Genomic DNA, 225,848 nt, shown 5'->3' with positions numbered 1-225,848 from the left:
CAAACATCACCGGCTCAAACACCACAGCACTTGGACACCAGACCCAGCCACCACCAACGACCCACCCGGCTGGACCTCACCAACCGGCCGCCACTACAAACCCGAACACCCCGACACCGAACCAACCCACTGGCCGCATTGGCTCACGCCCAATGCAGGCCAGAGCCTCGATGCCAGATGTGTAGTCGCCAGATGTATAGACGCCGGCCCGGAAGACCTCCCACCATGGGAACCCGACGACGATACCCTCATCGACCCCGACGACCTCTCGCCGGACGATCCCCTCTGGGCCGAACTCCTCGCAACGCCATTCGCCCTACCTACGTGATGCCGCCCCGGGTAAGTAACGCTGCCCTGCCCAAGAGATGCTGCCCTGCGCAGATGACACTGTCCTGCCCTCCCTCCCTACTGCAGCCTTGGGCGCTCCGGCTTACGCAGCTTTGGGCGCTCCGCCGGTGCGGCGCCGAAGTGCCAGCCGTTGCGCCTGCTCCTTCGTGGCGACAGCGCGGAGGCGGGGAACGACCCCCATGGCCAGGGGCTGCCCGTGGCCGGGAGCCAGCACTCGGGGGCCCAGCTCAGCCAGTCGCGAAACGGTATCCATGGAGGTCTTCCAATTCCAGGTGGTGTACCAGGGCGGCCCGGACAGGTCCGGCAATCTCAGCAGGACTCCGCGCAGCGAGTTCAAGTTCACCGTCACCACCGCATCGCCAGTCATCAGGACGCCATCTTTGGAGCGCCAGTAGGCGACGTGTCCGGGTGTGTGGCCAGGGGCCGGAACGGAAACCCATTCCGGCAGACCGGGGACTTCACCGCTGCCCGGAAGGCCTTGCACAACGTCGGTGATGTCGTTCGCCGCTTCCATGCGCCGACGGGCACGACTGGGCAATGACCACAGGAACGGGGCAACCAGCCAGCGGTCCAGGGGCATCGAAAATTCGGGAATGTAGCGTCCGGCAGCCATGGGCAGCTCGGCCTGATGGACATACACCGGGATGCCCCAAGTGCGCGCCAGTACACCAGCGGCGCCTGAGTGGTCCGGATGGATATGAGTTAGGAGAATGGCAGCCGGCGCGTTCCCGGGCCCGAGCATCTTCTCCACGGCACTGAGAACCGGCCTCGCACTACCGGCCCAGCCGCAGTCAACCATCACCCACCCGGAACCCGAGCGGACAAGGTAGAGGTTTACTGCCATCGGCCCGCTACCGGCCGTCATGAGCACCACGCCGGAGGCAATCTCCCGCGGCTCCGAAACGCGCATCACCGTGGCATCACGCCGCTGGAACCAAGGGGACCTGCGGAGCACAGACGTGCAAAAGATCCGTGCGTACAGGATGTGCCGGTGTGCTGCAGCGGGGACCGCCTGGACGGTTGCACCACTGGACCTCGCATGCACCCAGTTTTCCGCCGCCCTATCTTGCCCAGTAGGGCCGAACGGCCTTTCTAACCGTCCGCCCCTGGCAGGCACACCTCCACAAGCTCCCCACTGACACGCGTCTCGAAAAGGGGCTGCCGGGAAGTTGCCGGCCCCGCCTTCACCTCTCCGGTGCGCAGCGAGAAAGTGCTCCGGTGCCACGGGCAGACGACGCACGGGTCCCCGCAGTCGTCTTTGATCTTGCCTTCGTGAAGCGGCCCGGAAAGGTGGCTGCAGACGTCAGACAGTACGTTAACGGTGTCGCCCTCGCGATGCACCAGCAGCGGAATACCGGCCACCTCGCGCTTGTGCAGGCCACCCTCGGGCAGTTCCGCCAACGGGGCCAGCGGATGCCAACCGGCCGGGAACCGGTGCGGGATTTCCTCGCTGTGGTTCACGCCTGCGGCCTGGCGATAGGACAGGTGGCCGCCAAGGAAACCGCCGGTGCCCACAGCGGCAAGTCCAAGATAGGCAAGGACCTTGCCGCTGCCGTGGCTGCCCCTGGCCCTTTGGACAAGCGATGCGATGTACAGGCTGGTTGCCGTTACATTGGCCGCCGCATGCACCAGTCCTACCCGCTGCTGCTGCGGGTGCAGCTGCGACCAGTCCGTGAAGCCGGCGAGCGCAGACGGAAGCACGCTGGCGGCACCTACTCCGATCAACAGTCTTGCTGCTTTTTCAGCGCCTGGAACAGCGTCGAGCACGCCGGCTGACACCCAGGCACCGATCGGGACCTGGACAGCAAGGGGGTGCACGGGGTGGCCGATGGGAACGCCGTGCATGATGTCGCGGGCCCACTGCGGTTTGATGACCTTCTTGACGACTTTCCTGACGCTCTTGGCCAGCGGGTCAAGCCATTCGGCGTCCTCGAGGCGGGTGACAAGCTCAAGTGCAGGCAACGGTTTCATGTGACGTCCCTTACCCCGATCAGCGCCGTCCACTCGTCACGGAACGCCCCGTTTTGTCCCAAGCGCACTTTTAGGTAATCCGGCATATTGGGCAGGCCGAAAGTCACCGCAGCGGCGACCCAAGGACTGTGAACCGATGGCCTCCCATCTCCCCGGACAGCAGCGGCATGGCCTCAGCGATCGCCGCGCGGGTGCTGTCGAGCTGCAGTGAGGCCTGGTGCGCCTCCGCCGACTCCCACAGCTCGGAAACGAACACTGTGTCCGGCACGTCATCGTTGATGCCCACTTCATAGAGCAAGCAACCGGCTTCCTTCATCCCCGGCTTGGGCCGAAGCAGGATGGCAACGAGGGCATCCCGCTGCCCCGGCTTGGTACCAAGGGTTCCCACATTCGCAAATGTCATGGGACCAGTGTGCGGCAAGGCCCCGACAAACGGAGGGCCACTCTCCCTGCCCACGGCAAAACCCCCGCGGTAGGGTAGTCGTTCCCCTAGTACGCCCCTAAGCGCAAGCGGAAAATTAAGGGACCGGATAACCGCATCAACGTCAGGCGGAAGAATCCGGAGCCGAAGCCGCCCGCTTTGGCGGGCGAGCTGTCTGAAATGGGACGGGCAGGCCCGCGGCCGCCACACTGGTTTTACAACATACTTATTATTCGCGACGGTTCTGAAGGCTGCCCGCAAAGGTAAAGAACACCCTTTGAGGAGCAACAAGAAATGTCTAACACTGCAACAAACCGACCAACCAAGGCACAGAGGGCCATGGTTCCGTTGGTTTCACTGGGCCTGCTCGGGGTTTCCCTGCCAATGGCCGCACCGGCCAGCGCGGAAACAAGCCGCAACGGCTGCACCGTCAACCCCCTGGATCCAAAGGATGTCCGCGGCAACGACGTCGATTTCAGGATCACCGTGGACTGCAACGGCCCAAAGACCGTCGAAATCCGCCAGCGGGCCTATGAAGACGAGCGCGGCCCTCGCCATAACGACGACCTGCTCGCCAAGCGGCTGGTCACGGAGGAGTTTGACCACCATGACGACGCCAGGACCCTCCACTTCTACGTCGACGTCCGCAACCACGACCGCAAGGGTGAAGAGGTCTACCAGCTCGTATCATTCCGGGTGCAGAACCACGGCGGACATTGGTCGGACTGGACCCCATGGGAGAAGAGCGTCGTAGTGGAAGTGGACGGCGGCAAATAGACCTGTCAGGTGCACAGTGGGGAAGCAGGGGTTAGGGCTCCTGGTTCCCCACTTTTTCGTCCCGTTTCAGTCCGCGGCACCCAGGTTTCCGGCATGGACGACGGCGCCACTCGCCGTCGTATCTTCCTTCAGCATCCAGCCCACCCGCTTCACCGTCCGCAACATCACTGCGCTCTCCACGATGTCGATGCCCGGCACCTTCTGCTGCAACGCCAGCTCAGCGGACATCACATCGGCCAGGGTCTGCAGCCACATGATGATCACAAAGTTGGTGGGCCCGGTGGTGGAGGCGCTCAACCGGACATTGCTGATGGTGCGGATCTGGGCCGCAGCGGCATCATGTTGGCCGGCCGGGACATTGACGAACCACTGGCAGGTCACCGGAAACGATGAGTAGGCCTGTGCGATCTCACAGCGGAAGGACAGGATGCCGCTGGCCAGCACCCGGTTCAACTGCCGCTGGACGGTGGCCGGATGGCGGCCCAGGGAGCGGGCGATGTCCGCTGCCGTCGCCCGGCCGTCCCGCGCCAGGAAGGGAAGCAGGTCAAGGTGGCTCTGCGGAAGCTGGGCCGCCTGCACGGACTCCGCAGCAGGCGGGGAAACAAGGGTCCGCAGGGTGGCAAGCTGGGCACGGCTCAGGACATTCAGCCGCCAATCGTCGCCACTGCTGTGCAGCCGGGTGCACAGCGCCACCTGGTACTTGGTCAGCCCCTCGACGGCCTTCAGGCGCGTGATGATCTTGGCACTGAATTCCTCCAGCGAGCGGGTGATAACGGTCAACATCAGATCGCGGTTGCTGGCTGCTTCCTCCACAGTGACGATCTCGGGGACAGCCGCCAGCTCCGCCGTGACGCTGTCCCGCAGGTTCATCTCGCAGTCCACCGCCACGTAGGCCAGGAGCATCTGCTTCGGGTCACCTGCCAGGTGCGCCGTCACCCAGGCTGCCCCGTTTGAGGTCAGGCGATCCCAGCGGGCGGCCAGCGTGGTGGCGTGCACGCCAAGGACCTTTGCGGCATCGGCCCAACCCAGCCTCGGGGAGGCCTGCAGGACCTGGATCAGGGCAAGATCATCCTCGCTGAGCTCCACTGAGTCCTCCTATTGGTTGCATGAATCCTGCCAGGAACAGCAGGCGAAAGGATAATTCCTGCGGTTTCCTCACATGTGAACTGCGCCACTTCACAATAGTCCCCAAGCCCTGATGCCGACTGCCAAGGAGTTACCCGTGCCCATGAGAGACGACGCCCAAGACCTGCAGGGAGACCTGATCCGCCTCCGTCATGACCTTCACCGCCAGCCGGAAATCGGGCTGCACCTCCCCCGTACCCAGGAGAAGGTCCTGGAGGCGCTGGATGGGTTGCCGTACGAGATCACGCTGGGCAAGGAGACGACGTCGGTCACGGCAGTGCTGCGCGGGGGAAACACGGGCGGGGGGAACCATACGGAAGAACCGGGGAGAGCACGGCGTCCTGCCGTCCTCCTCCGCGCGGACATGGACGGACTGCCCGTCCAGGAAAAGACCGGAGTGGACTTCACCTCCCAGGCTGACGGCGCCATGCACGCCTGCGGCCACGACCTGCACACCTCCATGCTCGCCGGAGCCGCCACCCTCCTGGCCGAAAAGCGGCACAAGCTCAACGGCGACGTCGTCCTCATGTTCCAGCCCGGCGAGGAGGGCTTCGACGGCGCCAGCTACATGCTCCGCGAAGGTGTCCTGGATGCCGCCGGCACCCGGGTCAGTGCGGCGTACGGCATGCACGTGTTCTCCTCGCTGGAGCCGCACGGCACGTTCTGCACCAAGCCCGGCGTCATGCTCAGCGCCTCCGACGGCCTGGAAGTCACGGTGCTGGGCGCCGGCGGCCACGGCTCCGCCCCGCATTCCGCAAAGGACCCTGTCACCGTTGCCGCGGAGATGGTGACGGCCCTGCAGGTGATGGTCACCCGGCAGTTCAACATGTTCGATCCGGTGGTCCTGTCCGTGGGCGTGCTGCACGCCGGCACCAAGCGCAACGTCATCCCGGAGACGGCCCGCATCGAGGCGACCATCCGCACGTTCTCCGAGGCCTCGCGCCTGAAGATGATGGACGCCGTGCCGCGCCTGCTCAAGGGGATCGCCGCCGCGCACGGAATGGAGGTCGCCGTCGACTACCTGCAGGAGTACCCCCTCACCATCACCAGCGAGGACGAAACCCACACCGCGGAGAAGGTGATCACCGAACTCTTCGGCGAGCGGCGCCTCGCCCGCTGGGCCACCCCACTGAGCGGTTCGGAGGACTTCTCCCGGGTGCTGGCCGAGGTGCCCGGCACCTTCATCGGGCTCAGCGCCGTCGCACCCGGTGGTGACCCCGACGCCTCGGCGTTCAACCACTCACCGTACGCAACGTTCGACGACGGCGTGCTGGCTGACGGGGCTGCACTCTATGCGGAACTCGCCATCTCACGGCTGGCCGCCCTCGCCAACGCCTCGTAAAGAACCCGGCGCCTCCTAAAGAGCACAGCGCCTCCCAAAAAACCGGCAGCAGCGCCGCTGCCCCTCCAGACCAAGCGACCAGGAAGAAGACCATGTCAGTTGCAGCAACCAAGCCCAGGACCGGCCGCATGTCCACCGCCAAGACTGTCGTCGGCACCGGCATCGGCAACGCCGTCGAGTGGTACGACTGGGCCATCTACGCCACCTTCACCCCGTTCATCGCCAGCCAGCTGTTCAGCAAGGAGGACCCTGCGTCGGCGGTGCTGTCCACCCTGGCGATCTTTGCCGTCGGCTTCGTGGCCCGGCCCTTTGGCGGTTTCCTGTTTGGCTGGATCGGCGACCGGATCGGCCGCAAGTCCTCCATGACCCTCGCCGTAGGCCTCGCCTCGCTGGGCAGCCTGATGATCGGCGTCGCGCCCACCTTCGCCAGCGTCGGCGCGTTCGCGTCCCTCATGCTGCTGGCGGCCCGGCTGGTACAGGGCCTGGCGCACGGCGGTGAGCTGCCGTCGTCGCAAACGTACCTGTCCGAGATGGCACCCAAGGAACACCGCGGCTTCTGGGCCACCCTGATTTACACGTCAGGCACGGTGGGCATCCTGTTCGGCACGCTGCTGGGCGCCGTGCTCAACATGGCGTTGAGCACCGAGGCGATGAACGCATGGGGCTGGCGCGTGCCGTTCCTGATCGGCGCCGCAATGGGCCTGTACGCCCTGATCATACGGTCCCGCCTGCACGAAACGGAGGCCTTCCAGGGCGAGGCCGCCACCGAGAAGCGCGCCCCGATCTGGCCGCAGATTGTCCGCTACCGCAAGCAGGCTCTGCAGGTGATCGGGCTGACGGTGGGCCTCACGGTGATCTACTACATCTGGGGCGTGGTGGCACCCAGCTACGCCACCACTGCCCTGAAGATCGACCGGGGCGAAGCACTGTGGGCCGGCGTTGTGGCCAACATCGTGTTCATCGCCGCCCTGCCGGTGTGGGGAAAGCTGTCCGACCGGATCGGCCGCAAGAAGGTCCTCTGGGCGGGCGCCATCGGCTCGGCAGTGCTGCACTTCCCCATGACCTGGCTGCTGAAGGACTCCGCCTGGCAGCTGGCCGTGAGCATGTCCGTGATGCTGGTGTTCATCGCCGCGAGCGCCGCCATCGTTCCCGCCGTGTACGCCGAACTGTTCCCGACGTCGATCCGCACCGTGGGCGTCGGCGTCCCCTACTCCATCTGCGTGGCAGTGTTCGGCGGCACCGCACCGTACCTGCAGCAGTGGCTGGGCTCCTCGCTGGGCGCGCCGCAGGTGTTCAACGTGTACGCGGTGCTGCTGCTGGTGATCAGCGCGGCGTTCGTGTTCACCATCCCTGAGACCAAGGGCAAGGACTTGACGCACTAAGTCTTTGCAGGAGGAGGTCCCCGGCGCATATAGCTGCGCCGGGGACCTTCCCGTTTCTCTCAGGCGTGCTGCTTCCGGTCAGTGCGCGCCGATCCGCCGTGCTTCACGGACCGCTGCTTCCGCACCCTCTTTCCACGGCATGCCATGGCCGGGCAACAGCGTTGTTGCTCCCGTCGCGGCAATGGCCTCCAGTGACTCCAGCGCCTGCCCTGTGTCCTTGGTGGCAGCGGACGCGACGATCTGCGGGCCGGCCTGGCCGGTGTAAGGATCGAGCGTCACCAGGGCGTCACCGGTGAGGAGGACGCCCCGGTCCGGCAGGTGCAGGATGCAGTGCCCGTCGGTGTGCCCGGGAGTATGGACGACGTCGGGACGCCCGGTGACGGCATCAGCCACCCCGGTGCCAAGGGGCTTGGTGTCGGAGATGCCTTTCACGGTCAGGGCTCCGGCTGCTGCCATCCGGCTGAGTGCCGGGAGGGACTTGGGGTGAGTGAAGGGGTAGAGGAAGCGGTTGCGCTGCGGCTTGTAGCGGTAGGGGTGCGCCGCCAGGCGGGCGTCCTCCGCGTGGACCAGGACCGGGACCCCCCATTGCCTGTGTGCCCGCAGCGCAAAGCCGACGTGGTCGAAGTGACCGTGGGTGAGGACCAGCGCCTTCACGTCCTGGGGGCGCCGGTTCCGTTCCTCCAGGAGCTGCGTGAGCATGGGCCACATGCTGGGCAGGCCCGCATCCACCAGAGTCACGCCGTGGTCATCCTCAATCACATAGCAGTTGACGTTGGCGTGGGTGATCAGGTGGACGCCGTCTGCGACGTTGGGGATAAGCATGCAGGGAAGGTACCCAGGAACTGGGCAACTAACGCTGCGGGGGCAATGGGAACCGATGGCGGGCGTAGCTGATGATGGAAAGGTCACCGGGAATGGCGAGTCCCATCTCGGCGGCCGCACGATGCGCGCCCATCGCCACCCGGCGTTGTAGCAGAACAATGCCGTTGGCATGTCGCGGCGGTCCTTGCGTGACAGGATGCGCAAGGCCGCCGCATAGCCGCCCTGCGCCTCCGGAACCCCTGACTCCGCAGGTGCCGCGCCGCCGTCGAGCCCTGCTTCATCAAGCGTGGCCCGATGCCGATAGTCCTGCTGCCCACCGGTCTCCCACCCACCTGTGGCCCTAGGCTATCGGCCCCGATGGGGTTCCCTGATGCCCGGCAAGGCGTGCACCCAGGTCACCCGGCCTGCGGCAGCACCAGCAGGTAGCCGGCAGGTAGGCTGCTGCTCCACCGTCGCGGCTCGCGGACCACGAACTGGGTAGCCAGCTGCTCCGGAGTCAGCAGCGCGTTTGGCGCGGGCGACGGCCCCCACTGCTGGCTCCCATAGGGATACAAGGGATCAAGGACATGGATGCCGGTCATCGAGAAGTCCGGGAACTGGCGGGGATCCCCCACCGACTCGAAGCCGCTCATCACCCAGGCATGGCGGCCGCTCCACATCACCAGGCCGACGGGACGCCCCGTTTCGGTGATGGCACGCGCCGCAGTCCGCAATGCTTCCTGATAATCGGGAACGCTTACGACGCCGTACGGCCCCATTCCAGACAAGGCCAGCACCTGCGCCCAGCCGAACGGGTTGGCGCCATTAAACGAATCGGACGAGCGGGCACGGGCCATCTCCCAAAGTTCGTTCTGCTGGCTCCGGTCAGCCCAGGTTCCGCCGCCGGTGTCGTCGATGAGATTGTGCGCCATCTGGATGCTGGCGGCCACGCACCAATCGAAGGTGTACTGCGGCACGAAGTCCCCCTCCCGGTACAGGTTGAGGGCGAAAGGCTGGGGCACCGGGGCCGGGGCGGGAGCCGCGGCCGGACCTGGCGCCGGCTCCGTGGGGACGGCGGGCGCCGGGACGGCCGATGGAGCCGCCGTCGGGATGGGAGCCGGCGGAGGTGCCAGGGCGGTGCCGGCCGCGCTGGGGCCGGCCGAAGAGTATGCAGAAGCGTCCGCGGAAGCAGCACCCGGCGAAGCGGGAGCAGTCGCCGCATCCTGAAGCTGCACGCCCGATGTGCATGCTGCAAGGAACCCGGCCAAAGCAACGAGCCAGGCCAGAAGACGGAGGCGGGCGCCGGTCATGATCGCTCCAATCCACTCCCGCAGCAGGGGGTTACCTCCTCCCAGTCTGGTGCCCGCGCCCGGTCTTGACTACCCCACCCCACCTTCCCTACACTTTTCATAAAGCAGAATCTAAATTCCACAAAGCGGAAACGGTGAAGAGGCCGTGAAGCGCGGGAAGATAGATCAAAGCCCCTCCCTCGGAAGGACCTACGATGACGTACACAGTGAACTGCTCCATCCTCCTCACGGAGCTGCCCTTGCTCGAGCGCCCCGCCGCCGCAAAGGCAGCAGGCTTCGACGCTGTTGAATTCTGGTGGCCCTTCGAGACGTCCGTCCCGGCGGACAGCGAGATCACCAAGTTCGAGAAAGCCATCAAGGACGCCGGCGTACAGCTCACAGGCCTGAACTTCAACGCCGGCAACATGCCCGGCGGCGACCGCGGCCTGGTCTCCTGGAAGGGACGCTGCTCGGAGTTCAAGGACAACATCGACGTCGTGGCCGGCATCGGCGAGCGCCTGGGCTGCAAGGCCTTCAACGCCCTCTACGGCAACCGGCAGGACGAATTCACTCCGGAAGAGCAGGATGAACTCGCCGTCAAGAACCTGGCGGCAGCAGCCGAAGGCATCGCCCGCATCGGCGGCACCGTCCTCCTCGAACCCGTCAGCGGCGCACCCAAGTACCCGCTCCTCACCGCCGACGACGCACTCAAGGTCATCGCCCGCGTCAAGGAAGAGGCCGGCATCGAGAACATCAAGCTCCTCGCCGACTTCTACCACCTGGCAGTCAACGGCGACGATGTCCAGGCCGTCATCGAGAACCACGCCAAGGACTTCGGCCACATCCAGATTGCGGACAACCCGGGCCGCGGCGCCCCCGGCACCGGAACCCTCCCGCTCGGCGAATGGATCGCCCGCAGCCGCGAACTCGGCTACGAAGGCTACATCGGCCTCGAATACAAGGAACCGCAGGAAACGGCCTTCAGCTGGGCCATCCGCGAACGCGTCGCACGCTGACCATCACCCCACACCGGCAAGACCATAAAGACTTCAGAAAGAGAACCATCATGAGCAACGTTGCAGTCATCGGACTCGGAATCATGGGCCTGCCCATGGCCATCAACCTGGTCAAGGCCGGCCACACCGTCACCGGCTTCAACCGCAGCCAGGACAAGATCGACAAGCTGGTCTCCGAAGGCGGCAAGGGCGCCGCGAGCATCGCTGACGCGGTCAAGGATGCCGACGTCGTCATCACCATGGTGCCGGACTCCCCCGACGTCGAGGGCGTAGTCAGCGGCAAGGACGGCGTCTTCGCCAACGCCAAGCAGGGCGCCCTGTGGATCGATGCTTCCAGCATCCGCCCCGACGTCGCGGTCCGCCTGGCAGCAGAAGCCCGCGAAGCCGGCCTCCGCCCCCTCGACGCCCCGGTTTCCGGCGGCGAACAGGGCGCCATCGACGCCGTTCTGTCCATCATGGTGGGCGGCGACAAGGCAGACTTCGACGACGCCCAGGACGTCCTGAACGCTGTCGGCAAGACCATCGTCCACGTTGGTCCCTCCGGCTCCGGCCAGACGGTCAAGGCTGCAAACCAGCTGATCGTCGCCGTCAACATCGAGGTCCTCGGCGAAGCCATCGCCTTCCTCGAGGCCTATGGCGTGGACACCGACGCCGCCCTCAAGGTCCTTGGCGGCGGCCTGGCCGGCTCCAAGGTCCTGGACCAGAAGGGCCAGAAGATGCTGGACCGCAACTTCGACCCCGGCTTCCGCCTGGCCCTGCACCACAAGGACCTTGGCATCGTCACCTCCGCCGCCCGAGAAGCCAACGTCGCCATCCCGCTCGGCGCCGTCGTCGCACAGCTCGTCGCCGCCACCGTCAACCAGGGCGACGGCGCACTGGACCACTCCGGACTCTTCAAGCAGGTCCTCCAGCTCTCCGGCAGGAAGTAGGAGCAGCCCCGCCAAAACGGGGCAATTCGACACGGACACACCGGCCGCCGTCGTCCATTACGACGGCGGCCACCCCCAAAGTGCCCCGCGACCGCCGGGCCTTCCTTCAGCACACCCAAAAACAGGTTTCGACAGGCTCAACCACCGGGCCAAACCACAAGCTTTCAAGGAGCACCCCATGAGCAAGATGCGTACCGTTGATGCAGCGGTGGCCATCCTGGAAAAGGAAGGCGCCATCGAGGCGTTCGGCCTGCCAGGCGCCGCCATCAACCCCTTCTACTCCGCCATGCGCGCCCACGGCGGCATCCGCCACACCCTGGCCCGCCACGTTGAAGGCGCCAGCCACATGGCCGACGGCTTCAGCCGCGCCAAGGACGGCAACATCGGCATCTGCATCGGCACCTCCGGCCCTGCCGGTACCGACATGATCACCGGCCTCTACGCCGCCTGGGCCGACTCCATCCCCATGCTCTGCATCACCGGCCAGGCCCCCGTGGCCAAGCTGCACAAGGAAGACTTCCAGGCAGTGGACATCGAATCCATCGCCAAGCCCGTCACCAAGATGGCCATGACCATCCTGGAGCCCGGCCAGGTGCCCGGCGCCTTCCAGAAGGCCTTCCAGCTGATGCGCTCCGGTCGTCCCGGACCCGTGCTGCTGGACCTGCCCATCGACGTGCAGATGGCCCAGATCGAATTCGACATCGACACCTACGAGCCCCTGCCCGTCGAGAAGCCCAAGGCCTCCCGGAAGCAGCTGGAAAAGGCCCTGGACATGCTCTTGGCCGCCAAGCACCCGCTGATCGTGGCCGGTGGCGGCATCATCAACGCCGGCGCCTCCGCGCAGCTGGTGGAACTGGCCGAGACCCTGAACGTTCCGGTCATCCCCACCCTGATGGGCTGGGGCACCATCCCGGACGACCACCAGCTGATGGCCGGCATGGTGGGCCTGCAGACCTCGCACCGCTACGGTAACGAGAACTACCTGCAGAGCGACTTCGTGATCGGCATCGGCAACCGCTGGGCCAACCGCCATACCGGCGGCCTGGAGACCTACACCGCCGGCCGCAAGTTCGTGCACATCGACATTGAGCCCACACAGATCGGCCGGGTGTTCTCGCCGGACCTGGGCATCGCGTCCGACGCCGGTGCGGCGCTGGCCGGGCTGGTTGAGCTCGCCAAGGAGCGCAAGGCGGCAGGGTCCCTGCCGGACTACAGCGCGTGGGTTGCCGAGTGTGCGGACCGCAAGGCCTCCCTGCACCGCAAGACGCACTTCGAGAACATCCCCATCAAGCCGCAGCGCGTGTACGAGGAAATGAACAAGTCCTTCGGCCGCGACACCATTTACGTGTCCACCATCGGCCTGTCGCAGATCGCCGGTGCGCAGATGCTGCACGTGTTCGGCCCGCGCAAGTGGATCAACGCCGGCCAGGCAGGCCCGCTGGGCTGGACCGCCCCGGCCGCCCTCGGCGTGGCCCGTTCCAACCCGGACCAGACCGTGGTGGCCCTCTCCGGCGACTACGACTTCCAGTTCATGATCGAGGAACTGGCCGTGGGCGCACAGTTCAACCTCCCGTACATCCACGTGGTGGTGAACAACTCCTATCTGGGCCTGATCCGCCAGTCCCAGCGCGGGTTCAACATGGAACAGAACGTGTCCCTGGCCTTCGAGAACATCAACAGCTCGCACCTGTCCGAGGACACCCGCGGCTACGGCGTGGACCACCTGAAGGTGGCCGAAGGCCTGGGCTGCAAGGCCGTCCGTGTGGAGGACCCCAACGACCTCGCTGCCGCGTTCGACAAGGCCAAGGCCCTGATGGGCGAGTTCCAGGTTCCCGTGGTGGTGGAAGTGATCCTGGAAAAGGTCACCAACATCTCCATGGGTGTGGAAATCAACGCCGTGAACGAGTTCGAGGAACTGGCCGAGACCGCCGCCGACGCCCCCACCGCCATCCTGGCCCTGCAGGCATAACCATGCGCGTGGTTATTGCCCCGGACAAGTTCAAGGGATCGCTGTCCGCCCCGGAGGTGTGCAGCCACCTGGAAAGGGGCCTGCAGCGCGGCGCCGGCGGAAACCTTGAGGTGGTCCGGATACCGGTGGCCGACGGCGGCGAGGGAACCCTCGATGCCGCCGTCGGCTCCGGTTTCACCCGCCGCACGGCAACCGTGAGCGGCCCCACCGGACAGCCGGTGGAGGCGGACTACGCGGTACGCGGGCACGAGGCAGTCATTGAAATGGCTGCTGCCTCAGGGCTTGCCCTGGTGCCAAGCGTCCAGAAGGGCGGACGGCCCACCCCTGCTGAGGCCACCACCGCCAGCAGCCTGGGAACCGGCCAGCTCATCCGCGCAGCGCTCGACGCCGGCTGCCGGAGGATCGTGCTCGGCGTGGGCGGCAGTGCCAGTACCGACGGCGGTGCCGGGCTCCTGCAGGGGCTCGGCGCCAGGTTCCTGGACAACAGGAACAACGAACTCCCACGGGGCGGGGCTGCGCTGGCGAACCTGCACAGCATCGACTTCACGGACTTCGAACCCCGCCTCGTGGACACACGATTTGTGCTGGCATCCGATGTGGACAACCCGCTGCTGGGCGCGCAAGGCGCCGCGGCGGTGTTCGGTCCGCAAAAGGGCGCCACACTCCAAGACGTCGGCATGCTCGACGCCGCCCTGGCCAGGTTTGTCGAAGTCCTGGCCAGGGAAATCGGATTCCGCGCCATCAAGGCCGCCGAGGCTCCCGGAGCTGGGGCGGCCGGCGGCGTAGGTTACGCCGCCATCGCCGCACTGGCCGCAACGCGGCGGCCGGGCATCGACGTCGTCCTGGAATTCACCGGTCTGGCTGAACGCCTTGGCGGCGCGGACCTGGTGATCACCGGAGAAGGCAGCCTGGACGAACAAAGCCTGCTGGGCAAAACACCCATGGGTGTTGCCCGGTCGGCGGCGGCGCAGGGTGTTCCGGTCATCGCCGTCTGCGGCCGGACCACCCTGGACCAGGGCCAGGCGGCGGCCGCCGGATTCGAGGACGTCTACGCTTTGACGGCGCTCGAAACCGATGTAAACAGGTGCATAGCAGAGGCTGGACCGCTGCTGGAGCAGCTGGGCACCCAAATCAGTGCGGGGCTGGCGGCCAACAGGCCCGCCGCCGCAAGTACCAAGGAGGACCTCCGTGTCTGAAGAACGTTTTGACCTCGTCATCCGGGGCCAGCGCATCCTGACCACCGCCGGCATCGCGCCGCGCGAGGTAGGTGTCCGCAACGGCAAGATCGTGGCTATCGAACCGCTGGGCAACGGCCTGGCCGGCGCCGAAGTCATCGAACTGGCCGATGATGAAACCCTGCTCCCCGGCCTGGTGGACACCCACGTCCATGTCAATGAGCCCGGCCGCACCGAGTGGGAGGGCTTCGCCTCCGCCACCCGCGCCGCGGCAGCCGGCGGCGTCACCACCATCATCGACATGCCACTGAACTCCGTCCCGCCCACCACCACGGTGGACAACCTCAAGCTCAAGCGCGAGGTGGCCGAGGACCAGGCGTTCATCGACGTCGGATTCTGGGGCGGGGCCATCCCCGGCAACAAGGCCGACCTGCGCCCCCTGCACGACGAGGGCGTCTTCGGCTTCAAGTGCTTCCTGCTCCACTCCGGTGTGGACGAGTTCCCGCACCTGGATGCGGACGAGATGGAAGAGGACATGGCCGAGCTGAAGACCTTCGACTCGCTCATGATCGTCCACGCCGAGGACTCCCACGCCATCGACCGCGCACCCCACCCGGGCGGGGACCACTACGAAACCTTCCTGGCCTCCCGCCCCCGCGGCGCCGAGAACAAGGCCATCGCCGAGGTCATCGAACGGGCACGCTGGACCGGTGCGCGTGCGCACATCCTGCACCTGTCGTCGTCGGACGCCCTGCCCATGATCGCCTCCGCCAAGCGCGACGGCGTGAAGCTCACCGTGGAAACCTGCCCGCACTACCTCACGCTGATGGCAGAGGAAATCCCTGACGGTGCCACCGCCTACAAGTGCTGCCCACCCATCCGCGAAGCGTCCAACCGCGAGCTGCTGTGGCAGGGCCTGCAGGACGGCACCATCGACTGCATCGTTTCGGACCATTCCCCCTCTACCCTGGACCTCAAGGACCTGGAAAACGGCGACTTCGCCGTGGCTTGGGGCGGCGTCTCGTCACTGCAGCTGGGCCTGTCCCTGATCTGGACCGAAGCCCGCCACCGTGGCATCCCGCTGGAACAGGTGGTGTCCTGGATGGCGGAGAAGCCCGCCAACCTGGCCCGGCTGACCAACAAGGGACAGCTGGCACTGGGCTACGACGCCGACTTCTCCATCTTCGCGCCGGACGAGGCCTTCGTGGTGGACGTCTCCAAGCTCAAGCACAAGAACCCCATCACCCCTTACGACGGCAAGGCGCTGTCCGGCGTGGTGCGCAAGACTTACCTCCGCGGCGCCGTAGTGGACGGCCAGACCCCTACGGGCAAGCTGATCCGCCGCGGCGGCGTATAAGGGCGCGCCATGGCAGTGGAAGCGCACTATCCGGGGGCGGGGGCCCGGCCAAAATTTGTTTCACGCAAGGCCGCCGCCCGTGGCCTCGCCGTATGGGTGGTTCCGGCTGAAGGAACCAGCCCGGAAATCCTGCGCCACGCCGCCCAAATGGTCCTTGCGAGGGCCCTCGAAACTGCTCCGGAGGCGGAAGTCCATTGGCCTGCCGCCGGAGCCCCCACGTCCGCCGCGGAGGAAGCAAAAGATGACTCCTCCCGCGCTTCCTCTGCGGCGGAGGCAACCAGCCCGGCACCTGCAAAGGACGACGGCGGTACCCGCCTGCCGCCGTCGGCCGGCCCCGTCAGCCGGGTCGCCGTGGACCTTGCCGCCGACACCGTCCTGCTGGACGGCCGTCCGGTGGCGCTGACCGGCGTCGAGTACAAGGTGCTCCGGTACCTGGTGACCCACCTGTCCCGCACTGTCGGCCGCGAGGAGCTGCAGGAGTTCCTGGAGTCGCTGGATTTCCCCGGCGCCACCGCCCGCTCCATCGACGTGTACGTGGGCAGGATCCGCAAGAAACTGGGCAACGCGCGCCATGCCGTGGCCACCGTGCGCGGCGGCGGATACCAGTTTATTCCCGGCCCGCACGCGGCGGTTCGGGGACCTGCGGAATACTGCATATGACGCGCTGGTTTGTATCAGTAAGCGGCAACCCGCTTCACTTGATGTTTGGCCATCACTGACCGAGTCTTACAAAGGAACGCCATGAGCCCCACCCTGACCACCAAGCTTCAGCCCGGCACCCCGGCTCCTGATTTCACCCTCCGGGACGCCCAGGGCCGGGAAACCTCCTTGGCCGATTACCGTGGCAAGAACGTCATTGTGTACTTCTACCCCAAGGCCGCAACCCCCGGTTGCACCACCGAGGCCTGCGACTTCCGCGACAGCCTTGCGTCCCTCCAGGGCAAGGGCTACGAAGTTGTCGGCATCTCCCCCGACGCCCAGGAAGCCCTGGCTGGCTTCAGCGGCGACTTCTCCCTGACCTTCCCGCTGCTCTCCGACCCCGACCACGCAGTCGCCCTGGCCTATGGCGCCTGGGGCGAAAAGCTGGTCAACGGCGAAATCCACGAAGGGATCGTCCGCTCCACGGTTGTGGTGGACCCCGAAGGAAACGTCACCCTGGCCCAGTACCAGGTCCAGGCCGACGGCCACGTCGCCCGCCTCAAGGAAGCCCTGGGAGTCTAACTTCCCGCACTTCTCCGCCAGGCGCCCCGGCACTTCCTGCCGGGGCGTCCGGCATTTAACCGGCGGTCTCTGCCGCGGTCTGCGCATACGATGCCGACACCCGGCGGTAGACCGGCGTGAGGAAGGCCAGCAAAGCAGCCGCGATCATGATGATGCCGGCCGCCAGGAACACCAGGGCGATACCGCGGGATCTTCCCTCGCCCAGCAGCGGGGCCAGGACGGCGGCGCCCTCAGCCGACCGCGCGTACGGGATGATCCAGAACTGGGCAATGGGGGCAATGACGAATGCTGTGACCGGTGCCGCGGCGGACTCGAACGCCATGGCGAAACCAAACACCCGGCCCTGGCGCTCCAGCGGTACAACGCGCTGGATGACGGTTTGCTCGGCTGCCTCCACGAAGGGGACCAGCACCAGGTACAGCCAGATTCCCACGATATAGAGCCACGCCCACTCCCGAAGTGTGAAGACCGCACCGAGCACACCCATGGCCGCCACTGCTATCAGCAGGGTGCGCAGGGGGTTCGCGCCCAGCCCGAACTTGCCGATCAGGGCACCGCCGACGAGAAACCCGGTGCACCCAAACGCAAAGACCGCGCCCCACATCTCCACGGAGAACATCTCCAGTCCGTAAGGGTCCATCAGCGCCATGTAGACGCCGCCGATGAAGTTGTTGAACGTTGAAAACACGATCAGTGCGAACAGTCCGGAGATCGCCAGCACCGCCGCCAAAGATCCCCGCAGGTCGAAGCCGCCATGGGCATCCGTTGCCGCTGCCCGCACCTCCTCGGGCATCCGCAGGGTCAATAGGTGCGCCGCGGCAAGCGCCGTGAGCACCAGGGCGACGGCGATGGTCCAGCCCATGCCCAGCAGTCCGACGGAGAGTCCGGACAGCAGGGAGGTGACGATGAACATCAGCCCCTGCACCATACCCACCAGGCCGTTGGCGTTGGCGCGGCGTTCCGGTTCGATGAGGATGGTGACGGTGGTGGACAGGGCAATGTTCCGCAGGTTTTCCACCACGGCGCCAATCAGGATGATCAGGGTGAATACCCAGAACCACGGCTGCCCCAGGTCCAGCAACGATGCCGCAGGCGTCAGCAGGAACATCACCCCTGACAACACGAACATCACCAGGGTGAATCCGGCGGCGAAGCGCATCACGGCCAGCTTGCGGTAACGGTCCACGAACGTGCCGAAGCTGATGCTGGACAGCGCAATCAACAGCATGTACGCGCCGCCCACCACGCCGGTGGCGATCACGTTGCGCGTCTCCAGGTAGAGCCAGAAAGTCAGGGCGAACCACAGGTAGCTCGTGGTGATGTTCGCCAGGGCGGTGTTGACCAGGATGCCGGCAAAGGTTCGGGAGCGCTCGGCCGGGGTACGCGGGAAAGTCCCGGCGGCAACGGGATCCGCAGCGGCCGTTCCCGGTTCCTGCTGGGTCATGCGTCCCAGTCTAGAGAAACACAACAACGGCCGACAGGGTGGAGACTGGGTTCATCAAACAAACAGCTCCACACCAGCGAGGAAAGGACGGGCATGGACACCGTGACGGATAAGGAAGCTCCGGAAGACGGTCCGGATCCCCGCCTCCTGCTGCTGTTGGACTCGGTTTTTGGGACAGGGCCCGATGCCACCATGGAACTCACCGTAGTGGTTGATGGTGCCGTCATTTCGGGGTCGGTGGTGTCGGAGCATGCGTGGACCCGGCGGCAGAATGACCAGGTACGGATCGGCAGCTGGGCTGTCGCCGGGGTCCTCGATTCGTGGGAACCCGGGGCGAATGCAGCCAATACGTCAGACCAGGTACGGTACATCCATTTCCTGGGCCCCGTCCTGCTCTCAGGAGGTGTCAGGGTGCCCCTGCAGGCAACCAGGGTTGATGTCCGCAAGGTCGCGGCCTGGAGTATCGGCAGGATGCCGGAAGACTAGGATGGCCGCATGGCCATTGAGGTGCGCCCGGCGACGAACTTCGAGGACGTAAAGGCACTGGTGGGGCCCAAGCGGCCTGACGCCACGGTCTGCTGGTGCCTGAGCTACCGGATCCCCTCCAAGGAGAACCTTGCCCTCCGGGGCGAAGAGCGCGGCGAACTCGTCAGGCAAATGGTTGCCCAGGATCCGCCACCTGGGGTCATAGCGTACGACGGCGGCGAACCAGTCGGGTGGGCAGCGGTGCACCCACGTGCGGACACCAGCTTCGCCCGCAACAGGAAGATCCCACACGTTGATGAGCGGGACGCATGGTCAATCTGGTGCCTCCGGGTGCGACCCGGCCACCGCGGGAAGGGAATCTCGCACCATCTGCTGGCCGGCGCCGTCGAGATGGCACGGTCCTACGGGGCGCCCGTAGTTGAGGGCTATCCGGTGGACAACGGCGGCAGCAAGGTGGACCTCACCATGGCTTATGTAGGAACCCGCAAACTCTTCGAGGACGCGGGCTTCACCAAGGCGGCGGACACGGCGTCGGTGCTGAACGGGTTCCCCCGGGTGCTGATGCGCTTGGAGCTGAGCTAAACCGGGCTTCAGCGACTCCGGTGGGAGCTACTTCCGGCGCCAGTACTTGCCCCAGTCGACTTCCATGGCCCACAACGCCAAAAGCATCGCGTCCATGGTCATCAGCCCCGCCATGAGGTACGACCAGCCAAGCAACAAGCTCACAGCAATCTCCTGACTATCCCCCAGCCAATCGATTGCTGCTAAGTGTGGCACCTAAAGTGCCGCTACGGAATGCCCTCCACCCGCAGTCTTAAAAAGGACTTCGAGCCGATGGTGCGCCTCGGTCTCCAGCTTCAGCCGGCGGGTCAGTCTCTCCACATGCCGGGACATCTCCTCCCCCACCGGGAGCCGGTCCCCCGGCCAGCTGGATACTTCCCGTGATTCGGCGAGCGCGTGCGCCAGTTCCTTAGCCGCCGCCCGTACCTTGCGTGAGTGGAAGTAGAGGCGAAGCAAGGCTTTGGCTTTGTCCGCTCCCTTCCTTTTCATTTGTTCCATTGGCTTCCCCGCCTTCCGCAGTCCGTACAGCCTCCGCGCGGTGTCGTCGTCGTACGCTGTTTCCTGGAAGCTGCTGCGTCCCTACGAGTGTGACCGCCGGACCTCAACGTCCCGGCAAGCAGATGCCAAGATTTCCGCAAGATCTGCTGAAAGGTAGGACGACGCACGGCCGAAAAGGGCAGGCGGCGGCCGTGTCAGGCAAGTCACCGGAAACTGTGAAGCCTAAGACATGCCCTGTGCGCCTTAATACGGTAGAAGTAGAGAATGGTCTCTCCCTCCGAAATCCGCCGTGCGGTGGTCATTGAAGATGACCCCGACATCCGCGGCCTGCTGGTCCGTGTCCTGGTCAAGCAGGGCTTCGAGGTCACCCAGGCGGGTGCCGGCCTGCCCGGTGTCGAGGAAGTCCGGCGGACCAAACCGGACCTGGTGACGCTGGACCTCAACCTTCCGGACCTTGACGGGCTGGAGGTGTGCAAGCTCCTGCGCGAATTCTCGGACGCGTTCATCGTGATGCTCACCGCCCGCGCGGATGAGCTGGACAAGCTCACCGGCCTGGACAACGGCGCCGATGAATATATCAGCAAGCCGTTCAGCCCCCGGGAACTCCAGTCGCGGATCAACGCCCTCTTCCGGCGCCGGCCCTCCCCGGCAGCGGCCTCCGCCGCCCGCAGCGAACTGGAGCGCGCCACGGAGGTGCAGCAAAGCCTGTTGCCCAAGGAGGACATCCGGGTGGAGGGCTATGACGTAGCGGGCCTCTTCCGCCCCTCCCGCAGCGTGGGCGGCGACTTTTACGACTGGTACCAGACGCCCGACGGGCTCCACCTGACCTTTGCCGATGCCATGGGCAAGGGCATGGGCGCGGCGCTGATCGCCGCAACGGTCCGTGCGGTGATGCGCTCCACCGGACTCCGGCAGGACCTGGATGCGGGGTTCGCCTCCGCCAGCAAAGCAATCGCCAGCGACCTTGACTCCTCCAACTCCTTCGTCACCCTGTTCCACGCGCGGCTGGACGCGGCGTCCGGCAAGGTCAGCTATGTCGACGCCGGACACGGACTTGCGCTGCACGTCCAGCCGGCAGGTCCTGCGGACCGGCTCCCCACGGGAGGACCTCCGGTAGGCGCATGGCCAGGGACGCAGTGGCCGCAGGCAGAGCTCGAGCTGGCGCCAGGCGATTCCCTGGTGGTGGTCAGCGACGGCGTGCTGGACGTGTTCGAGTCGGTGGAGGACTTCACGGACGCCGTGCAGCAGGCAACGCAGTCTGCTGGTTCGGCCAACGAGGCCAGCAACTCCATCATGGCGCTCGCCCCGGCAGAGACTGCCGAAGACGATGTCACGGTTGTCGTGGTCCGCCGGCTCCCCATGGAGGTGGCAGCATGACCCGTTTCTGGACCCGGGTGGTGGTGGTCCTCACCGTCCTGACCGGCCTGAACTACATCGCATGGCGCTGGGCCGCATCCCTCAACTGGGATGCCTGGTGGATAGCCCTCCCCCTGGTGGTGGCCGAAACCTACAGCCTGATCGACGTCATGCTCTTCGGCATGACGGTGTGGAAGCTCAAGATCCGCAAGGGTGCCCCGGAGCCGCCCTCCGACGCCACCGTGGATGTCTTCATCACCACCTACAACGAGGACCTGGACATGGTCCTCACCACGGCACTGGCGGCGCAGAAGATCCGGCACCCGCACAGCACCTGGATCCTGGACGACGGCGCCCGGCCCGAGCTCAAGGCCCTGGCCGAGCAGCACGGCCTGGGGTACGTGACCCGCAGCGAGGACTGGACCAAGGACCTCCCGCGGCACGCCAAGGCCGGCAACCTCAACAACGCCCTCATGGTCACGCACGGCGAGTTCCTGCTGATCCTGGACGCGGACCAGATCCCGGAGCCGGACATCCTGGAAAAGACCCTGGGCTACTTCAACAACCGCCGCGTGGCCCTGGTCCAGACACCGCAGTACTTCAGCAATGTCCCGGCCGACGATCCGCTCGGCAGCCAGGCCCCCCTGTTCTACGGCCCCATCCAGCAGGGCAAGGACGGCTGGAATGCAGCCTTCTTCTGCGGCTCCAACGCCATCCTGCGCCGCGAAGCACTGATGCAGCTGGGCCTGGTGGGCTACGTCAAGGAGACCGAGAAGAGCATCCGCCGCGCGCTGGCCGCCTCCCGGGCAGCGATCAAGCAGGCCCGGAAGTCGGCGGACATGGAGTCGCCCCTGGTGGCGGAGGTCCTGGACGAAGTGGAGGCAGCCACCCGCGAGGCCCAGGAGGAAGTGGACGCCGGCCGCCCCCTCAGCGAAGTGACCTACCGGGTCCGCCGCCGGGTGGACGCCGCCGTCCAGACCCTGGTCCAGGCCGACGTTGCAGCCCTGCAGGCTGACCTGGAGGAAATCGCCGCCATGGAGCTGGCCCACGTGGGCGAGTCTGGCGTTCCCGTTGTGGCGGACGACGCCGTCCAGCGGATGTCCGCCCGCGACTGGTCCCCGCTGGGCGCCCTGGAATCCGTCCAGGCGGTCCTGGATGCTTTGACAGTGGAGCGCAGCAACGAGGCCCAGCCGGTGATGCCGCTGGCCACCATCTCCGTCACCGAGGACATGGCCACCGCCATGCGCATGCACGCGATGGGCTGGGAGAGCGTGTACCACCACGAGATCCTGGCATACGGACTGGCGCCGGAGGACCTGAAGACAATGCTCACCCAGCGCCTCCGCTGGGCGCAGGGCACCATCCAGGTGCTGCTGCGCGAGAACCCGCTGGTGCAGACGGGCCTCAAGCTCGGCCAGCGCCTGATGTACTTCGCCACCATGTGGACGTACCTCAGCGGCTTCGCGGCGGTCATCTACTTCGCTGCCCCCATCATCTACCTGCTGCTGGGCATCCTGCCGGTCAGCAGCCTGAGCTGGGACTTCTTCATCCGGTTCATCCCGTTCATGGTGGTCAACCAGCTCCTGTTCGCCGTGGCCGGCCGCGGCATCCCCACGTGGCGCGGACAGCAGTACAGCCTGGCGCTGTTCCCCACCTGGATCAAGGCATGCACGACGGCGGCCCGCAACGTCTGGTTCGGCCGTCCCCTTGGCTTCGCCGTCACCCCCAAGGCGCGTCAAAGCGGCGGACCCAGCTGGAGCCTCATCCGGCCCCAGATCGTGGTATCCATCCTGCTGGCCGTCGCCGCCGTCGTCGGCATCATCCGCCTGGTAACCGGCCTGGCCGAGCCGCTGGGGACCCTGGTCAACGTTGTCTGGGTGGTCTTTGACCTGGTGGTCATGAGCATCCTGGTCCGCGCCGTGCTCTACAAGGGGTACGAACCGGCCGCAGAACCTGCAAACAGAGAGGAATCCTGATGGAGTTCAGTTACGAGGTCAAAGATTCGTACGCGGAGGTCAAGGCGGACGGGCGGCTCAACATGGTCTCCGCGCCCAAGCTGCGTGAGTTCGTCACGGACGTCATCGCCGGCGGATCCAACCGGATCGTGGTCAACCTGGAGCACACCGCGTTCATGGACTCCTCGGGCCTTGGCGCGCTGATCGGCTGCCTCAAGGCCGCCCGCCAGGCCGGCGGCGACCTCCGCATCGCCGCCGTGCAGCCGCAGGTGAACATGGTCCTGAAACTGACCAGCATGGACAAGGTCCTCACCGCCTACCCCACCGCGGAGGAGGCGTTCAGCAATGACTGAGGTACTGGCTTCACGCAGCTTCCGCGGACCTGCTGCGGAGGACGCCATCGAGGCGGTCCACAACGACCTCGACAGCCTCTGGCTGGACGTCCCGTTCGTCAACGACCTGGACCAAATGACGTTCACCACCGCCGTCATCGAGTCCGCGTCCAACATCGTCCAGCATGCGCAGCCGGCCGGGGACCGCGAGGTGGAGCTGGGCGTGGAGACCACGGTGCAGCCGGCGCTGCTGCAGGCCCGGGTCAGCGCCTATAACGCCAAGCCGCCGTTCGGCCCCATGGAGGCCTCCACTCCGGACGATGACGCGGAGTCCGGCCGGGGCCTTGCGCTGATCGAGGCACTGGTCACCACGGTGACGTTCGAACGCCAGGACGGGACCAACACGTGGGTGCTGTCCAGGACGTCCTCGCAGGACTAGGGATCTGGCGGACCGCTTGACAGTGTCCCGCGCCTGCTCTTGAATATTACGTATGCTGAAATAACAGTTCCATGATGCGGAAGCCTGCGCTTGTGCGCGGGTGCCGGGCACTCCGGCGTCCGCATAGCCGTCACCGTGGATGCCAGCATGACATCGAGGAATACGACCAGCATGAAGCTTGCCGAATTCAACAGCGCGGATCCCGCCGCGGCCCAGGCCACCCTCCGGCCATGCATTGACATCAGCCGCTGGGTTGAGGCTGTGGCCGGGGCACGCCCCTTCGCCGGCCGCGAAGAGCTCCTGGAGTTCGCCGCCCAGGCCGCCAACCCTTTCACTCCTGCCGAGGTTGAAGCAGCCATGGCCCACCACCCAAGGATCGGGGAACGCCCGACGGCGGCCAGCACCGAGGCGTCCATGTCCCGCTCCGAGCAGGCCGGGGTGGACCCGGCGGATGCTGAAGCCGCTGAGGCCCTGGCGCTGGGAAACCGTGAGTACGAGGAGAAGTTCGGGCGGGTCTTCCTGATCCGGGCCGCCGGACGCACCGCCCCGGAGATCCTGGCGGCCCTGAACCAGCGGCTCACCAACTCCGCCGAAGAAGAAGACATGATCGTTGCGCAGCAGCTGCGCGAAATCGCCGTACTGCGGCTCGAAGGACTGATCAGCGCATGAGCGTATCCCACGTCACCACCCACATCCTCGACACCGGCGCGGGGCGGCCGGCGGCGGGTGTCGCCGTCGTCCTTTCAAAAAATGACGCTGGCACCTGGCGCGAGCTGGCAGCGTCCAGCACCGACGCGGACGGCCGCGCGAAGGACCTGGGGCCGGAGCAGCTGGAGCCGGGGCACTACAAGCTGAACTTCGCCACGGGCAAGTACTACGCGGGCCTGCAGACGCAGACGTTCTTCCCGGAAGTGGACCTGGTCTTCGAAGTCACCGGCCCCGAGCACTACCACGTTCCCCTGCTCCTGAGCCCGTTCGCATACTCCACCTACCGCGGAAGCTAGCGTCAATTCGGGGCCCCTGGACCCCGCCCGGGTCACCCCAATGTCACGGCCGTCACAATTCCCGGCATAGGATCAGGAAGTATGGCTCCTAAAAATGAACCGGAATCAGATAGCGACGCCGAGGGCGGCCAGTCCGGCGGGGTGCAGTCCGTGGAGCGTGCGCTGACGGTCCTGGAGATCCTGGCCCGCGAGGGGCACGCCGGCGTGAGCGAGATCGCCGAGGAGATGGGGATCCACAAATCCACCGTCTCCCGGCTGATGGGGTCGCTGGTGACCAGGGAAATGGTCCACCAGAACAGCGAGCGCGGAAAGTACCAGCTCGGCTTCGGCATCCTGCGCCTGGCCAGCTCCATTCCCGGCCGGCTGAGCCTGGTGCACGAGGCACGGCCGGTGCTGGAAAGCCTCGCGGAAGAGTTCAAGGAAACCGTCAACCTCGCCGTGCTGCGTTCCAACTACGCAGTCAACGTGGACCAGGCCATGGGGCCTTCCACGCTGGCCACCTACGACTGGGTGGGAAGCCTGACGCCGCTGCACGCTACCTCCAGCGGCAAGGTCCTCCTGGCGGCACTGGAGGCAGACGAGCGGGACCGGATCCTCAAGGAGACGGGCCTGGCTGCCCGCACCGCCCGCACCATCACCTCCCGCAAGGAACTGGACGCGCAACTGCTTGAGGTGGCCGCCATGGGGTATGCGGTGGTCCGCGAAGAGTTCGAAATTGGCTTGAACGCCGTGGCCGTTCCCGTCTACAACCACCAGGGCGCCGTTATTGGAGCCCTCAGCATCTCGGGGCCGGCGTTCCGGTTCGACCCGGAAAAGATCCCGGGGCTGCTGGAGACACTCAAGGAAGCCGGACTCAAGGTAAGCGCCAACATGGGGTATACCCAGCGCTAAACCCAGATCTGGTAGCCGGATGACTTGTCGAAGATGCGGCGGGTGCTGATGCCCTCAGCGGCTATCCAGAGCACCGAGCCGTCCTCCGCGGCCTGGTCCACCACCCCGCTGGCCACGCGCTCCCCGTGCAGCCACACTTCGACGCTACGGCCGGGCAGGCGCGCCCAGTCGGCCCGGAGGCCGAGGGCCTTCGTCGATGTGCCGGCAGCTTGCTCAACTTGTTCGAGGCCAAGGTCCGTGGCGCCACGTGGGACTTCAAGGGTTGCCTGGAAATTCACTTGCCACTCCGTTCGCCCGCGCCGTCGCCGCTTCTGGGAAAGCGCTGATATTTGATTGATATATCAAACGAGAGTTTGAGTATGGCCCGGGTCACACTCCATGTCAACACTCGGGGCAGACGCCTCGGGGCGGGCTAGGCGTTGAAGAGAGCCTCTCGCACGGCATGCTCGAATTCACTCACGTGGGCCCTGGCCAGCTCCGCGGCCCGCTCCTCGTCCCCGTCGATGACAGCACGGAGCAGATCGAGGTGTTCACGAACATGGTGGGACAAGTCCGGCAGCCGGTCGATGACCATGCACCAGATGCGCGTTGCCAGGTTGTCGTAACGGATCAGGATGTCCTCCAGGTGCGGGTTGGCAGCAGCAGCGTAGATGCCCTGGTGCACCTGCGCGTCCAGCTGCAGCGTCTCCGTCACGGTTGCCGCGGCCACATCGAATGACTCCACCTTCTTGAGCGTGGCACGCAGCCCATCCCGAAACGCCGGTGAAGCCACGCGTGCGGCACGCGCCGCCGCGAGGGGCTCAAGCTGGGCCCGGATCTCCGAAATGAAGGAAAGATCGGTCACGTCCACCCGCGTGGCGAAGGTGCCGCGCCGGGGATAAGTCTTGACCAGCCGATCCAGCTCCAGACGCTTCAGGGCCTCGCGCACGGGAGTGCGCCCTACACCGAGATTCTTGGCCAGGAGCTCGTCATTCAGCAGCTCGCCCGGTTTGATTTCCAGGGTGAGCAACCAGTCGCGGATGCTCTCGTAGGCGACGTCCGCCAGCGACTTCCTGCCGGCGTCGTCCGCCACCGCCAAAGCTTCGAATGCCATGCTGAGCCCTTTCTTCCCAACCAGAAAAAACTATTGACCTCGCCTGTGGACCAGTATACGCTGGCAGCCAATCTAATATATCAGTCCGTTGCTTTGGAATATATCTAGAAGGAGGAGGGGCATGACCCTCATCGAAACAGCTTCAGCAACCGCCACCCTGCCAGCGCTCAAGGAAGAGCAGGCGCAGAAGTTCGTGCTGACCCTTTCCTGCCAGGAGCAGGCAGGGATCGTGCAGGCCGTGACCACGTTCCTCTTCGAGCGTGGCTTCAACATCGACGAACACCAGCAGTTCGACGACAGCCTCCGCGAGACACTCCACCTGCGCACCGCCTTCTCCGGCTCCCCCAACTACACGCCCGGCATGCTCGAAGAAGAGTTCGCGGCCATCGCCAGCCGGTTCGACATGAAGTTCAGCTTCCACGACCAAACCAAGCAGCGCGTCCTGGTCATGGTCTCCAAGTTCGGCCACTGCCTCAACGACCTCATCTTCCGCTGGCGGGGCGGCAGCCTTGGCGGCGAACTGGTGGCGGTCGTTTCCAACCACGAGACCCACCGCGCCATGGCCGAAGCCGCCGGGCTGCCCTTCATTTATGTCCCCGTCACCCCCGACACCAAGGCGGACGCTGAGCGCCGGCTCCTGGAGCTGGTGGATGAGTACGATGCCGACCTGGTGGTCCTGGCCCGCTACATGCAGGTGCTTTCGGACGACCTCTGCCGCGCACTGGAGGGCCGGGCCATTAACATCCACCATTCCTTCCTCCCCGGTTTCAAGGGCGCCCGCCCTTACCACCAGGCCTACGACCGCGGAGTCAAGCTGGTGGGCGCCACCGCCCACTACGTCACCGCCGACCTGGACGAGGGGCCGATCATCGAGCAGGAAGTCATCCGGGTGGACCACACCTATGGCCCGGCCCAGTTGTCCACCGTGGGCCAGGACGCAGAGGCACTCGCGTTGTCCCGCGCCGTCCGCTGGCACTGCCAGCACCGGGTACTGCTGGACCAGACCAGCACCGTGGTGTTCCGGTAACCGTCCGCCCGTCCGCAGACACAATATTTAGAGCAGCAGGAGAGACCTCTATGGAATCGTCGCCACGCATCGTCATCATCGGAGCCGGGATCGTCGGCACCAACCTGGCGGATGAACTCGTCACCCGGGGCTGGAACAACATCACGGTCCTGGACCAGGGCCCCCTCAACATGCCGGGCGGTTCCACGTCCCACGCCCCCGGCCTGGTCTTCCAGACCAACCCCTCCAAGTCCATGGCGCTGTTCGCCAAGTACACGGTGGAAAAGCTGTTGTCCCTCACCGAGGACGGCGTCAGCTGCTTCAACCAGGTGGGCGGGCTGGAAGTCGCCACCACCGAAACCCGGCTTGCGGACCTGAAGCGCAAGCTTGGCTACGCCTCGTCGTGGGGCATTGAGGGCTCCATCCTCTCCCCCTCCGAGTGCAAGGAGCTGTACCCCCTTATTAACGAAGAGGACATCCTCGGCGGCCTTCACGTTCCCAGCGACGGTCTGGCGCTGGCCGCCCGTGCGGTCCAACTGCTGATCAAGCGCACCGAGGCGGCCGGCGTAAAGTACATCGGCAACACCGAAGTGACCGGCATCGAGCAGTCCGGCCGGCGGGTCACCGGCGTCCAGACGCCCGACGGCGTGATCCCGGCAGACATCGTGGTCTCCTGCGCCGGCTTCTGGGGCGCAAAGGTCGGCGAGCTGATCGGCATGTCCGTACCCTTGCTGCCCCTTGCACACCAGTACGTCAAGACCACGCCGGTTCCGGCGCAGCAGGGCAAGAACGAGCTGCCCAACGGTGCGCGGCTGCCCATCCTCCGCCACCAGGACCAGGACCTCTACTATCGCGAACACGGCGACCGCTACGGCATCGGCTCCTACGCCCATAAGCCCATGCCTGTGGACCTGGACGAGCTGGGCAGCTTCAAGCCGAATGAGATCAGCGAACACAACATGCCCTCCCGCCTTGACTTCACCCTGGAGGATTTCCTCCCGGCCTGGGAAGCCACCAAGCAGATCCTGCCGGCCCTGCGCGAGAGCGAAATCGAGGACGGCTTCAACGGCATCTTCTCCTTCACGCCCGACGGCGGCTCGCTGGTGGGCGAGTCCAAGGAGCTGGACGGCTTCTTCGTGGCCGAGGCCGTGTGGGTCACCCACTCGGCAGGCATCGCGCGCGCCGTGGCCGAGCTCCTGGTGGACGGGAAGTCCTCCATCGACCTGGGCGACTGCGACATCCACCGCTTCGAGGAAGTGCAGCTGACCCCCGAGTACGTCAGTGAAACCTCGCAGCAGAACTTCGTGGAGATCTACGACGTCCTGCACCCGCTGCAGCCCAAGCTCTCCCCGCGCAACCTGCGCGTCAGCCCCTTCCACGCCCGGCACAAGCAGCTGGGCGGCTACTTCCTGGAAGGCGGTGGCTGGGAGCGGCCGTACTGGTTTGAGGCCAACGCCGAACTGCTCAAGGAGATGCCCGCAGACTGGCAGCCGCCGGCCCGCGATTCTTGGTCCGGCATGTTCAGCTCGCCCATTGCCGCGGCCGAGGCATGGAAGACGCGCACCGCCGTCGCCATGTACGACATGACCCCTCTTAAGAGGCTGGAAATCTCCGGACCCGGGGCACTGAAGCTGCTGCAGGAACTGACCACTGCGGAAATGAACAAGAAGCCGGGCGCTGTGACGTATACCCTCCTGCTGGACGACCAGGGTGGGGTCCGAAGCGACATCACCGTTGCACGCCTGAGCGAGGACACCTTCCAGCTCGGCGCCAACGGCAACATCGACACCGCCTACTTCGAGCGTGCCGCGCGGCACCAGACCGAAAGCGGCAGCGCCGGGGACTGGGTCCAGGTGCGCGACACCACCGGCGGCACCTGCTGCATCGGCCTCTGGGGCCCGCTGGCCCGTGAGGTGGTCGGCGCAGTCAGCAGCGATGACTTCTCCAACGACGGCCTTAAGTACTTCCGGTCCAAGAAGGTTGTCATCGGCGGCATCCCGGTCACGGCCATGCGCCTTTCCTACGTCGGTGAACTGGGCTGGGAGCTGTACACCAGCGCCGACAACGGCCAGCGCCTCTGGGATGCGCTGTGGAAGGCCGGCCAGCCCTTCGGCATCATCGCCGCAGGCCGCGCCGCCTTCAGCTCGCTCCGCCTGGAGAAGGGCTACCGTTCCTGGGGCTCCGATATGACCACCGAGCACGACCCCTTCGAGGCCGGCCTCGGCTTCGCGGTGAAGATGGCCAAGGACAACTTCGTGGGCAAGGCAGCCCTGGAGGGCCGCACGGAGGAGAACTCTGCGCGGCGCCTGCGCTGCCTCACGGTCGACGACGGCCGCAGCCTGGTCCTGGGCAAGGAACCGGTGTTCTACAAGGGCCAGGCGGTGGGTTACGTCACCAGCGCCGCCTACGGTTATTCCGTCCGCAAGCCCATTGCCTACTCCTACCTGCCCGCCGAGGTGTCGGTCGGCGATTCGGTGGAGATCGAGTACTTCGGCCGCCGCATCGTGGCCACCGTGACCCAGGATCCCCTGTACGACCCCACCATGTCCCGGCTGCGCGGCTGAGCATGACGGAACAGCAAGCGAACAGGGTGGCGCCGTCCGGCGCCGGGTCGATCGGCAGCGAGACCATCGGCAGCTACCTCGCACGGCTCGCCTCCCGGCAACCCACGCCGGGAGGCGGGGCGGCGGCCGCACTCCATGCCGCGCAAGGGGCGGCCCTGGTGGCCATGGTGGCCCGCTACACCACCGGCCCCAAGTACGGGGAGCATGCTCCACTGGTGGAGCGGACCACGAAGGTGGCCGATGAACTCGCGTCAGAGGCACTGCGCCTGGCCGACTCGGATGAACAGGTCTTCCAAGCCGTCATCGACGCCTATCGGCTGCCTGCTGACACCGAGGAGCTCAAGGCTGCCAGGACGTCTGCCATCCAGGCAGCGCTGGTGCAGGCGGCACAGACCCCGGCACAGCTAATCAAGCTGGCCGGTGCAGTGGTGGACCTCGCAACCGGGCTGGCCGACGTCGCCAACCCAAACGTCATCAGCGATGTGGCGGCAGCAGCAGATGCAGCCCGTGCCGCCGCCACCACGGCACGGGTCAACATCGATATCAACGTCGTGGCCATCAAGGACCAGTCGGCGCGGTCGCTGCTCAAGGAGCAGACGGACGGCATTGAGGAAAAGGTGGTGACGGCGGCCGACGCCCTCGTGGCGCGGGTACGGGAAAGGATCCTTCAATGAGCACCCAGTCGCTCTCCGGAAAGGAACTGGCCGGGGACATCCGGCGCCGTGCCCGGGAGCAGTCCCGGGACCTTGGGCAGGGCGGGGTCCACCCTGCCCTGGCCGTGGTCATCGCCACCGACGACGGTTCGACCCACTGGTACGTCCGTTCCATTGAGCGCGCCGCCGAGGCGGCCGGGATCGGTTGCCGGGTCATGGACTTAGGACATGATGCAACGGAGCAGGCTCTGGCCGGCGTCCTGCGCGGCCTGGCCGCCGAACCCTCGGTGCATGGCATCATCCTGCAGACACCGCTTCCGGCCGGCGTCCGCGCCGAGGCCCTGGTGGGCCTGATACCGCCTGAAAAGGACATCGACGGTGCGAACCCGCTGAGTCTTGGCCGCCTGGCCGTGGGGCAGCCGGCCTTCGCGCCTGCCACGGCCCGGTCCGTCGTCGAGATCCTTGGGCACTACCGCATCCCGGTGGCCGGCCGCCGCACTGTGGTTGTAGGCCGCTCGGCAGTGGTGGGTAAGCCGCTGGCCCTCCTGCTCCTGGAACGCGACGCTGCCGTCACGGTATGCCATTCACGCTCCGGGCCGCTGGAGCGCTACACGGCTGAAGCTGACATCGTGGTGGTCGCGGCGGGAAAGACCGGCCTTCTTAATGGGAGCCACGTCTCTGCCTCCTGCGTAGTCATCGATGTGGGCACCAATGTCCTGGCCGACGGCTCCCTTGTGGGGGACGTGGACGCGGACAGCGTCCGAGGGGTTGCGGCCGCGCTCAGTCCCGTTCCGGGCGGCGTCGGCTCCGTGACCACTGCACTGCTGCTACTCCACACCGTGGAGGCCGCACGCCGCCAATCGTCGTCCGAGCCACTGCCTGCCGGGGCCTTGCACGCCCAGGTCCTGGAAGCAGCCGGATAGAAGGGACAGCGTTCGCGGCGGGCGTCCCGTTTTCCGTGAAAGGTGCTTCGGTGGGCCTAAGACCTGGGGAGGTATTCCTCATCGAAGCACCGTTTTCGGAGAACGGGGCCCCGCGACGCGCGCGCCTTCGGCGTGCCCCGGAGCAGGCAACAAGGACACTTTCATACTCCGACTTTCACGGGTCACACTCTTGACTTTGAGTGTGACCTAGCGCACGATTTTGTTGCATAAAGCGAACGTTGTTGATCATCACGGAACGAATCGCCTGGATATGCTCCTCCCCCCCCCCCCCCCCCCCGACTCCACCCGTGATGGCCTGGGGAATCGACGAACGAATGCATGATGCCGATCCAAAGGGGAACCTTGGCTTGAGCATCGGCGGCACAACGTTGCCAGCATCCGCGCGGCAGCGCTAAACCACTAAAGGAAACTGTTTATGACTATCAAAGGTGGCAGCACCATCGATCAAAGCAGTGCGGAGCGCCGGAACTCAGGGACGAGCTCCACGTTCAAACGCCGCTTCATGGTGCGGCTTGTCGCAGTCTTCATTGGCGGGATGTTCCTCGACGGTTACATCCTCGGAATTATCGGCCCCGTCACCGGGCCCATGCGGTCAGAGCTCCAGCTCGACGCACTGTCCCTTGGCATGATCGCCGCAGGCCCGCTGGCTGGTATCTTCGTCGGCTCCCCGCTTGCCGGCTGGGCTACCGACAAGTTCGGACGCAAGCCCATGTTCCTCGTGGACATGGGCCTGTTCCTGGCAGCCTCAGCGGCCCAGTTCTTCGTGACCTCCGGGGATGGAGCCGTCATCCAGCTGGCCATCATCCGGTTCTGCATGGGGGTCGCGATCGGCGGCGAATACTCAATTGGCGGCCCCTTGCTGTCGGAGTTCTCCCCGCCAAAGCTCCGCGGGCGGCTGCTCGGACTGACGCTGATCGCCTGGTACGTCGGCTTCATGATGGCCTTCATCATCGGCACGCTCATGCACGACGTGGGCGTCCCATGGCGCATTGTCATTGGCACGAGCACGATCCTCGCATTCGTCCTGTTCCTCGCCCGCATCGGCCTCCCCGAATCGCCCAGCTGGCTCATTACAAAGGGGCGGCGTGAGGAAGCACTCGCGATCGCACACAGATACGTTGAATCGCCCCAGATGCACAACAGCATCACCGAAGAGATCGATCTGAGGGCGATCCAGGAGGCCCAGGCCGCGCAGGGCAGGACCAAAATCAAGAACGCCTCCGTTGGAATGCTGTTCTCAAGGCAGCAGTGGCGCACCACCCTCTTCACCTCAGGTTTTTGGTTTTGCGCCGTCACTCCGTACTTCGCGATCGCAACCTTCGCCGATGACGTGCTCAACCAGTTCGGTTTCGGCGGCGGCTGGGCCGGTGGAGTCGGGCTCTCCGCCCTTGCCACCGCGGGTGTTGTCACCACCGTGCTTCTGATTGACAAGCTCGGCCGCCGCATCCTCACCGTGCCCGGGCAGTGGCTCTGCGCAGGCATCCTGCTGGTGATCGGAGTCTGGGCGGACGCGCCGGCAATCTTCGTGCTCGCCCTGTTCCTCGCTTTCTCCTTCTTCAACGCCGGCTACACCACGTTGACCCAGGTCTATCCGGCCGAGCTGTTCCCCGGCCACCTGCGCGGCATCGGGATGGGCTTCGCCGCGGCCTTCAGCCGCATCGGAGCCGCGCTGGGCACCTTCGCCCTGCCGTGGGCGATCAGCAACATCGGCATGGGCCCCAGCATGGTCGTAGCCGCCGCCGTCGCATTACTCGGCGCAATCCTCTCGCAATGGCTCGCGCCTGAGACGAAGGGGCGCACCCTCGCCGACATTTCAGCAGACGTCGCCCACTGACGGGACTGCACAGTCACCACAAGAGGCCTTCGCCGCACCAGCGGCGGGGGCCTCTTTGCTGCCGTTCGACGCAGCGCTGTCGGTCCCCGCAACAAAGCGCGAAACCCTTGACATCCAATGTGAGCTGAGACACTCTGTTGCATATAGTGATGCACGTTGCTCATAGCGAAGCAAACTCATCACCCGGCCAGGCGGATTCCAGCACCACCCAGGAGAACCAGAAATCATGAGCGCATCACCCCGCGTCGTCATCATCGGAGCCGGCATCGTCGGCACCAACCTCGCCGACGAGCTGGTAAGCCGCGGCTGGAACCACATCACCGTCGTCGAGCAGGGCCCGCTGGAGCTGGCAGGCGGCTCCACGTCGCACGCCCCGGGCCTCGTATTCCAGAACAATCCGTCCAGGACCATGACGAAGTTCGCCACGTACACCGTGAACAAGCTCCTCGCCCTGAGCAAGGACGGCGAGTCCTGCTTCAACCAGGTGGGTGGCCTTGAGCTGGCCACCACTCCGGAGCGGCTGGCCGACCTCAAGCGAAAGATGGGAGTGATGACGTCCTGGGGTGTCGAAAGCCGGATCATCGACGCCGACGAATGCGAAAAGATCTACCCGCTTCTGAACACCGGCAAGCTATCCGGCGGCCGCGAGGTCCTGGGCGGCCTGCTCATCCCCACCGACGGGATCGCCCTGGCGGCCCGGGCCGTGCAGCTGCTGATCGAGCGCACGCGCGAACGCGGCGTCACCTACCGCGGCTCAACCACCGTGACCGGCATCGCCCGGGAGGGTGGCAAGGTCACCGGCGTCGAGACGTCCGACGGCGTGATCCCGGCTGACATTGTGGTGTCCTGCGCCGGCTTCTGGGGACGTGAGCTCGGCAAGATGGTGGGCCTGGAGGTGCCGCTGCTGCCGCTGGCCCACCAGTACGTGGTCAGCACGCCCCTGGCCGAACTTGAGGGCGTCAACGAGCTTCCGAAGGGTGCCAGCAAGCCCATCCTGCGCTACCAGGACAAGGACCTGTACTACCGCGAATGGGGCGACCGCATCGGCATCGGCAGCTACGCCCACCGCCCGATGCCCGTGGACATGTCCGCACTGCCAAAGGTCGCGGCCGAAGAGATGTCCGACCACCGCATGCCCTCCCGCCTGGACTTCACCCTTGAAGACTTTGTTCCCGCGTGGGAGGACAGCCAGGACCTCCTGCCGGCACTGCGCAGCACCGAAATCCAGGACGGATTCAACGGCATTTTCTCCTTCACCCCGGACGGCGGCCCGCTCATGGGCGAGGCACCGGAGCTCGAGGGCTTCTTCGTGGCCGAGGCCGTCTGGGTCACGCACTCGGCCGGCGTTGCCAAGGCCATGGCAGAGCTGATCATCGACGGCCAGCCGCAGACCGACCTGCACGGCTGCGAACTGAGCCGGTTCGAAAAAGTACAGACATCCGACGCCTACGTCAGCGAAACCTCGCAGCAGAATTTCGTGGAGATCTACGACGTCCTGCACCCGCTCCAGCCACGGGAGTCCCCGCGGGACCTGCGCGTCAGCCCGTTCAACGTCCGGCAGAAGGAGCTCGGCGCCTTCTTCCTGGAGTCCGCCGCCTGGGAACGCCCGCACTGGTTCGAAGCCAACCGGGGTCTCCTCGAGGAACTGCCCGCAGAATGGCAGGCCCCCCAGCGGGACGAGTGGTCCGCCATGTTCCACTCCCCCATCTCCGCTGCCGAAGCGTGGAAGACGCGTACCGCCGTCGGACTTTTCGACATGACGCCGCTGAAGCGGCTCGCCGTCACCGGGCCGGGCGCGCAGGCTCTCCTGCACCGGCTCAGCACGGGCAACATCGCCAAGAAGCCGGGTGCCGTGACGTACTGCCTGCTGCTGGAGCACGACGGCGGCATCCGCAGCGATGTGACCGTGGCCAGGCTCGCAGAGGAAGAGTTCCAGTTGGGCGTCAACAGCAACGTTGACTTCGACTACCTCCGGGTGGAGGCCCGCCGGCAATCGGCTGCCGATCCCGCACAGTGGGCCCATGTCACCGATATCACCGGCAGCACCTGCTGCATCGGCCTGTGGGGCCCGCTGGCCCGCGAGGTCATCGGCAAGGTCAGCACGGACGACCTGAGCAACGACGGCCTGAAGTACTTCCGCACGAAGCAGATTTCCGTTGGGGGCATCCCCGTGACGGCCATGCGGCTTTCCTACGTAGGCGAACTGGGCTGGGAGCTCTACACCACCGCCGAATACGGACTGAAGCTCTGGGACCTGCTGTTCGAGGCCGGCCAGGAGCACGGCATCATCGCTGCCGGCCGCGGTGCCTTCAACAGCATGCGCCTTGAAAAGGGCTACCGGCTCTGGGGCACGGACATGAACTCCGAGCACCACCCGTACCAGGCTGGCCTGGGCTTCTCCGTGGCCAAGGACAAAACCGGTTTCGTCGGCGCCGAGGCACTCGCCGGACTCAAGGAACAGCCGGCCGCCAAGACGCTGCGCTGCCTGACGGTCGACGACGGCACGTCAGTGGTGCTGGGCAAGGAACCGGTGTACGTGGCCGGCGAAGCCGTTGGGTACGTCACCAGCGCGGCTTACGGCTACACGGTCCGCAAGCCGATCGCCTACGCCTGGTTGCCCTCGTCCGTATCCGAAGGCGACGCCGTGGAGATCGAGTACTTCGGCCGGCGCGTAGCCGCCACCGTCAGCGCCGAGCCGCTCTTTGACCCGGGCATGGAACGCCTCCGCGGCTGATCTGCTCCACCCACACCAGTTGGTTGGGCCTGCTTGAGACCGGCAGGCCCAACCACCTTTTTGATGCCCGCGAACAGGGGGCACTGCGCAACGAAAAAGGAACCAGTCCCAAGGTTGATCCTTGGGACTGGTTCCCATGCCCTTCAGGAACCGGGCTCCGGATATCAGTTGTTGAGGTAACCGTTCGGGTCCAGGACGTACTTCGTTGCTGCTCCGGCGTCGAACTCCGCGTACCCGCGCGGGGCATCGTCGAGCGGGATGGCCTTTGCGTTGACCGCCTTGGCGATCTGGATCCGGTCATGCAGGATGGCCATCATCAGCTGCCGGTTGTACTTCATTACCGGGCACTGGCCGGTGGTGAAGGACAGGGACTTGGCCCAGCCGGTACCCAGGGACAGGGACAGGCTTCCCTTCCGGGCGGCCTCGTCCGCGGCTCCCGGATCGCCCGTGACGTAGAGGCCGGGAATGCCCACCGAGCCGCCGGCGGTGGTGAGGTCCATCAGCGAGTTAAGCACCGTGGCCGGTGCTTCCTGGGCTCCGTGGCCGTGCCCGCGGGCTTCGAAACCGACGGCGTCGATGCCGGAGTCGACTTCCCGGACGCCGAGGATCTGCTCGATCTGGTCGGCGGGGTCGCCGTTGGCCACGTTGACGGTTTCACAGCCAAAGGACCGGGCCCGGGCCAGGCGGTCCTCGTTCAGGTCGCCGACGATGACCACCGCGGCTCCCAGCAGCTGGGCGCTGGCGGCCGCGGCAAGGCCCACGGGACCGGCTCCGGCAACGTACACAGTGGACCCAACGCCCACACCTGCCGTGACGGCGCCATGGAAACCGGTGGGCAGGATGTCGGAGAGCATGGTCAAATCCATGATCTTCTCCAGGGCCTGGTCCCGGTCCGGGAACCGCAGCAGGTTCCAGTCGGCGTACGGAACCAGGACGTACTCCGCCTGTCCACCAACCCAACCGCCCATATCGACGTAGCCGTAGGCCGAGCCGGGACGGTCCGGGTTCACGTTCAGGCAGATCCCGGTCTTGCGCTCCTTGCAGTTCCGGCAGCGCCCGCAGGAGATATTGAAGGGGACCGAGACGATGTCGCCAACCTTGATGAACTCGACGTCGGGCCCGGTCTCGATGACTTCGCCGGTGATCTCGTGCCCCAGGACCAGGCCGGCGGGGGCGGTGGTGCGGCCGCGGACCATGTGCTGGTCGGACCCGCAGATGTTGGTGCTCACGGTGCGCAGGATGACGCCGTGCGGCACCTTCCGGCCGACATTGGCGGGATTGACGCCGGGGCCTGCTTTCAGTTCAAACGAGGGATATGGGGTGTCGATGACCTCGACGACTCCGGGCTCCTTGTACGCAACGGCTTTGTTACCTGACATGGGCATGGCTCCTATCGTTGGTGTTCGGTTGCCACGGAAGGCCTGACGCTGGATGCATCAGACCTTCCGTGTGGTGTTACTTTTCACTTGCGGTGAAACTTGGGGCTGCGCCGGGCGCCGGCCACTCCGGGGAACGGCTAGGCGTCGATCACCATGTCGGTGCGCGCGGTGGAACAGCAGGGCAGGAACTTGCCGGCATCAATTTCCCGTTTGCGGATTCCGCCCTGGTGGTTCATGTCGATCTCCCCTGAGAGCTTGACCACCTTGCAGGAGCCGCACATGCCTTCCTTGCAGTTGGCGCCGATCCGGACACCCGCACGCTGCGCCACCTCGAGGATGTGCTCCTCGGGGTCGATCCGCACGTTGATCCCGGTGCGCATGAAGGACAGGGTGAGGCTGCCCGTTCCCACGGTATCGAAGCTTGAGGCATCCGGGGTCTGCGCCTCCGGGGCCGCAGCCGGAGGGCCGCCGGGGACCGGGGCTTCCGGGTTGGCGGCTTCCAGGGCCAGTCCCGTGGCCTGGAGGGTTCCTTCGTCGTCGTAGCCGGGCTCGTAGATCTCGAACGCTGCCGGCTGGCTTTCGAAGTAGTCCTGGGCGGACTCCGCGATCTCCTCGGCTATCTCCTCGGCGATGTCCGCCGCCAGGGCGAGCTCCGCCTGATATTCGAGGAGGGTCTGCCGGTCGCCCGAGAAGAACTCCATGTAGATGGAGGTGTCGTCGACGCCCACCTTCTTGAGCAGCTCAGTGGCGGTGTTGAGGTACCCCTCGGGTCCGCAGGCGTACACCTGCCGGCCGTTGGCATCCGGTGCCACCTCATCGATCATGGCTGCCGTCAGCCGTCCAGTAAACCCTTCCCAGTCCTCGGGCCTGCCGCGGTCGCCCAGGGCGTAGAAGACCTTGACGCGGGAGTCCACGGAAGCGATGTAGGCCAGCTCCCGGTGGAAGGCAAAGCCGCCGGCTTCGGCACCGTGGTAGAGCACCACCACGTTGGCGGTTCCCGGCAGGGAGTGGATGGTCCGCACCATCGACATGATGGGGGTGATGCCGGCACCGGCCGCCAGGAACAAGTACCGGGCCCGCCGGTCGGCGTCAGGCAGGTGGAATGCCCCGACGGGTCCCAGCATGTCCAGGACGGTGCCGGGACGGACGTTCTGGTGCACCCAGGGGGAGACCAGCCCGCCGGGATCGCGCTTGACGGTGACGCTGAAGGTCCACGGTTCCGTGGGTGAACTGGACAGCGAGTAGCTGCGGTCCACCGGTTCCTGGTCCTCGCCGTTTACCGGAAAGGCGATGTTCACGTACTGGCCCGCGCGGAACGCCAGGGGCGCGCCGTCAGTGCGTCGGAACACGAAGGTCATCATGCCGCCCGCTTCGGGAATGGTCTCAACGCATTCGGCCATGAATTCCTGCGGATGCCACGGGCCCAGGGCCTTGGCTGCGCTGGCCGGTCCTTCGATGCTGCCCATCACCCGGTTCCACGGCATTTCGAGGCCGCGGATGCGCTGTGGTTCCTGGACCTGCGTCTCGGTGAGGACATCAATCATGCCAAGTGCTCCTGCACGCGCTGGACGTACCAGTTGATGAAGGCCTCCACCTGGTATTCGCTCTTCATGTACGGGCCGGGCTCGTAGGCGGGGCTGGCAGCGCCCTGCTGGCACAGTTCCACGAACGCCTTGTCCTGGATGTTGGTCTGCTTCCAGGTATAGGTGAGCTTGTCGAGGTCGTAGTCGACGCCTTCCTCGGCGTCGTCAGCCACCAGCCAGGTGGTGCGGACCAGGGACTGGTGCTCGTTGATGGGGAAGACACCGAACGTGATGACGTGGTCGCCCAGGAAGTGGAACCAGCTGTTGGGCTGCAGGTGCATCGAGCAGCGGCCCAGGCGGAAGTCCGGCAGATCGCCGAGCAGCTTCTTGGAGAGCCTGCGGCCATCGGCCGAGAACGATTCGCCTTCGCCGTCCAGGGATTCGCGGGAGATGCGGATACCGGCAATGCGGGTGTCTAGTTCCTCGACCACCTCGTAGGGCAGGCCGTAGCGGCGGCAGCGCTCCTCGAGGGAGGACTGGGCTTCTTTGTTGCGGTCCCACACTTCTTCAAGGTGGGCCGGGATCAGTCCCTCGGTGAGGCCCCACGTGGGGAAGAGCGAGCAGGCGAGTTCCGGGTGTCCGTCGCAGTGGTAGCACTCACGGTTGTTCTCCATGACGAGCTTCCAGTTGCCCTCTTCGATGATGTTCTGCTGGTAGGCAATCTTCGTCTTGGACAGATCGTGGGGTGCCAGGTAGGGCTCGAAGATCTTGGCGGTCTCGTCGAAGTCTGCGTGCGGAACGTCTGCGATGCAGACGAAGATGAGCCCGGCAACCTCGCGGCTGTGGGCACGCTTGAGGGCAAAGCAGTTCTTGTCGAACTTGGCTTCGCCGGGGGCGGAGGCGTGAATCAGGTTGCCCTCCGGGGAGTAAGTCCAGGAGTGGTAGCCGCAGACCAGGTTTCCGGTGGAACCGGCAGCTTCGGTCAGGACCCGTGCACCGCGGTGGCGGCAGACGTTGTGCAGGACGTTGACTTCGCCCTCGTCGGTGCGGAGCACGATCAGGGAGTAGGGGCCGTAGTCCACCGTGATGTAGTCGCCCGGCTCCGGCAGCTCGGCAACGCTGCCGGCAAAGATCCAGTGCTCGCCGAAGATGGCCTCCATGTCGAGCTTGAAGATGGTCGGATCGGTATAGAAGGGGGCATCGAGGGAGTAGCCGGTGCGCCGCAGGGCGAACAACTCCGTGATCTCAGCCAACTGCTCGGCAGGCAATGTTGACGCGAGCTTTCCGCGTGCGCTGAGGGGCGCGTTCACTGAGGTAGTCATGTGTTTCCTCCCGGTAGGGCTGGGTCTTGGGGTAGATGGGTGATCACGGAGCGGCTGGGGCAACAGGGATGTCTAAGACGTTCTGCTTACGAATGTGGGGAGGTTCATCAGCAACAGACGTGATGACTCCGAGAGGAAGACTTGAAGCACCCAACGCAACAGCGATCACCATATGCAACAGTGTGACTCCTGCCACGCCCACTGTCAATGAATTTCAGATATGACGAAAAAGCACCGAATGTGCTGTCCGACGAGTTGCACCCACAGGCCCTTTTCCGTCAGCTGAAGCCGCGAATTAGGCTGCCTTTCCCCCCGGGCCTGCATCTTGCAGCTAATGCCCACCGAGTGTTTGGCTGGTGGGATGGCTGATGATGAGGTATCCAAGAACATTCCGGAAGACGGGCATCTGCGGCAGGACGTAGCACCTGAATCTGGAGGAGAAGCCCCGGACCCGCAGAAGGACAAATTCACGCCGGGCCAGACCAATGCCGGGCAGCAGGTGTCCGGGGTGGCCTCCGCCAGCGGCTACGGCGAAGACCTGGATCCGGAGGCCGGGCCCGACGGCAACAACCCCGCCTAGGCCCCGGCTCCCCTAACTACCCAAGCAAGAACGACGGCGACATCCGGCACAATGCCGGATGTCGCCGTCGTCATTTCCTCCAGGCGGCTTTCCGCCTGCTACTCCGGAACCTTCGCCAGCGTTTCCTGCTCCGCCGCGATGGTGGTGTTGTCTCCGTGGCCGGTGCGGACCACGGTCTCGGCCGGCAGTGTCAGCAGCCGTTCGCGGATCGAGGTCAGGATGGTGGGGTAGTCGCTGTAGGACCGGCCGGTGGCACCGGGGCCGCCGTTGAACAGCGTGTCCCCGGTGAAGACCGTGCCTTCGCTTTCCAGGTAGAAGCAGGTGGATCCCGGCGAGTGGCCCGGGGTGTGGATCGCCCGCAGGGTTGCCTCGCCCACCTCGAAGACGTCGCCGTCGGCGTGGTACCGGTCCGGCTTGGCGTCCGGGTAGACCTGCTCCCACAGGACCAGGTCCTCAGAGTTCAGGAGGATCGGGGCGCCTAGGGCGTCGGCCACCTCGCGGGCGGCGCCGATGTGGTCGTTGTGCGCGTGGGTGAGCAGGATGGCCTTGACCTTGCGGCTGCGGACCTGGTTGATGATCGCGGCGGCGTCGTGCGGGGCATCGATGATGACACATTCTTCGTCGTTGCCCACGATCCAGACATTGTTGTCCACGTCCCAGGTTCCGCCGTCGAGCGAGAACGTGCCCGAGGTGACGAGGTTCTCGATGGTGACGGCCATCAGAGTTCCACAACCGAGCGCAGGACCTTGCCCTCGTGCATCTTGCCGAAGGCTTCCTCCACCTGGTCGATGGTGATGCGTTCGGAGACGAAGGCCTCCAGGTCCAGGTTGCCCTGCTTGTAGTGCGAGACGAGCATGGGGAAGTCACGGGACGGCAGGCAGTCGCCGTACCAGGAGGACTTCAGCGATCCGCCGCGGCCAAAGACGTCCAGCAGCGGCAGTTCCAGCTTCATCTCCGGCGTCGGCACGCCCACCAGGACCACACGGCCGGCGAGGTCGCGGGCATAGAAGGCCTGCTTATAGGTTTCAGGACGGCCGACGGCGTCAATCACTACGTCAGCGCCAAAGCCTCCGGTGAGGGCCCGGATGGCTTCCACTGCATCTTCCTGCTTGGAGTTGACGCCATGGGTGGCGCCGAGGGACTTGGCCATCCCGATCTTGTTGTCATCGATGTCAACGGCGATGATCGTCGTCGCCCCCGCGAGCTTGGCACCGGCGATCGCCGCGATGCCCACGCCGCCGCAGCCGATCACTGCCACGGACTCGCCGCGCTTGACCTCGCCGGTGTTGATCGCGGCGCCAATGCCGGCCATGATGCCGCACCCCAGCAGGCCGACGGCGGCAGCGTCCGCCTCGGGGTCCACCTTGGTGCACTGCCCGGCTGCCACCAGGGTCTTCTCGGCGAAGGCGCCGATGCCCAGGGCCGGGGACAGGATGATGCCGTCCTCGAGGGTCATCTTTTGCGTGGCATTGTGGGTGTTGAAGCAGTACTGCGGCTGGCCCTTGGCGCAGGCACGGCACTCACCACAGACGGCGCGCCAGTTCAGGATGACCCGGTCACCGGGGGCCACAGACGTGACGTCCGGGCCGACAGCACTGACCACACCGGTGGCCTCATGGCCCAGCAGGTACGGGAAGTCCTCCCCGATGCCGCCCTGCTTGTAGTGCAGGTCGGTGTGGCACACACCGCAGGTCAGGATGTCCACCAGGGCCTCGCCCGGGCCTGGATCCGGCACCAGGATGGTCTCCAGCGACACCGGGGCGTTCTTTTCCTTAACCACAACTGCTTGGACTTTGTGGACCATGGTCTTGTGTTCCTTTCCTGGATCCGGCCGGATCCGGTGAGTCGGCACCAAGTGCCAATCTAGCTGACATGCCATGCCCGGGAGCATTGCCGTGGCCACGCTGGTCACGAGAGATATTGCGTAATGCGCAACGTGTTGCACTAGACGCTTGCACCGAAATATGACAGCGGACACACCTGATGTCAATAGATATATCAGTTGACGGCCAGGGCTGGCTTCGTTAAACGGATCTTTTCCCCGGGAAATTACGCGCACGAATCGTCGCTTCCCGCGGCTCAACCTCCGTTATGTGCCCCAAAACTCCGGCAGTAGGCTGGATGTCATGGCTTTTGAAGAAACCCCTGCCGAGCGGCGCGAAGTAACCGTCCGCCGGGCACCCAAGTACGTTCCTTTCCTGATCCTGGGTGCCGTGGTGGGAATTGTCGCTGCCGCAGTGGTGGCTTATGCGGTTCCGGGCGATGCCTCGTTCGACCCCGCGTCCGTCTTCGGTTTCTTCCTGATCATGTTCGCTGCCATTGGCGCCATCCTCGGCGCAGGCCTGGCGCTGGTCCTCGACCGTCGGAGCGTGAAGCGGCAGCAGCGGGCTGTGGTGGAGGCTGTTCCGGATTCGGAGCCCGACACCGATCCCCAGGGCTAGCAGGTCACAAACCGGCGGCCGGAAAAGACATACCCCATATCGTGCGATAATCGATCAGTGGCACGCGGCGACGGAAAACTTTCCCATGATCTTCTCCCCGGCGAAAAAGGCCCCCAGGACGCTTGCGGCGTCTTCGGCGTCTGGGCACCGGGTGAGGAAGTAGCAAAACTTACCTATTACGGGCTGTATGCACTGCAGCACCGCGGTCAGGAGTCGGCTGGCATAGCGACCAGCGACGGCAACCGGATCAACGTCTACAAGGACATGGGCCTCGTCTCCCAGGTCTTCGACGAGACCACCCTCAACACCCTGACCGGGCACCTGGCCGTAGGCCACTGCCGGTACTCCACCACCGGCGCCAGCCACTGGGCCAACGCCCAGCCCACCTTGGGCGCCACCGCCACGGGCACGGTTGCCCTGGCGCACAACGGCAACCTGACCAACACGGTGGAACTCAACGCCATGATCACCGAGCGCCATGGTGGGCAGCTCACCGGCGAAATGAAGCAGGGCAACACGTCGGACACCGCGCTGGTTACCGCGCTCCTCGAAGGTGAGCCGGGCAAGACCCTCGAAGACACCGCCCTCGAACTCCTTCCCAAGATCAAGGGCGGCTTCTGCTTCGTCTTCATGGATGAAGGAACCCTCTACGCCGCCCGTGACACCTACGGCATCCGCCCGCTGGTCCTGGGCCGCCTGGAGCGCGGCTGGGTGGTCGCCTCCGAGCAGTCCGCCCTGGCCACCGTGGGCGCAAGCTTCATCCGCGAGATCGAGCCGGGCGAGTTCATCGCCATCGACGAGGAAGGCGTGCGTTCCCGGCGTTTCGCGGAGCCGACGCCGGCAGGCTGCGTTTTCGAATACGTCTACCTTGCGCGCCCGGACGCCGCCATCGCCGGCCGTTCCGTCTATGAGTCCCGCGTGGAGATGGGCCGCCAGCTGGCCCGGGAGAACACCCACGAGGCCGACATCGTCATCCCCGTTCCGGAGTCCGGTACCCCGGCAGCCGTTGGCTACGCCGAAGAATCCGGCATCCCCTTCGCCCACGGCTTCGTCAAGAACTCCTACGTTGGCCGAACCTTCATCCAGCCCTCGCAGACCCTGCGCCAGCTGGGCATCCGGCTCAAGCTCAACGCACTCGAATCCGTGATCCGCGGCAAGCGGGTTGTGGTGGTGGATGACTCGATCGTCCGCGGCAACACCCAGCGGGCCATCGTGCGGATGCTCCGGGAAGCCGGCGCCGCCGCGGTGCACGTGAAAATTTCGTCCCCGCCGGTGCAGTGGCCCTGCTTCTATGGCATCGACTTCGCCTCCCGCGCCGAGCTGATCGCCAACGGCGCCACCATCGAAGAGATTTCCCAGGCCATCGGAGCTGACTCCCTGGCCTACATCTCGGAAGACGGCATGATCGGCGCTACCCGGCAGCCGCGCGAACGTCTCTGCACCGCCTGCTTCACCGGCAAGTACCCCATCAAGCTTCCGGATGCGGACAAGCTGGGCAAGAACCTGCTGGAACGGACGGACCTGGGCGGCCTGAAGCCTTCCCCTTCCGCGCTTCCCGGTGAAACCGCAGCCCTTGCCGTGGACGCCACCGAGGATCCCGCGGAGAAGTCCGGCGCCACCGGCTGCGACCCGGGCCCGGACTCCGAATTCGAGAACCTGCTGACCGAAGCCGACCTCGTGCCCGACGTACACGCCGCCACCAGCGCCGACAAGAAGGATTCCGTATGACCTCCGCCAGCCCCGCCGCAGAAAACTCCGGCATCACCTACGCCTCCGCCGGCGTGGACGTTGAAGCCGGGGACCGCGCCGTCGAGCTCATGAAGGATGCCGTGAAGGCAACCCACAACTCCTCGGTGATCGGCGGGGTGGGCGGCTTCGCCGGCCTCTACGACGTCTCCAGGCTGCTGACCTACAAGAAGCCGCTGCTGGCAACCTCCACCGACGGCGTGGGCACCAAGGTGGCTATCGCGCAGGCGATGGACATCCACGACACCATCGGGTTCGACCTGGTGGGCATGGTGGTGGACGACATTGTTGTGGTGGGCGCTGAGCCGCTGTACATGACCGATTACATCGCGTGCGGCAAGGTTGTCCCGGAGCGCATCGCGGGCATCGTCCGCGGCATCGCCTCTGCCTGCTCCGTGGCCGGTACAGCGCTGGTGGGCGGCGAGACCGCTGAGCATCCCGGCCTGCTGGGCGAGCACGAATACGACGTTGCCGGGGCAGCCACCGGCGTGGTGGAAGCCGATGCGCTGCTGGGCCCGGACCGCGTCCGCGCGGGTGACGTGGTGATCGGCATGGCCTCGTCCGGCCTGCACTCCAACGGCTACTCCCTGGTCCGCCGCGTCATCAACCACGCCGGCTGGGCCTTGGACCGCCAGGTCTCCGAACTGGGCCGCACCCTGGGTGAGGAACTCCTGGAACCTACCCGCGTCTACGCAGCCGACTGCCTCGACCTGGCCCGCGCCTTCCCGGTGAAGTCCGGTGCAGCCGTTCACGGCTTCAGCCACGTTACCGGCGGCGGGCTTGCCGCCAACCTGGCCCGCGTCCTGCCGCAGGGCCTGGTGGCAACGGTTGACCGCGCCACATGGGAACTGCCGGCCATCTTCAAGCTGGTGTCCGAGCTGGGCAACGTCCCGCTGGCCGACCTGGAGCGCACGCTGAACCTCGGCGTGGGCATGGTGGCCATCGTCTCCCCCGAAGCAGCGGATGCCGCCGTCGCCCGCCTCAACGAGCGCGGGCTGCCGTCCTGGATCATGGGCACCGTCACAGCGGACTCCGACTCGATCGACAAGTCCGGCCCCGACTACGTCCAAGGTGCCAAGGGCGTGGACGGCGGCGCGGTCCGCCTGGTCAACGCCTACGCCTAAAGTTTGACGTACGGCGAGTCCCCGCCGACCGGTGGGGACTCGCCGTATTTAAGGGCCTGTGTTCAAGCGACCTGGATCAGGTTGAGCAGTCCACCCTGAGGGTCCCTGATGGTGGCCAGTGAGCCGTCGACAGGGTATTCGTCGGGCTCCACAACGATTTCCCCGCCTGCGTCTTGGGCGGCCGCTGCCGCCCCGGCAACATCCGCCACGCCAAAGTAGACCTGCCAGTCGGCCTGCTCACCTTCGTCGGCAGGAACGACGCCGGCCACCTCGCTGCCGCCGATGAGCAGCGTGCTGTAGCTGCCGCCGTCGTCCTGGGGGTATTCGGTGACCTCGTACCCGAACAGCTGCTGGAAGAAGCCGACGGCGGCAGGCGTCTCGGGCGTGAAAAGTTCCGCCCAGGCCAACGCACCGGGCTGGTTGAACAGATGGCTTCCATAGTGCGTTCCGGGCTGCCAGATGCCCGTGGTTCCGCCGCCGGGAGGGGCCAGGAAGCCAAGTACTCCTGTATCGCCGACGGTCTCCGGGCCGAACAGGGCAGTACCACCGGCGTGACGGGCTTCCTCCAACAGGTCCGCGGCGTCCAGGGCGGAGAAGTAGATGTTCCACTTGGCGGCAGTGCCGGCCTCCAGTTGCAGGGGGCTTTGCGGCGCGATCGTGGATACCAGCTCGCCGCCTACGAAGGCCTGTGCGTAACTGCGGCCGTCCGGAGTGGGAAAGTCCTGGTAGGTCCAGCCGAAGATCCGGCCGTAAAACTCCTTGGCGGCGGCAACATCGGGGGTCTGCAGATCCGCCCAGCAGGGCTCGCCGTGACGGTATCCCTCAACTTTAGGCATGGGACCAACGGTACACGGACCCCCTTGAGCCACAAGGTTGGGCGGGGGGAAAATAGCCCGGACAGATCCACTGGGTACGCCGCATGGCGGCACCTCAGCAGCGGTCAATCCGGAATGGGAGTGAACGAACATGGCCCGCTTGCTCGACATTGACGGGCATCCGACGTGGGTGGAAGACCGTGGTGGTGCAGGAACTCCACTGCTCCTGCTGCATGGTGGGCTCAGCAACAGTGACGCCCTTCTCACTACGCTCGGGACTGCGCTGGGGGACCACTACCGCGTTATCGCCTACGACCGCCGCGGACACGGTTATACGGCGGATACTGATGCAGACTTCCACTACGAGGATATGGCCAGGGAGACGATCAGCGTCCTCGAAACAGTCGTCGGTGGGCCCGCGCACTTGGTTGGCTGGAGCGACGGAGGTATTGTCGCCCTCCTGGTGGCTCTCGCGAGGCCAGACCTTGTGAACAGGATGGTTGTCATCAGCGCGAACTACGACGTGGACGGCGTTCAGCAAGTGGAAATGGACCCCGAAGCGCCGGTGTTCCAAGAGCTTGCCCGTGCCTATGCCGAGCGTTCTCCTGATGGACCAGGGCACTTTGGAGAAGTAGCCCGGAAAGCCATGCAGTTGATCAGCAGCGAGCCGTCACTTACGACATCCCAGATCTCGCGGATCCAGCAATCGGTGCTTGTAGCTCTCGGCGACGATGACATCGTTACCCTGCCCCACGCCGTTTCATTGTTTGAGGCGCTGCCCAACGGACAGTTGGCGGTGGTTCCAGGCACGTCACATGGCCTTCCGATGGAACGCCCCGCCACGCTCACCAGCCTTATCATTCCGTTCCTGGAAGAGGATGGGCCGCCCAAGACCCTGATGCCTGTGAGGCGGGCACGCGTCCCAGGCGGGAACGACAAAAGGACCCGCTAAGGCATGCCGGAAACAGGCATGCCCCAACGGGCCTCTTGAGCGAGGTCAGCACTTGGGGTGCTGCACAGAGAGCAGCTTGGCGAAGATTATTGCGACTGAGTGCCAGCTGCTGTATTGCAGCGACGGTCAGCGACAACTAGCCGATGCGACGGTGGTCTACCTCGTCGTCATCGTCATCCAAATCATCCGCGTACTTGTCCACATAAGCCGAATAATCCGGTTCGACCGGCTCATTCGAATATCGGCTCGTTGAACGACTGGCAGGGCCCGTCAGCTCACGCTGCAGTGCCGAGTAGTCAGTGTTCGGGGAGTAGTACTTGATGTCCCGAGCCTGCTTGGTAGCTTTTGCCTTTTGACGGCCGCGCCCCATGGCGTGACCCCCTTTTGTACTTGGACCGGAGGTGGTCACCTTGGCGATCGGTGAGGCCCCGGAATGTTTGGTCAATTTGTCGTACACCTAGATTACATGCTTTCGGCTGGCCCCGCTCGCCGCCTGGAGGCCCGGAGGGGTGCGTGGGGTACCATGACGCACTCCCACCCGCGGGATTCCGCCATTTTTCTTCGGTAGAGTCGCTTAAGAACTGCCGATTTTATCCGGCCGTCGGCGAGCCGCGGAACCAAAACAGGAGGATGCGCACCCGTGAACCAGCAGGACCTTCCGCCAAAACCCTCCTCGCCGCCTCGTACCGGAAACCTGCCGAAAATCCCCGGCGGGAACGGTACGTCGGCCCCCGCCCCGGAATCCGTCACCTGGTCCCAGCCGCGCCACGAGCCCGCCCCGGAGAGACACCCCAACAGGCGGCCCGCATTCTGGAAGGCGTTTTTCGTCGTCGTGATCCTGGCCGTTGCGGGCTCGCTGGTGTGGCTTGCCCTGTGGCTGAACTCCTCGCCAGGTACCCAGGCGCCAAAAGCTGCTGCACCGGGCGTGCTGCAGACCGCCGTCACTCCGCCCGCCAGTCCCCAGCCCCTCCCTCGGGAAGGGGTGGCGCCGGCAGCGTACGCCGTTGGTGATTGCTTCAAGGACTTCGACCCCCAGGCGCTGACGTCCACGGTGGTGCCCTGCGATACGCCCCACTCGGCGCAGTTGGTGGCCACCCTCCATTACCCGCAGGACGGCGACTACCCTGGCGCGGACACACTCAAGACCAAGGCGCTGGAGGTTTGCCAGGCAGCAAAGCTCAGCCCGGCGGCAAAGCAGTTCCCGCTCAACTACCAGCGCAGCTACCCCAGCACCACCAGCTGGGGATCAGGCGACCGACGGGTGGATTGCTACGTCGCGGCCGACGGCGGCAACGTAATTACCGCAAGTGTGCTGCCCTGACAGTCATCCTGACAGGGCAGCACACCTCCACCTCAGACTGCGGCTAGTCCTTCCGCCGCACCGACAGCCCTGAGCTCGGGGCCCCGGTCAGCGTGTCGACGCTGGACTCGGTGAGTTCACCGAAGTCGGGCGCGGTATCCACCAGGACGGTGTCGCCGTCGCTGATCTCACCGGCCAGGATGGCCTTGGCCAACCGGTCGCCAATCTCGCGCTGCACCAGGCGCCGCAGTGGCCGGGCGCCGTACGCGGGGTCGTAGCCGGACAGCGCCAGCCACGCCTTGGCGCCGTCGGTGACGTCGAGGGTAAGGCGCCGCTCGTGCAGCCGCCGCCCCAGTTCCGCCACGTGCAGCTCCACGATGTGCGCCAGTTCCTCCACCGTGAGGGCGTCGAACAGCACCACTTCGTCGAGCCGGTTCAGGAACTCCGGCTTGAAGGACGCATTCACGGTGGCCATGACCGCGTTGCGCTTGGCCTCGGCGTCCAGGCTTTGGTCCACCAGGAACTGGCTGCCCAGGTTGGAGGTCAGCACCAGGATCACGTTGCGGAAGTCCACGGTGCGGCCCTGTCCGTCGGTGAGGCGGCCGTCGTCGAGCACCTGCAGGAGGATGTCGAACACCTCGGGGTGTGCCTTCTCCACCTCATCCAGGAGCACCACGGAGTACGGGCGGCGGCGGACGGCCTCGGTGAGCTGGCCGCCTTCCTCGTAGCCCACGTAGCCCGGAGGCGCCCCGACCAGGCGGGCAACGCTGTGCTTCTCGCTGTACTCGGACATATCGATGCGCACCATGGCGCGCTCGTCGTCGAACAGGAAGTCAGCCAGGGCCTTGGCGAGCTCGGTCTTGCCCACGCCGGTGGGGCCCAGGAACAGGAACGAGCCGGTGGGGCGGTTGGGGTCGCTGATGCCGGCCCGCGCACGTCGGACGGCGTCGGACACTGCCTGCACGGCCTTGGTCTGGCCGATCAGGCGCTCGCCCAGCTCCTCCTCCATGTGCAGCAGTTTCTGGCTTTCGCCCTGCAGCATGCGGCCGGCCGGGATGCCCGTCCACGCCGAGATCACCTCGGCGATATCTTCCGCGGTCACTTCCTCTGCCACCATCTGTGCCGGCTTGTCCGTAACGGCAGCCTCGGCCTCGGCAGCGGCATTCAGCTCGCGCTCCAGCGCCGGGATCTCCCCATAGAGCACCCGCGATGCCGTTTCGAGGTCGCCTTCACGTTGGGCCTTGTCGGCGGCAGAGCGCAGCTCATCGAGCTTCGCCTTCAGGTCGCCCACCCGGTTGAGGCCGGCTTTCTCGGCTTCCCACCGGGCGTTCAGGGCGGATAGTTCCTCTTCCTTGTCCGCCTTGTCCGCGCGGAGGGCTGCCAGCCGTTCGATGGACGCCGGATCCGACTCCCCGCTCAACGCCAGTTCCTCCATGGTGAGGCGGTCCACCTGGCGGCGGAGCTGGTCGATCTCCTCCGGGGCGGAGTCGATCTCCATGCGGAGTCGCGAGGCCGCCTCATCCACCAGGTCGATGGCCTTATCCGGCAACTGGCGGCCGGAAATGTAGCGATTGGACAGCGTGGCTGCCGCCACCAGGGCGGAGTCGGCGATGGACACCTTGTGGTGCGCCTCGTAGCGTTCCTTCAGGCCACGGAGGATGCCGATGGTGTCCTCCACGCTGGGCTCGCCCACATACACCTGCTGGAAGCGGCGTTCCAGGGCGGCGTCCTTCTCGATGTTCTCGCGGTACTCGTCAAGGGTGGTGGCACCGATAAGCCGCAGCTCGCCGCGGGCCAGCATGGGCTTGAGCATGTTGCCGGCATCCATGGAGGAGTCGCCGGTGGCGCCTGCCCCCACCACGGTGTGGATCTCGTCAATGAAGGTGACGATCTGGCCATCGGAGCCCTTGATCTCCTCAAGGACGGCCTTCAGACGTTCTTCGAACTCGCCACGGTACTTGGCGCCGGCAACCATGGAACCCAGATCAAGGGAGATCAGGGTCTTGCCGCGCAGGCTTTCCGGGACGTCGCCGGCCACCATCCGCTGCGCCAGGCCTTCCACCACGGCAGTCTTGCCCACGCCGGGTTCACCGATGAGCACCGGGTTGTTCTTGGTGCGCCGGGACAGGACCTGGACCACGCGCCGGATCTCTGAGTCGCGGCCGATCACGGGGTCCAGCTTGCCCGCGCGTGCCATGGAAGTGAGGTCTGTGCCGTACTTCTCAAGCGCCTGGAAGGTGTTCTCCGGGTCCGGGCTGTCCACCTTGCGGTCGTTGCGGATACCGGGCAGCGCGGCGAGCAGGGCTTCGCGCGAAGCACCGGCGTCGCGCAGCAGGCGGGCAGCGGCATCATTGCCGGCGGACAGGCCCACCAGGAGCACTTCGGTGGACACAAAGCTGTCGCCCAGCCGGTCAGCTTCCTCCTTGGCCTGCTGGATGGCCTGCAGGGCGGGCCGGGACAGCTGCGCCTGCTGGCTGGAGCCTCCGGACGTGGCAGGCAGGGCCTTGATGGCGCTGCTGGCCTGGACGCTGACGGCGTCGGGGTCGGCTCCGGTGGCGCGGAGCAGTGCGACGGCCACACCCTCCCGCTGGTCCATCAGGGCCTTGAGGAGGTGGGCCGGTTCCACTTGGGGGTTGCCGGCCGTCGAGGCGTTCATCGCCGCGGCGGAAAGAGCCTCCTGGCTCTTGGTAGTGAATTTGACGTCCAAAGAGAGCTCCTTTCGGGGGCTTGTTGACTAAGTTGAGTCTACTACGCTCAACTTTGGACGGCGAGGTCCACTAGCCATGTTTGCCCAAGGCGAAACGGCTGTCCAGAGCCCCAGGTCCTTTCCCGCCGGACGGGGCGGCCCGGGAGGAGCAGGCTAAGTCCCGTAGACAGATACGGCGGCAGCCTTCACCACGAAGTGCACCGTCATGCCGGGAACCAGGGCCAGGTCCGCGGAGGCGGCCGGCGTGATGTCCGCAGCCAGGCTTCCGGCACGGACGCGGACCTGGTCGCCGTGCGGCTCAAGGTCCGTGATGGTGACGGCGAACGAATTCCGGGGACTTCCGTGGGCGTCCGTCAGGAACACGGATACGGCCGACGGCGGGAAAACGGCGACGCCGGAACCGCCCGGCGTCGCCAGGTGGCCGGGTTCGTCGTCGTGGCCGGCGATCCTGAGGCCGCCATCGGTCCGGACCCCGGTTCCGTCGAGGGTGCCGGGAACGAAGTTCAGCCCGGCAAGCCCGGCCGCGAAAGAGCTCCGGGGGCGCTCCAACACGGTCCGGGTTGGACCCTCCTCTGCGATCCTGCCGTCCTGCATGATCACCACGCGGTCCGCGAGCATCAGCGCATCCAGCACGTCGTGGGTGACGATGATGGCCTGCCGCCCGGCCAGGACGCGCTTGAACAGGCGGCGCAGCAGCGGCGCGGAGTGGATGTCCAGGGCGGCCAGCGGCTCGTCGAGCAGGAGGAGGGCGGGGTCGGCGGCGAGCGCCCGGGCCACGGCGACGCGCTGGGCCTGCCCGCCGGAGAGCTCGGCGGGACGACGCGCCGCAAGATGGTCCGCCTCAACGTCAGCGAGCAGGCGGAGGGCCTGCTCCTTGGCCCCCCGCCTGGATACACCGGCGCTGCGGGGACCAAAGGCGACGTTGTCCAGGACGCTCAGGTGGGGAAAGAGCAGGGGTTCCTGGGCGAGCAGGGCGGTGCCGCGGTTATGCGGCGGTGACCACGCGTGCTGGGCACCGTCGAGGTCGAAGAGGGTCCTGCCGTTAAGTTCGGCCCTGCCGCTGTCCGGCCTCAGCAAACCGGCGATGCTGGCCAGCAGCGTCGATTTACCGGCGCCGTTGGGCCCCATGACGGCCACGGTTTCGCCCGGCCGGACGGCCAGTGCCACGTCAAAACCCCGCCCGGCCACGGCGGCCTGGAAGGACAGCGTCACTGGGCGTTTCCTCCTGCCGGGGCTGCCGCCGTCGTCCGTTGTCCTGACCCGGCGCGGCCTGCCGCCGGGCGGCGGTAAGCGAGGGCAACCACCGCCACGGCCACTGCCACCAGCACCAGGGACAGGGCGACGGCGGCGTCCGGGTCCGTTTCGCGCTGCAGGTAGATCTCCAGCGGCAGGGTCCGGGTCACCCCCTGCAGGCTGCCGGCGAAGGTCAGCGTGGCACCGAATTCGCCCAGGCTCCGCGCGAAGGAGAGGACGGCGCCGGACGCCAGGCCGGGCAGGACGAGCGGCAGCGTAACGCGCCGGAAGACAGTGCCGGGGCGGGCCCCCAGGGTCGCGGCCACTGCCTCGTACCGGGAGCCGGAGGTCCGGAGCGCACCTTCGAGGCTCACCACCAGGAAGGGCAGTGCCACGAACGTCTGCGCCAGGACCACCGCCGTGGTGGAAAAGGCAATCTGCAGGCCGAGGACGTCCAGTGTCCGCCCCAGCAGCCCCTGCCGCCCGAACGTGTAGAGCAGGGCGATGCCGCCCACCACCGGGGGAAGCACCAGCGGCAGGAGCACCAGCGAGCGCAGCAGGCCCTGCAGCCGGAAGGTGTCCCGCGCAAGGACCAGGGCCAGCGGGACACCCAGCACAATGCACAGCGCGGTGCTGGCGGCAGAGGTCCGCAGGCTCAGCCCCAGCGCCGTCAGGGATGGTCCGGATGTCACCAGCGGAACGAAGTTGGCCCAGTCCACGCGCAGCACCATGGCCAGCAGCGGAAGCACGACGACGACGGCGGCCACGACTGCCAGCGCCCGCACCCAGGCGGGGATGCCCGAGTAGGCGGCGGCCTGGGCGCGTGGGCCCGCCGAACGCCTTCTTTGCTCCGGCATCACTTTCCCTCGCGGGCTCACTTGCTGCCCGACCCCTCGGCGGGTGGGCCGAACCCTGCGGCCGCCAGGACCTTTTGGCCCTCCGGACTTGTGACCAAATCCAGGAAGGCCCGGGTGGTGGCCTTGTTCCGGCCTGCGGCAACGCCTGCAATCGAGTAGGTGTTGACTGCACTTCCGGCTCCCGGGAAAGGGATGCCTTTCGCGCTGGATCCGGCGGCTTTGATGTCCGTGCCGTAGACCAGCCCGGCGTCGGCCTCCCCGGACGTGACCTTGCCCAGGACGTCCGTGACGGCGTTTTCCTCGCTGACCGGGTTCAGGGCAAGCCCAGCTGCCTGCGCCACCTTGGCCGTCGCGGCGCCGCAAGGGACCTGCCGGGCGCAGGTGACCAGTTTGATGCCCGGCCGGGCCAGGTCCTGCAGCGATGCGATTCCGGCCGGGTTCCCTGGCGGCACTGCGATGGCAAGGGTGTTGGTGGCGAAGTCTTTCGGCGTGCCGTCCGCGAGGCCTGCGTCCTGCACTTTCTTCATATTGGCCGTGTCCGCGGATGCGAAGACGTCCGCGGGCGCGCCCTGGCTGAGCTGGCTGGCGAGATCGGAGGAACCCGCGAAGCTCAGGGTCACCTTTGTTCCCGGGTGTTCCGCTTCGAAAGTGCGGGCCAGTTCGGTGAAGGTGGCTTTGAGGGAGGCGGCGGCGAAAACCGTGAGCGTGCCGCTTGGCGTGCCGCCGGCGCCGGAGTCGGGGGCATTGCCCTGCGCGGCACATCCGCTGAGTACGGCCGGCAGGAGGAGGCCCAGGGCAAGCAGCGCGGCGGAGAACCAGGACTTCGGGAAGGCGATTTTCTGCCGCCTCATGCTGTGGCCTTCCCTTTTGGGGATTCGATGATGACCGTGGTTGCCTTGACGACGGCGGTGGCCACGGAGCCCGGTTCGAGGCCCAGCTCGCGCACCGCCTCGCTGCTCATCAGCGACACCACCCGGAAGGGTCCGCACTGCAGTTCCACCTGCGCCATCACCTTGTCCGTTATCACGTCGGTCACCAGGCCCATGAAGCGGTTCCGCGCGGAGCTGCTGCCGCCCTTGGGGTCGTCCGGGAGCTGGGCCAGCTTCTGCGCGTGGGCCGCCAGTTCCAGCCCGTCGACCGCGAGCCGGCCCGAGCTGTCGCGGAGCGGGGTGAGGGTTCCGTTCTCGGTCCAGCGGCGTACGGTATCATCGCTCACGCCCAGGAAACGGGCGGCTTCGGAAACGCGGATAAGGGCCATTCGGCGATTCTAGTCCGCAAATGCGGTACGAGAAACAGCATAAAGGCGCAAAGGAGGAGCTGCACCTGTGCCACGCACCCCGGACTTCCGAAAGAACGGCAGCACTAGACTCGCTTCCATGGCCATCTACATTGACCCGCCGCTATGGCCTGCACACGGAACCCACTTCTCACACCTGGTCTCCGACTCGTCCCTGGACGAGCTGCATGCCTTCGCTGCGGCCGCCGGGATCCCGGAGCGGGCGTTCGACGGCGACCATTACGACGTGCCGGAGCGCCGCTTCGACGAGTTGGTGGCGGCCGGTGCGTTATCCGTGGAGGCGAGGGTGCTGGTCCGCAGGCTCATCGCCAGCGGACTGCGGATCCCGGCCCGCCGGCGGAACAAGGCGCTGAAGATCCCGCTGCTGAACCGGTGGGAGGCCATCATGCCAGGCCACGACGCGCTGTTCCTGGACCTGCTGGACCGGTGGAGCGAACCACACCGCCACTATCACGGCTGCACGCACCTGCTCTCCGTGCTGGAGGCGCTGGACCTGCTCACCGAACCGGACGAGGCACCGCGGACCGTGCTGCTGGCCGCTTGGTTCCACGACGCCGTTTACCGTGGCGCCGCAGGCAGGGATGAGGAGGAATCCGCGCGCCTCGCCGAGAAGCGCCTTACCGAGGCCGGCCTGCCGGAGGAAGAAGTGGCCGAGACCGCACGGCTGGTCCGGCTGACATCCGACCACCGGACGGAACCAGGCGACGACGACGGCGCCCTCCTCTGCGACGCCGACCTATCCATCCTGGGCGGGGAGCCGGAAGACTACGCCCGCTATGTTGCCGCCGTACGGAAGGACTATGCGCACATCGGCGACGCCGACTTTGCCGTCGGCCGGGCCGCCGTCGTGCGTCAACTGCTGGAACTGGACCCACTCTTCCACCACCAGCGCGCCCGGGACCTGTGGCTGGACGCCGCGCAGCGCAACCTGAAAGGCGAACTGGCGTGAACGCGCCCGGCTCCAGCCCGCGGCACACGTTCTCCGCCAATGCCGCGCACCGGCAGCTCCCGTTCGCGGTCCGGCTGGAGTGGGGATCGGCCGGAGCCCTGACGGTGGCGCCCGCCGCGGATATCGCCGTGGTGGTGGACGTGCTGTCCTTCAGCACGTGCGTCAGCGTGGCATTGGACCGGGGTGTGGAAGTCTTCCCCTACCGGTGGCGGGATACCGGCGCGGAGGACTTCGCTGCACACCACCAGGCGCAGCTGGCGGGGCCGCGCGACGGCGGCGGGCTGAGTCTGTCCCCGGCAAGCTTCAGAGCCGCGGAGGGACTGCGGAGAGTGGTGCTGCCGTCCCCCAACGGATCAGAGCTGTGCCAGTCGCTGGCCGGGGAGGTTCCATTGGTGGCCGCGGTGTGCCTGCGGAACGCGGCAGCCACGGCGGAGTGGGTGGCCGCCAACCTTCCGGACGACGCCGTGGTGGCGGTGGTTGCCGCCGGTGAGCGCTGGCCGGACGGCACCCTTCGCCCCGCCGTGGAGGACCAGATCGGAGCCGGCGCGTTCATTGCCGGGCTGGTGGCCGCCGGCAAAGGCGGGTATGAAGCCGGGGACGGCCGGCACGGCTACGCGCCGGAAGCGGTGGCGGCCATGGCTGTCTACGAGTCCGCCGAACCGCGCCTGCGGGAGATGCTGCAGCACTGCTCCAGCGGCCGGGAACTGTCCGGGGCCGGCTACGCCGGGGACGTGGACATCGCCGCGGAACTGGACCAGAGCGATTAGGTGGCCATCCTGCGGGACGGGGCATTCCGGCACCCTTGAGAATGGCCCGGCTTCCGGGATCTGCTTCGATTTAGCCGGGAGCTGTGCCACACTGCACGGATGAGCCTGCGCATCCAAGCCATCGCCGTTGATTCGACCGATCCCAGCATTCCCGCAGCGTTCTGGGAAAAGGCGCTTGGATGGCGCCGGACCCATGAAGAGGATGACGAGATCGTGCTGGAGCCGCCGGCGGGCAGCATGGAAGACGGCGTTGTGCCCGACCTGCTCTTCCTCAAGGTCCCGCAGCAAAAAGAACTCAAGAACCGGCTGCACCTGGACCTCCGCCCGGAGGACCAGGACGCCGAAGTGGCCAGGCTGGAGGCACTGGGTGCCCGGCAGGTGTCGGTGGGCCAGGGCGTGGCCGCCACGTGGGTGGTGATGGCCGACCCGGACGGCAACGAGTTCTGTGTCCTCCGCGCCCTGCGGCCTGGCGAAGCCGGTTAGCGGTACGTCCTGACCGGGTAGGTGCTCACAAAGGGCGTACTGGTGGGCACGATTTGCTTGCCGAGCGGCATCAGGGACACCGGGATGAGCTTCAGGTTGGCGATGGCCAGCGGAATGCCGACGATGGTGACGGCCATGGCGAACGCCGTGACCACGTGCCCGATGGCAATCCAGATGCCGGCCACCAGCAGCCAGATCACGTTGCCCAACAGCGAGAAGACACCGGTGCCGCCGGGCTTGTCCACCACCATCCGGCCAAAGGGCCACAGGGTGTAGGCGGCGATCCGGAACGAGGCAATGCCCCACGGGATGGTGACGACCAGCAGGCAGCAGACCACACCCGCCAGGAAATAGCCCAGGGCCAGCCACAGGCCGCCAAAAACCAGCCAGATGATGTTCAGAAGTGTCTTCATGCACCCATTGTGCCCCCGCTCCTCTGACAAAAGGGTGGGGGACTCCCCTGATCCTGCCCTGATAACCGCCCGCGGCGAAGCATGACAGCATCTAGACCGTGGCGGCGTCCTTGGCGGCGTGCACGAAGGCCCGGACCTTGGCCAGGTCCTTCACGCCCCGGGATGCTTCCACGCCGGAGGAAACATCCACGCCCCAGGCATGGGCGGCTGCCGATGCCTGGCCCACATTCCCGGGTTCAAGCCCACCGGCGAGCAGCCAGTTCCGCCCCTGCAGCACGGGCAGGGCTGCCACGGAGGCGTAGTCCCAGGACTCGCCGGACCCAGGCACGGCTGCATCAATCAGGAGCAGGTCCTCGCCCCAGTCTTCGAACTCATCCCGGGCGGCACCCATGGTGATGGCCCTGACCAGCTTCATGCCGGCGTCATGCACGGTTGTCACGTCCGCACGGGACCGGCTGCCATGCAGCTGGATCCATTCCAGGCCCGCGGCCCGGGCGATGGCAATGGCGTCGGCCACGGGTTCGTCGCGGAACACCCCGATCGGGGAGACAGTTTTGGGGACCCCTGCGAGCAGGGAAGCCGCCTGCGACGGCGAGACCACGCGGGGGCTGGCGGTGAGGACAAAGCCGACGGCGTCCGCGCCGGCGTCCACTGCTTCGCGCACCGATTCCGGCGTGCTGAGACCACACACTTTGACGAACATTCCCGGCTCCTTCAGGCTGTTTTCGTGTTGACCCCCGGGAGGAGATTAGCAGGGACGGGACGCAACTGCGATGCCGGCCACGGCGTGCAATTAGGCTGGGCTGATGCAGATCATCCGCTTCGCAGAACTCAAGGCCGAACCGTGGCGCAACGGCGGCGGGGTGACGAGGGAAATCGCGCGCCAGGGCTCCGAAAACGGCGGCTTTGACTGGTGGGTAAGCATCGCCGACGCGGCCAAGGCGGGGGACTTTTCCGCTTTCCCAGGGATGGAGCGCGTCCTGACGGTCATCGAGGGGGAACTGCTCCTGCTCTCCGTTGACGGCGCAGAGCAGCCCCTGGAGAAATACCGCCCGTACAGGTTCGACGGCGGCGCAGCCACGGCAGCCAAGCTGCCCACCGGGGACATCAGGGACCTGAACGTCATCACCCGCGCAGGGGCCTTCAAGGGCTTCACCTCCATTGTTGAGCTGTCCAGGAAGCGCGCCCACCCCGTGTTTGAGGGGCAGTTCGGTGTGCTGCTGCAGGGGCAGGCGAAGGTCAGCCAGGGCGGCGGCGAGCCGGTGGAACTGGGCCGTTATGACGCCGTGGCCGGCTCGGACGTCGACTCCCCCGAAATCCTTGGCCGCGGCTTCCTGGCCGTGGTGTCCATCGACCCGGTGGAGACCCCGGCGTAAGCAGCAGCGCCGCTGGTGAGGTTGGGCACCAACGGTGGCTCGCCGCCGTCGTGCGTTGCTACGCTGGAATCCAAGGCTCCGCACCCGAGCCTCCGGACGACGGTTCAGTACCCGGCACGCGACAAGACTGGCCAAAGGATCTGTCATGTCGTGGGTAATCCTCATTCTTTCCGGCGCGCTGGAGGCCGTCTGGGCCGCAGCGCTGCACATAGCCTCCCAGGTTTCCGGACGCCGCCGCCTCGCCCCTGCCGGCCTCTTCCTCGTGGCCGTTGCGGCCAGCACCGGCGGCCTTGCCGTCGCCATGCAGTCCATCCCCACCGGCACCGCCTACGCTGTGTGGGTGGGTGTGGGCGTCGTCCTCACCTCCGCCTACGCCATGGCCACCAGAGTGGAACGCCCGACGGCGGCGCGCCTGCTGCTGTTGTCCGGCATCGCCGCGTGCGTGGTTGGCCTGAAGGTGGTGGCGTGATGCTGCAGCGCACTCTTCCGTGGCTGGTGCTCCTGGCGTCCGCCGTCCTTGAGGCAGTCTGGGCCACCGCCCTTGGCCTGTCCGACGGCTTCAGCAATCCCCTGCCCACCGCCATCTTCGCCGTTACCGCAACCTTGAGCATGCTGGGCCTGGGCATGGCCATCCGGAGCATTCCGCTGGGCACCGCCTACGCCATCTGGGTGGGCATTGGCGCTGCGCTGACCGTCGGTTGGGCGATGGCCACCGGGGTGGAACCCTTCAGCGTGGTGAAACTGCTGTTCATCGCCGGCATCGTGGGCTGCGCCGCCGGCCTGAAGGCGCTTCCGGCCGGGAAAAACGCACCGGCTTCGCGCAGCAGTGACTAGGCTTTTGCCATGGACTCCCCCGAGATCGCCCACGCCGTCGACGCGCTGCGGCGCCGGATGGTGCCGGGCACGCGGACCATCCTGGGCATCGCCGGGGCACCGGGGTCCGGCAAGTCCACTTTCGCGGCCTGGCTCCAGGAGCAATTCGGCCCGGGAACTTCGGTGGTGGTGCCGATGGACGGCTTCCACCTGGGCAACGTCATCATCGAGGGCACGCCGTTGCGGGCGCGGAAGGGCGCCATCGACACGTTCGACGGCGGCGGGTACCTTTCGCTGCTGCGCCGCCTGGCTCGCCGGGACGAGGCAATGGTGTACGCGCCGGAGTTCCGCCGCGCCATTGATGAACCGGTGGCCGCGTCCATCGCCGTTCCGGCCGACGTTCCGCTGGTGATCACCGAGGGCAACTACCTGCTGGCGGACCAGGAGCCGTGGAAAGAGGTGCGGGCGCAGCTGGACGAGGTGTGGTTCCTCGAAACCCCGCACCAGCTCCGGCTGCAGCGGCTGGTGGACCGTCATGTCTCATTCGGGATGGAGCGGGAGGCGGCCCTTGCCTGGGCCACCGGACCGGACGAGGCCAATGCCCGCCTGATCCAGGCCACCCGTCCCGCCGCGGACCGCGTCATACCCTGGCTGTAACGTCATCTTCAGGAAACGAACAGGAGCACCCATGGCTAACGCCCACACCAATTCCAGCAATACTGTCCAGCTTGGCGATGGCCTGGCCGTCAGCCCCCTGGGCTTCGGCGGCATGGCCCTCACCCCCGTGTACGGCGAGGTGGACCCTGCCGAGGCACTGCAGACGCTGCACCACGCCGTCGATGCCGGTGTCAGCTTCATTGACACCGCGGACATCTACGGCGGCGGCAGCAACGAGGAATTGATTTCCCAACTGCTCAAGGACCGGCGGGACGAGGTCCAGCTCGCCACCAAGTTCGCGCTGGTGGGCACGCCGACCGACGGCTACACGGACATCCGCGGAGATGCTAAATACGTGCGCCAGGCCGTGGAGCGGAGCCTTCAGCGGCTGGGCACGGACGTGATCGACCTCTACTACATGCACCGCCGGGACGTGCGCGTGCCCATCGAGGAAACCGTGGGCGCCATGGCCGAGCTGGTGAAGCAGGGAAAGGTCAAGCACCTGGGCCTGTCCGAGGTGACGGCACAGGAACTGCAGGACGCCTCGGCGGTCCACCCGATCGCCGCGGTCCAAAGCGAATGGTCCATCTGGAGCCGGGACGTGGAACGCAATGTGGTTCCCGCTGCCGCCGGCCTCGGCGTGGGTTTCGTTCCCTATTCTCCGCTGGGCCGCGGCTTCCTCACCGGCACCGTCGACACCTCAAGCCTGGGCGACAAGGACTTCCGGCGGAACATCCCGCGCTTCGCCCCGGATGCCGCGAGCGCCAACCAGGCCGTGGTGGACGCTGTCCGGTCCGTGGCGGACCAGTTGCAGGCCACCCCCGCCCAGGTTGCCCTGGCGTGGCTGCTGGCGCAGGGCAAGCGGCTGGGCCTGCCGGTGGTCCCCATCCCGGGCACCCGGAAGGCTGCCCGCATCGACGAAAACCTCGGCGCACTGTCACTTGAGCTCACCCCGGCGAATTTGGAGGCCCTCGACGCGGCCTCGGACGCCGTCGTCGGTTCCCGTTCCGCGGACCCCAAGTGGGTGTCCGAGGGCCGGGAATAGCGCCCCTTGCACCACCAATCCTGACCCGACCCCAAGGAGCCCCCATGCCTGCCATCGTGCACTTCGAAGTCCAGATCGACCCCGCCCGCCGGGACGACGCCGCCGCATACCTGTCTGAAACCCTCGCCGCCACCCGTGCCTGGCCCGGTAACCAGGGCATCGAAGCGCTGGTGGACGACGCGGACCCGTGCCACATCCTGGTGGTGGAAACCTGGGCCACCGCGCAGGACCATGCCGACTACGCGGCATGGCGGAAGACGCCGCAGGGGAAGCACAGACTGGGTGAGGTCCTCGCCGGGACACCGTCAAAGCAGGTCTACTCCGAAACCATGCCGCTGGACCTGTAGCCCGTCCCTAGACTGAAGCCCATGGACTCACTTCTCTACGACCTGCCGGCCCTCACCATCCGCAGCATCTCCGTCAGCGGGATGGACAACAACGTGTACCTGCTGACGGCGAAGGAAAGCGGCGCACAGCTGCTGATCGACGCCGCCGACGATCTGCCAGCCATCCAGCAGTTACTGGCGGACGGGGCCGCGGACACGTCGGTGGCCCCGCGGCTTGCCCTGATTGCCACGACGCACCAGCACTGGGACCACGTGCGGGCACTCAAGGAACTTGTGGCGGCTACGGGGGCGCGGACAGCTGCCGGAGCGGACGACGCCGACGCGTTGCCAGTTCCCGTGGACGTCCGGCTCAGCCATGGCGACGTCGGCAAATTCGATGGTTTTGATGTGACCGCAGTCCACCTGCGGGGCCACACACCCGGTTCCATTGCCTTCGTGTACCAGGATCCGGACGGGCCGGCGCACATCTTTTCGGGGGACTCGCTGTTTCCGGGCGGCGTGGGCAACACGGACAAGGACTCTGAACGGTTCAACCAGCTTCTCTCCGACGTCACGGAGCGGCTGTTTGGCGCCTACCCGGACACCGCCGTCGTCCACCCCGGCCATGGCAAGCCAACCACCTTGGGTGCCGAACGCCCGCACCTGGAAGAGTGGCGCGCCAGGGGCTGGTAGTGATTAGCCAGCTGCCGCCAAGTCCCACGAAGAAAGGTTCCGCCGGACGCATGAAGGACATCGCGGTGGGTATCGACCCCCAGGACAACGGGCGGCTGGACCAGGAGCTGGCGCCGGATTCGGCCGTGCGAGCCCGGCGGGCAGTGCTCGTGGGAACGCTGGCCACGGCCGGGATAGCCATCGCGGTCCTCATCTGGGCCAAGTGGTACCCCTACGCCCTCAAGATCCCGGCGGTGGCGGGCAGCCACTCATTGGGCAACTCCATCCTGTCCGGAAAGGCAAGTGCGCCGCCTGCCCCCTCGTGGAATGCGGCCATCGAGTACAGCCTGGGTTACGTCGGGTCTATCTGGCAGGCGCTCGTGGCCGGGCTGCTCGTGGCTGCCGCGGTGGAGGCGTTTCTTCCGGCGCGCCGGTTGCTCGCGTTGTTCCAGGCCACGCGTGGCCCGGCGGCGAGCACGGTCTGCGGCGGACTCCTGTCAATGTCGTCCATGATGTGCACGTGCTGCGCAGCCCCCGTCGCGTTAAATGTTCGCCGCAGAGGGGTCCCGGTCAGCTCGGCGCTCGCTTACGGGCTGGGCAACCCTGTTCTCAATCCGGCAGCCCTGGCATTCATGGGCTTTGTGCTCCCCTGGCAGTTCGTCGCCGTCCGCGTGGGCACCGGCGTGATCCTTGTCTTTGGCGTCACGCTGCTCGTGAGCCGCCTGGCAAAAGGGACCAGCGTGGCCGAACCGATGGAGGGGCCGGCGGAAAATGTGACTGCCGCGGGCGCTGTCGGCAGGTTCACCAAGGCCCTGGCCCGGTTGTCGGTGCGCCTCCTGCCGGAATATGCCGTGGTGGTGATGCTCCTGGGCGCCTTCCGTGGCTGGCTGTTCCCGGAGGCCGGCACGCTCGCATCGTGGGGCGTGCTTGCAGCCGTCCTGCTCGCCGTCGTCGGCACCCTGTTCGTGATCCCGACGGCCGCGGAGATCCCCATCATCGGCGCGCTGATGGCCGCTGGAGTGGGAATGGTTCCCCTGGGGGCCCTGGTGCTGACCCTGCCCGCCCTAAGCCTGCCGTCGATGCTTATGGTCCGCGGGGCCTTCCCCGGCCGGGTGATCGCAGCCACGGCAGCTGCGGTGATGGGACTGGGCCTGGTGGGCGCGGTCGCCATGGCGGCGCTGAGCTGAGCAGGCCCGCGGCCAGGCAGCCGCGGCCACCTGTCCCGGCTGCCAACCGGTTAAACGCATCGAGTGCTCCGCAACTGTCGTTTAGAACCTCCTAAACGACGTTATCGGAGCACTCGATGGGCTGGGCGGGGCCCACGCCGGCAGGGTTCCCTGGCCGAGCTTGCGAGGCGAGGGGGCCGGTGGGGACTACCGTCCGCGGCGCTCGTTTGAGGCCGGGGCGGATGCGCGGCGCGGGCCGCTGCGGGCCGGACGGCCTGAACCGCCGTTGCCGCCGTTGCCGGAGCCGAACGAACCGCCGGAGGTGCCCCCGGTGTTGGATGACCAGACGGCCTTGCTGCCGCCGGTTGCTGCTGCGCGCTGTCCGGTCGCCGGGCGACCACTGCGCTGGCCGCCGCCGGTTGCTGGCCGTCCGCCGGAAGCGCCGCGTCCACCGGAGGCGGGGCGGCCCGTGCCGCCGCGGGGAGCCTCGCTGCGGGTGATCCGGGAATCGCCGCGGCCCTCAGCTGCACGGCCGTTCGATCCGCGGCCGGCCGATGAGCGGCCACCTGCTGCGGGAACGTCATTGCGGTGCGTGGAAGCCGTGCCGCGGCCGCGGGCGTTGCGGCGGGCAGCTGCTGCGGCTACTGCGCGGTCCTCATTCTGCTCGGCGTTGCGGTCGAAGGCTGCCCGGGCTTCAGTACGGCCTTCGAAGGCGACAGCCCGGCGCTCGGCACGGGGTACGTCGGTACGTACTGCCTCTGCTGCAACCTTGCCGCGACCGCCACGGCCACCGGCGGTGGGGGCAGCCTGGCGGCGTGCACGCTTGCGCTCGGCGTTGGCTCCGGTGGAGGTGCCGCCGCCCTGCTTGGGGGCTTTGGCTGCCAGGAGCGCGGCACGGGTGCGGGGGTCAACCTTCTCCGCAATATCGCCAACCAGTTCAGCCACGATAGGCGAGTTGGCAGTGACGCGTTCGAAGCTGACGTCCACGCCGGCGGCCTTCATGAGCTTCTTCACGTCGGTCTGCTGCTCGGGCAGGGTCAGGGTGACCACGGTGCCGTCGGAGCCGGCACGGGCGGTGCGGCCGGAGCGGTGCAGGTACGCCTTGTGCTCGGTGGGCGGGTCCACGTGGATGACCAGTTCGACGTCGTCAACGTGCACGCCGCGGGCTGCGACGTCGGTGGCCACCAGGACGCGCACGTCACCGTTGGAGAATTCGGCCAGGTTGCGGTCACGGGCGTTCTGCGAGAGGTTGCCGTGCAGGTCGACGGCGGGGATGCCGGCGTCGGTCAAGGTCTTGGCCAGCTTGCGGGCGTGGTGCTTGGTCCGCATGAAGAGGACGCGGCGGCCGGCGCCTGAGGCGAGCTCCACGATCAGCTGCTTCTTGACGGTCTGGTCGTTGACCACCAGCACGTGGTGCTCCATGGTGGTCACCGCTGCCTGCGGATCATCCACCGAGTGGGTGAGCGGGTTGGACAGGTAGCGCTGGACGATCTTGTCCACGCCGTTGTCCAGGGTGGCGGAGAAGAGCAGCCGCTGGCCCTGGCTGGGGGTCATGTCCATGAGCTTCTTGACCACGGGCAGGAAGCCGAGGTCGGCCATGTGGTCGGCCTCGTCCAGGACAGTGATTTCCACGGCCTCAAGGGTGAGGATGCGCTGGCGGATCAGGTCCTCCAGGCGGCCGGGGCAGGCGATGACGATGTCGACGCCGGCGCGCAGTGCCTTTTCCTGGCGGGCCTGGGAGATGCCGCCGTAGATCACGGTGGTGTTCAGCCCGGCGGCCTTGGCCAAGGGCTCGATGGTGGCGTTGATCTGGGTGGCCAGTTCACGGGTGGGCGCCAGGACCAGGCCCATGGGGCGGCCGGGCTTGCGGAAGTGCTTGGCTTCCCGCTCAGCGAGTCTTGCTACAAGCGGGATGGCGAAAGCGATGGTTTTACCGGATCCGGTCCGGCCGCGGCCCAGGACGTCGCGACCAGACAGCGTGTCCGGAAGGGTCTTGACCTGGATGGGGAACGGTTCAACGATTCCCTGCGCGGAAAGGGTGTCTGCAAGTGCCTTGGGAGTACCGAGGGCAGCAAAAGTAGTCATGTAGTTTTTTACGGTCTTTCTGGCGGTATCCGGGCGGATATCGGCCCCCGATGCCGGTTGGACCAGGGGTTTCGCCGAAGAAAAGTCAGGTGATCAACCGGGCGCTGTAAATAAGGACAGCCGGCCGGGACCAAATGGAACGCGTTCATCGACGCAGGATGTGCCTCTCACATGAAGAAAGCCCACTCCCTGGAAAGGATCTCCAGACGCGGAGCAGGCGGGCATCACTGCACATCAAGTTCCCCCAGTCTAGCATCCCGCCGCCCGGCACCCTTCCGCGACGTTGCCAAGGGAGGCCCGGCGGGGCAGTGTTGACGCATGAACGAACACCCGGAGGAGCATCAGGACAGGCCCCAGCAGGAAGCGCACGGGAACCAGGCGCACGACGGCGGCGGCGCACCGGAGGCGGCCGGCGGCAGCATTGATGCCGCGTCCGTTTGGGACGAGCGGTACCGCACCAAGGCACGGCTCTGGAGCGGAAAGCCGAACCCGCAGCTGGTCCGCGAAGCCGGCGGCCTGCGTCCTGGAAAGGCGCTGGAACTGGGCTGCGGCGAAGGTGCCGACGCCATCTGGCTTGCGCAGCAGGGCTGGTCCGTGACCGCCGTCGACGTTTCCGCCGTCGCCCTGGAAAGGGCGCATTCACACGAGCTGGCCGAACTTGCCCGGGAAAGCGTACAGGCGTCCAACGGTGGGATCGGAAGCCGGATCAGCTGGCAGCTGGCGGACCTGACGCAGTGGCAGCCGGAAGCTTCCTACGATCTGGTGACGTCACAGTTCCTGCACTCCCAGGAGCTCGACTGGCGGGTTCCCCTCCGGACCGCCGCCGGAGCGGTCAAACCGGGCGGGACCCTGCTGGTGGTTGGCCACCACCCGGACCGGCTGCCGCCCTGGGGCCCCGCACACCACCATGCCGGCATGTTCTACACCGGGGACCAGCTGGTGCAGGAGCTCGGGCTGGACCGGCGTGATTCCAATGGCCGCCCGGAGTGGCAGCTGGAGGTCCTCACGTCACGGGAACGGCCGGTGACCGGCCCGGAGGGGCAGGAAGCGGTCATCGCCGACGTGGTGCTGCGCGCAACCCGGCTCGCCTGACCGTCTCCTTCGGCTGTCCGGCTGGTTCAGCGCGTACGGCTGGTAACCCGGGGCGCTACCAGCGCGGCGCCGACTGCAATGGCCGCGGTGAAGGCGAGGACGCCCGCGAAGGACTGGACCGCCGTCGTAAATGCCGCAAAGACTATCCCCGTGGTGGCCAGCGACAGCGCACCGCCCAGGGAGTCGGAAATGGACATGGCGGAGCTGTTGAAGCCCTCATTTTCCTTGGTGGAGAGCGCCAGGGTCATCACGCTGAGGCGGGGGTAGAGCAGGCCCATGCCACCGCCGGCCAGGACCCAGCCCACGATGGCGATGGCGGCCGGCCAGTGCAACGCCGTGGTGGCCAGGGCCAGGAGCACCGCCGCAAGGACCATCAGTGAGCCGGCCTGCACCGCGCTTTGGTGCGGCAGCCGGGACCCCAGCCGGCCCTGGACCGCCGCAGCGCCGGCCCAGGCCAGCGCTCCCCCGGTCAGAGTCAGGCCAGCCAGGGTGGGCGGGAACGCGTACTGGTCGATCAGCAGGTAGGGAAGGTAGACCTCCGCGCCAAAGAACGACGCCGACGCCAGCCCGCGTGCCAGGATCACGCTGGGCAATCCGCGCCGGGCGGCCAGGGTACCGCGGGGCACCAAGGGCCGGACGGCCACCAGGGCAAGGACGACGGCGGCCAAGGCCAGCAGTGCCGTGGCTGCGGGAAACGAGGGGACGCTGACGTCGGCCGAGAGGTTGAGGCCCAGCACCGCGAGCGCTGCCAGCGCGGCCCACCCGAGCCGGCCCAGGGCCCACGGCGGGACGGGTTGGCCTGGCCGGCCTGTGGCTTCCGGCTGGCTGGTCCCTTCAGGCTCGTCCGGGCTCCGGAGTACAGGCACGATCATCGCCAGCGCGGGAATGACGAGTCCCACCACGCCCAGGAACACCCAGTGCCAGCTGAAGACCTGGGCCACCACGCCGGCGGCGAACGGTCCCACCAATGAGGGGACCACCCACGCAGCGGAGAACGCGGCGAAGATCCGCGGGTGCAGCGGGCCCGGAAAGAAGCGCGCCACCAGCACGTAGAGCGAAACAGTCAGGGCGCCGCCGCCGAGCCCCTGGACCAGGCGGCCCGCGACGAGCATCGGCATCGACACCGAGGTGCCCGCAATCAGGAGTCCCAGCACAAACAGCGACACGGAGGCGTACAACGGCATGGCAGGCCCGCGCCGGTCGGACCAGTTGCCGGCTCCCACCATGCCGATCACACCTGTTGCCAACGGCCCGGCGAAGGCCAGGGCGTAGAGGCTCCCGCCGTTCAGCTCCCGGCTGACCAGCGGCATGATGGTGGTGACGGCCAGGGACTCGAACGCGGCAAGGAACACCAGGGCGCATGTACCGATGGTCACCAAAAGGTACGGGGGCCGGAAGATCCCGGTGGCGGAATGGGCGGCCGGAAGGGTGGAGTCCCGCACGGCGTCCTACTCCACGAACCGGTTCCGGCCCGAACGGTAGCCAAAGACCGCCGCGAGCAGGCCCACCACCGTGAACAGGACGCCGGCGGGCACGAAGGACCCGGTGGCCTGATGCAACTGTCCCACCATGAGGGTTCCCGTGGAGCCCACCCCGTAGCCCACACCCTGCATCATGCCGGACAGGTGGGCGGCGGTGTGCCCGTCGCGGGTGCGGAGCATGATCAGGGTCAGCGCCGCGGCGGTGAGGCTTCCCTGCCCCAGCCCCAGCAGGCCGGCCCACACCCAGATGAGGTTGAGCGGACCCAGGATGCTCAGCACGAATCCGCCGCCGGTCATCAGTGCCACCACCGTGTTGATGGCCCGCTGGTCCCGGAACCGGGCGGCCAGGGCAGGGGCAAACAGCGAGCCCAGCATCTGCAGCACAATGCAGACGGCAACAATCAGCCCTGCGGTGGCACCGTCAACGCCCCTCTCACGGAGGATGGGCGCCAGCCAGGCGAAGCCGCTGAAGGACATCATGGCCTGCAGCACCATGAAGATGGTCACCTGCCAGGCCACCGGGGAGCGCCACACGTTCACGCCGTCCCGCACTGCCTCGTGCCGGACGGTCCCCTGCCGTACGGCTACGGGCAGGAACAGCAGAAGCACGACGGCGGCGGGCAGCGCCCACACCCACAGCGCCTTGGTCCACTCCCCCGTCGCCGTGTAGACCGGGTAGGTGAACCCGGCTCCCAGCGCGGCGGACGCACAGATGGCGGTGGTGTAGAGGCCGCCCATGAGTCCCAGCCGGTGGGGAAAATCGCGCTTCACCAGGCCGGGGAGCAGCACATTGCACAGTGCGATCGCCGCACCGCAGGCAGCGGTACCAAGCAGGAGGGCCGGCAGGTGGCCGGCGCCGCCCGTGCCTGCCCCGGTGTCCACGGGCCGCAGCAGCAGCCCCGCGGTCAGCAATGCCATGGCCCCCAGCAGCACGCGTTCAGCCCCGAACCTGCGGGCCAGGACCGGGGCGAGCGGCGCGAATACGCCGAGCAGTGTCACGGGGACGGTGGTCAGCACCACCACCGACCAGCCCGGCAGGGCGGCCTGGGAAGTCACTTCCGGAAGGACTGCGGAAAGGCTGGAAAAGACACTGCGCAGATTCAGGCCGATCAGGACCAGGCACACCCCCAGGTAAGCCAGGGCCCGGCGGCTGCCCACCCGGGTGGGTGCTGCCGCGGGGAGTTCATCGATTTCCGCATCCACCAGGGTGCTGAGGTCCACCAGGCTGCTGCCGGTACGGGTCCCGCCCTGGGAGTCCCCGGAGTCTGTCCTTCGCCGCTGCTTCCTTGCCTCGGCATTCCTTGCGTCCTTCATGGGCCCATTCTTGCAGGAGACCGCAGATGCGGGTTTTCCACATAGGGGAAGAGGCGGCTTCTTGCCTTTCCTGCAACTTCATAGGTTGAAAGCAGCCGCGGCCGCGCAACTGGCTGCATCAACCGAGGGGAGCATCATGGAAAAAGGGCCAAAACCGGAAGCGGGCCCGGCACGCGAAGAAAGTACGCGCACCGGGGCCGGCAACAACGGGCCGGGCAACAATGGGCCTGGAAACGAAGGATCAGGCAACGCGGGAGCCAACAGCAAAGCCACCAACACCCTGGTCCTGGCGATCCTTGCCCCTGCAAGCATGATCCTCACCGCGCCTGCTTCCATGTTCGCCATGTTGATGACCTATTCGGACAACGGCCATTCCGACAGGCCGTGGGTGACGCCCTTCGTGCTGTTCAGCCTGCCGGTCCTTTTCGCCTCGCTCGGTCTCCGCCAGGCCCTCCCAGCGCTAAAACAGTTGCCACGCGGATCAGGAAGTTGGTCCGCGGCGGCTGTTGCCCTTTGTATCTGCGGTCTGGTGTTCGCCCTTGCCCTCGGTCCGGCGCTCGACCTCATCGGCGTTTTCTGACCACAGGCATGTTCCGGTCACCAAGATCCTCCGCCCGTTTCCGCGGCGCTATTCTGGAAGGGATGAGCGAATCCCCTGAAAACCCCCAGCAGCCGCATGTCCCAAGGCCCGTGACGCCCGGAACCCAGGCCTCCTTTGGCACGTACGGCGGCCGTCCGGTCAGTTTCGTTCGCCGCGGAACCCGACTGCAGGGCCGGCGGCAGGCCGCCTGGGCTGAGCATGCCGAGCGCTGGGCCGTCGACGTACCGCGGCACGTGGCCAACACCTCGGTCCACCCCGACTACGTCTTTGACGCGGCGGCTGAGTTCGGCCGCGATGCCCCGCTTATCGTCGAGATCGGTTCGGGCCTTGGCGATGCCATCTGCCATGCGGCGGAACAGAACCCGGACACGAACTTCCTGGCCGTGGAGGTTTACACCCCGGGCCTGGCCAACACCATCATCAAGATCAACAGCCGTGGCCTGGACAATGTCCGGGTGGTGGAGGCAAATGCCCCGGAAGTACTGGCCACCATGCTGCCCGAGGGCTCGGTCAGCGAACTGTGGGTCTTTTTCCCTGACCCCTGGCACAAGTCACGGCACCACAAGCGCAGGCTCATCCAGCCCGAGTTCGCCAGCCTGGCGGCACGGGCCCTGAAACCGGGCGGCCTGTTCAGGATCGCCACCGACTGGTCCAACTATGCCGTCCACGTCCGGGACGTGATGTCAGCGTCAACGGACTTCGAGAACCTGCACACCGGCGAGCGGCGTGGCCCTGAAAGCCCACTGACCCAGGTGTGGCAGTCCGGCGTCGAATCCGTGGTGGGCGGCGCGCCCGTCCGCGAGGGAGGTGCGCCCGTGAGCACGGAACACACCGGCCCCAACGAAGGCGTGGATGAAACGGGCGGATGGGCACCGCGCTTCGAGGGCCGGATCAGGACCAGCTTCGAGGCAAAGGCCCACGAGGCCGGCAGGTTGATTTTCGACCTCTGCTACCGCCGGCGCTGAGCCTTCCGGCCAACCCGGGCGGGACGTTCAGCCGACGCTGATGGAGCCCACGATCTCCTTGAGCATGTCCAGCCGCGGTTCTGCCTCCGGATTCAGGTAGGGCCAGATGACCACAACGCCGATGAAGCGCCCACTTTCCCACACGCCTACCGTGGCTGCCACCTTGGCCGGTCCGCCGTCGTCGTCATATCCAACAACCACGCCGTAGGCAGCCTTGCCGGGCAGGTTCAGTTCGCCCTCCGCCAGGAGGGTCCCGCCGCGCTCCTCAAGGTAGAAGCCCGCCATGAGGTGCGCCCAGCCGTTGGCCTGTGGGGCGTCCTGCACGGAGGTGTCGTCCTTGATCACGGTGACCAGGACGCCGTTCAGCAGGCCGTACTGTTCGCTGTTGGGCCCGGCCGTGGATTCATCCAGGACCTGGGTGTGCTCGGGGAAGTCTGCGGTGAAGCCCAGCGGGGATTCGATGTGCACTGACATTGGTTTCAGAGCCTCTCGAGCTTGGTGTCGTTGGGGACCTTATAGTACGTGGAAACGTTGGTGGTGGCCTGGTTCTCGGTCTTGACCTCCACCTCGCCCAGCTTCACGTCGAAGCCTGCCTCATTCTTTGCAGTCACCACAGAGTTCACCTGGACAGTGGCGGAGCCCGCCTCGTAAAGCCGTGCTGCGTCACGGGCGGCGCCGGTGTCATTCCCCAGCGCGACGTTGCGCAGGTAGCTGTCAATGATGGGGCGGTTCTCCGGGGAGTAGTCCACGTCGATCTTGACGGTGCCCTGGGTTCCTGCCGTGACAGTGGAATCGAATTTGGCGGCCTCTGTCTTCACACCGGAGGTGACGCCCTGCGCCACGGTGCCGTCCATGGACACCGAGACGGAGTCGATGTTGTTGCTCTTGTCCATGTTGACCTGCAGTCCGCCCTTGCCGGACGCCTCGAAGACCCGGCCGTCAAGCTTAAGCTGGCCCTGCGCGGAGATCTCACCGCTGGCTGTGGAAGTTCCGTCCGTCAGGTTCCGCTCATAGGCCAGGTCCAACTTCCCCCCGCCGGATGCCGTACCGGCCTCACCCTCTGCATTGAGGGAGAACGTACCCTTGGCCTTGTCCGTCTGTCCCATGGAACCGTTGTCCTTGGCAGCGTCATTGATGGTGTCCAGGACGTAGCCGGGTGGATTGCCCGCCACGTCCTTGATCTCGCCGATGCTGTCCGGCGGCAGGTCCCGGTACATCTGTTCGCGGGCAGCCATGGCTTCCTCCACGCTCCCGAAGGTGTACTCGCGCGATACCTCCCCGGTCAGGGTGGCCCCCGCCGTGCCGGTGGTGTCATTCACGCCAAGGCCCAGGTTTCCGTACACCTTCATGGTGGCGGACCCGTCGGCGTTCTCCACTACCTCGGTCCCCACTTCCGCACCGCCATGGACCCAGGCCACCCTGGCTTCGATGGAGGCCTTGCCCGTCTCCGAATAGACCGGGATGTCCGCCTTGGCCAGGTCCTGAAGGTGCTGTTTGGCCAGCTGCTGCGCGGCTGCGGGGATGCCGCCGTCCATGCGCATGAGGTCTTCCGCGAAGGGGCCATCGCTGCCCTCGCCCTCGATCAGGTATCTGCGGTCGGCGTCGGACAGCCCGGCCCACCACTTCGCCTGCTCTTCGGGGCTGGCGTTGAGCATCCGGTCCAGCCCCGACGCCAGTTCCCGGTGGTGTTCCGCCAGCGCCCTAACGGCTTCGGCCTTCTCCTGGAACCATTCCTTGGCCTGCGTCGCCAACGAGGTGATCCGGTCCCAGGTGCTGTCGCCGGAGCCGCCGCTGCCCTGGGTGGAAGCCTTCTCCTGCTCGTCGGCGTGCTTCATCAGGATTTTGGAGTTTTCCCGGAGGCTGGCGACGACTTTGTCCAGGCTGGGCCGGTGGCTGGCGCTCCACTCCTGGCGGAAACGTTCACCGTCCCTGCCCTTCCACGGGGCGGCCTGGATCTGGCTGTGCAGTGAGCCGGCACGGCTGCTCAGCAAGGACGCTGCCTGGTCCGCCGCTTTGGCCAGCGCCCGCAGCTGGCTTATGTCTGCGCCGTAAAAAGTCATGGTTTCCCCCGGGAAAAGAGTGCGGTACCTGTCAATCGCTGGTCCTTATGGTTGCACAGGTACCACGACCGGGCGATGGGGATCCCTCCCCATCGCCCCGGCCTCCCCATGCGGCGGCATTCCGGGCGGCGACTATGTGGGAGCCGACTGTCCACCATCCCGGCCCACGTGGCACGATTGCCCTTGTACGAAGGGCACGCACACCAGCGCTCTACCGCGCCTGCTCAAAGGAAAGACGATAAAAGAAGAACTGAAACAGGTGGTCGACAAGGCCGAGGACGTCACGAATTCGCGCATCCTCGAGATCCTGGCCCGCGCCGGGTTCGCGGCCAGCGGCATCCTGCACCTGCTGGTGGGTGCCATCGCCGTCCGGCTTGCGGTGGGTGGAACGGGCAGTGCGGATTTCAGCGGCGCAGTGGCCGAGTTGGCAACCATGCCTGTGGGTCCGTTCCTGCTGTGGGGCAGCTTCGCGGCCTGCGCCGCGTTGTCGCTCTGGCAGGCGGGCGATGCGATTTTCGACTTTAACCACCAGGCCACCAAGACAAAGGTCAAGAACAAGGCCAAGGCAGCCCTGCAGGCGGTCGTGTACGCCGTCCTGGCCGTGACCCTTTGGCACTTTGTCACTGGCACCGGAAGTGGCGGGGACAACCGCAAGGCCACCAGCGATTTCACCATCGCCATGGTGCAGGCCCCGGGCGGGGTGGCATTGCTCGTGCTGATTGGATTGGCCGTGGCGGTCGCGGGCGTCGCCTATGGCATGCGCGGCCCCAAAAAGTCCTTCGAGAAGCAGCTGCGAATGCCGGCCTCCGGACCGGCCAGGACCGCGGTGGTCACCCTGGGCGTTGCGGGTTACCTGGCCAAGGGCCTGGTGCTGCTGCTGACCGGCCTGCTCATCGTGATTGCCACCATCAAGGAACATCCGGAGGACTCCACCGGCCTGGACGGCGGCCTGCGCGCCCTCCGGGACCAGCCGATGGGCCCTTATCTGCTGGCCGCGGTGGGCGCCGGGCTGGTCTGCTACGGCGCGTACATGATCATGCGTGCCCGGCTGGCCAGGATGACCAAATAGCCGGCTGGAGTGCGACCGGGTGAAGGACCTAGGGAACCGTAATCACCGCCACCGGGTGCTGCGCGCCGTCCCTCAGCTCCACACTGGAGATGCTGCCCAGCTGGATGGGCGTTGCACCCGTGACCTTGACCTTTCCGCTGGGCGTGGCCGTCCAGGCGCAGGCACGGTCCTCCCCGCCTGCACGGTCACGCACCCACAGCGAGAGCGTCCCATCCGCCGGCAGACTGCTGCCGCTGACCGCCAGCTCGGTCCCCCACGTCTTCCGGGCCATGTCGATGTTCACCTGAAGCCCTCCCCCGGACACCACGGAATAGGTGGCATCCGGCTGCGGCGGCCGGGCCAGCAAAGGCCCCACCGCCAGGCCCACCGCCAGGCAGGCAGCGGCGACGGCGCCCGCCAGCGCTGCCCATCGCCGTCGTGATGTCCGACGGCGGCGCGCCAGTTCATCAAAGAGGCGGACGGGGACGCCGGGGTCGGCCGCCTCGCTGCCGGGAGCGTCGGTAAGCGCCACGGCGTCGGGGACGGGAAGCGCGTCCAGGAGCACGGGCACCTTCTCCAGCACTGCAAGTTCCTTGCGGCAGCCGGCGCAGCCCTGCAGATGCGCCTCGAAGAGGGCAAGGTCGGCGGGCTCGAGGCCGCCCAGCACATAGGCGCCCAGCAGGGTATGCGGATTGGCACTCACCGTTCCACCCCCATTTCGTCCAGGATGGTGCGCAGGGCCCGGAGTGCATAGTATGCGCGGGACTTGACCGTGCCGCTGGGGATGTTGAGCTGGACCGCTGCCTCGTTGACCGTGAAGCGGCGGTAATGCAGGGCCACCAGGACGTCCCGGTGTTCCTTGCTCAGCCGGAGCAATGCCTCCTCCATCAGCACCCGGTTGAGCAGCTCATCAACGCGGCCCATCACCTCGACCGGATCGGTGGGGCTGCCCTCCAGCGCCTCCGGCGGGCGGCGCCGGCTCCGGCGGTAGTTATCGATCATTATGTTCCTGGCTGTGCGGTACAGGTAACTGCGGAAGCTGCCGTTGACGTCCGGGGCGTGCTGCCAGACGCGGAGCACGGTTTCCTGGACCACGTCCTCCGCGAGCTGCGGATCGTGGGTGGCGCTGAGCACGAACCGGCGCAGGGCGCTGCCGTGCTCACGGTAGATGGTCTCCACCACGTTGTCGTCGAGCGGCATCCCGGCCCTCCCATCGTTGCCCCGGCGCTCCTGGCTGTTACCACGTCTTAAGCCCTCCAACGGTTCAACGGCCCCGCTCCGAAAATCCGCTCCGCGGCGATGTGAACCATTCTTTACCCGGCGGCGTCGTAGGGGTAGGCGCCCAGGGACAGGAGTCCGGGCGCCGGCCATGACGGCATTAGCCACGAAGTCCCGGCAGGGAACATCACAGCCAAGGAGCACATCATGAAACAACATCTCGGGGCAGGCCTTGCCATCCTGGCCCTGGCGGCAACCCTCAGCGGTTGCGGCAGCAGCAGCGGTACAGCGCCGGCAGGCACCAGCCCGGCCACGGGCGGCGCGGCCAGCAGCACAGCAGGCAGCAGCACAGGCACCGGATCGTCCGGGGCGTCCTCTGCCGGCCCGTCCTCAACCTCTTCGTCAGCGTCCGCGTCATCATCCCAGGCGGGCGCCGCCGTCGACCTTAAGACCGCGTCCTCGACGGCAGGCAGCATCGTGGTGGACGCGAAAGGGATGAGCCTCTACTTTTTCACCAAGGACACCAAGGACTCCGGCACCAGCGCGTGCACCGGTTCCTGCCTGGTCTCGTGGCCGCCGCTGACCACCACCTCGGGCACCCCCGCGGCAGAGGGAGTGACCGGGAAAGTGGGCACCATCAACACCCCGGACGGGAAGAAGCAGGTAACCCTGAACGGCATGCCGCTGTACTACTTCGCGAAGGACACCAAACCGGGCGACACCCTTGGCCAGGGCGTGGGCGGTGTGTGGTACCTGTCGGATCCGTCCGGCGCGATGATCAAGGCGGCAGGCCAGGGCTACTAGGCCTGCCGAACGCCGGCTCCTAGACCCATCAGTCGTGCGGCCTACTTCAGGGGTACGTCCGGGACCTTGCCCGGGAGCGGGATTTCCGTGGGCACCGGAACAGGCAGTTTGGGGCTGCCCTGTTCCAGGCCCTTCTTGACATCCCCGGGAACATCCGTGGGCAGTGAAGGCCGTGCCGGTGCTCCCGTCGGCGTTTCCGCGGGTGCTCCGTGGGTGGGAGTGTTCCCGGGCCGGGCAGGAATGCTCGACGGCGCCACGACTGCAGGTGCCGAAGCGGGCGCCGGTGCCGCCGGAACGGAGTCCGGGCTGCTGGTTGCCGATGGCCCGGGGGCCACGGGCTTGGGCGCGGGTGCCTCGCCGCCGGTGTTGCCCGCGGGCATCACGCCGGAGCCTGTCACGAAAGTGGTGACGGCATGGTTCAGCTGGGTGAAGGAGTCGCGGAAGCCCTGGTCCGAGGCGGCGGCAACAGCACCGCCGGCCGCGAGCGATGCCGCCACGGACAACGTGGTGAGCGTGATGCGGCGCTTGGCCTTGCGGCGGGCAGCGAGTTCGTCAGCAGGCTGGGCCGCGGTGGGAAGCACGGTGGTGTCGGCTGCGGCAGCTGCGCGAGGTGAGCCTGCCATCAGCGCCGCGATTTCGGCGGAGGGCGCCGGGGCCTCTGCTGCGAGGGATCGCAGGTCGGCCAGGGCGTCGCGGAGCTGGCCGTCGTCGCCCATGCCTGCCTCCAGCAGGAGCTGGTCAATGGCCCCGCCGTTGCGGGATCCTGCGGTGTCACTCATGATTTGCCTGGTTTCTCTTGAGCGTTTGTGCCTTGAGGTTCTGCAGGGCCCGGCGCTGGAGCTGCTTGATGGCTCCGGCGCTCTTGCCCATGATGGCGGCCACCTGGTCGATGGACAGGTCGGCCACGACGCGAAGGGCCAGGACCTCCTGGTGTTCCTCGCTGAGCCCTTCCAGCATGGCTGCGGCTCCGCCGGTCAGTTCCACGGCGTGGTCTTCGGCCGACGGCGTGGTCCGGCCGTCGTGCTGGGGGTCGTATGGTGTGAGCTGCGGCCTGCGCTCCAGCCGGCGGTAGTGGTCCACCATGCGGGCGTGGGCAATGGAAAAGATCAGGGACTTGGCTCCCTGCATGCCGCCCGTGAGGTTGCTGATCCGGGGATAGAAGGCCAGGAAGACGTCCTGGGTGACAGCCTCAGGATCATCCAGTCCGCGCGCCTTCAGGTAACCCTGCACCGGGCCCGCGAAGGTTCGATAGGCAGCAGCGAAAAACGCGGCCGGATCGGTTCCGGCTGCGTTGTCGAATATGTCGATCTCTTCTTGGGCCAAAGTGTCTAGCACCAGCGGCTCCTCCATCCCGGAAGCTGGCCTACGCCTTGCTCCGGTTTCCGGTACGGACTGCCAGTCCCCCCTGGTCATCCGGCTGCCTCTTTGCGGGTCTTTCACGGGCGCCCTGCCAAACGTGCGCGCCCCGCCCGGCCGACCGGACTGCGGCCGGTAAGCCGCAGTCCAGACTAGCCAATGAGCCTTAGCGGGCCGAAACCGACGGCGCGTGGACCGCGTTGCCCGCAGCCGGGACGGCAGGAACGGCAGGAACAGCGGGGACGGTGGTCTTACCGTCCACACCCGGAACTGCCGGAACGGCGGGAACTGCGGGAACTGACGGAACAGCAGGAACCTCGGGCTTTTCAGCCTGGACGGACACCGAACCCTTGGTTTCGGCACCGGCCTTCGCGGCGGCATCAGCCTTGGTAACGACGTCGGCGCAGTAGCTCTTGATGTTCGCATCGCCCTGCGCTGCGATGGACAGCGAGGAGAACGCCTTGGAAGAAGCGTCCAGGCCACCGTGGGTGAAGGCGGTGCAGAGGCCCAGGGCGGCGGGGCCGGCAGCGTCAACGGCGGTGTTGGCCTTTGCCGAGTCCGTTCCGTCGGCGCTGACCTTTTCGTCCGAAGCCTCAGCGGTGGCGGAAGCCTTGGCGGTGGCGTCACCGGTGGCCTCTGCGGTCTTCAAGGCGTCGGACACAGCGGCGGTTGCAGTGGGAGCCGGGGTGGCCTGGGCGTCAGCAGCTGCTTCCGCTGCCAGCTTGGGGGCGGGAGCACCGAAGAGTTCGTGGGCGGTCTGCTGGGCCTGGGTGGGGAGGACGCCCGAGACGGCGGCGGCACCGGTTCCTCCTACTGCCAGGGTTCCGGCGGCCAGGACCCCTGCGGCGACTTTGCTGGTGGCGAGAACGGTGAACACAGACATTTACTTCTCCAAAACCTAGACAACACATCGGACTAGGCCCGCCGGGCGGGCCCATCACTGACTACATCGCCCCCAGTTGCAGAAAGGTTACGGACGCCCGGGTTTTTCTTTTCCTGCGCCCGAATCGCCGGAACGGTTCCGGATCGCCGGTCCGCTCCGGCTGCCTCGCAGCGCTCCCGCGATCCGTGAAGCTGCGGCGCCGGCGCCGGCCGCTCTCCTGCCGGCCAAGCCAGACAACAAAGACGCCGCGCGCTGAATGTAGGGGCCGATGTCCTCGTCATCCAGCACCAGGAGGTCCGGCTGGCAGAGCAGCCACCCGGAGTTGAGGGCGGTGATGTTTTCGTGCTCCAGCAGCTCTTCAAACTCGCCGTCCAGCTGCGCCAGCCGCGCGACGCAGTCGTGATCCGCTCCCGTGCCGCAGGCTTCCACTGCACGGTTGAACAGGTCCAGGTGCGCGGCGGCACCCATTGCTGCCATGCCGTCGCGCACCAGTGCGTCGGCGGCGCCGGAGCGTCCGCCTGCCGTCGCGGCATACTGCGCGAAGCCGCCCTCCAGTACCTGCCCAAGATAGAAGTCCACGGAGCAGCTGCGGACGGCAACCGGCGACATGTCGTTTGTGAACAGCAGGGCGTGCTGCATGGCGTTGACGATCGCAGCGTTGGCCTCCACCACCTCCTCGTCCCTGCCGCCGTCGATGCTGCTGCTGGTGAGGACAACGGGCAGGTGCGTGAGGGCGGCCATGGGGATCCTTGCTGGAGGTGGTGGTGCGCCGGACGCCTTTACGGTACGGGGGAAGGGTCACGGCTGAACCGGCGGGAAGTGAACGCCAAGCGAAGTTTTTGGGGCAGGCGGAGAAAGCGCCCGGCAAAGGCCCGCACTGTGGCGAACTAAGATGGATCAGATAGCCTCCCACCGGATCCGGCTCCGCCGTGACCTCCCGAAAGTAGTGCCACCATGCCATCCCAACCGGACGAAAGTGCGGATCTGGCAATACAGACACCTGCCATCAACGACCGCTCGCTGGCGGCCGGGCTGGCGTATGCCATGGCCAGCAGGGTCTCGGGCATATCGTTCGACGGCGGCACGGGCCTCATGCTGGGAAAGGTCCGGGGCGGCGCTGAGGTTCCTTATTCCACCACGGCCAAGCTGGTCCGCAAGGCCGGCGGCTGGAGCTGCACCGTGGGTGTCTGCAGCTGCCCGGTCCGGAAGGACTGCAAGCATGTGGCGGCCCTGCTCTTCGCTGCGGAGGACAACCCCTCAGTCCGGATGCAGCTGCTGGCGCCGTCCACCGCAACGCAGGTGTCCCGCGCCCCCTCCACCGCCCTTTCCGACTGGGAGCAGGCCCTCAGCCCGCTGATCTCCCAGCCCGGTTCCGCCCCGTCCACCAGTGGAGTTCCGCTGGCCCTGCAGTTCGAGGTGGAGGAGCCGCCCCCGCACTTCTCCTACACCGGCCGCCGGGATCCGGTCCGCGGGGTACGGCAGCTCAAGGTCCGGCCCGTCATCATGGGCGCCAAGGGCAAGTGGATCCGCGGCGACGTTTCCTGGAACACCCTGAGCTACCTGAACTTCCGGCGCGAATCGAATCAGGCGCATGTGGAATGGCTGCAGGAGTTTTTAGCCGGACATTCCTCCTCCGCCAGCCGGATGCACAACTCCGCGGGACTGTGGCTGGGCCTTAACTCCTATGCCGGAAAGAACCTTTGGAGCCTGCTGTCCGATGCCCGGAAGATCGGGCTCGCCCTGGTCCACTCGCGCGGCACCGAGCCGGTCCGCATCGCCGAGTCTCCTGCCGCCGTCGGGCTTTCCCTGAGCCGATACGGGGCTCCGGTGGCCGAGCCGTCCGGGGTGGACGCCGCCAAGGCACAAGTGTCCGACGGCGGGCTGGAGCTTTCGCCCACCATCACCGTTGAGGGCGCGGAGGTTGATCCGGCGTCGGTGGGAACGATTGGCCGGCCGGCGCATGGGCTGTTCTTTACCTCCGGGGAGGCGTCACTGCCGGGCGTGCCCGATCCCAATGGAACCATCACCCTGGCCCCGCTCGAGAACGGGCTGAGCGAGGAACTGCTGGCGTTCGTCACCGCGGGAAGCACGCTGCACATCCCGGCCAAGGACGAATCCCGGTTCCTGACGGGCTTCTACCCGAAACTGAAGCAGACGGCCCGGGTGACGGCGCGGGACGAGTCCGTGGAACTTCCCGAACTCGCCGTCCCCACCCTGTCGCTGCTGGCCAATTACGGGGCGGACCACCGGGTGCGGCTGCACTGGGAGTGGCACTATAAAACCGGAAAGCTGGTCACGGCGCAGCCGCTGTGGCGGCACCCCGGTGACGCCGGCTACCGTGACGACACTGCCGAGTCCCGCATCCTGGAGGGCGTCGGCCAGCCGTGGGACGTGGTGCCCGCCCTGGGCGAATCGGCCACCGGCGGCTGGGGCACGCCCCGGCTGGCGGCTTCTGCCGAGCTGACAGGCCTGGACACGCTGGCGTTCACGGAGGAAGTGCTGCCCCGGCTGCGGGAGGCTCCGGACGTGGACGTGGAGACGGCAGGCGAGATCGCGGACTACCGCGAGGCCGAGGAAGCGCCCGTGGTATCAATTTCCACCAAGGCGACGGAACAGCGCGACTGGTTCGACCTTGGCATCCAGATTTCCCTGGAAGGCCAGCCTGTTTCCTTCGCCGCCGTCTTTTCGGCGTTGGCTGCCGGCCAGACCAAGATGCTGCTGCCCAGCGGTGCCTACTTCTCGCTGGACCTGCCCGAGCTGCACCAGCTGCGGGCCCTGATCGAAGAAGCAAGGTCGCTCCAGGACAACAAGGACGCTCCGCTGCAGATCAGCCGCTTCCAGGCCGGGCTGTGGGACGAGCTGGCGCAACTGGGGATAGTCGACGAACAGGCGGCGGCCTGGCGGTCCGCGGTGGGCGGCCTCCTGGAAGGCGGTACCGACGGACTGCCCCTGCCGGCTACCTTGAACGCCGAGCTGCGGCCCTACCAGCTGGAAGGGTTCAACTGGCTCAGCTTCCTCTACAAGCACGGGCTGGGCGGCATCCTGGCCGACGACATGGGCCTGGGCAAGACCGTGCAGGCGCTGGCACTGATGTGCGCGGCGAAGGAGCTGGCTGTCGAAGCTGCCGCTGCCTTGGAAGCGTCCGACGGCGGTGCTGCCGCTGACCCCGTTATGGACGGCGCAAACCGGCCTCCCGCCGTCGCGCCTTTCCTGGTGGTGGCGCCCACCAGCGTGGTGGGCAACTGGGCCACGGAAGCCGCGCGCTTCGCCCCGGGCCTCACCGTGCGGACGGTCGGCGAAACCTTTGCCAAGAGCGGCCAGGAGGTGGCGGAAGTGCTGGCCGGAGCCGACGTGGTGATTACCTCCTACGCCCTGTTCCGCATCGATTACGAGTCCTACGCCTCCCGCACCTGGTCCGGGCTGGTGCTGGACGAGGCGCAGTTCGTGAAGAACCACCAGTCCAAGGCCTACCAGTGCGCACGCAAGCTGCCGGCGGCATTCAAGCTGGCCATCACCGGCACGCCGCTGGAGAACAACCTGATGGAGTTCTGGTCGCTGACATCCATCGTGGCGCCGGGCCTCTTCTCCAGCCCCAAGCGCTTTGCCGAGTATTACCAGAAGCCGGTGGAGAAGAACGGTGACAAGGGGCAGCTGGAGAAGCTCCGGCGCCGGGTCCGGCCGCTGATGATGCGGCGCACCAAGGACCAGGTGATCAAGGACCTGCCACCCAAGCAGGAGCAGGTCCTGGAAGTGGTGCTGAATCCGCGGCACCAGAAGGTGTACCAGACGCACCTGCAGCGGGAGCGGCAGAAGATCCTGGGGCTGATCGAGGACGTCAACAAGAACCGGTTCACCATCTTCCAGTCGCTGACCCTGCTGCGGCAGCTGAGCCTGGACGTGTCGCTGGTGGATCCGTCCCTGGCCGCGGTGCGGTCCTCCAAGCTGGACGTGCTGTTCGAGCAGCTCGAGGACCTGGTGGCCGAGGGGCACCGGGCACTGATCTTCAGCCAGTTCACCGGCTTCCTGGGCAAGGTCCGGGAGCGGCTGGACGAGGAGGACATCGAGTACTGCTACCTCGACGGCGGGACCCGGAACCGCGCGGACGTGGTGAGCGAATTCAAGAACGGCAAGGCTCCGGTGTTCCTGATCTCGCTGAAGGCCGGCGGTTTCGGGCTGAACCTCACGGAGGCCGACTACGTGTTCCTGCTCGATCCCTGGTGGAACCCGGCCTCAGAAGCGCAGGCCGTGGACCGGACGCACCGGATCGGCCAGGCCCGGAACGTGATGGTGTACCGGCTGGTGGCCAAGGACACCATTGAGGAAAAGGTCATGGCGCTCAAGACCCGGAAGTCGCAGCTGTTCGCGGACGTGATGGAGGGCGACGCCCTGGCCGGCGGTGCGATCACGGCCGAGGACCTGGCGGGGTTGTTCAAGGAGTAGGGCTTCCGGGGCTGCAGTGCGGTTTCGATGCTGAACTTCAGATTCGACACGCACATTCGGAATTGATGCGCATAATCCTTTTCGCGGCCCGTATATCCCCCGCGCGAAGGAATCTGCGCAGCGCAGATGCGTTTCCGCATCGCGGATCACACCCTATGCTGGTATCCACCTCAAAACTACAACGTTGGAGAAAACGGTGAACCACCAGCAGACAGCCCCACGAACGGCAAAGCAACCGCCCGCACCGCCGCTGCTGCCCCTGCGCCCGGACGCCTTCACCGTCCCCTACCGCGATCCGGTCTGGGATGGCCCCACGGACCCCATCCTTGTGGCGGACCACCTCGAGGGCGAGTGGGTGCTCTTCTATACCCAGCGCCGCGCCACCGCCCCGGGACTGACCGGGGTGGAGTGGGTGCACGGCACCGGCATCGGCGTCGCCCGGTCGTCCGACGGCGGCGCAACCTGGCGCTACCAAGGAACCGTGGAGGGACTCGTCCCGCCGGGAACGGAAACGCCGGCAACCCTCTGGGCGCCCGACGTCGTCTGCCTTGGCGACCGGTGGATCATGTACCTGACCGTCCTGGGCGGCAGGCGGACGGACTGGACCGGGAAGGCCGAAATCGTCCAGTTCGCCAGCCATGACCTGGAGTCGTGGGAATACCTGGGCGCCATCGACCTGGACTCGCCGCGGGTAATCGACGCGGCCGTCGCCCGTTGCGGGGACGGCCGGTACCGGCTCTGGTACAAAGACGAGGGCCGCGGCTCCAACACGTACAGCGCGGTCAGCGGCACGCCGGAGGACCCGTCGTCGTGGGCCCTGGAAGGCGTCGCCATTCCCGGGCGGCCGCACGAAGGCCCCAAGGTCTTTCAGCTGGGCGGCAGCTACTGGATGATCGTGGACGAATGGCGCGGCCAAGCGGTCTACCGCTCCGACGATGCGGCCGGCACCTGGGTCCGGCAGGAGCACCTCGATGGGCTGCTCCTCACAGCGCCGGAATCGGTGGACGGAAGGGCCGTCGTCGGGCGCCATGCCGACGTGGTGCCCCTCGCCGGCGGTGCCGGGCAGGAACCAAAGGCTGGAACGTTCGACGGCGGCACGCAGCGGGCGCTACTGGTCTACTTCACGCATCCCTACTGGGGCGGTGAGGACATCGACACCATGGCGCCCGACCCGCGCACCCGCCTCAGCCACGTCCGGGCAGCCGTGCTGGAAGTGCGCGACGGAATTCTGGTTTGTACCGAACACTAAGCGCTGGGTGCTCGACACGCAGAAGGGCCAAACCCCGGAACTATAAGCCGGCGGCTGCCGGCACCGGTCCAAGGTTTGGCCCTGACTGTTGGGCTGGGACTAGACCCGCTGCGGAGAACCCAGCTCCACCGCGTCCTCGTCCATCAGGTACGCCAGCTCGGAGTGCGCTGCGAGGTCGATGCCGCGCAGTTCGTCCTCGGGCTTGATGCGGAGGCCACCCATGGCCTTGTCCAGGATCTTGGCCAGGACCCATGTGATGATGAAGGAGTATGCCAGCACCGTAACCGTGGCCAGGGCCTGCACGCCCAGCAGTTCGAACCCGCCACCGTAGAAGAGGCCGCTGACGCCGTTCGGGGCCTTGTCCGTGGCGAAGAGGCCGATCAGCAGGGTGCCCAGGATGCCGCCCACCAGGTGCACGCCAACAACGTCGAGCGAGTCGTCGAAGCCCAAGCGGAACTTCCATTCGATGGCCAGCGAGCAGACGGCCCCGGCGATCGCACCGATGGCCAGTGCACCCAGCGGGCTGACCGCGCCACAGGCCGGGGTGATGGCCACCAGCGCGGCGACCAGGCCGGAGGCTGCGCCCATGCTGGTGGCCGCGCCGTGGCGGAACCGCTCCACGAGCGCCCAGGCCAGCAGGCCGGTGGAAGCTGCCACCGCGGTATTGAGGAACACCACCGCTGCCGACTGGCCGGCAGAGAGGGCGGAGCCGGCGTTGAACCCGAACCAGCCCACCCAAAGCAGCCCTGCACCCAGCAGCACCAGCGGACGGCTGTGCGGCTTGGCGTGTTCCACCTTGGGCCAGCCGGAGCTCTTGCCCAGAACCAGTGCAAGTGCCAGGGCTGCGGCACCGGCGTTCATGTGCACCGCGGTGCCGCCGGCAAAGTCGATCGCCTTGATGCCGTTGGCGATCCAGCCGCCCATGGAACTGCCGTCCGCCGAATCGAAGGCGAAAACCCAGTGTGCGATGGGGAAGTAGACAATCGTGGCCCAGATGCCCGCGAACAGCATCCACGCGCCGAACTTCATCCGGCCCGCGGCAGCCCCGGCGACGAGAGCGGTGGTGACGCAGGCGAAGAACAGCTGGAACGCGGCAAACAGGATGACCGGGATGGAAGCCGCATCGTCCTTGGCCAGCAGCTGCCCCATGCCGGGGAATTCGGTGACGTCACCGATCAGGCCCAGGCCGCCCACGGAGTTCCCGAACGCCATCGAGTACCCGAACAAAGCCCAGAGGACGGCCACCAGGCTGGCGCCGCCGACGCACATCATCATCATGTTGAGGATGCGGCGCGACCCCACCATGCCCCCGTAAAACAGGGCCAGGGCGGGGATCATCATGCAGACCAGCGCCGAGCTGGCCAGAATCCAAGCGACATTTCCCGAATCCATGGGAAACCCCTTTCAAGATGCGAACAGAGCGGTAAGTTGCCGTCAGAGCCGTTCCGCCGGGAGGGACGTGGACGGAGATACCACGTTCAGCGGAGGGGCGGCTTTTGCCGTCTGGTCTCAATCTATGGCGGCCATTTGTAGTTGGGTTTCAGGGGTGTTAAATGATGGTTTCCGTCGTTTGCGCCGCGGTTTCAGCTGTAACGCACGGCGCAGGAGCCCCTGAAGTTTCAGGGTCAGGACCACGTGGCAGCGCAGGACCGGGCGGTTGCAGGACTAGGCTGGGGGAATCCGGGCAGCAAACCATCCCGAAGGAGCCAGCCCTTGAACAGCACGCATCCCTCCCCCGCGCCGCCGACTGAACTCAGGGTGGGCGTGGTAGGCATCGGCTGGGCCGGCCAGCAGCACCTGAAGGCCTACGCCGCCATCGAGGGCGTCCGCATCGTCTCGCTTGCAGGAATGGAAGATGAGCTCCGGGAATCCCTGCAGTCCGAGTACTCCATCCCGAACGGCTTCGCCGACTGGAAGGAGATGCTGGACCACGGAGGCCTGGACGCCGTCAGCGTGGCACTCCCCACCTTCCTGCACGCTCCGGTCGCGATCGCCGCGCTGGAACGCGGAATCCACGTGCTGAGCGAGAAGCCCATCGCGCGCAACGCTGTGGAAGGCCAGGCCATGGTGGACGCTGCACGGAAGGCCGGGCGCGTCCTGGACGTGGCGTTCAACCACCGCCGCCGCGGAGACATCCAGGCCCTCAAGCAGGTCATCGACGACGGCGGCCTGGGCCGCCCCTACTACGCCAAGGCATCCTGGCTGCGCCGCTCCGGCATCCCCACCCTGGGCAGCTGGTTCACCAATCCCGAGCTGTCCGGCGGCGGACCGCTTGCCGACATCGGTGTCCACGCACTGGACTACGCCCTGTACCTGCTGGGTGAACCGAAGGTTGTGGCTGTCTCCGCCGCCACCCACTCCGAGCTCGGACCGCAGGGCAGGGGCGGCGGAACCCGGTTCACGGCCCAGGCCTCCAGCCACGCGTTCGAGGTGGAGGACTTCGCCTCGGCCTTCCTGCGGCTCGAAGGCGGCGGGACGCTTGTGGTCGAAGCAAGTTGGGCCACCTACCGGGAAGTGGACGACCAGCTGGAGTTCACGGTCTACGGCACCGACGGCGGTGCCGAACTCAAGGCCCATGGGGCGCCTTTTCCGCCCATTGGCGAACTTCGCGTGTTCACGGACAAGGACGGCGAATCCGCGGACTATATGCCCGTCGTCATACCGGGCCGCGCCCATGATGCAGTGGTGGAGGATTTCGTCACCGCCGTGCGCGGCGGCGCCCAAGTGTGGGGCCGGCATGACGGCTCCCTGGCGCTCAACCGGGCACAAATCATCGATGCCTGCTACCAGTCAGCACTGGAGCAGAGGGAGGTGCGGCTCTGATGAACAGCAAACTGCGGATCCGGGTGTGGAACGAGGGCGTCCACGAGGCCAACAACGAGCCGACCCACATAGGCGGGATGTATCCCGACGGTATCCACGGCGCCATCGCTGCGGGGCTCCGCTCCCACCTTCCGGACGCGGAGGTTACGACGGCGGTCCTCGCCACAGATGATGAGCACGGCCTTGCAGAGGAGGTGCTCGCGGACACCGACGTCCTGCTCTGGTGGGGGCATATAGCCCATGCCGAGGTCAGCGATGCCGTCGTCGAGCGCGTCCATCGGCACGTGCTGGGCGGGATGGGGTTGATCGTGCTCCACTCGGGGCACTTCTCGAAGATCTTCACCAAACTGCTGGGGACCAGCTGCTCCCTTGCCTGGCGGAACGACGGCGAGCGCGAACTGGTGTGGACCGTGAAGCCCTCACATCCCATCGCGGAAGGCGTGGACAGCCCCATCGTCATCCCCGAGCAGGAGATGTACGGCGAGCTGTTCGACATCCCGGACCCGGACGACCTGATCTTCATCAGCTCCTTCGCGGGCGGTGAAGTGTTCCGCTCCGGCGTCACCTTTACCCGGGGCAAGGGCCGCATCTTCTACTTCAGCCCGGGCGATCAGGAATACCCGGTGTACCACCACCCGCAGGTCCAGCGCGTCCTGGCCAACGGCGCCAAGTGGGCGGCACAGCCCGGGCTGGACCGCTCGATCCCCGGTGTCAGCAACCCGGGCCGGGAGTGGTTCGCGGAGTAAAAACGTCGTTGACATCGGCTGCATGCAAGAGCAGATTGAAATCGTTGCAACGTAAGGTACGGCAGGTTCTGGACGGGCGTACCCCGCCCTGCCGCGCCTTTCCCGGAGCGGCTCAGCGCGCTTGGGTATGAATTTCATAACCACTCCCTTCTGAGGAGCCAAAATGCCTGCAGTAACGGTCAAGGACCTCGAATTCAAGTCCTTCAACGAACCCGACGAAAAGCGCCGGCCGCCCAAGACCCAGGTGGACGTGCTCACGCTGGGCGGTACCACGTTGGGCCGGTTCACTTTCGAGCCCGGGTGGCGCTGGTCCGAAACAGTCAAGACGGTGGTCCATACGGATAGCTGCCAAGTCAGCCACCTCGGTGTCTGCACCGCAGGGACCCTGACAGTGCAGCTGGACGACGGGAGCCGGATGACCATCCACGCCGGGGATGCCTACTCCATTCCGGCCGGCCACGACGCTTGGGTTGAAAACGATGAGACGTACGTCAGCTATGAGGTCATGAGCGCAGCAGAGTACGCCAAGCCCGCCTGACCTGGACATCCCCACTGGCCAGGGCATTCAGCGCAGCAAACAGGAAGGGTAGGTCCGCCAGGGCCTCCCTTTCCTGCTGCCGCGCCCCTACGGTGGAGGGAACCACAACGATCGGAGAGCAATGAAAGTCACCGTCATCGGCGGCAGCGGCCACATCGGTTCATTCCTGGTCCCCCGGCTGGTCCGCGCTGGCCACGACGTCACCACCATCAGCCGCGGCAACCGCAAGCCCTACAGTGAGGCACCCGAGTGGCAGGAGGTGCACCAGGTCACCGCAGACCGGGAGGCGGAGGACCGCGACGGGACGTTCGGTGACCGGGTTGCTGCCCTGAAGCCGGACGCCGTGGTGGACCTGGTCTGCTTCACCCTCGAATCGGCAACGTCGCTGGTGCAGAGCCTGCGCGGCGAGGTGGGGCACCTGCTGCACTGTGGCTCCGTCTGGCGGTACGGGCAAAGCCTGAAGCTGCCCATTAGGGAAGGATCGGATTCGGCGGCGGAGCCCTTTGGGGAGTACGGCATCCAGAAGAACCGGATCGCCCTGATGCTGAAGGAGGAAACGGCGCGCGGCGGGCTGGCCACCACGTCGCTGCACCCGGGGCACATCGTTGGACCGGGCTGGCATCCGATCGGCCCGCTGGGAAACCTCGATCCCGGCGTCTGGCAGACCATCTCCGCCGGCCAGCCCCTTGGGGTTCCCGGCAGCGGCGCCGAGCTCATGCACCACGTGCACGCCGACGACGTCGCCCAGGCCTTCGAGAAGGCCATCGCGCAGCGGGAGGCGGCCACTGGTGAGGACTTCAACATCGTTGCCCCCACGGCACTGACGGTCCGCGGCTACGCGGACATCGCCGCCGCCTGGTTCGGCCACGCGGCCGTGCTGGAAACGGTCTCCTGGGACCGCTTCCGCGAAGACACGACGCGGGACTACGCAGAGTCCAGCTGGGGCCACCTCTACCGCAGCCAATGCTTCAGCATTGAGAAGGCAGCTTCAGTCCTGGGCTACGCGCCGCGGTACGAGCCCGAGCAGGCCATCTTCGAAGCCATCCAGTGGCTCATCGACCAGGGCCAGCTGCATGTCGCCCGCCCGCTCGACGTCCTGGCAGGCTAGGCGCGGCACCTACACAGACAAGCGCCGCAGCCGCGCCACCAGCGTGGCGGCGAGCAGCGCCGTTGCCAGTTCCAGGGCGATCACCAGCAGCAGTTGGGTGCCGCCGGAGTCAGCAACAGCGGACGACGGCGGCGGCGAACCGTGCGCGTGTGCGGCACCGCCGGCACTGAGCAGCAAGGCGGTGTGGAGGACAGCCATGACCACCGCGGCGGCCGTGACCTGGTTCAGCGCGCCAACCCTGCCGTGCCGCCAGATATGCTCGGTACACGGAAGGCAGACGGCGGCGAGCGCCACCATCAGGACGCCCAGCCACACACCGTGATGCCCCGATGCGGCCAGCCACAGGTGCGCCGCGCAGGATACCGCGGTGACCACGGCCACCAGCCGGCGGTGCAGGACGGGACCGTTGGCACGGACCCGTCCTGCCGCCGTCGTACGCGTTGCCGTTCCGCCCGGCGTCCCGGTGGCCAGGCTAGTGGCAGCCACCGCTGCCGCCCTCGCTGTGGCAGGCGGACGCCTGCTGGTTGGGGTTGGCGGGGACGTCAAGGACGGGACTGCGGTCAAAGAAGCCCTCGGGCCGCAGTTTGAAGCCCACGGTGTCCACGGGCATGATGGGCCAGTCCTCCACGCGGGGGAAGTGGGTGAGGCCGAAGGTGTGCCACACCACGATGTCCTGGCCATCGATGTCCCGGTCCTGCGCCACGTAGGCGGGCAGGCCGGCACCGCCGGCGTGCTGGTTGACGAAGTCGCCGGTAGGATAACGCTCCTCCTCGGCGTACCGCGTGACCCACACGTCCTTGGTGGCGAACGCGGCACGGCGGGCGATGGACGATTCCGGGTCCGCCAGCAGCGTGGGCTGGTTGTGCGGGTGCAGCTTGTAGCCCACGGGCTCGCCCAGCCGGTTCCGGGATTCCGGGTTGGAGATGATCCAGGTCCGGCCGGCACGGCCGTCGGCTTCACGGACACCCTCGGATTCCCGCGCCAGCAGCGTGCGCCTGCGGGAGAAGGCGTTGCCGCGCTCGTTGCCGGGGCCCATGGCCTGGCGGACCACATCCTCTTCCTCCACCCGGTTGGTGAAGCCGTCGATGGCCATGTCCAGCCGGGCACTGAACAGGTGCTGGTGGAAGGGTGCGCCCAGGCCGGGGGCCAGCTGGGAGATGTTGTCCGAGCCGCCCTCGGGGAATGCGGAGGTGAAGACGATGCCGGTGGCCTTGGCCTCGAATTCGATGGTGCCGTCCAGGTAGAGGTACCAGTAAAAGCCGTAGTCGTAGTTGCCGATGGTGGTGAAGAAGGAGATCACCAGGCGGCGGTTGCGGCGGGTGTAGGTGACACCGCTCCACAGGTCGGAGTGCTTGGAGAGGATGCTCCAGTCCTCCTCGTGCATGCAGATGCCGTTGCGGATTTCGCGCGGGTTGCCGAACGCGTCACTGATCACCGGGCTCAGGTAGGTGATCTCACCCAGGCAGTCGCAGCCCAGCTCCAGCGAGTTGGCGTACTGGCCCACCAGGTATTCGCCGGTGTCGAAGTAGTTTTGCCAGGAGCGGATGGGTGATGGGTCGCCGTACGGGACCACCATCTCGGCAATCGAGGCGCGGTTGATGATGGGCCGCTTCCGGCCACCGTCCTGGAATGCGAGATTGTGCAGTACCACGCCTTCGCGGACGTCGAAGCCGACGTCCACGCTCCACTTTTCCCACTCCACGTGGTTGCCGCCGGTGACGGTGAAGCTGGGGCCTTCGGGCTGGGTGATGCTGATGGGCTTCTGGGTTTCGCGGAGGGGACCGGTCAGCTCCGGAGCGGTGTAGTTGCCATGCTCGGCGGGAATGGGCACCACACCGAGGTCGATCACCTGGGTGACCTCCTTGCTGACTACATCCACGTACGCCACCAGGCCGTCGACCGGGTGCGCCCACGCGCTGTCCTCCGGGAACTCCTGTACGAAAGCCAGCCCGCGAAGGATGCGGCGGCCCTTCTCCTCCGCATACTCAAAGACGCCTGCGGACAGCGGAGCCACCCGGACCTTTTCGACAGCGAGCCCCCGGTCCGCCAGCGCCTTGAGCCACCGTTCGTCGGTGGCCAGGAGCGACTCCACAACCTCAAATTCCTCCTCAAGGACGGGCAGTTCGCCGGTCAGCGCGGTGTCGAGCTCGACGGCGGAGAGCACCTTTTGCTGGGTGGTGGAGACGACGACGTCGCGCGGCGCAGCTCCGGAGACGTCGTGGATAAAGGCGCGGAAGCGCCGGTCCGCCGTGACCGGGTCAATACCCCGGGCCGGGTCCAGCAGGCCCAGGTAGGCGATCCGGTGCTGCGGGCCCAGTTTGCCTTCGGCCTGCAGGATGGAACGCACGTCCAGGATTTCCGGCGCTGATGCCAGGCCGACGGCGGAGGCAGTGTCGGTTGGTGCAAGAGTCATGGGAGAGCCTTTTGTCAGGGCCGTCTCCGGCCGCTGGTTTATTTTCTATAGTTGTAGATAATAAAGGTCCGTAACATGGCTCACAAGGGTTTGAGCCAAATATTTCCGGGGAGTGGCCGCGGTGCCGAAGATTGTTAACCATGACGAGCGCCGCCTGGAACTCGTGGACGCCACCTGGCGGATCATTGCCCGGCAGGGGCTGGAAAGCGCCACCATGCGGGAGATCGCCACCGAGGCAGGCTTCGCCAACGGCGCCCTGAAACCCTACTTCCCCACCAAGGACACGCTGCTGGAATTTGCCTTCAGCCACGTGTTCAACCGGACCAACCAGCGCATTGCCCAGGTCACTGCGGGCAAGGCCGGGCTGGACGCGCTGCGGGCATTCTGCCTCGAAGTGCTCCCCCTTGACGAGGAACGCGTGAATGAGGCAAGGATTGTGGTTCCGTTCTGGCAACGGGCCATCAACGACCGCCAGAAAGCCGCGATCCACCAGCAGTCCATGGACGAATGGCTGGCGGCCATCCGCCGCTTCCTCGCCGAGGCAAGGGATAACGGGGACGTGAGTGCCGCCGTCGACAATTCCATCCTTGCCGGCCAGCTGCTCAACATGCTGCTCGGGGCGCAGATCGAGGCAGCCCTGGCACCGGAGGGACGGCTGGACTTTGGCCACGCGGAACAGCTCGAGGGCTACCTGGCGCTTTTGCAACGCTCCTGACCCGCTTCAGAAAAAAGTACGACGGCGAGTAGGCACCAAAGTCGAAAGCATGCTTAGTATGGAGGGGTCAGGCTCTGGCTTTGGCCAGGGAGAGCACCAACTGTAAGGAGCACCTCCATGGGTTTGGATGACAAGATCGGCAACGCCGCAGAGAAGCTCGGCGGCAAGGGCAAGGAAGCTGCCGGCAGCGCAACGGGTGACGAGAGCCTGAAGGCCGAAGGCCAGACCGACCAGGCCAAATCGGACCTGAAGCAGGCCGGCGAGAACGTCAAGGACGCCTTCAAGAAGGATTAGTCCGCATTTCACAACAATGGGTGCAGCTCCATGAGGAGCTGCACCCATTGGCATTTCTAAGGCTTGTCGCGCAGGTCCCGAAGCTCCTGCAACAGCTTCAGCTGTTCGGCGTTGATGTCCATCAGCATTTCGATCTGGGCAGCAGCGCGGACATCTGTCTCATAGTCATGCTGGGCCATGGCAGAGGCGATGGCGTCCTGGCGCTTGGCCGCAATGAGCAGGATGGCACCCTGGAGGCCGGCCAGCATGGACAGGAACAAATTCAGCAGGATGTATGGGTAGGGGTCCCACGCGTTATTGGCGAGGAGATAGGAATTCACCGCCGCCCAGAGCGCCATGAAGCCCACGAAAATGCCGACAAAGGGCCAACTGCCCATGCCGTTCCGGAGCCTGTCCGCCGCCTTGTCGCCCGCACTGAGGCCCTCTTTGTGCCGCCGGTGCCAGTTCACTCTCATCTCAACCATGCGCCCAGAATAATTCCCGGGGCGCCGGCGGCGGGACTGCATCGAAGGGCAAGGCATTGAACGCCTAGTGGATGAGCCCCGAGACCAGGTTAATGGTGGTGGCCAGGACGATGGCTCCCAGGAGGTAGGACAGCAGCGCCTGCCGCAGGACCGTGGAGCGGATGGCATTGGTTTTCAGGTTGGTATCCGAGACCTGGAAGGTCATACCGACAGTGAAAGCCAGGTATGCAAAGTCCGAGTAGCGGGGCTGGGATTCCTCGTTGAAATCGACGCCGGTGCCGTCCCGGTAGTAGATGGCGGCGTACCGGAGGGTGAACAGCGTGTGCACCAGGAACCATGACAGGGCGATGCTGCCCAGTGCCATGGCCACGGTGGCATCCTTGGCTCCGCCCTGCTCACTGGAGGCGTCCAGCAGGATCAAGGCCACCCCCGCGAAACTGGCCACCGTGGCCGTGAGGACCAGGGCGTCGGAAAAGACGCGGCCCGGATCCTCCCTCCGGGCATGCGCGGCAGTGGCCGCTGGCCCGAGCCGCCCGATGACGCTCCACACCCACACCAGGTAGGTGGCCGAGGCGGCTGCCCACCCGAGCGCGGGCGCGTAGGCCCAGGCCCCCGAAGGACCGACCAACAGCGCTGCCGCCAGGCCGACGACCAGCATGACCAGCACCCGTAGCCGCGAATGGTGTGCCCGGGAGTTGAAGTTCCGGTGGTGGTCGCCGGCAACCGTCATGGACTTCATTGCCCGATCATGGCACGGGAGGCTTGGGCTTGGCTGGAAAGTCGGAACTTCTTATTTTCGCCAACCGTTGAAAAACCTTTCGCGCGGCGTTAGCCTAAAAGCACTGTGTCGCAGGGCACACCAACGGGGGAACGTCCAGTGGCCATCCGTCGCAAGGAACATCCATGCCAGCAACTGCAAAAACCGGGGCACCCGCCAGCCACCAACGCCAGAATCTCACGTCCAGCGTGGCCACGTCATTCGATCACTGGAAGCACTTGGTGGCCGAGTCCTTTGTACCCCTCAACGCCCGGACGGCCGACGTCGACGGCTTCCAGGGCCGGATGCGCTCCAGGGTGCTGGACAGGATGTCCATCGTGGAGGTGACCGCCACCTCGCACGAGGTGCACCGCACGCCGGCGCTGATCGCCCAGGCCCATGAGCGGTACTTCAAGCTGAACCTGCAGCTGGAGGGCACGGGCCTGCTGATCCAGGACAACCGCGAGGCGGTCCTGCAGCCCGGGGACTTGGCCATTTACGACACCAACCGGCCGTACACCCTCGCGTTCGAGGAGCGGACCCGGATCATGGTGGTGATGTTCCCCTGCGACGCATTGTCCCTGCCCACCGACTATGTGGGGCAGCTCGCGGCCGTCCGCATGGGCAGCGGGGGCCTTAGCGGAATCGTTGGCCAGTTCATCCGCGAGTTGTCAGCCAACCTGGACGTCCTGAACGGGCCCAGCGGAGCCCGGCTTGCCACCAACGCCCTGGACCTGGTGTCCACCATGCTGCATGCCGAAATGGACATCACCCCGGACCGGATGAAGCCGCAGGCGCTGCTGGCCGTCTCGGTCCGGGAGTACATCGAAGCGAACCTCTCCGACCCCCTGCTCTCCCCCGCGAGCATTGCCGCGGCACATTTCATCTCCACACGGCACCTGCACAACGTCTTTCACGAATCCGGAACCACGGTGGCCAGCTGGATCCGGACGCAGCGGCTCGAAGGTGCCCGCCGCGAGCTCCGGGACCCACTCCATGCAGGACAGTCGGTAGGAACGGTGGCGGCCCGCTGGGGATTCCTGGATGCTGCCCATTTCAGCCGCACCTTCCGGGACGCCTTCGGTGTTTCGCCCAGCCAGTGGCGGCGGGACGGCTAAGGCAGCCCGGCTAGATCAACCCCTGCGCCAGCATCGCATCGGCCACCTTCACGAACCCGCCGATGTTCGCACCCAGCACGTAGTTTCCGGGTTCGCCGTACTCGTCAGCCGTGGCGGCGCAGCGGTCGTGGATGCCCACCATGATCTCCGTGAGCCGTTCCTCCGTGTGTTCGAAGGACCATGAATCGCGGCTGGCGTTCTGCTGCATCTCCAGGGCTGACGTGGCCACGCCGCCGGCATTGGCAGCCTTGCCGGGTCCGAACAACACCCCAGCTTCCTGGAACACCGCCACTGCGTCGCGGGTGGAGGGCATGTTTGCCCCTTCGCCGACCGCCAGCAGGCCACTGCGCACCAAGCGGGCGGCAGCCCCGCCGTCGAGCTCGTTCTGCGTGGCGCAGGGCAGCGCCACCGTGGCGTCCACGTCCCAAACGGATCCGCCGTCCACGTAGGAGACGCCGGCACGGCGCTCCGCGTAGTCCTTCAGGCGGCCGCGCTCCACTTCCTTCACCTCGCGGAGGAGGTCGACGTCGATCCCCGCCGGATCAACCACGTAGCCTGACGAGTCGGAGCAAGCCACCACGGTGGCGCCGAGGGTCTGCGCCTTGGCGATCGCATTGATGGCCACATTGCCGGAGCCGGAGACCACCACCCGCTGGCCATCGAAGGACGTACCCCGGGTTTTCAGCATTTCCTGGGTGAAGATGACAGTTCCGAAGCCGGTTGCCTCGGGCCGGACCAGGGAGCCGCCCCAAGAGATGCCCTTGCCGGTCAGGACACCGGACTCGTAGCGGTTGGTGATGCGTTTGTACTGGCCGAAGAGGTAGCCGATTTCGCGCCCGCCCACGCCGATGTCACCGGCGGGAACGTCCGTGTATTCGCCGATGTGCCGGTAGAGCTCGGTCATGAAGGACTGGCAAAACCGCATGACTTCAGCGTCGCTGCGGCCGCGGGGGTCGAAGTCGGAGCCGCCCTTGCCGCCGCCGATGGGCATGCCGGTGAGGGCGTTCTTGAAGATCTGCTCGAAACCGAGGAACTTGACGATCCCCAAGTACACCGACGGATGGAAGCGCAGGCCGCCCTTGTAGGGGCCCAGCGCCGAGTTGAACTCCACCCGGAACCCGCGGTTGATCTGGACGCGGCCGGAGTCGTCGGTCCAGGGAACGCGGAAAATGATCTGGCGCTCGGGCTCGCAGAGGCGCTCCAGGATGGCGGCCTCAAGGAATTCAGGGTGCCTGTCGTGGACCGGACCCAGGCTTTCGAAGACCTCCACCACCGCCTGGTGGAACTCTGCCTCGCCGGGGTTGCGCGCGAGGACGGTGTCCTTGATGGATTCGAGCCGTGCATCCATGAACAGTTCCTAACGTTGCCGAAATGAAGGACGGCGCAGGAAAGCAACACCGCTTCAAAGGTTCACGTTTCAACCTATCCGATTACGACCGGGCACCAGTAGGCGGATCCCCACGGTTCCACTAACCTCCGTAATGTGACAGAAGGATTCCATCATTCGATAAGTGCCCCGCCTCGCCCAACCGCAGGAAGGAGGCACTGATGCCCTATATTTGCCTCCTTCTCTCCGGTGCCGCGCTGCTGGCCAACGGGCTGTCGGCCCTTGGGCAGCTCCCCCGCCGCGACGCAGCCGTGTTCAGCCTGGTGCTCGGGGGCACCCAACTGGTGCTCGGCGTCGTGCATCTTTCCGGGACCGGCACCGGCAGCGAAGCCCTCATGACGGCGGCCGGCATGTTCCTGTTCGGGCTGACCTATGTCTACGCCGGGCTGGACGTCCTGCTGGGCCTGGGCTCGAAGGGGCTGGGGTGGTTCTGCGGCATGGTGGCTTTCGTGGGGCTGCTGCTGGCGGGCGCCTGGCTGGGCATCGATCCCCCGCTGGCAGTGCTCTGGGTGTGCTGGTCCGTGCTGTGGGGTTTGCTGTTTGCCTCCTCAGCCCTGGGCGCGGTGCGGCTGGAACCGTTCGCCGGATGGGCGCTGGTCCTGGCCAGCCAGGTGACGGCCACGGTCCCGGCGTTCCTCGGCTTGGCCGGGGTCTGGCCGCGGAGCGCTTGGGCTGCAGGGGTGGTCGCCTTGCTCGTGGCCGCGGTCTTCCTGGCAGCACGCGCATTGGCCCGGCGCGGACGTGGTGGTCCGCGCCGGGCCAACGCAGGCGCTTCGGAACAGGCGGTGGGGCAGGAACCCCTTACGGCCGGCTGAGCACCGGACGCGCGGCGGTGGCGTGGCTCCGCCGCTCAATCACGGATTCCACCAGCACCCCGGCCAGGAAGACTACCGGTACGGCGGCCAGCAGGGCGGTGGCGGTTTCAGCGCTGCCGCCGATCAGGGCCGTGAAGTTGCTGACCACCAGGAACAGGACCCATGCAAGCAACACCGTTGCCATGGCCGGGGCGATCCTGGTTTGCCAGAGCTGGGCGCCGGCACGTTCGCGGCGGAAGAAGCTGACTACGGCCACCGAGCACAGCATGTAGAGCACCAGCAGCGCAGCCACGGCCAGGCCGCTGAACCAGGAGAAGAGGGTCAGGACCGGGTCCAGGGCAAGGATGGCGAACGGCAGCACCAGTACGACGGCGGTGGCGGACTGGATCCAGGCGGCGACGGCGGGGGCGCGGTGCCGGTTGGTCCGGGCCAGGGCGGCGGGCATGGAACCTTGCAGGGCCAGGGAGTGCAGGTAGCGGTTGATGCCGTTATGGAACGCGATGATGCCCGCCAGCAGTGACGTGACCAGGAGGATGCCCGCCACGACGCCCGCCCACGGGCCGAACAACTCCACCAGGGGGCCGATCACGAACGAGGTGGCGTCCCCTGATTCGAGGGCGGCGCCGGCAGCACCCATCACCTGGGACGGGCCGTAGTAGCTGACCAGCATCCACGAAATGAAGGCAAAGAAGATGGAGATGACCCCGACGGACAGGTAGGTTGCGCGGGCCACGGTGCGGTGCGGATCCTTGGCCTCGGCCGAGTAGATGGCAGTGGATTCGAAGCCGAACATCGATGCCACGGCGAACATGATGGCCACGCCCGGCGCGCCGGCGCCGATGGCCTCGGGCGAGAAGGACGCGGCCACGCTGATGCCTTCGGGTCCGCCGCCGCTGAACAGGACGGTGAAGCCGAAGAGCAGCAGGATTGCCACCTCGAGCCCCACCAGCAGGGCCAGGACGCGGGCGCCGAGTTCAATGTTCAGGGAACCGAGAACCTGGACCCCGGCCATGGTGGCCAGTGCCAGCAGCCACCACGGAACCTGAAGCCCGATCGATGCCAGCAGTCCCGAAAAGGCGGAACCGTAAAGCCCGTACATGGCGGCCTGGACGGTGTTGTAGGCAAGGAGGGCCAGCCAGGCGGCGCCGGCACCCGTCTTCCTGCCGAACGCAGCAGTGACGTAGGCGTAGAACGCGCCGTTGGCCTGGATCTTGCGGCTCATGGCCACGAAGCCCACCGCGAAGATCACGATGACGATGCCCACGATCAGGTAGGCACCCGGCGCGCCGGCTCCGTTTCCCAGCCCTGCGGCCAGCGGCGAGGCGCCCACGATCCCCGTCAGGGGCGCCTGTGCCGACAGGACGAAGAAGAGGATGCCCAGGACGCCGATGCTGCCGGCGCGCAGGGCCGTTGAGTGCTCCTTGGCCGGAGCGTCAGTGGTCCGGGGCTCGGAATTCGAAATACTCATTTGATCCTTCTTAACGGTCATGAGTTGGGGAAAATTGCTATGGAATCCAGACTGGCAGCGCGGCGCGGCAGCCCGTTGTCCGCCAGCGCCCAGTTGTTGTTTGTCAGCGCAGTGCCTGCTCCCGGGCTGCGGGGCGGCCACCACGGAGCGAGGCGGCGCCAAGGGCCGCTTCCATGCCGCTTTCGATGGCGCCGTCGATGAAGCCGCCCCAGCCGTTGGCGATATCGGAGCCGGCAAAAAAGACGTTTCCGTGGGCGGACTGCACCGTTGCCAGGTGGTTGGAGAGGAAGCCGGTGCGGTGCATTGGCCAGGTTTCGCCCGCGAGCGGGTCCGCCACCCAGTGGTGCGTGGCCACGTCCATCACGTCCACGCCGGGCACCAGCCGGGCGAGTTCGGCCTGGACCGCCGCGGCATCCGAAGCATCGATTCTTGAGGCGTCCGGACCAAAACCCACGATGATGGTGTCGCCGTCGAGGGTGTACTCGGCCTGGAAGAAGTTCAACGGCCAGTCCGCCTTGCCCAAGGCAACGAACGGTGCGTGCTCACCCCGTAGCCGGATCCACACCTTCACACCCTTGGACACCTGTCCGCGCTCCGCCGCTTCCGCCTTTGCCGGCGGCAGCGGCGGCTCGAATGCGATGTTCCCCAGCACAGGGAGCGGAACGGTGACGATGGCGGTCTTCGCGCTGAAGCTCCGGCCGCCGCTGCCCCGGGCGGTGACGGACCCGCCGTCGTCCGTCATGCCTTCCACGGTGAATCCAAAGGTGACGGCGGCGCCGGAGTCCTTGAGGATGGCGTCCGCGAGCGCGGCGGTTCCGCCCTGGATCTTGTAGGTGGCGCAGGCTTCGAAGTTGACGGCCCAGTCACCGTTGGTGAGGGCCACCCAGCGCAGGGCCTGTGTCAGTGCGGCATCCTGGAGGGGGCCGTTGAAGTTCAGGGCCCAGAAGGACTCCAGGACGTCGCGGGCCGTCCCGGCCGGGAACTGCTCACGGATCCGGTCCTGGACGGAGACGTGGTCAATCGCCTTGTAGGAGTCGGTGGCCAGCGGGTTGAAGGGCTCGGGAAAGTAGCTGCGTGATTCGCGGACGAATTCTCCGTTGTACTTACCGATCAGCTCCAGCAGGGCGTCCGGCGAACCTTCCCGGCGGTCGCCGTCAGCCCACCAGAACGCCCGCTCCGGCTCGGGGCTGGGGACGGTTCCGATGCCGTACCGTTTCAGCTCCGCCCAGACATACGGCTGTGTCCAGTGGACCCAGGTTCCGCCAATTTCCAAGTCCCGGCCCAGCCGGTGGTCCAGCCAGGTCCTTCCGCCGATGCGGTCCCGGGCTTCGACGATCCGCACTCTCAGCCCCTGGCGGGTGAGCTCACGGGCGGCGGTGAGGCCTGCGAAACCGGCTCCCACCACAATCACATCCAGCTGGTCCTGCTCCACTGCGCTGCTGTGCTGTTCCATTGCTCGCCCCTACGAGTAGACGAAGAATTCGATGGTGGGGGCCAGAACTGCCCAGCGCGTGCGGGCGCCCTTGTTGAAGGATGCTGCTCCCCCGGCGGTGAGCTCGTACACGTCCCCGCCGTCCACTTCGATGCGGAGGTGGCCGTCGATGATGTGGATCGTTTCGTCGGCTTCGATATCCAGGTCGAAGGGCTCAGGAGCCTGGGATGGGTCGACGTGCCAGTACCCGCAGGCCAGGGCGTCGCGCCCGCCTTCGCCGAAGCGGCGGACCCACTGCACCTGGCCGAGTTCGAAGGGCTCGTTCTTGGCGGGGTCCAGGGAGGAGGACGTAGTGAAGGCAGGGATTGTTGTCATGGTTACTCCAAGGGATGGGCGCGGCTTGTCGCAGAGGCGCTGCCGCAGTGGTGTGGGGCGGCCGCTCCTGTGATGAGCGTCACCGCATGCAAAGCAATCTAAGCAATTGCTTAGATTTAAGTCAATAGGTCGCGTTTTGTAAACCGGCGCTGGCTAGAATCGACGCTATGACCGCTTCCCCCACCCGCTCCGCCACGCCCGCTTACGGCAAGGGCCGGGAGGCGTTGCTGCGGGCTGCCGTGGATGTCGTTGCCACGAAGGGCCTGCGCGGGCTCACGTACCGTGCGGTCGCTGAGGCCGCGGGCGTCAACAACAGCCTGGTGGCCCATCATTTCGGGACGCGGGATTCCCTGATTGCCGCAGCACTGGAATGGTCCTCCGAGCAGTCCATTGCCGCATCCCGGCTGCGGGAAGCGGCGGAAACCGAGACCTCGTTCACGGAGGCGCTGCTGAACCTGCTGCTGGAAGATCCTGGTTTGCAGGTGTTCCAGTACGAGATGATCCTGGAGGCCCGGCGCCGGCCTGAACTGGCAGGACCGGTGGCCAAGCTGTATGAAAGTTACGTGGACGCCCTGTCCGAGGGTTTGCGTGCCTTCGGCGTCCAGGGTGACGTCAGCGTGGTGGCCCGCTCATTGTTCGCGGCACTGGATGGACTGGTCCTGCAGTACATCGCAGGTGTGGGGCGGGATGAGATCGCCGCCGCGCTGGAGGAAGTACACCGGGTGCTGCTGCTGCGCCGGGACGGTGCACCAGGCGCCTGAGCGGGTGAGGCTTTTCAGGAAGTGGTGACCTCTGCATGCCGCAGCCGGTTTCCGCGCCTGCTGCTGCGGCCCGTGCGGGCATTCCAGCGTCCATGCCGGTACTCGACATCAATGGGATGCCCGAACGCGGCAGTGATGTTTTCGCTGGTGATGACCTCGGCAGCGGGACCGGCGGCCACCGCCTGCCCGGCTGTGATCAGCAGCGCGTGGCTGGTGGTGGCAGGCAGCTCTTCCAGGTGGTGGGTGACCAGGACCGACGCCATCCTCGGGTGGGTGTAGGCGAGATCGTCGATGGTCTCCAGCAGTTGCTCCCGGGCAGCGATGTCCAGGCCGGTGCAGGGTTCGTCGAGCAGCAGCAATTTAGGGGAGGAAATGAGCGCCCGCGCGATCAGCGCGCGCCCACGCTCGCCCTGGGAGAGGGTAGGCCAGCGCAGGCCGGCTTTGTGGGTCAGGCCAAACTGCTCCACTAGGGCATCAGCTTTGGCCAACTCGGCATGGGTGGGCTCCCACCGCGGCGACAGTTCATTGCTGCCGGTCAGCCCGGTCAGGACAACCTGGCGGACGGTGAGGGGTGCAAGGATTTGGTGCCGCGGATTCACGTGGCCAATCGACTGGCGGAGCGCCTTCATTTCCACCCGGCCCAGGCGATCGCCAAGGACCGACACGGTGCCGGAGCTGGGGTGGTTGACGGCCCCGCACAGCGCCATGAGGGTGCTCTTCCCGGCTCCGTTCGCGCCCAGCAGCGCCCAGTGCTCTCCGGCTTCGACCGAGAGCGAGATCCCGCTGATGATTTCGCGGCCATCCCGGCGGAATGAAACGTCGTCCAGTTCCAAAACCTGGTGGTCTGCCCGCCGGTCATTCATCCTGGGATCTCCTCAAGAGGGTTGGTGTTTCCCCAACTCTCGCCTCCCGTCCCGGCTGAATGCAAAAGCGTTCGACATGTGGCAACGGCCGGCCGCCCTCACAGGCAGCCGGCCGCGCTTTTGATATGAGGTTTGTTCCGTTACCGGAGCACCACCGTGCGGTTGCCCTGCAGGATGACCCGGCCCTCGCAGTGCCACTTCACCGCGTTGGAAAGGGCCTTGCATTCGGTGTCACGGCCCGCCGCCACCAGGTCCTCCGGCCCGTAGGTGTGGTCAACGTCCACTACCTGCTGGGAAATGATGGGTCCCTCGTCCAGTTCGGCGTTGACGTAGTGGGCGGTGGCCCCCACCGTTTTAACACCCCGGGCATACGCCTGGTGGTACGGCTTGGCGCCCTTGAAGCTGGGCAGGAAGGAGTGGTGGATGTTGATGGCCCGCCCGTCCAGCTTCCGGGTCAGGTCATCGCTGAGCACCTGCATGTAACGGGCCAGCACCACCAGTTCGACGTCGAGCCCGTCCACCAGTGCCATCAGCGCGGCTTCGGCTGCGGGCTTGGTTTCGGCGGTGACGGGGATGTGGTGGAACGGGATGCCGTGCCACTCCACCAGGGCTTCATGGTCCCGGTGGTTGGACACCACTGCCACTATCTCCACGGGCAGTTCGCCGATGCGGGCCCGGAAGAGCAGATCGTTGAGGCAGTGCCCGAATTTGGACACCATGATCAGCACCTTGCGCTTGGAGCCCTGGCGTTCCAGCTGCCACCGCATACCGAACCTTTCGGCAACGGGGGCAAAGGAGGACCGCAGCAGCTCCAGCGTGGACTCGTCCCCTTCGGAGACAAAGTGCACGCGCATGAAGAAGTGGCCCTCGGTGCGCTCACCGAACTGCTTGTTGTCGATGATGTCGCAGCCGTGCTCCAGCAGGAATCCAGAGACGGCGTGCACGATGCCCGGCCCTTCCGGGCAGTCGAGGGTCAGGACGTGCTCCACGGTGGTGGGTGCCTTGGGCGCGGGGATGTGGGTTTCAGTAGCGGTCATGGTTCAGCACTCGATCACGTTCACGGCGAGGCCTCCTCGGGAGGTTTCCTTGTACTTGGTTTTCATGTCGGCTCCGGTATCGCGCATGGTCTTGATCGCCTTGTCCAGCGAGACCTTGTGGCTGCCGTCCCCATGCAGGGCCAGCCGGGCCGCGTTGATCGCCTTCACGCTGGCGATCGCGTTCCGCTCGATGCATGGAATCTGCACCAGGCCGCCCACGGGGTCGCAGGTCAGGCCCAGGTTGTGCTCGATGCCCACCTCGGCGGCGTTTTCCACCTGCGCCGGCGTGCCGCCCAGCACTTCGCAGAGCCCTGCGGCGGCCATCGAGCAGGCGGAGCCCACCTCACCCTGGCAGCCCACTTCGGCACCTGAGATGGAGGCGTTCGTTTTGAACAGGATTCCGACCGCGGCCGCCGCCAGCAGGAAGCGGACCACACCGTCGTCGTCAGCTCCTGGAACAAACTTCATGTAGTAGTGCAGGACGGCAGGCACGATTCCCGCGGCGCCATTGGTGGGGGCGGTGACGATCCGCCCGCCGGCGGCATTCTCCTCGTTCACGGCAAGGGCGAACAGGTTGACCCACTCCATGGCGTGGAGTGCGTCCGTGCTGGCCGAGTCCGCCGAAAGTGTCTTGTAGAGCGCGGGCGCCCGCCGGGTTACCTTCAGGCCGCCGGGCAGGATGCCTTCGGCGTTGCAGCCGTTCTGCACGCATTCCTTCATCACGGCCCACAGCCCCAGGAGCTGCTCCCGGAGTTCCGCTTCGCTGCGCCAGGTCAGCTCGTTGGCCAGCATGACATCGGAGATGGACATGCCTTCCCGGCTGCAGATCTGCAGGAGCTCGTCGGCAGTGGAGAACGGATAGGGCAGCACGGTGTCATCCGCCACCACCTTGTCCGCACCCTGGGCGTCACCGTCCACCACGAAGCCGCCGCCGATTGAGTAGAAGCTGCGCTCGCTCAGCACTGCTCCGGTGTGGTCCAGGGCCCGGAAGGTCATGCCGTTGGGGTGGGCGGGAAGGGATTTGCGGCGGTGGAGCACCACATCCTCTTCCCAGTTGAAGTCCACCCGGTGGCTGCCGGCGACGTGCAGTTCGGCGTTCAGGGCCGCGGCCGCCACCTGGTCGTCGGCCGTGAAGGTGTCCACGGTCTCCGGCTCCAGGCCCTGCAGGCCCAGGACCACGGCCTTGTCCGAGCCGTGGCCGCGCCCCGTGGCGCCAAGGGACCCGAACAGTTCCGATTGGACGCGCACGGTGGAGGCCAGCTGCCCGTCGCCCTTCAGCCCGTCCGCAAAGAGCTTGGCCGCCCGCATCGGGCCCACCGTGTGTGACGACGAGGGCCCGATGCCAACAGAGAACAGGTCCAGGACGCTCAGCGCCATCAGGGGACCTCGGGCGAGGCGTACTCCCGCATGGCGTCCAGCAGCCACCGGCCCAGGAACTCGGCGAAGGAGGCCCTGGGGAAGATGCGGAAGGACTCGTCACCGGTCTTCCACAGGATGGCGGGGATGTTCGCGATTTCCGTGGAGAAGGCGGTGCCGGTCTTGAACACCCGGGGGTGCAGGTCCAGCGAGTTGCCCTTTTCCAGGACGGCCCGTGCCCGGGGGCCGGTGAGTTCGAACGTGGCCCGGTTGGCGGATAGGTCCACAACCTGGCCCGCGTCGCCGCCCAGAGCGTCCCGGAGGGCGGGGATCAGGTCACCGCCCAGCGACTCGTGCGCCTCCGTGGGTGCCACCACCAGGAATTCGGTAGGGCCCAGCCACAGGACGGAGGTGTCACCATTGGTGACCACCGAGCCGGAGCCGTCCGGGAGGCCGCCGGTGACGGCGGCCAGCCGGACTGCGGTTTCCGAGCCTGCGTCTGTCCGCAGCCCCACCATGGTCAGGAAGGGAACTTCGGACAGCTCGACGGTGCCGGCCAGGGAGCCTGCAGCAAAGGCGTCAGCCAGCTGGCGGGCCGGGCTGATGCGGGCTGCCAGGTTCTTCTCCGCGGAGGTCTTGGCGGAGGTGGGGAATGCTGCTGTTTCAGCCATCTTTACGGGTCCCTTCGGGGTCAAAAAGCACTGTCTCTGCAACAACCACGTCCACCAGCTGGTCGCCGGCGGCGGCAATCAGCGTTTCGCCGATGCGGTTGCGTCCGTTCTTGATCAGGGCCAGGCCGAACGACCTGCCCAGCGCTGCGCTGTGGTAGCTGGAGGTGACGAACCCTTCCATCGGCACCGGGCCGTAGGCGGGGTTGGTGGAGCGGCCCTTTTCCACGAGCTGGGTGCCTTCCGGCAGCCGCAGCGTGCCGTCCACCGGGAGGACGCTGACCAGGTGCTTGCGGTCCTCACGCTGTGCGTCGGAGCGCGAGTAGGAGCGCTTGCCGATGAAATCCTTGGCCTTGGAGACGATCCACTCCATGCCTGCATCCTGCGGGGTGACCGTGCCGTCCGTGTCCTGCCCAACGATCGGGTAGCCCTTTTCGGCGCGGAGCACGTGCATGGTTTCGGTGCCGTAAGGGGTGATGTTGAATTCGGCCCCGGCGGCTGCCACGGCCTCCCAGGTGTTGAGCCCGTACCAGGCCGGGACGTTGATTTCGTAGGCGAGTTCACCGGAGAACGAGATCCGGCAGATCCGGGCGCGGACGCCGGAAGCCAGGGTGGTTTCGCGGAACGTCATGAACGGGAAAGCCTCGGCGTCCAGGCCGCCGTTGGCAGCCAGTTCCGGTGCCACCTTGGCGATGACTTCACGGGACTTGGGCCCGACCACGGCTATTGTGCTCCACTGTTCCGTCACCGAGGTGCAGTTGACGTCCAGTTCCGGCCACTCGGTCTGCAGCCATTCCTCCAGCCAGTCCAGCACCTTGGCGGCGCCGCCGGTGGTGGTGGTCATGAAGTAGGTTTCGTCGTCGACGCGGAGGGTCACGCCGTCGTCGAAGATCATGCCGTCCGGGGTGCACATGACGCCGTAGCGTGCCGAGCCCGGGGCGAGCTTCTTGAACGCGTTGGTGTACATGCGGTTGAGGAACTCCCCCGCGTCCTTGCCGCGGATTTCGATCTTGCCCAGGGTGGTGGCGTCCATGAAGCCCACGGACTCGCGGACGGCAGCGCATTCGCGGAGCACGGCGGCGTCCATGTCCTCCCCGTCCTGCGGGTAGTACCAGGGGCGCTTCCACTGTCCGACGTCCTCGAACAGTGCGCCCTTGGCCACGTGCCACGGGTGGATGGAGGTGACGCGGGCGGGGTCAAAGAGTTCGCCGCGCTGGCGTCCGGCCAGTGCCGCGAAGGCCACCGGGGTGAATGGCGCACGGTAGGTGGTGGTGCCGATGTCGCCGATGCCGCGGGAGGCCTCGCCGGCCGTGCGCAGGGCCGCGGCGATGACGCCGATGGCGTTGACGCCGGAGGTCTTGCCCTGGTCGTTGGCGGTGCTGATGGAGGTGTACCGCTTGATGTGTTCCACTGAGCGCATGCCAGCCCCGGTGGAGCGGAGCACGTCCGCCACCGACTGGTCGCGCTGGAAGTCCACGAAGTGGTTGTGCCAGTCATCCGGGGTGCCGCTCTCCCCCGGCACCAGCCACAACTGGCGGGTGGGGGCGGAGGCCTTCGGCTCACCGAACACGGAAGGCTCGACGGCGGACGCGAACCCGGCTGCGATGGCGGCCCGTGCACCAGCGGAGATACCCTCGGCTAGGCAGTCCTCGGTGGCGAAGGAGCCGCGGCCGGAGCCGATGGTCTGCTGGTTGGGTACTTCGGTGCTGGGCACGAAGGCGGCCAGGTCTTCGTCCCAGCGCAGTTTGCCCTGCCGCTGTGAGTGCAGGTGGACCAGCGGGCTCCAGCCGCCGGAGACAGCCAGCAGGTCGGTGGCGATCTGTTCGACGCCCGAGGTGAGCTCGCCGTCGTCGTTAATGCTGCGGACCGTGACCCCGTCCAGCCGGCCATCACTGTTTGCCGACGTATTGGCAACTGCGCTGCCAATCAGCACCCGGAGCCCGCTTTCGACGGCGGCGGTTGCCACCGCGGTGAGCTTGGGCCGGGCGTCCACCACGGCTGCCACCTTGACGCCGGCGGCGGCGAGGTCGGCGGCGACGGCGTAGGCGCTGTCATTGGTGGTGCTGATAACCACGCGCTTGCCGGCTGCCACCGCGTACCGGTTGAGGTAGGTGCGGACGGCCGAGGCCAGCATGATGCCTGGGCGGTCGTTGTTCTCGAACACCAGGGGGCGCTCGTGGGCGCCGGGGGCCAGCACCACCTGGCTGGCACGGATGTGCCAAATCCGCTGGCGGGAGACGCCGGGGGCAGCGGGGCTGGTGAGGTGGTCGGTGCGGTTCTGGACGGCGATGACGTAGTTGGCGTCGTAGGCGCCGAACGCGGTGGTGCGGTTCAGGACGGTGGATTCCGCGCCGGAAACCAGCTCGGCTTCAACGTCGGCAACCCATTCGAGGGCGGGCTTGCCTTCAATGGTCTCGGCCAGTCCCTCGGCAGTGGAGCCGGACAGCAGGGAACCGCCGAGTTCGGGCTGGTCGTCCAGCAGCATGACGCGGGCTCCGGTGCGGACAGCTTCGCGGGCCGCGGCGAGTCCGGCGGGGCCGCCGCCGATGACCAGCACGTCGGTGTGGACGTACTTCTTGTCGTACTCGGCGCGGTCGTCCTCCGGGTCAAGCTTGCCCAGGCCGTTCAGCAGCGTGGCCTGCAGGCCGTCCACCAGGGAGACGGTGGTGGCGGGGAGCATGGACTCGGCCACGTGGCCGGGGAAACGTGCCTCCACACGGACCAGTGCATTGGCCTCTTCGACGCCGGCGGACATTATGCCGCGGGCGCGGTCCTCGTAAAGCGAGTTGCCGGCGGCGATGCGGCCGTTGGCCAGCAGGGCGGAGGCCAGGGTGTCGCCGGGGTGGCCGGTGAATTCCTCGCCGTCCACCGTGAAGCGCCAGGAGATGGTGCGGTCGATGCGGCCGCCGGTAGCCAGGCGGGCGTTCTGGGAGGTCACTTGGTCGCTCCTTCCGGGGCGGTGGTGGTCATGATGCTCGTGGTGGAAGTGCTGGGTGCAGCGCTTCCCGTGGTGGTGCTGTCAGGGGCCGTGCTGGCGGTTCCGGTTTCGGGCGTGACACTCGAGGACCTGTCCGGCCGCGGGGTGCCCATCTTGTAGACGGCCTGGATGTCGTAGCTGACGGTGTCGCGGAGCATGTTGAACCACTGGCGGCAGCCGGTGCTGTGGACCCAGCGCTCGGCGAAGGTGCCTTTGGGGTTCTCACGGTAGAAGAGGTAGCGGGACCACTCGGTATCGCTCAGCTCGTTCGGGTTCTCCGGGTACGGGACGTGGGCCTGTCCGCCGTAGTGGAATTCGGTTTCGTCCCGCGGGCCGCAGTTGGGGCATGGGATCAGCAGCATGTGCGTAAGTCCTTTTCTGGGCTAGTGGGCCACGGCGGCGGCGCCGTGTTCGTCGATCAGGGCGCCGGTTTCGAAGCGTTCCAGCGAGAACGGCGCATTCAGCTTGTGCGGCGCGCCGGTGGCGATGGTGTGGGCGAAGGTCATGCCGGCGGCAGGTGTTCCCTTGAACCCGCCGGTGCCCCAGCCGCAGTTCACGAACATGTTCTCCACCGGGGTCAGGCCCACGATCGGCGAGGCGTCCAGGGTGGTGTCCACGATGCCGCCCCAGGTGCGGAGCACGTGGGCGCGGGCGAAGATGGGGAAGAGTTCGACGGCGGCCGCCATCTGCTGCTCGATCACGTGGAAGGAGCCGCGCTGGCCGTAGCCGTTGTAGGAGTCCACACCGGCACCCATGACCAGTTCGCCCTTGTGCGCCTGCGAGACGTAGACGTGGACGTGGTTGGACATGACCACGGTGGGGTGGACGGGCTCATGCAGTTCGGACACCAGTGCCTGCAGCGGGTGGGACTGGATGGGCAGCTGGAAGCCTGCCAGTTCGGCCAGGACCGAGCTGTGGCCGGCGGCTGCCAGGCCCACCTTTTCGGTGTGGATGGTGCCGCGGTTGGTCTTGACGCCCACCACGCGGTTGCCGTCCTTGAGGAAGCCGGTGACCTCGCAGTTTTGGATGATGTCCACGCCCATTTCGTCGCACTTGCGGGCGAAGGCCCAGGCCACGTGGTCATGCTTGGCGATGCCGGCGCGGGGCTGGTAGGTGGCGCCCATGACGGGATAGCGGATGTTGTCCCGGATGTTCAGGATGGGGCAGAGTTCCTTGACCTGCTGCGGGTCCAGCCATTCGGCGTCCACGCCGTTGAGCTTGTTGGCGCCCACGCGGCGGATGCTTTCGCGGACGTCGCCCAGGGTGTGGGCCAGGTTCATCACGCCGCGCTGGCTGAACAGGAAGTCGTACTCGAGTTCCTCGGGCAGGATCTCCCAGAGCTTGAGGGCGTGCTCGTAGATGGCCGCGCTCTCGTCCCAGAGGTAGTTGGAGCGGATGATGGTGGTGTTGCGGGCCATGTTGCCGCCGGCCAGCCAGCCCTTTTCCAGGACGGCAATGTTGGTCATGCCATGGTTCTTGGCCAGGAAGTACGCGGTGGCCAGGCCGTGGCCGCCGCCGCCGACCACCACGGCGTCGTAAGAGGACTTGGGTTCCGGGTTCCGCCAGAGGAAGTCCGGGTGCTCAGGAAGGTGCGGGGCGCTCACTGTGCGGCTCCAATCAGGTCTGCCTCGGCTTCGGCCAGGCTGGCATCGGCGGTGAGGTGCGGGTAGAGGGGGAACTTGTCGGCCAGGGCCGTCACCCGGGTGCGGAGTTCGACGGCGGTGTCCCCGGGCAGGGTGCCGGTGGAGGCGGAGGCGATCAGCGCCGTCGCGATGATGTCCGCAACTTCCGCGAACTCGGCGGCGCCGAAGCCGCGGGCGGCCAGGGCGGGAGTGCCGATGCGGAGTCCGGAGGAGACCATCGGCGGGCGCGGGTCGAACGGGACGGCGTTGCGGTTGACGGTGATGCCGATCTGGTGGAGGGCGTCCTCGCCCTGCTGGCCGTCGAGCTCCGAGTTGCGCAGGTCCACCAGGACCAGGTGGACGTCGGTGCCGCCGTTGACCACGGAGATGCCGGCGGCTGCAACGTCGTCCTTGAGGAGTCGCTCGGCCAGGAGCTTGGCTCCCTGCAGGACGCGCTCCTGGCGTTCCTTGAATTCCGGAGCTGCGGCGAGCTTGAAGGCCACGGCCTTGGCGGCGACCACATGCTCCAGCGGTCCGCCCTGCTGGCCGGGGAACACAGCGCTGTTGATCTTCTTGGCGTATTCCTCCTTGGCCAGGATCACGCCGCCGCGGGGGCCGCCAAGGGTCTTGTGGGTGGTGGTGGTGACCACGTCCGCATAGGGGACGGGATTCGGGTGAAGGCCTGCGGCCACCAGGCCGGCGAAGTGGGCCATGTCCACCATGAGGTAGGCGCCCACCAGGTCGGCGATGCGGCGGAACTCGGCAAAGTCCAGCTGGCGGGAGTATGCAGACCAACCGGCCACGATCAGCTTGGGCTTGTGCTCCAGGGCCAGGGCTTCCACCTCGGCCATATCGATGCGGAGGTCTTCTTCCCGGACGTGGTACGGAACCACGTTGTAGAGCTTGCCGGAGAAGTTGATCTTCATGCCGTGCGTGAGGTGTCCGCCGTGGGCCAGGGACAGGCCCAGCATGGTGTCGCCCGGGTTGAGCAGGGCGAACATCGCGGCGGCGTTCGCCTGCGCGCCGGAGTGCGGCTGCACGTTGGCGAACTCTGCGCCAAACAGGGCCTTGACGCGGTCGATGGCCAGTTGCTCGATAACGTCGACGTGCTCGCAGCCGCCGTAGTAGCGCTTGCCCGGGTAGCCCTCCGCGTACTTGTTGGTGAGGACCGAGCCCTGGGCCTCCATGACGGAGGACGGAGCGAAGTTCTCCGACGCGATCATTTCCAGGGTGGACTGCTGGCGGTGCAGTTCCCGTGCCACAGCGGCGGCGACGTCGGCGTCTACCGTGGCGAGCGAGGCGTTCAGTACGTCCTGCATTGTTCTCCTTCAAAGCCCTTCGGAGTTACTGACCTATAACTGATCTGTAACTGATATATTAGAACTGTCGTAATAGTATGTTCCAGATCACTTGGACGTCAATAGCACTCCTGGGAAGGCTCGGAATGAGCGTCACATTAGAGAACCACCTGGCCGGGGACGGCGACCTCTCGCTCTCCGAACAGGCCTACCGGCACCTCCGCGACCGGCTCATCATGCTGGATATCCGGCCGGGCGAGGCAATCAACGACGGCAAGCTGGCCGCCGAACTCGGGATTGGCCGGACACCGGTCCGGGAAGCACTCAAGCGCCTGGAAAGCGACCACCTGGTGGTCTCCTATCCGCGCCGCGGGACGTTCGCCACCATCGTCGACATCACCGAACTCGCCGACGTCTCAGAGCTGCGCGAATCCCTGGAGCCCTTGGCGGCACGGCGCGCCGCCAAGCTGGCAACGCCGGCGCTGCGGGCTGAAATCCGGGAGACTGCGGCGGCGATTTCCACCATGGGCGATGACGACGACCCCTACGACCTCATGCGGTACGACATCAAGGTCCACCGGTTGATCTACAAGGCCGCGGCCAACGCGCACCTCGAGGACGTCCTGATCCGGTACGACAACCTGGCCACGCGCATCTGGTGCATGGTGCTGGAAAAGGTGCCCTCCGTCGCGTCCCACATCGCCGAGCACGTGGAACTGCTGGAGGCAGTGGCCGACGGCGACGCGGAGCGGGCGGGCAAGCTCGCCCTGGAGCACGTCACCAGTTTCGAACAGGCCATCCGCAACGTGCTTTAGTGGTGGTGCTTCACGCGCCGTTACCGCAGCCGGCTGCGCACTTCCTTGGCAAACTCCAGCGTGCTGGCTGAACCGCCAAGGTCCGGCGTCGCAATTCCTTCGGCGAGCGTGGACTCGAAAGCGGAGGTCAGGGACCGCGCCGCGGCCTCCTCCCCCAGGTGGTCCAGCATCATGGCCGCGGCCCACAGGGCCCCTACGGGATTCGCGATGCCCTTGCCGGCGATGTCCGGGGCGGAACCGTGGACCGGCTCGAACATTGAAGGGTACCGGCGTTCAGGGTTCAGGTTGGCGCTGGGAGCGATGCCGATGGAGCCGGCAACTCCGGCCACCAGGTCGGACAGGATGTCGCCGAAGAGGTTCGACGCGACAATCGTGCGGACGCTGGTGGGCTTCATGACCAGGCGTGCCGCGAGCGCATCGATCAACACCTTGTCCACGGTGACGCCCGGGAACTCTGCCACCGTCCGGGCCACCACCTCGTCCCAGAACGGCATGGTGTGGATGATGCCGTTGGATTTGGTGGCGGAGACCAGCGTGCCGCCCCGTCCGGCAGCAGCCTCCGCAGCGTAGCGGGCCGCCCTGCTAACGCCTGCCTTGGTGAACACGCTCTCCTGGACGGCGAATTCGGCATCCGTCCCGGCGCCGAAGCGACCGCCGATCTGCGAGTATTCGCCCTCAACGTTCTCCCGCACCACCACGATGTCCAGGTCCTCGATTCCTGGCATCGCCCCCTTGACGCCCGGCAGCAGCTTCATGGGCCGAAGGTTGATGTACTGGTCGAACTCGCGACGGATGGGAATCAGCAGTCCCCACAGGGTCACATCGTCCGGGACGTCAGGTGTTCCCACCGCTCCCAGGAAGATGCCGTCGCCGCTGCTGAGCTGCTCGATGCCGTCAACCGGCATCATCCGGCCAGTCTTGACGTACAGATCGCTGTTCCAGTCGCGGACCCGCCACGAAACAGTGAAGCCATGCAGCCCGGCTACCGCGTCCACGCACTCCATGGCCACGTCCGTGACATCGACACCTATGCCGTCACCGGGAATGGAATCGATGGTGTAGGTGCGCGTCATGTTTTTCCTGTCTTTCCGGCGTTCGTGGGTCTGGGTAAAGCTTAGGCCGGACTTGGCACCACCTGCTCCGGCGCACCCGGGATCCTGCGAAACGTAACCGTCCGCCGCCGTCGGACGCCTTCCGCATGTGACGTGGAATACTTCCTACAGGTGAGCGGCCAGGGAGGCCGGAGGAAGTGTGGAAAGGCCGGTCAACATGCAGGAAACGGTGAACGAGGACCAGGAGGCGCGCCAACATGTGCTGTCCGCCGTATCCCGCGAGCACGGCCTTGGGTTGCGCCCGGACCCGGACTTCGACCGGCGCCTCGACGAGCACTTCCCCACGCTCCGCAGCCTATTCCACTCCCTGTACGGCGACCGCAACGACTGGCTGGACCAGCTCACTGGCCTGGTCCTCCAATGCGCCCGGTCGTGGCAGGAGCGTTCCGCTGAGCTGAAGGCCACCGATGCAGAGCGGGAAGGCAACCCGGACTGGTTCCAGTCCAACCGGATGCTGGGCGGGGTGTGCTACGTGGACCGCTACGCCGAAAGCCTCGAAGGGGTGCGGGCCCGGATCCCTTACTTTAAGGAACTGGGCCTGACCTACCTGCACCTCATGCCCCTGTTCCTGGCACCCGAACCGCACTCGGACGGCGGCTACGCGGTGTCCAGCTACCGCGAGGTCAACCCCAAACTGGGCACCATGGAGCAGCTGCGCTCACTGGCCGCCGAGCTGAAGGACAACGGGATCAGCCTGGTGGTGGACTTCATCTTCAACCACACCTCCGACGAGCATGAGTGGGCGCGGAAGGCAGCAGCCGGCGATCCGGAGTTCAGCGATTACTACTGGATCTTCCCGGACCGGACCATGCCCGATGCCTTCGAGGCGAACGTCCGCGAAATCTTCCCGGAAAACCACCCGGGGTCCTTCATCCAAATGGAAGACGGCCGGTGGGTATGGGCCACCTTCCACACGTACCAGTGGGACCTGAACTACTCCAACCCGGAGGTCTTCCGGGCCATGGCGGCCGAGATGCTGTTCCTGGCCAACCAGGGCGTGGACATCCTGCGCATGGATGCTGTGGCATTCATCTGGAAGCAGCTGGGCACGCCCTGCGAAAACCTGCCCCAGGCGCACACGCTGCTCCGAGCCTTCAATGCGGTATGCCGGTTGGCTGCGCCGTCGCTGCTGTTCAAGTCCGAGGCAATAGTCCACCCGGACGAGGTGGCGCTGTACATCGACCCCGCAGAATGCCAGCTTTCCTACAACCCGCTGCAGATGGCCCTGATCTGGGAGTCCCTGGCCACCCGGGACACCTCGCTCCTGGCCCAGGCACTGGAACGCCGGCACAACATCCCGGACGGCACCGCCTGGGTGAACTACGTCCGCAGCCACGATGACATCGGCTGGACCTTCGCCGACGAGGACGCCGCCGAATTCGGCATCAACGGCTTCGACCACCGTCGGTTCCTGAACTCCTTCTACGTCAACCGGTTCCCCGGCAGCTTCGCCCGCGGCGTCCCCTTCCAGGACAACCCCAAGACGGGTGACTGCCGGATTTCGGGCACGACGGCGTCCCTGTGCGGCATGGAGGTTGACCCGGTTGAGGCGGTGGAGCGGATCCTCCTGGCCCATTCGGTGCCGTTCAGCACCGGCGGCATCCCCCTGCTGTACCTGGGTGATGAGGTGGGGCAGGTCAACGACTACGGTTACGCGTCCGAACCCGGCCACGGCGAAGACAGCCGGTGGGTCCACCGCCCGCACTTCCCCACGGAGCAGTACGCCCGCCGGCTGGACCCGGCCACGCCGGAAGGTGCCGTCTACGCGGGCCTGAAGCGGATGATAGACGTCCGGAGCGCCACTCCGGAACTTGCCGGGACCACGCTGATCGATTTCGCCACGAACAACCGGTCGGTCCTGGCGTACCAGCGACCGGGTGAGGAAGAAAGTGGCAGCATCGTCCTGGCCCTCGCCAACTTCAGCGACTCAGCCCAGACCCTCCCAGCGGAAACCTTCGGCGGGTACTCCCCTGCCGCCGTCGACCTTCTCTCCGAAGCAGCCCTGCAGCTGGGCGACGGCGTGACGCTCCTTCCGCGGCAATACCTCTGGCTGCGCGTCACCCCGGCGTAGCATCACGGGCCTGTTTTCGTATCGGACGCAAACGCGTGAAACCATACGGATCATGGCCTCCAAGATTGCGTACCAGGGTGAGCCCGGCGCCAACTCCAATATCGCGTGTGAGCAGATGTTTCCAGACATGGCAAGCGTCCCGTGTGCCAGCTTCGAGGACGCCTTCGAGCTGGTGGCCAGCGGCGAGGCGGAGCTGGCAATGATCCCCATCGAGAACTCGATCGCCGGGCGGGTGGCGGACATCCACATCCTGCTGCCGCAGTCCAACCTGCAGATCGTGGGCGAGTACTTCCTGCCCATCCACTTCGACCTGCTGGGCATCCCGGGCAGCACCATCGAAGGCGCCACCGAGGTGCACAGCCACATCCACGCGCTGGGCCAGTGCCGGAAACTGATCCGCGAACACAGCCTCAAGCCGGTGATCGCAGGTGACACCGCAGGGTCCGCCCGGGAGGTGGCCGAGTGGAACGATCCGCGCAAGCTCTCCCTCGCTCCCCCGCTGGCCGCACAGATCTACGGCCTTGACGTCCTGGCGTCGGGTGTGGAGGACGATCCCTCCAACACCACCCGCTTCGTGGTCCTGGCCCGGGAAACGGCACTGCCGGCCCGGGACGAACTTCCTGGGCCGGCAGTGACGAGCTTCCTCTTCCGCGTCCGCAATGTCCCTTCTGCCCTGTACAAGGCGCTCGGCGGCTTTGCCACCAACGGCGTGAACATGACGCGCCTGGAGAGCTATATGGTGGGCAACGAATTTGCCGCCACCATGTTCATGGCGGACGTCGAAGGCCACCCCGAGGACCTGCCGCTGAAGCTGGCCCTCGAGGAACTGGACTTCTTCACCACCGAGGTGCGGATCCTCGGCGTGTACCCCGCTGCGGACTACCGGGCGGCGGCTGCCACGGCCTGACGCGGCTGCGCGGGTGCAGCCTGCTGGAGCGGCTTGAGCAGGGGTCCGAAGAACGCACCCAGCTCAGCGGTTGCCGCCAGCGGCACGACATTCGCCACGTATTGGTCCGGGCGGACCACCACCACGGCGCCGTTGCGGTCGATGCCGCGCAGGTCAAAGATGTCCGCTTTGGGATCCGTGGCATAGACCTTTTCGTAGTCCGTCAGCCTGAACGGACCCACCTGCGGCTTGAACACTGCAGGGGCGGCGTTGATGTCGACGGCGGTGTGCGGCTGTTGGTAGATGACCTTCAGGTCGAACCAGGCGTCCAGGTCCGCGCCGGCGGGGGTGGCGGCCAGCGGGGACTCCGGCGAGTTGGCAAACCAGCCGGCAAGCTTGTCCGTGGCCGAATTGGTGCCGGGCAGGGCGGGATCGGCGAAGACGTAGATCCGCCAGCGGCCGTCGGCGGTGGCGTGGTGGCCCAGGTGGATGGGGTTGGTGTCGCCCACCCGCACCACGGGGGCCGACTTGAAGCGTTTGCCCACGGGGAACCCGGTGGCCAGGTCCTGGTGGTCGCTGCTGCCGACAATCAGCGACGGCGTGTACTGGGTCATGAAGCCGGCCGGGAATTCCGCCGTCTGCACGTAGAAGTCCTCGAGGTCGGAGGGGTGCTCGAACTCCTCCGGCTTCTTGGCCATCATGGTGGACCATTCCTTGTCGAAGTCGATCAGGTTCTTGGCCACCACCTGCCGCTCCTCGGAGTAGGTGCTCAGCAGGCTCTCGGGGCTGCGGCCCTCCAGGACGTGGCCCAGCTTCCAGGCGATGTTGAACCCGTCCTGCATGGACACGTTCATGCCCTGGCCGGCCTTGGCGCTGTGCGTATGGCAGGCGTCCCCGGTGATGAACACGCGCGGGGTGCGCGTGCCGCGGTCCGCCGGTAGGACGTCGTCGAACCTGTCCGTGAGGCGGTGCCCCACTTCGTAGACGCTGTGCCAGGCGACGTTCCGTACGTCCAGGGTGTAGGGGTGCAGGATGTCGTTGGCCTTGGCGATGATTTCCTCGATGGAGGTGTCCCGCACCGAGTGCTGGCTGTTGGGATCAACTTCGCCCAGGTCCACGTACATGCGGAACAGGTGGCCGCCCTCGCGCGGAATGTGCAGGATGCTGCCTTTGGCACCCTGGATGGCGCACTTGGTGCGGATGTCCGGGAAGTCGGTGACGGCAAGCACGTCCATGACACCCCAGGCGTGGTTGGCCTGGTCACCGGCCAGCGTGCAGCCGATCGCCTGGCGGACCTTGCTGCGGGCACCATCGGAACCCACCACATACTTGGCGCGGACAATCCGTTCCCGGCCCTCGTTGGGTCCGGAAGTGTGGCGGAGCGTAACGGTGACGGGGTAGTCGCCGCTGTCCGCCACCTCCAGGCCCTGGAACTCGTAGCCGTAATCGGGCTTGAGGCGGGTGGGTGAGTTTGCGGCGAACTCGGCGAAGTAGTCCAGGACCCGGGCCTGGTTGACGATCAGGTGCGGGAACTCGCTGATGCCCATCTCGTCGTCGACGGCGCGGGCGGTACGGATGATGTTGGCGTGGTTGGCCGGGTCCGGCTTCCAGAACGCCATCTCCGTGATCCGGTAGGCCTCGGCGATGATCCGCTCCGCGAACCCGAAAGCCTGGAACGTCTCCACGCTGCGCGCCTGGATTCCGTCGGCCTGGCCGATGGCAAGCCTGCCGGGACGGCGCTCGACAAGGCGCGTGGTCACGTTGGGGAACATGGACAGCTGCGCGGCAGCGAGCATCCCGGCCGGGCCGGAGCCGACGATGAGTACGTCCACTTCGTCCGGCAGCTCTTCGGGGCGATTAAGGCCGACACCGGCGGCCGGCTGGACGCGCGGGTCTCCGGATACGTATCCGTGGTGGTGGAACTGCACGGGCTTTCCTCACTTCGTTGTGGCTTGTTCTCATCAGAACATGTTCTATATCTGAACAGAAGATTCGATAATCGAAAACTATAAACTTGATTTCCACTGTACGCCGCATGTGACGGGGGCGACAAGTGGCAGCAATCAGGGCCGGAATCTGCCGGAAAATCAGGGGTTGACGAATCCCGCGAAAGCGGTGATAGTGATCGTATACGATTTCGTACTTGATGAGGAGAAGGCTTTGGAGCAGGTCAACGGCGATACCCTGGCAGCAGCCCGCAAGGTGATCGCGGTACACATCAACTACCCAAGCCGGGCTGCCCAGCGCGGCCGCACCCCGGTGCAGCCGTCCTACTTCCTCAAGCCTTCCAGCTCCCTGGCCGTCAGTGGAAGTCCCGTTGAACGTCCGGCCGGCTGCGAACTGCTGGGTTACGAGGGCGAGATCGCCCTGGTGATCGGGAAGGCCGCGCGCCGCGTTTCGATCGAGGACGCGTGGAGCCACGTCACCGCCGTCACCGCCAGCAACGACCTCGGCGTCCACGACCTGCGGTATGCGGACAAGGGCTCCAACCTCCGATCCAAAGGCGGGGACGGCTTCACCCCGGTGGGCCCGGCACTGATTCCGGCAGACGCCGTCGACCCTTCCAAACTGCGGATCCGCACATGGCACAACGGCGAACTGGTCCAGGATGACACCACCGAGGACCTGCTCTTCCCGTTCACCCGCCTTGTGGCAGACCTGTCCCAGCTGCTCACCCTCGAAGAGGGGGACATCATTCTTACCGGCACCCCGGCCGGTGCCTCCGTCGCGAAGCCCGGGGATGTCCTGGAAGTGGAGGTGGGCACCTTCGATGGTTCGCTGTCCACCGGGCGCCTGGTCACCACCGTTGAGGAAGGCACGACGGCGTTCGCCGACTTTGGCGCCCAACCCAAGGTTGATGACCTGCAGCGGGAGGAAGCCTACGGGTCCCGTGAAGCAGCGGGACTTGCCGCCGTCGGGCCTGCCCTCTCCCCCGAACTGAAAGCCAAGCTTGAGTCCGTGGCCACAGCCACGCTGTCCTCCCAGATGCGCAAACGCGGACTTAACAACGTGAGCATCGACGGGCTGCAGGCCACCCGCCCGGACCGGCGCGTGGTGGGCCTGGCCCGCACCCTCCGCTACGTCCCCAACCGCGAAGACCTTTTCAAAACCCACGGCGGCGGCTTCAACGCGCAAAAGAAAGCCATCGACTCCGTCAATGAAGGCGAAATCCTGGTCATGGAGGCCCGCGGGGAGAAGGGCACCGGCACCGTGGGTGACATCCTGGCCCTCCGCGCCCAGGTACGCGGCGCAGCGGCCATCATTACCGACGGCGGCGTCCGCGACTATTCAGCCGTGGCGGACCTGGAGATGCCTACGTACTTCGCCAACCCGCACCCCGCCGTCCTGGGCCGCCGGCACATTCCGTGGGACACGGACATCACCATCGCCTGCGGCGGCGCCACCGTGCAGCCCGGCGACATCATCGTGGCCGACTCCGACGGCATCCTGGTGATCCCGCCGGCCATCGCCGAGGAACTGGTGGACGACTGTATCCAGCAGGAAAAGGAAGAAACCTTCATCTTCGAGATGGTCAAGCAGGGCAACAGCGTGGACGGCCTCTACCCGATGAACGCCGAGTGGCAGGCAAGGTACGCGGAATGGGAAGGCAACACCAATGACTGAGGCCACCATGGTTGCCGGCAGCAAGTCCGAGCAGGCGTACCAGGCCGTCAAGGCCCGGATCGTGGAAGGCACCTACACCCCCGGCTACCGGCTGGTCCTGGGAGCCATCGCCAAGGACCTGGGGTTCAGCGTGGTCCCGGTCCGGGAAGCCATCCGGCGGCTCGAAGCCGAGGGCCTGGTGACGTTTGAGCGAAACGTTGGCGCCACCGTGGCAGGCATCGACCCCACCGAATACCTCTACACCATGCAGACGCTCAGCATTGTGGAAGGCGCAGCCACCGCGCTCTCCGCCCCGCTGATCGATTCCGCCGCCGTGGCCCGGGCCCGGGCCGTGAACCAGGAGATGCGCGAATGCCTGGAACACTTCGATCCGGTCCGGTTCACCCAGCTCAACCAGGACTTCCACAGCGTCCTGTTCGAGCACTGCCCCAACCCCCACATCCTGGACCTGGTGCACCGCGGCTGGAACCGGCTCGCATCCCTCCGGTCCTCCACCTTCCGTTTCGTCCCCGGCCGCGCCCGCGATTCCGTGGAGGAACACGAGAACCTGCTGAAACTCATCGAGACCGGAGCCGACGCCGACGCCATCGAAAAGGCAGCCCGGCTCCACCGGACCGCCACTCTGGACGCCTACCTCGCCCAAACCACCTAGCCGCTCTGCCCGGCAGAACGCACACACCACTTGTACGCAAAGAACACAGTAAGGACTTCAACGATGACTGCCTCTGTAGAAACCGCCAAGCACTACGTTCCCGAGGATCTGCCCACGCACATCCAGCACTACATCAACGGCAAGTTCGTGGACTCGGTCTCCGGAAAGACGTTCGACGTCCTGGACCCAGTGTCCAACCGGAACTACGCCACCGCCGCCGCCGGCCAGAAGGAAGACATCGAACTGGCCGTGGCCGCCGCCCGTGAAGCGTTCGTCAATGGCCCCTGGCCCAGGATGAAGCCCCGCGAGCGAGCCCGGGTCCTCAACAAGATCGCCGATGCCGTCGAAGCCCAGGAAGCACGCCTCGCCGAACTCGAAACCTTCGACACCGGACTGCCCATCACCCAGGCCAAGGGCCAGGCCCTGCGCGCCGCCGAGAACTTCCGCTTCTTCGCGGACCTGATCGTGGCCCAGTTTGATGACGCCATGAAGGTCCCCGGCTCGCAGATCAACTACGTGAACCGCAAGCCGATCGGCGTTGCCGGGCTCATCACGCCGTGGAACACCCCGTTCATGCTGGAGTCCTGGAAGCTCGCTCCAGCCCTGGCCACCGGCAACACCGTGGTCCTCAAGCCGGCCGAGTTCACTCCCCTGTCCGCCTCCCTGTGGGCCACCATCTTCAAGGACGCCGGTCTGCCCGACGGCGTCTTCAATCTGGTCAACGGCCTGGGTGAGGAGGCCGGCGACGCGCTGGTCAAGCACCCGGACGTCCCGCTGATCTCCTTTACCGGCGAGACCACCACCGGCCAGACGATCTTCCGCAACGCTGCCACCAACCTCAAGGGCCTGTCCATGGAGCTCGGAGGCAAGTCTCCGTGCGTCGTGTTTGCCGATGCTGACCTGGACGCCGCCATCGACTCCGCCTTGTTCGGCGTCTTCTCACTCAACGGCGAACGCTGCACCGCCGGCTCCCGCATCCTCGTGGAACGCGCCATCTACGACGAGTTCTGCGAAAAGTACGCCGCCCGGGCCAAGAACATCGTGGTGGGCGATCCGCACGATCCCAAGACGCAGGTTGGCGCCCTGGTCCACCCGGAACACTACGAAAAGGTCGCATCCTACGTGGAGATCGGCAAGTCCGAAGGCCGGCTCCTGGCCGGCGGCGGCCGCCCGGACCACCTGCCCGAAGGCAACTACATCGCACCCACGGTGTTTGCCGACGTCGCCCCTGACGCCCGGATCTTCCAGGAGGAAATCTTCGGACCGGTCGTGGCCATCACCCCGTTCGAGAACGACGACGAAGCCCTGGCGCTGGCCAACAACACCAAGTACGGCCTGGCCGCGTACATCTGGACTCAGAACCTGACCCGGGCGCACAACTTCTCGCAGAACGTTGAGGCCGGCATGGTGTGGCTGAACAGCCACAACGTCCGGGACCTGCGCACCCCGTTCGGCGGCGTCAAGGCCTCCGGCCTGGGCCACGAGGGGGGCTACCGCTCCATCGACTTCTACACGGACCAGCAGGCCGTGCACATCACCCTCGGCACCGTCCACACCCCCAAGTTCGGCAGCATCGAAGCCTCCGCCGGCAACGAAGGCTAGTTCCGGGACCAAAGCCGCCGGCCGTCGTCGTACTTATCCAAGCCCCCGCTCAAAGAAGAGAGAATCCAATGACCAACTTCGTTCCCACCCCCACCGTCCCTGCTCCGGACATCGTCCGCTGCGCCTACATGGAAATCGTGGTCACCGACCTCGCCAAGTCACGCGAGTTCTACGTGGACGTCCTGGGCCTGCACGTCACCGAGGAAGACGAAAACGCCATCTACCTCCGCTCCCTGGAGGAATTCATCCACCACAACCTGGTGCTGCGCAAGGGCCCCATCGCCGCCGTCGCCGCCTTCGCCTACCGGGTGAAGTCCCCCGCCGAGGTTGACGCCGCCGAGGCCTACTACCGCGAACTCGGCTGCCGGGTTGAGCGCCGCAAAGAAGGCTTCACCAAGGGCATCGGCGACTCCGTGCGCGTTGAGGACCCCCTGGGCTTCCCCTACGAGTTCTTCTACGAGGTGGAGCACGTTGAGCGCCTCACCCAGCGCTACGACCTCTACTCTGCCGGCGAACTGGTCCGGCTGGACCACTTCAACCAGGTCACCCCTGACGTGCCCAAGGGCCGCAAGTACCTGGAGGATCTGGGCTTCCGCGTCTCCGAGGACATCAAGGATTCCGACGGCGTCACCTACGCCGCCTGGATGCACCGCAAGCAGACCGTGCACGATACCGCCCTGACCGGTGGCAACGGCCCGCGCATGCACCACGTTGCCTTCGCCACCCACGAGAAGCACAACATCATCCAGATCTGCGACAAGATGGGCGCCCTGCGCATCAGCGACAGGATCGAACGCGGCCCCGGCCGGCACGGCGTCTCCAACGCGTTCTACCTCTACATCCTGGACCCGGACGGCCACCGCATCGAGATTTACACCCAGGACTACTACACCGGCGACCCCGACAACCCCACCATCACCTGGGACGTCCACGACAACCAGCGCCGCGACTGGTGGGGCAACCCCGTGGTCCCGTCCTGGTACACCGAGGCCTCCCTGGTCCTGGACCTGGACGGCAACCCGCAGCCGGTCATCGTCCGTGAGGAGAAGAGCGAGATGGCAGTGACCGTGGGCGCCGACGGCTTCTCCTACACCCGCAAGGACGGTTCACCTGAAGGCGACCGGACCGGCTTCAAGCTGGGAGTCCAGGTCTAGCCATGCTTGAGCCGAAGACGATTGAGGCCATCGCGGACGAGCTGGTGGAAGCAGGCCGCACCCGCACCCCTGTTCCCCGCCTGACCGCCCGGTACCCGGAGATGACGGTGGAGGACTCCTACGCGGTGCAGCAGCTGTGGCGGCGCCGCAACGAGGATGCCGGAAGGACCTTGGTGGGGCGCAAGATCGGCCTCACGTCCAAGGCCATGCAGGCCGCCACCGGCATCACCGAACCGGACTACGGCGCCATCTTCGATGACATGGTGCTGGACACCGGCTGCTCGGTCCAGTGGGACCAGTACACGCATCCGCGGGTGGAGGTTGAGCTGGCGTTCGTGTTGAAGGACGGGCTGAAGGGCCCCGGCGTCACCATCTTCGATGTCCTGAAGGCGACCGATTACGTGGTTCCGGCCTTGGAGATCCTGGACTCCAGGATCGAAATGGAGGGCCGGACCATCGTGGACACCATCTCGGACAACGCCGCCATGGGCGCCATGGTGATCGGGGGCAACCCTGTAAAGCCAGACGCCGTGGACCTGCGCTGGGTCTCCGCCATCCTCTACAAGAACCAGACCGTGGAGGAAACCGGCGTGGCCGCCGGCGTCCTGGACCACCCCGCCAACGGCGTGCACTGGCTGGCCAACAAGATCGCCGCCCATGGCGACGCCCTGAAGGCCGGCGACATCATCCTGGCGGGATCCTTCACCCGCCCCATGTGGGTCTACAAAGGCGATACCGTCCACGCCGACTACGGCCCCCTGGGGAGTGTGACATGCCGTTTCGAATAGAGGACACGTTCCGGTCCGCCTTCGCGGAGGCGGGACGGCCGCTGGCCGGCATGTGGGTCTGCTCCGGCAGCCCGCTCATCGCCGAACTCTGTGCCGGATCCGGACTGGACTGGCTGCTGGTGGACGCCGAGCACAGCCCCAACGGGCTCGAGTCCATCCTGGCCCAGCTCCAGGCCATCCACGGCTACCCCGTGCATACTTTGGTCCGGCCGCCGGTCAACGACACCGTGGTGATCAAGCAGTACCTGGACCTGGGCGTGCAGAACCTGTTGATTCCCATGGTCAACTCGGTGGCCGAAGCCGAAGCCGCGGTGGCCGCCACCCGGTACCCGCCGCAGGGCGTCCGCGGGGTGGGCTCCGCACTGGCCCGCGCAGCCCGCTGGAACCGGGTGCCGGACTACCTGGCCCGCGCCAATGAGACCATCAGCGTCACCGTTCAGATCGAATCCACCGCCGCCGTGGAAGCGGTTGAGGACATCCTCAAAGTCGACGGTGTGGACGCTGTCTTCGTCGGCCCGTCCGACCTCGCCGCCTCCATGGGCCTGCTGGGACAGCAGGAGCACCCCGAGGTGCGCGCCGCCGTCGAACACTGCCTGTCCGCCGCCAAGGCCGCGGGCAAGCCCGCCGGCGTCAATGCCTTCAACCCGGACACGGCCCGACACTACCTCGATCACGGCGCCAACTTCATCCTGGTGGGGGCCGACGTCGCCATCCTCGCCCGGGGCTCCGAAGCCCTTGCTGCAAGGTTTGTGAAGCCAACCGACGGCGACGCAACCGCCAGCTACTGACCCTTAAGGACTCTTCAATGACAGTAACTTCCGAGCTGCCCCCTGCCATCAGCCAGGAGCGTGAGGCGTCCCTGCTCGCCTCGGTCCCCACCGGCCTTTTGATTGGGGGTAAGTGGGTGGAAGCGTCCGACGGCGGCACGTTCGACGTGCACGATCCCGCCACCGGGGAAGTGCTCGCCACCTTGGCCTCCGCTACAAGCGAGGACGCAGTTGCGGCGTTGGACGCGGCCGACGCCGCGCAGGCGTCCTGGGCACGGACGGCGCCGCGCGTTCGGTCCGAGATCCTCCGTAAGGCGTTCGACCTGGTCACCGAACGCGCCGAGGACTTCGCCCTGCTCATGACCCTGGAGATGGGCAAGCCCCTGGCCGAGGCCCGCGGCGAAGTCACCTACGGGGCCGAATTCCTGCGCTGGTTCGCCGAGGAAACCGCCCGCGACTACGGCCGCTACCTCACCACCCCCGAGGGCAAGAACAAGATCCTGGTCCAGCACAAACCGGTCGGGCCCTGCCTGCTCATCACGCCCTGGAACTTCCCCCTCGCCATGGCCACCCGCAAGGTCGCCCCCGCCGTGGCCGCCGGCTGCACCATGGTCCTCAAACCCGCCAAACTCACCCCATTGACAGCGCAGCACTTCGCACAGACCATGCTCGACGCCGGCCTCCCCGCCGGGGTCCTCAACGTCGTCTCCTCCTCCAGCGCCTCGGGGATCTCCGGGCCACTGCTGAAAGACTCCCGCCTCCGGAAGGTCTCCTTCACCGGCTCCACCCCAGTCGGCAAACGCCTCATGGCCGACGCCGCCCAGAACGTCCTCCGCACCTCCATGGAGCTCGGCGGGAACGCACCCTTCATCGTGTTCGAGGACGCCGACCTCGACGCCGCCGTCGAAGGCGCCATGGCCGCGAAAATGCGGAACATGGGCGAAGCCTGCACCGCAGCCAACCGCTTCCTCGTCCACGAAACCGTCGCCTCCGATTTCACCCGCAAGTTCGCCGCCGCTATGGGGGCTTTGACCACCGGCCGCGGCACCGACCCAGAGACGAAGGTCGGTCCTTTGATCGACGGCGGCGCCCGCGACGACGTCCACACCCTCGTCACGGCTGCCGTCGACGCCGGGGCCGTTGCCGTCACCGGCGGCGCACCCGTGGACGGGCCCGGCTACTTCTACCAGCCCACGGTCCTGGCGGACGTCCCTAACGACGCGGCGATCCTGGGCCAGGAAATCTTCGGCCCCGTCGCGCCAGTCACCACGTTCAGCAGTGAAGAAGACGCCATCCGGTTGGCCAACAGCACGGAGTACGGGCTCGCGTCCTACCTCTACAGCCGTGACTTCAACCGCCTCCTGAGGGTGGCTGAGCAGATCGAGTTCGGCATGGTCGGGTTCAACGCCGGGGTCATCTCCAACGCTGCCGCACCGTTCGGCGGCGTCAAGCAATCGGGTCTTGGCCGCGAAGGCGGCTCCGAAGGCATCGCCGAGTACACCACCACCCAATACATCGGCATCTCCGACCCCTACGCGGGCCGGTAAACAGCCAGACTGGCCCAGTTTTGACGGCGGGAACCTTGAAAAACAGGGTTCCCGCCGTTTGTCCTGTCCCAAAACTGGGCCAGTGTGGGAGCCCTGACGTTCGCAGCGTGGTTTCGCCTATGCCGCCAGCGCGTTCGCCACCAGGATCAAGGTGTTGGCGGCGTACTCCCTGACGTGTTTTTGCGACTGGGCCTTCAGCTCCTGGATGAACGCGCCCAGCTGGTGGTCTTCCAGTTTGTTCAGGAGGCTGTCCCGCAGGCCTTGGTTGTCAATGTCACCTGAGCTGCCATAGACATCCACGAGCTTCTGCAAGGTTGCGTAGGGATTGCCCTGGTCAGCGAGGTAGCCCAAGCCATGGGTTTGCAGCGCGCTGCCGGTCACCGGCTTCATGAAGGAAACATCGGGGAGACCACCGTCTGGTTTCCGTGGTGCTGTGAGTTGGTGCATGTCGAGGCTTTCGAAGTCGCCTGCAGCTACTTGGAGACCACCATCAATCGTCCACGAATTGTTCGTCTCGTGTTCTGCCGGAGTGTTGTCGTTCGACGTCGGCGCACCGGTGTAGGCCACGTTGTTGTGCAGAACCTCCCGGTAACCGGGAATGTTGTCCGGACTGGTGGGGCTCACGCGTTCCAGCATGTTGAAGTTGGCGCCGTACCCTGGCTTGTAGGCGGTGTTGTTGATCCAATAGGCAGACTGGCCGGGCTGGTGGTTGGCATAGAAGTTGTTGGCGCCATTGTCCGCAGCCAGGGAGTTGATGACCGTGTGCAGCGGGATGGGCTGGGGAAGCCCGGTGGTGCGGTAGGCATATCCGCCAACCTTGAATCCATTTTGGTCGCCTACCCCGTTCTGGTTGCCATGGTGGTCGAAGGACCAGTTGTTGACGTAGGCGACCCGTCCCTCCGACGTGATGCTGTCGAAGCCGTCGTCGCTGTTATGCCATGCGCGGTCGTTGATGAACCACACGTCTTTTGCGTGGGCACCGAACCCGTCCGTATTGCCCGCTGACCGGGCCGTGGGGCCAATGTTGTTATAGGCGTCGCTGTTCAGTACCACCCCAGTCCCGTCCATGGTGTAGTAGAAGCCGATGGCTTCGTTGTCATGGGCTGCCATGTTTACGAAGTTGGCACCACCGGCAATCCTGAAAGCCTCTGATTGCTTTTGGTCGCCCACCTTGACGCCCGTTACGTCAAAGCCGACGAAGTTCACGTCGGTCACCTGCGTTTCCACGTAGAACGCGGCCACACGTTGATCGGTGGGCACACTGCTGAAATCAAAGACGGGCCGCTTATCCCCCGGGAACGCGGCGTACGTGATCCCGCTCTTATAGATGTCATTGACGTAGTGATAAACGTCTTCGAACGGGTTGTCGGTTTCGCGTACTTCGAACTGGTTGTAGCTGCCGCCCCGGATGTAGACGGTGTCTCCGGCCGCTGCTGCTGCCTGCGCTTTCATCAGCGTTTTGAACGGCGCGTCCTGCGTACCCGCGTTGTCGTCGTTTCCTTCCGGCGAGATGAACCAAACGTGGGTATCCGGAGAGGGGACAGCCTTCAACGCATCCAGCACCGACAAGGCCGAATCCTGGGTACGGTCCACTGACGCCGCGTGGGCAGGGACTGTGATGCCGAAGGCCCCCAGCATACAGACGCCGGCCACTGCTACAGCCGCTCGCTTTGAGTTTTTCACGGACATGACTCCTTTGTATGTCGATTCATGGCGTCGGCCCCCTGGCGCCCAGCCACCCCAGCATGGGTGGAGTCAGAATCCGGCACCGTCACGACGATGAATCGATTCAAGCAGCCGGAAAGCGCTTTCACAAGGGGTTGAATGAAATTCGTGTTCTCTTCGTGCCACGTTGCTGGTGCCAGTCCGGCTGCCCAACCTTCGCTCCCACACAACTGTCCTGCGCCCAAAGACAAGAGCGCGGACGGGGGTGCAAACCAGACTTGGAGTAACCCGCTACGCCGACCGGCTGGCGTCCTTGCCTACTCGAAGTGGAGTATCCCTTGGAAACCTACGATGCGCTCCTCGCGTCCATCACCCCCGCCGCCGGCACGGGCCGGACTATCTTCGACCCGGCCACCGGTGAAGCCGTGGGCGACGCCCCCATCCATGACCTCGACGACCTGGAACATGCCGTGGCCGCCGCCGTCACCGCCCAGCCGGCGTGGGCTGCCCTGGGCCACGACGCCCGGTCCGCCGCGCTCCTCAAAGCAGCCGACGCCGTCGAACGCTCCGCCGAGGAACTTGCCCAGCTGCTCTCCCGCGAGCAGGGCAAGCCGCTGAACGGCCCCAACGCCCGCTTCGAAGTCGGTGCCTGCGTCGCCTGGCTCCGCGCCACCGCGGGCCTGCCGCTGGAACCGGAAACCATCGTGGACGACGGCGAGACCCGTGCCGAACTGCACTACCGGCCCATCGGCGTTGTCGCGGCCATCGGCCCGTGGAACTGGCCCATGATGATCGCCGTCTGGCAGCTCGCCCCGGCCCTGCGGATGGGCAATGCGGTGGTGGTCAAGCCCTCCGGCAACACTCCCCTGTCCGTGCTGGCCCTGGTCAAGGTCCTCAACGAGGAACTCCCCGAAGGCATCCTCTCCGCCATATCCTGCGGCCGCGAGGTGGGTGCCCGCCTGACCGATCACCCCGCGATCGGCAAGATCATGTTCACCGGCTCCACCGCCGGTGGCCGGGCCATCATCAAGTCCTCGGCCGACACGGTCAAACGGCTCACCCTTGAGCTGGGCGGCAACGACGCCGGTATCGTCCTGCCTGACGCCGACCCCAAGGCCATCGCCACGGACATCTTCTGGGGCGCCTTCCTGAACACTGGCCAGACCTGCGCCGCCCTCAAGCGCCTCTACGTCCATGACAGCATCTACGACGCCGTCTGCGAGGAAGTGACCGCCGTGGCCAAAGCCATGCCGATGGGGAACGGGCTGGACGAGAACAACGTCCTGGGCCCGCTGCAGAACAAGGCGCAGTACGACATCGTCGCCAACCTGGTCCAGGCCGCCAAGGACTCCGGTGCCCGCGTCCTCCTGGGCGGGAACCCGGACACCAGCCAGCCCGGCTTCTTCTACCCCACCACGCTGGTGGCGGACATCGACAACGACAACCCGCTGGTGGCCGAGGAGCAGTTCGGGCCGGCACTGCCGATCATCCGCTACAGCACCATTGATGAAGCGGTGGAAAAGGCGAACGGGCTCGACGTCGGCCTGGGCGCCTCCGTCTGGTCCCAGGATATAGGTGCGGCCCGGGAAGTCGCAGCACGGATCCAGGCCGGCACCGTCTGGATCAACCGGCACGGCGCCGTGGACCCGCGCATCCCGTTCGGCGGAGCCAAGCAGTCCGGCTACGGTGTGGAATTCGGCGTCGAAGGCCTCAAGGCCCTCGGCGTCCCGCAGGTCATCAACGGCTGACCAGGAATACAACGGCGGGAGCCCTGCATGCGGAAAGGCATGCAGGGCTCCCGTTTTGTTGCTCGTTTAGCTAGCCCATGGCGGGGGCGGTGGACGTCCGGCCGGCAAACTGGCGGCGGGCCCAACGCGCGAGTTTCTTGCCTTTGCCCTTCCACCAGTTGTCCTCGTCCTGGTTGTGGTGGAAGCGGAACACGATGGCCACCAGCACGAACATTCCCATCACCACGTCCACCCAGGAGGAGAGCACCAGGGCGATGAAGACTGTCAGGGCATTGGCCATGATCGAGGGGATGGCCAAAGTGCGGAACACGGTGCTGGCAACGTAGCGCCGATGCGATCGCGGGACGGACAGCTCGCGGACCATGTCGAAGCAGACGCACACCACCACGATGGTTTGCCCGATGGCCAGCAGGACCTGGCCCGGCAGGGAGTGGCTGAAGGCGGCCACGGATTCCATTCCCGGGCTCATGGCCGGGCCTTGCTGATGAGACCTTCGCTGAGAACTTCAAACACGGAAAAACCCCCAGAACTTGTGGAACCACCGCCGCTGATCCGGCGATGGTTCCATTCAAGTTTCAGGCGGCTTTTCGGTCACGAGTAGTGGGTACTCTATTTTCGGCAGGCAGCGGGAAGCAGTACTTATTGTCCGATCGCCCGCGGCCGCCACAGCATGACGGCCTGCGACCTCGGCCGGGGCCGCTGACCGCGCGCCAGGCTCACCACGTCACCGGCTGCGCCGGCTGCGAAGATCCTCGAGTCCACGGCACGGGGCCTCCGCCCGAGTTCCTCGGTGAGTTCGCTGATCCGGCTCTGGAGGGCGGCCACCTGGTTTTCGAGTTCCAGGATGCGCTTGATTCCCTCCAGCGACACGCCTTCCTGGGACAAACGCTGCACTTCCCGCAGCATGTTCACGTCACGCTGCGAATAACGCCGCGATTTCCCGGGGGCCCGGCTGGGCTTGACGATGCCCAGCCTGTCGTACTGCCGCAGGGTCTGCGGATGCATGTCCGCCAGTTCGGCCGCCACGGAAATCACGAAGATCGGCTGGTCAGCACTGATGTCCACGGCTCACCTCCGCCCTAAAGCCGGGCCTTGGCTGCCAGGCCCTCGCGGACGTCCGCCGACGACGTTGCCTCGGCGAACGCCTTGACCGCAGCTTCGGCGTCCTTGTTGAGATTCTTGGGAACTGCGACGTCGATGGTCACCAGCAGGTCGCCGGTGGCCTTGGACGTCTTCACGCCTTTGCCCTTGACCCGCAGGGTGCGGCCGGACGGCGTGCCGGCCGGTACGCGGACCTTTACCGTCTCGCCGTCGATGGTGGGCACCTGGATGTCGGCGCCCAAAGCAGCCTCCGGGAAGGTGACCGGGACATGGATGCGGAGGTTGTCGCCGTCGCGCGTGTAGAAAGCGTGGGGCTGGACGGAGACGGACACCACCAGGTCGCCGTTGCCGGCAGCACCCGGCTGGCCCTTGCCGCGCACCCGGACCTTCTGGCCGTCCTTGATGCCCGCCGGGACGCGGACGTCGATGACTTCGCCGCTTGGCTCGCGCAGGCCAATGGTGGTGCCGCGGATGGAACCGGCAAAGGAGATGCTGGTGGACGCGGTCCGGTCAGCACCCTTCTGCGGAGTCCGCTGGAAGCCGGGGGCACCGCCGAAACCGCCGAAGAGGTCTGCGAATTCGGGTGGGATGCCGCCGCCTGCGGGGTTGAACCCTCCAGCGTGGCGTCCGGTGTTGCCGGTGAACAGGCCACCGAACATGTCCTCAAACCCGCCGTTGCCGCCGGCGGCACCGCCGGGAGCAAAACGGGCCCCGCTGCCCATGGCCCGGATGGCGTCATACTGCTGGCGCTCATCAGGATCCGAGAGCACCGAATAAGCCTCTGAGATGTCCTTGAACTTCTTCTCGGAAGCAGCGTTCCCCGCATTCGTATCAGGGTGGTGCTGCCGCGCAAGCTTCCGGTAGGCCTTCTTGATGTCGGCATCGGAAGCGTCCTTGGCAACACCAAGGATCTTGTAAAAGTCCTTGTCCACCCAATCCTGGCTAGCCAATGGCGTTTCCTTTCAAAGTACAAAAGCGTAAGGCGAGATTACCGCTAAGCCGGAGCGGATGAGGGGGCCCGGGAGTGGCATCGGGCCTGCCGGAGCGTGGCGGCTGTGGTCCGTAGGACCATAGCCGCCACGCGAAGGGGCGGGGCCCCCTCATCCGCGGAGGCGTTGGGGTGAACTACGCAGGGACCGCGACGATGACCTGTGCTGCGCGGAGCACGCGGTCGCCTGACTTGTAGCCGGAGCGGAGCACCTGGCTGACGGTGTCAACCTCGATGTCTTCGCCGGGCTGCTGGATCAGGGCTTCGTGGATCGTGGGATCGAACTCCACGCCGGTCTCGTTGATGCGGACCAGGCCGTAGGTCTTCAGCGCGTTCTCCAGTTTGTTGGCGATCGCGGCGAAAGGTCCGTCGGTGAGGTCGCCGTGCTGCCGGGCGGCGTCGACGTCGTCCAGGACCGGGAGCAGGGAGTTCAGGACGCCGATGACGGCCATTTCCCCTGCCACGGCGCGGTCGCGTTCGACGCGCTTGCGGTAGTTGACGTACTCAGCCTGGAGGCGAAGCAGGTCGTTGCGCAGTTCGGCTGCCTCGGCGTTGCCACCGGAACCTGCCGGAGCCCCCTGGGCCACGGATTCCTCGGCCGGCACGTCCACGCCGTTGAGAATCTCCTCGGCCTGGGCCAGCGCGTCGCCGTCGGAATCTGCTCCGGCCTGGGCACCGGCCCCGGGGGCGGACTGGCCGCCCTCGGGGTGCCGGGCCTGCCCGGTCACCGGGTCAACCTTGCGGTTGTCCCGGATGACCGGTTCGCCGTTCTGCCCGCGCTCCTGGCCGGCGGATGCGTTGTGCTCTTCCTCGTTACCGTGGTGCGGCATGGGTTACTTCTTCGCTTCGTCTTCGTCGATGATCTCGGCGTCGACGATGTCCTCGTCGGAAGAACCTGCCGAAGCTCCCGCGGCACCTTCAGCACCGGCAGCGCCCGCGCCGTCCGGCGAACCGGCCTGGGCGTAGATCGCTTCGCCGAGCTTGGTCTGGGAAGCCTGCAGCTTCTCGAATGCGGACTTCACAGCGGCGTCGTCGGTGCCTTCGAGGGCCTTCTTGAGGCTGTCAACGTCGCCCTGGACCTCGGTCTTGACCTCTTCGGGCAGCTTGTCCGCGTTGTCGGCAATCAGCTTGTCCACGGAGTAGGCCAGCTGCTCGGCGGTGTTGCGGGTGTCGGTTGCCTCGCGGCGGGCCTTGTCCTCGGCTGCGTGCTCCTCGGCGTCACGGACCATGCGCTCGATGTCTTCCTTGGAGAGGCTGGAGCCACCGGTGATGGTCATGGACTGTTCCTTGCCGGTGCCCTTGTCCTTCGCGGAGACGTGCACGATGCCGTTGGCGTCGATGTCGAAGGTGACCTCAACCTGCGGAACGCCGCGCGGTGCCGGGGCGATGCCGGTCAGTTCGAAGGTTCCCAGCGGTTTGTTGTCGCGGGTGAACTCGCGCTCGCCCTGGAAGACCTGGATGGCCACGGACGGCTGGTTGTCGTCAGCGGTGGTGAAGGTTTCGGACCGCTTGGTGGGGATGGCGGTGTTGCGCTCGATCAGGTGCGTCATCACGCCACCCTTGGTTTCGATACCGAGGGACAGCGGGGTGACGTCGATCAGGAGGACGTCCTTGCGCTCGCCCTTCAGCACACCTGCCTGCAGGGCTGCACCGACTGCCACGACCTCGTCCGGGTTGACGCCCTTGTTGGGCTCCTTGCCCCCGGCCAGTTCCTTCACCAGCTCGGAGACGGCGGGCATACGGGTGGAGCCACCAACCAGCACGATGTGGTTGATGTCAGAGAGCTTGATGCCGGCTTCCTTGATGACGTCGTGGAACGGCTTCTTGGTGCGCTCGAGCAGGTCCTTGGTGAGGTCCTGGAACTTGGCGCGGGTGAGCTGCTCATCCAGGTGGACCGGGCCGTCAGGGGTGACGGAGAGGTACTGGAGCGAGACGTTGGTGCTGGAGGAGGAGGACAGTTCCTTCTTGGCCTGCTCGGCAGCTTCGCGGAGGCGCTGCAGGGCGATCTTGTCCTTGGAGAGGTCGATGCCCTTGACCTTGAGCTGGTTCAGCAGGTAGTCAACGACGCGCTGGTCCCAGTCGTCGCCGCCCAGGCGGTTGTCACCGGCGGTGGCGCGGACCTGGATGGTGGAGAAGTTGTCTTCGTCCTTGCCGACTTCCAGCAGGGAGACGTCGAAGGTACCGCCACCGAGGTCGAAGACCAGGATGAGTTCGTCTTCCTTGCCCTTGTCCAGGCCGTAGGCCAGTGCCGCGGCGGTGGGCTCGTTGACGATGCGCAGGACGTTCAGGCCGGCGATTTCGCCGGCTTCCTTGGTGGCCTGGCGCTCGGCGTCATTGAAGTAGGCCGGGACGGTGATGACGGCGTCGGTGACCTTTTCACCCAGGTAGGACTCGGCGTCGTTCTTCAGCTTCATGAGGATACGCGCGGAGATTTCCTGCGGGGTGTACTTCTTGTCGTCGATGGCCACGGTCCAGTCGGTGCCCATGTGGCGCTTGACCGACGCGATGGTGCGCTCGATATTGTTGACGGCCTGGCGCTTGGCGATCTCGCCAACCAGGACCTCACCGGACTTGGAGAATGCAACGACCGACGGCGTGGTGCGGCCACCCTCGGCGTTGGCAATAACGGTGGGCTCGCCACCTTCGAGAACGGAGACGACGGAGTTGGTGGTTCCGAGGTCGATACCTACTGCACGTGACATGTGTTGCTTCCTTCTTTCCTTGGAAACTGGTTGGCGCCCTAAGCGTTGAGCGTTCTGCACTCAACTTTACTCAGGGCGCCAGCGATGTCAACCAAAGTTGAGCGCAGTTGGCTCAACTTTGCGGTCAGGTTCCGCCCTCCAGATTCCTTGAAATGGCGGGGAGCCCGGCGTAGAAATACGACGGCGGCAGGCCGGTTCGCTTTGCGAGAACGCTTGCCGCCGGGCTGCTTAGCGCTCCGCGTCCCGGTCCCCGTGCAGGGGTCCGCGCTCCTCTGTCGTCGCCTGCATCTGGCCACCACCGGTCAACCCTTCGCGGATGGCGCCCTCAGTCCTCGCACCGCCGGCAGTTCCGGCGTCGCCGTAATCGCCTTCCTCGTACTCGTCGTCGGCCGGCCCCGGAGCGGGCTCGTTGAGGCTGCCCGCTTTGCCATAGTTGCCGTCCGCGTACTGGCCCTCCTCCAGACTGCCTGCGCGCGCAGCTCCGGCGGCTCCATAGTCGCCTTCTTCGTACTCGCCGTCCGCCGAGCCCCGCTCCGCCTCGTTAACGGCGCCGGCGTCGCCGTAATCGCCGTCGACGTACTGCCCGCCTTCCCCTTCCAGCCCGGGGGCACTGCTGCCCTCGCGGGGCTCCTCGGCTGCAAATTCCGGATTTTCAGTCATGGTGCATCTCTCCTTCGAGGGTCCACGTCCATGCGGGCGCATTGGCAGTCTACCGACGGTGCAGGCACACCAACAGGGCCCCGGCTGGCGGCGTCAGGAGGGCTGCGCCGGCAGTCCCGCAACCCCCGCCAGGAGGGCGAGGTGGTGTTCGAAGAGCTCTTCCGGGGCTTTGAACGTGTCCGCACCATACTGGTTGAACACCTCGAAGCTGACGGCGCCGAAAAGGGAACTCCATACAAGGACGCCCCGCGCCACGAGCTCCTCCGGGATGGCAAGCCCATATTCGGAACGGATGGCGGCAAGGTCGGCAGCAAGGGTGGACGCCAGCTCCGCGGACCCCCGGGGAACCGCAAGCTGGCCCGCCCGGGAGGCGGCATCCAGGACACCAATCAGCGCGACGATAACCCTGGTTCCCGGACCCGTCGTACGCTCGGCCGGGGCGTTGTAGCCCGGCGCCGGACTGCCGAACAGGAGGGCGTAGCTTGCCGGCTCTCGCAGGCCCCACGCGCGGACAGCCCGGCCCAGCGCCATGAAGCGTCCAGCATGGTCATCTTCAGGCACTGCCGCGACGGCGGCGTCCACCTCATCCCCCAGCTCACCGAAGGCGTCAATCAGCAGCAGCGTGAGCAGTTCATCCCGGCTTTCCACGTACCGGTAGACAGCAGAGGACACCACACCCAGGTCCCTTGCCACCGCGCGGAGGGACAGCGCTGCCGCGCCGTGCGTTGCGAGGTGCTGCCGCCCGAGCCGGACGATGTCTGCCACGGTCTGGGTCCTGGCCCGCTGCCGCGGCGTCAAGGGGCGGGCAGCCGCGGCGGGCGTATTGCTGGCTTCAGTCACGGGTCCAGCATGCCACAAGCAAGAGCGGTGGCAGCAAAAGAGAGCACCGCTCTTGACTTTGCCGCAAGCCCTCACGCTAATTTTGAGAGCACTGCTCTCTCATTCGAACAAGGAGGCACAAATGTCGGAGGTACACGTCGTGACCGGGGCGGGACCGGTGGGGTGGACTGTGGCCGAACAGCTGGCGGAGCAAGGGCGGACGGTGCGTGTCCTGACCCGTTCGGGCAGCGGCCCCGGGCACCCGCTGATCGAGCGGATAACAGGGGACGCGAATGATCCTGCGGTCCTGCAATCCGCCTTTGCCGGCGCCCGGGCCGTCTTCCACTGCATCCACGGCTCCAAGTACGCCGCCTCCATATGGCAGGCAGAACTTCCCGCCGCCGAGCAGGCAGTACTCAGTGCCGCGCAGGAGGTGGGCGCCGTCGTCGTATTCCCCGAAAGCCTCTACTCCTACAGCGACCCCGACAGCGTCATGGCTGAGGGCAGCCCGCGCGGGGCCACCGGGGGCAAACGTGGCGCGCGGACGGAACTGCTGCGGGCACGCGACGCCTCGGCCACGCCCACGGTGAGCGTGGTGGCCGGCGACTTTTTCGGCCCGCGGGTCCGGATGGCCCACGCCGGCGAGCGCATGGTGGCACCGATCCTGGCCGGAAAGAACGTGAGCGTGGTGGGAAGCTCCCGGCAGCCGCACTCGTTCACCTACGTTCCAGATCTGGCCTCCGGCATGATTGCGGCAGCGGACCGGCCGTCCGCCTGGAATGCCGTGTGGCACGCCCCCACCGGACCGGCTATCACCCAGAAGCAACTTGCCCAGGCTTTCGCTGCAGCCGCAGGACGGCCCTCCCCCAAGGTGCGCGTCCTCCCCGGCTGGACGCTGCGGGCGGCGGGTCTTTTCTCAGCCGATGCACGCGAACTCGCGGAGATGCTGTACCAGTTCGAGCGGCCGTTCATCATGGATTCGGCCGCTTCGGAGGCAGCCCTTGGGGTCGCCAATACTCCGCTGGAAACGGCTGTTGCCGCCACCGTGGACTGGTGGCGGCAACAGGGTTAGCGAAGAAAGGGAGGACTAGCGGGTGGGAACCTCTTCCAGGGGCTCGGCGCCGGGCTCCCGCGGCTTGACGGCGCTTCCGCCATCGGTACGCCCCAGCTTGCTGGGCCACCAGATTCGAGGGCCAATGTCGTAAGCCAGCGCCGGAACCAGCAGCGAGCGCACCAGCACAGTGTCCAGGAGCACGCCGAAGGCCACGATGAAGGCCAGCTGCACCAGGAACATGATGGGAATGACGCCCAATGCCGCAAAGGTGGCAGCAAGCACCACGCCGGCGGAGGTGATCACACCGCCGGTCACCACCAGGCCGCGCAGGATGCCTGGCCGGGTGCCGTGCTTGAGCGATTCTTCCCGGACCCGGCTCATCAGGAAGATGTTGTAGTCCACGCCCAGGGCCACCAGGAAGACGAAGCCGAACAGCGGAACGGTGGCGTCGGCCCCTGGGAATCCGAAGAGGTTGTTGAACACGAAGGCCGACACTCCCAGCGCGGCGGCGTAGGACAGCACCACGGAGAGCACCAGCAGGACCGGGGCCACGATGGAGCGCAGCAGCAGCATCAGGATGAAGAGGATCACTACCAGGACCACCGGGATGATGACCAGCAGGTCGCGCTGGGCGGTGGTGTTGGTGTCCAGGGCCGTGGCCGTCACGCCACCCACCAGGGCGCTGGAATCAACGGCCTTCACCTCAGTGCGCAGGGACTTGATGGTTTCCTCCGCTTCCAGCGAGTCCGCGGCATTCTTCAGCGTGGCGTTGATCAGCACCTTCCCGTCCCGTACATCCGGTGCGCTGGGAGTGCCGGGCGCTCCGGTGATGGGCACATTGCCGGGACCCAGCAGGTAGGCCTCCCCTACGCCGTCGTCCGCTTTCACCTTGTCCAGCACCTCCGCCGCCTTGGCCTGGTCAGCCACCACGACGGCGGGGCTGCCGCTGCCGGCATCAAAGTGGCGCGCCAGCGCATCCTGGCCGTCCACCGCATTGGAGGCCGTGAGGATGACGTCCGTTTGGGGAACACCGTTGGCCTTCAGCTGGAACAGGCCGCCCGCGGCAACGAGCAGCAGGAGGACCGAGGCAACCCAGACGGTCCTGGGGCGCCGCGAGACGAGCGAACCGGTGGCCCGCCACAGGCCCTTCTGGCCTTCCAGTCCCGTCACCAGCTCAGGTTCGCGCTGGTCCTCGGGCAGGAGCTTGGGGCGGAAGGGCCAGAACGCGGCCCGGCCCAGCAGTGCCATCAGCGCGGGCAGCAGGGTCAGGGCGGCGAACAGGGCACACAGGATGCCTGCTGCGGCCACCGGGCCCAGGGCCTTATTGGAATTCAGGTCGGAGAAGAGCAGGCACAGCAGCGCGATGATCACGGTGGCGCCCGAAGCCAGGATGGGCTCAAATGATGCTCTCCAGGCGGTCAGGACGGCGGCGGTGCGGTTGGTGGTGTGGGTGAGGGCCTCGCGGAACCGGGCCACGAAGAGCAGGGCGTAGTCAGTGGCGGCGCCAATCACCAGGATGGAGAGGATGCCCTGGCTTTGCCCGTTGAGCTGGATCCAGCCGGCCTTGGCCATTCCGAACACCAGCAGGATGGCCGCGCAGAGGGCAAACACCGATGTCAGCAGCACCATGATGGGCAGCAGCAGGGACCGGTAAACGATCAGCAGAATCACGAACACGGCGGACAGGGCCACAAGCAGCAGGATGCCGTCGATGCCGCCGAATGCAGCGGTAAGGTCCGCCGCAAGCCCGGCCGGACCGGTCACGAAGGTCTGGGCACCTTCAGGCGCTGCCTCCTTCACGGTGTCGCGAAGCTCCTTGACGGCATCCTTGAGCTCGGCCGACGATCCGATGGGCACGACGAACTGGACGGCCTTGGCGTCCTTGGACGGGATCGGCCCGATGACCGTGCTGCCCAGCTTGAGGTTTTCAAGGTCGGCCTTCAGGCTGGCGAGTTCGCCCAACTGCGGGGGCGTGAAGGCCTCGCTCTTTTCGATGACGATGATGCCGGGAACTTCATCAGAGTCGCGGAACTTCGCCTGCCAGTCCTGCGCCTCCGTGGCCTCGGCGCTGGCGGGCAGGAAGGACGCCTGGTCGTTGGATGAGACCTCCTCCAGGCGGCCGAAGGTGGGGCCGCCCACCCCGGCGAGTCCCAGCCAGGTCAGCACCAGGACGACGGGGACCAGCCAGCGCAGCCAGAACGGGACGCGTTCCCTGCCAACTTTTGTGCGTTTCATGATGCCTTCCATGGATGAGTAGGAGGAGTAGTATTTGTTCCAGCATAGATTATCTCCATGACAGAGATAAGAGCCAGTCAAGCTTTTTTGTATCGCGGGAACCCTTGGCCCCGGAAGGTGCGGTTGGCTCCATGGAGCCTGGAGTAATATCCGTCAGGACGCTTGGGCAAAAATGCGCGCGTAGGACCGAACGCTGGGAGGTGGACATGGCGGAGAACAACACTCCGGATGCCTCCCCTTTCGAGCAGGCAGGCCCGGAGTTCGGGCATCCGCTGCTCCGGATCCTGCAGGAGTTCACCATCGAGGCGAACCGGTATGTGGACGCAGCCGGGGACCGCAAGGACATGCACCGCACGGACATGAACGCCCTCGCCGTGATCATGCGCCATACCGCCAGGGGCAACGTGGTGACGCCCGGGCTGCTGCGGAAGGAACTGAACCTGAGTTCACCGGCCACCACCGCACTGATCGACCGGCTGGACCATTCCGGGCACGTGGTCCGGGAACGCCACGCCACGGACCGGCGGCAGGTCCAGCTGAGAATGACGCCCAAGGCCTTCCGGGAGGGCGGGGCCATCTTCGCCCCGCTGGCCCAGCACATGGGCAGCGCCATGGCGGGTTTCTCCGAGGAGGAACTGGACACGGTCACGCGCTTCATGACGGCAATGATTGACGCAACCGTAGCGGCACGGACGGAATCCGAATAGCAAGCCCTCGCCAGGGGTAGCGTTTGCTTATGAGTGCGCAGCAGCCCGAGGACGACGTTTACACGCACGGCCACCACGAATCGGTGGTCCGAGCCCATGCCGCAAGGACCGCCGAAAATTCCGCGGCCTTCGTCCTCCCCTACCTCTCCCCCGGATCCACCCTCCTGGATGTCGGCTGCGGACCGGGCACCATCACCTGCGACTTCGCCGCCCTGGTCAGCCCGGGCAAGGTCACCGGCCTGGACCGCTCACCGGACATCATCGCCCAGGCCCAGGCGCTCGCCGTCGAGCGCGAAGTGCCCAATGTGGAATTCGTGGCGGGCAATATCTATGACCTGGACTTCGCCGACGACAGCTTCGACGTGGTCCACGCCCACCAGGTGCTCCAGCACTTGACCGATCCCGTGGAGGCACTGCGGGAGATGCGGCGCGTGGCCAAGCCGGGCGGGATCGTGGCGGTGCGGGACGCCGACTTCCACGGCATGAGCTGGTACCCCGAGATCCCGGAGCTGGACGAGTGGATGGACCTGTACCAGCGGGTTGCCCGCCGCAACGGAGCAGAGCCCGACGCCGGGCGGCGGCTGGTCAGCTGGGCCCAGGCCGCGGGCTTCACCGATGTCGCGCCCACCAGCAGCAACTGGCTTTACGCCACGGCGCAGCAACGCCGCTGGCAGGCACGCGTCTGGGGTGAGCGGGTGCTGCATTCCGCCTTCGCCGAGCAGGCACTGGAGTACGGGTTTGCGGAGCCCGCGGACCTGGCGAGGATTTCGGCCGGCTGGCACCGCTGGGGATCCACGGACGACGGCTGGTTCCTGATCCCCAACGGGGAGGTCATCGCACGGGCGTAGCGAGGCAAGTGCCTGCTTTTGCCCGCGTAAGATTGGTTAGTGCAATTTTCCCTGTGGCTGGCCCTTGCCGGGGCCGGCGTCCTGATCAGTTTCACCCCGGGGGCCGGGGCCATCAACACCATGAGCAACTCGCTCAACGCGGGCTTCCGCCGCTCCATATGGGGAATCCTGGGCCAACAAGCGGCCCTCGTAGTGCACGTCCTTATCGTGGCCCTGGGCGTTGGCGTGCTGGTGGCAAGCTCCCCCATCGCCTTCAACGTGATCCGCTATGCCGGCGCCGCCTACCTGGTGTACCTGGGCATCCGCCAGTTCCTCAGCAAGCCTACGGCCCAGCAAGAGCAGGCGGCTGCCCTCCGCAACGAGCCCACGTGGTCCATCTTCCGGCGTGGCTTTTGGGTCAACCTGCTGAACCCCAAGGCAATTGTCTTCTTCCTTGCCTTCACGCCGCAGTTCATCCGGCCGGACCAACCCCTGTTCACCCAGTACGCCATCCTCACGGCCACCATTGTGGCCATCGACATCCTGGTGATGTGGTTCTTCTTTGCCGCGGCCGCGCGTTCGTTCCAGCGCTTTACCAGCACCGAGCAAGGCCAACTGGTGCTCAGCAGGGTCTTCGGCGTCCTGTTCGTAGCCGTAGGCATCCTGCTGGCCCTGATCCACTGACGAGCGCCTTTCCCGGTCCGCCACCAGCGTGGTATATACCCATTTCCCGTGCGGTAATGCATCTTTACAAGCTTGTAAAACAATGTGAACAGGCGGGTAGCCAAGAGGGTTCGCCAGCGCGCATGCTTAGTTCCATGAACTCAACGTCGAGCGCATATCGCGTGATCACCGTCTGCACGGGCAACATCTGCCGGTCTCCCATGGCCGAGCTTATGCTCGAGGCAGCCTTGGAACGCGAAGGCCTTGACGGACTGGTGGAGGTGGACTCCGCCGGCATCACCGGTTACGAGGCCGGCCGGCCCATTGACCCCCGCGCGGCCCGCCGCCTTGCGGTGACCCAACTGGCCTCGGAGCATCATGTGGCGCGCGAGTGGGAGCCTGAGTGGTTCCGCGAGCGCGACCTGATCCTGGCCCTGGACATTGACCACTACGCCTGGCTGACTGAAGCCGCGCCGGACCAGGAAGCGCTGGACAAAATCCGGATGCTCCGCAGTTTTGATCCGGCCATGGCGGAACGTGACCGCCTGGATCAGGGCATCGAGGATCCCTGGTACGGCGGGCACGCGGATTTCGACGCCGTGTGGCATCAAATCCACGCCGCCCTGCCGGGGCTTGTCGGGCACATCAAGGCAGCGGTCCTGCAGAACACCCAACTCCAACCGCACTAGGGGCCATCGCGGTCCAGGAAAAGGCCGTGCAATCCGGCAGCGCCAAGAGTATTTTGAGCTGCATGGATGCCCGCCCCCGCCCATCCGGCACGTACGCCCGGCTCCTTGCCGCATTGGAAGAGGCACGGTCCGTGGATGGGGCAGTCAAGGGCATCGAACCCTTTGCGTCCCGCCTGATGGCGCGGGACAGAATCCGGGCGTTTGTCCGCGGTGACACCAAGGGCATCCCCTTGCATGTCATCCTCACTGACGGCCCGTTCGGCGCCTGGTGGTCAGCAGTGTTCCTGGACCTTTTCCACGGCGAGGACTCCCGCAGTTCCGCCCGGCGGCTGGTGGGCCTCGGTGTTGCCGCCGCCGTCCCCACCGCCCTTTCCGGCTGGGCCTCATGGTCCGAAAAGGACATCGCCCTCAAACGTGTAGGGATTGTGCATGCTGCCGCCAACGCCGCCGCCACCGCTGTCTATGCGGCGTCCTGGACAGCCAGGTCACGTGGCCGTCACGAGCTGGGCGTCGGCCTGGCGAGGGCGGGAGCGGTACTGCTGCTGGTGAGCGGATTCCTTGGCGGCCACCTAAGCAGCGGCCGCCATGCCTCACGGTCCGTCCCTTCCGTCGAATGACGGGACGCAAAGGCACCGGGCACACGGAAAACGGTACGCTCTAGTCCATGAGCCCAGCCCCCGTCATCATCGCCGTCGACGGGCGCTCCGGCGCAGGGAAGACCACCCTCGCCGTCGAACTCGCGGCACGGCTCCGCGCCCACCGCAAGGTCTCGCTGTTCCACCTGGAGGACATCTACCCCGGCTGGGACGGACTGGCCGCGGGCATCGAACGCTATGTCACCACGGTCCTCACACCGTTGAGCCGTGGCGAGGCTGCCGCCTGGACCAGCTGGGACTGGGAGAACCATTACGACGGCGATGCCCGGGTGACGCTGCCCGCGGAGATCGTCATCGTGGAGGGCGTAGGGGCCGCCGCGGAAGCCGCCCGCCCCCTGATTGACGCGGTGGTTTGGGCCGAGTCACCGGACGATGTCCGCCGGACCCGGGCGCTGGACCGGGACGGGGCAACCTTTGAACCGCATTGGGACCGCTGGGCTGCGCAGGAGGATGAATGGCTGGGACGCGACGACGTGCCCGGACACGCTGACCTCCGCGTCCAGAACCTGGCAGACGGATCGGCCCCGTCCGACGTGCTGCAACTCCTCCCCTACCTGCCCGCCCTGGCACCTACCTTGGCGCCCGAACTGTCTGCCCGCCTCGGCCTGCGGCTCCACGCCGAGCGGGTGGATGCCGCGCCGGACGCGCCTGCACTGTTCCAGTCGCTGTATGGAGCATCGGCCAACGCCGTGTGGCTGGACTCTTCGAACGCGGGTACAGGTGGTTACGACGCCTCGGACCCGGCAGAGCGGACTGCCGCCGGACGCAGCCGGTTCAGCATCATGGCGGACGACGGCGGCACGTTCGGACAGTCCGTCACGCACCGTTCGGGCGTAAGCCGGATCAGCGCCGGCTCGTGCACCGCGAAAGTCCCGGGTCCGTTCTTCCGCTGGCTGGATAGCGTCTGGGGGCGTCGGGCGGTGCGCACTCCGGAGGGCTACCCCGGCGAATTCACGCTGGGCTGGCTGGGCTGCCTGGGCTATGAGTTGAAGCGCGAAACGGGCGGCAGCGATGTTTCCGCACCCACCCCGGACGCCGCCTTGATTTTCGCCGGGCGGGCCGTGGTCCTGGACCACGCCGAAGGTGCCGCCTGGCTCCTGGCGCTGGAAGCACCCGATGCCGGCGAGTGGCTGGCCCGGACGCGGGCGGCCGTGCAAACCGCCGCGGCTGTGGCAGGTCCAACCGCAGAAGCCGGCGGCAGCACCGGCGTCGTACCGTCCCCACCGCCTGCCTTCCGCAGCCGGGACACCGGCGCCGGGTACCGGGAAAAGATCGCCGCCGCCCAGCACGAAATTGCCCAGGGAAACACCTACGAGGTGTGCCTGACCACCACGCTCGAAGCCCGCATTCCGGCCGGCTCGCTGGACCCGTGGTCCACGTACCTGGCACTGCGCCGCAGGAACCCGGCACCGTTTGCCAGCTACCTCCGGCTGGGAGACGTGGCCGTGGCCAGCACCTCCCCGGAACGGTTCCTGAAGATAGCGTCCGACGGCGGCATGCGCGCCGAGCCGATCAAGGGCACCCGCCGCCGGGCTGCCGATCCGGAGGAGGACAGCCGGCTGCGCACGGACCTGGCCACCTCCCTGAAGGACCGGGCAGAGAACATCATGATCGTGGACCTGCTGCGCAACGACCTCAGCCACTTTGCCGAACCCGGCTCCGTTACGGTCAGCCGGCTTTGCGCGATCGAAAGCTACGCCACAGTCCACCAGATGGTCAGCACCATCGACGCGCAGCTCCTCCCGGGGGCACCCAGGGCAGAAGCGGTGGCGGCGTGTTTCCCGGCAGGCTCCATGACCGGCGCCCCCAAGATCAGTACCATGGCCATCCTGGACCGGCTGGAGGCGGGGCCACGGGGCCTCTACTCCGGCGCCATCGGCTACTTTTCGCTCAACGGGGCGGCCGACCTCGCCGTCGCCATCCGGACGCTGGCGCTCAACACGGCAGGGGACGGGACTGTGGAACTCTCTCTCGGCGTCGGCGGCGCCATCACCTCGGACTCCGTTCCGGACGAGGAATATGAGGAGATCCGCACCAAGGCCTACGGCGTGCTCTCTACCCTGGGCGCAACCTTCCCCGAAGCCTGACACCGGATCGCGGACCGCCCGCCTTTGCCACCGGCACCCGGCCGACCATCCAAACTGCGGACGCCGGTTTAGGAGGACGATGCAGGGGGTAGGGCCTCAAAGCGTCAGCTGAACCGCTCAAGCCATGCGGCGGACTCCAAGGCGCTTTATCGAGTTAGGTTTGCCGCGTGACGGACTCCTCCCAACCCCGCACCACCAGCAAGCAGGGACCGCGCAGCTTCAAATACGTCCTCATGCTTGGCGCCTTGGCCGCGCTTCCGGCACTCACCACGGACATGTACCTGCCCTCCCTGCCTGCCGTGGAAGCCGACCTCCACACTACCCAAACCGCGGCCCAGCTGACATTGTCCGGAACCCTGGTCGGGGCAGGGTTTGGCCAGCTGGTGATCGGCCCGTTCTCGGACCGGTTCGGGCGGCGGCTTCCCCTCATCATCGGCATTACCCTGCACGTGGCCATCTCGCTGCTGTGCTCCATGACCCCAAACATCGAAACGCTGACGGGGCTGCGCGTGCTGCAGGGCTTCTTCAACGCGGCGGCCGCGGTGGTGGCACTCGCGGTGATCCGTGACCGCTTTGTCGGCTCGGCTGCCGCCCAGCTGCTCTCCCGGTTAATGCTGGTGATCGGCGTGGCGCCGCTCCTTGCCCCCACCGTGGGCCAGGCCATCGCCGGGGCCTGGAACTGGCGTGCGGTCTTCTACGCGCTGGCGCTTATCGGGGTGGTCCTGGTGGCAATCGTCCTGAGATTCATGCCGGAGACGCTGCCGGAGGACCGGCGCAGTCCCGGCCACCCCAAGCATGTTGCCCGGGCCTACTGGGCGCTGCTGCGGGACAGGCATTTCATGGCGCTGGCCGTCATTCCCGGCCTGGGGCTGGCCCTGATCATGAGCTACGTGGTGGGGTCGCCCTTCGTCTTCCAAAACGAATACGGCCTCACCGCCCAGCAGTTCGCCCTGGTCTTCGCCGTCAACGGCGCCGCGCTTGTCCTGTCGGCCCAGCTCAACGCCGCCCTGGTCAAGAAATTCCCGCCGGTCCGCCTCCTGCGCACCGCACTGCTGGTCCAGCTGGTCCTGGCCCTGCTGCTGCTCGTGGTGGTGGCAACGGGTGCCGGCGGAGCGTTCGGGGCAATCGCAGGCCTCTGGCTGGTGCTGTCGATGCAGGGCATGGTCCCGGCGAACGCCTCCGTCCTGGCACTGCACAATTACGGCCACATGGCGGGAACCGCGGCAGCGGTCATCGGCGCCCTGCAGTCCGGGGTGGCCGGACTCGTCAGCCCTCTGGTAGGGGTCCTGGGCGGAAACTCGCTGTCGATGGTCAGCGTCATGATCGGCAGCTGCGCCCTGGCGGTGACGGTGCTTGCCGTAGGAACTCCCGCCTACCGCAAGGGCGGTTGGGCGGAACACGCAGGGCGCGACGACGGCCAGCGGGTCAATGCCGACGACTAGCTTTACCGCACCGCGCCTTTACTGAAAGGTGCCCTTACTGAACCGTGGCCTTACTGAACCGTCGCCGTCAGCCGGGCCACGTTGTCCACGTACCGTGCGGGCAGCGGCCGGGTGACCCAGTCCGCCAGCTTCAGCTCGTGGGAGATGTCCCGGTAGGTGTCCTCCACTGCCCGCATCTTGTTCACAATGTCCTCGCCCAGGAGCATCACGGAGACCTCAAGGTTCAGCGAGAACGAGCGCATGTCCATGTTGCTGGATCCCAGGACGGCCACTTCGTCGTCGATGGTGAAGTGCTTGGCGTGCAGCACGAACGGGGCCTTGTACAGGTAGATGCGCACGCCGGCTTCGAGGAGGGCCTCGTAGTAGGAGCGCTGCGCGTGGTGGACCAGGAACTGGTCGCCCTTCTCGGACACGAACAGTTCCACGTCAACGCCCCGCTGGGCCGCCGTGGTGATGGCGTACAGGAGTGAATCGTCCGGAACGAAGTAGGGGCTGCAGATGGAGATCCGGTGCTGCGCCGAGTAAATGAGGGTGTTGAACAGCCGCAGGTTGTTCTCGGTAATGAAACCCGGGCCGCTGGGCACCACCTGGGCGGTGATGCCACCGGGATGCGGATCCGAGGGAAGCTGCAGCTGGTGTTCCAGTGATTCGTCGGTTTCGCTCAGCCAGTCGGTGGCGAACACGACATTCAGGGTGGTCACGATCGGTCCGCGCAGGCACGCCATCAGTTCCACCCATTCACGGCCTGCTTTGCGGTGGCGGGGGTTGTTGTAGGAGGGCTCGATCAGGTTCTGCGACCCCGTGAACGCGATTTCGCCGTCCACCACCATGATCTTGCGGTGGTTGCGGAGGTCCGGGCGGCGCCATTGGCCATGGATGGGCAGCAGGGGAAGCATCCGCTTCCACTGGATCTTGCCCGCCTTGAGCCGCTTCAACAGCTTCTTGTAGCCCTTGATGCGCAGTGTGCCGATGTGGTCGAACAGGAGCCGCACTTCAACGCCGCGTTCGGCAGCTTCCTCCAGGGCGGTGAGCAGATCATTGGTGACGTGGTCCGAGCTCATGATGTAGAACTCGGCGTTGACGAACTTCTTCGCCTTCCGCACAGCCTTCGTCATTTCCAGGATGGAGTCCGGGTACCCGGGAATGAGGTCCACGGTGTTGCCGTCCACCATGGGCAGCGACCCCAACGTGCGGTTGAGTTCAGCGGCGGACTTGACCCACTCCGGTCCCGGGTAGTCGCTTTCGACGTCCGAGAGGGCGGTGATGCCGGACTGCACCCGGTCGTTGACCAGCTGCTGCTGGGCGCGCCGCCGCCTCGACAACTGGAAGTTGCCGAACAGCAGGAACAGGACGATGCCAACGAAAGGAATGAAGAAAATCCCCAGCAGCCAGGCCATGGCCGTGGTGGGGCGCCGGTTGCCGGGAATGATGCCCAGGGCCAGGACCCTGATGGCCAGGTCTATGAAGCCCAGGAGCACCACTACCCACGTGGGCGCGGTGCCGGCAAGCGAAAAAGGCCACAACACGTCTATAACTCCCGGGAGGTTTGGGCTCCGGAGGACGATTTCCGGCCGGGGCACTCTGCCCAGCTTATCCGCGGTGCCGCACTAAGCTGGTGCCATGACCTCTCCAGCCCCAGTGGTTCTCCTTTTCCTCGATCCCGCATTCCCTGACGGCAGGGCGGCCGATGCCTCCCAACCCCAGCTGCTGGTCACGGATCTTGGGGTTACCAGGGGCGACGGCGTCTTCGAAACCATGCTGGCGGTGGGCGGGTCGGTGCGGAAAATGCAGGCCCACCTGGACCGGCTGGCAGGCTCCGCCGCGGCGCTGGACCTGGTAATCCCGGACCAGGACGCGTGGCGCCGTGCCATTGCCGCTGCCGTGGCCCGGCACCGGTCAGAGAACCCGCCCACCGACCCTGCCGCCGATGAGCTGGTGGTCAAGCTGGTGGTGACCCGCGGCGTGGAGGGCGCCCCCGCGCCCACGGCCTGGGTACAGGCATCGCCCGCCGGAGCCGCGGGCCGGCGGCAGCGCGAAACGGGCATCGACGTTATCCTCCTTGACCGCGGCTACGACAGTGACGTGGCCGAGCGGGCACCCTGGCTGCTCCTGGGGGCCAAGACGCTTTCCTACGCCGTCAACATGGCAGCCCTCCGCTACGCGCACAAGCAGGGCGCGGACGACGTCATCTTCCTGTCCTCCGACGGCCGCGTCCTGGAGGGCCCCACGTCCACGGTGCTGCTGGCGCATGCGGGAAAGTCCGACGACGGCACACAGGTGAAGCGCCTCATCACACCCCAGTTGGACAGCGGCATCCTCCCGGGAACCTCCCAGGGTGCTCTTTTCGCCGCTGCGAAGGCGGCAGGCTGGGAGCTGGGCTACGGCCCGCTGGAGCCACAGGACCTCCTGGACGCGGATGCGGTCTGGCTGATCTCCAGCGTCCGCCTGCTTGCCCCTGTGAACACGATCGACGGGAAGCAGATCGGCAGCCCGTCAGTCCAGAAGGAACTGACTGCCGAGCTGAGCGCACTTTTCGCCGGTATCCACTAGGCCCTGCAACAGGCGCTTAATCCCTTTTCCCGCTCCCGCATCACCCGTAAGGTGTGGACCATGGACTCGCGAAACCTGCCGATCGAAAACCTGTCCTTCGACGACTGCTGGGAACTGCTCGACAATGACACGGTGGGCCGGCTGGCCATCGTGGTTGACGGGCATCCGGAAATCTTCCCTGTGAACTACGTGGTGCACCTGCGCAGCATCGTCTTCCGCACGGCCCCGGGCTCCAAGCTTTGGGGCGCCAGGATGGAACGGCCGGCGGCACTGGAAATCGACGGCTACGACCCCTCAACGGAACAGGCCTGGAGCGTAGTACTCCGGGGCGACACGGAAATCATCGAGGACCAGGCCGTCCGGGATGCAGTGGACGGACTTGGCCTGGAGCCGTGGCAGCCCGGCGAGAAGGCCAACTATGTCAGGCTGAACGGCAAAGCGTTGACGGGCCGCAGGTTCCAGGTGAACCGGCCGGATGTCTGGAACACCCGCGTCCAGGACCGGCGGCGCGCGTCATTCGAATAGCAGCTCTCAGCGTCAGGCGCCGGAACGTGCCACGGGCCGTGAAAGCTGTGCCTCCAGCCCGGAGAGCAGGATGGTGAGCCCCTGGTCAAGCTCCATGCCGCCGTCGTACTCCGCGAGGGCCGGCGCCAGGGCACGCAGCCTGGGAAACTCCTTGGCGGGCAGGCGGTGGAGTCCCAGCCGCAGCAGCACCTCGTTTTCTTCCGGGTCCACCACGTACTCCTGCAGCTCGTTGAGGATGTGGCCATAGAGGAAGCCATAGTAGGCGCGGTAGACGTGGAGCGCATCCGCAGGCTCGAATCCTGCCGCCACCAGCAGGGACAGGATCTGCTCCAGTGGCCGCAGCGTGCCCAGCGGCCGTAGTCCCAGCGGCGTGGACAGGGGCCGCGTTACCAGCAGTGGCACAACGTTGGGGTGCTGGAGTGCCAGCCGGCGCAGGTCGTGTGCAAGGACCCGCAGCTGTGCTTTCCAGTCCGGGTCCCCGGCATTGATTGACAGCTGGTCGAGGACAAGCTCCGCCACGCCATCGAGCAGGGCGGCGCGGTTTTCGGCGTAGCGGTAGAGGCTCATGGGGTCCCTGCCAAGTTCCTGCCCCAAACAGCGCATGGTCAGCGCGTCCAGTCCTTCGGCGTCAACCAGCTCCAGGGCTTTGGCCAGCACGATGTCCCTGCTCAGCCGCGCTTTGGGCTGGCCGGGCCGGGAAATTTTGGCGGAAGCCATCGAAAAATCCTCACTGCCGGCCGCGGTCCTGGGAGGCGCCGGGCCGGTTGCCTCTTATCTGGTCTACGGGTAAAGTCTACAGTGTAGACAAGCGGTGAGAGCGCTGTCACCCCTCAGCCTTAGCTGGGGATGCACTATATAACCCCGATCGCCCCGTGCAGGGGATCGTGGTTTGCTGTTGTAGCCACACGGCAGCGCCGAGCACTTAGCGAAGGGAGCCGTCATGGCTAACTCGCAGTTCGATCTGTTCCTCCACGAAGCAACCTATTCCGACCATGTATCCGATTCCAGCCTGAACCGCGACCGCCTTTACGGGCTGTACACCAGCTGGTGCGTGATCAATCAGCAGCCGCTCGGAAGCGAATCCACTTTTTGGTCAGCCATGAAACACAGGATCAACCCCGGGCACAACGGACTCCGCATGAAGGGCCCAGCCGCCGCAGACTATATCCTCGCCAGCTATCCGGGGCTTGTCTAACGTCCTTGGGTCCATCCGGGCACGGGCAACCCGCCTGCTCATGAACAAAGACATGCTGTGGCACTTCGGTGCCACGGCATTTTTCATGCCCTGGGCCATCACGGGAAACTCAGCGGTTGCACCCGCAGGCCCTGTCCGGACTAGGTGGGAATGATCCGGAAGAGGAACCTGGTGCGCACCATCACCCACAGCAGCGCCAGGACCACGGCGTAGGCCGCGGTGTTGAGGAAGATGCTTTGCTGCTGCAGCGCCGGAATATTGGCTACGACGGCGATCAGCAGCACATGCATGATGAACACGTACAGCGTGGCCCGGCCCAGCGGGATCAGGAACCAGCCAAGGGCCCGCTGCACCGGCTTCCAGTAGGCGCTGAGGAATGCGTAGGCCGCCACCACCAAAACCATGACATTGAGCAGGCGGCCGGGAGCCAGGTATGTGCGGCCAAAGAGTGCGTCGTACATGCTGCGGTATGCCGCGTCCGGCATGAGCGCCAGGCGGACGTCGTAGTTGTTGGCCAGGTAGGGATTCCCCCAGGACAGGAAGGCCAGCGCGAACGCCGCCGCGGTGCAGGCAATCACCACCCAGGTGTGCCTGGACAGCCAGGCAACGATGGCACGGCGGTAGTAGCCGGCAACCAACCCCAGCACAAACAGCACCTGCCACACCAGCAAGGGGAAGGAATCCTCGAACTGCGACGGCAGGACGCGGAACCTGGTCACTGTACCCACCGCGTATACGGCCAGGGTCACCGCCAACACCCAGACCGCCTTTCCACGGTTCAGCGCCGCCAGGATGAGCGGGCTGACGAGCAAAAGCACCACGTAGAGGCCCATGACGTTGAACTGCCACGGCCCGAACTGCAGCAGGATGATGGCCGGCAGCACCTGGGGCGGCACGGGGAACTGGAACAGCGAGGACATGCCCGCATAGAGGTCGTAGGTCCGGCCGGCACCATTGTGCCCGGCACCCCCGGTCCCCTGGTCCACGAACGTGGTCAGCGCCTCGGTGTGGAAGAACGGGAGCAGGGACAGCAGGAAGACGCCGATCAGCACGGCGAGCGCCGTCAGGTAGAGCTTGCCTGCGCGGCGTGACGTGAGGTCCACAACCCGCCCGAAGTCCTCCTTGGCTTTGGGCCCGTACACCATGCCCACCACCAGGCCGGAGAACAGGACGAACAGCTCTGCGCCTGACACAAAGCCCACGGCCTCCTGCGTGAGCAGCTGGAACAGCGAGGCCATACCCAGGTGGTTGACCACCACAAAGACGATGGCCATCCCGCGCAACAGGTCAACGCGCGAGTCCCTGGTGGAAGGGTCCTGGTAGCTCCAGGCCGTGGCTGCGGTGATCCTGCGCGGAACCTGCCACAGGGCCACCAGGAGGATGGCCATGGCGGCGGCAACAGTCCAGGCAGCAGGCCCGGAGAGGGTGTTGGCGCGGACATAGGTGGTGGGTGCCGCATCGGTGACAGGGCCGGTCACCATCGGCGAGGCCTTCAGCCGGTCCGCCGCCGCTTTGGCAATCTCCGGGCTTCCAGTGAGCAGCCAGCTGATGCTCGCCACACCGGTGTCCCTGGTACTGGTGCGCTCATCCCACACGACGGCGGCCGTGCGTGCGAACTCCGGGGAGGTGGCAGTTGCCACCACCTGGTCCCACCAGCCGGTTTTGATGTCGACTTCGGGCGCCCCGCCGGTTGACGGGCTGTAAAACGCCGAGGTCTGCAGGAGGAAGGGCTTCCGGTGCCCCTCGGCGTAGGTGCCATAGAAGTTTTCGCCACCGGACGCCGTCAGCATCTCCTGGAGCTCGCCGGCGCGGGGCACAGTGTTGACGGCGGCCCCGCCGGCCGTGTCGTCATGGTAGGCGGACAGACCCACCCAGTCCACGGCGTCGTCGCCGGGGTAGTACGGTGCGTAGGCGCTGTCACTTCCGTTCCAGGTCCCGTCCCCGTTCGTGTCCAGCAAGGCGAACCCCTCGCTTCCCGGCTGCGGCGCATTCCGGTTCCGGTCAAAGGGGTAGTCCTTGCCCAGGTAAGGTGCCCACACCATGGCGACCCGGCCGCCGTCGTCCTTCTTGAATGCCTTGGACACCGCCTGGAAAGCCTGCCGGTAGGCGGCGGGCTGCTGGCCCCAGCCCACCCAGCTGGTGTTCATGTCAGGAGCGAACCGGACCAGCAACTGCCCCTTGAACCCGGAGGTGAGGACCTGCACCTGCTGGGCGAAGGCTTCGGCCTCGCTGGTGCCGAGCTGGTCCAGCGGCACCGACGGCTTCACCGTGAGCAGGGCATGTGCACCTTTGGCTGCGGCCTGCTGCAGGAAGCCGTCGATGTCGTTCCGTTCCGAATCGCGGAAAGGAAAGGTGATGTCGTGGCCGAAGACGGCGGGGCTGGCGCCCAGCCGGTCGCTGAAGCCTGCGGCGGTGTCCTCGCCCCACTCAAGCACAGCACCCAGCCACGGCTTGCCCTTGTCCGGTTCCGCCGGGGCCGCCTGCGCCGGACCTGCCGGCGCCAGCACGGCCAGGAAGGCGATAACGATGGTTGCCAGATAGGCGACGGCGGAACGCGTACGGTTCCGCCACTTGGCGTGGTGGTGCGATGTGACTGCCCGCATGTTGCAAGGACCCCCCGGTACTCATTGCTGTGGAGACGGGGCTGCGCCCCCGGTAAGACTTTATCGGGCGGGCGGCCTTCGCGTGTCGCCTGGGCGCCCGGCGAATTACGGAACGTGACGACGGCGGCCGTGCGGCTTGGGAGGAGAGGTGTTACGTTTTTGGGGAGTAATGAGTACCGGCGCCAAGCCCTGACTGGCCGGTCGGCAACCCTCCCTTTCGCGGCGGGGTGCCTCAGGTGAATACTCGGCATATCGACCCATTCGAGCTGCAAGCGTGAGAGAAGGAGATCCGTCGTGTCCGACGCACCCGCCCCTGATGAGAGACTGTCCTACCGCCTGATTACCGGCGCGGACAACCGTGAATTCTGCGAGCGGATCTCCGCTGCACTCGCCGACGGGTACGTGCTGCACGGCAGTCCCGCAGCCACCTTCAACGGCACCACCGTCATCGTGGCGCAGGCCATCGTCCTTCCGGCCGCCATCGCCTCGGCGGATGCCGCCGTGGCCACTGCCGTGGACGAGCTTGAGGGCGAGTTCGACGGCGAGGGCCACGCATGAGCTACGCCGGAGACCTGACGCCGCAGGAAGCCTGGACCAAGCTGGAGCAGGGTGCCGTCCTGGTGGATGTCCGCACCGAGGGCGAATGGGCCCACATCGGCATCCCTGACACCAAGGCCACGGACAACGACCCCCTGTTCATCCAGTGGACCTTCCCCGGCGGTATCCCCAACCCGGACTTCATCAAGGACCTGACGGACCAGGCACCGGAGGACCCGCACACGGAACTGGTGTTCCTGTGCCGCTCCGGCAAGCGCTCCATCGCTGCGGCCACCGCCGCCACCCAGGCAGGTTTTACCGCCTACAGCGTCCTTGAGGGCTTCGAGGGCGATCCCGACCGCTTCGGCGAGCGGACCGTCAATGGCTGGAAGAACCGCGGCCTGCCCACCAACCTCGGAAAGAACTAAGTGAGCTTCAACCAAGACGCCCCCGGCTGGAACCCTGATACGCAGGCCGTCCGCGGCGGGCTGGACCGCAGCAACTTCCAGGAAACGTCGGAGGCCATCTTCCTCAACTCCGGCTTCGTCTACGAATCCGCGGCGGCCGCCGAACGTGCATTTACCGGCGAAGACGAGCGCTTTGTCTACTCCCGCTACGGCAACCCGTCCGTGGCCACCTTCCAGGAACGGCTCCGGCTGCTGGAAGGCACCGAAGCATGCTTCGCGACGGCCTCTGGCATGTCCGCGGTGTTCACGGCCCTGGGTGCCCTGCTGGCAGCGGGCGACCGGGTGGTGGCCGCACGCTCGCTGTTCGGTTCCTGCTTCGTGGTCCTGAACGAGATCCTGCCCCGGTGGGGTGTGGAGACGGTGTTCGTGGACGGCCCGGACCTGGACCAGTGGCGCGAAGCGCTCTCCAAGCCCACCACGGCCGTCTTCTTCGAATCCCCGTCCAACCCCATGCAGGAAATCGTGGACATCGCCGCGGTCAGCGAACTGGCGCACGCCGCCGGGGCCACCGTAGTGGCAGACAATGTCTTTGCCACTCCCCTGCTGCAGCGCTGCGGTGATCTTGGGGCGGACGTCATCGTCTACTCGGGCACCAAGCACATCGACGGCCAGGGCCGGGTGATGGGCGGTGCCATCCTGGGCACCAAGGAGTTCATCGAGGGCCCCGTGAAGCAGCTGATGCGCCACACCGGCCCCGCACTTTCCCCGTTCAACGCCTGGGTGCTGACCAAGGGCCTGGAAACCATGGGCCTGCGCGTCAACCACTCCTCCGCCACGGCCCTCCGGCTTGCCGAGTGGCTGGAGGAGCAGCCGGCCGTGAGCTGGGTGAAGTATCCGCTGCTGAAGTCGCACCCGCAGTATGGGCTGGCGGCGAAGCAGATGAGCGCCGGCGGGACGGTCCTTACCTTGGAGCTTGCTCCTTCGGGTGGGCGCTCCGGCAAGGAGGCTGCCTTCGCGCTGCTGGACGGGCTGCGGATCATCGACATCTCCAACAACCTGGGCGATTCCAAGTCCCTGATCACCCATCCCGCCACCACCACCCACCGCGCCATGGGGCCGGAAGGACGGGCGGCCATTGGGCTTAGCGATGGCGTGGTCCGCCTCTCCGTGGGCCTTGAGGACCCGGACGACCTCATCCGCGACCTGGAGCAGGCCCTGAAGCAGATCTAGGTTGTCGACGCGCTTTCCCGTTTTCGCGGCGCAGATTCCCGGGCGCGGCTTAAATGCGGGCCGCGAAAGGGAACCAGCGCGTCGAAAAGGAAGCTGCGGGTCGCGGACTGGCAAGCCACGGGCTGCCGGTCAGGACTGGCGGACCCGCAGCAGCTCGGGCACGGCCTCGACATCCGAGAGGTCAAGGGCATCGCGCATGGTGACCCTGGCAGCGTGCTTGACCACCGCACCGAAACCCATGTCATCGGGCTGCGCCACCAGGGCTTTCTCGCGCACACGGCGCTGTTCGGCGGCCCCTGTTCCGCGGGCAATGATGTCCTCCACACCCTGCCGGGCCAAAGCCAGCTCTCCCTGTTCCTGCAGGACTGGAGCCAGGTAATCCACCAGCGAACGCGCCACATCCGCGGCCGGGGCGGGGCGGAAGTTGCCGAAGTCCAGGAGCTCGCCGCTGAGCCCTTCGCTGCTGCCCTGCCAGGAAGCCATCCGCAGCAGGACCGTGGGAACGGGTGCAGGATCAACGTCCTCACGCCACTCCCTGCCGGCGGATTCCACCAGTGCCCGGACCAGCACGGCAATGAGGGCGGCGTCCTCCGCCCTTAGGCAGACGTCCGCCACCCGCACCTCAACCGTGGGGTGGTTGCGGGACAGCCGTGCGTCAAAGTAGAGCATTCCCTCGTCCAGCATCACACCGGTATCCAGCAGCCGGGTCACCACCCTTCGGTAGGCAGGGTAGGTGCCGTAGATGCCTGCCGGCCCAGCCGTGGGCCATCGGTTCCAGGCCTGGGTCCGGTAGCTTTCGAACCCGGTGGGCACGCCGTTCCAGAACGGTGAATTGGCGCTCAGCGCCGTCAGCACGGCCAGCTTGTCCCGGATGCGGTCCAGGACGGCCACGCCTTCGTCCGGCGATTCGATGTAGGTGTGCACGTGGAAGCCGCAGGTCAGCTGCTCCTGGGCAGTGAGGCCAAAGCGTTCCAGCATCCTGGCGTAGCGCGGGTCCGGGGTTGTGTGGCTCGGGGACGCCACCGGCGAGGTGGCGAGGGCCGCCACCCTGGCACCGTGCTTCCGGGCCGCCTGGTCCGCAAGGGCACGGCCGGCGCGGATCTGTTCCAGGAGGCTGCCGTAATCCAGGCACGGCCGGGTCTGCGTCTCGATCTGCTCAAGCTTCAGCTCGGCACTCAGGCCCAACTCGTCGTCGTGATCCCCGCGGGTCCCGGCGTGATGGGTGTCCGGGTCCAGGGGGAGATCGTCCGCCGCAACGCGATGGCTGGCCAGGAGGGCGTCAGCCAGCGCAAGCGGTTCTCCGGACTCCGGATCAACGATCAGGAGTTCTTCCTCTACGCCGAACGTACGCATACGAACATTCTGCGGCAGCGCCGGGGCATTGGAACTGTCACACGCGGTTCATGACGAACCGTGAATGCCTAGTCCTGGAAGTACTCCACCTTGGCGCCGATGGTGTTCAATCGCTCCGCCAGGTCCTCGTAGCCGCGTTCAATCACGTAGATGTTCCGCAGTTCGGAGACACCGCGGGCGGCAAGCATGGCCAGCAGCAGGCAGGCCGCCGGACGGAGTGCGGGCGGGCAGCCCACCTCGGCGGCCCGCCACTTGGTGGGCCCGTTGACGTAGATCCGGTGCGGGTCCAGGAGCTGCACCTGCGCGCCGAGCCGGTTCAGCTCCGTCAGGTAGATTGCCCGGTTTTCGTAGACCCAGTCGTGGATCATGGTCTGTCCGTGGGCGTTCGCCGCAATGACGGCAAAGAACGGCAGGTTGTCGATGTTCAGCCCGGGGAAGGGCATGGGGTGGATCTTGTCCTCTGGGGCACGCAGCTCGGAGGGTTTGGTGGTGACGTCCACCAGGCGGGTGCGGCCGTTGCGGGCCATGTATTCGCCCGAAACCTCAAGCTTCTGCCCCATTTGACCCAGGGTGGCCAGCTCGATTTCCATGAACTCGATGGGAACGCGCCGGACTGTGACTTCGGAGTTGGTGACGATGCCGGCCGTGATCAGGCTCATGGCCTCGATGGGATCCTCGGAGGGGAAGTACTCGATGTCGGCGTCGATTTCGGGCCGGCCGGTGATCTTCAGGGTGGTGGTGCCCACGCCCTCGATGGTGACGCCGAGCATCTGCAGGTAGAAGCAGAGGTCCTGGACCATGTAGTTGGGGCTGGCGTTGCGGATCACGGTTGTTCCCGGCCGGTGCGCCGCCGCCATGATCGCATTCTCGGTGACGGTGTCGCCCCGCTCGGTGAGGACGAAGGAGCGGTCGCGGGTGTCGGCAGGGGGCGCCTGGACGGTGTAGAAACCGGCCGTGGCTTCCACCGAGAGGCCGAACTCGCGCAGGGCCTGCATGTGGGGCTCCACCGTGCGCGTGCCCAGGTCACAGCCGCCGGCGTAGGGCAGCCGGTATTCCCGCGACTCGTCCAGCATGGGGCCGAGCAGCATGATGACGCTGCGGGTCCTGCGGGCCGCGTCCACGTCCATCGCTTCCAGGTCCAGGACGGCGGGACGACGCAGGCGCAGGTCCGTGTCATTGAGCCAGGTGCATTCCACGCCGATGCTGGTCAGCACCTCGACAATGCGGTTGACTTCCTCGATGCGGGCCAGCCGGCGGAGCACGGTGGTGCCGCGGTTGATCAGGCTGGCGCAGAGCAGGGCGACGCCGGCGTTCTTGCTGCTGTTCACGTCTACGGCCCCGGACAGCGTGCGGCCGCCCTCCACCCGGAGGTGGGTCATCTGCGGCTTGCCCACGTTGACGATGCTGCGGTCGAAGATGTTTTCCAGCCGCTGGATCATTTTCAGGCTGAGGTTCTGCTTGCCCTGCTCCATCCTGGCCACGGCACTCTGGCTGGTGCCGAGTTCGGCGGCCAACTGGCCTTGGGTCCACCCCTTCTCGCTCCGGGCGTCCCTCAGCATGGCGGCAACGTGTTCAGCGGTTTCCTGCGTCATACGGCGAATATATCATAAATGAGCTATCGGGCCTGCTTTGCCCCTACTCAACGGCTCGCACGGGGGCTACGGAACGGGTGTACCCACTGGATGCGATAGGAAAGCCTACCTAGCGCTGGGGGCGTGGGCTCAGCTCCCCAGCCACACCATGTTCCAGGTACCGGCGGTGACAGCCGCAAAGAGGGCCAGCCCGGCCACCACCACCCCGCCGGCCACCACTCCGAGATCCAGCAGGCTGAAGGTGGATTCCCGCGCCCACGTCCGCGTGGCGCCGCCAAAGCCCCGCGCTTCCATGGTCACGGCAAGCCTCGACGCGCGCCGGATGGCCTGCACCAGGAGCCCGAAGCTTTGCCCCAGCGTGGCCTTCACCCGCTGGCCCAGGCTGCCGCGTGAACCAACGCCCCGGGCACGCCGTGCCATGCCGATCGTCTGCCACTCCTCGGCCATGAGCCCCACCAGCCGCATCGCGGCGAGGGTTCCCAGGACGAACCGGTGCGGCAGGCGTGCCTTCTGCCCCAGGGCATCGGCCAGGTCCGTGGGATCGGTACAGCTCATCAGAAGCACCGCCGGAAGGGCGATGGCAAAGCCGCGCAGCAAAAAGCCGATCCCCAGCTGGAGGGAGCCTTCGCTCATGGTCCAGAGGCCGGCGTCGAGCAGGATCCTGCCACTGTCCGGGGCCAGGATGGAGGTGCTCCAGCCGCCTATCGCGGCCGCGAGGATCAACGGCCAGCCGCGCTGCCACAACAGGGAGAGAGTGAGCCCGGCCAGGGGAAACAGCAGAAGCTCAAAGACCAGTGCCACGGATGCCGAAACCCAGTCGATGGACAGGGCAAGGACGGCCGTGATGAGCAGGACCGCCGCAAATTTGCTGAGCGGGTTGGCGCGGGCCAGCAGCGCGCGGTTACCGCTGAGGGTGAGTTGCTGCCTCATGGCGCCACCTCTGCCGCAGCCGCCATGCGCAGCTCCTCGCCGCCCAGCGCCTCCGTAAATTCGGCGTCGTGGGTCACGGAAACCACCGCCGTCCCGGCGTCAAGCAGCTCAGACAGGAACGACGCCAGCTCTGCCCACGTGTTGGCATCCTGCCCGAAGGTGGGCTCGTCAAGGACCAGGACCTGGGGGCTGGCGGCAAGGACGGTGGCCACGGACAGCCGCCGCTTTTCACCCCCGGAGAGCGTGTAGGGGTTGGCGTCCACCAGTTGGGTGAGCCGCAGCCGCTCCAGCAGCTCGTCAACCCGGTCCTCACCGTGGCCCAGGTGCCGGGGACCAAAGCGCAGCTCATCCAGCACCTTGCCGGTGACGAACTGGTGCTCAGGCTCCTGGAACACCGTCCCCACGCGCGAAATCAACTGCTCGGCCTTCCACCGGAACGGGTCGATGCCGGCACCGCGGCCGAGATCCAGGGTGGCGGAGACCTTTCCGGATACCGGTTCCAGGAGGCCGGCGAGGGTCAGCGCGAACGTGGACTTGCCGGCGCCGTTGGGACCGGTGATGGCCAGGGCTTGGCCGGCGCGGACCTGCGCGGCCACGCCTTCCTGGACCGGTACCGGCGGAATTTTGCGGAAGCCTTGGCGGCGCGGACGCTCCCGGGAAACGCCCAGTTGTTCCGCGGCCAGCAGCAAGTTACCCGTTCCCGCGGCCGGCACGGCAGAGCGGGCACGGGTGGCCGGGACGTACCCGGGGACCCAGACTCCTGCGGCGGCGAGCATGGTCCGCGCCTCGCTGAGCACCCGGTCCGGTGGCCCGTCCAGGAGCACGGCAGGTTCGGTTGACGAACCGGGCTGCAGGACCACGATCCGGTCCACCAGGTCCTTCCACACGGACACGCGGTGCTCCACCACCACCAGCGTGGCTCCGGTCTTGTCCAGGCAGCGCGCCACGGCGTCGCGGACCTCCAGCACGCCGTCCGGGTCCAGGTTGGCGGTGGGCTCGTCCAGCAGGATCAGCCCCGGGCGCATGGCCAGGATCCCAGCGAGCGCCAGGCGCTGCTTTTGCCCGCCGGACAAGGCCGACGTCGGGTGGTCCAGCGGGAGGTGGGACAGTCCGACGTCGGCAAGCGCCTCGTGCACGCGCGCCCAGATGGCCTCGCGGGGCACGGCGAGGTTCTCGGCGCCGAAGGCGACGTCGTCCCCCACCCGCGATAGGACCACCTGCGTCTCCGGGTCCTGCTGCATCAGCCCGGCGCGGCCGCGCTGGGACCTGGGCACGGCGCCGTCAACCAGCAGCGAACCGGACTCGTCGGCGTCGCCTGCCTCGCCGTCGTCGTCGATGTCTCCCAGCACGCCGGCCAGCGCATGCAGGAGCGTCGACTTTCCGGCGCCCGAGGGGCCAAGCAGCAGCACCCGCTCGCCGGGGGTGATGCCCAGGTCAAGGGCATGGACGGCAGGCTTGGCCCTGCCAGCGTGCCGCCAGCCCCAGCCGCGGGCGGTGACGGCGGCTGGGCGCACGGCGCCGGCTGCTCCCTGGGAGGGTGCCATCAGGAGAAGACTGGCTCCGTGGCAGCCTTGCGGGAGGCGAAGGAGCTCAGCACGCCAGTGCGGGCCAGGCCACGGGTGGCGAGCCAGGACAGGCCGCCGGCCAGGACCGCGCCGGAGATGGTGGTGAGGACGATGTAGGCGAACTTGTCCGCGCCCGAGTAGGCGATGTTCCAGCCCCACGGCGCAAACGAGTCGTTCAGGCCGCAGAAGAAGCCGGCCGCGGCGCCCGCCAACAGGGAGACGGGCAGGTTGAACTTCCGGTAAACGAAGACGGCGAAGATGATCTCCGCACCCAGGCCCTGGATGAACCCGGAGAACAGCACCGAGGCGCCGTACTGGGAGCCCATGAGCAGCTCGCCGGTGGCGGCCACGGTTTCGCAGAACAGGGCCGCGCCCGGCTTGCGGATGATGAGCATGCCCAGCACGCCCGGAATCATCCATCCGCCGGCCAGCAGCCCGGTGAGGGGTGGGTAGGCGGCGTTCATGGGGGCCGACAACGCTGCCGCGCCCTGGTCCCACGCCCAGAAGATGACGCCGCCGGCGATGGCCACCAGCGCGGCCACCACGATATCCACGACGCGCCAGGACCTGCTGGTGGTCTTCTTGATTGCTGCAGTGCTCATGTGATCCTCCTGGGAAACAGGAGGGGAAAGTGGACCCGGCTGACGGCCCGTTGCCGTGCAGCCGCGACACTTTGAGAACTCGACTCCCTTGCGCCGGTACTAACCGGATCAGGTTCGAGGGTCTGCGGCTGTCCGCACTCTCAGCGCCCACCTGCGGTGCCCGGCTTGTGCCAGGATGCCCGACGGCGGCGCTCCCCTGTCGTTTTTAGTGTTGCTTTTTGGTTTGGGTAAGGCTTTTGGTTGCCCTTCCGGGCGTGGTCCAGTTTACACCGGGCGGGGCTGCATTGAGGGCTGCCGGCGCCAATCGGACCGGATGTGACCGGCCGTGCGCGACGGCGTGGAGCATGGAGGCCGGCGCGCTTAGCTTTTATTAGTAATCATGCTTACTATGTAGTCTCCCGGGTTTCGAGGAGGACGGGCATGGGACTCACCATGGGCGGCCCTGCGTTCGTTCCCGTCAGCAGCGCGGCAGACCAAGGAGCCCCATGAGAATCCCGGAAACCAGAGGACCCGTCAGCAGCGCATTGTTCGAGGTCCTGGCGCAGGCTCCGGGCACCGCCGGGCCGGGCTTGGACGGGCTGTACTCCCTGGTGGCGCGGCAGCTGGCCGGCACCGGCGACATCATTGCCGACGAGGACATCCAACTCGCGCTGTTCTGCCTTTACGAACTCCATTACTCCGGCCTGGACGGCGTTTCGGACCACTGGGAGTGGGAGCCGTCGCTGATCAGGGTCCGCCGGCTGATCGAGGAACCGTTCGAAGCGGCACTGCGCGCTGCCGCGCACCAGGCCGCCGGGAACTTCGAACTGCCCGGCGGGGTTGCCATGACCAGCGACGCCGTTGCCGACGTCCTCTTCGGCCTGGCCGCCACGGACACTGGTCCCAGCGTGTCCCGCTACGTGGCCAGGAAAGCCACGCTGGACCAGCTCAAGGAGTTCCTGGTCCACAAATCCATGTACCAGCTGAAGGAAGCCGATCCGCACACCTGGGCCATTCCGCGGCTCAGCGGCCGCCCCAAGGCGGCCCTGGTGGAAATCCAGGCGGACGAATACGGCGGCGGGCGGCCTGAGCGGATGCACAGCGCGCTGTTCGCCCGGACCATGCGCGGTCTGGGCCTGGACGACAGCTACGGCGCCTACGTGGACGCCGTCCCCGCGATGTCCCTGGCCTCCGTCAACCTCATGTCGCTCTGCGGTTTGAACCGGCGGCTCCGCGGCGCCATCACCGGGCACCTGGCAATCTACGAAATGACGTCCTCCCAACCCAACCGCTTCTACGGCAACGGATTCCGCCGGCACGGCTTCGGCCCGGACGTCACGCACTACTTTGACGAGCACGTGGAGGCCGACGCCGTCCACGAACAGATCGCGGGACGCGACCTTGCCGGCGGCCTGGTGGAGGCTGAACCTCAACTGCTTGCCGACGTGCTGTTCGGGGCCACGGCCGTCATGGCCATCGACAGCCGCATTTCCGCCCACCTGATGTCGTCCTGGGAAGCTGGGCAGACGTCACTCCGGGCGGCGGCGTGACAGGCGCCGCCGCGGCAGGTGCGCCCGCGGTAAGGGAGGTGGGGCCCCACCTGGTCACTGACGCGGAGTACATCCTTCCCCTGCGCTGGACAGAGGACTCGGGCCTGGCAGAGCTGACGGACTACCTCCGCCACCTTGCGGGCTGGATCCCCGTCGCCGTGGTGGACGGCTCGGACCCCCACTTCTTTGACCGCCACCGTGCCGCGTTTCCCGCAGCGGTCCGCCACATCCGGCCGGACTGCATAGCCCTTGACGGGCGGGCCAGTAACGGCAAGGTTGCAGGCGTCATGGCCGGCCTGCGCACCTCAGGCGCGTCCTTCCTTGTCATCGCCGACGACGACGTCCGTTACACGCGCGAGGCCCTCACCGCCGTCGTCCATTACCTGAAGTCCGCTGACGTGGTGCGGCCGCAGAACTACTTCGTGCCCCTCCCCTGGCACGGCCGGTGGGATACGGCCCGGACCTTGGTCAACCGCGCCTGGTCTGCCGACTACCCGGGAACGCTCGGTGTGCGCCGCGACGCGCTGCTGGCCACCGGCGGCTATGCGGGTGTCCTGTTCGAAAACCTTGAGCTCATCAGGACCATCAAGGCCGCCGGCGGGAGGGAGCGGATCCTTCCGGACCTGTTCGTGGCCCGCAGGCCGCCCACTGCCCGGCACTTCCTGCGCCAGCGCGTGCGCCAGGCCTACGACGGCTTCGCGCAGCCGCGACGGCTGGCCGCCGAGCTCGCCCTGCTGCCGGCAGCGGCAGCAGGATTTTTCCTTCCAGGCCAGGTGCGGGGAATGGCCCTGGGCGGACTCTCCGCGGCGGCCGTCGCCTTTGCAGAAATCGGACGACGGCGGCACAACGGGACCGCCGTCTTCCCCGCCTCGGCAGCATGGTGCGCTCCGCTTTGGGCACTTGAACGGGCCGTCTGCGCCTGGCTGGCCCTCGGGTTCAGGTGGCGGGGCGGCATCCCCTACGCGGGCAGCAGGATCAGGACGGCGGCGCACTCCGAGGCGGAGCTCCGGCGGCGCCACGGGGGCAGGCTCCAGGGCGTCACAGGCAGAGGCGTCCCCGGCAAAGCAGGAACAACAACGATGGATGCGGTGCAGGCATGAACCTTGAACAGCATGGAACAGGAGCCGACGTGGACCAGGTAAATGCGGAGCAGGACCCTGCCAGTTCGATCGTGGTCTGCCCGGACGGGCCCCTCATTGTCCGGGGTGAGTTTGAGATCGTCACCCCGTCCGGTGCTGCCGTGCCCCGGGACCGGAAGACGGTGGCCTTGTGCCGTTGCGGGGCGTCCGCCATCAAGCCGTACTGCGACGGCACGCACAAGATGATCAAGTTCCGCACCGAGCCCCCGGCCGCCTAGTCAGCCAGCGGGTTAGTCAGACCACCAAGCCGCACCAGCCCGGCCACGCCCTTGCCCCGACTCTTGCCGGGACGGCGGTGGGTGTGCGGCTAGGCTGGAGGCAGTCCGTTTTCCGTCCGCAAGGAGTAATAGGAATGAACCTTCTCATCAAGCTGCTCGGGACCGGGGTGAGCCTCGGCGCAGGCCTGGCCGGCACCAAGCTGGTCAACACCATCTGGGAAAAGACCACCGGACAGAAGCCGCCCACCGGCAAGCACGAGGACGTCCCCACCAGCCTGCGTTCGGCGTTGACCTTTGCGCTGATCTCGGCGTCGGTCAGCGCCATCATCCAGGTCCTGGCCAACCGCGGCACCCAGCGCGCCATCGCCCGGTTCGCCAAGACCCAGGACATCGTCTAGCTCTTCCTAGCGTTGCCGGCCGTCGTCGGGGCTGTCCTTCAGGGCAGCCTCGGCGGCGGCTTTCTGCACCACGGCCTCCAGTTCATCGGCGGTGAGCAGCTCCCGGTGCAGGTGCTTGGTGCGGTAGCCGGCGCGGCCCACCATGTGGGCGGACACGGGCACCGTCAGCAGCTGGAAGATCCAGGCCACCACCAGCACCGGCCACACCCACCATGTCCGCATCTGCAGCCCAATCGCGGCCAGCAGAAGGAACAAGCCCAGGACCTGGGGCTTGGTGGCGGCGTGCATGCGGCTCAGCAGGTCCGGGAAACGGAGCAGGCCGATCGCGGCGCCCAGGGACATGAGTGCGCCCACCACCATGAATATGGCCGACACAAGGTCGATCCAGGCGTCAGGGCCGGAAAAGTCAGGACTCATCAGGCTTCACCCTCCGGTCCGCCACGAACCTCGCCACCGTCACGGACCCGATGAAGCCGATGACGGAGATGGCCACCACCAGCATCAGGTTGTTCAGGTGCCGGTTCACGGCCATGTCGATGCACAGCGCCCCGCCCAGGATGGCCAGCAGCACGTCGGTGGCGAGCACCCGGTCCAGCAGCGAAGGTCCGCGCGCGATCCGGATGATGGCCGCGGCCGCGGCCAGCGAGAAGATGACGGCTGTAACAGCCAGGACTACATGCATCATGCGGCGGCCTCCATTCGGACGGCTTCAAGTTCTTCCCGGCTGCCCATGATCCGGATCAGGCCGGCCTCGATGGACCGCACTTCGTTCCGCAGGCCCTCCACGTCTTCCGGCGAGGTGATGTTGAGTGCGTGCAGGTAAAGGGTGGACGTGGAGCGATCCACCTCCACCACCAGGGACCCCGGGATCAGGGAGATGACGTGCCCGGTGGCGGTGACGATCAGGTCCTGGTGGCTGCGCAGCCGGACGGCGACGACGGCGTTGGTTACCTTCGGCCCGCGGACCGTGGCGAGGTAGAGCACCTGGGCGCTGGCCACCACCACTTTCCACAGGAACACCAGGGCAAAGGGCGCCGCATAAAGGATGTTGAAGCGGCCGCTGAGCTCCACCGGCGGAAGGTAGAAGAGCCGGGCCACGCCCACGGCCAGCAAGGCACCGAACAGGAGGTTGCCTGGGCTGAAATCCTGCCATAGGGCGCCCCAGACAACCACCAGCCAGACCAGGAGCGGCAGTTCCTGGCGCAGGGAGATTCGTTTGCGGCTCATCGTGCTCCTCCCCCGGCGGTTGTCCCGGCAGCTGAACCCGGTACGGCGGTGCCCTCACCCAGGACCGCCTGGATGTACGGTGCCCGGTCCAACATGTCCCGTGCGGCCCGGTCCGAAAGACTGAACAGCGGCCCGGCAAAAACGGTCAGGGCGACACCGAGGACCACCAGGCCCGCCGTGGAACCCACCATGGTGCGCGGCAGGAGGGTCACGGTGTTGTTGGCCTTGGCTCCGGGCCCGGAAGCCCTCGCCCCAGGCGCGGCGAGCAGCACCGGGTCCGGATGTTCGGCGTCGGTTGGGCGGCGCCAGAACGCGCGGTTCCATACCCTGGCGATGGCGAGCAGCGTCAGGAGGCTGGTCACCACACCGCCGATCACCAGCGCGTAGGCCAGCGGCGTGCCCAGCTCCACGCCGGCCTGCAGCAGCCCCACCTTGCCCAGGAATCCGGAGAACGGCGGGATGCCGGCCAGGTTCATCCCGGGAATGAAGAACAGCAGCGCCAGCATGGGCGAGAGCTTGGCCAGGCCGCCCAGCCGGTCCACCGAGGAACTGCCACCCCGGCGTTCAATCAGGCCGGTTACCAGGAAGAGGCTGGTCTGGATGGTGATGTGGTGCGCCACGTAGAAGACTGCCGCGGCCAGCCCCACCGCCGAGGACATGGCCAGGCCGAACACCATGTAGCCGATGTGGCTGACCAGGGTGAACGAAAGCAGGCGCTTGATGTCGCTCTGGGCCAGCGCACCCAGGATACCCACCACCATGGTCAGCAGCGCCGCCACCATCAGGGGTGTGTTCAGGGTGTCGCCGGGGAACAGCAGGGTCTCGGTCCGGACCATCGCGTACACGCCCACCTTGGTGAGCAACCCGGCGAATACCGCGGTGACCGGCGCCGGGGCCGTGGGGTAGGAGTCCGGGAGCCAAAAGGAGAGGGGAAAGACGGCTGCCTTGATGCCGAACGCCACCAGCAGCATCACGTGCAGGAGCGTTTTGGTGCCCTGGTCCAGTTCGCCGAGCTTGATGGCCAGGTCCGCCATGTTGACCGTGCCGGTGGCGCCGTAGACCATGGCGATGGCGATCAGGAACAGCACCGAGGACACTACGGACACCACCACGTAGGTGACGCCGGCCCGGATGCGCGGCCCGGTGCCGCCCAGGGTCATCAGCACGTAGCTTGCGGTCAGCAGGATCTCGAAGCCGACGTACAGGTTGAAGAGGTCCCCGGACAGGAACGCGTTGGACACCCCGGCCACCAGGATCAGGTAGGTGGGGTGGAAGATCGAGACCGGGGCGTCCTCGTCGCCGTCGGCCATGCCCTGCCCGGTGGCGTAGACCAGCACGGCCAGGCTCACGGCGGAGGACACCACCAGCATCAGCGACGAGAACTGGTCCACCACCATGACGATGCCGAATGGCGGCACCCAGCCGCCCAGGTTCACCGCGGTGGTGCCGCCGTTCCAGGCGGACGCCAGCAGGAGGCACTCAAGCAGCAGGGTCAGCGACAGCAGGGCGATGCTCACCGCACGCTGGGCCCGGGAGTGCCGGATGAGCAGGAAGGTGAGGGCGGCGCCCAGGATGGGAAGGACGACGGCGAGCGGGGCCAGGCTTGCAATGTTCACTTGCCGCCTCCTTCCGGGTTGGGATCAATGTTGAGCGAGCCGGGCTTTTCCTCCGCGGCAGCGTGTTCGGCGGGCATCTCCCGGCCGCCGGCCACCAGCGTGGCCACGGCCTGGTCCGTTTCGTGGCCCCCGTCCGCCCTGTCCAGGTTCGCGGTGGAAGCCCCATGGTTGGAGACGTCCCGGCCGTCGGACCCGAGCATAGTGAGCGGAAACTCGGAGGTTTCCGCGGGGACTTCAGCGTCGTCCTCGGCGTCAAAGCTGGGGGTCGCCGCCACGCGGCGGTCCTCAAGGTCGTCCTGGATCTCGTCCTGGCGGGCCAGGACCCAGGTGCGGTAGATGATGCCCAGCATGAACGCTGTGACCGCGAAGGAAATCACGATCGACGTCAGGATCAGGGCCTGCGGCAACGGGTCGTTGTACTCCTGGGCGGCCCTGTCCTTGGCGAACAGCGGCGCCAGGCCGGCGTAGCCGCCGGTGGCCAGGATCAGCAGGTTGGTGGCGTTGGCCAGGAGCATCAGCCCCAACAGCACCCGGGTGAGGCTGCGTTCCAGGATCAGGTAGATCCCGCAGGCATACAGGGCGCCCATCACGATCAGCAGTGTCAGGTTGACGCTCATGCGTGGCCCTTTACGGTGGTCTCGGCAGGAATCCCGTCCGGTTCCTGTTCCTGCTGGTCCTGTTCCCGCTGGCCCTGGACCTGCATGCGGTCAGGTTCCCGCCCGTGCCGGTCGTGGTCCGGTTCGTGCCCGCCCCCGGCGGACCGCTCCTCCATGTGCTCATCAATTTCGGCCCCGAGGCTGCGCAGCACGTCCAGCACCAGGCCCACCACCACGATGTAGACGCCGATATCGAAGATGGTGGAGGTGACGAACTTAATGTCCCCGAACACCGGCAGCCACACCTGGATGATGGCGGACTGGAACACCTGGCCACCCAGCAGCAGGGGCATCACCCCGGAGACGGCAGCCAGGGCCAGGCCGGTCCCCAGCAGGCCGCCGGCACTGATTGGCGCCGCTTCCCGGAGTTCGAAGCGCCCGCCGGCCAGGTAGCGGATGGTCAGGGCCAGACCTGCGGTGAGGCCGCCGGCAAAGCCGCCGCCCGGCAGATTGTGGCCCGCCAGCAGCAGGTAGAGCGAAAAGATGATCATCGAGTGGAAAATCAGGCGGGTGATCACCTCGAAGATGATGGAGCGGCGCTCCGGGGCCAGCGTCCGCCCTGCCACGATCCACGCGTCGCGGGCCGAGGCTGCAAACCTCCGGCTGATGGCCAGTGCGGCCCCGTCACGGGATCCGGGGTCCACGCCGCGGTATCGCCCCACGGTGCCCTCCGCAACGGACGCCGACGCCTGCAGGCGGTCGCCGCGTCCCCGCACGAAGATCAGGCTGGCCACGCCGGTGGCGGCGAGCGCCAGCACGCTGATTTCCCCGAACGTATCCCAGGCGCGGATGTCCACCAGGGTCACGTTGACCACGTTCAGCCCGCCGCCGCCCTCATAGGCAAGCTGCGGGAACTGCAGCGAGATGGGAATCGCGGTGCGGGCGCCCATGGCGAAGATGGCGGCGAACACCATGGTCACGCCGAATCCCACGCCGATGATGACGCGCACCACCCGGTACCTGCCGCCGGTACGGTCGCGCAGCTCGGGCGGCAGGCTCCGCATGGCCAGGACGAAGGCCACCAGAATGATGGTCTCCACCAGCATCTGGGTGAGGGCCAGGTCCGGGGCACCCTGCAGCGCAAACACCAGTGCGATGCCGTACCCGGTCACGGACACCATCAGGACTGCAAGGAAGCGCTTGTTGGCCTTGACGGCGGCGAGGGCGCCAATCACGATGCCTGCGCCGGCCACGAGCTGCAGCGGGGAGTTGGGATCCACCAAATAGACGTTCTGCGGCATGGCGGTACCGCCCAGCACGATGGCCACGAGCGGCAGGACGAATGCCACGCTGAGGATCACGGCAAGGTAGAAGTACAGGGAACCGCGCTGCGTGCGCCCGGTGATCCAGACCGCCGCGTCATCCAGGGCCCCAATGGTCAGCTGGTAGGCGCGGTCGCCGTCCACCCATGCCGGGACCAAGGACTGGGCGCGGGCCACCGCGCTGCGGCCAAAGTACATGGCGGCGCCCAGCACGAAGGTGAGGGCTGTCAGCCCAAGCGCCGGAGTGAATCCATGCCACAGCGCAAGGTGCCCGGCTTGCTCGGCCGGAGTGCCGGCGTCGGGCGCTGTGGAAGCGAAAAGCGCGGCGTACGGCTGGATCCAGGCATCCACGGGAAGCGGCCAGAGCCCATAAACGATGGTGAGGAGGCTGAGGATCGCGGGAGCGGCAAGGAAGGAGGGTGTGATCGCCTTGAACGGAGTGGGTTCCACGCCTGGCTTGACGGCAAAGGCACCCCACATGAAGCGGGCGCTGTAGGCAAAGGTGAGGATGGAACCCAGCACCAGTCCCACCAGGACCACCAGGGCCCACGGTCCGGAGTGCGGTTCCTTGGCGTGGTGCACGAAGGCTTCCAGCACCGATTCCTTGGCCACGAAGCCGCCCAGCAGCGGAATGCCCGCCATGGACGCGGCACCGATTGCGGCCACGATGCCCAAAGCGCGTGAGGAGCGGAAGACGCCGGACAGCTTGCGCACGTCCCGGGTTCCGGACTGGTGGTCGATGATGCCCACCACCAGGAAGAGCGTGGCCTTGAACAGGCCGTGGGCCAGCAGCATGGCCAGGCCCGCGAGCGCGGCGTCGGGCGTTCCCAGGCCCACCACCATGGTGAGGAAGCCCAGCTGGCTGACGGTGCCGTAGGCAAGGATCAGCTTGATGTCGGTTTGCCGCAGCGCCCGGTAGCCACCCACCAGCATGGTGGCCAGGCCCAGCCCCAGGACAACGGGCTGCCAGTAGGCAGTCTCCGAAAAGCCGGGCGCGAGCCGTGCCACCAGGTAGATGCCGGCCTTCACCATGGCGGCGGCATGCAGGTAGGCGCTGACGGGAGTGGGCGCGGCCATGGCGCCGGGCAGCCAGAAGTGGAACGGGACCAGCGCGGATTTGGTGATGGCACCGACCATGATGAGGACGACGGCGGCGCTCACCATGGCGGCCGAAGGGCCGGTTGCCAGCGCGGCGGCTTGCTCCATGATGCTGGAAATGCGGTAGGTCCCGGCGGTGTAGCCGAGCATGATGAGGCCCACCAGCATGGCCAGGCCGCCGGCGGTGGTGACCATCAGCGCTTGGAGGGCGGAGCGGCGGGCGGCAAGCCTGGTCCGGGCGAAACCGATCAGCAGGTAGGACAGGATGGTGGTCAGTTCCCAGAAGATGAACAGCAGCAGGAGGTCATCCGCGGTGACCAGGCCGAACATGGCACCGGCAAAGGCCAGCAGCTGGGCACCGAACGCACCCAGGTCCTGGTCCTTCCTCTTGAAGTACCGCGCGCAGTAGACCAGCACCAGGGAGCCGACGCCGAGGACCAGGAGGGACATCACCCAGGCCAGCGCGTCCATGCGGAAAGCCAGTTCCAGATGGAGGCTGGGGATCCATTCGAAGATCTCGGTGATGGTTCCGGGCCCGGAATAGATGGGGCCGTGCTGGAGCATCAGCCAGCCGAAGGAAATCGCGGGAACTGCAGCAAGCGCATAAAAAGTGTTGCGGCCCCAGACCCTGAAAAGGAAGGGCGCGAGGACAGCCACCGAAAAGTGCACGGCAAGGACTGTGATCACTGGATTCTCCGCAACGTCAGGGATTCGATTGTCAAAAGTTGGAGCAGGCGGCAAAAAAGTAAGGTTCGGGAGGGTCCAGTTTACCAAGGTAGGTGCGCTATCCTTCACCCTCACTGGCTCGCAACGGACAGAATCCCCGGCAGCACGGGCCCGTGCTGCCGGGGGTGTTCGCCGTCGGCGGATACGATGCATCGTATGAACAGCGCCAGCGCGCCGGGGGCAATGCAGCCGGCCTCGGAACTCGAAGCCGGAACCGCTTCCTCCAGCAAGGGCCGCATCCTGGCCTGGGCCTCCTGGGACTGGGGTTCGGCGGCCTTCAATGCAGTGATGACCACCTTCGTCTTCACCGTTTACCTGACATCCAATGCCTTTGGCGGCGAGGACAGCACATCTGCAGTGCTGGGCGCGGCCCTGGCCGTGGGCGGATTCGCCATCGCGCTGCTGGCACCCGTGACCGGCCAGCGCTCCGACGCCGGCGGCCGGCGCAAGCTGTGGCTGGGAGTGAACTCAGCCGTCGTCGCCATCCTCACGGCCCTGTGCTTCTTCGTGTTCCCTCGCCCGGAGTTCCTGCTCCTCGGGGCATGCCTGATCGCCCTGGGGAACGTGTTCTTCGAATTCGCCGGGGTCAACTACAACGCCATGCTGGCCCAGGTTTCCACGCCGCAGAACATCGGAAAGGTCAGTGGCTTCGGCTGGGGCGCCGGCTACCTGGGCGGAATCGTGGCCCTCCTGATCGTCCTGCAACTGTTCGTCCAACCCGCCTTTGACTGGTTCGGTGCGTCCACCCAGGACAGTCTCAACATCCGGCTCGTGGCCGTCTTCTCCGCCCTGTGGTTCTTCGTCTTTGCCCTTCCGGTCCTGTTCGCCGTCCCTGAGCTGCCCCGGTCACGCCAGGCCACCCGCCTCGGCTTCCTGGCCAGCTACGGACTGCTTTTCCGCCGGATCAAGGCCATCTACGCCACCAGCCCGCACACCATCTACTTCCTGCTGGCCAGCGCCGTGTTCCGCGACGGGCTCGCCGCCGTCTTCACGTTCGGCGGGATCATCGCTGCCGGGACATTTGGCTTTGCCCTGTCCCAGGTGATCTTCTTCGCCATCTTCGGGAACGTGGTGGCGGCCATCGGCGCGATGCTGGGCGGGTTCCTTGACGACAAAGTGGGTCCCAAGGCTGTTATCACCAGCTCCCTGGTGGGACTCCTCGTGGCCGGGACCGCCATCCTGGTCCTGGGCAACGGCAACTATTCCTTCTTCGGAATGCAATGGGCGGGCAGCACCACCTTCTGGGTGTTCGGACTGTTCCTCTGCCTGTTCGTCGGGCCGGCCCAGTCGTCGTCGCGCGCGTACCTGGCCAGGCTCGCACCACACGGGGAGTCCGGCGAACTCTTCGGCCTGTATGCCACCACCGGCCGGGCCGTCAGCTTCCTTGCGCCCGCCCTGTTCACGCTCTGCATCACCCTGGCAACCCCACTGGTGCCTGCCGGACAGGCACAGCGGTGGGGCATCCTTGGCATCATGGTGGTCCTGCTGGCCGGACTCCTGGTGCTGCTCCCGGTGAAGTCGCCCGCAAAGGCGCCCGTCGCCGTCGTACCCGCCAGCTGAAACACCGCGTTCGGGTCCTGGTCCGGGGCTCCGCCAACTGTTGGAACGCAGACTAGGCTGGAGCCATGAACGTGGACGAAACGAACCTTCCGGGCCTGGGCCTCCGGAAGGATTTCATGACCGCCTCCGGGCGCCGCATCGGCGTGGTGGAGCGGCGGGAAGGCCAGACGGAACTCATCGTTTCCACCTGGGACGACCCCGACACCTGCCAGGCTTCGATTCCGCTGACCAGCGACGAAGCAGCCACCCTTGGCAACCTCCTGGGCGGCACGCACCTGGCCATGAAGCTCGCAGAGGAGCACAAGGACGTGCCGGGCATTGTCACCCGGCAGTTCTCCATCGCCGCCGACTCCCCGTTCCAGAACCAACCCATGGGCAAGGCGTCCATCCGCACCCGGAGCGGCGTCTCCATCGTTGCCATCATGCGCGAGGGTGAGGTGCTGCCATCGCCTGGGCCCGACGTCGTCCTCCACCCCGGTGACCTGCTGGTGGCCGTGGGCACCCAGGAAGGCCTCGATTCAGCGGCCCATATCCTGCGCCACGGCTAGTTCCCATGGACCCGTTGGCCCAGACCCTCGTTGAACTGGGGGCCGTCGTGTTCTGCCTCGGCCTCCTGGCCAGGCTGGCCGGACGGATCGGCATGTCGCCCATCCCGTTCTACCTGCTGGGTGGGCTGGCATTCGGTGCCGGCGGCATCATCAAGCTCGAAGGCATGCACGAATTCGCCCATCTCTCCGGCGAAATCGGCGTTATCCTCCTCCTGCTTATGCTCGGGCTGGAATATACGGCTGCTGAACTTTTTACGGGGCTGCGCCGTTCGTGGCAGGCCGGCATCCTGGACCTCGTCCTGAACTTCCTGCCCGGCGCGGGGCTCGCGCTGCTCCTGGGCTGGGGCGGCGTGGGAGCCATGGTCATGGGCGGGGTCACCTACATCTCCTCTTCAGGCATCGCCGCAAAGGTCATCACGGACCTGGGCCGGCTCGGAAACCGCGAAACGCCCGTGGTGCTGTCCATCCTGGTGTTCGAGGACCTGGCCATGGCCGTCTACCTGCCCATCCTCACGGCCACGCTGGCCGGGGTCAGTTTCCTGGGCGGGCTCACCACGGTGGGGATTGCCCTGGCGGTGGTCAGCGTGGTGCTGATGGTGGCGCTGCGGCACGGGCACCATGTGTCCAAGGCCGTCCACAGCGAGAACTCCGAGGTCTTCCTGCTCAACGTCCTGGGCGCCGCCCTGCTGGTGGCCGGCGTAGCATCCGCCATGCAGGTCTCGGCGGCGGTGGGGGCCTTCATGCTGGGCATCGCCATCTCAGGTGCCACCGCGCACAATGCCACCCGGATCCTTGAGCCGCTGCGGGACCTGTTTGCCGCGATCTTCTTTGTGGCGTTCGGGCTCAACACGGACCCCACCTCCATTCCGCCGGTGCTGGGCTGGGCCCTGGTCCTGGCGGTAGCAACGGCGGGCACCAAGATGATCACGGGGATCTGGGCCGCCAAGCAGGCCGGGATCGCCCGGCCCGGCCGTTTCCGGGCGGGCGCGGCCCTGGTGGCCCGCGGCGAATTCTCCATCGTGATCGCGGGCCTGGCTGTGGCCTCGGGGGCGGTTCCGCATGACCTTGCGGCGCTGGCCACCGCCTACGTGCTGCTGATGGCGGTGCTGGGTCCGCTGGCCGCGCGCTATGTGGAGCCGCTGGCCAAGCCGTTCATCCGGCCGCGGGCGGTGGCCCCGCAGCTTTAGGGCCCGGGAGTGTTTTAGGGTTTTTGGCTCAGCTCTTACCTGGTGGTGCCGCTAAATGCTGGTGCGGTGGAAGTTCAGGTGGCTGCGGCTGGCGGTGGGGCCGCGCTGGCCCTGGTACCGGTTTCCGTATTCCCCCTGGCCGTACGGGTACTCTGCAGCCGAACTCAGCCGGAAAAAGCAGAGCTGGCCAATCTTCATGCCCGGCCACAGCTTGATGGGCAGGGTTGCCATGTTGGACAGCTCAAGGGTGACGTGGCCGGAAAAGCCGGGGTCGATGAACCCTGCAGTGGAGTGCGTCAGCAGGCCCAGCCGGCCCAGCGATGACTTGCCTTCCAGCCGGGCAGCGATGTCATCGGGCAGCGTCACGGTCTCATAGGTGGAACCCAGGACAAACTCCCCCGGGTGCAGGATGAAGGCCTCGTCCTGCTCCACTTCCACCAGCCGGGTCAGTTCGGGCTGCTCCTGCGCGGGATCAATGTGCGCGTACTTGTGGTTGTCGAACAAGCGGAAGAACTTATCAATCCGGACATCCACGGACGACGGCTGGACCATCGCCGGATCGTACGGTTCCAGCACGATCCGCTGGGAATCAATTTCGGCTCGAATGTCACGGTCAGAGATCAGCACCGTCCCAAATTACCGTATCGGTTATCCACAGCCACACTTTCCCGTTGTTGCTGTGGCCTCCTGGGGCTAATGTTGCGATTGAAAGCCGCCGGAATGGTCTCCCGGATGGCGTAACAGAGCTGGGGATGTTGTGAATAAATTAGTGGCACCGTCTTTTATTGGCGTGCTCTGTGCATTGGCGTTGGTCTCTTCGTCGGATGCCGTGCCGCCCGGGCCGCTGCCATTCGGCCAGGCATCGGGGACAGCGAGCATTACACTGCAGACCCCGCTGGTCCGCAGCGGCGGAACCTCCACCCAGGCGGACCCGGCAGGAAGACTCACTCCTGCCGTGGACCCCGACATCCGCGTCGCTTCCCCCTTGACCGGGGCAAGCCCGGCACCGGAGCCCGCTCCCCCGACGGCCACGCCCGCCCCGGACCTCGCCCCTCCGTCCTCCGGTACAGGGGTTGCGCCTTCCACGGAAACGCTGGGATCTCCGGAGGCCACTGCCGCTTCCACGGAGTCCACCCCCCAGACGGCTTCCATCCCTCCACTGTGGGCACCGGACCAGGAACTCGGCTCGCCCTCCACAACGCAGCTGGCGGCTCCCCAACCCGCTCCGGCCCTGTCCGCCGAGGCACTGGTACCGGACAGCAACGCGTCCGCCATCCTTACCGTGTTCACCAAGATCAACGAGTACCGGGTGGCCAACGGCCTTAACAAGGTCAAGTACCACCCCACGGTGGCCGGGATGTCGCAGGAATGGTCGGACAGCATCGCTACGCGCGAAGTGATTGAACACCGGGCGAGCTTCTGGACCGATCCCCGCGCCCTGAATCCCAACAACGGCGCGGGCGAAGTCATTGCCATCCGCACCGACCGCGACGCCGCCCAGCTCGTGGAGTGGTGGAAGGGTTCACCGGGCCACAACGCCATGCTTCTGGACCCGCGCTTCAACGTAATGGGCGCCGGGATCTCCTACACCAACTCCACCTATCAGATCTGGGGTGTGGTGAACTTCTTCGGGTACACCACGCTGCCGGCAGGGACCCTTGATTCCCCGGGCGGCGCAGGGTCGGGCGGGGCTCTCCCGCCGCCGCCGCCGAGCCTGTGCGACGCGCCCGTCAAGCACATGCCGCCCACCCTCAACCTCGCCGCCGCGGCAATCACCGGCCCGGCCGACCTCGTTTCCGTCGACTCCGCCGGCCAGCTGCTGAACCGGGCCTCCACCGGGCCCCGCACCTACGCCGCGCCCAAGGTCATCGGATCCGGCTTCGGCGGAGCCAAGGAAGTCTTTGTCACCGACTGGGACCGGGACGGCGCCTATGACGTCCTGACACAGTGGACCGGCGGCAATCTGACCCTGCACAGGGGGATCGCCAGCGGCGGCTTCCAGGCGCCCATCACCCTCGGTACCGGCGGCTGGAACACCCTGACCCTGGCGGTCGGGGGCTGGTGCGCCAACAACCGCATGCCCCAGATCCTGGCCCTGGACAGCGCCGGCAATCTGTTCCTGTATGCCAACAAGGGCACGGGGGATATCGCGGACCGGGTGGCCATTGCCACCGGCGTCTACGCCTCCCGGCTCTCCATGGTGGACTACGACGCCGACGGCTTCCAGGACGTCCTGGCGTTGAAGGCTGACGGCACCGTGCAGCTCTACCGCGGGTGGGGCACCACCGCCGTCCGCGCTGAGGCCCGGCCCACCGTCGCGACCGGGTGGACGGATGTTACGGGAATCCGTCCGCTGCGCAATGTCACCGGGCTGAATTCCACTGGCATAGCGCTTCGGCGGGCCAACGACACCGTGCAGTACTGGGACCTGACCTGGGGAAGTCTCGCGTCGCCGTCGAACATTGCCGGACCCTGGACCGGGCAACGGCTGGCGCAGTAGGCCAAAGCCCGCGCCAGCAGCTGAAACCCGGAGCCCTGCGCCCCGCAGCCGGGGTCAGATTGCGGGCTGCAGTTCCAGTACGTGCTTCAGCCGGTCCAGCTGGGCCACGTCGGAGCTGACGCGGCGCTGCAGCATCCCGTCGAGGAACGTGAACCTGCTAAGGAAGCCGAAGCGGCCGCCGCGTTTCGCTTCCATGGCAAACCGCACGCGGGTCCCGGCGTCCTCGGTGCTGAGATAGTAGCCGCCCCAGCGCGTTGCAGGGCCGGAGACTATGTGGAATTCGATTTCCGCCCCGGGCCGCAGATTGGTGATCTCCAGCTCCGCCGGGATGCTCAGGCCGGAACGGCCGGCCACCATTTTGCGGTACACCGCGCCCGTGGCATCGGCCGGCCCCTGGACGAGCTTCACGCTCCGGACGTCGCTGCGCCATGCGGGAAGGTTGGTCGCGTCAAGGAGGTATTGGTACACGGCCATGGCGTCGCGTTCTATGAGGACCTCGTGCTCTGCGATTGCCATGTAGAAAAGTTCCTGTGGTTGACGTCGGCTGCCGCAATAGCTGCCTCCCCCAAATGCGGCCGCTACCCGGATCAGGTTAGCCAGCCCTCCCCGCCCGGACCTAGCAGGCAGCGCGGACGTTATTGAAGAGTTACTGGATGACGTTGCCGGTTGCAGGTCAGGCTTTAAGGACACGAAGCCGCTGCTTGCCCGGGTTGGCGGGGAGCCCGCAGATCTGCGCTAAGCTAAGTTCTGCCCCGCTCAAGCGAGGGCGCTGCGGCTGTAGCTCAATGGTAGAGCGCTAGCTTCCCAAGCTTGATACGCGGGTTCGATTCCCGTCAGCCGCTCCAATCCCTTCCTGCCGGACCCGGCGCCCTTCCCCTCTTGCCCGGCCCCTTGTGTACACGGCCCTGTTACGCAGCCGCCCGCCGCGCGATCTGCACCGGATGCCGCCGGTCCCGCCAGTCCACTTTGAGCTGGAGCGAGCCCTTCCGCGCCAGGATTGCTGCCACCGTCGCGGCCGCAAGCGCCGGGACGCCCCCGGAAACCAGCAGGGCAACATGCGGATTGGCATGCTCGGCGATCGAACCCAGCATGAAGCCACCCAGCGCCTGGCCCCCGATCTGCACCATGATGTACAGGCTCATCACACGGCCGCGGATGCCCAGGTTGGAACTGACCTGCACCAGCTGGTTGCAGCCGGTCAGGAACATGAGGCACCAGAATCCGGACAGGACCATTACCGCGCCGAAGGTCACCATGGACGGGGCAAGCGCGGCAAGGCACAGCATCAGGCCGTACATCCCGGCGCAGAACACCACGGACCGAAGGCGCAGTTGACGACGGCGGGTGGATGCCACTGCCCCGGACAGGGCACCGAGTGCCACCAGGGCGTTGAGCACGCCGTAGCCGCCGGCGCCCACCTGGAAGATGTGGTCCGCGAAAGCTGCGAGGATGACGGGCAGGCTCATGGCGAAGACTGAGACGAATCCGGCCATCAGCCAGGGCCAGTAGATGGTGGGCTTGCTCAATGCATAGCGGAGCCCCTCCCGCAGCATTCCCTTGCTCTTGGGTGTGGGGGCACTGACGAACAGCTGGTCCTTCCGCAGGACCAGGAGCATCACCACGGTGGAGCAGCAGGCCAGGGCGTTGGCCGCGAAGGCCCAGCCTGCGCCCACCGCCGTCAGCAGGAGCCCTGCGATGGCCGGGCCTATCAGGCCGCCCAACTGGAAGGTGGTGGAGTTGACGCTGATGGCGTTCCGCAAATACGTAGGGCCCACAAGTTCGTTGACGAACACTTGGCGTGCGGGCTGGTCGAGGACTGTCACCAGGCCCAGGATCAGGGCAATGCCGTAGACGTGCCCCACCATGATGACGCCGGTGAGGGCAAGGGTGGCCAGCGTTGCGGCAAGGACGGCGGCCACGCTCTGGCACAGGATAAGGATCTTGCGCTTGGCGAAGCGGTCGGCGATCATGCCGCCCCAGGGGCCCAGCAGCAAGGAGGGCAGGAACTGCAGCGCCACGGTGATGCCCACTGCCGTTACCGAGCCGGAGAGCTGGAGCACCAGCCAGTCCTGGGCGATCCTCTGCATCCAGATGGCGATGACGGCGATGAAGTGGCCTGCCGCGAAGATCCGGAAATTCGGTACCTTCAGCGAGATGAAGGTGTGCTTCCACGGGAGCCGCTCGGCGACGACGGGAATTGGCTGGGTTTGGTTCTCCGGCGGCGCTGAGCCCGCCGCGTCGATGACTGGCTGGGAGATGGAGGCCGACGAAGGCGGTGGGGGTGCCACAGGGATGTCCTCAAAATTGCGGGGCGGTCTGGGATGCCCTTAACGCTAGGCTGGCGGAGCAGATTATGGAGGCGTATGGTCCCTATAACTCGTATTGCGATACGCAATAGCATCGCCGCCCCAGAGACACCGGAGTCCCGCATGTTCGAACCAGCCCAGTTGCGCTCCTTCCTGGCCGTTGCCGACACCCTCAGCTTCACCAAGGCCGCCGAGCGCCTGGGGCTGGCCCAACCAACCATCAGCCAGCACATCCGCAAGCTGGAGGCGGCTGCCAAACGCAGCCTGATCACGCGCGATACCCGCGACGTCCGGCTCACGGACAACGGCGACGCCATGGCCGGATTCGCGCGGAACATCCTGTCCGCCCACGGCGCCGCCGCCCGCTACTTTTCCGGCTCGGCCATGCGGGGCCGGCTGCGCTTCGGCACCGCGGACGACCTCGCCATCACGGGGCTGCCCCGGATCCTGCGCGAGTTCCGGCAGATCTACCCCCAGATCAACCTGGAACTGACGGTGGGGCAAAGCGACCAGCTGTACCGCAAGCTCAACGCCGGACAGCTGGACCTGGTCTTCGTGAAATGGGTGGCCGGGGCAAAGGACGGCACGGTGGTCCAGCACGATTCCTTCTCGTGGGTGGGCCTGGAGCAGACCGTGATGGAGCCGGGCACCCCGGTACCGCTGATCGCCTACCCCGCCCCCAGCCTCAGCCGGAAGCTCGCGATTGATGCGCTCGAAGCGCACGGCAGGACCTGGCGGATCACCTGCACCACGCGGCAGATCAGCGGCGTGCTGGCGGCGGTCCGGGCCGGCATCGGCGTCGCGGTGATGCCGACGTCGCTGGTCCCCGAAGACCTGAAGATCATCACCCGCCGCTTCGACCTTCCCGCCGTGGGGGACGTGGACTTCACCCTGATCCGCAATCCGCTGGCAAACGCCGAGGTGATCGAGGCCCTCACCCAGTCCATTGTCGGACGGACCATTAACCGGCAAACCTAACTCTCTTCCGGCATGATTTCCAGCATTTGGGGGAGTTAGGGGGTCCGTGTCCATTGATAGGGGGACTGGCATAGCCTATGCTGATTTTCCAAGGTCAAGCAGCAGGCCAGTTCACTAAATCAAGCGCGTCCCCGCATGCCGGAAACGCCGCTTGGGACAGGCAGCCAATGACGACAGCCAGGAACATCCATCTCGGTTCTGCCCACGCACGCCCGTACTCTGCACCACGGCCGTCCACCCGCCAGAACACCCTCGGAACCGGACACGCCTCCGTTGACTCCGGTTATGTGGGGAAACCCACCTGCGACAAGTGCCGTACCGACGAATTCGTCTACCTCGAGTCGTACATTCCGCCCACCTACCGGCGTGACGGAACCGTGGCCACCCTTGGCGAGGTAGCCTACACCTGCACGCGCTGCGAGGATTTCTCGGCGCACAGCGTCCCGGTCACCTGGACACCGCCCGGCTGGTACCTGGGCTAGCGCACATACAAAAGGTCCGGTGGTTGGCTTGTGTAAACAAGCCAACCACCGGACCTTTTTGCGCCTGCCTGCCCTAGATCAGCGCGTCCGACAGGTGGTTCGGGGTACCGAAGCGGTGGGCGGTGATGCTGACGGCCTGCTCATGCAGGAACGGCAGCAGCTCCACCCGGCCGGCTTCGGTCACGGCGTGGGCGTAGATGGCCAGGTCCGGGCGTCCGCCGGTCGCTTCGGCCAGCGCGGAGGCGTCGCCGCCGATCAGGCGGATGCGCGCGCCGGAGAGCTTGCCCGCTGCGGCGAGGTGAGCGGCGGCAGCCAGCCAGTCGGCGTCGGACTCCACCGTCACGTCGATGTCCTGTGCGGTGAGCACGGAACGCAGCTGTGCGGGAAGTTCGACGGCGGCGGACACCGTGAGTGCCGAGCCCGCCAGCACCCCGGCTGCCACTGTCCGGACGAGGTGTGCCAGCGGCGCACCTTCGGAGAGGCGGATGGTGACGGGCAGGCTGCGGTAGCGGAAGATGTTACGTTCGGCGCTCAGCCCGGAGACGTCCTTGGCGGTGCCGAACTCCGAAGCCCAGGCCTCGGCGTCGGATGCCAGGGCCCGCTGCACGGACTCAAGCTCTGCTGGCTGCAGGGCGGATCCGGTTGCATTCAAGATGCGGCGCACCCCCGGGTTGGTGACGGCTGCCGTCGCGGTGCTGGTGGCAGGAACCCAGTCGCCCAGACCGGCCAGGTAATTGGGGCCGCCCGCCTTGGTGCCGGCGCCAACGGCGGACTTCTTCCAGCCACCGAAGGGCTGGCGCTGGACGATGGCGCCGGTGATGCCGCGGTTCACGTAGAGGTTGCCGGCCTGGATGGTGTCCAGCCAGATGCCCAGTTCCTCGGTGTCGAGCGAGTGCAGGCCTGCGGTGAGGCCGTACTCGATCTGGTTCTGGATGGCGATGGCTTCTTCCAAGGTCTCGGCCGTCATGACACCCAGCACGGGGCCGAAGAACTCGGTGAGGTGGAAGTAGGAGCCGCGCTTGACGCCGTAGCGTACGCCCGGGCTCCACAGCCGTCCGGTGTCGTCGAGCTTCTTCGGTTCCACGGCCCAGTTTTCGCCGTCGCCCAGGGTGGTGAGGGCGTTGAGCAGCTTGCCGTTGGCGGGCTCGATGATCGGGCCCATCTGGCTGGTGGGGTCCTCAGGGTAGCCCACCTTGAGGGAGGTGACGGCGTCGATCAATTGGTTGTGGAACCGCTTGGACTTGGCCACCGAGCCCACCAGGATCACCAGCGAGGCGGCGGAACACTTCTGCCCGGCGTGGCCGAATGCGGAGTAGGCCACATCCTTTGCGGCCAGGTCCAGGTCAGCACTCGGAGTGACGATGATGGCGTTCTTGCCGCTGGTTTCGGCCAGCAGCGGCAGGTCCGCGCGGAAGGAGCGGAACAGTTCGGCGGTTTCGTAACCGCCGGTGAGGATCACGCGGTCCACGGCGGGGTGGCTGATGAGCTGGGTGCCGAGCTCGCGCTCCCCCAGCTGCACCATGGTCAGGGCGCCCTTGGGCACGCCGGCCTCCCACAGCGCTTCCACCATGACGGCGCCGCTGCGGGCGGCCTGCTTGGCAGGCTTGATCACGACGGCGGAGCCGGCGGCGAGTGCCGCAAGGGTGGACCCGGCGGGGATGGCGACCGGGAAGTTCCATGGCGGGGTGACAACGGTGAGCTTGGCCGGGACGAACGTGGCGCCGTCGACCGTGTCCAGCTTGCGGGCGGACTCGGCGTAGTAGTGGGCAAAGTCCACGGCCTCGCTGACCTCGGGATCGCCCTGGTCGATCGTCTTGCCGGTCTCGCTGGCCATGACCTCAAGCAGGTCAGCGCGGCGGCCCTCCAGGATCTCACCGGCACGGTGCAGGATCTCGGCGCGCTCATTGCCGGAGAGCTGGCCCCAGGCCTTGCCCTTCTCCAGTGCGTTGGCGATGGCGCTGTTGAGCGTTTCCTCGTCGTTGATGAACGCAGCCTTCACCGAGGCGTCGCCCAGGGTGGAGGCCGGGACCCGGTCCAGGATGGCGCGGCCCCAGGTGCGGTTGGCGGGGAGCGCTGGATCGGTGTCCGGGGTGTTCCGGAAACCGGTGTGCGGCATCGGCTCCGGCGGAAGGTTCCGGTCCTGGCGGCGGTTTGGCAGCGGGACGGTGTTGTCCAGGGCCTCCAGCGAGGAGAGGAAGCGCTGCTTTTCGCGCTCGAACAGGCCCTCGTTTTCGCTGAGCTCAAACACCGCGGACATGAAGTTTTCCTGGCTGGCGCCCTCTTCCAGGCGGCGGATCAGGTAGGCGATGGCTACGTCGAACTCGGCCGGGTGCACCACGGGCGTGTAAAGGAGCAGGGAGCCCACGTCCTTCTTAACCGCCTCGGCCTGGCCCTGCGCCATGCCCAGCAGCATCTCGAACTCGATGCCGGACTCCACGCCGCGCTGCTTGGCCAGGAGCCAGGCGAAGGCGATGTCGAACAGGTTGTGGCCGGCCACGCCGATGCGGATGTTCTTGATCCGCTCCGGGTGCAGCGCGTAGTTAATGACCCGCTTGTAGCTGGTATCGGAGTCCTGCTTGCTGCCCCAGGTGGCCAGCGGCCAGTCGTGGAGCGAGGACTCCACCTGTTCCATGGGCAGGTTGGCGCCCTTCACCACGCGGACCTTGATGCCGGCACCGCCGTTGGCACGGCGCTCCGCTGCCCAGTCCTGCAGGCGCATCATGGCGGACAACGCGTCCGGGAGGTAAGCCTGCAGCACAATGCCGGCTTCCAGGTTCTTGAACTCGGGCTTGTCCAGGATCCGGGTGAAGACCGCAATGGTCATGTCCAGGTCCTTGTACTCCTCCATGTCCAGGTTGATGAACTTTGCCTTGCGGCCACCCGAAGCGAAGGAGTTGGCGCGCTGGAAGAGCGGGGTGAGCTTTTCGACGACGTGTTCCACCGCCTCGTCGAAGGCCCAGGCGGAGTGCGGGGCCACAGTGGAGGAGACCTTGATGGAGACGTAGTCGACGTCGGGACGCGCCAGCAGGGTGTGCGTGCCCTCCAGGCGGCGGGAGGCCTCGTGCTCGCCGAGGACTGCCTCGCCGAGCAGGTTGACGTTGAGCTTGATGCCGTCCTTCTTGATCTTGGCGATGGCCGGGCCCAGCTTGGCGTCGGTGGCGTCAACGATCAGGTGGCCCACCATTTCGCGCAGTACCTTGCGGGCGATGGGGATGACCACCTGGGGCATGACGGGAGCGATGGTGCCGCCGAGGGCCACGGCGCTGCGCATGTACCAGGGCAGGAAGGCCGGAACCTTGGGAGCGAGTGCGGCGAGGTTGCGGGCTGCGACGTTCAGGTCCTCGGGGCGGACCACACCGTCCACGAAGCCGACAGTGAAATCCAGCCCGTTGGGGTCCTTGAGGACGCCGGCCAACTGCTGGGCGGAGGGGTCCACCGGCACCTTGGCGGCCTCGGTGAGCCAGTGGCGGACCAAGGCCACTGCCTCATCGGCGAGGGCCTTTGCCTGGGGGACGTCGACGTCGACCGTCTGCGGGGTGGCCGCTTTGACGACTGCCGGTTCCATTGCAACGTGGGTCATGGTTTTCCCGATCTTTCTTACGGTGGGAGGGGTCTTTCCACCAGTATGAGCTTCGAGTCACATAAGATAAAGCGATCTTTTCCAACCAATACAGGTTAGGAAAACCAATGAATTGTTCGGCCGCCGCAGGGGTCTTTAAATGCCGACGGCAGGCCTCCCACCCTCCCGCTTGCTCTATCACTTTTGGTCGCTAAAACGGCTGTTTAGGGACCAAAAGTGATAGAGCAACGCGGGGTTTGGGGCGGGAGGTCTGCCGGTAGTTGGACGTCCGGGGTTGGGTTAGGAAAGCGGGCGGTGAAGGTCCGCGAGTTCCTGGTGGCGGGGGCTGTTGGGGTTCATCAGCGAGTGCTTGCGGCCGTAGCCGAAGTAGATGACGAGGCCGATGATCAGCCACACCACGAACCGCAGCCAGGTTTCCCAGTGCAGCTGCAGCATCAGGAAGGCCGAGGCCAGGACGCCGAACGCAGGGATTACGGGCATCAGGGGCAGGCGGAACGTACGGGGGGCGTCCGGCCGCTTGTAGCGGAAGATGATCACGGACAGGCAGACGACGACGAACGCGGCCAGGATGCCGATGTTGGTCAGGTCCGCGACCGCCTTGATGGGGAAGACGCCGGCCAGGAAGGCGGACGCGATGCCGCCGATCCACGTGACGCGCTGCGGAGTGCCGTGTCGGTCAGTCTTGGAGAACCAGCCGGGGAGCAGTCCGTCGCGGCTCATGGAAAACCAAACACGGGTGACGCCGAGCAGGAAGGTGAGCATCACTGTGAGGATGGACAGGACGGCGAACACCGAAATGATGGTGGCGATGACAGGCAGGCCCACGGAGGTGAAGGCCGATGCGAAGCCCGCCTTGGGGTCGATGTCCTTGTAGTTCTGCATGCCGGTGAGGACCAGTGTGGCGGCAACGTAGAGCAGCATGGCGATGATGAGCGAGAGCACGATGGCCTTGGGCATGTGCTTCTTGCCGTCCTTGGCTTCCTCGGCCGCGGTGCTCATGGCGTCGTATCCGAACACGGCGAAGAAGACGGTGGCGGAGCCGGCAACCACGGGGCCGAAGCCGCTGGGCATGAACGGGTTGTAGTTGTTGGTGTCGATGTAGAACACGCCGAGGCCGATGATGAAGAGGATCAGGACGATCTTGATGGCCACGGCGACGAGTTCAAACCGGCCGAACGCCTTGGTGCCGCGGGACAGGATCCACGTGACCAGGAGGCAGACCAGGATGGCCGGAATGTTGATGATGCCGCCCTTGCCCTCGTCCACCGTCGACGTCATCCAGGCAGGCATGTGGATGCCGATGCCGGACAGGAAGGCGTCAAGGTACCCCGAGATGCCGATGGCCACCACGGCAACAATGGCGATGTATTCCAGCAGCAGGTCCCAGCCGATGAACCAGCCGATCACCTCACCGAGTGCCACGTAGCCGTAGGTGTAGGCGGATCCGGCGCGGGGAATCATGCCCGCGAATTCCGCGTAGGACAGGGCCGCGGCCGCAGAGGCCAGGCCCGCAATCAGGAAGGAAATCAGTACCGCGGGCCCCACTCCCGGGTTGCCTTCGCTGCCGGCGGCCACCAGTCCCGCGAGGGAGAAGATGCCGACGCCGATAATGCCGCCAACGCCGATGGCGGTGAGCTGCCACAGTCCCAGGGACTTGAACAGTCCGCTGTGCTTGCTCTCTTCTTCGATGTCATCGATGGGCTTGCGCCGCATGATCGACTGGCTCAAATCTTTGGTGCTCATCAGGAACTCCTGCTTGGGGGGCGACCCCGCCGCGGCACGCCAAGGGACCTGGCTGTGACGGGGGTAACTCGATTTCAACAGTATGCGTGTGGGCTTGCGTTAGATAAAGTGACTACTTCTAACCTATATTCGTTAGTTTCAGTTAGGAATTTGCCATGCTCGACGTCCGCAGGCTCCGGCTGCTCCGGGAGTTAAGCATCAGGGGGACGCTCGCCGAGGTGGCGGAGGCGCTGCAGTACAGCCCGTCGTCGGTCTCGCAGCAGCTGGCCCTGCTGGAGAAGGAAGTGGGCGTGGAGCTGCTTCGAAAAACGGGGCGGCGGGTGCAGCTGACGCCCCAGGCTGAGGTGCTGGTGGCGCACACCGCGCAGCTGCTGGAAACCATGGAACAGGCGGAGGCGGACCTGGCGGCTTCCCTCACCACCGTGACGGGGACGGTGCGGATCGCCGTGTTCCAGTCCGCCGCCCTCGCCCTGATGCCGGACACCTTGACCCGCATGGCCGCCAAGTATCCCGAGGTGCGGATCGAGATGATCCAGCGTGAACCGGAAACGGCGCTGCACGAGACCTGGGCACGCGACTTCGACCTGGTCATCGCGGAGCAGTACCCCGGCCATGCAGCACCGCGGTACCCGGAGCTGGACAAGGTGAAGCTCACCACCGATGCCATCCGGCTGGCCGTTCCCCCGGCGTCCGCGGGCAGGCCGGCCATCCGTTCTTTGGCGGACACGGCGGAGCTGTCCTGGGTGATGGAGCCGCGGGGTGCGGCATCACGGCACTGGGCGGAACAGGCCTGCCGCAGCGAGGGGTTCGAGCCCGACGTCCGCTTTGAGACTGCAGACCTGCAGGCCCAGGCGCGGCTAATCGAGTCCGGCAATGCCGTGGCCCTGATGCCGGATCTAGTGTGGACCGGTCGCGGCACCACGGCCCAGCTGCTGGAGCTTCCCGGCAAGCCGCACCGCACCATCTTCACCTCGGTCCGCCGCTCCAGCGCGCAGCGCCCAGCCATTCTCGCCGCCCGGGAAACCCTGGCTGCCGCTGCCGCCGCGGTGGCAACGGACGACGCCGGGTGACCACTGTGTTTCGTCACTGCAGGTGAGGAACCGCAGGTCTAGACTGGAGCCGTTATGAATCGAACAATGTTCAAGTCCAAAATCCACCGGGCCACCGTCACGCACGCCGACCTGCACTACGTCGGCTCGGTCACCGTTGACCTCGACCTGCTGGAGGCCGCCGACATCCTTCCCGGGGAGCTGGTGTCCATCGTGGACGTCACCAACGGCGCGCGGCTTGAAACCTACACTATCGCCGGCGAACGCGGTTCCGGCGTGATTGGCATCAATGGTGCAGCGGCGCACCTGATGCACGAGAACGACATCATCATCCTGATCACCTACGCCCAGATGACCACCGAAGAGGCCAAGTCCTTCGAGCCCCGCGTGGTCCATGTGGACGAAAACAACCGCGTGATCCAGCTGGGCAACGATCCCGCCGAGGGCCTTACCCCCGGCGTAGTGCGTCCGCCGTTCGCGCTGAACAACGCCACCGTCTGATCCCGGAGCGTGAACTCCGGTAGACCCTTCTTCCATGCCCCGCGAGGCATCCTTTGCTAGGGGTGCTGGCCGGATTCTTCGTGGTCTGGTGCATCATCCTGGTGGGCTGGTTCGTGGGCCGGCAAAGAATCCTCGGCGACAATGCCCGGCCCGTGCTCAGCGGCCTGACCTTCTTCGTCGCCAGCCCGGCACTGCTCTTCGAAACCCTCAGCAAGGCGCGCCTGCAGGAAGTCTTTGCGGAACCGCTGCTGGTCACGGCGGTGGCCGCCATCGTTACGGCTGCCATCTTTTTCGCCATCACCAGGTTCTGGCTGAAGCGGGCACTGCCGGAATCGCTGATGTCGGCCATGTCCGCGTCCCTGGCGAACTCGGCCAACCTTGGTATTCCCATCGCCGTATATGTCCTGGGCGATGCCAGCTATGTTGCCCCGCTGCTGATCTTCCAGCTGGCGTTTTTCACCCCGATGTTCCTGATGATCCTGGACTCGAGCACCAGCACGCACCGCACCACCGTCCTGGGCTTCTTCCTGATGATCCTGCGCAACCCCATGATCGTGGGTTCCGGGCTGGGGCTGCTGGTGGCCGGTACAGGATTCCACGTTCCGGAGCTGGTGATGGAGCCCATCCACCTTATTGGCGGCGCGGCGATTCCTGCCATGCTCATCGCGTTCGGCATGAGCCTGAACGGCACGCGGCCGCTGCAGTCGTCCGCCGGCCGGAGTCTCGACACCCTGCTGGCGAGCGGCTTCAAGCTTGGCGTCCAGCCGGCGCTTGCCTACCTCTTCGCCCGTTTCGCGCTGGGGATGGACGGGCACGCCCTGTTCGCCGTAGTGGTCACCTCGGCCCTGCCCACCGCCCAAAATGTCTTCGTTGCGGCCAGCCGGTACCAAACCGGCCTCACCGTGGCCAAGGACACCGTACTGATCACCACCGTAGTGGCCGTACCGGCGATGATCGGCGTCGCGCTTCTCCTGGCGTGAGGCTTTACTTGGTGAAGAACCGCAGCTTGGAGGGCTGATGAATACTGTGCTGGACACCGTGGTGATCGGCGGCGGCGCCATGGGTTCCGCGGCCGCGTGGGCGTTGTCGCGTCGCGGCCGGCAGGTGACGCTGGTGGAGCAGTTCGGCCCCGGCCATAAGATCGGGGCGTCGCACGGCGCCACCCGCAACCTCAACCCTGGCTACCACCAGCCCGACTACGTGGCCATGCTCGCCGAGGCGCTGGCGTTGTGGGAGGAACTGGAGCAGGAAACCGGCGAGCAGCTGCTGGCGCGCACCGGCGTCGTCACCCACGGCCCGGGCTTTGACGCCCGGAAGATTGCGGCAGCCCTTACGGCTGCCAGGATCAGCGCCGGGTCCCTGCACCCCGCCGAGGCGGGAGAGCGGTGGCGCGGCATCCGCTTCGACCAGCAGGTCCTGCACATGCCCGACGGCGGCCAGCTCAACCCGGAAGCGGCGCTGCCTGCCTTCCAGCGGCTGGCGTCCGCCCGGGGCGCCGAGATCAGGCACCACACCAAAGTGGTGGGCTTCGAAGTATTCGACGACGGCGTGCGGCTGACGCTCGATTCGGCTGCGGGCCCGGAGGTGGTCACCGCAGCCCAGGCGGTGGTGACGGCCGGTGGCTGGACGGAGAAGCTGCTGGCGAAGATGACAGGCAACGACGGCGCCCCGGTCCGGATTCCCCGGCTCAGGGTCACGCAGGAGCAGCCCGCGCATTTCCGGGTGGCGGACACCGGCGCGGTATGGCCCGGCTTCAACCACTACCCCGGCCCGGACTACCAGGGCTGGTACTCCCCCATCTACGGCATGCACACTCCTGGTGAAGGCATCAAGGCAGGATGGCACGGGGTTGGCCCGGAAGTGGACCCGGACAACCGCAACTTCCTGCCCGAACCAACGCAGCTCGCCGCCCTGCAGGACTACGCAAGGCAGTGGCTGCCCGGCGTGGACGCTGACTCGTTCGAGGCCATCAGCTGCACCTACACCACCACACCGGATGAGGACTTCATCCTGGACCGGATCGGGCCGGTTGTGATCGGCGCGGGCTTCTCCGGCCACGGCTTCAAGTTCACGCCGGTGATCGGGCGGATCCTGGCGGACCTTGCCACGGGGATCCGGCCCGCACCCGAAATTTTCCGGGCGTCCCGCTAGCTGCCGGGGCCCTTTGCCCGGGTGGGAACAGCGCGCCTGTGAACAGTCCGGTCAGCGGGTTCGGCGGCTGACGGTTCTTCAACCACAGGTTCTTCAACTGCCGGTTCCTCGGCTGCCGCAGCGCCGTCGCCGGCCTGCTCCACGCTGTCAGCCTTCACGGCGGGCATTACCAGCACCGCAACAACGGTCAGCAGCCCGGCCACCAGCGCGGCGAGGAAGACTGCCCCGGACGCGGAGATAACAGTGGAGGGATCGGCGTCGCCGCCGGTGCTGCCGCCGTAGATGGAGTTGGCCACGGCACCGAACACGGCCACGCCCAGGGCGCTGCCGATGGACCGGGCAAACATGTTGGTGCTGGTCACCACGCCGCGTTCGTGCCAGGGCACGCTGGACTGGGCGGAGATCAGGGTGGGGGTGGCCAGCAGGCCCAAACCGAGCCCGACGACGAAGCAGCTGACCGCGATCAGCGCCACGTTGGGCGAGGAAGCCGTGAGCGACAGGATCAGCAGCCCCACCACGGAGACGGCGATGCCGATCAGCGCCGTGGACTTGAACCCTATCCGCAGGTAGAACTTCCCCGCCTGTGAAGCGCTGAGCGGCCACCCGAGGGTCAGGGCGGCGAGCGCCATGCCGGCCACCAGCGGGGAGGAGGACAGGGCGCCTTCAAGGAAGGTGGGCACGTAGGAGGTGAGGCCAATCATTACGGTGCCGACGCCGAAGGACACCAGCGCGGTGGTGGCCAGCAGGCGGCGGGACACCACCCAGGCCGGGAGGATGGGCTCCGCGGCCCTGCGTTCCACCAGCAGGAACGCCACCAGCAGGACTGCCCCCACCACGAACACGCCGATGCCGACGGGCGAATTCCAGGCCCACGCCTGGCCGCCCTGGAGGGCGCCGAGGATGAGCAGGCCGAGCGATCCGGCCAGCAGCACGGCGCCGGCGTAGTCCACCTTGTGCTTCTTCCGTTCCACGTTCTCGTGGAGGGTGCGGACCAGCATCCACCCGGCCAGCAGGCAGAGCGGCACGTTGACCAGGAAGATGCCGCGCCAGATGCCCAGTGCGGAGAAGACACCGCCCAAGCTGGGGCCTACCACGGAGGAGATGGCCCAGACGCTGGCCAGGTAGCCCTGGACCTTGGCGCGCTCCTGAAGGGTGTAGATGTCGCCGGCGATGGTGACGGCGACGGGCAGGACAGCGCCGGCACCGAGTCCCTGGAGGGCACGGAAGGCGATGAGGGAAGGCATACTCCAGGCCACGCCACACAGCACGGAGCCGAGCAGGAACAGGCCGATGCCGGTGAGGATGATGGGTTTGCGGCCCGCCATGTCGGACAGCTTGCCGTAGATCGGCACGGACACCGCCTGTGCCAGCAGGTAGGCGGAGAAGAGCCAGGGGAAGGAGGAGAAGCCGCCGATGTCCCGGACGATCGACGGGACGGCCGTGGCCACGATGGTGGAGTCGATGGCCACGAGTCCCGTGGACAGCATCAGGGCAATGAGGATGGGCCCGCGTTCGGACCGGAAGCCTACGCCGTCCTTTGCGCTGGCCATCAGACCGCCACCAGCCCGGCAGCCTGTGCCAGCAGTTCGACGGACCGCAGGCGGTCCTGGGTGCCGGGGCTTTGATGTGCCACGATGAGTTCGTCGGCGTCGGCGTGCTTGCCGAAGCTGTCCAGGTAATCGATGACGACGTCGGGCGTCCCCACTGCGGAGTACGTCATCATTTGTGCCATGTGGCGTCCCTGCGGCGAGTCCAGGATCATGTCCGCCTCGTCGTCGCTGAATTCGCGGCCGCCGCCGAAGAACAGGGAGACGCGGGCGCGCTTGGTGGCCTGGAACATGGCCTGCGCTTCGGAGGCGGAGTCGGCGGCGATGACGTTGACGCCGGCGATCACGTGCGGGGCGTCCAGTTGGGCGGACGGCTTGAATTCGCGGCGGTAAATGGCCACCGCGTCCTGCAGTGCGGCCGGGGCAAAGTGCGAGGCGAAGGCGTAGGGCAGGCCCAGTTGCGCGGCCAGGCGGGCGCCGAAGAGGGACGAGCCCAGGATGTACAGCGGGACGTTGGTCCCCTTGCCCGGGGTGGCCTCGACGCCCTGGATGCGGGTGGGGCCGGTCAGGTAGCCCTGCAGCTCGAGGACGTCCTGGGGGAAGCTGTCCGCGGACATCGGGTCGCGGCGCAGCGCCCGCATGGTGTTTTGGTCGCTGCCCGGGGCGCGGCCCAGGCCCAGGTCGATCCGGCCCGGGTGCAGGGTTTCCAGGGTGCCGAACTGTTCGGCGATGGTCAGCGGGGAATGGTTGGGCAGCATGACGCCGCCGGCACCCAGCCTGATGCTTTCGGTGTGCGCGGCCACGTGCGCGATCAGCACGCTGGTGGCGGAGGAGGCGATGGAGGACATGTTGTGGTGCTCGGCGTACCAAACGCGCCGGTAGCCCAGCTTTTCGGCGCTCTGCGCCATGGCCACGCTGCCCGCGAAGCTCTCCGCCGCCGTCTGGCCTTTGCCGATGGTTGCCAGGTCAAGGATGGAAAGGGGAAGAGTCACGTCAGTTGCGGCCTTTCAGGAACGTTTCGTAAGAAGCACCGGCCGGATTGCGGCGGGCGCTTGAGGCATAACGACGGCGGAGCCCGGCTTATTTCGTCTTTCCCGGAATACTCAGCACCCTTATGAGGTTGCCGCCCCTATGAGCCACGATTCAACGAACCAGCTGGAACTGTCCGCAACCATCGACCTCAAGGACCTGGGAACCGTGCACCGGCTCGGTTTCGGTGCCATGCGCATCGTGGGTGACGGCGTCTGGGGTGAGCCCAAGGACCGCCAGGCCGCCATTGACGTGGTGCGCCGCGCCGTCGAACTCGGCGTGGACTTCATTGACACCGCCGACTCCTATGGCCCCAACATCAGCGAGGAAATCATCGCCGAGGCCCTCCACCCGTACAAGGAGGGGCTGAAGATCGCCACCAAGGTGGGCTTCACCCGCACCGGGCCCAACAAGTGGATTCCCGTTGGCCGTCCCGAATACCTGCGCCAGCAGACCGAGCTGAGCCTGCGCAAGCTGAAGGTGGACACCCTGGACCTGCTGCAGCTGCACCGGATCGATCCCAAGGTGGACGCCGAGGAGCAGTTCGGCGTGCTGCGCGAGCTCCAGGACGAAGGAAAGGTCCGCGCCCTGGGCCTGTCCCAGGTGAGCGTGGCGGAGCTGGAAGCTGCGAGCAGGCATTTCACGGTGTCCACGGTCCAGAACCGCTACAACCTGACGGACCGCAGCTCCGAGGACGTGCTGCGCTACTCCGAGGAAAACGGCATCGGGTTCATCCCGTGGGCCCCGATTTCCGCCGGTGAGCTCGCGCAGCCGGGCGGCCCGCTCGACGAGGCCGCGAAGCGCCTGGGTGCCACCACCTCCCAGGTGGCCCTGGCCTGGCTGCTGCGCCGCTCCCCCGTGATGATGCCCATCCCCGGCACCGGCTCCGTGCAGCACCTCGAGGAGAACATGGCTGCCGCCGGCATCACGCTCGACGACGACACGTACGCTGAGCTGGAAGCGGCCGGCAAGTAGCAAGCGGCTTCCAGCCACTCACGTCAGCAAAGACATCCACGTCAGCTAGGACAGGAGAAACAGCATGGCAAACATTTTGATGGTCGTCTCGGCCGCAGATTCCCTCACCATGAAGGACGGCAGCGAGCACCCCACGGGCTACTGGGCAGAGGAACTGGTGGTGTCCCACCAGACCCTGACGGAGGCCGGCAACACGGTCCACATCGCCACCCCGGGCGGCCGGAAGCCCACGGTGGATCAGGTGAGCCTGGCGGCCGAGTCGGCAGGCGGGGACGAACGGGCGCAAGGGTTCAAGGACTACATTGCCAAGATCGACGGCGAGCTGGCGCACCCGCTGGTCCTGGCCGACGTCGACCCCTCCGCCTACGACGCCGTGGTGATGCCCGGCGGCCACGGCCCCATGGCCGACCTGTACAAGGACGCCGACCTGGGCCGGCTGCTGGTGGCAGCGAATAAGGACGGCAAGATCATTGCGCCGTTCTGCCACGGTCCCGCCGGGCTGCTGAGCGCAACGGACGACGACGGCGGGTTCGCCTTCAAGGGACGGCGCCTCACGGTGTTCACCAACGAGGAGGAACTTGGCGGCGGCACCGGCGAGAACACCCCTTGGCTGGTGGAGGACGCGCTGAAGGAGAAGGGCGCCGTGATCGAAAACGGTGCGGCCTGGTCCTCCAATGTGGTCCGGGACGGCAACCTCATCACGGGCCAGAACCCGCAGTCCAGCGAGGACGTGGCCAAGGAAGTGCTCGCCGCGCTGAGCTAGCCGCAGTCCTTTCAGGCAGTAAGAGAGGGGACCAGTTCGCAAAGAACTGGTCCCCTCCTTGCGGCGCACGCCATTGGACGCCGGTCTTCATGCCTGGTTGATCAGGCGGCGCAACCCCCGTTCCCGATGGTGGGATCGATGGCGGCAATTTGCTTCTGGATGTCCGCCAGCTGCGTTTGCAGGCTGGCCACCAGGAGCTTCTGGGCCTCAATGGCGTCCTTGTTCTGCTTCTTCTGGCCCTGGATGGCCCGAAGAGTGTCCTGCGCGGCGGTTAGTTGGTTGTCCACGGTGGTCAGCTGGCCCTGCAAGGATGCCAGTTTGGCTTCTGCAGCGTTTATGTCTCCGGTAAGGCTGTTGAGCTGGTCCAGCAGGGGCTTCACCCGTCCCTGCAGGTCAAGGACATTGCCCTCGGCAGCGGCAATCTGCGAGTTGAGCTCTGAGATCCGGGCCACCAGGTCGTCGCCCAACGTGTTGAGTGAATCGATCTCGGCTGTCTTTGTAGCAACGGCAGTTTTCGCGGTATCAAGGGTGGCCTGCAGTGCCGGGAGCTGGCCCTGAAGCGTCGAAATCTCGGCATTCTTTTCGTCCACTGCCTTGTTGGCTGCCGCCAGCGCGTCATTTGCCTCAGTCAAAGTGGCATTCTTCGCCTCGAGGACCACCTTCTGGTCAGAGATGGCCTGCTGGGCCTGCTCAACGTTTTCGGTGAGGGTTGGCAATGCGTCTTCGAGGTCTTTCACCACCTGCTGCTGGGCCGCCGCAGCGCCGGCAGCGTCCTTTGCCGCCTGTTCCAGCGCCGGGAGCTGCCCCTGCAGCGTGCTGAGCTCGGCCTGCTTGCTGGCGACAGCCGTGTTGGCCTGCTTGACGGCGTCCTGCAGTGCAGGCAGCTGTCCCTGAAGGGTTGCGATGTCCGTCTGTTTTGCAGTAACCGCTGCGTTCGCGGCGTTCAGCGCTGCCTGAAGCGGGGCTGCCTGCTGCTGAAGGGTGCTGCTTTCCTGCTGCTTGGCCACCAGCTGGGAGTTCAGGCTATCCACCTGCTTCTGGAGGGTGGCCAAGTCGCCCTGGAGCCCCGAGATGGTCGCGGTCTTGTCAGCGATCTGGGCGTTCACGCTGTTCAACTGAACCTGGAGGGCGTCGCGCTGCGCGATGAGGTCCCGCTTCTTCTGCGAATTGCCGTTGATCGCATCGATCTGCTTGTTGAGGTCGGCGATCTGCGTCTCAAGGCTGGTTTTCTGTGCCTGCAGTGCTGCCAGGTCCTTCTGGGCCTGTGTCAGCTGGGCCTGCTTCGTGGTGATCTGGCTGTTCGCGCTTGAGATCTGGCTCTGGAGGCTGGTGATGTCAGCGTTCATGGCGGCGATCTTGGCGTTGTTGTCGCTGACTGCCTTGGCGGCTGCCTCCGCGTTGGCCTGAAGGGTGGCCAGGTCCCTCTGGGCCGCGGCGATCTCCGCATTCTTGGCGTCGAGCGCCGTCTGGGCGGTGAAGGCCGTGGCCTGCAGGGCCGTGAGCTCGGCCTGCGCCGTGGCGATCTGATCCTTCTTGGCGGTCACGGCTGTGTCGGCGGCAGTTGCGGTTTCCTGCAGAGAGGCCAGTGTGGCTTTAGCCGCGTCCACCTTGTCCTGCTGCGCCTGAAGGTCCTCGGCCGCGGTGGTTCCGGCAGCTTCAAGAACCTTGAGCTGGGCCTCGGCATCGTTTACGGCCGTTTGTGCAGCGTTCACGGCGTCTGCGGCCTGCTGTGCTTGAGCTGTCAGGGTGCCCAACTGGTCCTGGGCCTGCTGGATCTGGGCATTTTTGGCAGTCACGTCCGAGGCCGCCTGGTCCGCTGCCTGCTGCAGCCGGGAAAGCTCAGTCTGGGCGGCCGCAATGGCCGTGCTGTTGGCCACAAGTTCTGCGCCCAGCTTGTCCGCCTGGTCCTTCAGGGCGCCGGAGGCGGCCTGGGCCGCGTTGAGCTGATCCTGCAGCGAAGCCAGCTGGCCCGCCACGCTTGCCTGCTGGTTCTGTAGGTCGGCGAGGGCGGCTTCCGCTGCCGTCACCTGGGAGGTCAGGCTCGTCTGCTGGGCAGTTAGCTTGTCCAGCTCCGCCTGCGCTGCTGCTTCCTCGTTGTCCCGCTGTGTCTCCTGGGCTGTAAGGTCAGCCAGCGCCTTCTCCGCCGCGGCCTTCTGGGCGTTCAAGTCATCCGCCTGTGACTGGAGCGCCGCCCTCTCCGCCTGCCGGGCAGCAATGGCGTCGGCGTTCTTCTTGGCGGCGGCCTTCAGGAGGTTTTCCTGGACTGCACCGCGGTGCGCCAACTGGTTGACCACGCCATTACAGATTCCGGGGCCCGTGCCGGTGGCTGCCACCGCGGGCTGGACCAGCACCAGGCTGGTGGTGAGCAGTCCGGGCAGGACCACGGCGGCGGCAAGGCGCCGGGACAGGGGGGACTTGGAAGGGGAAATGCGCATGCGAGCTCCTGATAAAGACCATTGCGGCGGACCTCTCTGGCCGCCTCACAGCCCCACCGTAAATTCCGGTGCCGGGGTAGAACACGCGTAATCACCACTTGTCTTTTTTCCCCAAGTACTCGCTTTCTGCTGGATATGTGACAGGCCCTGCTTAGCAGGCGGAGCAGCGGACCGGAGGAAGCCCAAATGTGACCGCCGCGGTCCTCCGGTTAACCGCGGTTACTCCCTGTATCCCAGGGTTTCGGGGGTCTTTGATTCCCCCTCCAGGGCTGCCGGATAGTTGCTGCAACGCGCACCTTCCGTTGCATCTTCCGCTCCCTTTCAAGGAGGAACCATGGCCTTCACAACCAAGCCGGCCGCCGTCGTGGCCCTTGCCGTCTCAGCCCTGCTGGGACTCACTGCCTGCTCCGATCCCGGCGCATCGGCGGTGGCAGCACCGTCGTCGTCCGCTGCCAACCCAGCCGGCAAGAGCTTCAACCTTTCCCCGCAGCAGGACCGCTTCCAAGTGGCACCTGACAGTTCCGCGACTGCACTCGTGCCCGAAGCCATCAAGGCCGACGGCAAGCTCACCGTGGTGACGACGGGCGGCGCGGCACCGCTCAGCCTGTTCGCCACGGACAACAAGACCCTGATCGGCAGCGAGGTGGACATTGCCTACGCAGTGGGCGAGGCGCTGGGGTTGGAGGTCGAAGTCCTACCGGTGGCCTGGGCGGACTGGCCGCTGGGCATCGAATCGTCCAAGTACGAGGCCGTGCTCTCCAACGTGACTGTCACCGAGGCCCGCAAGGAAAAGTTCGACTTCGCCACGTACCGGAACGACCTGCTGGGCTTCTACGCCAAGAGTGACTCCAGCATTGGCGGGATCAAGGAAGCCAAGGACGTGGCGGGCAAGCGGATCATCGTGGGCTCCGGCACCAACCAGGAAGCCATCCTGGTGCGCTGGGACGAGGAGAACAAGAAGAACGGCCTGGCGCCGGTTCAGTTCCAGTATTACGACGACGACTCCGCCTCGAGCCTGGCGCTCCAGTCGGGACGTGCGGACCTGACGTTCGGACCCAACGCCGCTGCCGCCTACAAGTCTGCACAGGACGGGAAGACCAAGCAGGTGGGCACGCTGAACGGCGGCTGGCCGCTAACGGCACAGATAGCCTTCACCACCAAGAAGGGCAACGGGCTGGCAGTCGCGGCGCAGGCTGCGCTGAACCACCTGATGGCCCACGGCACCTACGCCAAAATTCTGGACCGCTGGGGCCTCTCCTCGGAGGCCATCCAGAAGTCCGAACTGAACCCGGCGGGCCTGCCCAAGAAGTAGGGGCGTGCAGATGGAAAGGGCGAGGAAGTAGTTTATGACTACGTCCTGGCAAAGCAGGGCCAGAAGAAGTAGCACGCACACTGGGAAACACCCCGCACGGAGGCGCTCCGGAGCTGATGCTTCGGAGCGCTTCCGGTTTTTCCGCCCAGCCAGGAGCCCCAATGAGCCATCCCCGCCACCACCCCACCGCCACATCTGGCGGGGCCGGCACGCCCGCGCCGGAACCCTTGCTGGAACGTCCGGGTATCCGGCCCGCTGGCCTGCGCAGCATTCTTCGCGACCTGGGCCTGTCGTATGTCTCCAACGGCGCCATCGGGCTCATTTTCGCGGCGTCCGGGCCCATCGCCGTCACCCTGGCCGTCGGAACGGCCGGCGACCTGACTCAGGGCCAGCTCTCATCCTGGGTTTTTGGCATCCTCTTTTCCGGCGGGGCAGCCACGCTGCTGATGTCACTGATTTACCGGCAGCCACTGGGCTTCGCGTGGTCCATCCCCGGCACGGTACTCCTGGGACCCTCCCTGCAGCACCTGTCCTTCCCCGAAGTAGTTGGGGCGTTCTTCACCTCGGGCGTGCTGATCCTCGCACTGGGCGCCACCGGCGTGGTGCGCAAAGCCATGGCGCTGGTGCCCATGCCGCTCGTGATGGCCATGGTGGCTGCGGTGTTCCTGAAGTTCGGAACGGACATCGTCGCCTCCACCCAGGACAACCCGGCGGTGGCAGCTCCGATGGTGGCCGCGTTCCTGGTCCTCACCGCAATTCCCAGGTTTGGCAGGTACCTGCCGCCGGTCCTGGGCACCGTGGTGGCGGGCTGCATCGCGGTGGCGGCCAGCGGCCAGTTCAAGCTGCTGCCCGGCGGACCGCTTCTGGCTACCCCGGTGTTCACCGCCCCTGAATTCACGTGGGCCGCCCAGCTTGAACTGGTGGTTCCGCTGGCCATCACCGTGCTGTTCGTGCAAAACGGCCAGGGCATCGCCGTCCTCCGTGCCGCCGGCCATCAGCCGCCCGTGAATGCCTTCGCCATGGCCTCCGGCGCGTTCTCAGTGCTGAACGCCGGGTTCGGCGCCGTTTCGGCCTGCGTCACGGGCCCCACCAACGCCCTGTTGACCTCATCCGGGAAGAGGGAGCGGCAATACACGGCGGCCGTGGCGTACGGCCTGCTGGCCCTGGTGTTCGCAGCGTTTGCCCCCACCCTGACCCGGCTGATGCTGGCCGCGCCCAAGGAGTTCGTCCTGGCACTGGGTGGCATCGCGATGCTGCGGGCCCTCCAGCAGGCCTTCGTAACTGCCTTCTCAACCAGCTTCACCCTGGGCTCGCTGGTGACGTTCGTGGTGACCATCTCCGGCATGAACCTCTTCAACATCCATGCAGCCTTCTGGGGGCTGGTCATTGGTTACGGGGTGTCCCGCCTGCTGGAGCGCGCGGACCACGCCCGGCCATGAGGCGGACCCGGCGTGCACGGCCGCAGCGCCTGGCTGGATTTTTTCTGCGTCAGCGCGGGTCCGGTTCAACCGCCCAGGCCAGCCGGTGCAGGAAAGTTGCTGTCCTGCTCCGACACGCCAGCCACGCCCGCTGCTTCCATCCGGACTTCGCGATGACCTGTGGGGCGTGCGGCAGTGCGCTGCCGCCGGCGCGGATGGCGCCCGCAAACAAGAGGGCAACGAGGCTTGCGCTTTCCATCTTTCTCCAAGCTGTACTGGTAAATCCCGGGTGTACCAGTACCCTGCCCGGCAGGCGAAGGCTTCAAACACAATCGGCAGGCCAGCCGGTGCAACTACGCCGCTGCATGGTTAGGCAGGTGCAGTATTAGGCAATAGTCTGGCCAGATGGGGACCAGTGCCGTGAACTCCGGCGAACAGACTGACAGGCAATCGCGCATCCTTGACGCAGCGATGGATCTGCTGTCCCGTCACGGGATTGCGGGAGTGAGCATGCGATCCGTGGCGCGCGAGGCAGGCGTGGCACTGGGGCTGGTCAATTACTACTACGACGACAAGACCACCCTGATCCGGGCAGCCCTGGGCAGGGTGGATGAGCACGATCTCCTGCTCGTCGCGCCGGACCCGTCGGTGTCCCCCGATGAGCAACTTCGGAGGGCGCTCCATCGAGTGGCGGCCGCCGACCTGCTCACCACCCGCTACCTTTCCCTGCGCCTTCATCTGTGGGCCCTGGCCCAAGCGGACGAGGATTACGCGCAAATCAACGCCGCTGCCTTTGACCGGTACATCGACGGGCTCGCGGCGCTGGTATCCAGCGCCAAGCCGGAGCTGTCATGGAACGAATGCCGGGAGAGGGCTTCGGACATCGTCGTCATCCAGAATGGCATGTGGCTGACGGCGCTGCTCGGGGTGGACAAAGCCTCCATTCAACGAAGTATCACGCGGACTGAAGAGATCGCCTTCGCGCCGATCAACAACCCTGGCCGGGGCGAAAGCGGCTGAATCGCCGGGCCGGACCAGGCTAAACGGCTCTACCGCAAGGCAACCGTAGCTTCATAACCGGCATTGAACAAGTGTTCAAGAAATCTATTGAACACTTGTTCAATCTGCATTACTGTCCTCGGTATGACTTACGCCACATCAACGCAGGACCCCGTCCTCGGCGTCGAAACCGCTACAGCGACCACCCTGTTCATCAACGGCAAGTGGGAGCCGGCCTCCTCCGGCGCTGTGCGCGAAATCCGCAATCCGGCCGATGGCGAACTGGCCGCCATCGTCTCCGAAGCCGGCCGGGAAGACGCCGAACGCGCCATCGCCGCGGCCCGCGCCGCCTTCGACTCCGGAATCTGGTCGGACGTCCCGGCACCGGAGCGCGGCGCCTTCCTCTTGAAAGTTGCCGCCGGGCTCCGAGAGCGCCGGGAAGAGTTCGCCCGCGCCGAGTCGCTGGATACCGGCAAGCGGATGGTGGAGAGCCGCATCGACATGGACGACATCGCCGCCTGCTTCGAGTACTTCGGCAGGCTCGCCGGGCAGCAGGCAGGCCGCGTGGTGGACGCCGGGAACCCCGCCGTCGTGAGCCGGATCGTCTACGAACCCGTGGGCGTCTGCGGCCTGATCACCCCATGGAACTACCCCCTCCTCCAGGCCGCATGGAAGATCGCCCCGGCACTGGCCGCCGGCTGCACGTTTGTCCTGAAGCCCTCCGAGCTGACCCCGTCCACCAGCATCCTGGCCATGCAGCTGCTGCAGGACCTCGGCCTGCCGGACGGCGTGGCCAACCTCGTCACCGGTGCCGGCGCCCAGGCAGGCGCACCGCTCTCCGAACATCCCGACGTCGACCTCGTCTCCTTCACCGGCGGCCTGGAAACCGGCAAACGCATCGCCGCATCAGCCGCCGGCACCGTCAAGAAGGTGGCGCTGGAACTCGGCGGGAAGAACCCCAATGTGGTGTTCGCCGACGCGGACTTCGACGCCGCCGTCGACAACGCCCTGAACGGCGCATTCGTCCATTCCGGCCAGGTCTGCTCCGCTGGCGCCCGGCTGGTGGTGGAGGAATCCATTGCCGAACGCTTCGTGGACGAACTGGTCCGCCGCGCCAAGGACATGCGGATCGGCGGCCCCTTCGACGAGGACGCCGAGACCGGCCCGCTGATCTCCGCCGCCCACCGGGACAAAGTGGACGCCTACGTCCAGCGCGGCCTCCAGGAGGGCGCACGGCTGCGCACGGGCGGCGCGGCGCCGCAGGGAGAAAAGTACGACGCCGGTTTCTACTACCAGCCCACCATCCTGGACCAGGTGCAGCGCGGCATGTCCGTGGTCACCGATGAGGCGTTCGGCCCGGTGGTGACGGTGGAAACCTTCCGCACCGAGGACGAGGCCGTGGCCACCGCCAACGACACCATCTACGGCCTGGCCGGCGCCGTCTGGACGCAGGATGCCGGCAAGGCCCAGCGCGTGGCCGGCAGGCTCCGGCACGGCACCATCTGGATCAACGACTACCACCCTTACCTCCCCCAGGCCGAGTGGGGCGGCTTCGGCCAGTCCGGCGTCGGCCGAGAGCTGGGCCCCACGGGCCTGGCCGAATACCAGGAAGCCAAGCACATCTACCAGAACACCAGCCCGCAGGTCACCGGCTGGTTCGCTGACCACAGCAAGGAGAACTAGATGCACTACGACAACATCGAGGACGTGAGCGACCGCGGGTTCGACTACGTCGTCATCGGCGGCGGGTCCGCCGGTGCCGCCGTGGCAGCACGTCTCAGCGAGGATCCGGACGTGACCGTGGCCCTCGTCGAGGCGGGCCCGGACGACCGGAACATTCCCGAGATCCTGCAGCTGGACCGCTGGATGGAACTGCTGGAATCCGGGTACGACTGGGATTACCCCATCGAGCCGCAGGAAAACGGCAACTCCTTCATGCGCCACGCCCGCGCAAAGGTGATGGGTGGCTGCTCCAGCCACAATTCCTGCATCGCCTTCTGGGCTCCGCGAGAGGACTTGGACGAGTGGGAGTCCAAGTACGGCGCCACCGGCTGGAACGCAGCCAACGCCTGGCCACTGTACCAGCGGCTGGAAACCAACGAGGACGCCGGCCCGGACGCACCCCACCACGGCGACTCCGGCCCCGTGCACCTGATGAACGTGCCCCCGGCGGATCCTGCCGGCGTCGCGCTTTTGGATGCCTGTGAGCAGACCGGGATTCCGCGGGCGAAGTTCAACACCGGCACCACCGTGGTCAACGGCGCCAATTTCTTCCAGATCAACCGCCGCGCGGACGGCACCCGCTCCTCCAGCTCCGTCTCCTACATCCACCCCATCGTGGACCGCCCCAACTTCACGCTGCTGACCGGCCTGCGCGCCCGCCAACTGGTGTTCGACGCGGACAAGCGCTGCACCGGCGTGGACGTGGTGGACGGCGCGTTCGGCCGGACCCACCGGCTCACCGCCCACCGCGAGGTCGTCGTATCCACCGGCGCCATCGACTCCCCCAAGCTGCTCATGCTCTCCGGCATCGGCCCGGCCGCACACCTGGCTCAGCACGGCATCGAGGTCCTGGTGGACTCCCCCGGCGTCGGCGAGCACCTGCAGGACCACCCCGAAGGCGTGGTGCAGTTCGAAGCCAAACAGCCCATGGTGCAGGCCTCCACCCAGTGGTGGGAAATCGGCATCTTCACCCCCACGGAGGACGGCCTGGACCGCCCCGACCTGATGATGCACTACGGCTCCGTCCCGTTCGACATGAACACCCTGCGGCACGGCTACCCCACCACGGAGAACGGCTTCAGCCTCACCCCCAACGTCACGCACGCCCGTTCCCGCGGCACCGTCCGGCTGCGCAGCCGCGACTTCCGCGACAAGCCCATGGTGGACCCGCGCTACTTCACGGACCCGGAAGGCCATGACATGCGCGTCATGGTGGCCGGCATCCGCAAGGCCCGCGAAATCGCCGCACAGCCCGCCATGGCGGAGTGGACCGGCCGCGAACTGTCGCCCGGCATCGAGGCGCAGACGGATGAGGAACTGCAGGACTACATCCGCAAGACCCACAACACCGTCTACCACCCCGTAGGCACGGTCCGCATGGGAGCGGACGACGACGGGATGTCACCTTTGGATGCCCGGCTGCGGGTCAAGGGTGTCACCGGCCTCCGGGTGGCCGACGCGTCCGTCATGCCCGAACACGTCACCGTCAATCCCAACATCACCGTCATGATGATCGGCGAGCGCTGTGCCGATCTGATCAAGGCGGATTACGCAGGCGCCGACGCCCTGGAAGAGAAGGAGCTCACCACGTCCCTCGCCTGAGCGGCGGGTTACAAGGGGCCGCGCTCCCAACAGCGCCGGGCCCCGCAGAACGTTATCTCGCCGCACCCCAGGGCGGCCGTTCCCATCGTGCTTTTCTGAACTAGGAGTCCATATTGGAACCCAGCAAGAGTATTGATTCAAGCGGCATGGACGAATTCGGCTACACCCAGACCTTGGATCGGAGCATCGGCAAGTTTGCCAGCTTCGCCGCGGGTGTCAGCTACATCTCCATCCTCACCGGTGTTTTCCAGCTGTTCTACTTTGGTTTTTCCATGGCCGGCCCGGCGTATGCCTGGTCCTGGCCCATCGTGTTCGTCGGCCAGCTGATGGTGGCCCTGTGTTTCGCCGAACTGGCAGGCCGCTACCCCGTGGCCGGCTCGGTCTACAACTGGGCGAAGCGCCTGGCCTCCGGCACCTCCTCATGGCTGGCCGGCTGGCTGCTGCTGCTGTCCTCCATCATGGCGCTGGGCTCCGTGGCCCTGGCGCTGCAGATCACCCTGCCGCAGCTCTGGTCCGGCTTCCAGTTCGTCGGTGATGGCACCGGGCCGTACGACTTCGCCATGAACGGCGTGGTGCTGGCCACCATCATGATCACCATCTCCACCCTCATCAACGCGTTCGGCGTGAAGCTGATGACCCGGATCAACAGCATCGGCGTCTTCGTGGAACTCATCGCCGCCGTCCTGCTGATCCTCGCGCTCGGCTGGCACGTGGTCCGCGGCCCGGAGGTCTTCTTCCAGACCAATGGCTTCGGCGAAGGCAAGGACCTCGGCTTCTTCGGCGTCTTCCTGATCGGCGCTATGGCCTCCGGCTATGTCATGTACGGCTTCGATACCGCCAGCTCGCTGGGCGAGGAAACCAAGGACCCCAAGAAGACCGCTCCCAAGGCCATCCTGCGGGCCGTCACGGCGTCCTTCCTGCTGGGCGGGGGAATCCTGCTGTTCGGCATCCTGGCCGCACCGGACCTCACGGACCCGCAGATCGGCTCCCCTGACGGCGGCCTGCAGCACATCGTCCTCTCCGTCCTGGGCGGACCGTTCGGCAAGGCTTTCCTGGCCTGCATCGTGGTGGCCGTGGTGGTCTGCACCCTGGCCGTGCACGCCGCCGCCATCCGCATGATGTTCGCCATGGCCCGCGACAACAACCTGCCCTTCAGCCGGCAGCTGAGCAAGGTGGACCCGGTCCGCCGGACCCCAACGGTCGCTGCGATCGTCATCGGCGTCCTGGCCGTCATCCCGTTGCTGGTCAACGTCATGCAGCCGGCCATCTTCACCATCCTGTCCAGCATCAGCATCGTCCTGATCTACCTGTCCTACCTCCTGGTCACGGTTCCGCTGCTGCGCAACCGGCTGCTGAAGAAGTGGCCCCTGGTCGCCGACGGTTCCGAACCCGGGTTCTCCATGGGCAAGTGGGGGCTTCCGGTGAACATCCTGGCCGTCCTCTGGGGCGCCGCCATGACCATCAACCTGGTGTGGCCCCGGCCCGAGATTTACAACTCGGTGCCGCCGTTCGAGTGGTACCTGCAGTGGGGCGGGGTGATGTTCGTGGCCGCCGTAGTCATCGGCGGGGCCCTGCTCTACCGCCTGAAGATCCGCCACCAAACCGGCGTGCTGGCCGAGCATGCTGCGGCCGTGGCTGCGCATCCGTCGTCCAACGACCCCCGGTACGACGCACCGGAGGAGGCAGTGCCTGCCAACGCGGTCTTGGCCACGGAAGGCTAGCAACACCGACTACAAGGGGTCGACGGCGGCACTCGCTTGAGTGCCGCCGTCGACCCCTTTTGCGTGCCCCGCACCAGCGGGTGGTGGGGCACCGCGTCACACAACGGAACGGCCATCCGTTCCGGAGCGGCAACGCCCTACCCTTGACAGGTGACATTGACTAAGACCCGCACCGCCGCCGCGAGCTCCATCGCCGCCGCTGGCCTCCTGCTTACCCTCGCCGCTTGTTCCACCCCCGCCGGCAACTCGCCAAGTTCCTCGGCACCTGCCTCTTCCGCAGCGTCTTCGGCGAGCGCCAGTGCCGCTTCAACCTCCGCCGGCCCCTGCGCCGGCGTGAAGGTCATCGTCGATTCCGGCGCCCTGAAGCAGTCCACCGCCGCTACCTCCACCTGCGTGTCCGTGGACGGGCCGACCGTGGCATCGGACGTGCTGAGCAAAGCCGACGTGAAGATCGAGGGCACCGCCAAGTACCCCACCAGCTTCGCGTGCCGCGTCAACGGCGTGCCCGCTCCGGACTTCGACATCAAGCACAAGGGCGGCACCACCCGCGAAGCATGCGATGACAAAAACACTGTCTCGTACTGGGCCCTCTGGGTGAAGCCGGCAGCCGGGACGTGGGCCTACGCGCAGGAAGGCCTGGACAGCCTCAAGCTCAACCCCGGCGAGAGCCTTGAACTGCTCTACACCGTGGACAACGAACCGGCGGCCCCCGCGTCATGACCTTCCGGCCCGCGCCGTTGCGCGCAGCAGCGGTTCTCGCTGCTGTGTTCATCGCGGCGCGGGTCGCCTACCGGGTCCTTTTCGACGGGGCGGCCACCGGTTCCCCGGTCCTGCTGGACCTGCCCCCGCTGCGCCTTCCGGCCCCGTACGCCCACGTGGTGTTCCTTGGCCCGGTGACCGGGCCCGGGCTCTGGCAGGCTTTTCTGTCCGCCCTGCCGATCGCCCTGACCATCCTGGGTTTCGGCCTGCTCAACGCCTGGGTGGATGTATCCCGAGGCTTCGTGCGCCTGGCCCGCGGCGGTCCCTTGCAGGGCGTGGCCCGGATGCTGGTGGTGGCGTGGGCGGCGCTTCCTGCACTTTCCGACGCCGTGTCCTCCGTCCGCCTGGCCTTCCGGCTCCGGGGCGAAAAGTTCGGACCGCGCGCCCTGGTGCCGATCCTCGAACGGACCCTGGAGCACGCGGGCCGGGTGGCGGCGGCCCTGGAGCTGCGGGGCTTCGGGAGCCGGGCATCCCGCCAAGGAAATCACGACGACGGCACTCCCCTTCTGGTGCGCGACGCCCGGTTCCGCATCGCTGACACGTGCATCAGGGCGGATTCGTTTGCGCCGCCGGCCGGGTCCGTCGCGGTGATCACCGGGCCCACAGGCTCCGGCAAGTCCACCATTCTGCGCGGCCTCGCGGGCCTCCTTTCGCATGTCGACGGCGGAGAGATCTCCGGCACCGTACAGGTTGCCGGGACGGACCGCGCCTCCGCTCCCCCACGTGATACGGCGGGCTTGGTGGGTGTCGTACTGCAGAACCCGCGGGCCGCGTTTGCCACCAGCCGGGTCCGGGACGAGATCGCCCTGGCCCTTGAACTCCCTGGCGTGCCCTCCACTGCCGTGAAGGCCCGGGTACGGGAGGTGGCCGACAGGATCGGGGTCGCGGCGCTGCTGGACCGGAACGTCAGCACCCTTTCTGCAGGTGAGGCAACGCTCGTTGCTATCGCCGCCGCCGTCGTGGATAACCCGCAGCTGCTCCTGGTGGATGAGCCGCTGGCCGACCTCGACGCCACCGCCCGCGGCCGCGTCATCGCCATTCTCCACGCGCTGGCCCGCGAGGACGGGGTCTGCATCATTGTGGCCGAGCACCGGGCCGAGGCACTGGTACCGGTTGCTGATGCGTGGTGGACCATCCGGGATGCGGAGCTGGTGCCCGTTACCGCGCCGGCCCCTTGCGCCCCGGTTGGTGCGCTTCAAGCATCCGTTCCGGTTCCGGGGCAGACTTCCGTGCTGACCGCGGCACACCTCTCGGTGCACCACAAGGGCACGGCCCTGGTGCGCGACGCCTCGGTGGACCTGCGCCGCGGCGAAATTGTGGCCCTCGTGGGACCGAACGGGGCAGGAAAGTCGTCGCTGTTGGTGGCGCTGGCCCTGCGTGGAAGTGTGCCAGGAATGGCCACTGCCGGAGCGGTCGAGGGCGGCCGGGTCGCCCTGGTGCCGGATGCCTCCGACGACCTCTTCACCCGCGACACGGTTGCGGGCGAGCTGCGGGCGGCGGAACGGCGGCTGGCCCGTGGGAAGCAGGATGCCCAGCCTGCGCCCGGGTTTGCGGCTGCGCGCCTTGCCCGGCTGCGCGGAACGGCGGGAATGCCCATCGGCCATGAACATCCGCGGGACCTGTCCGCCGGCGAACGCAGGATCCTGGCCATCGCGCTGCAGACCATGGACGCCCCGGAAGTGCTGCTGATCGACGAACCGACGCGCGGGCTCGACCCTGCCGCACGGACTGCGGTGGCGGCGGCACTGCAGGCAGCAGCGGATGACGGCACAGCGGTTCTCATCGCCACGCACGACCTTGACTTCGCCGACGGCCTGGGCGCCCGGATCCTCCCGATGCTCGACGGCGTGGCACCATCTTTGGAACCTGTCGCTGCTCCGGAACCGTATGTCCCGGCGCCCCGTCCTACTCGTACCGAAGCCCAGGCTAAGGCGTCCACCGCTGAACAGGCAGACGTCGCGCGTGCCACGAAGCCCCACCGCCTCCGGATGCCGCGGGGCGCCGAGCTTGCTGTCCTCGCCCTCGCCAACCTGGCCGCCCTGGCCGCGTTCTGCTGGCCGCTGCTTGCCGCGGCACTCCCGCAGGACGCTGCCGCCGCAACCCCCTACATCGCCCTGGCCATCGCACCCGTGGCCGCGGTCGCCGTCGTACTTTCCCTTGATGGTTCCGTCCGCTCGGCCCACACCGTGGCGCTGCTCGGAGTGCTGGCTGCCGTCGGGTCCGCCGTGCGGGTGGCGAGCACCGGCGTCGGCGGTGTGGAGGCGGTGTTCATCCTGCTGATCCTGGCGGGCCGCGCGTTCGGCGCCCGGTTCGGCCTACTGCTCGGCGCGGCGACCATTGCGGTGTCGAGCGCACTGTGGGGCGGGATTGGGCCGTGGACGCCGTTCCAGATCTTCGCCTGCGCGTGGGTGGGCGCCGGGGCCGGGCTGCTCCCCCGCCGGGTGCGCGGCAAAGCCGAGCTGTGGATGCTGGCGGGCTATGGCATTGCGGCGTCCTACGTGTTCGGGCTGTTGCTGAACCTATGGTTCTGGCCCTTCGCAGTTGGCGCCGGCACCGGCATCTCCTACGTTCCGGGCGCGCCACTGGGCACCAACCTCAGCAGCTTCCTGCTGTATTCACTTTTGACGTCGACGGCGGGCTGGGACACCCTGCGCGCCGTCACCACGGTGATCGGCATCGCGGTGGTGGGCCGGGCGGTGCTGGCTTCGCTGCGCCGGGTGAAGCCGGTGTCCGGTGCCAGCGGAAGGGTTGGCGGCCGCAGCGGGGACGGGCCGGAAGCGCCGCCCCCTACTTTGACGCGGCCCGGCGGCTCGCTGCGAAGATGACGACTCCGCCGATGACGGCAAGGACGTAAAACCAGGTGGCAGCGGTGAAAACGGCTGCATAGGCCTGTGCGTCGGCGGGGGCGCGGGGTGCGTCCGTTCCGGCGGCTGTGCTGAACACGACCGTGAGCAGGGCCAGGCCAATCGATCCGCCCAACTGGTGGGCAGTATTCACCAGGCCGGACCCTGCACCGTTGTCCTCCGGAGCCACGCCGGACATCCCGAACTCGGTGAGCACGATGATGGCGATTCCCTGGCCAACGCCCAGGACGATGAGGGGCAGGAAGACGTCCGGGAAGTACGTCGAGGCGGGCCCAATGGTGCTCAGCCACCACATTCCCAGCGCCGCAATGACCAGGGAAGCCACCAGCAGCATGGGCTTGCCCATGAGGGCACCGAGGGGACGGACGGCGTAGACCATCGCGAAGAACAGGAGGGTGAGCGGAATGTAGGATATGCCGGCTGTGAAGGCGCTGAACCCGAGGACGTTCTGCAGGTATTGGCTCAGGAAGTAGAACGTTGAGAACATAGCACCCACAATCAGGATCCGGATGATGTAGGCGCCGGAGCGGGTGGTGTCCCTGAACAAGCGCAGGGGCGTGATGGCCTGGGTGCTGCGGCGCTCAACGAGGACAAACGCGGCGATCAGCAGTCCCGCCAGGAGCAATGGCAGCCACGTTGCCGGCGTTGCCCAGCCTGCTTCGCCGGCGTGGACCAGGCCAAAGACCAGGGCAGTCATGCCGAGCGTGACAGTAAGTGCCCCCGGAGCGTCGAAACTGCCCCTGCTTTTCGCCGTTTCCGGCAGGAAGCGGGGAGCAAGCAGCAGGACGACGGCACCGATTGGCACGTTGATCAGCAGGCCCCAGCGCCACGAAAGCAGGTCAGTGAAAACTCCGCCAACAATGATGCCGACACTTCCGCCGGCACCGATGACAGCGCTGTAGATACCGATGGCCCGTGACCGCTCCCCGGGTTGCGGGAAGGACTGGACCAGCAGGGCCAAGGTTGCCGGTATGGCGAACGCAGACGCGACTCCCTGCAGCACGCGGGCCAGGATCATCACCTCGGAAGTCGGTGCAAGCCCCGCAAGCAGCGAGGCGATGGTGAAGACGGCGACGCCCGCCATGAACACCCGACGGCGGCCCATCAGGTCACCGGCCCGGGCACCCAGAAGGAGGAGTCCGCCGAAGGCGAGTGCGTAGCTGTTCTGTACCCAGGACAAGGTGGGACCCGTAAAGCCCAGTTCCCGCTCCAGATGCGGCAGTGCAGTGGTGACGATTGAGGTGTCCAGGACCATCATCAGCTGACAGCCCATGATCACGGCCAGCACCATGAACCGCGACCACCCTCCCGGCGAGGGGGCCACCCTGAATTCCGTTTGTAACCTGCTCACAGTCGATACTCCTTACTAAGTAACTGGTTGGTTACTTGATAGTGCACCCCCTACCGCTCTTTGTCAACTAAACGGTTACTTGCTAGAGTCCAGGAGTGGCCCGAGACGCTGAAGCAACCCGTAAACGGATCCTCGACGCAGCCGAGGAGGAGTTCGCCAAGTACGGGATCGCCGGAGCCCGCGTGGACCGGATCGCCGACATCGCGCAGGCGAACAAGGCAATGATCTACCGTTACTTCGACAGCAAGGACCGCCTCTTCGACGAGGTCTTCAGCCAGCGGGTACTCGCATTCGTGGACGAGGTGGAGTTTGACGCGGCAGACCTGCCCGGCTACGCGGGGCGGTCATTCGACGTCTACCAGAAGTATCCGAACACGCTCCGGTTGACCAACTGGTACATCCTCGAACGCGGTGAGGAGGGCCAGCTGGATAGCCTGACGGCGTCCCACCGGGACAAACTCAGCCGGATAGAAGCCGCCCAAAAGGAAGCCCTGCTACCGAGCGACCGGACCGCCATCGAGATCCTGACAGCGGTCCGCGCCCTGGCCATGGCCTGGCACATCCTCACCCCGGACATGGCCCGGGCCCAGTTGCCCGCCGTCGCGCGCAGGCGCCAGGCCGTCGTCGAGAATGTCCGCAAGCTCCTCGCACTTTAGGCGGGGGCGCTGCCGGGCCTGGCCCGGGAACCGCCAGCTCACACCTTGAAGTACTTCGCCTCCGGGTGGTGGAACACGAACGCGTCGGTGGACTGTTCGGGGTGCAGCATAAGCTCGTCGCTCAGGATGACGCCCATGCGCTCGGGCTTCAGCAGCTCGGTGACCTTGCGGCGGTCCTCCATGTCCGGGCAGGCCGGGTAGCCCAGCGAGAAGCGGGCGCCGCGGTAGTCCAGCTTGAAGTACCCCGCCGTGTCCTTGGGTTCCTCAGCCGCGAAGCCGAGCTCCTTGCGGATACGGGCGTGCCAGAACTCGGCCAGCGCCTCGGTGAGCTGCATGACCAGGCCGTTGAGCTCGTAGTAGTCGCGGTACTGATTGGCCGCGAACATCTTGGAGGTGAACTCTTCGATCTTGGAGCCGGCGGTGACCAGCTGCACCGGCAGCACGTCGATCTGCGCGGACTCGCGGGACTTCACGAAGTCGGCCAGGCACAGGTGCCGGTCGCGGCGCTGGCGCGGGAAGTCGAAGCGCAGGCGGTCGGTGCCGATCCGGCCGCCTGAACCACCGTCCGGGGCGAGCAGGCCCGCCTGGCCCAGGACGCCGTCGGGATCTTCGCCGTGGTGAAGCACCACCACCTGTTCGCCCTCGGAGACCACTGGGAAGTAGCCGTAGGCCACGGACGCGTCCAGCATGCCTTCGGCCAGGATGCGGTCCAGCCAGTAGCGCAGGCGCGGGCGGCCCTCGCGTTCCACGAGCTCCTCATAGGAGGCGCCGTCTTCGCCGCGGCCGGGCTTGAGGCCCCATTGGCCCATGAAGGTGGCGCGCTCGTCGAGGAACGCGGAGTAGTCGTGGAGCGAGACGCCGCGGACAATGCGGGTGCCCCAGAACGGCGGCACGGGCACGGGGTTGTCGGTGGCGACGTCGGAGCGGCCGGGCATGGCTTCCGGCTCAGTCACCGTGAACTTCGCCCCGCCCTTGTGGATGCGCTTCTTCAAGGGCGGCAGGCCGACGTCGTCCGGTGATTCGCCGCGGGCCAGGCGCACCAGGGGTTCCATGAGGGAGAGGCCCTCGAAGGCGTCCTTGGCGTAGCGGACCACGCCGTCGAACTGCTCAGCCAGGTCCTGCTCCACGTAGGCGCGGGTGAGGGCGGCGCCGCCCAGGATGACCGGCCACTTCTTGGCCAGGCCGCGGGACTGCAGCTCCGCGAGGTTCTCCTTCATCACCACGGTGGACTTCACCAGCAGCCCGGACATGCCGATCACGTCGGCGTTGTGTTCCTCCGCGGCGGCGATGATCTCGGCGATGCCCTGCTTGATGCCGATGTTGACCACCTTGTAGCCGTTGTTGGTGAGGATGATGTCCACCAGGTTCTTGCCGATGTCGTGCACGTCGCCGCGCACGGTGGCGATCACCATGGTGCCCTTGCCGGAGGAGTCAGACTTCTCCATGTGCGGCTCCAGCAGTGCGACGGCGTTCTTCATGACCTCGGCGGACTGCAGCACGAACGGCAGCTGCATTTCGCCGGCGCCGAAGCGTTCGCCCACCACCTTCATGCCTTCGAGCAGGTGGTCGTTGATGATGCCGAGCGGGGTCATGCCTTCGCTGCGGGCGAGGTCCAGGTCCTCCTCGAGGCCCTTGCCTTCGCCGTCGATGATGCGCCGTTCCAGGCGGGCGCCGGTGGGCAGTGCGGCGAGTTCTGCGGCGCGCTGGTCCTTGAGGGCCGCGGTGTCGACGCCGGCGAACATGTCGAGCATGCGGGCGAGGGGATCGTAGGTGGTGTTGCCGTCGGCGTCGTATTCGCGGCGGTCCCAGACCAGGTCCAGGGCCACCTTGCGCTGTTCCTCCGGGAGGGAGGCGAGCGGCACGATCTTGGCGGCGTCGATGATGCCGCTGGTCAGGCCGGCCTGGACGGCTTCGTGCAGGAACACGGAGTTCAGCACGATGCGCGCGGCCGGGTTGAGGCCGAAGGAGACGTTGGAGACGCCGAGGGTGGTGTTGATGCCCGGGTACTTCGCGGTGATCTGGCGGATGGCTTCGATGGTTTCGATGCCGTCGCGGCGGGTTTCCTCCTGGCCGGTGGCGACGGGGAAGGTGAGGCAGTCGACGATGATGTCCTCGACGCGCATGCCCCACTCGCCCACCAAGGCGTCGACGAGGCGGGAGGCGATGGCCACCTTGCCTTCGGTGGTGCGGGCCTGGCCGTGTTCGTCGATGGTCAGGGCGATGACGGCGGTGCCGTGTTCCTTGACCAGCGGCATGATGCGGGCGAAGCGGCTGTTGGGGCCGTCGCCGTCCTCGTAGTTGACGGAGTTGACCACGGGGCGACCGCCGATGAGTTCCAGGCCTGCTTTGAGGACGGGCGGTTCGGTGGAGTCGATGACCAGCGGGAGGGTGGAGGCGGAGGCGAAGCGGGAGACGATCTCCTTGACGTCCGCCACGCCGTCGCGGCCCACGTAGTCCACGCAGACATCCAGCAGGTGCGCGCCGACGCGGATCTGTTCGCGGGCGATGTCCACGCAGTCGTCCCAGCGTTCTTCGAGCATGGCCTGGCGGAAGGCCTTGGAGCCGTTGGCGTTGGTGCGCTCACCGATGGCCAGGTAGGCGGACTCCTGGTCGAAGTTCACGTGCTGGTAGAGGGAGGCGACGCCGGCTTCACGCTCTTCGGGGATTCTTGCCGGTGCGTTGTTTGGCTTTGTCTCCACGGCTTTGTTGCGGAAGTGCGCCAGACGTTCGACGACGGCGGCCATGTGCTCCGGCGTCGTACCGCAGCAGCCGCCCACCAGGCCCAGGCCGAATTCGCGCACGAACTGTTCGTGGGCGGTGGCGAGTTCGGCGGGTGAAAGCGGGTAGTGCGCGCCGTTGGCACCGAGGACGGGCAGGCCGGCGTTGGGCATGCAGGCGATGGCGACGGAGGACTGCTTGGACAGGTGCCGGAGGTGCTCGCTCATCTCGTCCGGGCCGGTGGCGCAGTTCAGGCCGATGGCGTCGACGCCGAGCGGTTCCAGGGCGGTGAGCGCGGCGCCGATTTCGGAGCCCATGAGCATGGTGCCGGTGGTCTCGACCGTTACTTCGACGAAGATGGGGAGGCGGACGCCCTTGGAGACGATGGCCTGCTTGCAGCCGTTGACCGCGGCTTTGGTCTGCAGGAGGTCCTGGCTGGTTTCGATGAGGAACGCGTCCGCGCCACCGTCGATGAGGCCCTCGGCCTGGAGGGCGAAGGTCTGCTTGAGCCAGTCGTAGCTGGTGTGGCCCAGGCTGGGGAGCTTGGTGCCGGGGCCCATGGAGCCGAGGACCCAGCGCATGCGGCCGTCTGTTTCCTCTGCAGCCTCGGCACGTTCGCGGGCGATTTTGGCGCCCTTGAGGGCGAGCTCCTCGATGCGGTCGTCGATGCCGTAGTCCGAGAGGTTGGACCAGTTGGCGCCGAAGGTGTTGGTTTCCACGGCGTCGATGCCGGTGGCGAAGTACGCGCCGTGGATGTCCGCGATGACGTCGGGGCGCGTGTCGTTGAGGATCTCGTTGCAGCCCTCGAGGTTCTGGAAGTCCGTGTCCAGCTGGAGGTCGCGGCCTTGGAGCATGGTGCCCATGGCGCCGTCGGCGATGACCACCCGGTGGTTCACGGCGTCCAGGAGTTCCTGCGAACGGGCGGGGCGGGGAACGGACTCGACGTCCAGTGCAAAACGAGGCATTTAAACAGGTTACGGGCGGGGGCGCCCGCGTTGCGCTGTGTGTCCGGATGCTACGGCGGCGGCGCACGTTTCGAGGCCCGGACCGGTTGTTCTTCACCAACCCTGTGCAGGCGGACGCCCGCCGAGACCGTCGGCGGCCCGGGAAACAGGTCATCCTCAGATCACAACTTCCAGCTCACCATGTGCGCGTGTCTGGAATAACCCTCTCAAGGCGCGCAATCGCGACCCCCAGCGTCCATTGCTGTTCAATCTTAGTAAATTGACCTAGCAAGCTTCGAGCTTTCCCAGATTTAGGAGTATGGCGCCCATTTCAGCTCCAGCAACTCCCAACCCTCCACCACTAGGCGTTCTAAACCAATACCGACTGCCAATCTCCCCGAATGGGGGTGTTTGAAGACGAACGGTTCTCCTCCAGCTGTATGCCTCATTAATCGCTCGGCAGTTACAAAATCCTCGAGTCTCTTGGTCCCCGGTGGCATCGAGCTCATGACGACTTCACGGTACGGAGCCGAAGAACCGCGTATGAAGTTCGAGTCAAGGCCGTGCGCCTCGAAGCAATGCTCCCCCGTGTTCCACGCCAGGACGTAAAGTGAGCCGGAACCTGACCAACCCTTGGAGATTGCCACCACAACATCCGCTGTTGCGTTAACGCCGCCGAAAGCTGAGGCCTTCGGTAGCTCCTCAAATGCTGCCGCGAGCTTGCCCGCCACGAACTCAGGGACGCATTCTGGTCCGGAGGCTGCCGTCGAGGCTGTGAGGCCTAATCGCGCGAGGTTTCCAAGTACGTGAGTTGGAGGTGAGGTTGAGCCAGAGTCCCTATCCACCACCCAAACCGGGATGTCGCTGCGGACTTGGGCAATGAGTTGACTTGCCACCCTGTCTTCTGGGGGCAGCGAATAGCCTACGAGCGTAAGCGCAGAGGCCGAAGCGACGAGAGATCGGGCTTTGCGCCAGAGGGTGTTGGCTAGATAGGAGCCGTAATAGCCGTCCTTGCTAGTGACGGGGGGAATTAGGTAACGGTCAAGGTTAGTAGCTCCCGAGAAATCAATCTCGGAGGCCAAGGGCATAGGTGACCCGAACACGTGCTTGTCTCGTACTCGAATGAGTGTCGACCCGCTACTATCACCTGCTGCCCAGTACCACCCAAGCGATCCGTGCAGCTTGAGCACCTCGAAAGACTTGTCGGTATGGCCTGCTCCTGAATCACCCATGAATTGTGCCTGAGGCGCCGGCGGGGCAGGGAACACGACGTGGTCACCAAGTATGTACTGAACATGCCCCTCGGGCGACGTGGTTGTCGGTGGACTTCCGTTTACGGCACGCTCAAGAAGGGTGTCGTAGTTAAAGGTGAGAATCACCGCTCGTTCTGCGTGCCAAAGAGCGACCAGTTGACGTAGCCAAATTGGACTGTCGTTCGCACATGCCTCCGCGACCTTCTCATCGAGTACGCTGGCAATCTCAGCCACGACTCGAGCAGCTTCCGCGCCGCGCCTTGAGTTCTCAAAACCTTCCAGAAACGGGAGAGAAGTGACTTGGAGTGTGAGCCAGTCCTCGAAAGTCTGACCTGGACGCAGATCGAAAACGACGTCCTTGGAGAGGCGCTCCCTTAGCGCTTCGCCGAGCTCATCCGTGACCGGCATTTTCGCGCTAATAGCCTTCGAGAAACCAGCCCCAAGGACGTAGAGAGGTCGATGCGAAGGAATGCTTGTCATCTGCTCAAAGTAGTGCAGACAATGCGGGGCGGTCGAATAGCGACTCGCTCTCTCTAGCCGGCAGAGTGTGCTGGCACGCGGCGAACTGGCCACCTAAACGCAGTCATAGTCTCAACCGCTTTCGACGTGTCGGACAACTGATGTGATGAGACTGGCGGTGGTATCGTCTTCAGCCGAGATCCGGGACAGGGATCAAATCTGAAGCGCGCGCTGGATTCCGTCTCTGCAGTCTCCCAAGCACCTAGTGAGTACGTTGACTCCAGACGCAAGATGCATTGGGGATGGATCAGCCGCTCAACCTTGAATATCTAGATCGACCGTCGACTCTTGACGTCCATCTTCGACGTCCGAATGAATACTTAATCGGACAACTTCCGTCTTTCGCATAGAGTAATGCCATGAGCTACGAAACAAGGACTGCAACGGACGAAGAAGTCAAGCACCACAGCACCCGAGACGAATCACAGTTCTTTGATCGTAAGAGTCGATCTATAAAGCCTGCAAAGGTAGCGCAGTCCTTTTCTTCTTTAGCTAATGCCGATGGCGGTGAACTTCTCATCGGAGTGGAGGACGATGGCACATGGATGCCATTCGAATCCATCGAGTCCACCAACGACATCACCTCCCTCGCCGCCAGAGTCATGCGACAAGAATTTTATACAGTTGAATACATCAAGCCTTCCTCCAAAGATGGAGTGGCTATTATGTTCTACATAGATCGGCACCCAAATGTCGTCTACACAGAAGCTGACTTGGCATACCAACGAATTGGTGCCCAGAATCATCAGGTGGTAGGAGAGCGCCTTGAGGCCTTAAAGCGTTCCAAGGGTGACTCCAATTACGAAGCGACTAAGACTGACGCCACTTTGGAAGAGCTTGAGAACTCGACCACCATGCTCACCTTCATGCTGGAGGGCACGGTCTTTACGGAACCTTCAGATTTCTTGAAAAAGAACCGCCTCGTAGTCAACGATTGCGGCATAGTCGCAGGAACGCTCGTATTTTCGGATCTTCCTCAGGCATATTTGCCGAACTCCGGAGTGAAACTCTACAGGTATAAAACATCGGGCCAGGAGGATCGAGATCATCTTGACGGCTTGCCTGAGACCATCGAGGGTCCTGTTACAGCCCTAATCGAAACGACCAAGAGGCGAGTAGAAGAAATCGTTGCAACGATTCCACGTCTTGACTCCAGCGGCTTCACAACGGTTGAGTATCCGTCCAAGGCTCTCCACGAAATTCTCGTCAATGCTTTCCTACACCGCGATTACGGTATGCGCGATTACGTCCACGTTCGGATCTTTGACAACCGAATCGAGATCGACAGCCCTGGACGCCTCCACGGACACGTAACCGTTCAGAACATTCTGGATGAAAGGTCCGCGCGGAACCCTCTTATTCAAAGAATTGTTAACAAGTTTCCCGAACCACCGAATATGGACATTGGAGAAGGGCTCAATACAGCCTTCAAGGCAATGGAACAGCTGCTTCTCAGTTATCCCGTTATTGAGGAGCTCTCGGACCGAGTTCGCGTGACCATCTCTCACGAACCGTTAGCAAGCCCTGCGCAAGCGATCATGGAGGCAGCAAAGCGGAAGGGGTCAATCAATAACACTGAGGCGCGCCAAGTAACTAAGATCGACCAGGAACGAACGATAAGGCGTCTTTTTGAGGACCTGGTGGATGCCGGGCAATTATCTCGAACAGGCTCCGGGCGAGGCACCCGCTACTTCCCGATCTCAGACTGAGATGTTCGGGCTGAGCTATGGGCATTGCCGATATTGTCACCGGCGGTCTTTAGATTTTGGGTGATTGATTTGCTTGAAGACGTGAAGTAGTCCTCGAAAGGAACAACCGACGTCGCTGGACTGGCTGCCCCAGTCACTTGATTTCGCGGCAGGAGCCGCAAACTGGACCGCATTGGCCGTGCTCAAGCCTCGCCGACAGCCAGCAGTGATTTGCTCGTCCCGCGCCCGGCTCCACGCTTTGACCGGACCTCAACCAACGGATGGCCGGCGTACGTCTCCTGGGTCTGATGATTGACACATTCCTACAGGTCGCGTTCAAGACGACAGCGCCCCTGCGACTTTGGCGTTGGCTGGTCGGCTCTCGCAGGCACCCAGCCCAGAGCCGGCCCCAGCTTGCCCGCGATGTCAGTCAGGATCTGGACGTAGTCCTCGTGTTCGAAGCTGAAGGGCAGCGCGAACGCCACCTCGTCCACCTCCTGAAAGCCCGCGTGCGCATACAGCTGCTCGGCGATCTCCTCGCTGGTCCCGATCAGGTCGCGCGCGAACATCATTCCCCGCGGCCCCTGCGGGGCAGCGGTGCGCGGAGTCCGTTCGTCCACATACCGCGTGTACTTCTCCCGCTGTACCGGCGACGCCGAGTCGGTGGGAATCACCACCAGCCCCTGCGAAACCCGCGCCTGAGAATGCCCCGCCGCCGCAGCAGCCTCCCGGAACGCCCGGATCTGCGACTGCTGGACCAGTGCAAAGTCCGGCTCCTGGTCCTTGTCCGGATAGATCACGCTGCTGGACAGCAGGTTAAACCCATTCGAACCAGCCCACACCGCTGACTTCGTACTGCCGGCCCCGTACCACAGCCGGTCTCGCAGCCCAGGCGAATGCGGCTCCACCCGGTTGGAGAACTCCCCCACCACGCCCTGCTTGCCGGAGAACTCCCGCACCGGCTCGCCGGCAACCAGCCGCGCGAACCGCTCCACCCGGGCGTAGCTGAAATCCTCCACGTCCGCGGTATCGGGATACAGCTCGTGCTTCACGGTGTCGTACTGCATCGGTTCGCCCACGCTCACCCCGGGATTGACCCGCCCGCCGGCCAGCAGGTCCACGGTGGCCAGGTCCTCCGCCAGGCGCAGCGGGTTCTCCCAGCCTAGGGGCGTCACGGCAGTTCCCAGCTCAATGCGCGAAGTCCTCTGGCTGGCGGCAGCCATCACCGCCACGGGCGAGGAGATGCCGAACTGCAGATGCCGGTGGCGCAGCCAGGCACTGTCGAATCCCAGCCGCTCCCCCAGCTCAATGATCTGCAGCGTCGACTCATGCCCGGCAGCTGGATCAAGTGGGTCAAACAGCCCAATGGTGAGGAATCCCAGCTTGCGCAAAGGACGGTCGGGCTGCGGCATGGCTTCCTCCAGAATCCGGGACGTGGCTGATGTTCAGACTAGGCGCTAAGACAAAGCATGAACCAACATGTCCCACGGCCCGGCGCCGCATCCAAAGACAACCTTGACGGCGCCGTCCACCAAGACGTTAGGCTCACCACGAGCCAGCGACGGCGCCGGCACGGGAGGAAAACATGTCACTGCAGGAAATCGAGTTCACGTCCGCCAACGGCCGCGACACCATCCAGGCATGGGTATACGAACCCATCGGGCAGCCCAAGGCCATCGTGCAGCTGATCCACGGGCTCGGCGAGCACTCCCGCCGCTACCTCCACCTCATCTCCACCCTGGTGGACGCCGGCTTCATCGTGGTGGCGGGCGACCACTCCGGCCACGGGCGAACCGCCATGCAGCAGGGCACCTGGGGCGACGCCGGCGAGGACGCCGCCAGCGTGGTGGTCGCAGACGAGGTCACCCTCCAGGCCAAGGCCAGGGCGGCACTCCCCCAGCTTCCCTACGTGGTGTTCGGCCACAGCTGGGGCTCCATGATCGCCCGCGGCATGGCCGTGGACTCGCGGACCCAGCTGTCCGGCCTGATCCTCTGTGGCATTGCCGCCCAGATGCGCGGCATCGAGAAGCTGATCGACCGCCCCGAGCTGGCGCGGCTTGCCTCCGGCGAGCGCGGCGCGGAACCGGCGCCTCAGGAACTGGTGGCCCAGCTGTTCGACGGCTTCCTGGGCCGCTTCGGTGAAGGTGCCGGCCCCACCGCATGGGTGGCCCTCGACGCGGACGTCGTCACCGACCACGGACGGGACCCCTTCAACAACTTCGGCGCCCCGCTCAGCGCCCGCTTCCTGCAGGGCTTCGTGGACCTCTACGACCAGGTCACCTCCGACGACTGGTACAAACAGCTCCCCGCCGAGCTCCCCGTCCTGATCCTCGCCGGCGATCAGGACCCCGTCACCAACTACGGCGAAGGCGCCTACCACGTGGCCAACCGCCTGGCTGATTCGGGCCACGCGGACGTCCGCACCCGCGTCTTCCCCGGCGTCCGGCACGAAGTGCACAACGAACCCACCACCCGCGCTAAAACCGAGCGCGAGACGGTCGAGTTCATCCAGCGGGTGGCCGGCAGCTGACGGTCGCTTAAGCACCTCATACGGAAGGTACGACGACGGCACTCACCACACCGCCGTCGTCGTACCTTCCAGCGGAAGTACCCCCGCAGCACTTAACGTTGCTTAACGGTCAAGCGCGCTCCTACTGTAATTGACGTCACAAGAACACCGTGAATGCACGTCAATGGAGAGGGGGCAGACGGTGAGCGGCCATAAAGTCAGCAGAACGTCCGGCCCCCGCCCCGCAACGGTTTCGGCCGCGGCCGTTGCCCGCGCAGCAGGCGTTTCCCCTGCCACGGTGTCCTACGCGCTGAACGGTAAGGGTGGTGTGTCAGTCGAAACCCGGCGCCGCATCATCGGCGTCGCGAACGAGCTGGGCTTCAGGCCCCGTAAGTCGTCTTCATCCCCCGATCCGCTGCGGACCCGCGTCATTGGGCTGATCCTGCCCAACATCATCAACCCGATGTATCCCCAGTGGGCCCAGGGCATTATCTCCGCTGCCGCCGACTCCGGCTACGAAGTGTTTGTGGCAACGACGCAGGACGATGCGGCCACGCTCGCACAAGTCACCGCCACGCTCGCGAACCGCAACGTGGACGGTGTCATCCTGGCCGCCGCCCTGCGGGAGGACGCCACCGCCCTGCGTACCCTGCGTACCGCGCGGATCCCCTACGTTTGCCTGTCGCGAAGGGCGGACTTCCTGCAAGGCGACTTCGTCGGCATTGATGACGACGCGGCGGCAACCCTGCTGATGGAACACATGCTGGGCCACGCTTACCGGGACATAGCCACGGTGGTGGGACCGCGCTTCTCCACCGCGTCCCTTACACGCGAACAGGCCTTTGTCCGCACCGCGGCCGCTGCCGGCGTCAGCATCAGCGGCGAGTGGAAGATCAGCACGCGCGTCAACAACGAAGGTGGCCGGCTGGCAGCTGAACGGCTGTTTTCCTCGCCCAGCCCGCCACGCGCCGTGGTCTGCGGCAGTGATGAACTCGCCATCGGCGTAATGGAATACGCGCTTGACCGCGGCCTGCGGATTCCTGAGGACGTGGCGGTCGCAGGGTGCGACGGGCTGGCCCACAGCCGCTCCGGGTTGATCAACCTGACGAGCATCGTCCAGCCGCAGCAGGAGATGGCCCAGGAGGCATTTGCCATGCTGCTGCGCAGGATCGAAGCCCCTTCCAACACCTACAGCTCTTTGATTTGTCCGCACCGCATCCACATAGGGAGGACCTGCGGGTGTAACGGACCGCGCGCCTAACCGCCCATCCACTTCACCAGCCCGGGCACCGGCAGCCGTTGCCGGCGCCGCGATCCCGCACACCCAAAACACCCCTGCCCCAATCCGGGCAGGCCGATACCCAAGGAAACATCATGGATTTCAGTTCAAAACGCGTCCTGGTCACTGCCGGCGCAAACGGCATCGGCCTGGCTATCGCCACCAAGTTCAAGGCCCACGGGGCGAACGTCTTCGTGACGGACATTGACCCGGACGCCGTCGACAAAGCACGTGCGGAAGGCTTCCGCGCGGCGGTCAGTGACGTATCGGACGAATCGCAGGTCCATGCCCTCGTGGCGACGATCCGGGACGAATTCGGCGGCCTCGATGTCCTGGTGAACAACGCAGGCATCGCCGGACCGACCGGCCCCATCCAGTCCCTGGACAGCGCGGCCTGGAAGGCGACGTTCGACGTCAACATCCACGGGCAGTTCTACTGCGTCAAGCACGCCCTGCCGCTCCTGCGCTCCACACCGGGGGCATCAATCATCAACCTCTCGTCGGCGGCTGGGCGCCTGGGCATGGCCGGGCGGAGCGCGTACTCAGCCTCCAAATGGGCGGTCATCGGGTTGACCAAGACCCTCGCCATCGAACTCGGGCCGGAGGGTATCCGGGTCAACGCCATCTGCCCTGGCGCCGTCAACGGGCCAAGGATCGATGCTGTCATTGCCGCCAAGGCGGACATGCTGGGCGAGTCTGTGGACACGGTCTCCGCCCTTTACAGCAACCAGTCGTCACTCGGCCGGCTCATTGAAGCCGAGGACATCGCCAACATGGCCGTCTTCGCCGCCAGCGACATGGCCCGCAACGTCAACGGCCAGGCCCTGGCCGTCGACGGAAACACCGAAAAACTCTACTAAGACCCCGAAAGGAAACGTCCCATGGCAGCAACACGCAAGGTCATCATCACCAGCGCCGTTACCGGCGCCATCCACACCCCCTCCATGTCCGAACACCTGCCCGTCACACCCCAGGAAATCGCTGATGCGGCCATCGGCGCAGCTGAAGCAGGAGCCGCGATCGTGCACATGCACGCCCGCGATCCGCGGGACGGGCGCCCATCGCAGAATCCCGAGCATTTCGAGCCCATCCTGGACAAGCTCAAGCGGAACACCGACGCGGTCATCAACATCACCACCGGCGGATCACCGCACATGACCGTTGAGGAACGCATGCAGCCGGCCGCCTTGTTCAAGCCTGAGCTCGCCTCGCTGAACATGGGGTCGATGAACTTTGGGCTGTACCCGATGCTGGACCGGTTCAAGGACTTCACCCACGAATGGGAACGCGAAGGGCTGGTGAAGAGCCGGGACCTGGTTTTCAAGAACACGTTCCAGGACATCGAGACCATCCTGGAGATCGGCAATGCCAACGGCACGCGCTTCGAGTTCGAGTGCTACGACATATCCCATTTGAACAACCTGGCCCACTTCCACGCCCGGGGCCTGGCCAAGGGACCGCTGTTCGTCCAGTCCGTCTTCGGCCTGCTGGGCGGCATCGGCGCACACCCCGAGGACCTGATGCACATGCGGCGCACCGCGGACCGGCTCCTGGGCGACGACTACCAGTGGTCCATCCTTGGCGCCGGCAAGAACCAGATGCCGCTTGCCACCATCGGCGCAGCCATGGGCTCCCACGTCCGGGTGGGGCTGGAGGATTCCCTCTGGATCGGCCCGGGCCAGCTGGCACGCTCCAACGCCGAGCAGGTCACCCGCATCCGCACCATTCTCGAAGCACTCAACTTTGAGATCGCAACGCCCGATGAAGCGCGCCAGATGCTGGGCCTCAAGGGCAGGGACAACGTGGGATTCTGACCGCTACGCCGTGGCCCACGCGGAAGGTACGACGGCGGCACTCACCTTGCCGCCGTCGTCGACCCTTCCAGCGGGAAGGTCTTCTTGGCAACACCTTCTCCGGCTGTGCTGGAGAAGGTGGCCGGATACTCCCCTTATTGGATTTCAAAAGTGGCGGTGAGCCTGGCCCGTCCAATGGCGTGGCTGAAAAGCTGGAAGCCGAGGTAGGCAGGGCTTGCGTCGGCGGGGATGTCGAGTTGTTCCACATCCACTGCGTGAACCACGAAGTGGTAGTGGTGGGGACCGTGTCCTTCGGGAGGAGCCGCGCCGACGAAGCCCCGGAAGCCGGCGTCATTCATCAGTTGCACCGCGGGCGCGGGCAGGCCCGCCTCGGCAGCGCCCGACGGGAGGGAGGTAGTGGACGCAGGCAGGTTGAAGGCTGCCCAGTGCCAGAACCCGCTGCCGGTGGGAGCGTCCGGGTCCAGGACCGTCACGGCAAAGCTTTTTGTCTCGGGCGGGAACCCCTCCCAGGCAAGCGCCGGAGACCTGTCTTCTCCGCCGTCGACTCCCATCTTCCCGCTCGCCTGGGCGGCGGGGAGCGCCTGCCCGTCCTGGATATCCGTGCTGGACAAGGAGAATTCAGGAAGCTGGGGAAGGGCGGCATACGGATCGTGGGACATCTCTTTATTACCTTTCCTGACAACGGGATGGAAACTGCCGGCATATCGCGCGTTGGAACGGGTTGCCTGCTGCACACTCTAACGCCCAGTTCAGTGGATGAGTTCGATTCCCTGGAGTGGAACCGCTGATGCCTTGGAGCCCGGTGGGACGGTTCCGGCAAGCACCGCCCCTACCGGGCAGCCTCCTCCGCGATGTCCTCGGCCCACAGATCCGGGT

The 225,848-nt window shown here is 66.3% G+C and carries 206 protein-coding genes, 1 tRNA gene, 1 pseudogene and 3 riboswitches (2 of these 211 running past the window's edge); of the genes and pseudogenes, 115 read left to right on the top strand and 93 right to left on the bottom strand.

Features of this window, described 5'->3' with window-relative positions; translation table 11 throughout:
• A protein-coding gene (locus FBY30_RS08555; protein ID WP_142132487.1) for an HNH endonuclease signature motif containing protein crosses the window boundary here: on the top strand, positions 1-328 show its end. Its footprint begins 1,328 nt before the window's first position; 328 of the gene's 1,656 nt are visible here — the last part of the coding sequence; its start codon lies beyond the left edge, outside the window; the stop codon is at positions 326-328.
• Positions 329-430: 102 nt separating this feature from the next.
• Here the strand turns inward: FBY30_RS08555 and FBY30_RS08550 are convergent, their stop codons facing one another.
• The 3 genes from FBY30_RS08550 to FBY30_RS08540 form a co-directional block, all read right to left on the bottom strand.
• On the bottom strand, positions 431-1,258 hold the full coding sequence (locus FBY30_RS08550) for an MBL fold metallo-hydrolase (protein WP_142135041.1): 828 nt from the start codon (positions 1,256-1,258) through the stop codon (positions 431-433).
• A 182-nt stretch (positions 1,259-1,440) separates the two neighbouring features.
• On the bottom strand, positions 1,441-2,319 hold the full coding sequence (locus FBY30_RS08545) for a Rieske 2Fe-2S domain-containing protein (RefSeq protein WP_142132486.1): 879 nt from the start codon (positions 2,317-2,319) through the stop codon (positions 1,441-1,443).
• A gap of 103 nt (positions 2,320-2,422) precedes the next feature.
• Complete coding sequence (locus tag FBY30_RS08540; protein WP_142132485.1) at positions 2,423-2,722, bottom strand: putative quinol monooxygenase; 300 nt, start codon at positions 2,720-2,722, stop codon at positions 2,423-2,425.
• Between the two features lie 312 nt (positions 2,723-3,034).
• Between FBY30_RS08540 and FBY30_RS08535 the strand changes: the two genes are divergently transcribed.
• On the top strand, positions 3,035-3,517 hold the full coding sequence (locus FBY30_RS08535; RefSeq protein ID WP_142132484.1) for a hypothetical protein: 483 nt from the start codon (positions 3,035-3,037) through the stop codon (positions 3,515-3,517).
• Positions 3,518-3,583: 66 nt separating this feature from the next.
• Here the strand turns inward: FBY30_RS08535 and FBY30_RS08530 are convergent, their stop codons facing one another.
• Positions 3,584-4,603: an Lrp/AsnC family transcriptional regulator gene (locus tag FBY30_RS08530; protein ID WP_142132483.1), complete on the bottom strand. Its 1,020-nt coding sequence runs from the start codon at positions 4,601-4,603 to the stop codon at positions 3,584-3,586.
• Between the two features lie 142 nt (positions 4,604-4,745).
• On the opposite strand from FBY30_RS08530, the gene FBY30_RS08525 reads away from it, so the two are divergent.
• Complete coding sequence (locus FBY30_RS08525) at positions 4,746-5,984, top strand: M20 metallopeptidase family protein (RefSeq protein WP_442858298.1); 1,239 nt, start codon at positions 4,746-4,748, stop codon at positions 5,982-5,984.
• A gap of 92 nt (positions 5,985-6,076) precedes the next feature.
• Positions 6,077-7,366 (top strand): MFS transporter, encoded by a 1,290-nt coding sequence (locus tag FBY30_RS08520; protein WP_142132481.1) that lies wholly within the window; start codon positions 6,077-6,079, stop codon positions 7,364-7,366.
• Positions 7,367-7,444: 78 nt separating this feature from the next.
• On the opposite strand, the gene FBY30_RS08515 is transcribed toward FBY30_RS08520, so the two are convergent.
• The 3 genes and pseudogenes from FBY30_RS08515 to FBY30_RS08505 all read right to left on the bottom strand — a co-directional run bounded on the left by FBY30_RS08515 (position 7,445) and on the right by FBY30_RS08505 (position 9,477).
• Complete coding sequence (locus FBY30_RS08515) at positions 7,445-8,188, bottom strand: MBL fold metallo-hydrolase (RefSeq protein ID WP_142132480.1); 744 nt, start codon at positions 8,186-8,188, stop codon at positions 7,445-7,447.
• 64 nt (positions 8,189-8,252) lie between these two features.
• A pseudogene (locus FBY30_RS20950) lies at positions 8,253-8,482 on the bottom strand (substrate-binding domain-containing protein); the annotation flags it as partial.
• A 101-nt stretch (positions 8,483-8,583) separates the two neighbouring features.
• Positions 8,584-9,477 carry a hypothetical protein gene (locus FBY30_RS08505; protein ID WP_142132479.1) on the bottom strand — a complete coding sequence of 298 codons (894 nt, stop codon included), beginning with the start codon at positions 9,475-9,477 and terminating at the stop codon, positions 8,584-8,586.
• A 194-nt stretch (positions 9,478-9,671) separates the two neighbouring features.
• On the opposite strand from FBY30_RS08505, the gene FBY30_RS08500 reads away from it, so the two are divergent.
• The 7 genes from FBY30_RS08500 to bcp all read left to right on the top strand — a co-directional run bounded on the left by FBY30_RS08500 (position 9,672) and on the right by bcp (position 17,123).
• Positions 9,672-10,472: a hydroxypyruvate isomerase family protein gene (locus FBY30_RS08500; RefSeq protein WP_142132478.1), complete on the top strand. Its 801-nt coding sequence runs from the start codon at positions 9,672-9,674 to the stop codon at positions 10,470-10,472.
• A gap of 50 nt (positions 10,473-10,522) precedes the next feature.
• The gene (locus FBY30_RS08495) at positions 10,523-11,401 is read left to right on the top strand and encodes a 2-hydroxy-3-oxopropionate reductase (RefSeq protein ID WP_142132477.1); all 879 of its coding nucleotides are present in this window, start codon (positions 10,523-10,525) and stop codon (positions 11,399-11,401) included.
• A gap of 178 nt (positions 11,402-11,579) precedes the next feature.
• Positions 11,580-13,370 (top strand): glyoxylate carboligase, encoded by a 1,791-nt coding sequence (gene gcl / locus FBY30_RS08490; protein ID WP_142132476.1) that lies wholly within the window; start codon positions 11,580-11,582, stop codon positions 13,368-13,370.
• Between the two features lie 2 nt (positions 13,371-13,372).
• Entirely contained in the window at positions 13,373-14,566 is a 1,194-nt protein-coding gene (locus FBY30_RS08485; protein WP_142132475.1) for a glycerate kinase, read from the top strand.
• A complete protein-coding gene (gene allB, locus FBY30_RS08480) occupies positions 14,559-15,902 on the top strand; it encodes an allantoinase AllB (RefSeq protein ID WP_142132474.1) in 1,344 nt (447 codons plus the stop codon). The genes FBY30_RS08485 and allB overlap by 8 nt, the downstream gene beginning before the upstream one ends.
• Positions 15,903-15,911: 9 nt before the next feature.
• The gene (locus tag FBY30_RS08475) at positions 15,912-16,562 is read left to right on the top strand and encodes a winged helix-turn-helix domain-containing protein (RefSeq protein WP_142132473.1); all 651 of its coding nucleotides are present in this window, start codon (positions 15,912-15,914) and stop codon (positions 16,560-16,562) included.
• A gap of 81 nt (positions 16,563-16,643) precedes the next feature.
• Positions 16,644-17,123 carry a thioredoxin-dependent thiol peroxidase gene (bcp, locus tag FBY30_RS08470; RefSeq protein WP_142132472.1) on the top strand — a complete coding sequence of 160 codons (480 nt, stop codon included), beginning with the start codon at positions 16,644-16,646 and terminating at the stop codon, positions 17,121-17,123.
• 55 nt (positions 17,124-17,178) lie between these two features.
• Here the strand turns inward: bcp and FBY30_RS08465 are convergent, their stop codons facing one another.
• On the bottom strand, positions 17,179-18,567 hold the full coding sequence (locus FBY30_RS08465) for an MFS transporter (protein WP_142132471.1): 1,389 nt from the start codon (positions 18,565-18,567) through the stop codon (positions 17,179-17,181).
• Positions 18,568-18,660: 93 nt separating this feature from the next.
• Here FBY30_RS08465 and FBY30_RS08460 point away from each other — a divergent pair, with 93 nt between their 5' ends.
• Together FBY30_RS08460 and FBY30_RS08455 are read left to right on the top strand one after the other, a co-directional pair.
• A complete protein-coding gene (locus FBY30_RS08460; protein ID WP_142132470.1) occupies positions 18,661-19,053 on the top strand; it encodes a hypothetical protein in 393 nt (130 codons plus the stop codon).
• 9 nt (positions 19,054-19,062) lie between these two features.
• A complete protein-coding gene (locus FBY30_RS08455; RefSeq protein WP_142132469.1) occupies positions 19,063-19,635 on the top strand; it encodes a GNAT family N-acetyltransferase in 573 nt (190 codons plus the stop codon).
• A gap of 195 nt (positions 19,636-19,830) precedes the next feature.
• Here FBY30_RS08455 and FBY30_RS08450 read toward each other — a convergent pair whose 3' ends face one another.
• Positions 19,831-20,103 carry a hypothetical protein gene (locus tag FBY30_RS08450; protein WP_235009378.1) on the bottom strand — a complete coding sequence of 91 codons (273 nt, stop codon included), beginning with the start codon at positions 20,101-20,103 and terminating at the stop codon, positions 19,831-19,833.
• A 273-nt stretch (positions 20,104-20,376) separates the two neighbouring features.
• Here FBY30_RS08450 and FBY30_RS08445 point away from each other — a divergent pair, with 273 nt between their 5' ends.
• The 7 genes from FBY30_RS08445 to FBY30_RS08415 all read left to right on the top strand — a co-directional run bounded on the left by FBY30_RS08445 (position 20,377) and on the right by FBY30_RS08415 (position 26,089).
• A complete protein-coding gene (locus FBY30_RS08445; protein WP_142132467.1) occupies positions 20,377-21,489 on the top strand; it encodes a PP2C family protein-serine/threonine phosphatase in 1,113 nt (370 codons plus the stop codon).
• The gene (locus FBY30_RS08440; protein WP_142132466.1) at positions 21,486-23,444 is read left to right on the top strand and encodes a glycosyltransferase family 2 protein; all 1,959 of its coding nucleotides are present in this window, start codon (positions 21,486-21,488) and stop codon (positions 23,442-23,444) included. Before FBY30_RS08445 ends, FBY30_RS08440 begins: the two co-directional genes overlap by 4 nt.
• Positions 23,444-23,776, top strand: a complete 333-nt coding sequence (locus FBY30_RS08435) for an STAS domain-containing protein (RefSeq protein ID WP_142132465.1) — start codon at positions 23,444-23,446, stop codon at positions 23,774-23,776. The genes FBY30_RS08440 and FBY30_RS08435 overlap by 1 nt, the downstream gene beginning before the upstream one ends.
• Entirely contained in the window at positions 23,769-24,194 is a 426-nt protein-coding gene (locus FBY30_RS08430) for an ATP-binding protein (RefSeq protein WP_142132464.1), read from the top strand. Before FBY30_RS08435 ends, FBY30_RS08430 begins: the two co-directional genes overlap by 8 nt.
• Before the next feature lie 171 nt (positions 24,195-24,365).
• Positions 24,366-24,863: a 2-oxo-4-hydroxy-4-carboxy-5-ureidoimidazoline decarboxylase gene (gene uraD, locus FBY30_RS08425; protein ID WP_142132463.1), complete on the top strand. Its 498-nt coding sequence runs from the start codon at positions 24,366-24,368 to the stop codon at positions 24,861-24,863.
• Complete coding sequence (uraH, locus tag FBY30_RS08420; RefSeq protein ID WP_142132462.1) at positions 24,860-25,198, top strand: hydroxyisourate hydrolase; 339 nt, start codon at positions 24,860-24,862, stop codon at positions 25,196-25,198. Before uraD ends, uraH begins: the two co-directional genes overlap by 4 nt.
• An 81-nt stretch (positions 25,199-25,279) precedes the next feature.
• Positions 25,280-26,089, top strand: coding sequence for an IclR family transcriptional regulator (locus FBY30_RS08415; RefSeq protein ID WP_142132461.1), 810 nt, complete (start codon positions 25,280-25,282; stop codon positions 26,087-26,089).
• On the opposite strand, the gene FBY30_RS08410 is transcribed toward FBY30_RS08415, so the two are convergent.
• Together FBY30_RS08410 and FBY30_RS08405 are read right to left on the bottom strand one after the other, a co-directional pair.
• Entirely contained in the window at positions 26,086-26,367 is a 282-nt protein-coding gene (locus FBY30_RS08410) for a hypothetical protein (RefSeq protein ID WP_142132460.1), read from the bottom strand. The two genes, FBY30_RS08415 and FBY30_RS08410, sit on opposite strands and share 4 nt — an antisense overlap.
• A gap of 134 nt (positions 26,368-26,501) precedes the next feature.
• Entirely contained in the window at positions 26,502-27,182 is a 681-nt protein-coding gene (locus FBY30_RS08405; RefSeq protein WP_142132459.1) for a GntR family transcriptional regulator, read from the bottom strand.
• A gap of 121 nt (positions 27,183-27,303) precedes the next feature.
• On the opposite strand from FBY30_RS08405, the gene purU (FBY30_RS08400) reads away from it, so the two are divergent.
• From purU (FBY30_RS08400) to FBY30_RS08375, 6 genes are all read left to right on the top strand, one after another.
• Positions 27,304-28,209, top strand: coding sequence for a formyltetrahydrofolate deformylase (purU, locus tag FBY30_RS08400; RefSeq protein ID WP_142132458.1), 906 nt, complete (start codon positions 27,304-27,306; stop codon positions 28,207-28,209).
• A gap of 50 nt (positions 28,210-28,259) precedes the next feature.
• Positions 28,260-30,752: a GcvT family protein gene (locus FBY30_RS08395; RefSeq protein ID WP_142132457.1), complete on the top strand. Its 2,493-nt coding sequence runs from the start codon at positions 28,260-28,262 to the stop codon at positions 30,750-30,752.
• Positions 30,753-30,754: 2 nt separating this feature from the next.
• The gene (locus tag FBY30_RS08390; protein ID WP_142132456.1) at positions 30,755-31,426 is read left to right on the top strand and encodes a cyclodeaminase/cyclohydrolase family protein; all 672 of its coding nucleotides are present in this window, start codon (positions 30,755-30,757) and stop codon (positions 31,424-31,426) included.
• Positions 31,423-32,328 carry a bifunctional 5,10-methylenetetrahydrofolate dehydrogenase/5,10-methenyltetrahydrofolate cyclohydrolase gene (locus FBY30_RS08385; protein ID WP_142132455.1) on the top strand — a complete coding sequence of 302 codons (906 nt, stop codon included), beginning with the start codon at positions 31,423-31,425 and terminating at the stop codon, positions 32,326-32,328. The genes FBY30_RS08390 and FBY30_RS08385 overlap by 4 nt, the downstream gene beginning before the upstream one ends.
• Positions 32,329-32,764: 436 nt before the next feature.
• Positions 32,765-34,183 (top strand): MFS transporter, encoded by a 1,419-nt coding sequence (locus FBY30_RS08380; protein ID WP_142132454.1) that lies wholly within the window; start codon positions 32,765-32,767, stop codon positions 34,181-34,183.
• Between the two features lie 226 nt (positions 34,184-34,409).
• Positions 34,410-36,917, top strand: coding sequence for a GcvT family protein (locus tag FBY30_RS08375; RefSeq protein ID WP_142132453.1), 2,508 nt, complete (start codon positions 34,410-34,412; stop codon positions 36,915-36,917).
• A 164-nt stretch (positions 36,918-37,081) separates the two neighbouring features.
• Here FBY30_RS08375 and fdhA read toward each other — a convergent pair whose 3' ends face one another.
• The 3 genes from fdhA to FBY30_RS08360 form a co-directional block, all read right to left on the bottom strand.
• Positions 37,082-38,296 (bottom strand): formaldehyde dehydrogenase, glutathione-independent, encoded by a 1,215-nt coding sequence (gene fdhA, locus FBY30_RS08370; RefSeq protein ID WP_142132452.1) that lies wholly within the window; start codon positions 38,294-38,296, stop codon positions 37,082-37,084.
• Positions 38,297-38,433: 137 nt separating this feature from the next.
• The gene (locus FBY30_RS08365; protein WP_142132451.1) at positions 38,434-39,840 is read right to left on the bottom strand and encodes a ferredoxin reductase; all 1,407 of its coding nucleotides are present in this window, start codon (positions 39,838-39,840) and stop codon (positions 38,434-38,436) included.
• The gene (locus tag FBY30_RS08360; RefSeq protein WP_142132450.1) at positions 39,837-41,141 is read right to left on the bottom strand and encodes an aromatic ring-hydroxylating oxygenase subunit alpha; all 1,305 of its coding nucleotides are present in this window, start codon (positions 41,139-41,141) and stop codon (positions 39,837-39,839) included. The genes FBY30_RS08365 and FBY30_RS08360 overlap by 4 nt, the downstream gene beginning before the upstream one ends.
• 361 nt (positions 41,142-41,502) lie before the next feature.
• Here FBY30_RS08360 and FBY30_RS08355 point away from each other — a divergent pair, with 361 nt between their 5' ends.
• The gene (locus tag FBY30_RS08355; protein ID WP_142132449.1) at positions 41,503-41,721 is read left to right on the top strand and encodes a hypothetical protein; all 219 of its coding nucleotides are present in this window, start codon (positions 41,503-41,505) and stop codon (positions 41,719-41,721) included.
• A gap of 98 nt (positions 41,722-41,819) precedes the next feature.
• Here FBY30_RS08355 and FBY30_RS08350 read toward each other — a convergent pair whose 3' ends face one another.
• Together FBY30_RS08350 and FBY30_RS08345 are read right to left on the bottom strand one after the other, a co-directional pair.
• Positions 41,820-42,440 carry an MBL fold metallo-hydrolase gene (locus FBY30_RS08350; RefSeq protein ID WP_142132448.1) on the bottom strand — a complete coding sequence of 207 codons (621 nt, stop codon included), beginning with the start codon at positions 42,438-42,440 and terminating at the stop codon, positions 41,820-41,822.
• Entirely contained in the window at positions 42,440-43,525 is a 1,086-nt protein-coding gene (locus FBY30_RS08345; RefSeq protein WP_142132447.1) for an S-(hydroxymethyl)mycothiol dehydrogenase, read from the bottom strand. Before FBY30_RS08345 ends, FBY30_RS08350 begins: the two co-directional genes overlap by 1 nt.
• 322 nt (positions 43,526-43,847) lie before the next feature.
• On the opposite strand from FBY30_RS08345, the gene FBY30_RS08340 reads away from it, so the two are divergent.
• From FBY30_RS08340 to purM, 3 genes are read left to right on the top strand one after another with little or no spacing between them, the layout of a single operon-like run.
• A complete protein-coding gene (locus FBY30_RS08340; RefSeq protein WP_142132446.1) occupies positions 43,848-44,162 on the top strand; it encodes a hypothetical protein in 315 nt (104 codons plus the stop codon).
• Between the two features lie 57 nt (positions 44,163-44,219).
• Positions 44,220-45,890: an amidophosphoribosyltransferase gene (purF, locus tag FBY30_RS08335; RefSeq protein ID WP_142132445.1), complete on the top strand. Its 1,671-nt coding sequence runs from the start codon at positions 44,220-44,222 to the stop codon at positions 45,888-45,890.
• The gene (gene purM / locus FBY30_RS08330) at positions 45,887-47,032 is read left to right on the top strand and encodes a phosphoribosylformylglycinamidine cyclo-ligase (protein WP_142132444.1); all 1,146 of its coding nucleotides are present in this window, start codon (positions 45,887-45,889) and stop codon (positions 47,030-47,032) included. Before purF ends, purM begins: the two co-directional genes overlap by 4 nt.
• A gap of 62 nt (positions 47,033-47,094) precedes the next feature.
• Here the strand turns inward: purM and FBY30_RS08325 are convergent, their stop codons facing one another.
• Complete coding sequence (locus FBY30_RS08325; RefSeq protein WP_142132443.1) at positions 47,095-47,868, bottom strand: VOC family protein; 774 nt, start codon at positions 47,866-47,868, stop codon at positions 47,095-47,097.
• 130 nt (positions 47,869-47,998) lie between these two features.
• On the opposite strand from FBY30_RS08325, the gene FBY30_RS08320 reads away from it, so the two are divergent.
• Positions 47,999-48,799: an alpha/beta fold hydrolase gene (locus FBY30_RS08320; protein WP_142132442.1), complete on the top strand. Its 801-nt coding sequence runs from the start codon at positions 47,999-48,001 to the stop codon at positions 48,797-48,799.
• 136 nt (positions 48,800-48,935) lie between these two features.
• Here the strand turns inward: FBY30_RS08320 and FBY30_RS08315 are convergent, their stop codons facing one another.
• Entirely contained in the window at positions 48,936-49,169 is a 234-nt protein-coding gene (locus FBY30_RS08315) for a DUF3073 domain-containing protein (protein WP_142135039.1), read from the bottom strand.
• A gap of 270 nt (positions 49,170-49,439) precedes the next feature.
• Here FBY30_RS08315 and FBY30_RS08310 point away from each other — a divergent pair, with 270 nt between their 5' ends.
• On the top strand, positions 49,440-50,120 hold the full coding sequence (locus FBY30_RS08310) for a septum formation family protein (protein WP_142132441.1): 681 nt from the start codon (positions 49,440-49,442) through the stop codon (positions 50,118-50,120).
• A 43-nt stretch (positions 50,121-50,163) separates the two neighbouring features.
• On the opposite strand, the gene clpB is transcribed toward FBY30_RS08310, so the two are convergent.
• From clpB to FBY30_RS08285, 5 genes are all read right to left on the bottom strand, one after another.
• Positions 50,164-52,806 (bottom strand): ATP-dependent chaperone ClpB, encoded by a 2,643-nt coding sequence (clpB, locus tag FBY30_RS08305; RefSeq protein ID WP_142132440.1) that lies wholly within the window; start codon positions 52,804-52,806, stop codon positions 50,164-50,166.
• Positions 52,807-52,959: 153 nt separating this feature from the next.
• Positions 52,960-54,018, bottom strand: a complete 1,059-nt coding sequence (locus FBY30_RS08300) for a sulfate/molybdate ABC transporter ATP-binding protein (protein ID WP_142132439.1) — start codon at positions 54,016-54,018, stop codon at positions 52,960-52,962.
• On the bottom strand, positions 54,015-54,896 hold the full coding sequence (locus FBY30_RS08295) for an ABC transporter permease (protein WP_142132438.1): 882 nt from the start codon (positions 54,894-54,896) through the stop codon (positions 54,015-54,017). The genes FBY30_RS08300 and FBY30_RS08295 overlap by 4 nt, the downstream gene beginning before the upstream one ends.
• A 17-nt stretch (positions 54,897-54,913) precedes the next feature.
• On the bottom strand, positions 54,914-55,747 hold the full coding sequence (modA, locus tag FBY30_RS08290) for a molybdate ABC transporter substrate-binding protein (RefSeq protein WP_142132437.1): 834 nt from the start codon (positions 55,745-55,747) through the stop codon (positions 54,914-54,916).
• Positions 55,744-56,154 carry a TOBE domain-containing protein gene (locus FBY30_RS08285; RefSeq protein WP_142132436.1) on the bottom strand — a complete coding sequence of 137 codons (411 nt, stop codon included), beginning with the start codon at positions 56,152-56,154 and terminating at the stop codon, positions 55,744-55,746. The genes modA and FBY30_RS08285 overlap by 4 nt, the downstream gene beginning before the upstream one ends.
• A 118-nt stretch (positions 56,155-56,272) precedes the next feature.
• Here FBY30_RS08285 and FBY30_RS08280 point away from each other — a divergent pair, with 118 nt between their 5' ends.
• The 3 genes from FBY30_RS08280 (at position 56,273) to FBY30_RS08270 (ending at position 58,392) form a co-directional block, all read left to right on the top strand.
• Positions 56,273-57,142, top strand: a complete 870-nt coding sequence (locus FBY30_RS08280; protein WP_142132435.1) for a DUF4031 domain-containing protein — start codon at positions 56,273-56,275, stop codon at positions 57,140-57,142.
• Entirely contained in the window at positions 57,139-57,909 is a 771-nt protein-coding gene (locus FBY30_RS08275) for a 2-phosphosulfolactate phosphatase (protein ID WP_142132434.1), read from the top strand. Before FBY30_RS08280 ends, FBY30_RS08275 begins: the two co-directional genes overlap by 4 nt.
• Positions 57,910-58,008: 99 nt before the next feature.
• Positions 58,009-58,392, top strand: coding sequence for a VOC family protein (locus FBY30_RS08270; RefSeq protein ID WP_142132433.1), 384 nt, complete (start codon positions 58,009-58,011; stop codon positions 58,390-58,392).
• Here the strand turns inward: FBY30_RS08270 and FBY30_RS08265 are convergent.
• Both FBY30_RS08265 and FBY30_RS08260 read right to left on the bottom strand, forming a co-directional pair.
• Positions 58,389-58,805, bottom strand: coding sequence for a YccF domain-containing protein (locus FBY30_RS08265; RefSeq protein WP_142132432.1), 417 nt, complete (start codon positions 58,803-58,805; stop codon positions 58,389-58,391). The two genes, FBY30_RS08270 and FBY30_RS08265, sit on opposite strands and share 4 nt — an antisense overlap.
• A 91-nt stretch (positions 58,806-58,896) precedes the next feature.
• Positions 58,897-59,508 carry a phosphoribosylanthranilate isomerase gene (locus FBY30_RS08260; protein ID WP_142132431.1) on the bottom strand — a complete coding sequence of 204 codons (612 nt, stop codon included), beginning with the start codon at positions 59,506-59,508 and terminating at the stop codon, positions 58,897-58,899.
• Positions 59,509-59,611: 103 nt separating this feature from the next.
• Between FBY30_RS08260 and FBY30_RS08255 the strand changes: the two genes are divergently transcribed.
• The 8 genes from FBY30_RS08255 to FBY30_RS08220 all read left to right on the top strand — a co-directional run bounded on the left by FBY30_RS08255 (position 59,612) and on the right by FBY30_RS08220 (position 64,881).
• Complete coding sequence (locus FBY30_RS08255) at positions 59,612-60,181, top strand: HutD/Ves family protein (RefSeq protein ID WP_142132430.1); 570 nt, start codon at positions 59,612-59,614, stop codon at positions 60,179-60,181.
• 70 nt (positions 60,182-60,251) lie between these two features.
• Positions 60,252-60,317, top strand: a riboswitch (guanidine-III (ykkC-III) riboswitch).
• A gap of 9 nt (positions 60,318-60,326) precedes the next feature.
• Positions 60,327-60,650, top strand: a complete 324-nt coding sequence (locus tag FBY30_RS08250; RefSeq protein ID WP_142132429.1) for a DMT family transporter — start codon at positions 60,327-60,329, stop codon at positions 60,648-60,650.
• Positions 60,650-61,015: a DMT family transporter gene (locus FBY30_RS08245; RefSeq protein WP_142132428.1), complete on the top strand. Its 366-nt coding sequence runs from the start codon at positions 60,650-60,652 to the stop codon at positions 61,013-61,015. The genes FBY30_RS08250 and FBY30_RS08245 overlap by 1 nt, the downstream gene beginning before the upstream one ends.
• A gap of 9 nt (positions 61,016-61,024) precedes the next feature.
• On the top strand, positions 61,025-61,651 hold the full coding sequence (locus FBY30_RS08240; RefSeq protein ID WP_142132427.1) for a nucleoside/nucleotide kinase family protein: 627 nt from the start codon (positions 61,025-61,027) through the stop codon (positions 61,649-61,651).
• Between the two features lie 31 nt (positions 61,652-61,682).
• Positions 61,683-62,696: an aldo/keto reductase gene (locus FBY30_RS08235; RefSeq protein ID WP_142132426.1), complete on the top strand. Its 1,014-nt coding sequence runs from the start codon at positions 61,683-61,685 to the stop codon at positions 62,694-62,696.
• Positions 62,697-62,740: 44 nt separating this feature from the next.
• The gene (locus FBY30_RS08230; protein WP_142132425.1) at positions 62,741-63,043 is read left to right on the top strand and encodes a putative quinol monooxygenase; all 303 of its coding nucleotides are present in this window, start codon (positions 62,741-62,743) and stop codon (positions 63,041-63,043) included.
• Positions 63,044-63,064: 21 nt separating this feature from the next.
• Positions 63,065-63,715 (top strand): MBL fold metallo-hydrolase, encoded by a 651-nt coding sequence (locus FBY30_RS08225; RefSeq protein WP_142132424.1) that lies wholly within the window; start codon positions 63,065-63,067, stop codon positions 63,713-63,715.
• A 50-nt stretch (positions 63,716-63,765) separates the two neighbouring features.
• Positions 63,766-64,881 (top strand): permease, encoded by a 1,116-nt coding sequence (locus tag FBY30_RS08220; protein ID WP_142132423.1) that lies wholly within the window; start codon positions 63,766-63,768, stop codon positions 64,879-64,881.
• 186 nt (positions 64,882-65,067) lie between these two features.
• Here FBY30_RS08220 and FBY30_RS08215 read toward each other — a convergent pair whose 3' ends face one another.
• Positions 65,068-66,945 (bottom strand): DEAD/DEAH box helicase, encoded by a 1,878-nt coding sequence (locus FBY30_RS08215; RefSeq protein WP_142132422.1) that lies wholly within the window; start codon positions 66,943-66,945, stop codon positions 65,068-65,070.
• A gap of 318 nt (positions 66,946-67,263) precedes the next feature.
• On the opposite strand from FBY30_RS08215, the gene FBY30_RS08210 reads away from it, so the two are divergent.
• Positions 67,264-68,037, top strand: a complete 774-nt coding sequence (locus tag FBY30_RS08210) for an SAM-dependent methyltransferase (protein WP_142132421.1) — start codon at positions 67,264-67,266, stop codon at positions 68,035-68,037.
• Positions 68,038-68,063: 26 nt separating this feature from the next.
• Here FBY30_RS08210 and FBY30_RS08205 read toward each other — a convergent pair whose 3' ends face one another.
• Both FBY30_RS08205 and FBY30_RS08200 read right to left on the bottom strand, forming a co-directional pair.
• Positions 68,064-69,479, bottom strand: coding sequence for an MFS transporter (locus FBY30_RS08205; protein ID WP_142132420.1), 1,416 nt, complete (start codon positions 69,477-69,479; stop codon positions 68,064-68,066).
• A 6-nt stretch (positions 69,480-69,485) separates the two neighbouring features.
• Positions 69,486-70,832 carry an MFS transporter gene (locus tag FBY30_RS08200; RefSeq protein WP_200830658.1) on the bottom strand — a complete coding sequence of 449 codons (1,347 nt, stop codon included), beginning with the start codon at positions 70,830-70,832 and terminating at the stop codon, positions 69,486-69,488.
• A 61-nt stretch (positions 70,833-70,893) separates the two neighbouring features.
• On the opposite strand from FBY30_RS08200, the gene FBY30_RS08195 reads away from it, so the two are divergent.
• Positions 70,894-71,412 carry a hypothetical protein gene (locus FBY30_RS08195; RefSeq protein WP_142132419.1) on the top strand — a complete coding sequence of 173 codons (519 nt, stop codon included), beginning with the start codon at positions 70,894-70,896 and terminating at the stop codon, positions 71,410-71,412.
• A gap of 62 nt (positions 71,413-71,474) precedes the next feature.
• Positions 71,475-72,398: a tRNA (guanosine(46)-N7)-methyltransferase TrmB gene (trmB, locus tag FBY30_RS08190; RefSeq protein WP_142132418.1), complete on the top strand. Its 924-nt coding sequence runs from the start codon at positions 71,475-71,477 to the stop codon at positions 72,396-72,398.
• A gap of 27 nt (positions 72,399-72,425) precedes the next feature.
• Here trmB and FBY30_RS08185 read toward each other — a convergent pair whose 3' ends face one another.
• Together FBY30_RS08185 and FBY30_RS08180 are read right to left on the bottom strand one after the other, a co-directional pair.
• Positions 72,426-72,872 carry a hypothetical protein gene (locus tag FBY30_RS08185; protein ID WP_142132417.1) on the bottom strand — a complete coding sequence of 149 codons (447 nt, stop codon included), beginning with the start codon at positions 72,870-72,872 and terminating at the stop codon, positions 72,426-72,428.
• Positions 72,873-72,877: 5 nt separating this feature from the next.
• On the bottom strand, positions 72,878-74,458 hold the full coding sequence (locus tag FBY30_RS08180) for a hypothetical protein (RefSeq protein ID WP_142132416.1): 1,581 nt from the start codon (positions 74,456-74,458) through the stop codon (positions 72,878-72,880).
• A 250-nt stretch (positions 74,459-74,708) separates the two neighbouring features.
• Here FBY30_RS08180 and FBY30_RS08175 point away from each other — a divergent pair, with 250 nt between their 5' ends.
• Positions 74,709-75,527 (top strand): DUF1206 domain-containing protein, encoded by an 819-nt coding sequence (locus FBY30_RS08175; protein WP_142135035.1) that lies wholly within the window; start codon positions 74,709-74,711, stop codon positions 75,525-75,527.
• Positions 75,528-75,555: 28 nt separating this feature from the next.
• On the opposite strand, the gene FBY30_RS08170 is transcribed toward FBY30_RS08175, so the two are convergent.
• Both FBY30_RS08170 and FBY30_RS08165 read right to left on the bottom strand, forming a co-directional pair.
• Positions 75,556-76,209: an anti-sigma factor family protein gene (locus FBY30_RS08170; protein WP_142132415.1), complete on the bottom strand. Its 654-nt coding sequence runs from the start codon at positions 76,207-76,209 to the stop codon at positions 75,556-75,558.
• Positions 76,206-76,706 carry a sigma-70 family RNA polymerase sigma factor gene (locus FBY30_RS08165; RefSeq protein ID WP_142132414.1) on the bottom strand — a complete coding sequence of 167 codons (501 nt, stop codon included), beginning with the start codon at positions 76,704-76,706 and terminating at the stop codon, positions 76,206-76,208. Before FBY30_RS08165 ends, FBY30_RS08170 begins: the two co-directional genes overlap by 4 nt.
• A 225-nt stretch (positions 76,707-76,931) precedes the next feature.
• Here FBY30_RS08165 and FBY30_RS08160 point away from each other — a divergent pair, with 225 nt between their 5' ends.
• On the top strand, positions 76,932-77,528 hold the full coding sequence (locus FBY30_RS08160) for a COG4315 family predicted lipoprotein (RefSeq protein WP_142132413.1): 597 nt from the start codon (positions 76,932-76,934) through the stop codon (positions 77,526-77,528).
• Between the two features lie 41 nt (positions 77,529-77,569).
• On the opposite strand, the gene FBY30_RS08155 is transcribed toward FBY30_RS08160, so the two are convergent.
• From FBY30_RS08155 to FBY30_RS08140, 4 genes are all read right to left on the bottom strand, one after another.
• Complete coding sequence (locus tag FBY30_RS08155) at positions 77,570-78,307, bottom strand: hypothetical protein (protein WP_142132412.1); 738 nt, start codon at positions 78,305-78,307, stop codon at positions 77,570-77,572.
• Positions 78,300-78,878, bottom strand: a complete 579-nt coding sequence (locus FBY30_RS08150) for an RNA polymerase sigma factor (RefSeq protein WP_142132411.1) — start codon at positions 78,876-78,878, stop codon at positions 78,300-78,302. The genes FBY30_RS08155 and FBY30_RS08150 overlap by 8 nt, the downstream gene beginning before the upstream one ends.
• A gap of 172 nt (positions 78,879-79,050) precedes the next feature.
• Positions 79,051-79,767: a protein tyrosine phosphatase gene (locus FBY30_RS08145; protein WP_142132410.1), complete on the bottom strand. Its 717-nt coding sequence runs from the start codon at positions 79,765-79,767 to the stop codon at positions 79,051-79,053.
• An 87-nt stretch (positions 79,768-79,854) separates the two neighbouring features.
• Positions 79,855-80,508: a DMP19 family protein gene (locus tag FBY30_RS08140; protein ID WP_142132409.1), complete on the bottom strand. Its 654-nt coding sequence runs from the start codon at positions 80,506-80,508 to the stop codon at positions 79,855-79,857.
• 213 nt (positions 80,509-80,721) lie between these two features.
• Between FBY30_RS08140 and FBY30_RS08135 the strand changes: the two genes are divergently transcribed.
• Both FBY30_RS08135 and FBY30_RS08130 read left to right on the top strand, forming a co-directional pair.
• A complete protein-coding gene (locus tag FBY30_RS08135) occupies positions 80,722-84,207 on the top strand; it encodes a DEAD/DEAH box helicase (protein WP_142132408.1) in 3,486 nt (1,161 codons plus the stop codon).
• Positions 84,208-84,403: 196 nt separating this feature from the next.
• Positions 84,404-85,456, top strand: coding sequence for a glycoside hydrolase (locus FBY30_RS08130; RefSeq protein ID WP_142132407.1), 1,053 nt, complete (start codon positions 84,404-84,406; stop codon positions 85,454-85,456).
• 99 nt (positions 85,457-85,555) lie between these two features.
• Here the strand turns inward: FBY30_RS08130 and FBY30_RS08125 are convergent, their stop codons facing one another.
• The gene (locus FBY30_RS08125) at positions 85,556-86,848 is read right to left on the bottom strand and encodes an ammonium transporter (RefSeq protein ID WP_142132406.1); all 1,293 of its coding nucleotides are present in this window, start codon (positions 86,846-86,848) and stop codon (positions 85,556-85,558) included.
• A 321-nt stretch (positions 86,849-87,169) separates the two neighbouring features.
• Here FBY30_RS08125 and FBY30_RS08120 point away from each other — a divergent pair, with 321 nt between their 5' ends.
• The 4 genes from FBY30_RS08120 to FBY30_RS08105 all read left to right on the top strand — a co-directional run bounded on the left by FBY30_RS08120 (position 87,170) and on the right by FBY30_RS08105 (position 90,671).
• Positions 87,170-88,279 (top strand): Gfo/Idh/MocA family protein, encoded by a 1,110-nt coding sequence (locus FBY30_RS08120; RefSeq protein WP_142132405.1) that lies wholly within the window; start codon positions 87,170-87,172, stop codon positions 88,277-88,279.
• The gene (locus tag FBY30_RS08115) at positions 88,279-89,025 is read left to right on the top strand and encodes a ThuA domain-containing protein (protein ID WP_200830657.1); all 747 of its coding nucleotides are present in this window, start codon (positions 88,279-88,281) and stop codon (positions 89,023-89,025) included. The genes FBY30_RS08120 and FBY30_RS08115 overlap by 1 nt, the downstream gene beginning before the upstream one ends.
• A gap of 163 nt (positions 89,026-89,188) precedes the next feature.
• Positions 89,189-89,563 (top strand): cupin domain-containing protein, encoded by a 375-nt coding sequence (locus FBY30_RS08110; protein WP_142132403.1) that lies wholly within the window; start codon positions 89,189-89,191, stop codon positions 89,561-89,563.
• Between the two features lie 121 nt (positions 89,564-89,684).
• Positions 89,685-90,671, top strand: a complete 987-nt coding sequence (locus FBY30_RS08105; protein WP_142132402.1) for an NAD-dependent epimerase/dehydratase family protein — start codon at positions 89,685-89,687, stop codon at positions 90,669-90,671.
• 9 nt (positions 90,672-90,680) lie between these two features.
• On the opposite strand, the gene FBY30_RS08100 is transcribed toward FBY30_RS08105, so the two are convergent.
• Together FBY30_RS08100 and FBY30_RS08095 are read right to left on the bottom strand one after the other, a co-directional pair.
• Positions 90,681-91,157 (bottom strand): hypothetical protein, encoded by a 477-nt coding sequence (locus tag FBY30_RS08100; RefSeq protein ID WP_235009377.1) that lies wholly within the window; start codon positions 91,155-91,157, stop codon positions 90,681-90,683.
• Positions 91,144-93,084 (bottom strand): primary-amine oxidase, encoded by a 1,941-nt coding sequence (locus FBY30_RS08095; RefSeq protein ID WP_142132401.1) that lies wholly within the window; start codon positions 93,082-93,084, stop codon positions 91,144-91,146. The genes FBY30_RS08100 and FBY30_RS08095 overlap by 14 nt, the downstream gene beginning before the upstream one ends.
• Positions 93,085-93,205: 121 nt before the next feature.
• On the opposite strand from FBY30_RS08095, the gene FBY30_RS08090 reads away from it, so the two are divergent.
• Complete coding sequence (locus FBY30_RS08090; protein ID WP_142132400.1) at positions 93,206-93,799, top strand: TetR/AcrR family transcriptional regulator; 594 nt, start codon at positions 93,206-93,208, stop codon at positions 93,797-93,799.
• Positions 93,800-93,916: 117 nt separating this feature from the next.
• Positions 93,917-94,093, top strand: a complete 177-nt coding sequence (locus FBY30_RS08085; protein ID WP_142132399.1) for a CsbD family protein — start codon at positions 93,917-93,919, stop codon at positions 94,091-94,093.
• 56 nt (positions 94,094-94,149) lie between these two features.
• On the opposite strand, the gene FBY30_RS08080 is transcribed toward FBY30_RS08085, so the two are convergent.
• Positions 94,150-94,557, bottom strand: a complete 408-nt coding sequence (locus FBY30_RS08080) for a DUF1003 domain-containing protein (protein ID WP_142132398.1) — start codon at positions 94,555-94,557, stop codon at positions 94,150-94,152.
• Between the two features lie 64 nt (positions 94,558-94,621).
• Positions 94,622-95,296, bottom strand: a complete 675-nt coding sequence (locus FBY30_RS08075; protein ID WP_142132397.1) for a DUF1345 domain-containing protein — start codon at positions 95,294-95,296, stop codon at positions 94,622-94,624.
• A gap of 164 nt (positions 95,297-95,460) precedes the next feature.
• Here FBY30_RS08075 and FBY30_RS08070 point away from each other — a divergent pair, with 164 nt between their 5' ends.
• Positions 95,461-96,432 (top strand): helix-turn-helix domain-containing protein, encoded by a 972-nt coding sequence (locus FBY30_RS08070; RefSeq protein WP_142132396.1) that lies wholly within the window; start codon positions 95,461-95,463, stop codon positions 96,430-96,432.
• A gap of 10 nt (positions 96,433-96,442) precedes the next feature.
• On the opposite strand, the gene gdhA is transcribed toward FBY30_RS08070, so the two are convergent.
• Complete coding sequence (gene gdhA, locus FBY30_RS08065) at positions 96,443-97,780, bottom strand: NADP-specific glutamate dehydrogenase (protein WP_142132395.1); 1,338 nt, start codon at positions 97,778-97,780, stop codon at positions 96,443-96,445.
• A 200-nt stretch (positions 97,781-97,980) separates the two neighbouring features.
• Between gdhA and FBY30_RS08060 the strand changes: the two genes are divergently transcribed.
• Complete coding sequence (locus FBY30_RS08060) at positions 97,981-98,634, top strand: AmiS/UreI family transporter (RefSeq protein ID WP_142132394.1); 654 nt, start codon at positions 97,981-97,983, stop codon at positions 98,632-98,634.
• Here FBY30_RS08060 and FBY30_RS08055 read toward each other — a convergent pair.
• The 3 genes from FBY30_RS08055 to FBY30_RS08045 form a co-directional block, all read right to left on the bottom strand.
• Complete coding sequence (locus tag FBY30_RS08055; RefSeq protein WP_142132393.1) at positions 98,621-100,102, bottom strand: APC family permease; 1,482 nt, start codon at positions 100,100-100,102, stop codon at positions 98,621-98,623. The genes FBY30_RS08060 and FBY30_RS08055 overlap by 14 nt on opposite strands.
• Positions 100,103-100,205: 103 nt before the next feature.
• Positions 100,206-101,555: a flavin monoamine oxidase family protein gene (locus FBY30_RS08050; RefSeq protein ID WP_142132392.1), complete on the bottom strand. Its 1,350-nt coding sequence runs from the start codon at positions 101,553-101,555 to the stop codon at positions 100,206-100,208.
• Between the two features lie 9 nt (positions 101,556-101,564).
• Positions 101,565-101,909 carry a cupin domain-containing protein gene (locus FBY30_RS08045; RefSeq protein WP_142132391.1) on the bottom strand — a complete coding sequence of 115 codons (345 nt, stop codon included), beginning with the start codon at positions 101,907-101,909 and terminating at the stop codon, positions 101,565-101,567.
• Positions 101,910-102,076: 167 nt separating this feature from the next.
• Between FBY30_RS08045 and FBY30_RS08040 the strand changes: the two genes are divergently transcribed.
• Complete coding sequence (locus FBY30_RS08040; protein ID WP_142132390.1) at positions 102,077-102,670, top strand: TetR/AcrR family transcriptional regulator; 594 nt, start codon at positions 102,077-102,079, stop codon at positions 102,668-102,670.
• Positions 102,671-102,684: 14 nt separating this feature from the next.
• Here FBY30_RS08040 and FBY30_RS08035 read toward each other — a convergent pair whose 3' ends face one another.
• The 8 genes from FBY30_RS08035 to glyA all read right to left on the bottom strand — a co-directional run bounded on the left by FBY30_RS08035 (position 102,685) and on the right by glyA (position 112,512).
• A complete protein-coding gene (locus tag FBY30_RS08035; RefSeq protein WP_142132389.1) occupies positions 102,685-103,533 on the bottom strand; it encodes an ABC transporter ATP-binding protein in 849 nt (282 codons plus the stop codon).
• 140 nt (positions 103,534-103,673) lie between these two features.
• Complete coding sequence (gene purU, locus FBY30_RS08030; RefSeq protein WP_142132388.1) at positions 103,674-104,570, bottom strand: formyltetrahydrofolate deformylase; 897 nt, start codon at positions 104,568-104,570, stop codon at positions 103,674-103,676.
• A gap of 3 nt (positions 104,571-104,573) precedes the next feature.
• On the bottom strand, positions 104,574-105,947 hold the full coding sequence (locus FBY30_RS08025; RefSeq protein WP_142132387.1) for an L-serine ammonia-lyase: 1,374 nt from the start codon (positions 105,945-105,947) through the stop codon (positions 104,574-104,576).
• Entirely contained in the window at positions 105,947-106,597 is a 651-nt protein-coding gene (locus FBY30_RS08020) for a sarcosine oxidase subunit gamma (protein WP_142132386.1), read from the bottom strand. Before FBY30_RS08020 ends, FBY30_RS08025 begins: the two co-directional genes overlap by 1 nt.
• Positions 106,590-109,532: a sarcosine oxidase subunit alpha family protein gene (locus FBY30_RS08015; RefSeq protein WP_142132385.1), complete on the bottom strand. Its 2,943-nt coding sequence runs from the start codon at positions 109,530-109,532 to the stop codon at positions 106,590-106,592. The genes FBY30_RS08020 and FBY30_RS08015 overlap by 8 nt, the downstream gene beginning before the upstream one ends.
• Positions 109,529-109,933 (bottom strand): sarcosine oxidase subunit delta, encoded by a 405-nt coding sequence (locus FBY30_RS08010; RefSeq protein WP_142132384.1) that lies wholly within the window; start codon positions 109,931-109,933, stop codon positions 109,529-109,531. Before FBY30_RS08010 ends, FBY30_RS08015 begins: the two co-directional genes overlap by 4 nt.
• A 21-nt stretch (positions 109,934-109,954) precedes the next feature.
• Positions 109,955-111,175, bottom strand: a complete 1,221-nt coding sequence (locus tag FBY30_RS08005; protein WP_142132383.1) for a sarcosine oxidase subunit beta family protein — start codon at positions 111,173-111,175, stop codon at positions 109,955-109,957.
• Positions 111,172-112,512: a serine hydroxymethyltransferase gene (gene glyA, locus FBY30_RS08000; RefSeq protein ID WP_142132382.1), complete on the bottom strand. Its 1,341-nt coding sequence runs from the start codon at positions 112,510-112,512 to the stop codon at positions 111,172-111,174. Before glyA ends, FBY30_RS08005 begins: the two co-directional genes overlap by 4 nt.
• A 125-nt stretch (positions 112,513-112,637) precedes the next feature.
• On the opposite strand from glyA, the gene FBY30_RS07995 reads away from it, so the two are divergent.
• The gene (locus tag FBY30_RS07995; RefSeq protein ID WP_142132381.1) at positions 112,638-113,306 is read left to right on the top strand and encodes a GntR family transcriptional regulator; all 669 of its coding nucleotides are present in this window, start codon (positions 112,638-112,640) and stop codon (positions 113,304-113,306) included.
• 20 nt (positions 113,307-113,326) lie between these two features.
• Here the strand turns inward: FBY30_RS07995 and FBY30_RS07990 are convergent, their stop codons facing one another.
• Positions 113,327-114,379 carry a tartrate dehydrogenase gene (locus FBY30_RS07990; RefSeq protein ID WP_142132380.1) on the bottom strand — a complete coding sequence of 351 codons (1,053 nt, stop codon included), beginning with the start codon at positions 114,377-114,379 and terminating at the stop codon, positions 113,327-113,329.
• 196 nt (positions 114,380-114,575) lie between these two features.
• Between FBY30_RS07990 and FBY30_RS07985 the strand changes: the two genes are divergently transcribed.
• On the top strand, positions 114,576-116,489 hold the full coding sequence (locus tag FBY30_RS07985) for an alpha-amylase family glycosyl hydrolase (protein ID WP_142132379.1): 1,914 nt from the start codon (positions 114,576-114,578) through the stop codon (positions 116,487-116,489).
• 52 nt (positions 116,490-116,541) lie between these two features.
• Complete coding sequence (locus tag FBY30_RS07980; protein ID WP_142132378.1) at positions 116,542-117,396, top strand: prephenate dehydratase; 855 nt, start codon at positions 116,542-116,544, stop codon at positions 117,394-117,396.
• Here the strand turns inward: FBY30_RS07980 and FBY30_RS07975 are convergent.
• The gene (locus FBY30_RS07975) at positions 117,369-119,303 is read right to left on the bottom strand and encodes an FAD-binding monooxygenase (protein WP_142132377.1); all 1,935 of its coding nucleotides are present in this window, start codon (positions 119,301-119,303) and stop codon (positions 117,369-117,371) included. The two genes, FBY30_RS07980 and FBY30_RS07975, sit on opposite strands and share 28 nt — an antisense overlap.
• A 232-nt stretch (positions 119,304-119,535) precedes the next feature.
• On the opposite strand from FBY30_RS07975, the gene FBY30_RS07970 reads away from it, so the two are divergent.
• The 7 genes from FBY30_RS07970 (at position 119,536) to FBY30_RS07940 (ending at position 127,509) form a co-directional block, all read left to right on the top strand.
• Complete coding sequence (locus FBY30_RS07970; protein ID WP_142135031.1) at positions 119,536-120,999, top strand: fumarylacetoacetate hydrolase family protein; 1,464 nt, start codon at positions 119,536-119,538, stop codon at positions 120,997-120,999.
• Positions 120,992-121,651 (top strand): GntR family transcriptional regulator, encoded by a 660-nt coding sequence (locus FBY30_RS07965; protein WP_142132376.1) that lies wholly within the window; start codon positions 120,992-120,994, stop codon positions 121,649-121,651. Before FBY30_RS07970 ends, FBY30_RS07965 begins: the two co-directional genes overlap by 8 nt.
• 63 nt (positions 121,652-121,714) lie before the next feature.
• A complete protein-coding gene (hpaE, locus tag FBY30_RS07960) occupies positions 121,715-123,253 on the top strand; it encodes a 5-carboxymethyl-2-hydroxymuconate semialdehyde dehydrogenase (RefSeq protein ID WP_142132375.1) in 1,539 nt (512 codons plus the stop codon).
• Positions 123,254-123,321: 68 nt separating this feature from the next.
• The gene (gene hpaD / locus FBY30_RS07955) at positions 123,322-124,407 is read left to right on the top strand and encodes a 3,4-dihydroxyphenylacetate 2,3-dioxygenase (RefSeq protein ID WP_142132374.1); all 1,086 of its coding nucleotides are present in this window, start codon (positions 123,322-123,324) and stop codon (positions 124,405-124,407) included.
• A 2-nt stretch (positions 124,408-124,409) separates the two neighbouring features.
• Complete coding sequence (gene hpaH, locus FBY30_RS07950; RefSeq protein ID WP_142132373.1) at positions 124,410-125,195, top strand: 2-oxo-hept-4-ene-1,7-dioate hydratase; 786 nt, start codon at positions 124,410-124,412, stop codon at positions 125,193-125,195.
• Positions 125,180-125,983, top strand: a complete 804-nt coding sequence (locus FBY30_RS07945; protein ID WP_200830656.1) for an HpcH/HpaI aldolase family protein — start codon at positions 125,180-125,182, stop codon at positions 125,981-125,983. The genes hpaH and FBY30_RS07945 overlap by 16 nt, the downstream gene beginning before the upstream one ends.
• A gap of 17 nt (positions 125,984-126,000) precedes the next feature.
• The gene (locus FBY30_RS07940; protein ID WP_142132372.1) at positions 126,001-127,509 is read left to right on the top strand and encodes an NAD-dependent succinate-semialdehyde dehydrogenase; all 1,509 of its coding nucleotides are present in this window, start codon (positions 126,001-126,003) and stop codon (positions 127,507-127,509) included.
• A gap of 117 nt (positions 127,510-127,626) precedes the next feature.
• On the opposite strand, the gene FBY30_RS07935 is transcribed toward FBY30_RS07940, so the two are convergent.
• Complete coding sequence (locus FBY30_RS07935) at positions 127,627-129,192, bottom strand: right-handed parallel beta-helix repeat-containing protein (RefSeq protein WP_200830655.1); 1,566 nt, start codon at positions 129,190-129,192, stop codon at positions 127,627-127,629.
• A gap of 320 nt (positions 129,193-129,512) precedes the next feature.
• Here FBY30_RS07935 and FBY30_RS07930 point away from each other — a divergent pair, with 320 nt between their 5' ends.
• Positions 129,513-130,922 (top strand): aldehyde dehydrogenase family protein, encoded by a 1,410-nt coding sequence (locus FBY30_RS07930; RefSeq protein WP_142132371.1) that lies wholly within the window; start codon positions 129,513-129,515, stop codon positions 130,920-130,922.
• A 70-nt stretch (positions 130,923-130,992) separates the two neighbouring features.
• Here FBY30_RS07930 and FBY30_RS07925 read toward each other — a convergent pair whose 3' ends face one another.
• From FBY30_RS07925 to FBY30_RS07895, 7 genes are all read right to left on the bottom strand, one after another.
• Entirely contained in the window at positions 130,993-131,379 is a 387-nt protein-coding gene (locus FBY30_RS07925) for a hypothetical protein (RefSeq protein ID WP_142135025.1), read from the bottom strand.
• A gap of 182 nt (positions 131,380-131,561) precedes the next feature.
• Positions 131,562-131,987, bottom strand: a complete 426-nt coding sequence (locus FBY30_RS07920) for a heat shock protein transcriptional repressor HspR (protein WP_142132370.1) — start codon at positions 131,985-131,987, stop codon at positions 131,562-131,564.
• Between the two features lie 14 nt (positions 131,988-132,001).
• Positions 132,002-132,973, bottom strand: coding sequence for a DnaJ C-terminal domain-containing protein (locus tag FBY30_RS07915; RefSeq protein ID WP_200830654.1), 972 nt, complete (start codon positions 132,971-132,973; stop codon positions 132,002-132,004).
• A gap of 175 nt (positions 132,974-133,148) precedes the next feature.
• Positions 133,149-133,841, bottom strand: a complete 693-nt coding sequence (locus FBY30_RS07910; RefSeq protein ID WP_142132369.1) for a nucleotide exchange factor GrpE — start codon at positions 133,839-133,841, stop codon at positions 133,149-133,151.
• A 3-nt stretch (positions 133,842-133,844) separates the two neighbouring features.
• Positions 133,845-135,713, bottom strand: a complete 1,869-nt coding sequence (dnaK, locus tag FBY30_RS07905; protein ID WP_142132368.1) for a molecular chaperone DnaK — start codon at positions 135,711-135,713, stop codon at positions 133,845-133,847.
• Positions 135,714-135,941: 228 nt separating this feature from the next.
• Complete coding sequence (locus FBY30_RS07900) at positions 135,942-136,373, bottom strand: hypothetical protein (protein WP_142132367.1); 432 nt, start codon at positions 136,371-136,373, stop codon at positions 135,942-135,944.
• 93 nt (positions 136,374-136,466) lie between these two features.
• Positions 136,467-137,213, bottom strand: coding sequence for a TetR/AcrR family transcriptional regulator (locus tag FBY30_RS07895; RefSeq protein WP_235009376.1), 747 nt, complete (start codon positions 137,211-137,213; stop codon positions 136,467-136,469).
• Positions 137,214-137,334: 121 nt separating this feature from the next.
• Between FBY30_RS07895 and FBY30_RS07890 the strand changes: the two genes are divergently transcribed.
• Positions 137,335-138,264: an NAD-dependent epimerase/dehydratase family protein gene (locus tag FBY30_RS07890; RefSeq protein ID WP_142132366.1), complete on the top strand. Its 930-nt coding sequence runs from the start codon at positions 137,335-137,337 to the stop codon at positions 138,262-138,264.
• Between the two features lie 15 nt (positions 138,265-138,279).
• Here FBY30_RS07890 and FBY30_RS07885 read toward each other — a convergent pair whose 3' ends face one another.
• Positions 138,280-140,481 (bottom strand): MMPL family transporter, encoded by a 2,202-nt coding sequence (locus FBY30_RS07885; protein ID WP_142132365.1) that lies wholly within the window; start codon positions 140,479-140,481, stop codon positions 138,280-138,282.
• A gap of 206 nt (positions 140,482-140,687) precedes the next feature.
• Between FBY30_RS07885 and FBY30_RS07880 the strand changes: the two genes are divergently transcribed.
• The 7 genes from FBY30_RS07880 (at position 140,688) to FBY30_RS07850 (ending at position 147,552) form a co-directional block, all read left to right on the top strand.
• Positions 140,688-141,188: a MarR family winged helix-turn-helix transcriptional regulator gene (locus FBY30_RS07880; RefSeq protein ID WP_200830652.1), complete on the top strand. Its 501-nt coding sequence runs from the start codon at positions 140,688-140,690 to the stop codon at positions 141,186-141,188.
• Between the two features lie 29 nt (positions 141,189-141,217).
• Positions 141,218-142,036 (top strand): methyltransferase domain-containing protein, encoded by an 819-nt coding sequence (locus FBY30_RS07875; RefSeq protein WP_142132364.1) that lies wholly within the window; start codon positions 141,218-141,220, stop codon positions 142,034-142,036.
• Positions 142,037-142,075: 39 nt separating this feature from the next.
• On the top strand, positions 142,076-142,699 hold the full coding sequence (locus FBY30_RS07870) for a LysE family transporter (protein ID WP_142132363.1): 624 nt from the start codon (positions 142,076-142,078) through the stop codon (positions 142,697-142,699).
• A gap of 134 nt (positions 142,700-142,833) precedes the next feature.
• Positions 142,834-143,367, top strand: coding sequence for a low molecular weight protein-tyrosine-phosphatase (locus FBY30_RS07865; protein ID WP_142132362.1), 534 nt, complete (start codon positions 142,834-142,836; stop codon positions 143,365-143,367).
• Between the two features lie 62 nt (positions 143,368-143,429).
• On the top strand, positions 143,430-143,984 hold the full coding sequence (locus tag FBY30_RS07860; protein ID WP_142132361.1) for a hypothetical protein: 555 nt from the start codon (positions 143,430-143,432) through the stop codon (positions 143,982-143,984).
• Positions 143,985-144,031: 47 nt separating this feature from the next.
• Positions 144,032-146,110, top strand: coding sequence for an aminodeoxychorismate synthase component I (pabB, locus tag FBY30_RS07855; protein ID WP_142132360.1), 2,079 nt, complete (start codon positions 144,032-144,034; stop codon positions 146,108-146,110).
• Between the two features lie 167 nt (positions 146,111-146,277).
• Positions 146,278-147,552, top strand: a complete 1,275-nt coding sequence (locus FBY30_RS07850) for a multidrug effflux MFS transporter (protein ID WP_142132359.1) — start codon at positions 146,278-146,280, stop codon at positions 147,550-147,552.
• Positions 147,553-147,602: 50 nt separating this feature from the next.
• Here FBY30_RS07850 and cls read toward each other — a convergent pair whose 3' ends face one another.
• Positions 147,603-149,078: a cardiolipin synthase gene (gene cls, locus FBY30_RS07845; protein WP_442858273.1), complete on the bottom strand. Its 1,476-nt coding sequence runs from the start codon at positions 149,076-149,078 to the stop codon at positions 147,603-147,605.
• A 94-nt stretch (positions 149,079-149,172) separates the two neighbouring features.
• On the opposite strand from cls, the gene FBY30_RS07840 reads away from it, so the two are divergent.
• Together FBY30_RS07840 and FBY30_RS07835 are read left to right on the top strand one after the other, a co-directional pair.
• Positions 149,173-150,102 carry an aminodeoxychorismate lyase gene (locus tag FBY30_RS07840; protein WP_142132358.1) on the top strand — a complete coding sequence of 310 codons (930 nt, stop codon included), beginning with the start codon at positions 149,173-149,175 and terminating at the stop codon, positions 150,100-150,102.
• 60 nt (positions 150,103-150,162) lie between these two features.
• Positions 150,163-150,627 (top strand): pyridoxamine 5'-phosphate oxidase family protein, encoded by a 465-nt coding sequence (locus FBY30_RS07835; protein WP_142132357.1) that lies wholly within the window; start codon positions 150,163-150,165, stop codon positions 150,625-150,627.
• A gap of 12 nt (positions 150,628-150,639) precedes the next feature.
• On the opposite strand, the gene FBY30_RS07830 is transcribed toward FBY30_RS07835, so the two are convergent.
• Positions 150,640-151,344, bottom strand: coding sequence for a TetR/AcrR family transcriptional regulator C-terminal domain-containing protein (locus tag FBY30_RS07830; protein ID WP_142132356.1), 705 nt, complete (start codon positions 151,342-151,344; stop codon positions 150,640-150,642).
• Between the two features lie 223 nt (positions 151,345-151,567).
• Here FBY30_RS07830 and FBY30_RS07825 point away from each other — a divergent pair, with 223 nt between their 5' ends.
• Positions 151,568-151,822, top strand: coding sequence for a hypothetical protein (locus tag FBY30_RS07825; protein WP_142132355.1), 255 nt, complete (start codon positions 151,568-151,570; stop codon positions 151,820-151,822).
• Positions 151,823-151,962: 140 nt separating this feature from the next.
• On the opposite strand, the gene opgC is transcribed toward FBY30_RS07825, so the two are convergent.
• Positions 151,963-154,425, bottom strand: coding sequence for an OpgC domain-containing protein (gene opgC, locus FBY30_RS07820; RefSeq protein WP_142132354.1), 2,463 nt, complete (start codon positions 154,423-154,425; stop codon positions 151,963-151,965).
• 165 nt (positions 154,426-154,590) lie between these two features.
• Positions 154,591-154,706: riboswitch (SAM riboswitch) on the top strand.
• 13 nt (positions 154,707-154,719) lie between these two features.
• Between opgC and FBY30_RS07815 the strand changes: the two genes are divergently transcribed.
• From FBY30_RS07815 to FBY30_RS07805, 3 genes are read left to right on the top strand one after another with little or no spacing between them, the layout of a single operon-like run.
• Complete coding sequence (locus FBY30_RS07815) at positions 154,720-154,983, top strand: DUF1737 domain-containing protein (RefSeq protein ID WP_142132353.1); 264 nt, start codon at positions 154,720-154,722, stop codon at positions 154,981-154,983.
• Complete coding sequence (locus FBY30_RS07810) at positions 154,980-155,390, top strand: rhodanese-like domain-containing protein (RefSeq protein WP_142132352.1); 411 nt, start codon at positions 154,980-154,982, stop codon at positions 155,388-155,390. Before FBY30_RS07815 ends, FBY30_RS07810 begins: the two co-directional genes overlap by 4 nt.
• On the top strand, positions 155,391-156,599 hold the full coding sequence (locus FBY30_RS07805) for an O-succinylhomoserine sulfhydrylase (RefSeq protein ID WP_142132351.1): 1,209 nt from the start codon (positions 155,391-155,393) through the stop codon (positions 156,597-156,599). It begins immediately after the preceding gene.
• A gap of 129 nt (positions 156,600-156,728) precedes the next feature.
• On the opposite strand, the gene FBY30_RS07800 is transcribed toward FBY30_RS07805, so the two are convergent.
• The 5 genes from FBY30_RS07800 to FBY30_RS07780 all read right to left on the bottom strand — a co-directional run bounded on the left by FBY30_RS07800 (position 156,729) and on the right by FBY30_RS07780 (position 162,641).
• Complete coding sequence (locus FBY30_RS07800) at positions 156,729-157,952, bottom strand: glutamate--cysteine ligase 2 (RefSeq protein WP_142132350.1); 1,224 nt, start codon at positions 157,950-157,952, stop codon at positions 156,729-156,731.
• A 68-nt stretch (positions 157,953-158,020) separates the two neighbouring features.
• A complete protein-coding gene (locus FBY30_RS07795) occupies positions 158,021-159,544 on the bottom strand; it encodes a UDP-N-acetylglucosamine 1-carboxyvinyltransferase (protein ID WP_142132349.1) in 1,524 nt (507 codons plus the stop codon).
• A gap of 129 nt (positions 159,545-159,673) precedes the next feature.
• A complete protein-coding gene (locus tag FBY30_RS07790) occupies positions 159,674-160,474 on the bottom strand; it encodes an energy-coupling factor transporter transmembrane component T family protein (protein WP_142132348.1) in 801 nt (266 codons plus the stop codon).
• The gene (locus FBY30_RS07785) at positions 160,471-162,018 is read right to left on the bottom strand and encodes an ABC transporter ATP-binding protein (RefSeq protein WP_142132347.1); all 1,548 of its coding nucleotides are present in this window, start codon (positions 162,016-162,018) and stop codon (positions 160,471-160,473) included. Before FBY30_RS07785 ends, FBY30_RS07790 begins: the two co-directional genes overlap by 4 nt.
• Positions 162,018-162,641: an ECF transporter S component gene (locus FBY30_RS07780; RefSeq protein WP_142132346.1), complete on the bottom strand. Its 624-nt coding sequence runs from the start codon at positions 162,639-162,641 to the stop codon at positions 162,018-162,020. The genes FBY30_RS07785 and FBY30_RS07780 overlap by 1 nt, the downstream gene beginning before the upstream one ends.
• 67 nt (positions 162,642-162,708) lie before the next feature.
• A riboswitch (TPP riboswitch) is annotated at positions 162,709-162,849 on the bottom strand.
• Between the two features lie 277 nt (positions 162,850-163,126).
• Between FBY30_RS07780 and FBY30_RS07775 the strand changes: the two genes are divergently transcribed.
• The 4 genes from FBY30_RS07775 to FBY30_RS07760 all read left to right on the top strand — a co-directional run bounded on the left by FBY30_RS07775 (position 163,127) and on the right by FBY30_RS07760 (position 165,925).
• Positions 163,127-164,170: an iron-containing redox enzyme family protein gene (locus FBY30_RS07775; RefSeq protein ID WP_142132345.1), complete on the top strand. Its 1,044-nt coding sequence runs from the start codon at positions 163,127-163,129 to the stop codon at positions 164,168-164,170.
• Entirely contained in the window at positions 164,167-165,270 is a 1,104-nt protein-coding gene (locus FBY30_RS07770; RefSeq protein ID WP_235009375.1) for a glycosyltransferase, read from the top strand. Before FBY30_RS07775 ends, FBY30_RS07770 begins: the two co-directional genes overlap by 4 nt.
• Positions 165,267-165,527, top strand: coding sequence for a CDGSH iron-sulfur domain-containing protein (locus FBY30_RS07765; RefSeq protein WP_142132344.1), 261 nt, complete (start codon positions 165,267-165,269; stop codon positions 165,525-165,527). The genes FBY30_RS07770 and FBY30_RS07765 overlap by 4 nt, the downstream gene beginning before the upstream one ends.
• A gap of 134 nt (positions 165,528-165,661) precedes the next feature.
• Positions 165,662-165,925, top strand: coding sequence for a DUF4235 domain-containing protein (locus FBY30_RS07760; RefSeq protein WP_142132343.1), 264 nt, complete (start codon positions 165,662-165,664; stop codon positions 165,923-165,925).
• Positions 165,926-165,931: 6 nt separating this feature from the next.
• On the opposite strand, the gene mnhG is transcribed toward FBY30_RS07760, so the two are convergent.
• The 6 genes from mnhG to FBY30_RS07730 are packed head-to-tail and all read right to left on the bottom strand — an operon-like array spanning position 165,932 to position 172,471.
• Positions 165,932-166,342, bottom strand: a complete 411-nt coding sequence (gene mnhG / locus FBY30_RS07755) for a monovalent cation/H(+) antiporter subunit G (RefSeq protein ID WP_142132342.1) — start codon at positions 166,340-166,342, stop codon at positions 165,932-165,934.
• Positions 166,332-166,610 carry a monovalent cation/H+ antiporter complex subunit F gene (locus FBY30_RS07750; RefSeq protein WP_142132341.1) on the bottom strand — a complete coding sequence of 93 codons (279 nt, stop codon included), beginning with the start codon at positions 166,608-166,610 and terminating at the stop codon, positions 166,332-166,334. The genes mnhG and FBY30_RS07750 overlap by 11 nt, the downstream gene beginning before the upstream one ends.
• Positions 166,607-167,152: a Na+/H+ antiporter subunit E gene (locus FBY30_RS07745; RefSeq protein WP_142132340.1), complete on the bottom strand. Its 546-nt coding sequence runs from the start codon at positions 167,150-167,152 to the stop codon at positions 166,607-166,609. The genes FBY30_RS07750 and FBY30_RS07745 overlap by 4 nt, the downstream gene beginning before the upstream one ends.
• On the bottom strand, positions 167,149-168,768 hold the full coding sequence (locus FBY30_RS07740; protein WP_142132339.1) for a Na+/H+ antiporter subunit D: 1,620 nt from the start codon (positions 168,766-168,768) through the stop codon (positions 167,149-167,151). The genes FBY30_RS07745 and FBY30_RS07740 overlap by 4 nt, the downstream gene beginning before the upstream one ends.
• The gene (locus FBY30_RS07735; protein WP_142132338.1) at positions 168,765-169,385 is read right to left on the bottom strand and encodes a Na(+)/H(+) antiporter subunit C; all 621 of its coding nucleotides are present in this window, start codon (positions 169,383-169,385) and stop codon (positions 168,765-168,767) included. The genes FBY30_RS07740 and FBY30_RS07735 overlap by 4 nt, the downstream gene beginning before the upstream one ends.
• Entirely contained in the window at positions 169,382-172,471 is a 3,090-nt protein-coding gene (locus FBY30_RS07730; RefSeq protein ID WP_142132337.1) for a Na+/H+ antiporter subunit A, read from the bottom strand. The genes FBY30_RS07735 and FBY30_RS07730 overlap by 4 nt, the downstream gene beginning before the upstream one ends.
• Positions 172,472-172,666: 195 nt before the next feature.
• Here FBY30_RS07730 and FBY30_RS07725 point away from each other — a divergent pair, with 195 nt between their 5' ends.
• The 3 genes from FBY30_RS07725 to FBY30_RS07715 all read left to right on the top strand — a co-directional run bounded on the left by FBY30_RS07725 (position 172,667) and on the right by FBY30_RS07715 (position 175,805).
• A complete protein-coding gene (locus tag FBY30_RS07725; RefSeq protein ID WP_142132336.1) occupies positions 172,667-174,070 on the top strand; it encodes an MFS transporter in 1,404 nt (467 codons plus the stop codon).
• 65 nt (positions 174,071-174,135) lie between these two features.
• Positions 174,136-174,618, top strand: a complete 483-nt coding sequence (locus FBY30_RS07720; RefSeq protein WP_142132335.1) for a cation:proton antiporter regulatory subunit — start codon at positions 174,136-174,138, stop codon at positions 174,616-174,618.
• Positions 174,619-174,623: 5 nt separating this feature from the next.
• Complete coding sequence (locus FBY30_RS07715) at positions 174,624-175,805, top strand: cation:proton antiporter (protein WP_142132334.1); 1,182 nt, start codon at positions 174,624-174,626, stop codon at positions 175,803-175,805.
• A 51-nt stretch (positions 175,806-175,856) separates the two neighbouring features.
• On the opposite strand, the gene dcd is transcribed toward FBY30_RS07715, so the two are convergent.
• Positions 175,857-176,432 carry a dCTP deaminase gene (dcd, locus tag FBY30_RS07710; RefSeq protein ID WP_141161442.1) on the bottom strand — a complete coding sequence of 192 codons (576 nt, stop codon included), beginning with the start codon at positions 176,430-176,432 and terminating at the stop codon, positions 175,857-175,859.
• Between the two features lie 142 nt (positions 176,433-176,574).
• On the opposite strand from dcd, the gene FBY30_RS07705 reads away from it, so the two are divergent.
• The gene (locus FBY30_RS07705) at positions 176,575-178,305 is read left to right on the top strand and encodes a CAP domain-containing protein (protein WP_235009374.1); all 1,731 of its coding nucleotides are present in this window, start codon (positions 176,575-176,577) and stop codon (positions 178,303-178,305) included.
• Positions 178,306-178,359: 54 nt separating this feature from the next.
• Here FBY30_RS07705 and FBY30_RS07700 read toward each other — a convergent pair whose 3' ends face one another.
• Positions 178,360-178,821, bottom strand: coding sequence for an SRPBCC family protein (locus FBY30_RS07700; protein ID WP_142132333.1), 462 nt, complete (start codon positions 178,819-178,821; stop codon positions 178,360-178,362).
• Positions 178,822-179,076: 255 nt separating this feature from the next.
• Between FBY30_RS07700 and FBY30_RS07695 the strand changes: the two genes are divergently transcribed.
• Positions 179,077-179,150 (top strand) — tRNA-Gly (locus FBY30_RS07695).
• Between the two features lie 63 nt (positions 179,151-179,213).
• On the opposite strand, the gene FBY30_RS07690 is transcribed toward FBY30_RS07695, so the two are convergent.
• On the bottom strand, positions 179,214-180,593 hold the full coding sequence (locus tag FBY30_RS07690) for an MFS transporter (RefSeq protein WP_142132332.1): 1,380 nt from the start codon (positions 180,591-180,593) through the stop codon (positions 179,214-179,216).
• A 141-nt stretch (positions 180,594-180,734) separates the two neighbouring features.
• Here FBY30_RS07690 and FBY30_RS07685 point away from each other — a divergent pair, with 141 nt between their 5' ends.
• The gene (locus FBY30_RS07685) at positions 180,735-181,589 is read left to right on the top strand and encodes a LysR substrate-binding domain-containing protein (RefSeq protein ID WP_142132331.1); all 855 of its coding nucleotides are present in this window, start codon (positions 180,735-180,737) and stop codon (positions 181,587-181,589) included.
• Between the two features lie 167 nt (positions 181,590-181,756).
• Positions 181,757-182,071, top strand: coding sequence for a hypothetical protein (locus FBY30_RS07680; RefSeq protein WP_142132330.1), 315 nt, complete (start codon positions 181,757-181,759; stop codon positions 182,069-182,071).
• A gap of 73 nt (positions 182,072-182,144) precedes the next feature.
• Here the strand turns inward: FBY30_RS07680 and FBY30_RS07675 are convergent, their stop codons facing one another.
• Together FBY30_RS07675 and FBY30_RS07670 are read right to left on the bottom strand one after the other, a co-directional pair.
• Positions 182,145-185,651: a bifunctional proline dehydrogenase/L-glutamate gamma-semialdehyde dehydrogenase gene (locus FBY30_RS07675; RefSeq protein WP_142132329.1), complete on the bottom strand. Its 3,507-nt coding sequence runs from the start codon at positions 185,649-185,651 to the stop codon at positions 182,145-182,147.
• A 279-nt stretch (positions 185,652-185,930) separates the two neighbouring features.
• Positions 185,931-187,394 carry an amino acid permease gene (locus FBY30_RS07670; protein ID WP_142132328.1) on the bottom strand — a complete coding sequence of 488 codons (1,464 nt, stop codon included), beginning with the start codon at positions 187,392-187,394 and terminating at the stop codon, positions 185,931-185,933.
• Between the two features lie 155 nt (positions 187,395-187,549).
• Between FBY30_RS07670 and FBY30_RS07665 the strand changes: the two genes are divergently transcribed.
• From FBY30_RS07665 to FBY30_RS07650, 4 genes are read left to right on the top strand one after another with little or no spacing between them, the layout of a single operon-like run.
• Positions 187,550-188,464 (top strand): LysR substrate-binding domain-containing protein, encoded by a 915-nt coding sequence (locus tag FBY30_RS07665; RefSeq protein WP_142132327.1) that lies wholly within the window; start codon positions 187,550-187,552, stop codon positions 188,462-188,464.
• A gap of 54 nt (positions 188,465-188,518) precedes the next feature.
• Positions 188,519-188,944 (top strand): aspartate 1-decarboxylase, encoded by a 426-nt coding sequence (gene panD / locus FBY30_RS07660; RefSeq protein WP_200830651.1) that lies wholly within the window; start codon positions 188,519-188,521, stop codon positions 188,942-188,944.
• 53 nt (positions 188,945-188,997) lie between these two features.
• A complete protein-coding gene (locus FBY30_RS07655; protein WP_142132326.1) occupies positions 188,998-189,924 on the top strand; it encodes an AEC family transporter in 927 nt (308 codons plus the stop codon).
• Positions 189,925-189,961: 37 nt separating this feature from the next.
• Positions 189,962-191,095, top strand: a complete 1,134-nt coding sequence (locus FBY30_RS07650; RefSeq protein WP_142132325.1) for an FAD-dependent oxidoreductase — start codon at positions 189,962-189,964, stop codon at positions 191,093-191,095.
• On the opposite strand, the gene FBY30_RS07645 is transcribed toward FBY30_RS07650, so the two are convergent.
• Both FBY30_RS07645 and FBY30_RS07640 read right to left on the bottom strand, forming a co-directional pair.
• Positions 191,092-192,645 carry an MDR family MFS transporter gene (locus FBY30_RS07645; RefSeq protein WP_235009373.1) on the bottom strand — a complete coding sequence of 518 codons (1,554 nt, stop codon included), beginning with the start codon at positions 192,643-192,645 and terminating at the stop codon, positions 191,092-191,094. The two genes, FBY30_RS07650 and FBY30_RS07645, sit on opposite strands and share 4 nt — an antisense overlap.
• Entirely contained in the window at positions 192,645-193,634 is a 990-nt protein-coding gene (locus FBY30_RS07640) for an LLM class flavin-dependent oxidoreductase (RefSeq protein ID WP_142132324.1), read from the bottom strand. The genes FBY30_RS07645 and FBY30_RS07640 overlap by 1 nt, the downstream gene beginning before the upstream one ends.
• Before the next feature lie 139 nt (positions 193,635-193,773).
• On the opposite strand from FBY30_RS07640, the gene FBY30_RS07635 reads away from it, so the two are divergent.
• Together FBY30_RS07635 and FBY30_RS07630 are read left to right on the top strand one after the other, a co-directional pair.
• Positions 193,774-194,646: an aldo/keto reductase gene (locus tag FBY30_RS07635; protein ID WP_142132323.1), complete on the top strand. Its 873-nt coding sequence runs from the start codon at positions 193,774-193,776 to the stop codon at positions 194,644-194,646.
• A gap of 64 nt (positions 194,647-194,710) precedes the next feature.
• Complete coding sequence (locus tag FBY30_RS07630) at positions 194,711-195,409, top strand: type 1 glutamine amidotransferase domain-containing protein (RefSeq protein ID WP_142132322.1); 699 nt, start codon at positions 194,711-194,713, stop codon at positions 195,407-195,409.
• 101 nt (positions 195,410-195,510) lie between these two features.
• Here FBY30_RS07630 and FBY30_RS07625 read toward each other — a convergent pair whose 3' ends face one another.
• Positions 195,511-197,844: a chromosome segregation ATPase gene (locus tag FBY30_RS07625; protein ID WP_142132321.1), complete on the bottom strand. Its 2,334-nt coding sequence runs from the start codon at positions 197,842-197,844 to the stop codon at positions 195,511-195,513.
• A 334-nt stretch (positions 197,845-198,178) separates the two neighbouring features.
• Here FBY30_RS07625 and FBY30_RS07620 point away from each other — a divergent pair, with 334 nt between their 5' ends.
• Both FBY30_RS07620 and FBY30_RS07615 read left to right on the top strand, forming a co-directional pair.
• Positions 198,179-199,156, top strand: a complete 978-nt coding sequence (locus FBY30_RS07620) for an ABC transporter substrate-binding protein (RefSeq protein WP_142132320.1) — start codon at positions 198,179-198,181, stop codon at positions 199,154-199,156.
• 161 nt (positions 199,157-199,317) lie between these two features.
• Entirely contained in the window at positions 199,318-200,595 is a 1,278-nt protein-coding gene (locus FBY30_RS07615; RefSeq protein ID WP_142132319.1) for a benzoate/H(+) symporter BenE family transporter, read from the top strand.
• A 49-nt stretch (positions 200,596-200,644) separates the two neighbouring features.
• Here the strand turns inward: FBY30_RS07615 and FBY30_RS07610 are convergent, their stop codons facing one another.
• Entirely contained in the window at positions 200,645-200,833 is a 189-nt protein-coding gene (locus FBY30_RS07610) for a hypothetical protein (protein WP_142132318.1), read from the bottom strand.
• A gap of 146 nt (positions 200,834-200,979) precedes the next feature.
• Between FBY30_RS07610 and FBY30_RS07605 the strand changes: the two genes are divergently transcribed.
• The 6 genes from FBY30_RS07605 (at position 200,980) to FBY30_RS07580 (ending at position 210,202) form a co-directional block, all read left to right on the top strand.
• Positions 200,980-201,594: a TetR/AcrR family transcriptional regulator gene (locus tag FBY30_RS07605; protein WP_142132317.1), complete on the top strand. Its 615-nt coding sequence runs from the start codon at positions 200,980-200,982 to the stop codon at positions 201,592-201,594.
• A 123-nt stretch (positions 201,595-201,717) separates the two neighbouring features.
• Positions 201,718-203,256, top strand: coding sequence for an aldehyde dehydrogenase family protein (locus FBY30_RS07600; RefSeq protein WP_142132316.1), 1,539 nt, complete (start codon positions 201,718-201,720; stop codon positions 203,254-203,256).
• Complete coding sequence (locus FBY30_RS07595) at positions 203,257-204,897, top strand: GMC family oxidoreductase (protein WP_142132315.1); 1,641 nt, start codon at positions 203,257-203,259, stop codon at positions 204,895-204,897.
• Between the two features lie 146 nt (positions 204,898-205,043).
• A complete protein-coding gene (locus FBY30_RS07590) occupies positions 205,044-206,618 on the top strand; it encodes an APC family permease (RefSeq protein ID WP_235009547.1) in 1,575 nt (524 codons plus the stop codon).
• Positions 206,619-206,774: 156 nt separating this feature from the next.
• Positions 206,775-207,338, top strand: coding sequence for a hypothetical protein (locus tag FBY30_RS07585; RefSeq protein ID WP_142135009.1), 564 nt, complete (start codon positions 206,775-206,777; stop codon positions 207,336-207,338).
• Entirely contained in the window at positions 207,335-210,202 is a 2,868-nt protein-coding gene (locus FBY30_RS07580; protein ID WP_142132313.1) for an ATP-binding cassette domain-containing protein, read from the top strand. Before FBY30_RS07585 ends, FBY30_RS07580 begins: the two co-directional genes overlap by 4 nt.
• On the opposite strand, the gene FBY30_RS07575 is transcribed toward FBY30_RS07580, so the two are convergent.
• Complete coding sequence (locus FBY30_RS07575) at positions 210,165-211,592, bottom strand: MFS transporter (RefSeq protein WP_235009372.1); 1,428 nt, start codon at positions 211,590-211,592, stop codon at positions 210,165-210,167. The genes FBY30_RS07580 and FBY30_RS07575 overlap by 38 nt on opposite strands.
• 95 nt (positions 211,593-211,687) lie before the next feature.
• Here FBY30_RS07575 and FBY30_RS07570 point away from each other — a divergent pair, with 95 nt between their 5' ends.
• The gene (locus FBY30_RS07570) at positions 211,688-212,248 is read left to right on the top strand and encodes a TetR family transcriptional regulator (protein ID WP_142132312.1); all 561 of its coding nucleotides are present in this window, start codon (positions 211,688-211,690) and stop codon (positions 212,246-212,248) included.
• Positions 212,249-212,286: 38 nt separating this feature from the next.
• Here FBY30_RS07570 and metH read toward each other — a convergent pair whose 3' ends face one another.
• Both metH and FBY30_RS07560 read right to left on the bottom strand, forming a co-directional pair.
• A complete protein-coding gene (gene metH / locus FBY30_RS07565) occupies positions 212,287-215,931 on the bottom strand; it encodes a methionine synthase (protein WP_142132311.1) in 3,645 nt (1,214 codons plus the stop codon).
• Between the two features lie 290 nt (positions 215,932-216,221).
• The gene (locus FBY30_RS07560; RefSeq protein ID WP_142132310.1) at positions 216,222-217,643 is read right to left on the bottom strand and encodes an SIR2 family protein; all 1,422 of its coding nucleotides are present in this window, start codon (positions 217,641-217,643) and stop codon (positions 216,222-216,224) included.
• 398 nt (positions 217,644-218,041) lie between these two features.
• Between FBY30_RS07560 and FBY30_RS07555 the strand changes: the two genes are divergently transcribed.
• On the top strand, positions 218,042-219,391 hold the full coding sequence (locus FBY30_RS07555) for an ATP-binding protein (RefSeq protein ID WP_142132309.1): 1,350 nt from the start codon (positions 218,042-218,044) through the stop codon (positions 219,389-219,391).
• A 302-nt stretch (positions 219,392-219,693) separates the two neighbouring features.
• On the opposite strand, the gene FBY30_RS07550 is transcribed toward FBY30_RS07555, so the two are convergent.
• The gene (locus FBY30_RS07550) at positions 219,694-220,782 is read right to left on the bottom strand and encodes an LLM class flavin-dependent oxidoreductase (protein WP_142132308.1); all 1,089 of its coding nucleotides are present in this window, start codon (positions 220,780-220,782) and stop codon (positions 219,694-219,696) included.
• Between the two features lie 173 nt (positions 220,783-220,955).
• Here FBY30_RS07550 and FBY30_RS07545 point away from each other — a divergent pair, with 173 nt between their 5' ends.
• The 4 genes from FBY30_RS07545 to FBY30_RS07530 all read left to right on the top strand — a co-directional run bounded on the left by FBY30_RS07545 (position 220,956) and on the right by FBY30_RS07530 (position 224,972).
• The gene (locus FBY30_RS07545) at positions 220,956-221,900 is read left to right on the top strand and encodes an alpha/beta fold hydrolase (RefSeq protein WP_142132307.1); all 945 of its coding nucleotides are present in this window, start codon (positions 220,956-220,958) and stop codon (positions 221,898-221,900) included.
• 181 nt (positions 221,901-222,081) lie between these two features.
• A complete protein-coding gene (locus FBY30_RS07540; RefSeq protein ID WP_235009371.1) occupies positions 222,082-223,140 on the top strand; it encodes a LacI family DNA-binding transcriptional regulator in 1,059 nt (352 codons plus the stop codon).
• Positions 223,141-223,253: 113 nt separating this feature from the next.
• Complete coding sequence (locus FBY30_RS07535) at positions 223,254-224,018, top strand: SDR family oxidoreductase (protein ID WP_142132305.1); 765 nt, start codon at positions 223,254-223,256, stop codon at positions 224,016-224,018.
• A 21-nt stretch (positions 224,019-224,039) separates the two neighbouring features.
• The gene (locus FBY30_RS07530; protein ID WP_142132304.1) at positions 224,040-224,972 is read left to right on the top strand and encodes a 3-keto-5-aminohexanoate cleavage protein; all 933 of its coding nucleotides are present in this window, start codon (positions 224,040-224,042) and stop codon (positions 224,970-224,972) included.
• A gap of 134 nt (positions 224,973-225,106) precedes the next feature.
• Here the strand turns inward: FBY30_RS07530 and FBY30_RS07525 are convergent, their stop codons facing one another.
• Positions 225,107-225,631 (bottom strand): YbhB/YbcL family Raf kinase inhibitor-like protein, encoded by a 525-nt coding sequence (locus tag FBY30_RS07525; protein ID WP_142132303.1) that lies wholly within the window; start codon positions 225,629-225,631, stop codon positions 225,107-225,109.
• A gap of 170 nt (positions 225,632-225,801) precedes the next feature.
• On the bottom strand, positions 225,802-225,848 hold the final stretch of the coding sequence (locus FBY30_RS07520; protein ID WP_142132302.1) for a nucleoside deaminase. Its footprint extends 448 nt past the window's final position; 47 of the gene's 495 nt are visible here — the last part of the coding sequence; its start codon lies beyond the right edge, outside the window; its stop codon occupies positions 225,802-225,804.

The organism is Arthrobacter sp. SLBN-83 (genome assembly GCF_006715285.1).
In the GTDB taxonomy this organism is placed as follows: Bacteria; Actinomycetota; Actinomycetes; order Actinomycetales; family Micrococcaceae; genus Arthrobacter.
Note: the sequence above shows the minus strand (reverse complement) of the source record. Positions and strands in the feature narration are given on the sequence as shown.

Excerpts from the sequence above, each read along its gene's own strand:
- FBY30_RS07980 (WP_142132378.1), top strand. The coding sequence starts at position 116,542 with ATGGCCTCCAAGATTGCGTACCAGGGTGAGCCCGGCGCCAACTCCAAT.
- FBY30_RS08160 (WP_142132413.1), top strand. The coding sequence starts at position 76,932 with ATGAAACAACATCTCGGGGCAGGCCTTGCCATCCTGGCCCTGGCGGCA.
- FBY30_RS07555 (WP_142132309.1), top strand. The coding sequence starts at position 218,042 with ATGAGCTACGAAACAAGGACTGCAACGGACGAAGAAGTCAAGCACCAC.
- FBY30_RS08040 (WP_142132390.1), top strand. The coding sequence starts at position 102,077 with ATGACCGCTTCCCCCACCCGCTCCGCCACGCCCGCTTACGGCAAGGGC.
- gdhA (WP_142132395.1), bottom strand. The coding sequence starts at position 97,780 with ATGGATGCACGGCTCGAATCCATCAAGGACACCGTCCTCGCGCGCAAC.
- FBY30_RS08380 (WP_142132454.1), top strand. The coding sequence starts at position 32,765 with ATGACTATCAAAGGTGGCAGCACCATCGATCAAAGCAGTGCGGAGCGC.
- FBY30_RS08105 (WP_142132402.1), top strand. The coding sequence starts at position 89,685 with ATGAAAGTCACCGTCATCGGCGGCAGCGGCCACATCGGTTCATTCCTG.
- FBY30_RS07700 (WP_142132333.1), bottom strand. The coding sequence starts at position 178,821 with ATGGCAATCGCAGAGCACGAGGTCCTCATAGAACGCGACGCCATGGCC.
- FBY30_RS08245 (WP_142132428.1), top strand. The coding sequence starts at position 60,650 with ATGCTGCAGCGCACTCTTCCGTGGCTGGTGCTCCTGGCGTCCGCCGTC.
- FBY30_RS07630 (WP_142132322.1), top strand. The coding sequence starts at position 194,711 with ATGGCAAACATTTTGATGGTCGTCTCGGCCGCAGATTCCCTCACCATG.
- FBY30_RS07925 (WP_142135025.1), bottom strand. The coding sequence starts at position 131,379 with ATGGAATCCGTGGCCGCCTTCAGCCACTCCCTGCCGGGCCAGGTCCTG.
- FBY30_RS08080 (WP_142132398.1), bottom strand. The coding sequence starts at position 94,557 with ATGGTTGAGATGAGAGTGAACTGGCACCGGCGGCACAAAGAGGGCCTC.
- FBY30_RS07780 (WP_142132346.1), bottom strand. The coding sequence starts at position 162,641 with ATGAGCACTGCAGCAATCAAGAAGACCACCAGCAGGTCCTGGCGCGTC.
- FBY30_RS07645 (WP_235009373.1), bottom strand. The coding sequence starts at position 192,645 with ATGGCCAGCGCAAAGGACGGCGTAGGCTTCCGGTCCGAACGCGGGCCC.
- FBY30_RS07680 (WP_142132330.1), top strand. The coding sequence starts at position 181,757 with ATGACGACAGCCAGGAACATCCATCTCGGTTCTGCCCACGCACGCCCG.
- FBY30_RS08495 (WP_142132477.1), top strand. The coding sequence starts at position 10,523 with ATGAGCAACGTTGCAGTCATCGGACTCGGAATCATGGGCCTGCCCATG.
- FBY30_RS08460 (WP_142132470.1), top strand. The coding sequence starts at position 18,661 with ATGGACACCGTGACGGATAAGGAAGCTCCGGAAGACGGTCCGGATCCC.
- bcp (WP_142132472.1), top strand. The coding sequence starts at position 16,644 with ATGAGCCCCACCCTGACCACCAAGCTTCAGCCCGGCACCCCGGCTCCT.
- FBY30_RS07835 (WP_142132357.1), top strand. The coding sequence starts at position 150,163 with ATGGACTCGCGAAACCTGCCGATCGAAAACCTGTCCTTCGACGACTGC.
- FBY30_RS07725 (WP_142132336.1), top strand. The coding sequence starts at position 172,667 with ATGAACAGCGCCAGCGCGCCGGGGGCAATGCAGCCGGCCTCGGAACTC.
- FBY30_RS08075 (WP_142132397.1), bottom strand. The coding sequence starts at position 95,296 with ATGAAGTCCATGACGGTTGCCGGCGACCACCACCGGAACTTCAACTCC.
- FBY30_RS08270 (WP_142132433.1), top strand. The coding sequence starts at position 58,009 with ATGAGCCTGCGCATCCAAGCCATCGCCGTTGATTCGACCGATCCCAGC.
- FBY30_RS07600 (WP_142132316.1), top strand. The coding sequence starts at position 201,718 with ATGACTTACGCCACATCAACGCAGGACCCCGTCCTCGGCGTCGAAACC.
- FBY30_RS07965 (WP_142132376.1), top strand. The coding sequence starts at position 120,992 with ATGACTGAGGCCACCATGGTTGCCGGCAGCAAGTCCGAGCAGGCGTAC.
- FBY30_RS07595 (WP_142132315.1), top strand. The coding sequence starts at position 203,257 with ATGCACTACGACAACATCGAGGACGTGAGCGACCGCGGGTTCGACTAC.
- FBY30_RS08280 (WP_142132435.1), top strand. The coding sequence starts at position 56,273 with ATGGCCATCTACATTGACCCGCCGCTATGGCCTGCACACGGAACCCAC.
- FBY30_RS08155 (WP_142132412.1), bottom strand. The coding sequence starts at position 78,307 with ATGAGTGACACCGCAGGATCCCGCAACGGCGGGGCCATTGACCAGCTC.
- FBY30_RS07535 (WP_142132305.1), top strand. The coding sequence starts at position 223,254 with ATGGATTTCAGTTCAAAACGCGTCCTGGTCACTGCCGGCGCAAACGGC.
- FBY30_RS08050 (WP_142132392.1), bottom strand. The coding sequence starts at position 101,555 with ATGGAACAGCACAGCAGCGCAGTGGAGCAGGACCAGCTGGATGTGATT.
- FBY30_RS08320 (WP_142132442.1), top strand. The coding sequence starts at position 47,999 with ATGGCCCGCTTGCTCGACATTGACGGGCATCCGACGTGGGTGGAAGAC.
- FBY30_RS07995 (WP_142132381.1), top strand. The coding sequence starts at position 112,638 with ATGAGCGTCACATTAGAGAACCACCTGGCCGGGGACGGCGACCTCTCG.
- FBY30_RS07865 (WP_142132362.1), top strand. The coding sequence starts at position 142,834 with ATGAACTCAACGTCGAGCGCATATCGCGTGATCACCGTCTGCACGGGC.
- FBY30_RS08455 (WP_142132469.1), top strand. The coding sequence starts at position 19,063 with ATGGCCATTGAGGTGCGCCCGGCGACGAACTTCGAGGACGTAAAGGCA.
- FBY30_RS07825 (WP_142132355.1), top strand. The coding sequence starts at position 151,568 with ATGGCTAACTCGCAGTTCGATCTGTTCCTCCACGAAGCAACCTATTCC.
- FBY30_RS08345 (WP_142132447.1), bottom strand. The coding sequence starts at position 43,525 with ATGGTCCACAAAGTCCAAGCAGTTGTGGTTAAGGAAAAGAACGCCCCG.
- FBY30_RS07620 (WP_142132320.1), top strand. The coding sequence starts at position 198,179 with ATGGCCTTCACAACCAAGCCGGCCGCCGTCGTGGCCCTTGCCGTCTCA.
- FBY30_RS07910 (WP_142132369.1), bottom strand. The coding sequence starts at position 133,841 with ATGCCGCACCACGGTAACGAGGAAGAGCACAACGCATCCGCCGGCCAG.
- FBY30_RS08260 (WP_142132431.1), bottom strand. The coding sequence starts at position 59,508 with ATGTTCGTCAAAGTGTGTGGTCTCAGCACGCCGGAATCGGTGCGCGAA.
- FBY30_RS07830 (WP_142132356.1), bottom strand. The coding sequence starts at position 151,344 with ATGGCTTCCGCCAAAATTTCCCGGCCCGGCCAGCCCAAAGCGCGGCTG.
- FBY30_RS07765 (WP_142132344.1), top strand. The coding sequence starts at position 165,267 with ATGAACCTTGAACAGCATGGAACAGGAGCCGACGTGGACCAGGTAAAT.
- FBY30_RS07650 (WP_142132325.1), top strand. The coding sequence starts at position 189,962 with ATGAATACTGTGCTGGACACCGTGGTGATCGGCGGCGGCGCCATGGGT.
- purU (WP_142132458.1), top strand. The coding sequence starts at position 27,304 with ATGACCCTCATCGAAACAGCTTCAGCAACCGCCACCCTGCCAGCGCTC.
- FBY30_RS07590 (WP_235009547.1), top strand. The coding sequence starts at position 205,044 with ATGGACGAATTCGGCTACACCCAGACCTTGGATCGGAGCATCGGCAAG.
- FBY30_RS08450 (WP_235009378.1), bottom strand. The coding sequence starts at position 20,103 with ATGAAAAGGAAGGGAGCGGACAAAGCCAAAGCCTTGCTTCGCCTCTAC.
- opgC (WP_142132354.1), bottom strand. The coding sequence starts at position 154,425 with ATGCGGGCAGTCACATCGCACCACCACGCCAAGTGGCGGAACCGTACG.
- FBY30_RS07560 (WP_142132310.1), bottom strand. The coding sequence starts at position 217,643 with ATGACAAGCATTCCTTCGCATCGACCTCTCTACGTCCTTGGGGCTGGT.
- FBY30_RS08515 (WP_142132480.1), bottom strand. The coding sequence starts at position 8,188 with ATGCTTATCCCCAACGTCGCAGACGGCGTCCACCTGATCACCCACGCC.
- FBY30_RS08325 (WP_142132443.1), bottom strand. The coding sequence starts at position 47,868 with ATGCCTAAAGTTGAGGGATACCGTCACGGCGAGCCCTGCTGGGCGGAT.
- uraD (WP_142132463.1), top strand. The coding sequence starts at position 24,366 with ATGAAGCTTGCCGAATTCAACAGCGCGGATCCCGCCGCGGCCCAGGCC.
- FBY30_RS08070 (WP_142132396.1), top strand. The coding sequence starts at position 95,461 with ATGCCAGCAACTGCAAAAACCGGGGCACCCGCCAGCCACCAACGCCAG.
- hpaH (WP_142132373.1), top strand. The coding sequence starts at position 124,410 with ATGCTTGAGCCGAAGACGATTGAGGCCATCGCGGACGAGCTGGTGGAA.
- uraH (WP_142132462.1), top strand. The coding sequence starts at position 24,860 with ATGAGCGTATCCCACGTCACCACCCACATCCTCGACACCGGCGCGGGG.
- FBY30_RS08060 (WP_142132394.1), top strand. The coding sequence starts at position 97,981 with ATGCCCTATATTTGCCTCCTTCTCTCCGGTGCCGCGCTGCTGGCCAAC.
- FBY30_RS07675 (WP_142132329.1), bottom strand. The coding sequence starts at position 185,651 with ATGACCCACGTTGCAATGGAACCGGCAGTCGTCAAAGCGGCCACCCCG.
- trmB (WP_142132418.1), top strand. The coding sequence starts at position 71,475 with ATGAGCGAATCCCCTGAAAACCCCCAGCAGCCGCATGTCCCAAGGCCC.
- FBY30_RS07760 (WP_142132343.1), top strand. The coding sequence starts at position 165,662 with ATGAACCTTCTCATCAAGCTGCTCGGGACCGGGGTGAGCCTCGGCGCA.
- FBY30_RS07625 (WP_142132321.1), bottom strand. The coding sequence starts at position 197,844 with ATGCGCATTTCCCCTTCCAAGTCCCCCCTGTCCCGGCGCCTTGCCGCC.
- FBY30_RS07550 (WP_142132308.1), bottom strand. The coding sequence starts at position 220,782 with ATGCCGCAGCCCGACCGTCCTTTGCGCAAGCTGGGATTCCTCACCATT.
- FBY30_RS08440 (WP_142132466.1), top strand. The coding sequence starts at position 21,486 with ATGACCCGTTTCTGGACCCGGGTGGTGGTGGTCCTCACCGTCCTGACC.
- pabB (WP_142132360.1), top strand. The coding sequence starts at position 144,032 with ATGAGCCCAGCCCCCGTCATCATCGCCGTCGACGGGCGCTCCGGCGCA.
- dnaK (WP_142132368.1), bottom strand. The coding sequence starts at position 135,713 with ATGTCACGTGCAGTAGGTATCGACCTCGGAACCACCAACTCCGTCGTC.
- mnhG (WP_142132342.1), bottom strand. The coding sequence starts at position 166,342 with ATGAGTCCTGACTTTTCCGGCCCTGACGCCTGGATCGACCTTGTGTCG.
- FBY30_RS07785 (WP_142132347.1), bottom strand. The coding sequence starts at position 162,018 with ATGGCACCCTCCCAGGGAGCAGCCGGCGCCGTGCGCCCAGCCGCCGTC.
- FBY30_RS08355 (WP_142132449.1), top strand. The coding sequence starts at position 41,503 with ATGGCTGATGATGAGGTATCCAAGAACATTCCGGAAGACGGGCATCTG.
- FBY30_RS07860 (WP_142132361.1), top strand. The coding sequence starts at position 143,430 with ATGGATGCCCGCCCCCGCCCATCCGGCACGTACGCCCGGCTCCTTGCC.
- FBY30_RS07605 (WP_142132317.1), top strand. The coding sequence starts at position 200,980 with ATGGGGACCAGTGCCGTGAACTCCGGCGAACAGACTGACAGGCAATCG.
- FBY30_RS08415 (WP_142132461.1), top strand. The coding sequence starts at position 25,280 with ATGGCTCCTAAAAATGAACCGGAATCAGATAGCGACGCCGAGGGCGGC.
- FBY30_RS07750 (WP_142132341.1), bottom strand. The coding sequence starts at position 166,610 with ATGATGCATGTAGTCCTGGCTGTTACAGCCGTCATCTTCTCGCTGGCC.
- FBY30_RS08430 (WP_142132464.1), top strand. The coding sequence starts at position 23,769 with ATGACTGAGGTACTGGCTTCACGCAGCTTCCGCGGACCTGCTGCGGAG.
- FBY30_RS08315 (WP_142135039.1), bottom strand. The coding sequence starts at position 49,169 with ATGGGGCGCGGCCGTCAAAAGGCAAAAGCTACCAAGCAGGCTCGGGAC.
- FBY30_RS08360 (WP_142132450.1), bottom strand. The coding sequence starts at position 41,141 with ATGACTACCTCAGTGAACGCGCCCCTCAGCGCACGCGGAAAGCTCGCG.
- FBY30_RS07720 (WP_142132335.1), top strand. The coding sequence starts at position 174,136 with ATGAACGTGGACGAAACGAACCTTCCGGGCCTGGGCCTCCGGAAGGAT.
- FBY30_RS07530 (WP_142132304.1), top strand. The coding sequence starts at position 224,040 with ATGGCAGCAACACGCAAGGTCATCATCACCAGCGCCGTTACCGGCGCC.
- FBY30_RS08180 (WP_142132416.1), bottom strand. The coding sequence starts at position 74,458 with ATGACTTTTTACGGCGCAGACATAAGCCAGCTGCGGGCGCTGGCCAAA.
- FBY30_RS07885 (WP_142132365.1), bottom strand. The coding sequence starts at position 140,481 with ATGAAACGCACAAAAGTTGGCAGGGAACGCGTCCCGTTCTGGCTGCGC.
- FBY30_RS07610 (WP_142132318.1), bottom strand. The coding sequence starts at position 200,833 with ATGGAAAGCGCAAGCCTCGTTGCCCTCTTGTTTGCGGGCGCCATCCGC.
- FBY30_RS08350 (WP_142132448.1), bottom strand. The coding sequence starts at position 42,440 with ATGGCCGTCACCATCGAGAACCTCGTCACCTCGGGCACGTTCTCGCTC.
- FBY30_RS07745 (WP_142132340.1), bottom strand. The coding sequence starts at position 167,152 with ATGAGCCGCAAACGAATCTCCCTGCGCCAGGAACTGCCGCTCCTGGTC.
- FBY30_RS08435 (WP_142132465.1), top strand. The coding sequence starts at position 23,444 with ATGGAGTTCAGTTACGAGGTCAAAGATTCGTACGCGGAGGTCAAGGCG.
- FBY30_RS08550 (WP_142135041.1), bottom strand. The coding sequence starts at position 1,258 with ATGCGCGTTTCGGAGCCGCGGGAGATTGCCTCCGGCGTGGTGCTCATG.
- FBY30_RS08150 (WP_142132411.1), bottom strand. The coding sequence starts at position 78,878 with ATGGAGGAGCCGCTGGTGCTAGACACTTTGGCCCAAGAAGAGATCGAC.
- FBY30_RS08255 (WP_142132430.1), top strand. The coding sequence starts at position 59,612 with ATGCAGATCATCCGCTTCGCAGAACTCAAGGCCGAACCGTGGCGCAAC.
- FBY30_RS08485 (WP_142132475.1), top strand. The coding sequence starts at position 13,373 with ATGCGCGTGGTTATTGCCCCGGACAAGTTCAAGGGATCGCTGTCCGCC.
- FBY30_RS08145 (WP_142132410.1), bottom strand. The coding sequence starts at position 79,767 with ATGTCTGTGTTCACCGTTCTCGCCACCAGCAAAGTCGCCGCAGGGGTC.
- FBY30_RS08390 (WP_142132456.1), top strand. The coding sequence starts at position 30,755 with ATGACGGAACAGCAAGCGAACAGGGTGGCGCCGTCCGGCGCCGGGTCG.
- panD (WP_200830651.1), top strand. The coding sequence starts at position 188,519 with ATGAATCGAACAATGTTCAAGTCCAAAATCCACCGGGCCACCGTCACG.
- FBY30_RS08285 (WP_142132436.1), bottom strand. The coding sequence starts at position 56,154 with ATGGCCCTTATCCGCGTTTCCGAAGCCGCCCGTTTCCTGGGCGTGAGC.
- purM (WP_142132444.1), top strand. The coding sequence starts at position 45,887 with ATGACCTCCGCCAGCCCCGCCGCAGAAAACTCCGGCATCACCTACGCC.
- FBY30_RS08045 (WP_142132391.1), bottom strand. The coding sequence starts at position 101,909 with ATGACAACAATCCCTGCCTTCACTACGTCCTCCTCCCTGGACCCCGCC.
- FBY30_RS07890 (WP_142132366.1), top strand. The coding sequence starts at position 137,335 with ATGTCGGAGGTACACGTCGTGACCGGGGCGGGACCGGTGGGGTGGACT.
- FBY30_RS08020 (WP_142132386.1), bottom strand. The coding sequence starts at position 106,597 with ATGGCTGAAACAGCAGCATTCCCCACCTCCGCCAAGACCTCCGCGGAG.
- FBY30_RS08220 (WP_142132423.1), top strand. The coding sequence starts at position 63,766 with ATGAAGGACATCGCGGTGGGTATCGACCCCCAGGACAACGGGCGGCTG.
- FBY30_RS08385 (WP_142132455.1), top strand. The coding sequence starts at position 31,423 with ATGAGCACCCAGTCGCTCTCCGGAAAGGAACTGGCCGGGGACATCCGG.
- FBY30_RS08035 (WP_142132389.1), bottom strand. The coding sequence starts at position 103,533 with ATGAATGACCGGCGGGCAGACCACCAGGTTTTGGAACTGGACGACGTT.
- FBY30_RS08505 (WP_142132479.1), bottom strand. The coding sequence starts at position 9,477 with ATGACCGGCGCCCGCCTCCGTCTTCTGGCCTGGCTCGTTGCTTTGGCC.
- FBY30_RS07615 (WP_142132319.1), top strand. The coding sequence starts at position 199,318 with ATGAGCCATCCCCGCCACCACCCCACCGCCACATCTGGCGGGGCCGGC.
- hpaD (WP_142132374.1), top strand. The coding sequence starts at position 123,322 with ATGACCAACTTCGTTCCCACCCCCACCGTCCCTGCTCCGGACATCGTC.
- FBY30_RS08215 (WP_142132422.1), bottom strand. The coding sequence starts at position 66,945 with ATGACTACTTTTGCTGCCCTCGGTACTCCCAAGGCACTTGCAGACACC.
- FBY30_RS07775 (WP_142132345.1), top strand. The coding sequence starts at position 163,127 with ATGAGAATCCCGGAAACCAGAGGACCCGTCAGCAGCGCATTGTTCGAG.
- FBY30_RS08340 (WP_142132446.1), top strand. The coding sequence starts at position 43,848 with ATGGCTTTTGAAGAAACCCCTGCCGAGCGGCGCGAAGTAACCGTCCGC.
- modA (WP_142132437.1), bottom strand. The coding sequence starts at position 55,747 with ATGAGGCGGCAGAAAATCGCCTTCCCGAAGTCCTGGTTCTCCGCCGCG.
- FBY30_RS07985 (WP_142132379.1), top strand. The coding sequence starts at position 114,576 with ATGCAGGAAACGGTGAACGAGGACCAGGAGGCGCGCCAACATGTGCTG.
- FBY30_RS08475 (WP_142132473.1), top strand. The coding sequence starts at position 15,912 with ATGGCAGTGGAAGCGCACTATCCGGGGGCGGGGGCCCGGCCAAAATTT.
- FBY30_RS08135 (WP_142132408.1), top strand. The coding sequence starts at position 80,722 with ATGCCATCCCAACCGGACGAAAGTGCGGATCTGGCAATACAGACACCT.
- FBY30_RS08265 (WP_142132432.1), bottom strand. The coding sequence starts at position 58,805 with ATGAAGACACTTCTGAACATCATCTGGCTGGTTTTTGGCGGCCTGTGG.
- FBY30_RS08010 (WP_142132384.1), bottom strand. The coding sequence starts at position 109,933 with ATGCTGCTGATCCCATGCCCCAACTGCGGCCCGCGGGACGAAACCGAA.
- FBY30_RS08125 (WP_142132406.1), bottom strand. The coding sequence starts at position 86,848 with ATGGATTCGGGAAATGTCGCTTGGATTCTGGCCAGCTCGGCGCTGGTC.
- FBY30_RS07685 (WP_142132331.1), top strand. The coding sequence starts at position 180,735 with ATGTTCGAACCAGCCCAGTTGCGCTCCTTCCTGGCCGTTGCCGACACC.
- FBY30_RS07810 (WP_142132352.1), top strand. The coding sequence starts at position 154,980 with ATGAGCTACGCCGGAGACCTGACGCCGCAGGAAGCCTGGACCAAGCTG.
- FBY30_RS07875 (WP_142132364.1), top strand. The coding sequence starts at position 141,218 with ATGAGTGCGCAGCAGCCCGAGGACGACGTTTACACGCACGGCCACCAC.
- FBY30_RS08085 (WP_142132399.1), top strand. The coding sequence starts at position 93,917 with ATGGGTTTGGATGACAAGATCGGCAACGCCGCAGAGAAGCTCGGCGGC.
- FBY30_RS08210 (WP_142132421.1), top strand. The coding sequence starts at position 67,264 with ATGAACGAACACCCGGAGGAGCATCAGGACAGGCCCCAGCAGGAAGCG.
- FBY30_RS08405 (WP_142132459.1), bottom strand. The coding sequence starts at position 27,182 with ATGGCATTCGAAGCTTTGGCGGTGGCGGACGACGCCGGCAGGAAGTCG.
- FBY30_RS08465 (WP_142132471.1), bottom strand. The coding sequence starts at position 18,567 with ATGACCCAGCAGGAACCGGGAACGGCCGCTGCGGATCCCGTTGCCGCC.
- FBY30_RS07665 (WP_142132327.1), top strand. The coding sequence starts at position 187,550 with ATGCTCGACGTCCGCAGGCTCCGGCTGCTCCGGGAGTTAAGCATCAGG.
- FBY30_RS08540 (WP_142132485.1), bottom strand. The coding sequence starts at position 2,722 with ATGACATTTGCGAATGTGGGAACCCTTGGTACCAAGCCGGGGCAGCGG.
- FBY30_RS07525 (WP_142132303.1), bottom strand. The coding sequence starts at position 225,631 with ATGTCCCACGATCCGTATGCCGCCCTTCCCCAGCTTCCTGAATTCTCC.
- FBY30_RS08545 (WP_142132486.1), bottom strand. The coding sequence starts at position 2,319 with ATGAAACCGTTGCCTGCACTTGAGCTTGTCACCCGCCTCGAGGACGCC.
- FBY30_RS08365 (WP_142132451.1), bottom strand. The coding sequence starts at position 39,840 with ATGATTGATGTCCTCACCGAGACGCAGGTCCAGGAACCACAGCGCATC.
- FBY30_RS07990 (WP_142132380.1), bottom strand. The coding sequence starts at position 114,379 with ATGACGCGCACCTACACCATCGATTCCATTCCCGGTGACGGCATAGGT.
- FBY30_RS07790 (WP_142132348.1), bottom strand. The coding sequence starts at position 160,474 with ATGAGGCAGCAACTCACCCTCAGCGGTAACCGCGCGCTGCTGGCCCGC.
- FBY30_RS07800 (WP_142132350.1), bottom strand. The coding sequence starts at position 157,952 with ATGCGTACGTTCGGCGTAGAGGAAGAACTCCTGATCGTTGATCCGGAG.
- FBY30_RS08250 (WP_142132429.1), top strand. The coding sequence starts at position 60,327 with ATGTCGTGGGTAATCCTCATTCTTTCCGGCGCGCTGGAGGCCGTCTGG.
- FBY30_RS07940 (WP_142132372.1), top strand. The coding sequence starts at position 126,001 with ATGACAGTAACTTCCGAGCTGCCCCCTGCCATCAGCCAGGAGCGTGAG.
- FBY30_RS07580 (WP_142132313.1), top strand. The coding sequence starts at position 207,335 with ATGACCTTCCGGCCCGCGCCGTTGCGCGCAGCAGCGGTTCTCGCTGCT.
- purU (WP_142132388.1), bottom strand. The coding sequence starts at position 104,570 with ATGACCGCTACTGAAACCCACATCCCCGCGCCCAAGGCACCCACCACC.
- FBY30_RS08525 (WP_442858298.1), top strand. The coding sequence starts at position 4,746 with ATGAGAGACGACGCCCAAGACCTGCAGGGAGACCTGATCCGCCTCCGT.
- FBY30_RS07735 (WP_142132338.1), bottom strand. The coding sequence starts at position 169,385 with ATGAGCGTCAACCTGACACTGCTGATCGTGATGGGCGCCCTGTATGCC.
- FBY30_RS07670 (WP_142132328.1), bottom strand. The coding sequence starts at position 187,394 with ATGAGCACCAAAGATTTGAGCCAGTCGATCATGCGGCGCAAGCCCATC.
- FBY30_RS08230 (WP_142132425.1), top strand. The coding sequence starts at position 62,741 with ATGCCTGCCATCGTGCACTTCGAAGTCCAGATCGACCCCGCCCGCCGG.
- FBY30_RS07545 (WP_142132307.1), top strand. The coding sequence starts at position 220,956 with ATGTCACTGCAGGAAATCGAGTTCACGTCCGCCAACGGCCGCGACACC.
- metH (WP_142132311.1), bottom strand. The coding sequence starts at position 215,931 with ATGCCTCGTTTTGCACTGGACGTCGAGTCCGTTCCCCGCCCCGCCCGT.
- FBY30_RS08520 (WP_142132481.1), top strand. The coding sequence starts at position 6,077 with ATGTCAGTTGCAGCAACCAAGCCCAGGACCGGCCGCATGTCCACCGCC.
- FBY30_RS08535 (WP_142132484.1), top strand. The coding sequence starts at position 3,035 with ATGTCTAACACTGCAACAAACCGACCAACCAAGGCACAGAGGGCCATG.
- FBY30_RS08115 (WP_200830657.1), top strand. The coding sequence starts at position 88,279 with ATGAACAGCAAACTGCGGATCCGGGTGTGGAACGAGGGCGTCCACGAG.
- glyA (WP_142132382.1), bottom strand. The coding sequence starts at position 112,512 with ATGCAGGACGTACTGAACGCCTCGCTCGCCACGGTAGACGCCGACGTC.
- FBY30_RS08110 (WP_142132403.1), top strand. The coding sequence starts at position 89,189 with ATGCCTGCAGTAACGGTCAAGGACCTCGAATTCAAGTCCTTCAACGAA.
- FBY30_RS08445 (WP_142132467.1), top strand. The coding sequence starts at position 20,377 with ATGGTCTCTCCCTCCGAAATCCGCCGTGCGGTGGTCATTGAAGATGAC.
- FBY30_RS07795 (WP_142132349.1), bottom strand. The coding sequence starts at position 159,544 with ATGACGCAGGAAACCGCTGAACACGTTGCCGCCATGCTGAGGGACGCC.
- FBY30_RS08395 (WP_142132457.1), top strand. The coding sequence starts at position 28,260 with ATGGAATCGTCGCCACGCATCGTCATCATCGGAGCCGGGATCGTCGGC.
- FBY30_RS07900 (WP_142132367.1), bottom strand. The coding sequence starts at position 136,373 with ATGACTGAAAATCCGGAATTTGCAGCCGAGGAGCCCCGCGAGGGCAGC.
- FBY30_RS08200 (WP_200830658.1), bottom strand. The coding sequence starts at position 70,832 with ATGAAGGACGCAAGGAATGCCGAGGCAAGGAAGCAGCGGCGAAGGACA.
- FBY30_RS08295 (WP_142132438.1), bottom strand. The coding sequence starts at position 54,896 with ATGCCGGAGCAAAGAAGGCGTTCGGCGGGCCCACGCGCCCAGGCCGCC.
- FBY30_RS08500 (WP_142132478.1), top strand. The coding sequence starts at position 9,672 with ATGACGTACACAGTGAACTGCTCCATCCTCCTCACGGAGCTGCCCTTG.
- FBY30_RS08185 (WP_142132417.1), bottom strand. The coding sequence starts at position 72,872 with ATGTCAGTGCACATCGAATCCCCGCTGGGCTTCACCGCAGACTTCCCC.
- gcl (WP_142132476.1), top strand. The coding sequence starts at position 11,580 with ATGAGCAAGATGCGTACCGTTGATGCAGCGGTGGCCATCCTGGAAAAG.
- FBY30_RS07715 (WP_142132334.1), top strand. The coding sequence starts at position 174,624 with ATGGACCCGTTGGCCCAGACCCTCGTTGAACTGGGGGCCGTCGTGTTC.
- FBY30_RS08235 (WP_142132426.1), top strand. The coding sequence starts at position 61,683 with ATGGCTAACGCCCACACCAATTCCAGCAATACTGTCCAGCTTGGCGAT.
- FBY30_RS08165 (WP_142132414.1), bottom strand. The coding sequence starts at position 76,706 with ATGCCGCTCGACGACAACGTGGTGGAGACCATCTACCGTGAGCACGGC.
- FBY30_RS08240 (WP_142132427.1), top strand. The coding sequence starts at position 61,025 with ATGGACTCCCCCGAGATCGCCCACGCCGTCGACGCGCTGCGGCGCCGG.
- FBY30_RS07840 (WP_142132358.1), top strand. The coding sequence starts at position 149,173 with ATGACCTCTCCAGCCCCAGTGGTTCTCCTTTTCCTCGATCCCGCATTC.
- FBY30_RS07635 (WP_142132323.1), top strand. The coding sequence starts at position 193,774 with ATGAGCCACGATTCAACGAACCAGCTGGAACTGTCCGCAACCATCGAC.
- FBY30_RS08025 (WP_142132387.1), bottom strand. The coding sequence starts at position 105,947 with ATGGCGCTGAGCGTCCTGGACCTGTTCTCTGTTGGCATCGGGCCCTCG.
- FBY30_RS08225 (WP_142132424.1), top strand. The coding sequence starts at position 63,065 with ATGGACTCACTTCTCTACGACCTGCCGGCCCTCACCATCCGCAGCATC.
- FBY30_RS07945 (WP_200830656.1), top strand. The coding sequence starts at position 125,180 with ATGCCGTTTCGAATAGAGGACACGTTCCGGTCCGCCTTCGCGGAGGCG.
- FBY30_RS08095 (WP_142132401.1), bottom strand. The coding sequence starts at position 93,084 with ATGACTCTTGCACCAACCGACACTGCCTCCGCCGTCGGCCTGGCATCA.
- FBY30_RS08140 (WP_142132409.1), bottom strand. The coding sequence starts at position 80,508 with ATGGCCGCCCTCACGCACCTGCCCGTTGTCCTCACCAGCAGCAGCATC.
- hpaE (WP_142132375.1), top strand. The coding sequence starts at position 121,715 with ATGACTGCCTCTGTAGAAACCGCCAAGCACTACGTTCCCGAGGATCTG.
- FBY30_RS07880 (WP_200830652.1), top strand. The coding sequence starts at position 140,688 with ATGGCGGAGAACAACACTCCGGATGCCTCCCCTTTCGAGCAGGCAGGC.
- FBY30_RS08375 (WP_142132453.1), top strand. The coding sequence starts at position 34,410 with ATGAGCGCATCACCCCGCGTCGTCATCATCGGAGCCGGCATCGTCGGC.
- FBY30_RS08055 (WP_142132393.1), bottom strand. The coding sequence starts at position 100,102 with ATGAGTATTTCGAATTCCGAGCCCCGGACCACTGACGCTCCGGCCAAG.
- fdhA (WP_142132452.1), bottom strand. The coding sequence starts at position 38,296 with ATGTCAGGTAACAAAGCCGTTGCGTACAAGGAGCCCGGAGTCGTCGAG.